This is a genomic window from Bradyrhizobium sp. SYSU BS000235 (genome assembly GCF_049747295.1).
Lineage (GTDB): Bacteria > Pseudomonadota > Alphaproteobacteria > Rhizobiales > Xanthobacteraceae > Afipia.
On the sequence record NZ_JBMHJM010000001.1, the window covers coordinates 3,006,348 to 3,236,311 of the forward strand.

General features: G+C 60.0%; 211 protein-coding genes, 3 tRNA genes and 2 pseudogenes (2 of these 216 cut by a window edge). 122 read left to right on the top strand and 94 right to left on the bottom strand.

The features are described 5' to 3' along the window. Both ACP0KA_RS14000 and ACP0KA_RS14005 read left to right on the top strand, forming a co-directional pair. Positions 1-514: the 3' portion of an ABC transporter permease gene (locus tag ACP0KA_RS14000; protein WP_424629368.1), read on the top strand. Its footprint begins 401 nt before the window's first position; 514 of the gene's 915 nt are visible here — the last part of the coding sequence; its start codon lies off the left edge, out of view; its stop codon occupies positions 512-514. After that, entirely contained in the window at positions 514-1,332 is an 819-nt protein-coding gene (locus ACP0KA_RS14005) for an ABC transporter permease (protein ID WP_424629369.1), read from the top strand. Before ACP0KA_RS14000 ends, ACP0KA_RS14005 begins: the two co-directional genes overlap by 1 nt. On the opposite strand, the gene ACP0KA_RS14010 is transcribed toward ACP0KA_RS14005, so the two are convergent. Next, the gene (locus ACP0KA_RS14010; protein ID WP_424631598.1) at positions 1,329-3,317 is read right to left on the bottom strand and encodes an AsmA family protein; all 1,989 of its coding nucleotides are present in this window, start codon (positions 3,315-3,317) and stop codon (positions 1,329-1,331) included. The two genes, ACP0KA_RS14005 and ACP0KA_RS14010, sit on opposite strands and share 4 nt — an antisense overlap. Positions 3,318-3,725: 408 nt before the next feature. Between ACP0KA_RS14010 and ACP0KA_RS14015 the strand changes: the two genes are divergently transcribed. Next, a complete protein-coding gene (locus tag ACP0KA_RS14015; RefSeq protein WP_424629370.1) occupies positions 3,726-4,427 on the top strand; it encodes a CoA transferase subunit A in 702 nt (233 codons plus the stop codon). A gap of 23 nt (positions 4,428-4,450) precedes the next feature. Next, positions 4,451-5,101, top strand: coding sequence for a 3-oxoacid CoA-transferase subunit B (locus ACP0KA_RS14020; RefSeq protein ID WP_424629371.1), 651 nt, complete (start codon positions 4,451-4,453; stop codon positions 5,099-5,101). A gap of 22 nt (positions 5,102-5,123) precedes the next feature. Here ACP0KA_RS14020 and ACP0KA_RS14025 read toward each other — a convergent pair whose 3' ends face one another. From ACP0KA_RS14025 to ACP0KA_RS14040, 4 genes are all read right to left on the bottom strand, one after another. Next, positions 5,124-5,555: a DUF1772 domain-containing protein gene (locus ACP0KA_RS14025; RefSeq protein WP_424629372.1), complete on the bottom strand. Its 432-nt coding sequence runs from the start codon at positions 5,553-5,555 to the stop codon at positions 5,124-5,126. Between the two features lie 44 nt (positions 5,556-5,599). After that, entirely contained in the window at positions 5,600-7,237 is a 1,638-nt protein-coding gene (locus tag ACP0KA_RS14030; protein WP_424631599.1) for an ABC transporter permease, read from the bottom strand. 156 nt (positions 7,238-7,393) lie between these two features. Further along, positions 7,394-8,419 carry a Fe(3+) ABC transporter substrate-binding protein gene (locus tag ACP0KA_RS14035; protein WP_424629373.1) on the bottom strand — a complete coding sequence of 342 codons (1,026 nt, stop codon included), beginning with the start codon at positions 8,417-8,419 and terminating at the stop codon, positions 7,394-7,396. Between the two features lie 306 nt (positions 8,420-8,725). Further along, positions 8,726-12,268, bottom strand: a complete 3,543-nt coding sequence (locus ACP0KA_RS14040; RefSeq protein WP_424629374.1) for a PAS domain-containing protein — start codon at positions 12,266-12,268, stop codon at positions 8,726-8,728. Positions 12,269-12,616: 348 nt separating this feature from the next. Here ACP0KA_RS14040 and ACP0KA_RS14045 point away from each other — a divergent pair, with 348 nt between their 5' ends. From ACP0KA_RS14045 to ACP0KA_RS14055, 3 genes are all read left to right on the top strand, one after another. Further along, positions 12,617-12,988, top strand: a complete 372-nt coding sequence (locus tag ACP0KA_RS14045) for a phasin family protein (RefSeq protein WP_424629375.1) — start codon at positions 12,617-12,619, stop codon at positions 12,986-12,988. Between the two features lie 206 nt (positions 12,989-13,194). Further along, a complete protein-coding gene (locus ACP0KA_RS14050) occupies positions 13,195-13,623 on the top strand; it encodes a phasin (RefSeq protein ID WP_424629376.1) in 429 nt (142 codons plus the stop codon). 171 nt (positions 13,624-13,794) lie between these two features. After that, a tRNA-His gene (locus ACP0KA_RS14055) sits at positions 13,795-13,871 on the top strand. Positions 13,872-13,916: 45 nt separating this feature from the next. On the opposite strand, the gene ACP0KA_RS14060 is transcribed toward ACP0KA_RS14055, so the two are convergent. Together ACP0KA_RS14060 and ACP0KA_RS14065 are read right to left on the bottom strand one after the other, a co-directional pair. Continuing rightward, entirely contained in the window at positions 13,917-16,328 is a 2,412-nt protein-coding gene (locus tag ACP0KA_RS14060; protein ID WP_424629377.1) for a bifunctional diguanylate cyclase/phosphodiesterase, read from the bottom strand. 265 nt (positions 16,329-16,593) lie between these two features. Continuing rightward, positions 16,594-16,869, bottom strand: coding sequence for a metal-sensitive transcriptional regulator (locus tag ACP0KA_RS14065; RefSeq protein WP_424629378.1), 276 nt, complete (start codon positions 16,867-16,869; stop codon positions 16,594-16,596). A gap of 129 nt (positions 16,870-16,998) precedes the next feature. Here ACP0KA_RS14065 and ACP0KA_RS14070 point away from each other — a divergent pair, with 129 nt between their 5' ends. Then, positions 16,999-19,347 carry a heavy metal translocating P-type ATPase gene (locus ACP0KA_RS14070; RefSeq protein WP_424631600.1) on the top strand — a complete coding sequence of 783 codons (2,349 nt, stop codon included), beginning with the start codon at positions 16,999-17,001 and terminating at the stop codon, positions 19,345-19,347. A 373-nt stretch (positions 19,348-19,720) separates the two neighbouring features. Here the strand turns inward: ACP0KA_RS14070 and ACP0KA_RS14075 are convergent, their stop codons facing one another. Both ACP0KA_RS14075 and trxB read right to left on the bottom strand, forming a co-directional pair. Continuing rightward, positions 19,721-20,644 (bottom strand): LysR family transcriptional regulator, encoded by a 924-nt coding sequence (locus ACP0KA_RS14075; protein WP_424629379.1) that lies wholly within the window; start codon positions 20,642-20,644, stop codon positions 19,721-19,723. A 4-nt stretch (positions 20,645-20,648) separates the two neighbouring features. Next, positions 20,649-21,614 (bottom strand): thioredoxin-disulfide reductase, encoded by a 966-nt coding sequence (gene trxB, locus ACP0KA_RS14080; RefSeq protein WP_424629380.1) that lies wholly within the window; start codon positions 21,612-21,614, stop codon positions 20,649-20,651. Between the two features lie 439 nt (positions 21,615-22,053). On the opposite strand from trxB, the gene ACP0KA_RS14085 reads away from it, so the two are divergent. Both ACP0KA_RS14085 and ACP0KA_RS14090 read left to right on the top strand, forming a co-directional pair. Continuing rightward, entirely contained in the window at positions 22,054-22,536 is a 483-nt protein-coding gene (locus tag ACP0KA_RS14085) for an Lrp/AsnC family transcriptional regulator (RefSeq protein ID WP_424629381.1), read from the top strand. Between the two features lie 148 nt (positions 22,537-22,684). Then, the gene (locus ACP0KA_RS14090) at positions 22,685-23,443 is read left to right on the top strand and encodes a sulfite exporter TauE/SafE family protein (protein ID WP_424629382.1); all 759 of its coding nucleotides are present in this window, start codon (positions 22,685-22,687) and stop codon (positions 23,441-23,443) included. Positions 23,444-23,468: 25 nt separating this feature from the next. On the opposite strand, the gene ACP0KA_RS14095 is transcribed toward ACP0KA_RS14090, so the two are convergent. From ACP0KA_RS14095 to ACP0KA_RS14120, 6 genes are all read right to left on the bottom strand, one after another. Next, a complete protein-coding gene (locus ACP0KA_RS14095) occupies positions 23,469-23,876 on the bottom strand; it encodes a DoxX family protein (protein WP_424629383.1) in 408 nt (135 codons plus the stop codon). Between the two features lie 152 nt (positions 23,877-24,028). Further along, a complete protein-coding gene (locus ACP0KA_RS14100) occupies positions 24,029-24,337 on the bottom strand; it encodes a hypothetical protein (RefSeq protein WP_424629384.1) in 309 nt (102 codons plus the stop codon). Positions 24,338-24,460: 123 nt separating this feature from the next. Next, entirely contained in the window at positions 24,461-24,937 is a 477-nt protein-coding gene (greA, locus tag ACP0KA_RS14105) for a transcription elongation factor GreA (protein WP_424629385.1), read from the bottom strand. A 303-nt stretch (positions 24,938-25,240) separates the two neighbouring features. After that, positions 25,241-28,570, bottom strand: a complete 3,330-nt coding sequence (carB, locus tag ACP0KA_RS14110; RefSeq protein ID WP_424629386.1) for a carbamoyl-phosphate synthase large subunit — start codon at positions 28,568-28,570, stop codon at positions 25,241-25,243. Positions 28,571-28,754: 184 nt separating this feature from the next. Beyond that, a tRNA-Cys gene (locus tag ACP0KA_RS14115) sits at positions 28,755-28,830 on the bottom strand. Positions 28,831-28,944: 114 nt separating this feature from the next. Continuing rightward, the gene (locus tag ACP0KA_RS14120; protein WP_424629387.1) at positions 28,945-29,640 is read right to left on the bottom strand and encodes a class I SAM-dependent methyltransferase; all 696 of its coding nucleotides are present in this window, start codon (positions 29,638-29,640) and stop codon (positions 28,945-28,947) included. A gap of 96 nt (positions 29,641-29,736) precedes the next feature. Between ACP0KA_RS14120 and ACP0KA_RS14125 the strand changes: the two genes are divergently transcribed. Both ACP0KA_RS14125 and ACP0KA_RS14130 read left to right on the top strand, forming a co-directional pair. After that, complete coding sequence (locus ACP0KA_RS14125) at positions 29,737-30,294, top strand: Dps family protein (protein WP_424631601.1); 558 nt, start codon at positions 29,737-29,739, stop codon at positions 30,292-30,294. A 179-nt stretch (positions 30,295-30,473) separates the two neighbouring features. After that, entirely contained in the window at positions 30,474-32,003 is a 1,530-nt protein-coding gene (locus tag ACP0KA_RS14130) for a cation:proton antiporter (RefSeq protein WP_424631602.1), read from the top strand. A gap of 54 nt (positions 32,004-32,057) precedes the next feature. Here ACP0KA_RS14130 and carA read toward each other — a convergent pair whose 3' ends face one another. Next, positions 32,058-33,248, bottom strand: a complete 1,191-nt coding sequence (gene carA / locus ACP0KA_RS14135; RefSeq protein ID WP_424629388.1) for a glutamine-hydrolyzing carbamoyl-phosphate synthase small subunit — start codon at positions 33,246-33,248, stop codon at positions 32,058-32,060. A 156-nt stretch (positions 33,249-33,404) separates the two neighbouring features. Here carA and ACP0KA_RS14140 point away from each other — a divergent pair, with 156 nt between their 5' ends. Beyond that, positions 33,405-34,997, top strand: a complete 1,593-nt coding sequence (locus ACP0KA_RS14140) for an AMP-binding protein (protein ID WP_424629389.1) — start codon at positions 33,405-33,407, stop codon at positions 34,995-34,997. 20 nt (positions 34,998-35,017) lie between these two features. Here the strand turns inward: ACP0KA_RS14140 and ACP0KA_RS14145 are convergent, their stop codons facing one another. After that, the gene (locus ACP0KA_RS14145) at positions 35,018-35,632 is read right to left on the bottom strand and encodes a LysE family translocator (RefSeq protein WP_424629390.1); all 615 of its coding nucleotides are present in this window, start codon (positions 35,630-35,632) and stop codon (positions 35,018-35,020) included. 117 nt (positions 35,633-35,749) lie between these two features. Here ACP0KA_RS14145 and ACP0KA_RS14150 point away from each other — a divergent pair, with 117 nt between their 5' ends. The 3 genes from ACP0KA_RS14150 to ACP0KA_RS14160 are packed head-to-tail and all read left to right on the top strand — an operon-like array spanning position 35,750 to position 37,039. Further along, positions 35,750-36,064, top strand: a complete 315-nt coding sequence (locus tag ACP0KA_RS14150; RefSeq protein ID WP_424631603.1) for an ArsR/SmtB family transcription factor — start codon at positions 35,750-35,752, stop codon at positions 36,062-36,064. Next, entirely contained in the window at positions 36,057-36,524 is a 468-nt protein-coding gene (locus ACP0KA_RS14155) for an SRPBCC family protein (RefSeq protein ID WP_424629391.1), read from the top strand. Before ACP0KA_RS14150 ends, ACP0KA_RS14155 begins: the two co-directional genes overlap by 8 nt. After that, a complete protein-coding gene (locus ACP0KA_RS14160) occupies positions 36,521-37,039 on the top strand; it encodes an SRPBCC family protein (RefSeq protein ID WP_424629392.1) in 519 nt (172 codons plus the stop codon). Before ACP0KA_RS14155 ends, ACP0KA_RS14160 begins: the two co-directional genes overlap by 4 nt. A gap of 69 nt (positions 37,040-37,108) precedes the next feature. On the opposite strand, the gene ACP0KA_RS14165 is transcribed toward ACP0KA_RS14160, so the two are convergent. The 4 genes from ACP0KA_RS14165 to ACP0KA_RS14180 all read right to left on the bottom strand — a co-directional run bounded on the left by ACP0KA_RS14165 (position 37,109) and on the right by ACP0KA_RS14180 (position 41,238). Continuing rightward, positions 37,109-38,719, bottom strand: coding sequence for an acyl-CoA synthetase (locus ACP0KA_RS14165; RefSeq protein WP_424629393.1), 1,611 nt, complete (start codon positions 38,717-38,719; stop codon positions 37,109-37,111). A gap of 144 nt (positions 38,720-38,863) precedes the next feature. After that, on the bottom strand, positions 38,864-39,319 hold the full coding sequence (locus ACP0KA_RS14170) for a GatB/YqeY domain-containing protein (RefSeq protein WP_424629394.1): 456 nt from the start codon (positions 39,317-39,319) through the stop codon (positions 38,864-38,866). A 128-nt stretch (positions 39,320-39,447) separates the two neighbouring features. Next, complete coding sequence (locus ACP0KA_RS14175) at positions 39,448-40,149, bottom strand: alpha/beta fold hydrolase (protein ID WP_424629395.1); 702 nt, start codon at positions 40,147-40,149, stop codon at positions 39,448-39,450. A gap of 279 nt (positions 40,150-40,428) precedes the next feature. Beyond that, positions 40,429-41,238, bottom strand: a complete 810-nt coding sequence (locus tag ACP0KA_RS14180; RefSeq protein ID WP_424629396.1) for an N-formylglutamate amidohydrolase — start codon at positions 41,236-41,238, stop codon at positions 40,429-40,431. 194 nt (positions 41,239-41,432) lie between these two features. Between ACP0KA_RS14180 and ACP0KA_RS14185 the strand changes: the two genes are divergently transcribed. Next, the gene (locus ACP0KA_RS14185) at positions 41,433-41,837 is read left to right on the top strand and encodes a gamma-glutamylcyclotransferase family protein (protein WP_424629397.1); all 405 of its coding nucleotides are present in this window, start codon (positions 41,433-41,435) and stop codon (positions 41,835-41,837) included. 28 nt (positions 41,838-41,865) lie between these two features. Here the strand turns inward: ACP0KA_RS14185 and ACP0KA_RS14190 are convergent, their stop codons facing one another. After that, entirely contained in the window at positions 41,866-43,071 is a 1,206-nt protein-coding gene (locus tag ACP0KA_RS14190; RefSeq protein WP_424629398.1) for an MFS transporter, read from the bottom strand. A 184-nt stretch (positions 43,072-43,255) separates the two neighbouring features. Beyond that, entirely contained in the window at positions 43,256-43,876 is a 621-nt protein-coding gene (locus ACP0KA_RS14195; RefSeq protein WP_424629399.1) for a cysteine hydrolase family protein, read from the bottom strand. Positions 43,877-44,013: 137 nt separating this feature from the next. Here ACP0KA_RS14195 and dnaG point away from each other — a divergent pair, with 137 nt between their 5' ends. Together dnaG and rpoD are read left to right on the top strand one after the other, a co-directional pair. Next, positions 44,014-46,014, top strand: coding sequence for a DNA primase (dnaG, locus tag ACP0KA_RS14200; protein ID WP_424629400.1), 2,001 nt, complete (start codon positions 44,014-44,016; stop codon positions 46,012-46,014). A gap of 240 nt (positions 46,015-46,254) precedes the next feature. Beyond that, a complete protein-coding gene (gene rpoD / locus ACP0KA_RS14205; protein ID WP_424629401.1) occupies positions 46,255-48,399 on the top strand; it encodes an RNA polymerase sigma factor RpoD in 2,145 nt (714 codons plus the stop codon). Between the two features lie 70 nt (positions 48,400-48,469). Here rpoD and ACP0KA_RS14210 read toward each other — a convergent pair whose 3' ends face one another. Both ACP0KA_RS14210 and ACP0KA_RS14215 read right to left on the bottom strand, forming a co-directional pair. Next, positions 48,470-49,729 carry a c-type cytochrome gene (locus ACP0KA_RS14210; protein ID WP_424631604.1) on the bottom strand — a complete coding sequence of 420 codons (1,260 nt, stop codon included), beginning with the start codon at positions 49,727-49,729 and terminating at the stop codon, positions 48,470-48,472. Positions 49,730-49,935: 206 nt separating this feature from the next. Continuing rightward, a complete protein-coding gene (locus ACP0KA_RS14215; protein WP_424629402.1) occupies positions 49,936-50,829 on the bottom strand; it encodes a substrate-binding domain-containing protein in 894 nt (297 codons plus the stop codon). A gap of 86 nt (positions 50,830-50,915) precedes the next feature. Here ACP0KA_RS14215 and ACP0KA_RS14220 point away from each other — a divergent pair, with 86 nt between their 5' ends. Genes ACP0KA_RS14220 through ACP0KA_RS14230 form a run of 3 tightly spaced genes read left to right on the top strand, consistent with a single transcriptional unit; the run spans position 50,916 to position 53,188 of the window. Next, positions 50,916-51,608, top strand: a complete 693-nt coding sequence (locus ACP0KA_RS14220; RefSeq protein ID WP_424629403.1) for an ABC transporter permease — start codon at positions 50,916-50,918, stop codon at positions 51,606-51,608. A 2-nt stretch (positions 51,609-51,610) separates the two neighbouring features. Beyond that, positions 51,611-52,333, top strand: coding sequence for an energy-coupling factor ABC transporter ATP-binding protein (locus ACP0KA_RS14225; protein WP_424631605.1), 723 nt, complete (start codon positions 51,611-51,613; stop codon positions 52,331-52,333). 18 nt (positions 52,334-52,351) lie between these two features. Then, positions 52,352-53,188 carry an extracellular solute-binding protein gene (locus tag ACP0KA_RS14230; protein ID WP_424629404.1) on the top strand — a complete coding sequence of 279 codons (837 nt, stop codon included), beginning with the start codon at positions 52,352-52,354 and terminating at the stop codon, positions 53,186-53,188. Between the two features lie 27 nt (positions 53,189-53,215). Here the strand turns inward: ACP0KA_RS14230 and ACP0KA_RS14235 are convergent, their stop codons facing one another. From ACP0KA_RS14235 to ACP0KA_RS14245, 3 genes and pseudogenes are all read right to left on the bottom strand, one after another. Further along, positions 53,216-53,521, bottom strand: a complete 306-nt coding sequence (locus ACP0KA_RS14235; RefSeq protein ID WP_424629405.1) for a hypothetical protein — start codon at positions 53,519-53,521, stop codon at positions 53,216-53,218. Positions 53,522-53,666: 145 nt separating this feature from the next. Then, a pseudogene (locus ACP0KA_RS14240) lies at positions 53,667-54,503 on the bottom strand (Mrp/NBP35 family ATP-binding protein); the annotation flags it as partial. Positions 54,504-54,711: 208 nt separating this feature from the next. Continuing rightward, positions 54,712-56,703, bottom strand: a complete 1,992-nt coding sequence (locus ACP0KA_RS14245; RefSeq protein WP_424631606.1) for a 4Fe-4S binding protein — start codon at positions 56,701-56,703, stop codon at positions 54,712-54,714. A 201-nt stretch (positions 56,704-56,904) separates the two neighbouring features. Here ACP0KA_RS14245 and ACP0KA_RS14250 point away from each other — a divergent pair, with 201 nt between their 5' ends. The 11 genes from ACP0KA_RS14250 to ACP0KA_RS14300 all read left to right on the top strand — a co-directional run bounded on the left by ACP0KA_RS14250 (position 56,905) and on the right by ACP0KA_RS14300 (position 67,171). Next, positions 56,905-57,669, top strand: coding sequence for a biotin/lipoate--protein ligase family protein (locus ACP0KA_RS14250; RefSeq protein ID WP_424629406.1), 765 nt, complete (start codon positions 56,905-56,907; stop codon positions 57,667-57,669). After that, on the top strand, positions 57,666-58,235 hold the full coding sequence (locus ACP0KA_RS14255) for a DUF6505 family protein (protein WP_424629407.1): 570 nt from the start codon (positions 57,666-57,668) through the stop codon (positions 58,233-58,235). The genes ACP0KA_RS14250 and ACP0KA_RS14255 overlap by 4 nt, the downstream gene beginning before the upstream one ends. Further along, positions 58,232-59,245 carry a DUF6352 family protein gene (locus tag ACP0KA_RS14260; RefSeq protein WP_424629408.1) on the top strand — a complete coding sequence of 338 codons (1,014 nt, stop codon included), beginning with the start codon at positions 58,232-58,234 and terminating at the stop codon, positions 59,243-59,245. Before ACP0KA_RS14255 ends, ACP0KA_RS14260 begins: the two co-directional genes overlap by 4 nt. Before the next feature lie 24 nt (positions 59,246-59,269). Then, on the top strand, positions 59,270-59,782 hold the full coding sequence (locus ACP0KA_RS14265) for a DUF3305 domain-containing protein (protein WP_424629409.1): 513 nt from the start codon (positions 59,270-59,272) through the stop codon (positions 59,780-59,782). After that, positions 59,779-60,492: a DUF3306 domain-containing protein gene (locus ACP0KA_RS14270; protein ID WP_424629410.1), complete on the top strand. Its 714-nt coding sequence runs from the start codon at positions 59,779-59,781 to the stop codon at positions 60,490-60,492. The genes ACP0KA_RS14265 and ACP0KA_RS14270 overlap by 4 nt, the downstream gene beginning before the upstream one ends. Positions 60,493-60,604: 112 nt before the next feature. Continuing rightward, positions 60,605-61,387 (top strand): Cro/CI family transcriptional regulator, encoded by a 783-nt coding sequence (locus ACP0KA_RS14275; RefSeq protein WP_424629411.1) that lies wholly within the window; start codon positions 60,605-60,607, stop codon positions 61,385-61,387. Positions 61,388-61,427: 40 nt separating this feature from the next. Further along, positions 61,428-61,664 carry a hypothetical protein gene (locus ACP0KA_RS14280; RefSeq protein WP_424629412.1) on the top strand — a complete coding sequence of 79 codons (237 nt, stop codon included), beginning with the start codon at positions 61,428-61,430 and terminating at the stop codon, positions 61,662-61,664. A gap of 13 nt (positions 61,665-61,677) precedes the next feature. Continuing rightward, complete coding sequence (locus ACP0KA_RS14285) at positions 61,678-64,644, top strand: formate dehydrogenase subunit alpha (protein ID WP_424629413.1); 2,967 nt, start codon at positions 61,678-61,680, stop codon at positions 64,642-64,644. Positions 64,645-64,658: 14 nt separating this feature from the next. Beyond that, complete coding sequence (fdh3B, locus tag ACP0KA_RS14290; protein ID WP_424629414.1) at positions 64,659-65,255, top strand: formate dehydrogenase FDH3 subunit beta; 597 nt, start codon at positions 64,659-64,661, stop codon at positions 65,253-65,255. Between the two features lie 79 nt (positions 65,256-65,334). Next, on the top strand, positions 65,335-66,351 hold the full coding sequence (locus ACP0KA_RS14295) for a formate dehydrogenase subunit gamma (protein WP_424629415.1): 1,017 nt from the start codon (positions 65,335-65,337) through the stop codon (positions 66,349-66,351). Between the two features lie 445 nt (positions 66,352-66,796). Further along, positions 66,797-67,171, top strand: coding sequence for a gamma-butyrobetaine hydroxylase-like domain-containing protein (locus ACP0KA_RS14300; RefSeq protein WP_424629416.1), 375 nt, complete (start codon positions 66,797-66,799; stop codon positions 67,169-67,171). A 92-nt stretch (positions 67,172-67,263) separates the two neighbouring features. Here ACP0KA_RS14300 and ACP0KA_RS14305 read toward each other — a convergent pair whose 3' ends face one another. Then, on the bottom strand, positions 67,264-68,115 hold the full coding sequence (locus ACP0KA_RS14305) for an SDR family NAD(P)-dependent oxidoreductase (protein ID WP_424631607.1): 852 nt from the start codon (positions 68,113-68,115) through the stop codon (positions 67,264-67,266). Positions 68,116-68,369: 254 nt separating this feature from the next. After that, entirely contained in the window at positions 68,370-68,993 is a 624-nt protein-coding gene (locus ACP0KA_RS14310; RefSeq protein ID WP_424629417.1) for a hypothetical protein, read from the bottom strand. A gap of 87 nt (positions 68,994-69,080) precedes the next feature. On the opposite strand from ACP0KA_RS14310, the gene ACP0KA_RS14315 reads away from it, so the two are divergent. The 7 genes from ACP0KA_RS14315 to ACP0KA_RS14345 all read left to right on the top strand — a co-directional run bounded on the left by ACP0KA_RS14315 (position 69,081) and on the right by ACP0KA_RS14345 (position 75,533). Next, a complete protein-coding gene (locus tag ACP0KA_RS14315; RefSeq protein ID WP_424631608.1) occupies positions 69,081-69,893 on the top strand; it encodes a lytic murein transglycosylase in 813 nt (270 codons plus the stop codon). Positions 69,894-69,947: 54 nt separating this feature from the next. Continuing rightward, a complete protein-coding gene (locus ACP0KA_RS14320) occupies positions 69,948-71,102 on the top strand; it encodes a M20 family metallopeptidase (RefSeq protein ID WP_424629418.1) in 1,155 nt (384 codons plus the stop codon). A 756-nt stretch (positions 71,103-71,858) separates the two neighbouring features. Further along, entirely contained in the window at positions 71,859-73,070 is a 1,212-nt protein-coding gene (locus ACP0KA_RS14325; protein ID WP_424629419.1) for a GGDEF domain-containing protein, read from the top strand. A 202-nt stretch (positions 73,071-73,272) separates the two neighbouring features. Beyond that, positions 73,273-74,478: a diguanylate cyclase gene (locus ACP0KA_RS14330; protein ID WP_424629420.1), complete on the top strand. Its 1,206-nt coding sequence runs from the start codon at positions 73,273-73,275 to the stop codon at positions 74,476-74,478. Between the two features lie 176 nt (positions 74,479-74,654). Beyond that, positions 74,655-74,849, top strand: a complete 195-nt coding sequence (locus ACP0KA_RS14335) for a hypothetical protein (protein WP_424629421.1) — start codon at positions 74,655-74,657, stop codon at positions 74,847-74,849. A 191-nt stretch (positions 74,850-75,040) separates the two neighbouring features. Continuing rightward, positions 75,041-75,298 carry a hypothetical protein gene (locus tag ACP0KA_RS14340; RefSeq protein ID WP_424629422.1) on the top strand — a complete coding sequence of 86 codons (258 nt, stop codon included), beginning with the start codon at positions 75,041-75,043 and terminating at the stop codon, positions 75,296-75,298. Then, the gene (locus tag ACP0KA_RS14345; protein ID WP_424629423.1) at positions 75,291-75,533 is read left to right on the top strand and encodes a PilZ domain-containing protein; all 243 of its coding nucleotides are present in this window, start codon (positions 75,291-75,293) and stop codon (positions 75,531-75,533) included. Before ACP0KA_RS14340 ends, ACP0KA_RS14345 begins: the two co-directional genes overlap by 8 nt. Before the next feature lie 87 nt (positions 75,534-75,620). On the opposite strand, the gene greA (ACP0KA_RS14350) is transcribed toward ACP0KA_RS14345, so the two are convergent. Next, positions 75,621-76,091 (bottom strand): transcription elongation factor GreA, encoded by a 471-nt coding sequence (gene greA, locus ACP0KA_RS14350; RefSeq protein ID WP_424629424.1) that lies wholly within the window; start codon positions 76,089-76,091, stop codon positions 75,621-75,623. Positions 76,092-76,214: 123 nt separating this feature from the next. Between greA (ACP0KA_RS14350) and ACP0KA_RS14355 the strand changes: the two genes are divergently transcribed. Continuing rightward, complete coding sequence (locus ACP0KA_RS14355) at positions 76,215-76,757, top strand: DUF4112 domain-containing protein (protein WP_424629425.1); 543 nt, start codon at positions 76,215-76,217, stop codon at positions 76,755-76,757. Between the two features lie 115 nt (positions 76,758-76,872). Here the strand turns inward: ACP0KA_RS14355 and ACP0KA_RS14360 are convergent, their stop codons facing one another. The 4 genes from ACP0KA_RS14360 to msrA all read right to left on the bottom strand — a co-directional run bounded on the left by ACP0KA_RS14360 (position 76,873) and on the right by msrA (position 79,137). Continuing rightward, entirely contained in the window at positions 76,873-77,172 is a 300-nt protein-coding gene (locus tag ACP0KA_RS14360) for a hypothetical protein (protein WP_424629426.1), read from the bottom strand. A gap of 248 nt (positions 77,173-77,420) precedes the next feature. Next, positions 77,421-77,846: a hypothetical protein gene (locus ACP0KA_RS14365; protein ID WP_424629427.1), complete on the bottom strand. Its 426-nt coding sequence runs from the start codon at positions 77,844-77,846 to the stop codon at positions 77,421-77,423. Between the two features lie 135 nt (positions 77,847-77,981). Then, on the bottom strand, positions 77,982-78,401 hold the full coding sequence (msrB, locus tag ACP0KA_RS14370; protein WP_424629428.1) for a peptide-methionine (R)-S-oxide reductase MsrB: 420 nt from the start codon (positions 78,399-78,401) through the stop codon (positions 77,982-77,984). Between the two features lie 19 nt (positions 78,402-78,420). After that, positions 78,421-79,137, bottom strand: a complete 717-nt coding sequence (gene msrA / locus ACP0KA_RS14375) for a peptide-methionine (S)-S-oxide reductase MsrA (RefSeq protein WP_424629429.1) — start codon at positions 79,135-79,137, stop codon at positions 78,421-78,423. Positions 79,138-79,408: 271 nt separating this feature from the next. Between msrA and ACP0KA_RS14380 the strand changes: the two genes are divergently transcribed. Next, a complete protein-coding gene (locus ACP0KA_RS14380) occupies positions 79,409-79,588 on the top strand; it encodes a hypothetical protein (protein WP_424631609.1) in 180 nt (59 codons plus the stop codon). A 19-nt stretch (positions 79,589-79,607) separates the two neighbouring features. Here the strand turns inward: ACP0KA_RS14380 and ACP0KA_RS14385 are convergent, their stop codons facing one another. From ACP0KA_RS14385 to ACP0KA_RS14405, 5 genes are all read right to left on the bottom strand, one after another. Further along, positions 79,608-80,051, bottom strand: coding sequence for a GFA family protein (locus ACP0KA_RS14385; RefSeq protein WP_424629430.1), 444 nt, complete (start codon positions 80,049-80,051; stop codon positions 79,608-79,610). Positions 80,052-80,090: 39 nt separating this feature from the next. Further along, complete coding sequence (locus ACP0KA_RS14390) at positions 80,091-81,416, bottom strand: serine hydrolase domain-containing protein (RefSeq protein ID WP_424629431.1); 1,326 nt, start codon at positions 81,414-81,416, stop codon at positions 80,091-80,093. Positions 81,417-81,558: 142 nt separating this feature from the next. After that, positions 81,559-81,927 (bottom strand): BA14K family protein, encoded by a 369-nt coding sequence (locus tag ACP0KA_RS14395; RefSeq protein WP_424629432.1) that lies wholly within the window; start codon positions 81,925-81,927, stop codon positions 81,559-81,561. Between the two features lie 147 nt (positions 81,928-82,074). Next, entirely contained in the window at positions 82,075-83,781 is a 1,707-nt protein-coding gene (locus ACP0KA_RS14400) for an ArnT family glycosyltransferase (protein ID WP_424629433.1), read from the bottom strand. A gap of 150 nt (positions 83,782-83,931) precedes the next feature. Further along, complete coding sequence (locus ACP0KA_RS14405) at positions 83,932-85,041, bottom strand: ATP-dependent DNA helicase (protein ID WP_424629434.1); 1,110 nt, start codon at positions 85,039-85,041, stop codon at positions 83,932-83,934. A 169-nt stretch (positions 85,042-85,210) separates the two neighbouring features. Here ACP0KA_RS14405 and ACP0KA_RS14410 point away from each other — a divergent pair, with 169 nt between their 5' ends. The 3 genes from ACP0KA_RS14410 (at position 85,211) to ACP0KA_RS14420 (ending at position 87,259) form a co-directional block, all read left to right on the top strand. Then, the gene (locus ACP0KA_RS14410) at positions 85,211-85,372 is read left to right on the top strand and encodes a hypothetical protein (protein WP_424629435.1); all 162 of its coding nucleotides are present in this window, start codon (positions 85,211-85,213) and stop codon (positions 85,370-85,372) included. 100 nt (positions 85,373-85,472) lie between these two features. Continuing rightward, complete coding sequence (locus ACP0KA_RS14415; RefSeq protein WP_424629436.1) at positions 85,473-86,711, top strand: PLP-dependent aminotransferase family protein; 1,239 nt, start codon at positions 85,473-85,475, stop codon at positions 86,709-86,711. A 17-nt stretch (positions 86,712-86,728) separates the two neighbouring features. After that, positions 86,729-87,259 (top strand): SRPBCC family protein, encoded by a 531-nt coding sequence (locus ACP0KA_RS14420; RefSeq protein ID WP_424629437.1) that lies wholly within the window; start codon positions 86,729-86,731, stop codon positions 87,257-87,259. A gap of 54 nt (positions 87,260-87,313) precedes the next feature. Here ACP0KA_RS14420 and ACP0KA_RS14425 read toward each other — a convergent pair whose 3' ends face one another. The 8 genes from ACP0KA_RS14425 to ACP0KA_RS14460 all read right to left on the bottom strand — a co-directional run bounded on the left by ACP0KA_RS14425 (position 87,314) and on the right by ACP0KA_RS14460 (position 95,557). Continuing rightward, positions 87,314-88,690: a sigma-54 interaction domain-containing protein gene (locus tag ACP0KA_RS14425; RefSeq protein WP_424629438.1), complete on the bottom strand. Its 1,377-nt coding sequence runs from the start codon at positions 88,688-88,690 to the stop codon at positions 87,314-87,316. A 59-nt stretch (positions 88,691-88,749) separates the two neighbouring features. Further along, positions 88,750-89,103, bottom strand: coding sequence for a flagellar motor switch protein FliN (fliN, locus tag ACP0KA_RS14430; RefSeq protein WP_424629439.1), 354 nt, complete (start codon positions 89,101-89,103; stop codon positions 88,750-88,752). After that, on the bottom strand, positions 89,100-89,738 hold the full coding sequence (locus tag ACP0KA_RS14435; RefSeq protein ID WP_424629440.1) for a FliH/SctL family protein: 639 nt from the start codon (positions 89,736-89,738) through the stop codon (positions 89,100-89,102). The genes fliN and ACP0KA_RS14435 overlap by 4 nt, the downstream gene beginning before the upstream one ends. Then, the gene (gene fliG, locus ACP0KA_RS14440) at positions 89,738-90,865 is read right to left on the bottom strand and encodes a flagellar motor switch protein FliG (RefSeq protein ID WP_424629441.1); all 1,128 of its coding nucleotides are present in this window, start codon (positions 90,863-90,865) and stop codon (positions 89,738-89,740) included. Before fliG ends, ACP0KA_RS14435 begins: the two co-directional genes overlap by 1 nt. 6 nt (positions 90,866-90,871) lie before the next feature. Further along, complete coding sequence (gene fliF / locus ACP0KA_RS14445) at positions 90,872-92,464, bottom strand: flagellar basal-body MS-ring/collar protein FliF (protein ID WP_424629442.1); 1,593 nt, start codon at positions 92,462-92,464, stop codon at positions 90,872-90,874. A gap of 269 nt (positions 92,465-92,733) precedes the next feature. Then, positions 92,734-93,009 (bottom strand): DUF1153 domain-containing protein, encoded by a 276-nt coding sequence (locus ACP0KA_RS14450; RefSeq protein ID WP_002714638.1) that lies wholly within the window; start codon positions 93,007-93,009, stop codon positions 92,734-92,736. A gap of 170 nt (positions 93,010-93,179) precedes the next feature. Next, positions 93,180-93,902 carry a flagellar hook assembly protein FlgD gene (locus ACP0KA_RS14455; RefSeq protein WP_424629443.1) on the bottom strand — a complete coding sequence of 241 codons (723 nt, stop codon included), beginning with the start codon at positions 93,900-93,902 and terminating at the stop codon, positions 93,180-93,182. 11 nt (positions 93,903-93,913) lie between these two features. Further along, the gene (locus ACP0KA_RS14460) at positions 93,914-95,557 is read right to left on the bottom strand and encodes a flagellar hook-length control protein FliK (protein WP_424629444.1); all 1,644 of its coding nucleotides are present in this window, start codon (positions 95,555-95,557) and stop codon (positions 93,914-93,916) included. 260 nt (positions 95,558-95,817) lie between these two features. Here ACP0KA_RS14460 and mnmA point away from each other — a divergent pair, with 260 nt between their 5' ends. The 6 genes from mnmA (at position 95,818) to ACP0KA_RS14490 (ending at position 100,950) form a co-directional block, all read left to right on the top strand. Beyond that, on the top strand, positions 95,818-96,996 hold the full coding sequence (mnmA, locus tag ACP0KA_RS14465; RefSeq protein ID WP_424629445.1) for a tRNA 2-thiouridine(34) synthase MnmA: 1,179 nt from the start codon (positions 95,818-95,820) through the stop codon (positions 96,994-96,996). 25 nt (positions 96,997-97,021) lie between these two features. Further along, positions 97,022-97,660, top strand: coding sequence for a class I SAM-dependent methyltransferase (locus ACP0KA_RS14470; protein WP_424629446.1), 639 nt, complete (start codon positions 97,022-97,024; stop codon positions 97,658-97,660). A gap of 116 nt (positions 97,661-97,776) precedes the next feature. Continuing rightward, positions 97,777-98,142 carry a hypothetical protein gene (locus ACP0KA_RS14475; RefSeq protein WP_424629447.1) on the top strand — a complete coding sequence of 122 codons (366 nt, stop codon included), beginning with the start codon at positions 97,777-97,779 and terminating at the stop codon, positions 98,140-98,142. A 241-nt stretch (positions 98,143-98,383) separates the two neighbouring features. Continuing rightward, positions 98,384-98,460: transfer RNA gene (locus ACP0KA_RS14480), tRNA-Met, on the top strand. A gap of 200 nt (positions 98,461-98,660) precedes the next feature. Then, on the top strand, positions 98,661-99,509 hold the full coding sequence (locus ACP0KA_RS14485; RefSeq protein ID WP_424631610.1) for an asparagine synthetase B family protein: 849 nt from the start codon (positions 98,661-98,663) through the stop codon (positions 99,507-99,509). 433 nt (positions 99,510-99,942) lie between these two features. Next, entirely contained in the window at positions 99,943-100,950 is a 1,008-nt protein-coding gene (locus ACP0KA_RS14490) for a hypothetical protein (RefSeq protein WP_424629448.1), read from the top strand. A 55-nt stretch (positions 100,951-101,005) separates the two neighbouring features. On the opposite strand, the gene ACP0KA_RS14495 is transcribed toward ACP0KA_RS14490, so the two are convergent. Then, a complete protein-coding gene (locus tag ACP0KA_RS14495) occupies positions 101,006-101,785 on the bottom strand; it encodes a formyltransferase family protein (protein WP_424629449.1) in 780 nt (259 codons plus the stop codon). Between the two features lie 96 nt (positions 101,786-101,881). Here ACP0KA_RS14495 and ACP0KA_RS14500 point away from each other — a divergent pair, with 96 nt between their 5' ends. The 7 genes from ACP0KA_RS14500 to ACP0KA_RS14530 all read left to right on the top strand — a co-directional run bounded on the left by ACP0KA_RS14500 (position 101,882) and on the right by ACP0KA_RS14530 (position 108,994). After that, entirely contained in the window at positions 101,882-102,730 is an 849-nt protein-coding gene (locus ACP0KA_RS14500) for a glycosyltransferase family 2 protein (RefSeq protein WP_424629450.1), read from the top strand. Between the two features lie 76 nt (positions 102,731-102,806). After that, complete coding sequence (locus ACP0KA_RS14505; protein WP_424629451.1) at positions 102,807-103,646, top strand: ABC transporter permease; 840 nt, start codon at positions 102,807-102,809, stop codon at positions 103,644-103,646. Positions 103,647-103,789: 143 nt separating this feature from the next. Then, positions 103,790-104,398 carry an ABC transporter ATP-binding protein gene (locus tag ACP0KA_RS14510; RefSeq protein ID WP_424629452.1) on the top strand — a complete coding sequence of 203 codons (609 nt, stop codon included), beginning with the start codon at positions 103,790-103,792 and terminating at the stop codon, positions 104,396-104,398. Positions 104,399-104,430: 32 nt separating this feature from the next. Next, positions 104,431-105,582 (top strand): DegT/DnrJ/EryC1/StrS family aminotransferase, encoded by a 1,152-nt coding sequence (locus ACP0KA_RS14515; protein ID WP_424629453.1) that lies wholly within the window; start codon positions 104,431-104,433, stop codon positions 105,580-105,582. Further along, entirely contained in the window at positions 105,542-106,828 is a 1,287-nt protein-coding gene (locus tag ACP0KA_RS14520) for a glycosyltransferase (protein WP_424629454.1), read from the top strand. Before ACP0KA_RS14515 ends, ACP0KA_RS14520 begins: the two co-directional genes overlap by 41 nt. After that, a complete protein-coding gene (locus ACP0KA_RS14525; RefSeq protein ID WP_424629455.1) occupies positions 106,825-107,886 on the top strand; it encodes a glycosyltransferase family 2 protein in 1,062 nt (353 codons plus the stop codon). The genes ACP0KA_RS14520 and ACP0KA_RS14525 overlap by 4 nt, the downstream gene beginning before the upstream one ends. Beyond that, entirely contained in the window at positions 107,864-108,994 is a 1,131-nt protein-coding gene (locus ACP0KA_RS14530) for a glycosyltransferase family 4 protein (protein ID WP_424629456.1), read from the top strand. Before ACP0KA_RS14525 ends, ACP0KA_RS14530 begins: the two co-directional genes overlap by 23 nt. 20 nt (positions 108,995-109,014) lie before the next feature. On the opposite strand, the gene ACP0KA_RS14535 is transcribed toward ACP0KA_RS14530, so the two are convergent. The 3 genes from ACP0KA_RS14535 to ACP0KA_RS14545 all read right to left on the bottom strand — a co-directional run bounded on the left by ACP0KA_RS14535 (position 109,015) and on the right by ACP0KA_RS14545 (position 111,473). Continuing rightward, a complete protein-coding gene (locus tag ACP0KA_RS14535) occupies positions 109,015-109,761 on the bottom strand; it encodes a glycosyltransferase (RefSeq protein ID WP_424629457.1) in 747 nt (248 codons plus the stop codon). 207 nt (positions 109,762-109,968) lie between these two features. Then, complete coding sequence (locus ACP0KA_RS14540; protein WP_424629458.1) at positions 109,969-110,724, bottom strand: MBL fold metallo-hydrolase; 756 nt, start codon at positions 110,722-110,724, stop codon at positions 109,969-109,971. After that, a complete protein-coding gene (locus ACP0KA_RS14545; protein WP_424629459.1) occupies positions 110,721-111,473 on the bottom strand; it encodes an N-acyl homoserine lactonase family protein in 753 nt (250 codons plus the stop codon). Before ACP0KA_RS14545 ends, ACP0KA_RS14540 begins: the two co-directional genes overlap by 4 nt. 106 nt (positions 111,474-111,579) lie before the next feature. On the opposite strand from ACP0KA_RS14545, the gene ACP0KA_RS14550 reads away from it, so the two are divergent. The 17 genes from ACP0KA_RS14550 (at position 111,580) to ACP0KA_RS14630 (ending at position 128,868) form a co-directional block, all read left to right on the top strand. Next, positions 111,580-112,524, top strand: coding sequence for an ABC transporter substrate-binding protein (locus tag ACP0KA_RS14550; RefSeq protein WP_424629460.1), 945 nt, complete (start codon positions 111,580-111,582; stop codon positions 112,522-112,524). Positions 112,525-112,538: 14 nt separating this feature from the next. Next, positions 112,539-113,306, top strand: coding sequence for an ABC transporter ATP-binding protein (locus tag ACP0KA_RS14555; protein WP_424629461.1), 768 nt, complete (start codon positions 112,539-112,541; stop codon positions 113,304-113,306). After that, positions 113,299-114,075, top strand: coding sequence for an ABC transporter permease (locus ACP0KA_RS14560; RefSeq protein WP_424629462.1), 777 nt, complete (start codon positions 113,299-113,301; stop codon positions 114,073-114,075). Before ACP0KA_RS14555 ends, ACP0KA_RS14560 begins: the two co-directional genes overlap by 8 nt. Then, complete coding sequence (locus ACP0KA_RS14565) at positions 114,072-114,872, top strand: ABC transporter permease (RefSeq protein ID WP_424629463.1); 801 nt, start codon at positions 114,072-114,074, stop codon at positions 114,870-114,872. Before ACP0KA_RS14560 ends, ACP0KA_RS14565 begins: the two co-directional genes overlap by 4 nt. After that, entirely contained in the window at positions 114,869-115,696 is an 828-nt protein-coding gene (locus ACP0KA_RS14570) for an IclR family transcriptional regulator (protein WP_424629464.1), read from the top strand. Before ACP0KA_RS14565 ends, ACP0KA_RS14570 begins: the two co-directional genes overlap by 4 nt. A gap of 12 nt (positions 115,697-115,708) precedes the next feature. After that, positions 115,709-116,494, top strand: a complete 786-nt coding sequence (locus ACP0KA_RS14575) for an enoyl-CoA hydratase/isomerase family protein (protein ID WP_424629465.1) — start codon at positions 115,709-115,711, stop codon at positions 116,492-116,494. Positions 116,495-116,509: 15 nt separating this feature from the next. Further along, positions 116,510-117,358 carry an alpha/beta fold hydrolase gene (locus ACP0KA_RS14580; RefSeq protein WP_424629466.1) on the top strand — a complete coding sequence of 283 codons (849 nt, stop codon included), beginning with the start codon at positions 116,510-116,512 and terminating at the stop codon, positions 117,356-117,358. A 53-nt stretch (positions 117,359-117,411) separates the two neighbouring features. Further along, complete coding sequence (locus ACP0KA_RS14585) at positions 117,412-118,173, top strand: SDR family NAD(P)-dependent oxidoreductase (protein ID WP_424629467.1); 762 nt, start codon at positions 117,412-117,414, stop codon at positions 118,171-118,173. A gap of 14 nt (positions 118,174-118,187) precedes the next feature. Further along, positions 118,188-119,099, top strand: coding sequence for a 3-keto-5-aminohexanoate cleavage protein (locus ACP0KA_RS14590; RefSeq protein ID WP_424629468.1), 912 nt, complete (start codon positions 118,188-118,190; stop codon positions 119,097-119,099). A 91-nt stretch (positions 119,100-119,190) separates the two neighbouring features. Then, entirely contained in the window at positions 119,191-119,481 is a 291-nt protein-coding gene (locus ACP0KA_RS14595; RefSeq protein ID WP_424629469.1) for a cupin domain-containing protein, read from the top strand. A gap of 384 nt (positions 119,482-119,865) precedes the next feature. After that, on the top strand, positions 119,866-121,809 hold the full coding sequence (locus ACP0KA_RS14600) for a PrkA family serine protein kinase (RefSeq protein WP_424629470.1): 1,944 nt from the start codon (positions 119,866-119,868) through the stop codon (positions 121,807-121,809). Positions 121,810-121,828: 19 nt separating this feature from the next. Beyond that, complete coding sequence (locus ACP0KA_RS14605) at positions 121,829-123,100, top strand: YeaH/YhbH family protein (RefSeq protein ID WP_424629471.1); 1,272 nt, start codon at positions 121,829-121,831, stop codon at positions 123,098-123,100. Beyond that, entirely contained in the window at positions 123,097-124,641 is a 1,545-nt protein-coding gene (locus tag ACP0KA_RS14610) for a SpoVR family protein (RefSeq protein ID WP_424629472.1), read from the top strand. Before ACP0KA_RS14605 ends, ACP0KA_RS14610 begins: the two co-directional genes overlap by 4 nt. A 28-nt stretch (positions 124,642-124,669) precedes the next feature. Further along, the gene (rocF, locus tag ACP0KA_RS14615; protein ID WP_424629473.1) at positions 124,670-125,635 is read left to right on the top strand and encodes an arginase; all 966 of its coding nucleotides are present in this window, start codon (positions 124,670-124,672) and stop codon (positions 125,633-125,635) included. A gap of 303 nt (positions 125,636-125,938) precedes the next feature. Beyond that, positions 125,939-126,142: a hypothetical protein gene (locus ACP0KA_RS14620; protein ID WP_424629474.1), complete on the top strand. Its 204-nt coding sequence runs from the start codon at positions 125,939-125,941 to the stop codon at positions 126,140-126,142. 58 nt (positions 126,143-126,200) lie between these two features. After that, positions 126,201-126,656, top strand: coding sequence for a (2Fe-2S)-binding protein (locus ACP0KA_RS14625; protein ID WP_424629475.1), 456 nt, complete (start codon positions 126,201-126,203; stop codon positions 126,654-126,656). Between the two features lie 4 nt (positions 126,657-126,660). Continuing rightward, on the top strand, positions 126,661-128,868 hold the full coding sequence (locus tag ACP0KA_RS14630; protein WP_424629476.1) for a molybdopterin cofactor-binding domain-containing protein: 2,208 nt from the start codon (positions 126,661-126,663) through the stop codon (positions 128,866-128,868). 71 nt (positions 128,869-128,939) lie between these two features. Here the strand turns inward: ACP0KA_RS14630 and ACP0KA_RS14635 are convergent, their stop codons facing one another. Next, entirely contained in the window at positions 128,940-129,920 is a 981-nt protein-coding gene (locus tag ACP0KA_RS14635) for an agmatinase (RefSeq protein ID WP_424629477.1), read from the bottom strand. 38 nt (positions 129,921-129,958) lie between these two features. After that, complete coding sequence (locus ACP0KA_RS14640; protein WP_424629478.1) at positions 129,959-130,600, bottom strand: glutathione S-transferase family protein; 642 nt, start codon at positions 130,598-130,600, stop codon at positions 129,959-129,961. Positions 130,601-130,765: 165 nt separating this feature from the next. Between ACP0KA_RS14640 and ACP0KA_RS14645 the strand changes: the two genes are divergently transcribed. Further along, positions 130,766-131,740, top strand: a complete 975-nt coding sequence (locus ACP0KA_RS14645; protein WP_424629479.1) for a GlxA family transcriptional regulator — start codon at positions 130,766-130,768, stop codon at positions 131,738-131,740. Positions 131,741-131,848: 108 nt separating this feature from the next. After that, positions 131,849-133,471 carry an ABC-F family ATP-binding cassette domain-containing protein gene (locus tag ACP0KA_RS14650; protein WP_424629480.1) on the top strand — a complete coding sequence of 541 codons (1,623 nt, stop codon included), beginning with the start codon at positions 131,849-131,851 and terminating at the stop codon, positions 133,469-133,471. 74 nt (positions 133,472-133,545) lie between these two features. Here ACP0KA_RS14650 and ACP0KA_RS14655 read toward each other — a convergent pair whose 3' ends face one another. Further along, positions 133,546-134,598, bottom strand: coding sequence for an alpha/beta fold hydrolase (locus ACP0KA_RS14655; protein WP_424629481.1), 1,053 nt, complete (start codon positions 134,596-134,598; stop codon positions 133,546-133,548). Between the two features lie 412 nt (positions 134,599-135,010). Here ACP0KA_RS14655 and ACP0KA_RS14660 point away from each other — a divergent pair, with 412 nt between their 5' ends. The 3 genes from ACP0KA_RS14660 to maiA all read left to right on the top strand — a co-directional run bounded on the left by ACP0KA_RS14660 (position 135,011) and on the right by maiA (position 136,357). Then, the gene (locus ACP0KA_RS14660) at positions 135,011-135,427 is read left to right on the top strand and encodes an organic hydroperoxide resistance protein (protein WP_424629482.1); all 417 of its coding nucleotides are present in this window, start codon (positions 135,011-135,013) and stop codon (positions 135,425-135,427) included. An 84-nt stretch (positions 135,428-135,511) separates the two neighbouring features. Then, positions 135,512-135,679: a hypothetical protein gene (locus ACP0KA_RS14665; RefSeq protein ID WP_424629483.1), complete on the top strand. Its 168-nt coding sequence runs from the start codon at positions 135,512-135,514 to the stop codon at positions 135,677-135,679. A gap of 42 nt (positions 135,680-135,721) precedes the next feature. Then, positions 135,722-136,357, top strand: a complete 636-nt coding sequence (maiA, locus tag ACP0KA_RS14670) for a maleylacetoacetate isomerase (protein WP_424629484.1) — start codon at positions 135,722-135,724, stop codon at positions 136,355-136,357. Between the two features lie 42 nt (positions 136,358-136,399). Here the strand turns inward: maiA and ACP0KA_RS14675 are convergent, their stop codons facing one another. Both ACP0KA_RS14675 and ACP0KA_RS14680 read right to left on the bottom strand, forming a co-directional pair. Continuing rightward, on the bottom strand, positions 136,400-137,740 hold the full coding sequence (locus ACP0KA_RS14675; RefSeq protein ID WP_424629485.1) for a sensor histidine kinase: 1,341 nt from the start codon (positions 137,738-137,740) through the stop codon (positions 136,400-136,402). Continuing rightward, positions 137,737-138,477 (bottom strand): response regulator, encoded by a 741-nt coding sequence (locus ACP0KA_RS14680; protein WP_424629486.1) that lies wholly within the window; start codon positions 138,475-138,477, stop codon positions 137,737-137,739. The genes ACP0KA_RS14675 and ACP0KA_RS14680 overlap by 4 nt, the downstream gene beginning before the upstream one ends. Before the next feature lie 336 nt (positions 138,478-138,813). Here ACP0KA_RS14680 and ACP0KA_RS14685 point away from each other — a divergent pair. The 7 genes and pseudogenes from ACP0KA_RS14685 (at position 138,814) to fdhF (ending at position 150,264) form a co-directional block, all read left to right on the top strand. Beyond that, positions 138,814-140,588 (top strand): annotated as a pseudogene (locus ACP0KA_RS14685) (cytochrome c biogenesis protein DipZ). A gap of 350 nt (positions 140,589-140,938) precedes the next feature. After that, entirely contained in the window at positions 140,939-142,063 is a 1,125-nt protein-coding gene (locus ACP0KA_RS14690) for a molybdopterin-binding protein (protein WP_424629487.1), read from the top strand. Positions 142,064-142,072: 9 nt separating this feature from the next. Then, on the top strand, positions 142,073-144,016 hold the full coding sequence (locus ACP0KA_RS14695; protein WP_424629488.1) for a molybdopterin biosynthesis protein: 1,944 nt from the start codon (positions 142,073-142,075) through the stop codon (positions 144,014-144,016). 88 nt (positions 144,017-144,104) lie between these two features. After that, positions 144,105-145,358, top strand: coding sequence for a gephyrin-like molybdotransferase Glp (glp, locus tag ACP0KA_RS14700; protein ID WP_424629489.1), 1,254 nt, complete (start codon positions 144,105-144,107; stop codon positions 145,356-145,358). A gap of 83 nt (positions 145,359-145,441) precedes the next feature. Beyond that, entirely contained in the window at positions 145,442-145,594 is a 153-nt protein-coding gene (locus ACP0KA_RS14705; RefSeq protein WP_424629490.1) for a hypothetical protein, read from the top strand. Between the two features lie 195 nt (positions 145,595-145,789). Beyond that, positions 145,790-147,502 carry an NADH-ubiquinone oxidoreductase-F iron-sulfur binding region domain-containing protein gene (locus tag ACP0KA_RS14710; RefSeq protein WP_424629491.1) on the top strand — a complete coding sequence of 571 codons (1,713 nt, stop codon included), beginning with the start codon at positions 145,790-145,792 and terminating at the stop codon, positions 147,500-147,502. After that, complete coding sequence (gene fdhF / locus ACP0KA_RS14715; protein ID WP_424629492.1) at positions 147,499-150,264, top strand: formate dehydrogenase subunit alpha; 2,766 nt, start codon at positions 147,499-147,501, stop codon at positions 150,262-150,264. The genes ACP0KA_RS14710 and fdhF overlap by 4 nt, the downstream gene beginning before the upstream one ends. Before the next feature lie 24 nt (positions 150,265-150,288). Here the strand turns inward: fdhF and ACP0KA_RS14720 are convergent, their stop codons facing one another. The 3 genes from ACP0KA_RS14720 to ACP0KA_RS14730 are packed head-to-tail and all read right to left on the bottom strand — an operon-like array spanning position 150,289 to position 154,030. Next, on the bottom strand, positions 150,289-152,508 hold the full coding sequence (locus ACP0KA_RS14720) for a xanthine dehydrogenase family protein molybdopterin-binding subunit (protein WP_424629493.1): 2,220 nt from the start codon (positions 152,506-152,508) through the stop codon (positions 150,289-150,291). A gap of 5 nt (positions 152,509-152,513) precedes the next feature. Next, the gene (locus ACP0KA_RS14725) at positions 152,514-153,530 is read right to left on the bottom strand and encodes an FAD binding domain-containing protein (RefSeq protein ID WP_424629494.1); all 1,017 of its coding nucleotides are present in this window, start codon (positions 153,528-153,530) and stop codon (positions 152,514-152,516) included. After that, complete coding sequence (locus tag ACP0KA_RS14730) at positions 153,527-154,030, bottom strand: (2Fe-2S)-binding protein (RefSeq protein ID WP_424629495.1); 504 nt, start codon at positions 154,028-154,030, stop codon at positions 153,527-153,529. The genes ACP0KA_RS14725 and ACP0KA_RS14730 overlap by 4 nt, the downstream gene beginning before the upstream one ends. A 507-nt stretch (positions 154,031-154,537) precedes the next feature. Between ACP0KA_RS14730 and ACP0KA_RS14735 the strand changes: the two genes are divergently transcribed. Together ACP0KA_RS14735 and fdhE are read left to right on the top strand one after the other, a co-directional pair. Further along, complete coding sequence (locus tag ACP0KA_RS14735) at positions 154,538-155,119, top strand: HdeD family acid-resistance protein (protein WP_424629496.1); 582 nt, start codon at positions 154,538-154,540, stop codon at positions 155,117-155,119. A 211-nt stretch (positions 155,120-155,330) separates the two neighbouring features. Continuing rightward, a complete protein-coding gene (fdhE, locus tag ACP0KA_RS14740) occupies positions 155,331-156,248 on the top strand; it encodes a formate dehydrogenase accessory protein FdhE (RefSeq protein WP_424629497.1) in 918 nt (305 codons plus the stop codon). Positions 156,249-156,301: 53 nt separating this feature from the next. Here the strand turns inward: fdhE and tehA are convergent, their stop codons facing one another. Continuing rightward, positions 156,302-157,273 carry a dicarboxylate transporter/tellurite-resistance protein TehA gene (gene tehA, locus ACP0KA_RS14745; RefSeq protein ID WP_424629498.1) on the bottom strand — a complete coding sequence of 324 codons (972 nt, stop codon included), beginning with the start codon at positions 157,271-157,273 and terminating at the stop codon, positions 156,302-156,304. Positions 157,274-157,354: 81 nt separating this feature from the next. On the opposite strand from tehA, the gene ACP0KA_RS14750 reads away from it, so the two are divergent. Next, entirely contained in the window at positions 157,355-158,521 is a 1,167-nt protein-coding gene (locus tag ACP0KA_RS14750) for an acyl-CoA dehydrogenase family protein (protein ID WP_424629499.1), read from the top strand. A 93-nt stretch (positions 158,522-158,614) separates the two neighbouring features. Here the strand turns inward: ACP0KA_RS14750 and ACP0KA_RS14755 are convergent, their stop codons facing one another. Then, the gene (locus ACP0KA_RS14755; RefSeq protein WP_424629500.1) at positions 158,615-158,830 is read right to left on the bottom strand and encodes a CsbD family protein; all 216 of its coding nucleotides are present in this window, start codon (positions 158,828-158,830) and stop codon (positions 158,615-158,617) included. A gap of 120 nt (positions 158,831-158,950) precedes the next feature. On the opposite strand from ACP0KA_RS14755, the gene ACP0KA_RS14760 reads away from it, so the two are divergent. The 10 genes from ACP0KA_RS14760 (at position 158,951) to ACP0KA_RS14805 (ending at position 172,045) form a co-directional block, all read left to right on the top strand. Next, positions 158,951-159,478 carry a cupin domain-containing protein gene (locus tag ACP0KA_RS14760; protein ID WP_424629501.1) on the top strand — a complete coding sequence of 176 codons (528 nt, stop codon included), beginning with the start codon at positions 158,951-158,953 and terminating at the stop codon, positions 159,476-159,478. A 159-nt stretch (positions 159,479-159,637) separates the two neighbouring features. Beyond that, entirely contained in the window at positions 159,638-160,747 is a 1,110-nt protein-coding gene (locus ACP0KA_RS14765) for an efflux RND transporter periplasmic adaptor subunit (protein WP_424629502.1), read from the top strand. A gap of 15 nt (positions 160,748-160,762) precedes the next feature. Further along, positions 160,763-163,903, top strand: a complete 3,141-nt coding sequence (locus tag ACP0KA_RS14770; RefSeq protein ID WP_424629503.1) for an efflux RND transporter permease subunit — start codon at positions 160,763-160,765, stop codon at positions 163,901-163,903. Positions 163,904-163,924: 21 nt separating this feature from the next. Further along, positions 163,925-164,569, top strand: coding sequence for a TetR/AcrR family transcriptional regulator (locus tag ACP0KA_RS14775; protein ID WP_424629504.1), 645 nt, complete (start codon positions 163,925-163,927; stop codon positions 164,567-164,569). Further along, positions 164,566-165,183, top strand: coding sequence for a flavin reductase family protein (locus ACP0KA_RS14780; RefSeq protein ID WP_424629505.1), 618 nt, complete (start codon positions 164,566-164,568; stop codon positions 165,181-165,183). The genes ACP0KA_RS14775 and ACP0KA_RS14780 overlap by 4 nt, the downstream gene beginning before the upstream one ends. 214 nt (positions 165,184-165,397) lie before the next feature. Continuing rightward, positions 165,398-167,659: an acyl-CoA dehydrogenase gene (locus tag ACP0KA_RS14785; protein ID WP_424629506.1), complete on the top strand. Its 2,262-nt coding sequence runs from the start codon at positions 165,398-165,400 to the stop codon at positions 167,657-167,659. After that, positions 167,659-168,942: an acetyl-CoA C-acetyltransferase gene (locus tag ACP0KA_RS14790; protein ID WP_424629507.1), complete on the top strand. Its 1,284-nt coding sequence runs from the start codon at positions 167,659-167,661 to the stop codon at positions 168,940-168,942. Before ACP0KA_RS14785 ends, ACP0KA_RS14790 begins: the two co-directional genes overlap by 1 nt. Before the next feature lie 11 nt (positions 168,943-168,953). Further along, entirely contained in the window at positions 168,954-171,041 is a 2,088-nt protein-coding gene (locus ACP0KA_RS14795; protein ID WP_424629508.1) for a 3-hydroxyacyl-CoA dehydrogenase NAD-binding domain-containing protein, read from the top strand. Positions 171,042-171,064: 23 nt separating this feature from the next. Beyond that, a complete protein-coding gene (locus tag ACP0KA_RS14800) occupies positions 171,065-171,493 on the top strand; it encodes an acyl-CoA thioesterase (RefSeq protein ID WP_424629509.1) in 429 nt (142 codons plus the stop codon). A gap of 360 nt (positions 171,494-171,853) precedes the next feature. Then, positions 171,854-172,045 (top strand): hypothetical protein, encoded by a 192-nt coding sequence (locus ACP0KA_RS14805; RefSeq protein WP_424629510.1) that lies wholly within the window; start codon positions 171,854-171,856, stop codon positions 172,043-172,045. Positions 172,046-172,165: 120 nt separating this feature from the next. Here the strand turns inward: ACP0KA_RS14805 and ACP0KA_RS14810 are convergent, their stop codons facing one another. The 4 genes from ACP0KA_RS14810 to ACP0KA_RS14825 form a co-directional block, all read right to left on the bottom strand. Then, positions 172,166-173,242, bottom strand: a complete 1,077-nt coding sequence (locus ACP0KA_RS14810) for an alkene reductase (RefSeq protein ID WP_424629511.1) — start codon at positions 173,240-173,242, stop codon at positions 172,166-172,168. 112 nt (positions 173,243-173,354) lie between these two features. Continuing rightward, complete coding sequence (locus ACP0KA_RS14815; RefSeq protein ID WP_424629512.1) at positions 173,355-173,858, bottom strand: DUF1993 domain-containing protein; 504 nt, start codon at positions 173,856-173,858, stop codon at positions 173,355-173,357. A 90-nt stretch (positions 173,859-173,948) separates the two neighbouring features. Beyond that, entirely contained in the window at positions 173,949-175,187 is a 1,239-nt protein-coding gene (locus tag ACP0KA_RS14820) for a lytic murein transglycosylase (RefSeq protein ID WP_424629513.1), read from the bottom strand. 113 nt (positions 175,188-175,300) lie between these two features. Next, entirely contained in the window at positions 175,301-176,752 is a 1,452-nt protein-coding gene (locus ACP0KA_RS14825; protein ID WP_424629514.1) for a helix-turn-helix domain-containing protein, read from the bottom strand. A 199-nt stretch (positions 176,753-176,951) separates the two neighbouring features. Between ACP0KA_RS14825 and ACP0KA_RS14830 the strand changes: the two genes are divergently transcribed. From ACP0KA_RS14830 to ACP0KA_RS14840, 3 genes are all read left to right on the top strand, one after another. Continuing rightward, positions 176,952-178,589 (top strand): isocitrate lyase, encoded by a 1,638-nt coding sequence (locus ACP0KA_RS14830; protein WP_424629515.1) that lies wholly within the window; start codon positions 176,952-176,954, stop codon positions 178,587-178,589. Between the two features lie 63 nt (positions 178,590-178,652). Beyond that, entirely contained in the window at positions 178,653-178,862 is a 210-nt protein-coding gene (locus ACP0KA_RS14835; protein ID WP_424629516.1) for a DUF4170 domain-containing protein, read from the top strand. A 197-nt stretch (positions 178,863-179,059) separates the two neighbouring features. Next, positions 179,060-179,614: a hypothetical protein gene (locus ACP0KA_RS14840; RefSeq protein WP_424629517.1), complete on the top strand. Its 555-nt coding sequence runs from the start codon at positions 179,060-179,062 to the stop codon at positions 179,612-179,614. Between the two features lie 2 nt (positions 179,615-179,616). Here ACP0KA_RS14840 and ACP0KA_RS14845 read toward each other — a convergent pair whose 3' ends face one another. After that, entirely contained in the window at positions 179,617-180,516 is a 900-nt protein-coding gene (locus ACP0KA_RS14845) for a metallophosphoesterase family protein (RefSeq protein ID WP_424629518.1), read from the bottom strand. 97 nt (positions 180,517-180,613) lie between these two features. On the opposite strand from ACP0KA_RS14845, the gene ACP0KA_RS14850 reads away from it, so the two are divergent. Then, on the top strand, positions 180,614-181,102 hold the full coding sequence (locus ACP0KA_RS14850; RefSeq protein WP_424629519.1) for an NUDIX domain-containing protein: 489 nt from the start codon (positions 180,614-180,616) through the stop codon (positions 181,100-181,102). A 73-nt stretch (positions 181,103-181,175) separates the two neighbouring features. Beyond that, the gene (locus ACP0KA_RS14855) at positions 181,176-181,694 is read left to right on the top strand and encodes a GNAT family N-acetyltransferase (RefSeq protein ID WP_424629520.1); all 519 of its coding nucleotides are present in this window, start codon (positions 181,176-181,178) and stop codon (positions 181,692-181,694) included. Between the two features lie 107 nt (positions 181,695-181,801). Here ACP0KA_RS14855 and ACP0KA_RS14860 read toward each other — a convergent pair whose 3' ends face one another. From ACP0KA_RS14860 to ACP0KA_RS14885, 6 genes are all read right to left on the bottom strand, one after another. Then, a complete protein-coding gene (locus ACP0KA_RS14860) occupies positions 181,802-184,150 on the bottom strand; it encodes a TonB-dependent receptor (RefSeq protein ID WP_424629521.1) in 2,349 nt (782 codons plus the stop codon). A gap of 138 nt (positions 184,151-184,288) precedes the next feature. Continuing rightward, positions 184,289-184,651 carry a DUF2946 family protein gene (locus ACP0KA_RS14865; RefSeq protein WP_424629522.1) on the bottom strand — a complete coding sequence of 121 codons (363 nt, stop codon included), beginning with the start codon at positions 184,649-184,651 and terminating at the stop codon, positions 184,289-184,291. A gap of 131 nt (positions 184,652-184,782) precedes the next feature. Continuing rightward, positions 184,783-186,846 (bottom strand): hypothetical protein, encoded by a 2,064-nt coding sequence (locus ACP0KA_RS14870; protein ID WP_424629523.1) that lies wholly within the window; start codon positions 186,844-186,846, stop codon positions 184,783-184,785. 3 nt (positions 186,847-186,849) lie between these two features. Beyond that, complete coding sequence (locus tag ACP0KA_RS14875) at positions 186,850-189,705, bottom strand: DUF4159 domain-containing protein (protein WP_424629524.1); 2,856 nt, start codon at positions 189,703-189,705, stop codon at positions 186,850-186,852. Then, positions 189,702-190,643: a DUF58 domain-containing protein gene (locus ACP0KA_RS14880; RefSeq protein ID WP_424629525.1), complete on the bottom strand. Its 942-nt coding sequence runs from the start codon at positions 190,641-190,643 to the stop codon at positions 189,702-189,704. Before ACP0KA_RS14880 ends, ACP0KA_RS14875 begins: the two co-directional genes overlap by 4 nt. A gap of 2 nt (positions 190,644-190,645) precedes the next feature. Then, a complete protein-coding gene (locus tag ACP0KA_RS14885) occupies positions 190,646-191,644 on the bottom strand; it encodes an AAA family ATPase (RefSeq protein ID WP_424629526.1) in 999 nt (332 codons plus the stop codon). Positions 191,645-191,903: 259 nt separating this feature from the next. Between ACP0KA_RS14885 and ACP0KA_RS14890 the strand changes: the two genes are divergently transcribed. Genes ACP0KA_RS14890 through ACP0KA_RS14905 form a run of 4 tightly spaced genes read left to right on the top strand, consistent with a single transcriptional unit; the run spans position 191,904 to position 194,708 of the window. After that, positions 191,904-192,509, top strand: coding sequence for a DUF1285 domain-containing protein (locus ACP0KA_RS14890; RefSeq protein WP_424629527.1), 606 nt, complete (start codon positions 191,904-191,906; stop codon positions 192,507-192,509). 50 nt (positions 192,510-192,559) lie between these two features. Next, complete coding sequence (locus ACP0KA_RS14895) at positions 192,560-193,195, top strand: CoA pyrophosphatase (RefSeq protein ID WP_424631611.1); 636 nt, start codon at positions 192,560-192,562, stop codon at positions 193,193-193,195. Continuing rightward, the gene (locus tag ACP0KA_RS14900; RefSeq protein WP_424629528.1) at positions 193,192-193,455 is read left to right on the top strand and encodes a DUF6111 family protein; all 264 of its coding nucleotides are present in this window, start codon (positions 193,192-193,194) and stop codon (positions 193,453-193,455) included. Before ACP0KA_RS14895 ends, ACP0KA_RS14900 begins: the two co-directional genes overlap by 4 nt. Beyond that, positions 193,452-194,708, top strand: coding sequence for a CCA tRNA nucleotidyltransferase (locus ACP0KA_RS14905; RefSeq protein ID WP_424629529.1), 1,257 nt, complete (start codon positions 193,452-193,454; stop codon positions 194,706-194,708). The genes ACP0KA_RS14900 and ACP0KA_RS14905 overlap by 4 nt, the downstream gene beginning before the upstream one ends. Positions 194,709-194,767: 59 nt before the next feature. Here the strand turns inward: ACP0KA_RS14905 and ACP0KA_RS14910 are convergent, their stop codons facing one another. The 5 genes from ACP0KA_RS14910 to ACP0KA_RS14930 all read right to left on the bottom strand — a co-directional run bounded on the left by ACP0KA_RS14910 (position 194,768) and on the right by ACP0KA_RS14930 (position 197,708). Beyond that, complete coding sequence (locus ACP0KA_RS14910) at positions 194,768-195,031, bottom strand: YodC family protein (RefSeq protein WP_424629530.1); 264 nt, start codon at positions 195,029-195,031, stop codon at positions 194,768-194,770. Positions 195,032-195,221: 190 nt separating this feature from the next. Further along, positions 195,222-196,115 carry an oxygen-dependent coproporphyrinogen oxidase gene (hemF, locus tag ACP0KA_RS14915; RefSeq protein WP_424629531.1) on the bottom strand — a complete coding sequence of 298 codons (894 nt, stop codon included), beginning with the start codon at positions 196,113-196,115 and terminating at the stop codon, positions 195,222-195,224. Positions 196,116-196,151: 36 nt separating this feature from the next. Beyond that, complete coding sequence (locus ACP0KA_RS14920) at positions 196,152-196,529, bottom strand: 6-pyruvoyl trahydropterin synthase family protein (RefSeq protein ID WP_424629532.1); 378 nt, start codon at positions 196,527-196,529, stop codon at positions 196,152-196,154. A gap of 29 nt (positions 196,530-196,558) precedes the next feature. Continuing rightward, on the bottom strand, positions 196,559-197,188 hold the full coding sequence (gene queE, locus ACP0KA_RS14925; protein ID WP_424629533.1) for a 7-carboxy-7-deazaguanine synthase: 630 nt from the start codon (positions 197,186-197,188) through the stop codon (positions 196,559-196,561). 19 nt (positions 197,189-197,207) lie between these two features. Continuing rightward, the gene (locus tag ACP0KA_RS14930; protein ID WP_424631612.1) at positions 197,208-197,708 is read right to left on the bottom strand and encodes a tRNA (cytidine(34)-2'-O)-methyltransferase; all 501 of its coding nucleotides are present in this window, start codon (positions 197,706-197,708) and stop codon (positions 197,208-197,210) included. Between the two features lie 275 nt (positions 197,709-197,983). On the opposite strand from ACP0KA_RS14930, the gene petA reads away from it, so the two are divergent. The 6 genes from petA (at position 197,984) to ACP0KA_RS14960 (ending at position 205,255) form a co-directional block, all read left to right on the top strand. Continuing rightward, positions 197,984-198,511 carry a ubiquinol-cytochrome c reductase iron-sulfur subunit gene (petA, locus tag ACP0KA_RS14935; RefSeq protein WP_424629534.1) on the top strand — a complete coding sequence of 176 codons (528 nt, stop codon included), beginning with the start codon at positions 197,984-197,986 and terminating at the stop codon, positions 198,509-198,511. Between the two features lie 48 nt (positions 198,512-198,559). Then, positions 198,560-200,629, top strand: coding sequence for a cytochrome c1 (locus tag ACP0KA_RS14940; RefSeq protein WP_424629535.1), 2,070 nt, complete (start codon positions 198,560-198,562; stop codon positions 200,627-200,629). A 336-nt stretch (positions 200,630-200,965) separates the two neighbouring features. Next, positions 200,966-201,640 carry a dienelactone hydrolase family protein gene (locus tag ACP0KA_RS14945; protein ID WP_424629536.1) on the top strand — a complete coding sequence of 225 codons (675 nt, stop codon included), beginning with the start codon at positions 200,966-200,968 and terminating at the stop codon, positions 201,638-201,640. Next, positions 201,637-202,143 (top strand): GNAT family N-acetyltransferase, encoded by a 507-nt coding sequence (locus ACP0KA_RS14950; RefSeq protein ID WP_424629537.1) that lies wholly within the window; start codon positions 201,637-201,639, stop codon positions 202,141-202,143. The genes ACP0KA_RS14945 and ACP0KA_RS14950 overlap by 4 nt, the downstream gene beginning before the upstream one ends. A gap of 386 nt (positions 202,144-202,529) precedes the next feature. Further along, positions 202,530-204,683 carry an anthranilate synthase component I gene (locus ACP0KA_RS14955; protein WP_424629538.1) on the top strand — a complete coding sequence of 718 codons (2,154 nt, stop codon included), beginning with the start codon at positions 202,530-202,532 and terminating at the stop codon, positions 204,681-204,683. A 32-nt stretch (positions 204,684-204,715) separates the two neighbouring features. After that, positions 204,716-205,255: an adenine phosphoribosyltransferase gene (locus ACP0KA_RS14960; RefSeq protein ID WP_424629539.1), complete on the top strand. Its 540-nt coding sequence runs from the start codon at positions 204,716-204,718 to the stop codon at positions 205,253-205,255. Positions 205,256-205,436: 181 nt separating this feature from the next. On the opposite strand, the gene ACP0KA_RS14965 is transcribed toward ACP0KA_RS14960, so the two are convergent. The 8 genes from ACP0KA_RS14965 to ACP0KA_RS15000 all read right to left on the bottom strand — a co-directional run bounded on the left by ACP0KA_RS14965 (position 205,437) and on the right by ACP0KA_RS15000 (position 215,542). Next, positions 205,437-206,105, bottom strand: coding sequence for a hypothetical protein (locus ACP0KA_RS14965; protein WP_424629540.1), 669 nt, complete (start codon positions 206,103-206,105; stop codon positions 205,437-205,439). A gap of 17 nt (positions 206,106-206,122) precedes the next feature. Beyond that, entirely contained in the window at positions 206,123-206,884 is a 762-nt protein-coding gene (locus tag ACP0KA_RS14970) for a hypothetical protein (protein WP_424629541.1), read from the bottom strand. Between the two features lie 290 nt (positions 206,885-207,174). Beyond that, positions 207,175-208,314: a M48 family metallopeptidase gene (locus ACP0KA_RS14975; protein ID WP_424629542.1), complete on the bottom strand. Its 1,140-nt coding sequence runs from the start codon at positions 208,312-208,314 to the stop codon at positions 207,175-207,177. A gap of 35 nt (positions 208,315-208,349) precedes the next feature. After that, positions 208,350-208,910: a LemA family protein gene (locus ACP0KA_RS14980; protein WP_424629543.1), complete on the bottom strand. Its 561-nt coding sequence runs from the start codon at positions 208,908-208,910 to the stop codon at positions 208,350-208,352. 350 nt (positions 208,911-209,260) lie between these two features. Beyond that, the gene (locus ACP0KA_RS14985) at positions 209,261-210,229 is read right to left on the bottom strand and encodes a small ribosomal subunit Rsm22 family protein (RefSeq protein WP_424629544.1); all 969 of its coding nucleotides are present in this window, start codon (positions 210,227-210,229) and stop codon (positions 209,261-209,263) included. A 33-nt stretch (positions 210,230-210,262) separates the two neighbouring features. Next, complete coding sequence (smc, locus tag ACP0KA_RS14990; RefSeq protein WP_424629545.1) at positions 210,263-213,727, bottom strand: chromosome segregation protein SMC; 3,465 nt, start codon at positions 213,725-213,727, stop codon at positions 210,263-210,265. Positions 213,728-214,123: 396 nt separating this feature from the next. Further along, on the bottom strand, positions 214,124-214,780 hold the full coding sequence (locus ACP0KA_RS14995) for a DsbA family protein (protein ID WP_424629546.1): 657 nt from the start codon (positions 214,778-214,780) through the stop codon (positions 214,124-214,126). A 282-nt stretch (positions 214,781-215,062) separates the two neighbouring features. Beyond that, positions 215,063-215,542: a DUF721 domain-containing protein gene (locus tag ACP0KA_RS15000; protein WP_424629547.1), complete on the bottom strand. Its 480-nt coding sequence runs from the start codon at positions 215,540-215,542 to the stop codon at positions 215,063-215,065. Between the two features lie 108 nt (positions 215,543-215,650). Between ACP0KA_RS15000 and mutY the strand changes: the two genes are divergently transcribed. Beyond that, a complete protein-coding gene (gene mutY, locus ACP0KA_RS15005) occupies positions 215,651-216,751 on the top strand; it encodes an A/G-specific adenine glycosylase (protein ID WP_424631613.1) in 1,101 nt (366 codons plus the stop codon). Between the two features lie 183 nt (positions 216,752-216,934). Here mutY and ACP0KA_RS15010 read toward each other — a convergent pair whose 3' ends face one another. The 3 genes from ACP0KA_RS15010 to ACP0KA_RS15020 all read right to left on the bottom strand — a co-directional run bounded on the left by ACP0KA_RS15010 (position 216,935) and on the right by ACP0KA_RS15020 (position 220,323). Next, positions 216,935-218,218, bottom strand: coding sequence for a flavin-dependent oxidoreductase (locus ACP0KA_RS15010; RefSeq protein ID WP_424629548.1), 1,284 nt, complete (start codon positions 218,216-218,218; stop codon positions 216,935-216,937). 119 nt (positions 218,219-218,337) lie between these two features. After that, positions 218,338-219,024 (bottom strand): glutathione S-transferase family protein, encoded by a 687-nt coding sequence (locus ACP0KA_RS15015; protein WP_424629549.1) that lies wholly within the window; start codon positions 219,022-219,024, stop codon positions 218,338-218,340. Positions 219,025-219,186: 162 nt separating this feature from the next. Further along, positions 219,187-220,323, bottom strand: a complete 1,137-nt coding sequence (locus ACP0KA_RS15020; RefSeq protein ID WP_424629550.1) for a site-specific DNA-methyltransferase — start codon at positions 220,321-220,323, stop codon at positions 219,187-219,189. Positions 220,324-220,533: 210 nt separating this feature from the next. On the opposite strand from ACP0KA_RS15020, the gene ypfJ reads away from it, so the two are divergent. Both ypfJ and moaB read left to right on the top strand, forming a co-directional pair. Further along, a complete protein-coding gene (ypfJ, locus tag ACP0KA_RS15025) occupies positions 220,534-221,478 on the top strand; it encodes a KPN_02809 family neutral zinc metallopeptidase (RefSeq protein ID WP_424629551.1) in 945 nt (314 codons plus the stop codon). Positions 221,479-221,490: 12 nt separating this feature from the next. After that, complete coding sequence (gene moaB, locus ACP0KA_RS15030; RefSeq protein ID WP_424629552.1) at positions 221,491-222,033, top strand: molybdenum cofactor biosynthesis protein B; 543 nt, start codon at positions 221,491-221,493, stop codon at positions 222,031-222,033. A gap of 7 nt (positions 222,034-222,040) precedes the next feature. On the opposite strand, the gene ACP0KA_RS15035 is transcribed toward moaB, so the two are convergent. The 4 genes from ACP0KA_RS15035 to ACP0KA_RS15050 form a co-directional block, all read right to left on the bottom strand. After that, positions 222,041-222,976 (bottom strand): bifunctional helix-turn-helix transcriptional regulator/GNAT family N-acetyltransferase, encoded by a 936-nt coding sequence (locus ACP0KA_RS15035; RefSeq protein ID WP_424629553.1) that lies wholly within the window; start codon positions 222,974-222,976, stop codon positions 222,041-222,043. A 56-nt stretch (positions 222,977-223,032) separates the two neighbouring features. After that, positions 223,033-223,614, bottom strand: coding sequence for a glycosyl transferase (locus tag ACP0KA_RS15040; RefSeq protein WP_424631614.1), 582 nt, complete (start codon positions 223,612-223,614; stop codon positions 223,033-223,035). Positions 223,615-223,806: 192 nt separating this feature from the next. Further along, entirely contained in the window at positions 223,807-224,148 is a 342-nt protein-coding gene (locus ACP0KA_RS15045) for a DUF3551 domain-containing protein (protein WP_424629554.1), read from the bottom strand. A gap of 149 nt (positions 224,149-224,297) precedes the next feature. Continuing rightward, a complete protein-coding gene (locus ACP0KA_RS15050) occupies positions 224,298-224,636 on the bottom strand; it encodes a DUF3551 domain-containing protein (RefSeq protein WP_424629555.1) in 339 nt (112 codons plus the stop codon). Positions 224,637-224,777: 141 nt separating this feature from the next. Here ACP0KA_RS15050 and ACP0KA_RS15055 point away from each other — a divergent pair, with 141 nt between their 5' ends. The 3 genes from ACP0KA_RS15055 (at position 224,778) to ACP0KA_RS15065 (ending at position 228,438) form a co-directional block, all read left to right on the top strand. Beyond that, on the top strand, positions 224,778-225,935 hold the full coding sequence (locus ACP0KA_RS15055; RefSeq protein ID WP_424629556.1) for a PA0069 family radical SAM protein: 1,158 nt from the start codon (positions 224,778-224,780) through the stop codon (positions 225,933-225,935). Positions 225,936-226,088: 153 nt separating this feature from the next. After that, positions 226,089-226,832 carry a ribonuclease HII gene (locus ACP0KA_RS15060; protein ID WP_424629557.1) on the top strand — a complete coding sequence of 248 codons (744 nt, stop codon included), beginning with the start codon at positions 226,089-226,091 and terminating at the stop codon, positions 226,830-226,832. An 82-nt stretch (positions 226,833-226,914) separates the two neighbouring features. Beyond that, positions 226,915-228,438 (top strand): glycosyltransferase family 39 protein, encoded by a 1,524-nt coding sequence (locus ACP0KA_RS15065; RefSeq protein WP_424629558.1) that lies wholly within the window; start codon positions 226,915-226,917, stop codon positions 228,436-228,438. A 4-nt stretch (positions 228,439-228,442) separates the two neighbouring features. Here the strand turns inward: ACP0KA_RS15065 and ACP0KA_RS15070 are convergent, their stop codons facing one another. Next, positions 228,443-229,264, bottom strand: a complete 822-nt coding sequence (locus ACP0KA_RS15070; RefSeq protein ID WP_424629559.1) for a uracil-DNA glycosylase — start codon at positions 229,262-229,264, stop codon at positions 228,443-228,445. Positions 229,265-229,379: 115 nt separating this feature from the next. On the opposite strand from ACP0KA_RS15070, the gene ACP0KA_RS15075 reads away from it, so the two are divergent. Then, positions 229,380-229,964: the 5' portion of an electron transfer flavoprotein-ubiquinone oxidoreductase gene (locus ACP0KA_RS15075; RefSeq protein ID WP_424629560.1), read on the top strand. Its footprint extends 1,077 nt past the window's final position; 585 of the gene's 1,662 nt are visible here — the first part of the coding sequence; the start codon lies at positions 229,380-229,382; its stop codon lies beyond the right edge, outside the window.

Below are 229,964 nucleotides of genomic sequence, written 5' to 3' on the forward strand. Positions count from 1 at the left end.
TCTGATCCGCATCTATGCCTGGATCAACATCCTGCAGCATGACGGGCTGCTCAACAAAATCCTGCTGTCGTTGGGGATCATCGATAAGCCGCTGGTTTGGCTGTCGACGGATGCTGCGATGTATCTGGGTATTGTCTACTCTTATTTGCCGTTCATGATCCTGCCTCTCTATGCGACCTTGTCCAAAATGGACGAGGCGTTGCTGGAAGCGGCCGCCGACCTCGGATGCTCTCGCAGCAAGGCATTCTGGCTGGTGACATTCCCTCTGTCGTTGCCGGGCATCGGTGCAGGCGTGTTGTTGTGTTTCATTCCGATCGTCGGCGAATTCGTCATTCCGGACCTGCTGGCTGGCTCCGGAAATCTGATGATCGGGCAGACGCTGTGGCTTGAGTTCTTCACCAACAAGGATTGGCCGGTCGCATCCGCCATTGCCGTGGTGTTGCTGATCGTTCTGCTGCTGCCGCTGTTGGTTTATGAGAAGCTGCAGCGTCGTCATCTGGAGGCGCAACGCTGATGGCGGGAGAAAGCAGCAAGCGGTTGTCCGGATTCAATGTGGCGTCTGTCGCGCTCGGGATGACGTTTCTTTATCTGCCGATCGTGATCCTTGTGATCTATTCCTTCAACGCGTCCCGGCTGGTGACCGTGTGGGGCGGCTGGTCGCTGAAGTGGTATCGGGAGTTATTCAACGATCAGGCGATGTTGTCGGCGACCTGGATGAGCCTGCGCGTCGGTGTGGTCGCAGCTACGCTCGCAACCGTCCTTGGAACTCTGGCCGCGATCGCGTTGTCACGTGGGGAGAGCTTTCGCGGGCGGACGCTGTTCTCCGGCATGCTGTACGCGCCGTTGGTGATGCCGGAGGTCATGACCGGCCTGTCGCTGCTTCTGCTGTTTGTCGCGACAAATGCCGAACGTGGATTTTGGACTGTCACGATTGCGCACACCACGCTGACCATGTGTTTCGTCGCTGTTGTGGTTCAGTCGCGGCTGAACGGCCTCGATCGCAGCCTGGAGGAGGCGGCGATGGACCTTGGGTGCACGCCGGTCCGCGCCTTCATCGCGGTGACCTTACCTTTGATCCTGCCCTCAATCATCGCCGGGTGGCTGTTGGCGTTCACGCTGTCGCTTGATGATCTGGTGATCGCGAGCTTTACCACGGGCCCTGGTTCGGCAACCTTGCCGATACGCATCTATTCAGAGGTACGGCTGGGCGTGAAGCCGGAGATCAACGCGATCTGCACATTGGTCGTCGGTGCAGTGGCATTGGTAATTATCGCCGCATCACTCGCGTCCAAGCTCTCAAGCAAGCAGGGTGAGAGCGCGGCGCCGCTCTAGTTCGACTTCTCGGAGTTCTGGGTCGCGGCGGATGGCGGATTACCCGAGGTCGGAGCAGCAGGTGGATTGCTGCCGGATGCGTTGCTGTCGGGAGCCTTTTTCCCGCCAGTGAAACGTTCGATCACTGATTTCACGGCATCGCGTGTCTTGCGATCTTTGATGGAGTCGAGCAGCGGGGCGGACGCCGGTGAGCGGCGGATGAGTGAATCCGAATCCGGGAAGATCAGCGGATCGTCCCATGGTCCCTGCACCACGAACGGCAGCTGGAAGGTCGGTGGCGCGTCTTTCGCTGACACGAGGCTGGCCACACCCTTCAGGTCATATTCACGTGAAGGTACGGACGCCGTTCCGCTGAGCGTGACAATTGTGGTCGGCCCTTCGAGCCGGGCATCCTCTGTCGTGGCGATACCGTCATTGAAGCGAATGGCGATGTTCAGTTTGTCGAATGGCGTGTTGCCGCTGCGGAAATTACCGGCGCCGGACAAAGGCCTGCGCTCAAGCCGTTTCAGGAGCTGTTCGATATTCATGCCGCCGATTGCGCCGTCGTGGCCGGCGAGACTTGCAGTGCCATCGAGTGATTGGGCCAATCCGAACGGGCTGGAGCCTGACGCCTCCAATGCCAGATTGAGATTTCCTCGCCCTGTCAACCGGCTGACACCGAACATCTCATTGGCGCAGGTTGCCAGATCGACGTCGTTGAATTGGAACTGAGCCTTTACGTCGGCGGTCGCATCCGAGCGGGCGATGCCGATCGAGCCTTTGAGAACCCCGCCGTAAATCTGTGCTTCTCCGATACTCAACGCCAACGTGCCGTTCCGTAAATTGGCGCCGACCGCGGTGCGGCCCAGCTTTGAAGGGCCAATCGTGACCTTGGCTGCGGACAGGCGCATGTCGAGATCGGTTGCGGACAATCCGCGGAGATCAAACAGCTGCCGGTTCCAGTCGCGCGCGCCGCTTGCCAGCCAACGCACGGTGTTGACGTACGGCGTGAAGTCGAGCGCGTCGGCGGCCAATGTCGCCTGAACGGTCTGCCTGTCGCCTTTGCTGTAGGTGATCACGCCTTCGGCGGTGTTGCCGTCGAGTTCGAGATTGACATTGGTCAGCGCGATGGATTCGCCGACGACATTGGTGCGGGCCTTGAGTGCAAAACGTTCGAGGCCGCCGGTGGCGGGCGTATCCTGGCCGGCCCAGCGCAACGCATTGCGCAGGGAGGGACTGTCGGCCGTCAGCGTGCCTTCCATCAGGAGGCTGGTCCGGTTTGCCATCGCGCCATCGAACGCAAATTTCAAAGGCGTGCTGGTGACACGAACCTTGATCGCTGACCGGTCGCCGGAAAGCGCCGCGACAAAGTCAGAGATATGCAGGCTGCCGTCGACGCGCTCGCCGCGCCAGTCGAACTGACCGGTCGCAGCAAATGCGCGCGAAATCGATGGCCATGCCAGCGACAGATCAACACCGTCGATGGTTTCAGTCCCGTTGTGAGCGTTCTGATAGTTCAGCACGCCGTCCTTGATGCGGATTTCCGAGAACGAGACGGGACTGTCCACGCCCGGCTTGAGCGTGCGCGCCAGCGTCTCGACGATCGGCGTCCAGTTACTGCGGCCGTCTGCACCGTGCTTCACGTTCATCTGCGGGTGCAGCAGCGTGACGTCCGCGATGTCATAGCGACCCAGCAGGAGAGACGGCAGGCGCAGGTTGGCGGTCAGCTCATCGACCGCAAGCGGCTCATCGGCAAAGCCGCTGCCGCGCGTGCTGGACCCTTTGAGCCCAACCTTGTGCAGCTTCACATAGCTGCCGGGAAAGATTGAGATGTCGACATCGCCATTGACCACCAGATCGAGGCCGGTGAGCGCGCGGATCTGTCTCTCGACGGACTGTTGGACGGCATTCCGGTCGACGAGCCAGGACATCGCGATCAGCCCGAGCAATACAGCTGCGAGCAATGCCGCAATCGGTATCCCCAGGCGTTTTATTCCTTGGGCCATCGTCAACGAAATCATCCGGTAAGGGGCGGCGGCTTTGAGGCACCGGCAGATTCCCTCCTGCCGCGCGGGCGCAACTTGATGCAGTTTCTTGACGCTTTCAAGGCCATTGGCCGGTTTGAGGCCGCGTCATCCCCTATACTAAAGGCCCTGGTGTCCCGTCTCCGAATAAGTGGCCAATTGCGGCGCGCTCGCACGGTTATTCGGAGGCGAAAGGACACTAGCAAAATCAAAATGCTAGTGTGGCCTTATTTCGCGCAATTGCCGGTAAGAGACGAGCCGCAAGGGTGATCGGCAATTACGGGACGCCACACGCGTCAGCCCGCGATTGACGTATCTCGAAGATTTCGCCTAATAATCGCCCACACCCCGGCGGGTTCTGCCGCTTTCCCTCGATCAGGTCACATCACAATGAACAAGGTCTTCCCCGACGCGAAATCCGCGCTCGAAGGTGTTCTCAAGGACGGCATGATGGTCATGTCGGGCGGCTTCGGGCTTTGCGGTATCGCCGAGGTCCTCTCCGACGCCTTGCGTGAATCCGGCGTCAAGAATCTGACAGTTGTTTCCAACAATGCGGGCGTTGACGGCATCGGGCTGAGCCGGCTGTTGGAAACCCGGCAAATCAAGAAGATGATCTCGTCCTATGTCGGCGAGAACAAGCTGTTCGCGCAGCAATACCTGGCCGGTGAACTGGAACTCGAATTCAACCCGCAGGGAACACTCGCCGAGCGCATCCGCGCCGGTGGCGCGGGCATTCCCGCATTCTATACCAAGACCGGCGTCGGCACGCTCATTGCGGAAGGCAAGGAAGTGCGCGAGTTCAATGGCGAGAAGTACGTCATGGAAACCGGTCTCGTGGCCGATCTCGCGATCGTGCACGCCTGGAAGGGCGACACCGCCGGCAATCTCGTCTATCGCAAGACGGCCCGCAACTTTAACCCGATGATGGCGACCGCTGCCAAGGTGACAGTTGCCGAAGTGGAGCATCTCGTGCCCGCCGGTGAAATCGACCCCGACCACATCCACACGCCGGGCATTTTCGTGCAGCGTATCGTTGCGGTCGATCCGAAGCTGAAGCGCATCGAGCAGCGCACCCTGCGCAAGCGCGCGTAACCCATTTCCGACAGGAGAGCACCATGGCCTGGACTCGTGAACAGATGGCTGCCCGCGCCGCGAAGGAATTGCGCGATGGCTATTACGTCAATCTCGGCATCGGCATTCCGACGCTGGTGTCAAACTACATTCCCGACGGCGTGGACGTCGCGCTGCAGAGCGAGAACGGCATGCTCGGCATGGGACCTTTCCCTTACGAGGGCGAAGAAGACCCGGACCTGATCAACGCCGGCAAGCAGACAGTGACGGAACTTCCGGATACCAGCTATTTCTCCAGTGCGGATTCGTTCGCGATGGTTCGCGGCGGTCACATCGACCTCTCTATTCTCGGTGCCATGCAGGTGGCGGAGAATGGCGATCTCGCCAACTGGATGATCCCGGGCAAGATGGTCAAGGGCATGGGCGGTGCGATGGATCTCGTGGCGGGCGTCAAGCGCGTCGTCGTGGTCATGGAGCATTCGGCCAAGGATGGTCCGAAGCTCCTGCATCGCTGCAATCTGCCGCTGACCGGTGAACGCGTGGTCGACATGGTTGTGACCGATCTTGCGGTCTTCACCATCGACAAGCACGGCAAGGACGGCATGGCGCTGATCGAGCTCGCCGATGGCGTCACGCTCGATGAAGTGAAGGCCAAGACGGAAGCCAGCTTCCGCGTCGCGCTGAAAAACGCATAAAGTTCTGTGGGCGTCGGTCAGTTTATCTGCCCGACGCCCATAGAAAGATCAGGGTGGCCAATCCTCCGAGTGCGGTTCGACCGGCGTGCAGTGTGGCCCATCTCTCGATCAAATTTCGGACCTCGGAGCCGGTTTCTATCGGGTCCATGCCCATCAGCTTCTGATTGACCGGCATGATCGCCAGAAGCGTGTAGGGCCAGTTGGCAACGAGGACGATGGCGCCGAGTAGCCACAGCAACTGCCCAATCTGCCACCAAGCTATCAATCCCAGCACAAAACCGATGATTGCCAGCGGTGCCTGCATGGCAAAGCCGCGTTTGTAGGATGGCTTCCATTCGGTCAGGAGCGCGCGGTCATCGAGCATCAGGCGCGCCGGCTGCTCGACGATGCTGACATACATCGCAGCCCCCGTGAAAATCGCGGAAACGATCAGCGCAAGCTGGCCTGCGAACATCTCGGCTCTCCCTGATAGTGGTCATCGACGACATCAGCAGAGTTTCAAACCGGTCCTTTCGGCATATCGGAAAACCGCGTCAGCCACGCAACGGGACCGATGCTCGCCGCGACGATAAGGAGTGCGGCAAACGCGCCTTCCTCGAAACTGCCGCGGCTGGCGTACTGGTAGATGGACGTTGAAAGTGTTTCGACATTCATCGGCCGCAACAACAGTGTTGCCGGTAATTCCTTGAGGCAATCGACAAACACAATGATGACAGCACCGAGCATAGCGGGTTGCAACAGCGGAATGTGGATTTTGCGCATGGACGTGATTTGCCCGGCGCCGACGCTGCGCGCGCTGTCGTCATAATCCAAGGGGATGCGCTCGAAGCCGGCCTTGATGAAGCCGGTCGGCACCGCCAGAAACCGGATCACGTAGGCGCTCACGACGGCGGCACCAGAGCCCATTAAGACAAGGCCGGGCAGCGAGCCCCCGATCCAGCCGGCAAGGGCATTCAATCCATTGTCGATGGCGAGCAGCGGTGTCAGCAGGCCGAGTGCCAGCACGAGTCCGGGCAGGGCGTAACCCATCTGCACAATATTCACCGATACGGATTTCCAGGCCTGCGGTTGCCAGCGATTGGCCAGGATCGTGGCCAGGCCGAGAAGTAGAGCAATCAGTGTGGCGAGTGTGGCGAATGCCACCGAACTGAAAGCGTCGCGCCACACCGTGCCCGCGTCATTCGCGAACGATCCGCGGCGCGCACTCTGATGAAGCAGAAACAACAGCGGGACAACGAAGCCAATCAATACAGGAATGAAGCATGCGATGGCGGCCAACCAGCCTCGTGCACCTGACAGGTGTGTCCGCGTTGTCAGCCTTGGGCTTTCCGAAGAAAATTCGTTATTGGCATAGCGCCGCCCATAACGTTCCAGTGCGATCAAGCCAGAAACGATTACCAGCGCGAAACAGGAGAGTTGCGCCGCGCCCGCAAGGCTGCCGCGATTGAGCCAAGTGTTGAAAATCGACACGGTGAGGGTACGGACGCCGAGATATTCGCTGGCACCGATATCGTTGAGCGTCTCAAGCGCCACGAGCGCAAGGCCGACAGCGAGGGCTGGACGCGCCATTGGCAACGACACACGCCAGAAAATACTCCAGCGGCCAGCTCCCAGGGTTTGGGCGGCCTCGGAGAATTCCGCGCTCTGCAGTTGAAACATCGCGCGCGCCGACAGATAGACGTAGGGATAAAGCACGAGGGCGATGATGAGGATTGCTCCGGGCAGCGAGCGCAGGTTGGGCAGAGCGGCAACGGCATCCTGAACAGGGAGCCACAGGGTCAGCATGCGATGCACGACACCCAGCGGCTCGAACATGTCGACGTAGACATAAGCCGCGATGTAGGTCGGGATCGCGAGCGGTAGCGGCATCAGCCAAAGCAACAAGCTGCGTCCCGGAAATTCATGCAGCGAGATCAGCCACGCGGTGCCTGCACCGATCACGAGCGTGACCACTCCGACGCCGAGGAGCAGCAGCGCCGTGTCGCGCAGCGCGAACGGCAAGACATAGGCGAGAAGGTGCCCCCATAAATCGGGCGCCGGCTGCAGCGCCAGGACCACGATGGCAATCACCGGTGTCGCGACGAGCAAGGCTGCGAACAGAGTCAGCGAATAGACAACCGGCTCTGAAACTTGCATGGACGCCGCGCGCGGGCGTTTTGGTCCTGTGCCGAGAGAAGCATCTGCGGACGACGCACTCTTCGCTTCCCGCTTTCTATCGGCTTTGCCCTGCACGCGGGGAAGCGTGAAGAATGAGAATGCATCGCCCATCGCAACACCCGGACGATCGCGCGGTCAGTTGTCGAAGCCGACCTTGTCCACCAGCGTCGAGGCGGCCTTGCGGCTCGCTGCAATCTTCGCAATGGGCAGGGTGTCGGCATTCAGCTTGCCGTAACCCGCGATGGTCGGATTGACGCTGACGCCGGCGCGGACGGGATATTCGTAATTGGCATCTGCGTAAAGCTGCTGCGCCTTTTCGCTCGCCAGCCATTCGATCAATTTGACGCCATTGGCTCTGTTGGGTGCGTTCTTGGCCAGTAAGACGCCGGACAGGTTCACATGCGTGCCGTCGCCCGCGAATGTGGGAAGGATGACGCGCGTGGCTTCCGCCCAGGACTTCTTGTCGGGATCATTGTTCATCATCAGCGCCCAATAATAGGTGTTGCCGATGCCGAGATCGCATTTTCCTGCCGCGACGTCGCGTGCGGTTTCGCGGTCGCCGCCGGAGGGCTTTTGCGCGAGATTGGCTTTCAGGCCGCGCAGCCATTCCTCTGCTTTCGCTTCGCCATGGCGCGCGACATAGGCTGCGAACAATGCATTGTTATAGATGTGCTGACCGGAGCGAATGCAGATCTTGCCTTTCCACTTCGGGTCTGCGAGGTCTTCGTATGTGATGGTGTCCTGTTTCACGCGATCCTTCGAGGCATAGATCACGCGCGCGCGCATGGAGATGCCGGCCCAATGACCGTCGGGATCGCGATATTGCGCAGGGACAATCTTGTCGATGACATCGGATTTGATCGGCTGAGTGACGCCTGCCTGAACGGCCTCATCGATGCGGCCGATATCCACCGTCAGCAGCACATCGGCGGGACTGTTTGCGCCCTCGGCCTTCATGCGCTGCTCAAGGCCGGAACTCGCCGACACGACGTTGACCTTGATGCCGCTGTCTTTCGTGAATGCGTCGAAGAGCGGCTGGATCAGTTTGGTTTCGCGATACGTATAGACATTCACCTCGCCGGAATCAGCGACGGCGGATGTGGTCAAGACTGTTGCTGATGCAATGGCCGCTGCGGCCGCGAGAACGCGAATACGGGACATGATGAAGCTCCGGCAACGTTGACGAGCAGCGCTATGCAGTCTTGCAGTTGCGCATGGTGCTAGTGTCCTGAATCCAAAGTTCGCCTCAGCGTACAGTGCGCTCTGTAGCGAACTTTGGATTCGAGAGGACACTAGTAATTTTAGAATCCTAGTGTGGTTTAGGTTCAGAAGTTCGCTAGAAGGACTCGCGGGAAAGATCGAGCGAACTTCTGAACCACCACACTAGGTGTCTAACGCAGCCGGGCTTGCACGCTCCCGCGACGCAGTGTCGCGAAAGCGTCGATTTAGAGCGATTCCAGGGAAGCGTTACGCGATCGCACTCGCGTGGGAAAACACGACTTCGATCAACGTGCCGGAATGAGGCGCGGTCTTGATGTAGAATTTCGCACGATTGGCTTCAACGAGGGCCTTTGTCAGCGAAAGGCTCATCGTGGAATTATCGGTCGTCTCGTCCATCGCGAGCGGCGTGCGGAACGGCGCCATCGCCGCGGCGATTTCGCTGTCGTTGAGCCCAGGACCGGTGTCGCGAACACGCAGAACGATGTCGCCGAAATCGGTGGTGGCGGTGGAGACGATGACCTGCCCGCCGGCATTGGCAAGATGGATCGAACTTCCGATGAGGTTGAGCGCGATCTGGCGCAGCGCGCGCGCGTCGGCTTTCACAGGAGGAAGCGCGTGCGCGAGTGATGTGCGGATGATGATCCGCTCGCGGTTGGCCTGCGGCTGCATGACCCCGACGCATTGCTCGACCAGGCTGTTCAGATCCTGATTGGTGAACGACAGCTCCATCTTGCCGGATTCGATCCGTGACAGGTCGAGCAGATCGTCGATGATCGTCATCACGCGCTGGCCGGAGGCGCGGATGTCTTTCATGTATTCGACATAACGGTCGTTGCCGAGCGCGCCGAAACGCTCCTCGATCATGACGTCGGCAAAGCCGATGATGGCGTTCAGCGGCGTGCGGACCTCGTGGCTGATCTTGCTCAGGATGTCCGATTTCGCACTGGCAGACCGCTCGACCTGCCGGCGCGCTTGCACCAGTTCGCCTTCGTTTTTCTTCACCTGCGACAGGTCGCGGAAGATGACGAAAAAGCGTGCGCCGTCCGACCGTGTCCGCCCCATCGTGATCGACAGCGGAATGATGCCGCCGTCGCGCACGCGGCCGAGCACATCGCGGCCATGGTCGAGCAGGCTCGCAACACTCGTCCCTTTGACGCTCTCAAGATAATCCAGCACCCCGCGCTGGCTTTCCGGCGCGAACAGATCAATCAGGTTGAGCGACGTCATCTGGTCGTCGTCGCGGCCGAACAAGGCTTCGGCGCTGCGGTTGCAGGAGACGACGCGGCCCAGACCATCGAACATCACGATGCCTTCGGCTGTGGTATCGAGGATTGTGCTCAACTCCTCCGCCAGCGTGGAATCGTCGTTCGGCAAAGCTGCAGCAGGTTCGGCGATTGGCGCGCTTGGCTCGACATGCGTGCTGGAGAACATCAATGCATGCGCAGGTTCGCCGTCCCAGGAAATCGCGAACAACGTCGCGTCCGCGGGCCTTCCACTGTTCTTCGCGGCGGAGATGACCACTGCCGTCCCGCTCTCCGTGGAATTGCCGGTCGCCGGTGCGCCGGGTTCGACGAACAGCGCGTCGAGGCCGCCGGCTTCGCTGAGCGCGTGCAGGCTGTCGTAACCGGTCGCATTGAGAAATGCGCGATTGCAATACATCAGCCGATCCAGCCGATAGACCAGAACGCCGACCGGAAGCCGATCGAGGAATTGGGAATCCTGCGTCGCATTTGCCCGTGGTGGCGGCGCCTGCGGCTGCAGGAATGATGCGAGGGAAGATTCCGCCGCAGCTTCAGGCGGGGCTTCAGCCTGAACCGGAATCTCGGGTGTTTGCGGGAGCGCAGGCTCGACCACATCAGCCGGTTCGCTGGCGCCTTCAAGCCGTGCGGATAAGCGTCGGGCGAGTTCGTCGAATGCGTTGCTCTCGCCCGGCGTGAGTGTCGGCATCTTCGGGTCGGTAGGGGACCGGAACGGCAAAACGTTCTTGGGTGTTTCGTCCACGGCTGAATCCGGTTCTGTCTGTGACGGTGGTTCGGTTGTATTCACGACGGAAAATGGCGTGTCCGCGGCTGGCGGGGCATCCGGCGCTAAGGCGTCCGGTTTCGGAGGCGAAACGGCCTGCGGCTCCGGGGAGTATAGCACGTCATCGCGCCGTTGCGCGGCCAGCCGTGCCAATCCTTCCAGGTCGCGGCAGACGCCAAATCCGCGATAGCCTACGAAATTGCGCTCGCGGTCGTAGAGCGGCAGGCCGGAAAGCTCGACCGGCAGGCGTGTCCCGATGCCGTCCGCCGGACAGTGCACAACGATGCCGCTCCAGGTGTCATGCGTGGCAACCGCTGCCGCCACACGTCCTTCCGGATCGAGGCCGAGAACGTCAACGATCTCGCGCCACGGTCGCCCGAAAACGGCGGCGGTGTGCGCCCCGATCAGACGCGTGAATTCGTCGGAGCCGAGTGAAAAGCGGCCCTCCTGATCCATCTGCCACATAAACCGCAAGGGATGTCTCCGAGGGTGCACAACCGGCGGGATGTCTATCTGCGACAACGTTGCCGAGACATGACTCATATCCACGGCTGGAGGCTCGAGTGCGTGATGCGACGTGTCCGGCGGCGTAGTCTGTGTCGCGACGACAGGATCTTCCACTTCGCGGCTTGATGCTTCAGCAGCAGGCGCATCCGTTTCGGAGCTTTCAACAGCGATGACATCGGCCGCTGGGTCATCCGTTGCAATCACGCTGGCCGGTTCGTGCTCAACACCCGGTCCTTCGGAAGCAGGGTGGGCGACAAATAGCGGCGTGTCGTCGGCAGCGGACAGTTCGGCTCCAGCATGAAATTCGGCTGCCGCCTGTTCGTTGGCCGTGGCCGTAGAACCTTCCGGATCGGGCGCGGGAGCTTGATCGATATGAACATGATCTGCCGGCGGCTCGCAGATCACCGCCGGGCTTTCGTCCGGACGTGAGACGATAGCAGGTTGTGTTGCCTCGTCAGCAATCGCAGACGCGGCTTCAATCGGTGCTTCGGCCTGTTCAGTGACCTTGGTTGTCGTGTCTGAGGTGCGCTGCTGTTCGCCTCCAGAAACAAGGTGAGCAGTTGGAATCATCACCGGAGGCGATGCTCGTGATTGTGTCTGCGGCACGATCACGGCATCGATCGCCGCGATCAAGGCGGTCTCGGCACCGCTTCCTACGCGATGGACAGCGACGCGGCCGAAATCCATTTGCAACAGAGATTGCCCGTCAGCGATCGCCGCTTCGCGGGCTTGATCGAGACCCTCGTCGGACAAATCGTTGAGCAGAGACGTAAAGTTTTTGGCGGCTTCGTTTGCACCGGCAAACTTACCGTCCAGCGTGAATGCCATTGCAGGCTTCGAAACGCTGTCGATCAGGTGGGCAAGGCGCGCGTTCAATGGCATCGATCGTCCGGCGGATTCGATCGCCACGACGAGGACGCCGGTGACGCCATCGGCCAGTGTCAGCCGCGCACAAGCACATGTCAGCAACTGGCCGAGCGGCGCGCCGAACCCGCGCAGCCGTTCAAGCCTAGTCGCGCCGGTCGGTGAAAGCCGGGCGGCGAGTTGGGTCACCTGCCGCCGATGCTGGTCTGCCGGCCCGATCGTCCTCGCGGCAAGCTCCGCCGAGTTCTCCGCTCGGAAGACTTGAGCGGCCACAGGATTTGCCCACAGCACGCGCGTGCCATTCGTCGCCCAGAACCATGCGGGCAGGCTGCCGGTCGCGTGAATTGCCAAACGCGGATCGCGGACCCCGTGCAGTTGAAAACTCGCATCACTCATTCTGGAACGACCCGGAGACGGGCTCTTTACTCGCTTTCATGATGCCGACCACCGGCCACGGCCGGATCGGACAGGGTTAACAAATCATTAGTATGGCCTGACTTGCCGGAGGTCCACGGTCCGCGGCGACGTTGCCATTGCTAACCGGTGATAACCTTAATTCGTTCGGAATGCTGAACCTTCATGCACATCCCCGCGTTGAGGGGTGTTGCAAATGAAATTCAAAGGCTCACGATGGCCAAGGATTGCGTTGCGTCATATCCGCGATGCGGCTCGGCAATAAGATAGAGAAATAGGGACACGGGGCCGCCTGAAGGCCACCGGTTTTGAGAGCAGGGAGGGTGGACCATGGAGACCAATCGTTTCGAGATTCCGAAGGAAATGCGCTCGATGGCGGAAGCCAGCTTCGAGCAGGCCCGCAAGGCATTCGAGACCTTCATTGGCAGTGCCCAGCAGACCGCGGAGACGTTTGGCGGTAAAAGCGACGCTGCCCGCACCAGCGCCAAGGACATCAGTGCCAAGGCCATCGCCTTTGCAGAGAAGAATGTGCAGGCCTCGCTGACTTACGCACAGCAGCTGATCCACGCCAAGGACCTGACCGAGGTCATGCGCCTTCATACCGAATATGTGCAGGCCCAGATGCGGGCCCTGGCCGAGCAGGCCAGTGAGATGGGCCAGACCGTCACCCGCGCCGCCATGGACGCGACAAAACCCAAATAATGGCAACAGGTTAACGCCCGTTAACTGTTTTGGTGAACCCGGCAACCAGCCGGGTTCCGCGGCGCAATATTTATTGCGGCGCACAAGTCCACTGATATACTCCCTCGATATGCTGGACCCGATGGGCACCCCGGCAGCCCATCGCGACGGTGATTTGTTGCCTCCTGTTGGGTCACGGTTCTGAGTTCAACGAGAGGAATATCTCCATGAGTGCGAACGACCCGTTTTCCACCGTCGTCCCGTTCCAGGTCCCGGAGCAGGTTCGCGCCTTCGCCGAGAAGGGCGTCTCCCAAGCCCGTGAGGGCTACCAGAAGCTCAAGGAAGCTGCAGAAACCAACAACGGTGCCATCGAGGCCGCTTATACCTCGGCCACCAAGGGCGCCGGCGACTTCACCGCGAAGGTGATCGAAATCGCCAAGACCAACACCGAATCCGCTTTTGATTTTGCGCAGGCGCTGCTGGGCGTGAAGTCGCTGCCGGAGGCGTTCGAGCTGGTGAACAGCCACGCACGCAAGCAGTTCGAGACCTTGACCGCGCAGTCCAAGGATCTCGCCGACATCACCCAGAAAGTTGCCACCGACACCGTTGAGCCGATCAAGGCCGGCGCTGCCAAGGCGTTCAAGACGGTTGCCTGATCAGCAATCTTTTCCACAGCAATACAGAGCCCGGATTTTTTGATCCGGGCTTTTGTTTGGGCCATCAGCGGTCTTGCCAAAGCCGGGCATTGCACCTAGTTTCCGGCCCATTCGAGCGTCCCTGTTGAAGGCACGCCGGGCCGGGCCGAAGCGTCCCGCCCGACCGAGAATGCAGTTGTAGCTCAGCTGGTTAGAGCGCCGGATTGTGGATCCGGAGGTCGGTGGTTCGATCCCACCCAACTGTACCACTCCTCCCCATCATGTCCGGAGCTGTACGCTAGGCTGACTTGCGCCTACGCCGACTTGGCCTGAAGAACGTGCTCCACGTGATCCGCTTCGATGTCGGTATCTTCGCCGTGCGTCACTGCACGGAATTTGCCGATCGCCGCAGGGCGGCCCACCAGATAGCCCTGGACCTCGTTGCAAAGCTCCGCCTGCAGAAACTCCAGCTCTGCCGGCGTCTCGACGCCTTCCGCAAGAACGGGCAAGCCGAGTCCGCGTCCGAGGCCGAGCACCGCCCGCACGATAGTGGCGGCCTGCTCGTTGTTGTTGACCGACTTGATGAATGAGCCGTCGATCTTGATCTTGTCGAACGGGAAGGCACGCAGATTCGAGAGCGACGAATATCCCGTGCCGAAATCGTCCATGGCGATGTGTACGCCGAGCGCCTTGATGCGACGCAAGGTCGTGAGCGCGCGGTTGAGATCGCGGATCAGCGCGGTTTCAGTGATTTCCAGTTCCAGCCTGCCCGGCGCGAGGCCGGTTTCGAGGAGGACTTCATGCACCAATTGCACGAAGTGTTCATTGTAGATCTGCACGGCTGAAACATTGACCGCGATCGTCAGGGGCTGTGACCAGCTCGCCGCCTGTTTGCAGGCTTCGCGCAGCACCCATTCGCCGATGCCGAGAATGGCTCCGGATTCTTCCGCGATGGGGATGAACACCACGGGCGAAATCCAACCGCGGCTGCGGTGCTTCCATCGCAGCAGCGCCTCGAAGCCGACAACACCCTTGGTTTCGATATCTTCCTGCGGTTGATAGACGAGCGAGAACTCGCCCTGGGCAACGGCCTGGCGCAGATCATGCTCGAGCATTCTGCGATCGCGCACGGCGGCTCCCATTCCCGCTTCGAAGAAGCGATAGGTGGCGCGGCCTTCGGTTTTGGCGCGGTAGAGCGCAGTGTCCGCGTGATTCAGCAGAGTTTCCCGATCGCTCGCATCGTCGGGGCAGATGGCGATGCCGATGCTGCACGAGATGACATCGTTCTCCGAGCCGTCCCCTTCGGGCTTCAGGGTGTCGAGGATGCTTTCGGCAAGCCTGCCGGCGGCTGTCGGGCTGGTCAGCCCGGGAATAAGAACCGCGAACTCGTCACCGCCGAGACGCGCCACCATGCATGTGGAGTCGAGTATCTTCGTCACGCGGGACGCAACGTGTTGCAACACCTTGTCACCGGCCGCATGGCCGAACAAGTCGTTGACCTCCTTGAACCTGTCGAGATCGAAGCAAAGCACGGCGAGCTTCTGACCGCTCTGCAGCGCGGTTGCGATATCTTGATCAAGCCGCGCATGAAAGTTTGCGCGATTGGGAATCGAGGTCAGCGCATCATGGTGCGCGAGATAGAGAATATGCTGTTCGGCTTCCTTGCGCGCCTGAAGGTTACGGACGGCGATCACGTGATGTGTGCGTCCGGCGAAATCAATGGACCGCAGGATCAATTCGACCGGGATTGTCGTGCCGTCGATGTGCCGGAGGTCCGCTTCCACAGGCTGGTCTAGATTGGCAAACAGCTTTGCGCGGACACTTTCGTCGGGCACATGGTCTTCGAGTTTCGTGCCGACCAGTTTCTCCGAGGATGATCCGACGAGCTGTGCGAAGCTGGTGTTGACGGTGACAGCGACATCATCGTCGCAAACCAGCAGCCCTTCGACCGCAGCGTTGGCTAGCCCGCGCATCCGGTCGGCTTCAAGCAGAGCACGGCGCTGTTCGCGAATATCCAACGCAACGCCGGCGAGTGACAACAGGATGATGGTGAAGCTCGCAATGGCAACGCCGACGGCAAGCCATGCGCCCGGCAAGGCAGCCTGTGAGATCTTGATGTTGGGATCCGGGATAATCGCAACCGCTCCCATGGCGGTAAAGTGATGGCTGCAGATCGCGAGAGTGAGCAACAACGCGCCGGCGATTTTCCATTTGTCACCCTGTTTGTGAAGTCCCACAGGCAGGGCGACCGCACCGATCAATGTGCCAAGGAGGATGGACACGGCGACGAGCGTTGGATCCCAGATGATGATGCCTTCAATCTCGAAAGCCGCCATTCCGAGGTAGTGCATCGTGGCGATGCCGCCACCGACAATGGCGCCACCAAGCCATGGGCCAAGCTGCCACTTCGGACTCATCGCCAGGGCGAGCCCTGCGCAGGTCAGCAATATTGCCGCGGCGAGCGACAACAAAGTGAGCGCAATATTGTAGCCGGTCGGAAGTCCGGGGGAGAAAGCCAGCATGGCGATGAAATGGGTGGCCCAGATGCCGAAGCCGGTTGAGATCGCGGATACGGTCAACCAGACGCCGCGCATGTGACCGCTCGATGCACGAGCGTGCCGGAGCAGGTTGATTGCAGCGAGCGAGGCCAGTGTGCAGATGACGGCAGCAAGACCAACGAGCCACAGGTCGTGAGCTGTGGCGATACAATTATAGACTTTCAACATCCGGCAGTCCGCAACACGAGTACAAAAATGTTATCGTGCGATAACTACGTACTATTGCGTAAGAAGGCGTAAATCCATCAGCTTCGCGAAAACCGTCATGCGTGCCAAAACAGAGCGCTCGATCACGACGCCGCGTCTGCTTCCGAAACGGAACACCTTGAAACAAGTGTGATTTCGAATGGTCGATAAATTTTTAAGGATTTATCGCGGCATTGGAATGCTAACGCGCAATAAACCATGGGACATGGAACATGCTTCGCGCTGATTAACGATCAACGCGACTAACCACATCCATCAGCTCCGCGATCTTGCGGCGCTGGTCAGCCTTGTCGCCGGATGTGATGGCGTGCTCGACGCAATGCGCGACGTGATCACGCAGGATTTCTTCCTCGACACGGCGCAACGCCGTTCGCGCTGCGGCGATCTGCGTGACGATATCGATGCAGTAGCGATCATCCTCAACCATTCCCGCGAGCCCGCGAACCTGGCCTTCGATCCGTTTCAGCCTTTTCAGGCACGATGACTTGATTTCCTGTCGCATGAAGATCTATATACCCCCATAGGGTATATGATGCAAGCAAGGAATTGACCGGTGAGATCGACCAAAGAAGACGGCGGAGAGAGCAGTTGCTACGGTGGTCACGGCGATCATCACCATGCGGCCAACGCCATGCACCATCACGCGCACCATGCAGACAAGCCGGGTCACGCCGGCTGCAATCATCACGGGACCGTGCGTGTTCTCGATCCGGTGTGCGGCATGACTGTCGATCCCGCCACGGCGAAACATCGCTTCGCGTATAAGGGGCAAGACTACTTCTTCTGTTCGGGCCGCTGCCGCGAACGCTTCGAGGCCGAGCCCGAAAAATTCCTGCAGCCGAAGTCTGCAATTCCAGTAGAGGAGGTGCCGGAAGGTACGATCTACACCTGCCCGATGCATCCCGAGGTAAAGCAAGTCGGCCCCGGCAGTTGCCCGATTTGCGGCATGGCGCTCGAGCCGGAAACTATTTCCCTCGATGACAAGCCCGATCCTGAACTGATCGACATGACGCGGCGATTTTGGATCGCATTGGCATTGACCTTGCCGGTGTTCGTCATCGACATGACGTCGCACTTCGGCGGCATTCACCTGTTGCCACCACAGATGTCCAACTGGCTGTCATTTGCGCTGGCGACGCCGGTGGTGCTGTGGGCGGGCTGGCCATTCTTCGAACGGGGTTGGCGCTCGCTGATGACGCGTAACCTCAACATGTTTACGCTGATCGCTATGGGGACGGGCGTCGCCTACGTCTACAGCGTCGTGGCTACCCTAGCGCCGCAGGTTTTCCCGCAAGCATTCCGCGATATGCACGGCACGGTCGCGGTTTATTTCGAGGCTGCGGCCGTGATTACGGTTCTTGTGTTGCTGGGACAGGTGCTTGAACTTCGTGCGAGAGCGCGAACGTCAGGAGCGATCCGTGCATTGCTCGGGCTCGCACCGAAGACCGCTCGACGGATCGGAAAGGCTGGTGATGAGGATATCGCCATCGATCTCATTGCCGTCGGAGACCTGTTGCGTGTTCGACCCGGCGAAAAGATCCCGGTCGATGGTGTGGTCACGGAGGGAACCTCACTGGTGGATGAATCGCTTGTGACTGGCGAGGCGATGCCGGTGAAGAAGAGTGTGGACGCGCACGTTATCGGTGGGACCGTCAACCAGAATGGCGGCTTGGTGATGCGCGCGGACAAGGTCGGTCGCGACACGATGCTGGCACGCATTGTTGACATGGTTGGAAAGGCGCAGCGGTCGCGCGCGCCGGTGCAACGTCTTGCCGATCAGGTCGCGGGCTGGTTTGTTCCTCTGGTGCTCGCGGTCGCGGTTCTCGCCTTCACGGCGTGGGCCACGTTCGGTCCTGAACCGCGCTTGACCTTCGCGTTGATTGCAGCGGTCACCGTACTGATTATTGCCTGCCCTTGTGCGCTGGGTTTGGCGACGCCGATGTCGATCATGGTCGGGGTCGGCCGTGGTGCGCGTTCGGGTATCCTGATCCGCGATGCGGAGTCGCTCGAACGGATGGAGCGCGTTGACACGCTGGTCATCGACAAGACCGGCACGCTCACGGAGGGCAAGCCGCGAGTTGTGGCGGTCGCTCCGACAGCGGATTTCAACGAAGACGAACTTTTGCGGCTGGCGGCAAGTGTCGAGCGCGCCAGCGAGCATCCATTGGCATTTGCCATCCTCAACGCGGCTGCAGAACGCAAGCTCGTCCTGAGCGACGTGCGCGATTTCTCCTCACCCGCGGGGAAGGGGGCAGCAGGATCAATCGATGGAAAATCGGTGGTGCTCGGCAATGATATGATCATGCAGCAATCGAATATCGATACGGCATCGTTGATGGCGTCCGCGCAACAGCATCGCGAGAGCGGCGCGACCGCGATCTTTGTCGCCATTGACGGTATTGCGGCGGGTATCATCGCGATCGCCGATCCCGTGAAGGCGAGCGCGCATCAGGCGCTGAAGGCGCTGCGATCCGATGGATTGCGGATCGTGATGTTGACCGGTGACAACGCCGTCACTGCGCGGGCGGTGGCGAATGCGCTCGACATTCGTGAGGTCGAAGCCGATGTGTTGCCCGAACGCAAGAGTGACGTTGTTGTCCGGCTGCGCGGCGAGGGACGTGTTGTTGCGATGGTGGGAGATGGCATCAACGATGCACCGGCTCTCGCTGCCGCGGACGTCGGTATCGCGATGGGTGGCGGTACGGACGTAGCGATTGAAAGCGCTGGTATCACGCTGTTGCGTGGCGACCTGATGGGACTGGTGGAAGCACGCAGCCTCTCGACAGCCACAATGCGCAACATCCGGCAAAATCTGACATTCGCATTTGTCTATAATGCCGCGGGAATACCGGTGGCGGCTGGTGTGCTTTATCCAATCTTCGGTCTCTTGCTGTCGCCGATGGTTGGTGCTGCAGCCATGGCACTGTCTTCCGTGAGTGTTATCGCGAATGCATTGCGCTTGGCGCGCGTACGTCTCTAGTGCGGTGGATCTGACGTTCGTATCGGCACTTACCGCTGGTGCGTCATACGAACGTCAGATCCAAAACCGCACGACATTCATATTGTTGCTGGACGAACGTCAGAATTGCCACGCTCGTAACACGACTGACACATGCAGAGATGCGAATAGAAAAAAAGCCGGGCACAAGGCCCGGCTTATTTAGTTTTTGGCCACGTGAGGCCGACACAATCACCTTCCAAGAGGGATAACTGAGTTCCCGCGCCGCTGGAGGAGGGGGACAAAGTGCGGGCGAGCCCTCAGCATGCAAACAGTATGAGCCCCGCATCGCCATACGGGCAACGCCGAACATGGTATGTCAGTCATGCGGAGAATGCGGGCTCAAACAGATGTTTCAGGAAGGCCAGCGCTGCGCTTTGCTCACGATGAAATCACGGAAGACCTGCACGCGTGCCACCGACTTCAATTCTTCGGGATAGACAAAATAAGTATCCAATTGAATCGAATCCGATTCGCCGAACAGCTGAACCAAACGATTGGTGTCTTCAATGAGATAATCGGGAAGAGCTGCGATGCCGAGGCCTTGCTGACATGCGCGAACAAGACCGAGCACGTTGTTCACCTTGAAGAACGGTTCACGCAGTCCCGCGCCGTTCCGGCCAGCCTCGATCAGCCAGTTTCTGTTTTGCAGATGCTGCGGCACATTGTGATCGCTGAGAATGATCAGACGATGATTGTCGAGCTCTTCGAGGGTGCGTGGCGTTCCGTGGTGCTTGATGTATTCCGGCGAGCAATAAGCATGAAAGCCCATCGAGAACAGCTTGCGCTGGATAAGATCAGGCTGCGTCGGCTTGCGGGTGCGGATCGCCACATCGGCTTCACGCATTGACAGGTCGAGCTCTTCGTCAGTGACGATCAGTGAGATGCGGATGTCGGGATAAAGCGAGGTGAATTCGCCGAGCCGCGGAATGAGCCAATTGATGCCGACCCCTGGCGTTGTTGTGACCTTGAGATCGCCGCTGGGCCGTTCACGGCTGTCGGTCAGCTTGGCGCGGGCAGCTTGCAATTGCATGAAGACGTCATGCGCGGTCCGAAACAGCAAATCGCCCTGTTCGGTCAGGATCAGCCCGCGCGCGTGTCGGTGAAACAGCGACACGGAAAGTTCCTGTTCCAACGCGCTGACCTGGCGCGAGACGGCTGATTGCGAGAGCCCGAGTTGCTCGCCGGCGTGGGTAAAACTCCCCGCTTCTGCTGCCGCGTGAAAAACCTTTAGCTTGTCCCAATCCATGTCGCTGAATCCGTCGCGTGTTCGTGACATCAAATCATTCCGCTGCTGCGCGTTCGACGGCGCTGTGCGCCAGGAAGCGTTCCGTTTCGAGAGCCGCCATGCAGCCAAGCCCTGCTGCCGTGACCGCCTGACGGTACGTTTCGTCCGCAACGTCGCCGGCGGCGAAGACGCCCGGGATCGAGGTTGCGGTGGAGTGTGGAGCGATCTCGACATAGCCGGACGGTTTGAGCTTGAGCTGGCCTTTGACAAGCTCAGTCGCCGGCGCATGGCCAATGGCGATAAACACCCCGTCGGCCGCCTGCTCGGTCACAGCGCCGCTCTTGAGATTCTTCAGTCGCACGTGTGTGACTTTCGAGGGGTTATCTGATCCGCAGATCTCTTCGATCTCGCTGTCCCAGACGACCTTGATCTTGGGATGTTTGAACAGGCGATCCTGCAGGATGCGCTCGGCACGCAAAGTGTCGCGGCGATGCACCAACGTCACCGTGGAGGCGAAATTGGTCAGGAACAATGCTTCCTCGACTGCGGTGTTGCCGCCGCCGACCACGATGACTTCCTTGTTGCGATAGAAGAAGCCGTCGCAGGTGGCGCAAGCGGAGACGCCAAAGCCCTTGAACGTTTCTTCCGACGGCAACCCGAGCCAGCGCGCCTGGGCGCCGGTAGCAAAGATCACGGCTTCGGCTAGATAAACGTCGCTGCTGTCGCAGCTGATCCGGAACGGGCGCTGGCCAAGCTCGAGTTTATTGACGTGGTCGGTGACGATCTTGGTGCCGACATGGGCCGCCTGCTTTTCCATCTGCTCCATCAGCCAGGGGCCCTGGATCACATCGGCAAAGCCGGGGAAGTTTTCCACATCAGTGGTGATCGTCAGCTGTCCTCCAGGCTGGATGCCCTGGATCAGGATCGGCTCGAGCATGGCGCGGGCCGCATAGATGGCGGCGGTGTAACCGGCAGGACCTGAACCGATGATGACGACTTTGGCATGAATAGGAGCGGCCATAATCCGACCTTGGAGGCTTCGGGGGTGGAATGGTCAGCGAAGAGGCGGGAAATGCCCGCAAAGGCATCGCTGGGGCGTCGAAAGTGTCAAAGGCAAGTCTAGGTCATTTGGCGAGCCATGCAAGATACGCAACCCATATCAGAAAATTTTCCCCAGCAGAGCGTAGGTTGCCGCAGACGCGAAATAAAATTGCGCGAACCATTTCCAGTGGCTAAAAGTATTTGCGAATCCGGGCATAGGGATAGCTAGTGCGCTGGATTTGACGTTCGTATCAACGTCGCGGCGAGTCCTGATTACGAACGTCAAATCCAAAAGCGCACTAGTTTCATCAAGTTGCTAGTGTCCCTTCTGGTTCTAACGTTCGCAAACGAGAGTGCTGCAAAGTGAGTGCGAACGTTAGAACCGGGACACTAGAAGATTGCTGGGGACCAGATTACACGTGTCAAAAGACCTCGACGAAATCGACCTGAAGATTCTCAGCGAAATCCAGGCCGACGGTCGAATTACCAATGTCGAACTGGCGAAGCGGGCCGGCATTTCCCCGCCACCCTGCCTGCGCCGCGTTCGGGCGCTGGAAGAAGCTGGCTACATCCGCGGTTATCGAGGCCTGCTGGACCCGCAACTGCTCGGATTTGACGTGACGGTGTTCGCTTCTGTGCACCTCTCCAGCCAGGCGGATGCGGATTTGCGGGCGTTCGAGGAGTTCGTCCGCCAGGAGCCGCTGGTGCGCGAATGCTGGATGCTGTCGGGCGAGGTCGATTTCATCCTGAAATGCGTCGCTCCGGATATGGCAACCTTCCAGAATTTTGTTTCGCATCTGACGGCCGCGCCGCATGTCCGCAATGTGCGCACCTCCCTCGTGCTGCATAATTCCAAGAATGCCCCCGATGTGCCGTTGGAGCTGAAGACGCCCCACGGCTGAGACACCTTCGACGCCACATAAGGTGCTTCGTTTTCGCATGGTGCATCAACGCACCGGGGCGTTTGCCTTGATGGGAACCTGTTCTACAAGCCCGGTGCCGGGCGCTTCCCCCAGGGACACGAGCGCCCACTCGCGTTAAGGGATTGCCGTGACTCTGTTTCAGATCGCGTTGCTGGCGGCTGCGGGATTCGCTGCCAGCACGATAAATGCTCTTGCCGGTGGTGGCACGTTCGTGACCTTCGCCGCTCTCGTCGCCAGCGGATTGCCGACCCTCGATGCGAACGCCACGAGCGCGGTGGCATTGACGCCCGCCAATCTCGCCAGCGTGGCAGCCTATCGCTCCGAAGTCCGTTTGCATTATCGCGAGATGATTCCATTTGCGATCCTCGGGTTGCTTGGGGGCGTCGGCGGCGCGCTGTTGCTGATCTGGATCGGCGACGGTGGCTTTCGTCCCCTGGTGCCGTGGCTCCTTCTCGTCGCGACGGTGATGTTTGCGTTGGGAGACCGTATTCGCAAGATCGTCGAGCCGTGGTCGAAGGGGCAGCACACCGTTGCGAAGCTCGTGGCCTACGGCGTGATGGCTGTGGTCTCGATTTACGGTGGTTTCTTCGGCGCGGGCGTCGGTATCATGATGCTGGCCGCGCTCTCGATCGTGACCAGCGACGACTATCATAAGTCAAACGCCACCAAGATCGTTGTCGCGTTTTTGATTCAGGTCGTCTCTTCCGCGTTACTGATAGCCGGCGGCCTCGTGCATTGGCCACAGGCCTTGGTGACGATCGCGGCCTCGATTCTCGGCGGCTACTTCGGCGTCAGTGTCGCACGCCGGATTCCTGCAAAAATAATCCGCGCCGCGGTGGTCACCATCGGCGCGGTATTGACGGTGATTTTCTTTATCAGGACGTGATCTGCAGCCCGAGCTCTAACACCAATCAGCTCTTGCGGCGCATCATCGCGTCGAGGCTGAGCGGACCGGGGCCGGCGGCGGCGAGGTAAAGACAGGCGAAGCAGAACAGGATCGCCGGCGTGCCCCCATTGTTCAGCGGAAGCCAGACCGGCGTGCCGGTCTTGAACATGTGACCGATGAAGTACGCGAACGCCATCTGGCCCGACAGAATGAATGCAGACAGGCGGGAGAACAGGCCGACCATCAGCAACGCGCCAAGCACGAGTTCGAGAGTACCCGCGGTGATAATCAGCGGCGGGAGATTGGCGAAGTATGGCAGTACCGGAAACTTGAAGATTTTGGCCACGCCGTATTGAAACAGCAGCAGGCCGGTGACGATGCGAAACAGGCTCAGAATCTGCGGTCGCCAAGCGTCCAGAAATTTATCGTTCATATCCATTCCCCCTTAATGAGATTCGCTAAATTGATATCGCGCAGCGATGACAAGTCAAAGCTTCAAGCAAACGAGATTCAACAACGATTTGCAGATTTGGGTGGGAATAATTCGAAGCGCGGAGTGTTGTGCGGTGTCTTTGGCGACGCGCGTTACTTCGGGGGATCGCTCTTCTGCGGTTCGCTCTTCGGCTCGCTCTTGGGCGTATCCGGGCTCAGACATCGGATCGCCTTCGGTTGGCATGCGATCCCGATGTTCGAGCAAACCGGCGCGGTGGCGGTATCTGTTTCCCGCGTGCATGTGACGCATTCATCCGTCCAGCGGCTGCAGTTCGGCTGATTGACGAAGACGGAAAGCTCTTTGGGTTTGCCGGGCGGCGGCACGTCCAGTTCGGCCGCAAGAACGCCGGTGATGCCGGTGCACACCGTCATGATGACGATCATCAACTTGCAGTGTCGCATTCACGCCTCCGCGTCAGCTTGCGTCCGGTACTGCAACGCAGCTGTCCGCGCGAAGCTTAAAACAAAAACGGCCGGGGCGAACCCGGCCATTCCCGATACCAATAGAATTCAATGGTCGACGCGTTACTTCCAATCGACCCTGGCGATTTCGTAAGCCTTGGCGCCACCGGGCGCCACCACTTCTACCGACGCGCCTTTCTTCTTGCCGATCAGGGCACGCGCCAGCGGTGAGGTAATGGAGATACGGCCTTTCTTGGCGTCGGCTTCTGGCTCGCCGACGATTTGCCAGACGGCTTTTTTCTCGGTGTCCTCGTCGATCAATGTCACGGTGGCACCGAACATGATCGTATCGCCCGAGAGCTTGGCCACATCGATGACATCGGCGCGCGCGAGCTTGTCTTCAAGCTCTGCGATGCGGCCCTCGTTGTGTGACTGTGCTTCCTTCGCGGCGTGATATTCTGCGTTTTCCGACAGGTCGCCATGCGAGCGCGCCTCGGCAATCTGCTCGATGATGCGCGGACGGTCGACAGACTGACGCTGCTTTAATTCAACTTCCAGCGCGGCATGACCCGCCTGTGTCATCGGTACCTTATCAACCATCTCGTCTTCATCCTTCAATTTCGTGCGGTGATCCCAGCCTTCGGCACACGAAACATTCTGGTTTTGCCCGACCGGTCTTCGATGGCCTTCGATAGCCAAGGGCAAGGAAAGAGAACATCATCCCGACGGGCCGGTTCCCGTCACAGCTCTCACTTTATCGCGCCGGATCTCAATTACAGCTTACATTTCCGGTCTCGGATCGGGAGGAAGCCAAGACCGAAAATCTGATCGTCTCTAACTAGTTAGAGCATGATGTAACCGAAAGCCGCATCGCAGTTCGGCATCATGCTCATCTTAATAATTCTAAAGATCGGAGAAGTAGCCTTGCAGGGTGCGGACCTCGAGGTCCCCTCCCAGATAAGCCCGGATACCCTGTGCGGCAGCCAAAGCCCCCGAAAGAGTGGTGTAATACGGGACTTTATGCAAGAGGGCAGCGCGCCGCAACGAACGGCTGTCCGCCAGCGCCTGTGGCCCCTCGGTGGTATTGAAAACGAGTTGCACCTCGCCATTGGTGATCGCATCGACGATATGCGGCCGGCCTTCCAGCACCTTGTTGATCTTCTCGGCAGGAACGCCGTTTTCCACGAGGAAACGTTGGGTGCCTGATGTCGCGATCACCTTGAAGCCGAGCGACGACAGCAGTTTGACGGCGTCGAGAATGCGCGCCTTGTCTGTCTCGCGTACTGAGACGAACACTGTCCCCTTGCGCGGCACGCGGGTTCCGCCGCCGAGCTGGCTTTTGGCGAAAGCGACAGCGAATGACCGGTCGATACCCATCACTTCGCCGGTCGATTTCATCTCGGGGCCGAGCACGGTATCGACGCCCGGGAAACGCGCGAAGGGGAAGACGGATTCCTTGACGCCGACGTGCTCGAGCTTGCGCGGATTCAGTTTGAAGTCGGCGAGCTTCTCACCGGCCATGATGCGCGCGGCGATCTTGGCCACCGGAATGCCGACGACCTTGGCGACGAATGGCACCGTGCGTGACGCGCGTGGATTGACTTCGAGGACGTAGATGTCGCCGTTCTTGATGGCGTACTGCACGTTCATCAAGCCGACGACATCGAGGCCAAGCGCGAGTTCGCGGGTCTGCCGTTCAAGCTCAGCGATCACGGAAGGATCGAGCGAATGCGGCGGCAGCGAGCAGGCTGAGTCGCCGGAGTGAATGCCGGCTTCCTCGATGTGCTCCATGATGCCGACAACAAACGTGTCCTTGCCGTCGCACAGGCAGTCGACGTCGACCTCCGTGGCGTCCGACAGGTAGCGGTCGAACAGCAGCGGGTTCTTGCCGAGTACGGTATTGATCTGACCGGTCTTGTCGTTCGGATAGCGTGCCTTGATATCAGCGGGCACGAGTTCCGGCAGCGTGCCGAGCAGGTAATCGCCGAGTTGCGATTCCTCGCGAATGATCTGCATCGCTCGGCCGCCGAGCACGTAAGACGGGCGCACGACGAGTGGCAGATCAAGATCCGCGGCAACGAGGCGCGCCTGCTCGACCGAATAAGCGATGCCATTCTTGGGCTGCTTCAATTTCAGCTTGTCGAGGATGCGCTTGAAGCGATCGCGGTCTTCCGCAAGGTCGATGGCATCCGGCGAAGTGCCGAGGATCGGTACGTTGGCGGCTTCCAGGCCATGCGCGAGCTTCAGCGGCGTCTGGCCGCCGAACTGCACGATCACGCCATGCAGCGTGCCGTTGGTTCGCTCGGTGTCGATGATCTCCAGCACGTCTTCGGCCGTGAGCGGCTCGAAGTACAGGCGATCCGCGGTGTCGTAGTCCGTCGACACCGTTTCCGGATTGCAGTTGATCATGATGGTTTCATAGCCGGCGTCATGCAGCGCGAAGCAGGCATGGCAGCAGCAGTAGTCGAACTCGATACCCTGGCCGATCCGGTTCGGCCCGCCGCCAAGGATGATGACCTTGTTCTTGTCGGACGGTGCGCTCTCGTCCGCAGTTGCACCCGCAAAAGGCGCTTCGTAGGTCGAGTACATGTATGCGGTGGGTGAAGCGAATTCCGCGGCACAGGTGTCGATGCGCTTGAACACGGGGCGCACATCCAGTGCACGGCGCGCTGCCTTCACCTCGGCCTCGGTCTTGCCCGCGAGCACGGCGAGGCGGGCGTCGGAGAAGCCCATCGCCTTGAGCGTTCGCATGCCATAGGCGTTGGCCGGCAGACCGTTGGCCTTGATCTTGTTCTCCATGTCGATGATGCCGCGCATCTCGGCAAGGAACCACGGATCGATCTTGCACGACGTGAAGATATCTTCGTTCGACCAGCCAAGCCGCATCGCCTGACCGACCTGCAACAGGCGATTCGGCGTTGGCGTGCCCAGAGCGGCACGAACCGCGTTCTTGTCATCGCTCTGGCCGAGCCCTTCGATCTCGATTTCATCGAGCCCGGTGAGGCCGGTTTCTAGACCGCGCAATGCCTTCTGCAGGCTTTCCTGGAAGGTTCGGCCGATCGCCATGACTTCGCCGACCGACTTCATCGACGTGGTCAGCGTGGTCGAGGCGCCGGGGAATTTCTCAAAAGCGAAGCGTGGAATTTTGGTGACGACGTAATCGATGGTCGGCTCGAAGGATGCCGGTGTCGCGCCGCCCGTGATGTCGTTGGCGATTTCGTCGAGCGTGTAGCCGACCGCGAGCTTGGCTGCGACCTTTGCGATTGGGAAGCCCGTTGCCTTGGAGGCCAGCGCCGATGACCGCGACACACGCGGATTCATCTCGATGACCACCATGCGGCCGTCGGCAGGATTGACGCCGAACTGCACGTTCGATCCGCCGGTCTCGACGCCGATCTCGCGCAGCACCGCCAGCGAGGCGTCGCGCATGATCTGGTATTCCTTGTCGGTCAGCGTCAGCGCCGGAGCAACGGTGATGGAGTCGCCGGTGTGGACGCCCATCGGATCGAGGTTCTCGATGGAGCAGACGATGATGCAGTTGTCCTTCTTGTCGCGGACAACCTCCATCTCGAACTCTTTCCAGCCGAGCACTGACTCTTCGATCAGCACTTCGTCGGTCGGCGAGGCGTCGATGCCGCGCTCGACGATCTCGATGAACTCGGCCTTGGTGTAGGCGATGCCGCCGCCGGTGCCGCCCATGGTGAACGAGGGGCGAATGATCGCGGGCAGGCCGATGTCGTCGAGGATGCGCAGCGCGTCCGGCAGCGTCTTGGTCTGCATCGATCGCGGGGTTTCGAGACCGATCTTGGTCATCGCCTCGCGGAAACGGCCGCGGTCTTCTGCCTTGTCGATGGCGTCGGCGGTGGCGCCGATCATCTCGACGTCGAATTTGTCCAGCGTCCCCTGGCGGCGCAGCGACAAGGCGCAGTTGAGCGCGGTCTGGCCGCCCATGGTCGGCAGCAGGGCAAAGCCGCCGGGAATGACGTTGCGTTCCTTCTCGATGATCTTGGCGACGATCTCGGGCGTGATCGGCTCGATGTAAGTCGCGTCGGCCAATTCCGGGTCGGTCATGATGGTGGCCGGGTTGGAATTGACGAGGACGATACGGTAGCCCTCCTCACGCAGGGTTTTCACGGCCTGGGTGCCGGAATAATCGAATTCACAGGCTTGGCCGATCACGATGGGGCCGGCGCCGATGATGAGGATCGTCGAGATGTCGGTTCTTTTAGGCATTAAGTCTCACGGGCAGGAAACTGGGCACAAAAAAAGGGCGCGCATCCGCGCGTCCCTCGAGCCATAGCGCTAGGTTGTCCTTGCGCGCGGGGTGTCTTTAAACCAGATTTTGCAGGCGGGAAAGGCTTTTAAGCCATTAATCAACCGGCTTTTCCGGCCTTGCCGGCGATATCCGAGGGGAGGTTGGAGGCCCAGCCTGGACTTGAACCAGGATATGAAGCGTTTGCGGCGCCCCCGCGTTGACATTCCGCCACCGGGCCATGGCGGAACGTTAGCCAGCCGGGGCCGGATTGCCCAGCGCGGGCCGCTAACAGTCTTAATGCGCCGTTGCCGGAATTTGTCAGATTTGACCGACAATTGAGAGGGCCGTGACCTTAGTCGGACCGGGTCGCCACGAAGGTCATTCGTGCCGGATTATAGCCAATGTTGACCGGTGCACGGGTGGCGCTGAAGCTCGCCGCCTCGAGCTTCGCGATCATGTCCGCTTCTGCGTAACGCTGCAGGCCGATGTTCTGCCGCAATTGCCAGTAGTCGGAAAGCGCGGTGCGTGCGAGGCCCCAGAGCGCGTCGGTGAGGAAGCCATTCTTGGCTGCGAGCTTGAGCAGGGCCATCACATCGGCTGGAGCGCCGACGTCCGGACGCAAAATGTCGCCCAGCACCAGTTGGCCGGCGGGCTTCAAAATTCGCCGCATCAATATGAGGGTCTTGTCCAACTCGTCCGGCGTCATGTACTGCGCCACCGAATTGATCACCGCGAGATCAATCGTTCGATCCGGCTGCTGCTGCAATTCGTCGAGCGAGCGGATCGTGATCTTCGGATTTTGCTTGAATCGGGCCGTCAGGCGGCCGCGAACCCCGGGTGCGGGTTCAGCCAAAATCAGGTGTCCGCATTTGGCCGCGACATCCGGGCTTGAGAGCGCCTCGCCGCAGGAATAGTCGAGGACCACCGCATCGGGCGCTGGAATGTGACGGATGATGTCATTGGCGATGACGCGAAAATGCACGTCCCGGTGCAGTTTGCTGACATAAATCGTATGGGTTGAATCGTAATAATCGATCCAGTCTTCCATCGGCCTGTTCCGGATGATTTGAGTTCCGGTTGAGGAACCGGCGGGTGTAGGATGCGTTAACGGGTCTGGCGATTTGTGTCCATCGCCACGATCTACATGGTCTTAGATGTCCTAACAGGAAGGTTAGCCGTGAGCAAAAACAAGAATGCAGTCTCGCCCGAACTCGATACACCCACCGATCTGTCCCAGGAGGGGGTCGACAAGATTTCCGCGGCGCTCAATCCGCTCGTGGCAGACGCGTTCGCGCTCTACATCAAGACCAAGAACTTCCACTGGCACGTCAGCGGACGTCACTTCCACGATTACCATTTGATGCTCGACGAACAGGCCGATGCCATCTTCGCTTCGATCGACGAACTCGCGGAACGTGTCCGCAAGATTGGCGGCACGACGCTGCGTTCGGTCGGCCATCTCGCCAAGCTCAAGACCATCTCGGACAATGATGAGCAGTTCGTTCCGCCGCGCGAGATGCTGCGCGAGCTGATGAATGACAACAAGCAGATGGTGGTCGCGATGCGCAAGGCGCACGAGGTTGCCGACAAATACGACGACTCGGCCACCGCCAGCATTCTTGAGAACTTCATCGACGCCACCGAGCGGCGGACATGGTTCTTGTTCGAGGCAAGCCGTCAGGAAGGCGGCAACGAAGCCTGATCTCCATTTGATCGATTTTACAAACGCCCGCTCAAAAAGCGGGCGTTTTTGTTTGGCCCGTGGGTCGGCGAACAGACAGCTTGCCGCACCACGAGGGCAACCATTTGTCTTGTTCATCTGATCGAATAAGCTTGAATGGTATTTTAGGGGAGCCGAATACTTTGCACGATTTTGAATGGATGGTTGGCTTGTTGATCGGGGCAATGCTGCTCTCCGCATTTGCGCGGCGGGTCGGCGTTCCCTATCCGACATTTCTGGCGCTCGGCGGAATTGTCATCGCATTCATTCCCAATTCGCCGGCCTGGACGCTTGAGCCTGATCTTGCGCTCGCGCTGTTCGTTGCGCCCGTGCTGCTGGATGCCGCGTTCGACACCTCGATGCGTGATCTGCGCGACAACTGGCTGCCGGTGGCGACGCTGGTGGTGGTCGCTGTGGCGGCCACCACGGCGGCCGTTGCCGTGGTCACACGCTGGCTTGTACCCGACATGCCGCTGGCCGCAGCGATCGCGCTCGGGGCCATCGTCGCGCCGCCGGATGCCGCCGCGGCGACGACCGTGCTCCGCAGCGTGAAGCTGCCCTACAGGATCATGAAAATTCTTGAGGGCGAAAGCCTGCTCAACGATGCCAGCGCGCTTTTGATTTACCGCGTGGCGGTGGGGGCGGCCATGGCGTCGTCGCTCAAAATGAGCCATGTGGCGCCGACCCTTGCCGCTGCGGTTTTTGGCAGCTTGATTGTCGGTTTCGTGCTCGGCCGCGCCGCGCTGGTGATCAATCGGTCCATCAAGGACGTTCCAACCGTTATTATCGTTCAATTCGTCGGCACATTCGTGGTGTGGATCTTGGCCGAACAAATGGGCCTGTCCGGCATCCTGACCATCGTCGTCTATGCGGTGACGCTTGCGCGGAGTGCACCAGCCGACACGCCGGCCCGCATCCGTGTCCCCTCCTACGCGGTGTGGGAGACGTCGGTTTTTCTGTTGAATGTTCTCGCTTTCATTCTGATCGGCATGCAATTGCGTCCGATCTGGGAGGGGTTTGATACCTCCCTTCGCTGGCAATACAGCATCGTTGCAGGCGCCGTTCTGGTGACTGTGATCGTGACACGCGTTGCCTGGGTGATGAGCTACAACACGGTGCTGCGGGCCGCGATCCGTCATTTCGGCTACAAACCGCGCCGGGAGACGCTGTCGCGACCGACCTTTAAAGGCGGGCTCCTTGTGTCCTGGTGCGGGATGCGCGGGATCGTGACGCTGGCGGCGGCCTTTGCGCTGCCGGAAGGTTTCCCGCATCGAAACCTGATCCTGCTGTGCGCCTTCGCGGTGGTGCTCGGCACGCTGGTCATCAATGGCGTGACGCTGCGACCGCTGATTGGCTGGCTCGCGCTCAAAGATGATGATCCCGTTTCGCATGAAGTCGGCTGGGCGCGCCGCGCGGCGTTTCATGCCGCGCTCGAAGCCATCGATGGCGACACGTCCGCGGAGGCAGAGATGCTGCGGCTTGAATACCGGCAGATGCTCGACAAGGCGGAAAGTGATCCCGATGGCATCACGTCGAGTGAGCTCCCAGCGGATCCGCTGCGCCGTCAGGCGATCAGTGCAGCGCGGCGTGTGCTGTTTGAGATGCGCAATTCCGGTGAAATCGGTGACGATGCATTTCACCGGCTGGAAGAGGAGTTCGACTGGGCTGAACTGAGCGCGACGGCGTCTTAAGAGCACCGCGCGCAGAGAAGGCAATCCTCTCCCAAAGGGGAGAGGATTTTTTCGTTAGGCGCGCTTTTTCTCGCGCATCAGCTCAGCGAAGCGCTTGAACAGGTAGTGCGAGTCGCGCGGGCCCGGTGACGCTTCCGGGTGGTACTGCACCGAGAACACCGGCTTGTCTTTCAGCGCGATGCCGCAGTTGGATTCATCGAACAGCGAAATGTGGGTCTGCTCGACATTGTCCGGCAGCGTGGTCTTGTCCACGGCGAAACCGTGGTTCATCGAGGTGATCTCGACCTTGCCGGTGGTCATGTCCTTCACCGGGTGATTGGCCCCGTGATGGCCCTGATGCATTTTCATGGTCTTGCCGCCGACGGCGAGACCGAGCATCTGGTGACCGAGGCAGATGCCGAAGGTCGGCGTACCGGATTCGATCACTTTCTGGATCACCGGCACAGCGTATTCGCCGGTCGCAGCCGGATCGCCGGGACCGTTGGACAGAAACACCCCATCCGGCTTCATCGCCAGAATGTCTTCGGCGGGCGTCTTGGCGTTGACCACCGTGACCTTGCAGCCTTCACCTGCGAGCAATCGCAGAATGTTGCGCTTGATGCCGTAGTCGACCGCGACGACGTTGAATTCCGGCTTGTCCAGCTTGCCGAAGCCCTTGTCCCATTGCCACGGCGTCTCGTTCCAGTCGAAACGCTGGGCGCTGGTGACCATCGGGACAAGGTCCATGCCCTCGAGGCCCGGCCACTCGCGGGCTTCTTCCTTGAGACCGTGCAGATCGAACTTGCCGTCCCTGGAATGGGCGATCACGGCGTTCGGCATGCCCTTGCTGCGGATCAGCGCCGTCAACGCGCGGGTGTCGATCCCAGCCAGGCCGATGATGCCGCGCGCCTTCAGCCACTGATCGAGGTGCTTGGTCGCGCGGTAGTTCGACGGATCGGTAATCGATGCGCGCAGGATCACTCCGCGTGCACCCGGCGTCGCCGCCATATTCACCGTCTCGATATCCTCGTCGTTGGTGCCGACGTTGCCGATATGAGGGAAAGTGAAGGTGATGAGCTGCCCGGCATAGGACGGATCGGTGAGGATCTCCTCATAGCCGGTCATGGCGGTGTTGAAGCAGACTTCGCCCACAGCTTGGCCTTCCGCGCCGAGGCCGAAGCCTTCCAGCACGGTGCCGTCGGCGAGCACGAGGAGCGCGGTCGGTTTGAGGTCCGGCCAGGCTGAGGAATTTTCGGATGTTGTCATAAGCCTATGACATAGCCCTTGCGCTGCGGCGCGTCAAAGGCGGAGGGGCCTGAAATTCATGCCATTTGCACATATTTGACACCCGCCGAGCGCCCCCTAATCTGGTTTCCAGCCGCGCGGGAACACAAGACGCGGTACGGGGCGGGAGACAGGTTAATGAACTCAGCGGGGAATACGCCGGATTTGAGCCAGATCCATTCCGGCGGCGCGATCGGCGGGTTGATTGTCAACGCGATTGCCCGGTTCGGGGACCGGCCCGCCATCGCGGATGGCCGCGTGCGGTGGACCTACACAGAATTCGGCGAGGTGGTCGGCCGCTTCATCACCCTGTTCCGGTCGCTTAACCTCACGAAGGGCAGCGCGCTGTCGATCCTCTCCAGCAACCGTGCTGAAGCGTGGGCGGCGATCTGTGCCGCGCTGGTGATGGGCGTGCGCTACACGCCGCTACATCCGATGGCCGCGGAAGATGATCATGCTTTCATCATCGCGGATGCGGAAATCGATGTGTTGATCGTCGAGGGGGGCAAGTTCGCCCCGCGCGGGCTGGCGATCAAGGCGCGCGTCCCCGGTCTTAAGCACCTGTTCTCGTTCGGCCCGATGGACGGCGCTCGCGATATCATCCCCGTGCTCGATGGCGTCGCGCCTGCGCCGCTTGTGGATGAGAGTGCCGCGCATGAAATTGCATTTCTCGCCTATACCGGCGGTACCACCGGCCGCTCCAAGGGTGTCATGCTGTCTCACCGCGCCCTGGTGACGATGACCTTGCTGATGTTCGGGGATTGGGATTGGCCGCAGGACATCCGCTTCCTCGCCGCCACACCGATCAGTCATTCCGCCGGCGTGACGCTGTTCCCAGTGATGATGCGCGGCGGCCTGATGCGGTTGGTGCAGGGCTTCGAGCCTGAAGTTTACGCAGGCGTCGTTGCCGCGGAGAAGATCAACGCGACATTCCTAGTGCCCACCTTGATCTATGCGCTGATCGATAACGCGGATTTGCGCGCGCGCCACGATCTGTCATCGCTCGAAACAATCATCTATGGCGCGGCACCGATGTCGCCGGATCGCTTGCTCGAGGGCATGAAGATCTTCGGCAAGGTGTTCGTGCAACTCTACGGGCAAACCGAGGCGCCGCAGGTGATCACGTCAATGCGCAAGTGCGACCATGACGAGACGAAGCCGCACAGGTTCGGCTCCTGCGGACGGGCAAGCCCGATGGTCGAGGTCAAATTGTTCGATGCAGAGATGCGCGAGGTTGGTGTCGGCGAGCCGGGCGAAATCTGCGTGCGCGGTCCGTTGGTGATGGACGGTTATTGGAAACGTCCGGACGCCAACGCCGACACGTTCAAGGGCGGCTGGTTGCACACCGGCGATGTCGCGGTCAAGGATGAGGAAGGCTATTTCTATATCGTCGATCGCACCAAGGACATGATCATCTCCGGCGGATTCAATATCTATCCGCGCGAAGTGGAGGACGCACTGATGTCCCACCAGGCGGTGGCTTCAGCCGCGGTGATCGGCATTCCTGACGAGAAATGGGGCGAGGCGGTCAAGGCGTTCGTCGTGCTGAAAACCGGCGCGGCGACCGGCGTGACGGAGTTGCAGGCGCATGTGAAGGACAAGCGCGGCGCGCCATGGTCGCCGAAGACCATCGATGTCGTCGACGTGATTCCTGTGACTGGTCTCGGCAAGATCGATCGCAAGGCGCTGCGTGCGCCGTACTGGAAGGATCGCACGCGCGGCGTGGCGTAATGGGCTTGAGCCCAGCGGCATCATCGTGCACGCGACAACGCCAGCCAGATGCCGCCGCCGATCATGAACCCGCCCGAGATGCGCGAAATCAGGCGCGCCCTTCGCGCGGAGAGAATTTTGCCGGCGCGGCCCGCCAGCAACGCGTATAAGCCATCAGATAATGCCGCGATGACCATAAAGGTGATGCCGAGCAGCATCACCTGAGGAAGATGATCGCGCTGCATGTCAACGAATTGCGGGATGAACGCGCCGAAGAACACCAGCACCTTCGGATTGCTGAGCAGCACGAGAAAGCCCTGCAGGAAAAAGCCTCCACGCGGCGGCGGAAGTTTCTCGTCGGAGCCGAGCAGAGCAGGCGTGCGGATCAGCTTGATGCCAAGCCAGACCAGATAGGCTGCACCGGCCAGTCGCACCCATTCGAACCAGTAGCCCATCGTCGCCATCAGTGACGTGAGGCCGACGGCAATGATGCCGATCACGATGGCCAGCCCGAGTTGCGCGCCCGCGATGTTGGTGAGCGCGGCGCGTGTGCCGTAGCGCAAACCGTTGGCGATCACGAGCGTGACGATCGGGCCGGGGAGAATCGCCAGCGCAATGCAGGCGGCGACATAAGCGAGATAGAGCTGAAGTGACATGATGTTTCCAATGCTGTGCCGCATCAAAGGATGAGGCTTTGCGAAAATGCAAGCTGTCTGAAGTTCCTTCTCGGCATTACTTGACAGGCAACCATTTGGTTGCCTATTATTTCGACCATGGATGAGGTCTTCAAGGCGCTGGCCGATGTTTCACGACGCTCGCTGCTGGACCGGCTTCATGCCCGCAACGGACAGACGTTGCTCGAACTCTGTGACGGCCTCGCCATGACGCGGCAGGCCGTGACCAAGCACCTCGCGATTCTGGAAGCGGCCAATCTTGTGACGTCGATCAAGCACGGCCGCGAAAAGCTGCACTACCTGAACCCGTTGCCGATCCATGAGATCGGCGAGCGGTGGATCAAGAAATTCGAGCGCGGCAAGCTCGCCGCGCTCAGCGAATTGAAACGGCAATTGGAGAAGCGTGATGAGTAAGCCGGAATTCGTCTATGTGACCTTTATCGAGACCACCGCCGAAAAATTGTGGCAAGCGCTGACATCGAGTGATTTCACCGCACTCTATTGGTTCGGCTACCGCGTCAACGCGGATTGGAGCGTCGGATCGCCTTACAAATTCTTCAAGGAGGGAAGCAAAAGCGTCGAAGGCAAAGTGCTCGAATCGGATCCGCCGTACCGTCTTGCTTACTCGTGGATGCCATGCGCCCCTGAATTCGCTCATGAACGTCCCTCGCGCGTCGCGTTCGACATCGAACCGCATGGCAAGGTCGTCAAGCTCGTCGTGACCCATGACGAATTCGAGGACGGCAGCCAATCGTTCCTGACGGTTTCCCAGGGCTGGCCGGTGGTCCTTTCCAATCTCAAGAGCCTGCTGGAAGTCGGTCATTCACTGTTGCCGCTTCCTCCCGGCGTCGATGTTCGGAGTGTCGAAGCATGATTGACATCGCTGCCTTTAAGCCGACGGTCGTCTACACGATCTACATCGCGTCCACGCCTGACAAAGTCTGGGAAGCGCTGACGCGTGCAGAATTCAGCAAGAAGTACTTTTCAAGCTTTGGCGTCGAAGTCGAATTGAAAGTCGGAGGCCAGTTCCGCGTTAAGGCGCCGGACGGATCGGATCACATTACGGGCGAAGTTGTCGAATGCGATCCGCCGCGCCGGCTGACCGTGACGTGGGATGTGAACTGGCCAGGACTTGTCGAAAAGCTCGGCTCGACGCTCGTGACCTACGATGTCGAGCAGGCGGGCGACTCCGTCCGCCTGACGATGACGCAGGCCAACGACCGGCCGATCGATGACGATATCCTGTCCGGCGGCCGCATGGGCTGGCCTGCGATCCTGTCCAATCTCAAGAGCCTGCTCGAGACGGGCATCACGATGTCCATCAAGATGGAGCCGCCGGTGCGCATGCTGGAAGCTCTGAAAAAGCTGGGAATCAAGATTCCCTCGTAAATCCACGACAGGGCCGTCTGGATCGCATCCGGTGTCGCTTCCGTGTGAAGCGACACCGACTCTGCAATGCTAGCCCAGCGCGCGCAACTCACGCCGCAGCACCTTGCCGGTTGCTGTCAGCGGCAAAGCATCGGTGAACTGGATATGGCGCGGATATTCGTGCGCGGCGAGTTGCACCTTGACGAAATCCTGAATCTCCCGGGCGAGCGCATCGCTCGCCTCATGGCCTGGACGCAGCACGATCCAGGCCTTGATGGCTTCGGTGCGTATCGGATCAGGAATGCCGACAACGGCAGCGATGGCCACTGCTGGATGCTTCAACAACGTGTGCTCGATTTCCGATGGACCGATGCGATAACCCGCACTGGTAATGACATCATCCTCGCGGCTGACGTACCAGAAATAGCCGTCGTTATCCTGCACGCCGAGATCACCGGTGAGCAGAAAGCCGCCGGCGTACTTCTTCGTCGTCGCGTCCGGGTTGCTCCAGTATTCGAGCATCATGCAGGGGTTCGGTGCCCGCACGCCGATGATGCCGCGCTCGCCGCGCGGTAATTCCTCGCCTTGCTCGTTGATGATGCAGACGTCGAAGCCCGGCGTCGCCTTGCCCATGGAGCCGGGCTTGATCGGAAACAGGCTTGAATTGTTACCGACCACGAGATTGCATTCGGTCTGGCCGTAGATCTCGTGCGCATTGACGCCGAACGTCGCACGCACCCAGTCGAGCAATTCGGCGCCAAGGGATTCTCCGCCGGTGAAAATGCTGCGCAGCCTCACACCGTCATGCTTGACGTTGGCCTGCCGCATCAATTTCAAGGCCGTGGGCGGTAGGAAGACGTTGCGGACGTTGTGATCCGCCATCAGTTGCATCGCCGCTTGCGGTTCGAATTTCTTGGCACGATGACCGAGCATCGGCACGCCGTGGTACCACGCCGGAAACAGCGCATCGAACAGCCCGCCGATCCACGCCCAGTCCGCCGGCGTCCACATCAGATCGCCAGGCTTCGGGAAGAAGTCATGGGCCATTTCCACATTCGGCAGGTGGCCGAGCAGCACGCGATGCGCATGCAGCGCGCCTTTCGGGTTTCCGGTGGTGCCCGATGTGTAGATGATAATGGCGGGATCGTCGGCGCGGGTGTCGACGGTCGCAAAATCTTCCGACGCTTCCTCGATGGCCTGCCAGAACGGCTTTGCGCCGGCATGGATCGTTCCGCTGGTGACATAGATGTCCTGCAGATGCGGCAAGCGATCGCGGATCTTTGTCAGCTTGTCCCAGCCGCTTTCATCGGTGATGACGGCTTTCGCATGGCTGTTGGATAACCTGAATTCCAGTGCGTCTTCACCGAACAGCGTGAACAGCGGCACCGAGACGAGACCTGATCGGAATGCCGCGAGGTGAGCGATCGGCAACTCGACGGATTGCGAGAGAAACACGGCGACGCGATCGCCACGCTGCAGGCCGTCAGCCTTCAGCACACTGGCGAAGCGCTTTGAGAGGGCGCTCATCTCGTCGAACGACAGCCGCTGCGTGGCGCCGCTCTCGTCAACATAGATCAGTGCGAGATTGTCAGCGCCATTTGCATGCCGATCGCAGCAGGCCGTTGCCATATTGAACCGCTCCGGAACCTCCCAGCGGAAATTCCGGTACAGATCGTCGTAGCTGCTGGTCTCAAGAAGCATGTCGGTTGGCCTTCGCGTTTCTTCCCCGAGTTTTGAATGGGAGCGTAGCGAAGACTTAGGGTCGGCAACAACCGAATAATCAGGGCGAAAGAAAACTCGCGCTGCCCATTGGGGAAACGCGAGTTGCAAGACGTAATCAGCCGACTAGCCCGTCAGTGCAGCCTTCACCAGACCGCTGGCCTTGCCGAAGTCCATCTGGCCGGCGTATTTAGCCTTCAAAGCGGCAATCACCTTGCCCATGTCCTTCATGCCGGCGGCGCCGGTTTCCGAGATCACGGCGCTGATCGCGGCCTTCACTTCGTCTTCGGACATTTGCTTCGGCAGATAGGCCGAAATCACCGCGATTTCCGCGCGCTCCTGATCGGCGAGTTCGGCTCGGCCGCCCTTGTCATAGAGTTCGACCGATTCCTGCCGCTGCTTGATCATCTTCTGCAGCACGCCGAGGACGTCGTCATCGCTGAGCGGCGGCTTGCCCTGTCCACGGGCTTCGATGTCCGCATTCTTCAACGTCGAATTGACCATGCGCAGGGTGGACAGCTTGCGCTCGTCCTTGGCCTTCATCGCCTCTTTGACGGCGTTATTGATGTCATCGCGCAGCATCGGCGTCTCCTTCGCGGTCATGCAATCTGTGTGGAATTAGCCTGTGATGTAAGATGTTTCGCCGTCCCGCACAACCGCCGAGCCTGAGGCCGCCAGCGAGGCTGCCGCCTGATGCCCGGGCATGGCGTTTACATCTTTAACCAGTCGAGCATCGCAGCCGTCGTGGCTTCGGGTTTCTCTAGCTGGACGAGATGACCGCAGTCCGGAATCACCACCAGCTTCGCGCCGGGAATGCCTGCGGCGAGTTCGGTGGAGAACACGTTCGGGACCATGTTGTCGGTATCGCTGGTCAGGATCAGCGTCGGACATTTGATCGACGGCAGGAGAGGGCGCGAATCCGAGCGGCTCATGATCGCCTCAAGCTGACCGATGAATGCATCGGGGCCGACGTCGTCCCCCATGTCGTGAACGATCGTTTGCAGGTCCGGGTCCTTCGATCGCGATGGGTGCACGAAGCTCGAAACCAGTCTGTCGAGGATGGCGCGATAGCCGCCGGCTCTGGTCTCCGCGATCCAGCCCTTGCGGCGCTCGGTGGCTTCCGGAGTTTCAGGGCTCGCGGACGTGCTGAGCAGCGCCAGCCGTTTCACGCGTGCCGGCGCCTGCCGCATGACTTCCAGACAGATGTAGCCGCCCATGGAGTGCCCGGCGATGGCAAACTCATCGGGGGCCTCATCAAGAATACGCTTGGCGATCCCTGCCATGGTGTTGTCGCGGATGTGGTTGGCAAGGATCACCGGACCGCGCTGCCACAGCGCCGGGATTTGAGGCGCATAGATCCGCGGCGAACAGGTGAGGCCGGGGACGAGAATGAGGGGAAGCGATTGGGGCATGAAATGGTCCTGTGCTGACGTCCGGCGACGTGCCGTTCTGGGCGGGACAATCGTCGGTCAGTCTAACCGGAACAAGGATTATATGGCGAGCCAGTCAGCCGCGCTGGCGTCAGGGCTGCCGGCTTTTGACGCGAACGCAGATGACCGCATTCGGGCCACGAACTCGGCGCCGGGGACTGCTCTCCGCCATCGCTAACAGGACCGAGCGATCGGTAGGGCCGACCGCTGTGCCTGTGATGGTCACTTCGTCAAGGAGACCTTGCGTGACATCTAGCGATCCTACGCGGGCATCATTTTTTTCGCATGGAGCGCCTCTTCGAGCTCGCGCAGAATGCGTGCAAGGCGTTCGGCCCATTCATGCTGTCCGGCCTGATCGGCGATCAGGTCTTGCCGGATTTCGATGCCAGTGTGCATCAGGCCGCGCTTCTCCCCATGCACGGGAATTGTGTAGTCGGTGGTGTCGCTCACCGCATAAGGCTCATTGTCGCCGACCACGAGGTCGCCTTCGGCGCGGAGCTTGTCCCGCAGCATGTGCGGCAGCCGCGCATCGTAATGATAGAGCGTGCCGATGTGCCAGGGGCGGGCGATCCCGGCATAAATCGGTGTAAAAGAGTGCAGCGACACTAAAATTGTGGGCAAGCCACACGCTTTGCGTGCATCGAGGGCTTGTGTGATGCGCGCATGGTAGGGCGCGAAGATCGACTGCTGCCGTGCCGTGATCTGGTCGCGGGTCAAGCCGCTGTTGCCGGGAATTTCGGTCGCTTCGCTGATCAGCGGCACCGAGCCCGAGCTCTTGAATGGACGGTTGCAATCGATCACGAGGCGCGAATATCGCTGCGCGATCAAATGCACACCCAATTCTTTGGCCAGCAGGTTGGCGACACCGGCAATCCCGATGTCCCAGGCGATGTGCCGCTCCAGTTGACTTTCCGGCACGCCGAGATCGCCCAGTGCACGGGGAATTAACCGTCCGTAGTGATCGCATGTGAAGAAGAAGGGCGATTGACTGCCGGCGTTTTCCTCAAGCACCGGAGACACTTCATCGGGCTCGAGGAGGGCAGATATATCGGTGATGTTTTGCTGGAGCATGGGTGGCTGACTGGCACTACGCAATTTGGGGTTGATCGATTCACACATCGGTCCAGTGTATGAGCTGGCACCACGATGCCTTCGCAGGTGATTCACCACAAGGCAGAGTATCGCTGCGCTCCCCTTTTGAGCACGGCAGATATAGATCCTCGAGTCGTCGTGATGTGAGAACGACAGTCCATACAGGGCCACGGATGTTGGAGCGCTTGTTTGTCTACGGCACGCTGAAGCGTGAATCGTCTCTCCCGCTTGCACAGGAATTGAACCGGAGCGCCACGTTTGAAGGTGAGGCCCGTTTCAATGGAAGGCTCTATCTGGTTTCGCATTATCCTGCCGCTATACCGTCCGACAGGCCCGAGGAGTGGGTTCATGGCGAGCTGTTCGTAGTTCGTGATCCCGGTTTTCTTGTGACGCTGGATCGCTATGAGGAGTGTGCTCAGGAGGATGTTCAGCCGACGGAGTTTCGGCGGTCGGCACAGACCGTCGTGAACAGCCGCGGCGAAAGCGTCCAAGCTTGGATGTACACCTACAACCGTCCGGTCACCGATCTTCGGCGTATCGCCTCCGGTGAATTCAGTTCGGGCCCTGATATCGGATAGCTCTGGCTGCTGACCCATCCGCTTCATCTCAACCAGCGCAGGGTTTGCTGCGGAATTCCGTGGCGAACAGTGCAAATGCCAGTCCCGCAAATCCAAGTCCGATGGCACTGAAGGCCGCACCGCCGCCGCGCGTGACCGCAAAGCCGCTCAGTGCCGATCCGACAGCACCGCCGAGAAAGAAGATGGCGAGATAAAGCGCATTCAGCCGGCTGCGGATGTCGGCCGGCAGGGCGTAGATGGCCTTTTGGCCGATAACGAGGTTGGCCTGGGTGCCGGCATCGAGCGTAATTCCGGCGATGATAAACAACACCAGCGATCCCGAACTGCCGAGCCATGTCAGAACGAAGGTGATGGCGAGCAGGCCGATGGAGACGCCGGTCACGGCTTGACCGTGCCCCTTGTCCGCCAGGCGTCCGGCCAGCGGCGCGACAAACGCACCGATCACGCCGCTCAGCATCACCGCGGACAATGCGACGTGACCCAGTGAAAACGGTGGGGCTTCCAGCAGCAAGGGCACCGCGGTCCAGAACATCGTGAAGGCGCCGAAGAAGAATGCCTGATACACGGCGCGCCGCTGCAGGACCGGCGTGGTCAGCAGCAAATGCCACAGCGATGCGATCAGGGCACCGTAGGATAGGTTGTGTTTCGGATTTCGCCGCGGCAGCGCGAGCGCCATGATCAGGAGCGCGGCACACATCACGACGCCGGAGAGGCCATACATCACGCGCCAGCCGAATTGTCCCCCAAACAATGTCGAGAGCGGCCGCGCCAACAGGATGCCCAACAGCAGGCCGCTCACAACGGTGCCGACAACCTGTCCGCGCCGGTGCTCGGGCGTGAGATGGGCGGCGATCGGCACAATCATCTGCGTGGCTGTCGCGGTCAGGCCGAGCAGCAGCGAGGCCGCGATGAAAACCCAAACGTTGACGGCGGTGGCCGCCGCGATCAGGCTGACGATCACACCTGCCAGCGTAATCAGAATCAACCGTTTGTTCTCGATCAGATCGCCGAGCGGCACGATGAAGAACAGTCCAGCGACGTAGCCGAGCTGCAGGATCGTGACGATCAATCCGGCGGCCGAAACGCCGACACCAAAGGAATTGCCGATCTGCCCGATCAGCGGCTGGGCGTAATAAAGATTGGCCACGGTCGCACCGCCCGCCATGGCGAGGGACAAAATAAGCCAGGGGCGAGGTCCTCCGGTGGAGGAGCCCGTTTGCGAAGAAGACGACATCTGAATCTCTGGGGAGGCGGTGCCGTAACGGCCGCCAAGGGAGCCGCCTCTATAACCGATGCGCTGCGATGGAATAATGACGATCTGGTGAGCGTCGTTGCATCGGAGCGGCAGTCGCGGCAGCCACGCGTAGGTGGTGGTTCAAGTGCGCATGGCTGCCGACAATTTTAGGCGATTTGTAAAATCAGGCGGCCTTGGCTGCAGCAGCGATCGCGGCGGTATCTTTCACCACGATGGCGAAACGATCGGACAGTTCGGTGAGCGCGACGCGATGGACGACACTCGCTGGAATTGTACCGCCGAGTGGATCAGGCAGATCGCGCGTTGCGGTGGCATTGGCGACCACAGTGGTGCGATATTTTAGATCCAGTGCAGCACGCGCCGTCGCGCTGACGCACATGTGGGTCATGAAGCCCGCGAGGATCAACTCGGTGCGCCCGGTGCTCTTCACCAGGGCATCGAGATCCGTGCCCGCGAATGCATTGGGCAAATTCTTGCGCACGACGACTTCCTCAGCCGCGGGGGTTAGCTCGCGCACGATCGCAGCGTAGGGTCCAGTCTCGTCGAACAGCGGGCGGCCAGCCGGCGCATGCTGCACAATGTGAAACACCGGCACGCCGCTGTTCCGCGCCAGTGTCAGCAGCTTCTGCGCTTCGAGGACCGCGTTGTCGACGCCGTCGAGCGGCAGGTTGCCCTTGGTGTATTCCAATTGTGCATCGATGATCACAAGCGCGGACTTGTCGAGCGCGCTCGGATGCAGCGGTGCGCCGGCGATCTGGAGCAGCGTTTTCGGAGCTGAAGTCATTTTGTTGCTTTCGTTGAATAAATTGCGAATAGCGCCGGACAATAGGGCCTGTGAGAAGCGGGGACAATCCGGTCCGCCTTGGGCCAATCGCCGCGTGGACCTATATTCATGATCGGTTACAGAGGCTGTCCGATTCCATGCGCTTTACGCCTGAATTTCTCGATGAACTGCGTGCCCGGCTTCCGGTTTCGGAAGTGGTGGGCCGGCGCGTGAAATTGAAGCGAGCAGGCAAGGAATGGAAGGGCCTCTCGCCATTCCATCAGGAGAAGACGCCCTCCTTCACGGTCAATGACCAGAAGGGATTTTATCACGACTTCTCCAGCGGCCGGCATGGCGACATCATCCGCTTCGTGATGGAGACCGAGGGCGTCACGTTCCCGGAAGCCGTCGAGCGGCTTGCGTCGATGGCCGGCATGGCATTGCCTACGGTGACGCCGGATGCTGCGCGCCACGAGCAGCGCCGCAAGACGCTGTACGACGTGATGGATCTGGCGGCGAAGTTCTTTGCGGAGACGCTGGCTTCGCGCAACGGCGCGAAGGCGCGCGGCTATCTCGGCGATCGTGCGATCCAACCAGCAACGCAATTGCAGTTTCGCATGGGCTATGCGCCGGACGAGAAGTTCGCGTTGAAGGAGCATCTCGGCGGTCTCGGCATTCCGGCGGCGGACATGGTCGAAGCAGGATTGCTGATCGGCGGCGATGACGTGCCGGTGCCGTTCGATCGCTTCCGCGATCGTGTGATGTTTCCCATCACCGACGCCCGTGGACGGATCATCGCCTTCGGCGGGCGGGCACTTAAAAAGGATATGCCGGCGAAGTACCTGAACTCGCCGGAAACGCCGCTGTTTCACAAGGGCGACAATCTCTACAATCTCTTCACCGCAAGGCAGGCCGCGCACGACGGCGCGCCGCTGATCGTGGTGGAAGGCTATGTCGACGTCATCGCCATGGTCAGCGTCGGCTTCGGCGCAACGGTGGCGCCGCTCGGCACCGCGCTCACCGAGAACCAGCTCGCACTCTTATGGAAGATGGCGGACGAGCCGATCCTGTGTTTCGACGGCGACGGGGCCGGCCAGCGCGCCGCCTATCGCGCCGCCGATCTGGCGCTGCCGCATCTGAAGCCCGGCAAGAGCTTGCGTTTCGCGCTGCTGCCTGAAGGGCAGGATCCGGACGATCTGGCGCGCTCCGGCGGACGGGGCGCGATCGAAGAGGTGATCAGTCTGGCAAAGCCGCTCGCGGACGTGGTGTGGTCGCGCGAGATCGAAGGCGGCAGCTACGCCACGCCGGAACGACGGGCAGCGCTGGAAGCCCGCATCAATGAACTCAGCAACGGCATCCGCGACGAGGTCGTGCGGCGCTATTATCGGCAGGATTTCCAGCAGCGGCTGCAGCGCGCGTTTGCCCCGGAATCCGGAGGCGGCCAGCGCGGCGGTTTTCGCGGTTCCTACCCGTCGAGAGGCGAATCAGCCCCGCGTTTTGCCTCCCGGGCGCCGTTTTCCACAGGGGGCGGCGGCCGGCCCGGCGGACTATCCACAGGCGGGCGCGCCGTGGGACGCGGCCCTTACCAGGCCGCCAGTCCCCAACTGGCGACGAGTTCCATCATGCGCGGCCAGCGCACGGCGATCTCCCGGCGCGAGGCGCTGATCCTGCAATCGCTGCTCAATCATCCCTGGCTGCTGCACGATCATCTGGAGGAAGTGGCCGCCCTGGAACTGGCTCACCCGGAGGCGCACAAGCTGCGCGCGGGAATTATCGCGGCCTTCTCAAATTATTCGCATACGGACGATCCGGCTGCGGAGCGGGACCGGTTGCAGGCCAGTCTTGAAAAATCCGGATATTCCGAGCAAATTCAAAAGGTTGAGCGAGCCATCACCACCAAGAACGTCTGGGGCGCTCAAGCCGGCGCCGCAGTGGAAGACGTTCTTCCCACGTGGCATCAACTGGTTGCCTTGCATCGGCAATGGCACTCCTTACTTAGGGAGCTCAAGGATGCCGAACTGGCTCTTGGGCAAGACAGCAGCGAAGCAAATTATGGCTGGCTGCGCGATGTGAAAGCCCGGCTCGCCGAAGTGGACGGCCTTGAAGCGTTGATCGAGGGATTTGGCGAATCTTCAGGACGGTTCCAGCGCAGCGTGTAACGAGATATGATGCGAGGCTCTCGCCAAGGCCTTAAAAAGACTCGCCAAACCGGTTTTTTAGCCGCAAAAACAGGGTTAATCAGGGCTTAACGGCCTTTGGGTTAAAAGCTGGGACACAAGTCAAATCCGGCCGGGTGGTGCCCTCACAAGCGCCGCCCTTTCCGCACGATGCGGACCAACAATTCTACGTCTACGCGGGCGTCCACGCCCACGTCGTAAGCGCGTTTCAGGAGCTAGTGAATGGCCACCAAGGCAAAGACGGCAGTGATCAAGGATACCACGAAAGATCCGAAAGCCGCCGATACGCCGGAGAAGGATTCCGCGGACGCTCCGTCGCCGTTGCTCGATCTCTCCGACGCCGCCGTCAAGAAGATGATCAAGCAGGCCAAGAAGCGCGGCTTCGTGACCTTCGATCAGCTCAATGAAGTGCTGCCATCCGATCAGACCTCGCCCGAGCAGATCGAGGACATCATGGCGATGCTCTCCGACATGGGCATCAACGTATCCGAGTCCGACGACGACGCCGACGACGAAGACAGCAAGGACGATGCCGACGACGAGACGGATAACGAGCTCGTCGAGGTCACGTCGAAGGCCGTCACTGAAACCAAGAAGTCCGAGCCTGGTGAGCGCACCGACGATCCCGTGCGCATGTATCTGCGCGAGATGGGCACTGTCGAGCTGCTGTCGCGCGAGGGCGAAATCGCCATCGCCAAGCGCATCGAGGCTGGCCGTGAGGCCATGATCTCGGGCCTGTGCGAAAGCCCGCTCACCTTCCAGGCCATCATCATCTGGCGCGATGAACTGAACGAAGGAAAGATCTTCCTCCGCGACATCATCGATCTCGAAGCGACCTACGCCGGTCCCGAGGGCAAGAACGGCGCGGGAATGATTGCCGGCCCTGCCGGTGCCGACGGCCAGCAGACCGCCGCTGTCGTCAACGGTGACGGCTCTGTCGAAGTGCTGGCGACGCAGACCGCGCCTGCGCATATCGCGCCGCCGGCAGCGCCTCCGTCGCCGACGCCGTTCCGTGCCGCGCCGCCTGCTGGCGAGCCGAAGGATCCGGGCGAAGCCGCCGCCGAAGCGGACATGGACGAGGACGACGAGTTCGAGAACCAGATGTCGCTCGCGGCGATCGAAGCCGAACTGAAGCCGAAGGTCGTCGAGACCTTCGACAAGATCGCTGACTCGTACAAGAAGCTGCGCCGCCTGCAGGAGCAGGATATTCAGAACCAGCTGCAGAGCGAGTCGCTGTCGCCCTCGCAGGAGCGCAAGTACAAGAAGCTGAAGGACGAGATCATCGTCGAGGTGAAGTCGCTGCGTCTCAACCAGGCGCGTATCGATTCACTCGTCGAGCAGCTCTACGACATCAACAAGCGACTCGTGTCCTACGAAAGCCGTCTGTTCCGCCTCGGCGACAGCCACGGCGTCGGCCGCGAAGATTTCCTGCGCAACTACCAGGGCTCGGAGCTTGATCCGCGCTGGCTCAATCGTGTTTCGAAGCTGGCCGCCAAGGGTTGGAAGAACTTCGTTGCGGTCGAGAAGGACCGCATCAAGGAGCTGCGCCACGAAATCCAGCAGCTTGCCGCGTTGACCGGCCTCGAGATTGGCGAATTCCGCAAGATCGTGCTCGGCGTGCAGAAGGGCGAGCGCGAAGCCCGTCAGGCGAAGAAGGAAATGGTCGAGGCCAACCTGCGCCTCGTGATCTCCATCGCCAAGAAGTACACCAACCGCGGCCTGCAGTTCCTCGACCTCATTCAGGAAGGCAACATCGGCCTGATGAAAGCGGTCGATAAGTTCGAATATCGCCGCGGCTACAAGTTCTCGACCTACGCGACGTGGTGGATTCGTCAGGCGATCACCCGTTCGATCGCCGACCAGGCGCGCACCATCCGTATTCCGGTGCACATGATCGAGACGATCAACAAGATCGTCCGCACCTCGCGCCAGATGCTGAACGAGATCGGCCGCGAACCGACGCCGGAAGAACTCGCCGAAAAGCTCGGCATGCCGCTGGAGAAGGTGCGCAAGGTTCTCAAGATCGCCAAGGAGCCGCTGTCGCTGGAAACCCCGGTGGGCGACGAGGAAGATTCGCACCTCGGCGATTTCATCGAGGACAAGAATGCGATCCTGCCGATCGACGCGGCGATCCAGTCGAACCTGCGCGAAACCACCACGCGCGTGCTCGCCTCGCTCACCCCGCGCGAAGAGCGCGTGCTGCGCATGCGCTTCGGCATCGGCATGAACACCGACCACACGCTGGAAGAAGTCGGCCAGCAGTTCTCGGTGACCCGCGAACGTATTCGCCAGATCGAGGCGAAGGCGCTGCGCAAGCTCAAGCATCCGTCACGCAGCCGCAAGCTGCGCAGCTTCCTGGATAACTGAGTTACAACTCATCATCGAAACAGAAACGGCGGGTCAAAAGCCCGCCGTTTTTGTTTGGGCTTACGAGCCTTCACCGCCTTGTCGCGCGTTCGAGAAACTGCACCAGCGCCTTACGGTCGTCATCCGAGCCGATGATCTGCTCGGGCATTTTTGTGCCGGGCGTATAGGCCGCGGGGCCGACCTCGAAAAGCTTCGACACTGTTTCCGGCGTCCAGACGATGTCGAGCTTCTTCAGCGGTTCGGAGAAATTGTAGCCGGGCAAGGTCGCGATCCGTCGCCCGAAAATTCCTGACAGCGTCGGGCCGGCCTTGTTGCCTTGATCTGGCGAAAGCGTGTGACAGGCGACACATGCACGAAAGACGTCCGCGCCACGGTCGCCCGCGTAAGTGGCAAGGGTGTCGTTCGGACTTTCCTGAAGGGTCCCTCCGAGAGGCTCGCCTGTGAGGGCATTCCAGCGCCGGATCATGGTGTCGGCACCGCCGGTCAGCAGCGTGCTGTTGTCCGGCATGAACGCCACTGACCACACCGGAAGTCCTGGGCCGACCAGCCTGCGGGCAAGCTTGCGCGACTTGCGATCAATGATGGCGACCGACCCGCGAATATCCGCTGCTGCGAGCAGCGCGCCGTCCTTCGATGTCGCCATGGCAATCACCGGGTTCGGTGCAGCAACCACCTCGCTATCGAGCTTCCCTGTGCGGTCAAGGACATAGACTTTTCCGTTCGCGCCGGCAGCAGCGATTTCGCCATCATCTGTCATGACAACGGAATTGAGCGGCGCGGGCAGGGTGATGATGGTCGGCGAAGCCGGAGTATCGAGAGGCCAGATGCGAAGCGTCAGGTCATAGCTGACACTGACGAGGGTCTTTCCGTCAGCGCTGAATGCCACGCCGTTGACGTTTTGTGTGTGACCTTCGAGCACGCGCGCTGCGCCACCGGCCAGCGGCCAGAGGCGCACGGTGTGATCCCATGCTGCCGAGGCGAGAGTCGATCCGTCCGGCGATAGTGCAAGGGCAACGATCGGCGCCGTGTGCCCTTCGAGCACTGTGTCGGGCTGTTGCCGGCCGGGAGTCCAAATCGCGATGCGGCCGTCGGCGCCTGCCGTCACGGCGCGGCCGTCCTTGAGCAGGGCGGTTGCGTTGACGGCGTCGGCGTGAAACCGCAGGACTTGTTCGGCAATGTCGCGGCTGAGTGACCAGCCGATCGCGCTGCCGTCGAAACTTCCCGAGAGCAGCGTCTGCCCGTCGGACGAAATCGACAGTGCCCGCACCGGCCCGCCGTGGCCGCGCAGCTGCGCGACGGCAGGTGCCGCGTTGAGCGCACCAATGAGCATGCCGATCACGAGCGGCAAACCCAGCGGGCTTCTGTTGGTGCAGTGAATGCCTCGCACTGAGGGTTCCCTCGACGATTCATCAATCCGCGTCTGACCGTATCGAAACATGAAAAACATGTTGGATAAACGGCGACGGAAGTTATCGCTCGACGCGCATTGACGCAGGAGAGCCTGCCTGTTTGCCTGATGGTAACGGCGGAATGCGGTCAGGCGAAGTAACGGATCTTGCCGGCCGGTGAGGTGTCGTAGCCCGTGAGATCTTTCGCGCGTTGCTGGAAGAGGGGCTGCGACATGAAACTTATCAGCGCTTGCAGCGCCGGCTTGAAGTATGAGCGTTGCCGCATCACGAGATCGAAGTTTTCCCAGAGCAACGGGAGAAAATCGAGATCGGCGGCCTTGGCGGCCGCCCGCGTCGCGATACCGCAATCGGCCCGTCCGGCACGAATCGCTGTGGCGAGATCAGGTCCAGTCAGGCACGGCGGCTCGAGGCGGCGCAGATCCTTCGGCTTGGCGCCTTGTTGTTTCAGCAGCTTGTTGAGCAGCATTTGGGCGCCGGCACCTGGCTGCCTGACGGCCATCGCGGCTCCTGATGTCAGAACATCAGCGATCCCCGTTAGATTCTTCGGATTTCCCCGCCGGACCAACAGTCCCTGTTCGCGCCGCACGAATCCGACCAACACGGCATCGTGCAGGCCGGCCATGGCGCGCACCGCAGCGATATTGGCGTCACCGTCAGGACTTCGCGCGTCGTCTTCGGCATGGAAATGGATCGCAGCCGCGATCGCCTCGGCGCGGAGCACGCGACCGACGCCGCTCTCGGTGCCTTCAACAAGCGTGGCAAGGCCGGAGCCGGACTCGCGCAGGCTCCACTCGAGCAGCGCATCCTGGCTTCCACCAAGGATCAACGGTGCCTCCGCATGGGTCATGCCCGCGGGGCGCATCAATCCTGACAGCACCCATCGATCGAGCTCTTCACGCGGGAAAAGCCACTTGCCCGTGACCTTGGTGCAGGGGATCGCGCCCTCGGCTACCAGCTCGTAGAGCTTGCGCTCGCCCAGCCGCAGGTACTCCGATGCTTCGCTGGTGGTCAGTAGGTTCATGCTGCATTTGTATGCATATTCTTGTTTCTTTTCAATTCATTGACATAGCCGAAAAATATGCAGGACAAAGCATGTGGAGGAAAACCATGCTGGATGGGGCAAGTGCCTGGCAACTGATCATGAGCGGCGATGCGACGTTGTTCGCCATCGTGCGATTGTCGCTGGCCATCAGCCTGTCCGCGGTCGCGCTGGCGGCGGTGATCGGCTTGCCGCTCGGTGCGTTGCTGGCACTGATGCGCTTCCCCGGGCGGAACGCGATCGTGGTGCTCGTCAACGCTTTCATGGGGCTGCCGCCCGTTGTGGTCGGGCTTGCGGTCTACCTCCTGCTGTCGCGCTCCGGGCCGCTTGGCGAATTTGGCATCCTGTTCACGCCGGGCGCGATGGTGATCGCACAGGCGGTCTTGATCGTGCCGATCATCGCAGCGCTGACGCGCCAAACAATCGAGGATCTGTGGACCGAATATCGCGACGAATTGTCGGCGATGGATGTCGGGCCGTTCGGCCGCATCACGACGCTGCTGTGGGACGCGCGCTTTAGTCTGCTGACCGCACTGCTTGCCGGGTTTGGGCGAGCGGCGGCGGAAGTTGGCGCGGTCATGATTGTCGGCGGCAATATCGACGGCTTCACCCGCACCATGACGACGGCGATTGCGCTGGAAACGTCAAAAGGAAATCTGCCGCTCGCGCTCGGCCTCGGCCTGATCCTTGTGACAATCGTGCTTGCGATCAACGCGGCGGCATGGGGCGCACGCGTCTGGTCCGAACGGCAAGCGGGATGACGATGCGGGCGCCGGAAACCGATCTTCCCATTGTCTTCGATCGTGTCTCAGTGCGCGCCGGGTCGACGACCATCCTCGACCGTCTCTCGCTGACTTTGACATCCGGTGCTCCGACGCTTGTCGTCGGCCCGAACGGCGCGGGCAAAAGCACGTTGTTGCGCCTATGCATGGGGCTGATCGCGCCGACCGAGGGCCGCATCACCTGGGGCGGCCGCACCGACGTCAAGCCCACCCGCCGCGCATTCGTCTTCCAGCGGCCGGTGATGCTGCGCCGGACGACTGCCGCCAACATCGCCTATGGGCTGACCCACGCAAATTATCCACGCGAAAAACTGGCGACGCGTACGGCTGAACTGCTCGAACTTGTGGGCCTGTCAGGTCTGGCTCTGCGTCCTGCTCGTCGGCTGTCCGGCGGCGAACAGCAACGACTGGCGCTGGCGCGCGCTTTGGCGCGCGATCCCGAATTGCTTCTGCTCGATGAGCCGACTGCCAGTCTCGATCCCGCGGCGACGCGGAGTGTCGAGGAGATTGTTCGCAGCGCCGCGCAATCCGGCATCAAGATCGTGATGGCATCGCACGACCTTGGCCAGGTGCGGCGGCTTGCCGGCGACGTCGTGTTCATGGTGCGCGGCACGGTGCGCGAACAGACGTCCGCTGACAATTTTCTGAAGAACCCGTCGACGCCGGAGGCCGCAGCCTTCGTGCGCGGCGATCTCGTTGTTTGAACTGAGAGGAAATACATCATGAAACGCCATTTCGCTGCTTTTTCCGTTGCGCTTTCGCTCTTCGCGGCTGCGTTCGCAACACCGGCTTCTGCGCAGGACAAATCGATCGTCGTCGCGTCAACCACATCGACACAGGACTCCGGCTTGTTCGGTCACATCCTGCCCTTGTTCAAGGCCAAGACCGGCATCGAGGTGAAGGTGATTGCGCAAGGCACCGGCCAGGCGCTGGACACCGCGCGCCGCGGCGATGCCGATGTCGTTTTCGTGCACGCCAAGCCGCAGGAAGAAAAGTTCGTCGCCGAAGGGCACGGCGTGAAGCGCTTCGATGTCATGTACAATGACTTCGTTCTCATCGGCCCGAAAAGCGATCCCGCGGGCGTCGCTGGATCGAAGGACATCGTCACCGCACTGAAAACCATTCAGGAAAAAGCACAGCCATTCGTCTCGCGCGGCGACAAATCCGGCACCCATGCGGCGGAACTTGCGCTGTGGAAGCAGGCGGGAATCGATATCGAGAAAGCCAAGGGCCCGTGGTACCGCGAGATCGGCCAGGGCATGGGTGCTGCACTCAACACGGCTGGTGCGATGAATGCCTATGTCCTTTCCGATCGTGGCACGTGGCTCTCCTTCAAGAACCCGGGCGATCTTGTGATCGCGGTCGAAGGCGACAGGCGGTTGTTCAATCAGTATGGCGTCATCCTCGTGAACCCGGAGAAGCATCCTTCGGTCAAGAAGGACCTTGGCCAGACTTTTATCGACTGGTTGCTGTCATCCGAGGGACAGGCCGCCATCGCAGCCTATCAAGTCAACGGCAAGCAACTGTTCTTTCCGAATGCCGAGAAAAAGGCGTCCTGAGAAATCAGGCCGCGCAAAGCGACCAACTTACTTTTTTGTTTCCGGCGGGCAGTCGGGCCGTGCTTCCATCGGCTTGCCATCACTCTGTACAGTCGGCGCGGCGGAACTGGCGTGTCCGCCGGCCGACGGCAGAATGGCGCTCTTTTCCATCGCGGTTGAAGTCCCGGTGGTCTTGTCGGCATTGCCGGTGGTGGTGGATGGCGCTGCTGTGTTGCAGCTTGTTTCGGTTTTGTCGCTGCTGGGCGAATTGGCGGCAGGCGCGTTCGTCTGTGCTAGCGACGGTGTTGCAGAGAGAGCGCCTGCACAGGCAGCCGCGAGAATTAGAAGACGCATGTCAACCTCTTGTCGGTTGAGAGGAGCGAGCAAAACATCCTCTTCAACGTCCTGCGATCGAGGCTGTTCCTGGAAACGAGGCTCCGGCGTGCCGGGAATGCGCCGGGACTGAGCGTCAAAATGACGCTGGTGGACCCTAGCGGTTTCACTCGATCACGATGCGGGGCGCGGGTCTGCTTGCGGCACCGGTGGTGACAGTCATCCAGAGCTGACGTGCGATATCGATGTAGCGCTTGGCATGAACACCTTCAGGGTCGATCGCAACGATCGGACGCCCGTCGTCCGTGGTTTGGCGAATCGCCATATCGAGCGGAATCTCCCCGAGGAAAGGAATGCCCCGCTTCTCTGCCTCAAGCCGCGCGCCGCCGTGGCCGAAAATCGGTATAACGCGGTTGCAGGCCGGGCAGCAAAAGCTCGACATGTTTTCGATCAGCCCCAGCAGCGGCACGCTGACTTTCTTGAACATCTCGATGCCGCGGCGGGCGTCGATCAATGCGATGTCCTGCGGCGTCGAGACGATGACCGCGCCCGCAAGGGGTGTCTGCTGCGCCATCGTCAGTTGCGCGTCGCCGGTCCCCGGCGGCATGTCGACGACAAGAATGTCGAGGTCTTTCCAGGCGACCTCGCGCAGCATCTGTGTGATCGCCGCAATGACCATCGGCCCGCGCCAGATCATCGCGCTGTCTTCCTCAACCAGAAATCCGATCGACATCAGCTGGACGCCGAAGCGCTCCATCGGCTCCAACATGCGCGGACCGATAAGGCGCGGCTTGCCACGCACGCCGAACATCTTCGGTTGCGAGGGGCCGTAAATGTCCGCATCGAGCAGCCCGACCTTCAATCCCATCGCGGCAAAGCCCAGCGCAAGATTGCACGATGTCGTCGACTTGCCGACACCGCCCTTGCCGGACGCCACGGCGATGACATGCCGGATGCCGGGAATTCCCGCGGGCTTTGTCGACGCGGGTGTGCCGGGATGCGGGTGGGGAATGGACAAGCAGATCTCCTGATCGCGCGTGCGCCGATGCGCTAGTGTGGCGGTTCTGAAGTCCGCATCATTCGTGCGGCGAGTCTGCAATGCGGACTTCAGAACCAAAGCCACACTAGAATAGTAACCTGCTAGAGTCCTTCGATTCCGAAGTTCGCAAACGAACGAGCAGCGCAATGATGCGAACTTCGGAATCGGGACTCTAGTGCGATCCGGACGGATCGTTCTTCTTGGCTTCGCGTGCGCGTAAGTAGTCCTCGGTCGACATCACGGGCGGGCGCTGTGGCGCTGTGTGCGGATCGAAACTCTCATTGACCACGGCTTCGACGCGGCAATCCGCACACATCTTGATGACATCCAGCCGCCGCGCGTTCGCACCCTGGAACATCCAGTGCTTGTCCTGCAGTTTCGATAGCACGCGTTCGATCGAACTTCGGGTTCCGAACGGTGCGCCGCAGGCGATGCAATGGAAGGGCTCTTCTTCCTTGAGTACGCGTAGCGGCGCGTTCCAGGCCTGGAAATCGAAGCGCGGCTCTAGGGTGATGACATCCTCCGGACATGTGGCCTCGCAAAGCCCGCACTGAACGCAAAGACTCTCCGTGAAGCGCAACATGGCGCGGTCGGGGTTGTCCGACAGCGCGTGTGTGGGACATGCGGTCACGCAGGCGTGGCAGAGCGTGCAGCCCTCGACGTTCAACTGCACAGTGCCAAACGGCGCACCGGGTGCCAGCGGGACGACGTCGACAGGCGAGGGCGCGGCAAGATGCAACTCGCGGAATGTCGTCTCCAGCACACTCCGTTTGGCGCCGCGCGGAATAAAGCTCGCAGGGGTTTCAGTGGCGATGCCTGCGGGCATGGCATCGAGGAGCGCGCGCAGTCGGTCGGGATCGTCGGTCTCGATCACGCGGACGATGCCTTCGCCGAAGCCGAGCGCTGCGACGATGGTTCCTGAAATCTGCGCGGCGCGATGAAGCCCGGCGGTTTCATGCCGGGGCCGCGACCGCATGAGCAGCGCAACGCCTGCGCCGCCATAGGCAAAGACGGCAGCGATGGCTTCCGGCCCGAGCTGCGTGACCTCGTTGACGCGGAGCGGCAGAACATTCGCCGGCAGCCCATCGCCGAACCGGGCGAGTGCATCAATCAGCGGTTCTCCGTGATCGCCGTCATGGAACAACACGACGGCACTTTCTCCGCCGGCCTTGCGGTATGTTTGCAGCAAGGTCCGCAACCGCCGCATCAACGCGTCGACGCTCGGCAGTGAATAGGACGCGGCGCCAGTCGGACAGACCGACGCGCATGATCCGCAGCCCGCGCACACGTTGGGATCGATGGCGACGGCATCGCCGTTTGGCGTGATCGCCCCCGTCGGACACAAATCGAGGCAGCGCGTGCAGCCGATGATATTGGAGCGGGAATGTGCGCAGAGCGAATCTTCAAAGTGGATGAAGCGCGGCTTGTCGAAGGTGCCGACAAGATTGCTCGCATCTGCAATCGCGCGTTCTACGGCGGCTCGGTCGCGGGGATCGGCGCGCACATAACCGGGCCGCAATTCGTGGGCCGGAAACAGCGGCAGACCGCCGCTGAGGTCAAGAATGAGATCGCACGTCGAGGTCGCGCCGTTGTGAGCGGTTCCAAACAATAACTTGCTGCGGGAAGATGGCGAGGGAAGCGCATAATCGTCGATGGTGAGTTCGAATTTTCCGAGATATCCGCGCGCATTGCGGATCGTGCCTTTGAGTACCGGAAATTCATTGACCGCACGCGGCGTCACATCTTTGGGCTTGGTGAGAATGACCGTGATGTCGAGACGATCGGCGAGGCGCTTGGCCGCATCCACAGCCACATCGTCGCAGCCGTAGATCAGCGCGACGCCGCCGCTTTCGAGCGTCACCAGCGAGATCGGAGGCATCTCTTCAGAGGCTGCTGCGATCAAGGCCGCGGCCTTTGGCCCTGCCGCTGCGGCATCTTTGGACCAGCCGCCGGTTTCGCGAATGTTGACGAAGGTGAGAGGAGTTTGAGGAAAATCTTCGGCGACTTCCTTGAACAGTGGGGCTTCCTGCGTGCACGCCACCGTGATCTGCGCGCCCTCGGCCAATGCGGCCTTGAATTTATCGAGCTCCAGACCGCAAAGCTGGTTTGCCTGCGTCATGTTTGCCGCACAGCCGCGACCGATCGCCTGCACGTCGAGCGGCATGGTCTTTTCGCAACTGCAAATCAGAAGGCAGGACTTTGAGCCACTCATGTTTGACGACCTTGAATTGTTTCCAAGCCGCGCAACAATCTCGCTGTTCATTACATGGTGCCGAATATGTGTTCCGTACAGGCACTCCGGCCACCTTGACCGAGAAAGCATAGACTGTCCAACTACAAAGGGTTGGAGAAAATTGGTCGGATGATGAATTCGCGTCCCACCCACACACAGGAGCCGCTCGACCTGCCTCCGGGCTATACGCTCGTCGCGCTGCGCGAGCACGGTGACGCATTTGCTCATGGCTGCGACATTGCCGGGGAGGCCGGTGCCGGAACGCTGGTTTGGGTCCGTCGCTACGACCTCGTCGAGTTCGCCGTCGTGCTTGAGCCGGACGAGCCACTGGCGTCGGCGCGCCGCGCATTCTTTGCCGGAATGAATGCGACCACGGATGCCATCGCGGCCCATTGCCCGCCCGAGCGTCAGGTGGAGTTTATCTGGCCGGATACAATCCTGTTCGATGGCGGCGTGCTGGGTGGCGCGCGGCTTGGCTGGCCGAAGGACTGTGGCGAGACAGAAGTGCCGGCATGGCTGGTGTTCGGCGTCATCCTGCGCGCGGCGGACATGGCGCATATTGAAGAAGCCGAGGCCGCGCGTGGAGTTGCGCTTCTGAACGAGGGTTTCGAGATGGTCGATACGGAGGCGATCATCGGCAGTTTTGCCCGCCATCTCATGACGGCATTCGATCAATGGAATGAGCGCGGTTTCGATCCACTGGCGCGCGACTATCTGGAGAGGCTGTCCAAGGAGACCACTAACGAGCGGCGGCGTATCGATGTGAATGGTGATCTCCTCAAAACGACTGCGACGAATGGACCGCCAGTGCGGAACAGTCTTGTTGAGAGGCTCGCGAAGGTCGCGTGGTACGATCCTGTCAATCGAGCTCCGAAATTAGGGTGGAGCGGATCATGAAACTTCCGCGCGCGATTAGGCTCGATCCGTCGGACACGTTTGTGTTTGAGCGCGCTGCCGAGCCGGGCGAATGGGCCGTATCGGGCGCCTTTGTGTTCTGGAATTGCGATTTCGCCGCGCTCGGACAGAAGCAGCGCGTTGCGCTACGCTCCGGCTTTCTTGGTGTCGACAGCCTTGGGTGGTCCACGCTGGCTGTCGTCACCGATGCAACGGACGCTGAAAGGTCTGCTATCGTCGAACGGCTCGCCGCGCATCTGATCGCGAGATTCGGTGCGCCGAATATGGATGTTGCGCGTGCAGCGGCCGAAGACGAAGTCACCTTCGCGTCGTCGTTGTGCGATCATTCGCCGCAGACGATCTTGGCAGTGCAACGAACTGTTGAAGGTGGCGAAATCCGGGAGCGATTCCGCACGCTCAAGCCGCGGGCGATGGAGCCGGGTGGGGATCGATTGCACAGCCACGCCCCCGCCTTTACCTTTCATGAGGTCGAGGGCGATGAGCCAATCGAGGAGGTCGACCTTCTCGGGCTTCGCGACACCGGACATATCAAGGCGGACGGCACATGAGAGAATTCTGGGTCGCCTCGGGTCACCATCTGACGCGCCGGACCAGCCACGGCGGGCTGACTGCGACGCCTGAACTGTTCATGGCGTATCTGGCGCGCCCGGAGTTGATGCCGCCTGATGAGGCGTGCGATGCCGAGCGCAACCTGCATGCGAGCCTGCTGGCTGACCCGTTTCGTCCAGTTGCAAAGGCCGATATTGCCGCGCTTGCGGATGCCGACGCGCGCGAGAACTGGACTTTCATGATGGCATTTCGTGACCGGATTCTAGCGGCTCCCTCGCTTGAAGCGGTGTATGTATCGCTCGCGCGCAACGGCGCCAGCGATGTGCCGCCAATTTTTCTCTCGCAACTGTGCCACCTTATCCTGCGTAATGCACTTGATGGGTGCGACGACCCCTATGTGCTGCGCGCCGCAGAACTGTTCTATCGCGCCCAGAGAGCTACGATTCACGAGGGCTCGCTGTTGTTGGCCGATGCCGAAGTCGTCGAGGCGCAGTACAACGCACAGCAAGATCTTCATTCTTCGCCGCTGACCGCAATGCTGCATCCGCAAGCGTTCGGCGAAATGGACGTCATGGATGACGACAATGCCTGGACCTACTGGTCGCAGTCGGACGCCCATGCAATGGTCATGAATATCGGCGGCAATCCCAAGGCGCGAGATGGGTTGAGCCGCGTGATCGAACGCTGGATTGCTCACCTTCTCGGCGTCGCCGTGAAGGTCGAATCGACGGCATCGATCGAGGATCGTGATTGGCGCTGGTTTGTCGGCCTCGACAGTGACGGCACCAGAATAGGCAATGCTTTGTGGAACGGCGACGTCGCAGGGGCAGATGCTGCCGGAGGGATCGTTGCCCTGATGCGCCTGACCTTCGAAGATGCGCACATTGTCGATGAGCGCGTCGGAGCCAAGCCGATCTATCTCATTCTGGCGATGGACACGGACAAGATGGTGCGGCTGAAGCCACAGAATCTTGTCGTCGGTTTGCCGCTCGCGGCGAATGTCGCATGATTTGTTAGAAACGGGAGGTCAACCATGACAATGACCGAGGCATCCCGAGAGGTCGGCGTGGTGCTTCGCCGCCGTGCGATCGATAATCCCTGGATCGATCATGTGTGGTCGCCGGTGACGGTTCTTGAAGAGGTTCCCTCGACTGCGCCGTGGACGATGCTGTCGCAGGATTCTGAGGCGACATTGTACTATGCTGGCTGCGCGACGATCGAGTTGTTCCGCGCGGAGACGGCGAACTATCGTGACAATCTTGCCGATGGTGCGCCTCAGATATGGGTTGCGCTTCGCCGTCAGGGCGGCGGACCGGAGCTTGAGCTCACGAAGGTGACCGCCGATCCGACCGAAGGGGAAGCGATGTTTGAAAGCGGCACCGATGTGATTGGCACGGTCCCGATGCCACCGGATATCGCGTCCTGGGTCGCAGCCTTTGTCGATAAGTTTCATGTCGAGCACGTCTTCCACAAGCGCACGCGCGATCGGGTAAATGTCGATCGCAAACCTGGCGAAGATCTGCCCGGTGGTAAGGATGGCGCATGAGTGAAGACGAGCAGGATAACGGCAAGGACTTTCTGTCGCGCTGGTCGCAACGCAAGCGCGAGGCAAAGCTTCAGGACACGGGCGATGCCGTTGCAAAGCCGCTGGAGGATACGGAAGCTCAAACTGGACTGACGACCGAAGGCGCTGCTGACGAGCCGTTCGACCTATCCAGTCTGCCGAAGTTGGAAGACATCACGGAGGTCACCGATATCACCGCGTTCCTGCGTAGGGGCGTGCCTGAGAGTTTGCGGAATGCGGCTTTGCGAAAGGCCTGGGCGTCGGATTCCGCGATCCGCAATTACGTGAACCCTGCGCTCGATTACGCCTATGATTGGAATACGCCGGGTGGTGTGCCCGGCAACAGCGAACTCGCACCCGGCACTGACATCGCGAAAATGGTGCAGCAGATCATGGGCAGCGATTCGAAGACGGAAGATGCGGATAGGTCAGACGTCTTGTCTCATCGCCGTGATGCAGTTGAACCGGCGAGCAGCGAGATCGGTATCGATGCACCGGAAGATGTGCAGCCGGACCTATCCCCTCAGCAGTTGAGACTGTCTGACTTGCCGACGGGGCCGACATCCGTATCGAGGCAAGACGAAAATATGAAGCAAGTTCAGGTTGAAAATTCCCGAGTTGAAGAATCCCCTGAGCGCAATGCACCGCAACAACAGGTGCGACGACATGGCACTGCTAAACCAAGGATTTAACTCGCAGTTTTTTGAAGCATAGGACGAACCTATGAGTTAAGTTTAGAACTATACTAGTTCTAGGAAGATGCCTCGTTTGAAAGGCACGGGCGAGGGGAACTCGGTTCGTACCATGCGAGACGCCGGTTTAGAGCAGGCAATCAAAGCAGCAGGCGGCGTTGCGTCGCTGGCAAGAGCTGTTGGCATTTCGCAGCCGTCGGTATCATTGTGGTCGCGCATCCCGGCGGAAAGAGTCCTGACCATTGAGGCGCTGACGAGCGTTCCGCGTTTCATCCTTCGCCCCGATCTCTACGGATCAGCGGGGCCTGGTGTGTCATCCAACATCGATGAAATTGATCAGCTTCGTGCGGCTGAGTACGATTTGCTTTCTCTGCTACTCGGCAAAGCGCCCGATGCGACGACATTGGCGCGCGTTGCGACACTCAAAGGCGATGCATCCGATCTCGGCATGGCGCATGTCGAGCTCGCCGCCGCAGCGACGGAGATGGATGAGCGCGCTGTCAGCAGAGAATTCTTCGATCTGTTTATTGGGTTGGGTCGGGGCGAGGTGCTGCCCTATGCGTCGTATTACCTGACAGGTTTTCTTCACGAGCGTCCTTTGGCGCGCGTCCGCGAAGACTTCGATCTGCTCGGGATCGAGCGGGCAGGTCCATCACGCGAGCCTGAAGATCACATCGCGATCCTGCTTGAAGTCATGGCCAATCTCGCGCGCGGCGGGTTCGATGCAGACTTCGCGATGCAGGCGCGGTTTTTCGAGCGGCATCTGAAGCCCTGGGCGGCGCGGATGTTCGCCGACCTCGAGATATCCAAATCCGCAAAATTCTATCGTGCGGTCGGCCGCTTAGGCCGCGTGTTTATGGAGCTGGAATCGGAGGCCTTCACGCTGTCCGAGTAACGCGGAAGGCCAAACGGAAACTGACTGGAAGGAGATCGCAATGAGCAAGCCCTCCAAGATCCAAACGCTCAAGGGCGAGAGCAAGAGCCCGAAGGTTAAGGGCCTCGATCGCCGTCGTTTCTTCATGATGGGCGGATCGGCTGTCGCAGCCGCTGCGATCGTCCCGATGACCGGCACCGAGGCAGAGGCGGACAGCGAGTCGCAAGCCGACCGCGTCAAGGCCCGCTACAGGCTGACCGATCACGTCAAAAACTTCTATCGCGTCAACCGCTATTGATGGAAACACGCACATGTTGATGAAGCGAAGAGAAGGATCAGCAGGCCGCCCGCGATTGCAAGGCATGGCCGCTGGATTGGCTTCAGGCGTTCTCGACCGCCGCACATTCCTGCGCCGCTCCGGTCTGGTTGCCGGTGCCGGAGCCGCGATCGGACTGGCGCCGCTCGGATCGGTGCGCAAGGCGCAAGCCGGCCCGATGGTCGTCGGTGCACCGACTGAAGTCAGAAAGAACATCTGCACGCATTGCTCCGTGGGCTGCACGGTGATTGCCGAGATTCAGAACGGTGTCTGGGTCGGCCAGGAGCCGGCTTGGGATAGCCCGCTCAATCGCGGTTCACATTGCGCCAAGGGCGCCTCGGTGCGCGAACTGGTGCACGGCGACCGCCGGCTAAAATATCCGATGAAACTGGTCAACGGCGAGTGGCAGAAGATCGCATGGGATCAGGCGATCAATGAGATCGGCGACAAGATGCTCGAGATCCGCGGCAAGTCCGGCGCGGACTCCGTGTACCTCCTCGGTTCGGCGAAGTTCTCCAACGAAGGTGGATATCTCTTCCGCAAGTTTGCCGCTTTCTGGGGAACGAATTCGATCGACCACCAAGCGCGTATCTGTCACTCGACGACGGTCGCGGGCGTAGCCAATACATGGGGCTACGGCGCCATGACCAATTCCTACAACGACATTCGGAATTCGAAGACGATCGTCTTTATGGGATCGAACGCAGCCGAGGCGCACCCGGTATCGCTGCAGCACATTCTGACGGGCAAGGAAATCAACCGGGCCAACGTCTTCGTTCTGGATCCGCGCTTCACGCGAACCGCTGCCCACGCGACCGAATATGTTCGTTTCCGTGGCGGCACCGATATCGCGGTGATCTGGGGCCTGTTGCACCACATCTTCAACAATGGCTGGGAAGATAAGGAGTTCATTGCCCAGCGTGTTTACGGCATGGATCAGATTCGTGCCGAGGTCGCGAAGTGGACGCCCGAGGAGGTAGAGCGGGTCACCGGCATCCCGGGCGAACAGATGAAGAAAATTGCCGAGACCTTCGCGAAGGTGAAGCCCGCCTGCTTTATCTGGTGCATGGGTGGAACGCAGCACACCGTCGGCACCGCGAACGTGCGCGCTTATTGCACATTGCTGCTCGCAACCGGCAATGTCGGCTCCTTCGGGACGGGCGCCAACATCTTCCGCGGCCACTGCAACGTGCAAGGGGCGACCGACATCGGTCTCGATATCACATCGCTGCCGCTCTACTACGGTCTGGTCGAGGGGGCGTGGAAGCACTGGGCCCGCGTCTGGGAAGTTGACTACGATTACTTCCAGTCGCGGTTCGATGAAGTTCCGGCAAAAGCCGGCCGTCCGGCTCGCACGCGCAAGCAAAACATGGAATTACCGGGCATTCCGTGGACTCGCTGGTTCGATGCGACGCTTGCGAATCCTGACGAAGTCGATCAGCGGGACGTCGTGAAGGGCGTGGTCATTATGGGCCACGGCGGCAATACCATTCCGCGCATGACGGAGATGGTGAAAGGCATCGAGAAGCTCGAGCTCCTGGTGGTGGCCGATCCGCATCCGACGACGTTTGCTGCGATCTCGAACCGCAAGAACGGCACTTACCTTTTGCCGGCCTGTACTCAGTTCGAGACATCGGGCTCACGAACCGCCTCGAACCGCTCGCTGCAATGGGGCGAGATGATCGTGAAGCCGATCTTCGAATCGAAGGACGACTACGAGATCATCTACCTGCTTTCAAAGAAGCTCGGATTTGCCGAGCCGATGTTCAAGAACATCCAGGTGGACAACAATCGCCCATCGCCCGAAGACCTGCTGCGGGAAATCAACCGAGGTGGCTTCTCGACCGGCTATTCCGGTCAATCTCCGGAGCGGCTGAAGGCGCACATGAACAATCAGGGCAAGTTCGATCTGGTGACGCTGCGTGCAAAGGCCGACGAGCCGGAGGTCGGCGGCGATTATTACGGCCTGCCGTGGCCGTGCTGGGGCACACCGCAGATCAAACATCCAGGGACGCATACGCTCTACAACACCAATCTTCATGTGAAGGACGGTGGCGGAACGTTCCGCGCGCGCTTTGGTGTCGTGCGTGAAGAGAAGCAGCCCGACGGCTCGGTCAAGAACGTCAACATGCTGGCCGAGGGATCCTACAGCAAAGGCTCCGAACTGACCGACGGTTACCCCGAGTTCACCTATGGCGTGCTGAAAAAGCTCGGTTGGGACAAGGATCTCACCGAAGATGAACTCGCCACCATCAACAAGATCGGCGGTAACAATCCGGACAGCGTAGGGTGGGCGATCGATCTGTCCGGTGGCATCATCCGCGTGACGCTCGATCACGGCGTGATGGCTTACGGCAACGGCAAGGCCCGCGCGGTAGCGTGGAATCTTCCGGACCCGGTCCCGGTTCATCGCGAGCCGATCTACTCACCGCGTCCTGAGTTGGTTGCCAAATATCCGACACGGCCGGACGGACGTCAGTTCCGCATGGCCAATCTCGGATTCTCGATTCAGAAGGCCGCAGTGGACAAGGGGATCGCGAAGCAATTCCCGATCATCCTCACCACGGGTCGTCTCGTGGAATACGAGGGCGGCGGCGAAGAGACGCGTTCGAACCGTTGGTTGGCTGAATTGCAGCAGGACATGTTCGTCGAGGTGAATACGTCCGACGCCGCCGACCGCGGCATCAGGGATGGCGGTTGGGTGTGGGTCACCGGTGCGGAGAACGGCTCAAAGGCCCGCATGAAAGCCCTCGTCACCGATCGTGTGGGCAAGGGCGTCGCGTATATGCCCTTCCACTTCAGCGGCTGGTTCCAGGGTGTCGATCAGCGCGGCAACTATCCGAAGGGATGCGATCCGATCGTGCTCGGCGAAAGCGCGAACACGATCACGACCTACGGCTACGATCCGGTCACAGGTATGCACGAGGGCAAGGTGTCCCTCTGCCAGATCCAATCGGCGTGAGAGGAGAATAGAAGATGGCTCGCGTCAAATTTCTTTGTGATGCCGACCGTTGCATCGAGTGCAATGCCTGTGTGACGGCCTGCAAGAATGAGCATGAGGTGCCTTGGGGCATCAATCGACGGCGCGTCGTCACGATCAACGACGGCAAACCCGGCGAACGCTCGGTCTCAATGGCTTGCATGCACTGCACAGATGCGCCTTGTGCGGCAGTCTGCCCGGTGTCGTGTTTCTACACCACGGCAGACGGCGTCGTCCTGCACTCGAAGGATCTGTGCATCGGTTGCGGATATTGCTTCTATGCGTGCCCGTTCGGTGCACCACAGTATCCAAAGATCGGAAACTTCGGCTCCCGCGGCAAGATGGACAAGTGCACCTATTGCGCCGGCGGTCCGGAGCCGGATTTCTCGCCAGCGGAATATGCGAAATACGGCGCCAATCGTCTTGCGGAAGGCAAGCTGCCGCTTTGCGCTGAAATGTGCTCGACCAAATCGCTCCTTGCCGGTGACGGCGCCATTATCGCGGAAATCTACAAGGAGCGTGTGATGAAGCGTGGCTACGGTTCGGGCATGTGGGGCTGGAAGACAGCCTATAGCGACTCACCGACGGGCTAGAGAAAGCGCCAAACCGTTCAGCGCCATCGACAGCATCGTGCTTGGGTTTATTTTGAATGGAAACGGGAAGGTTGTGCCGATGTCGATCTCGCTCTCAACCCTCAAGACCGTATGCGCCGCCATTGCGCTGCTGTTCGTGCTTGCGCAGCCGGCTACCGCGCAGCAGTCCTTCAAGCCGACCGCCGACGCTGTTCACGAAGACCAGCTTCTCCAGGCGATCAGGGACGGCGACAAAACTAAAATCACTGGCCGGATCACGATCCCCGACCCGATGGCGTCCAGCCTGATCCAGCCGCTTGGTCGCGATTGGCGTGACTTTCAGCGCTCCAAACTTCCGATTCTCGGCGGCGTCGCCATCCTCGGCATGCTGGCGATTTTGGCGATCTTCCTGGCGATACGCGGGCGTATTCGCATCGAGCACGGCTTTTCCGGTATCAAGATTCTGCGCTTTGCGAGCTTCGAGCGCTTCGTCCATTGGATGACGGCGACGTGTTTTGTCATTCTGGCGCTGTCGGGCCTGAACATCAGCTTTGGGCGCGTGTTGATCTTGCCGCTGTTTGGCGCTGACGCGTTCGCCACGCTGACCGCATGGGGCAAGATCGCACACAACTATCTCGCGTTCCCATTCATGCTCGGCCTCGTGCTGATGTTCTTCATCTGGATCAAGGACAACATCCCGGGCAGGGTCGATTTCATATGGCTTAAGAAGGGCGGCGGCCTACTGAAGAACGGCGAACACCCGCCTGCCAAGCGCTTTAATGCCGGCCAGAAGGGCGTCTTCTGGATGGTTATCGTCGGCGGTGCGTTGATGTCTGTTTCCGGGTGGTTTTTGCTGTTCCCGTATATCCCCGCAAACGTCACCGTGTTGCAGTTCTGGACAATCATTCACGCCGTGATCGCCATGCTTTTCATGGCGGGGATTTTGGCCCACATCTACATCGGCACGGTTGGGATGGAGGGCGCGTTCGATGCGATGGGGACGGGCGAAGTCGATCTCAACTGGGCCGAGCAGCATCACTCGCTCTGGGTCGAGGAGGAAGAGGAGAAAGGCCACGTGCCCGGTACGGGAAGCCCGCGGGCGATGCCTGCGGAGTAGCTAGGTTCGCACCAACGTAAAGGGACTATCAAGCATGGCTGAGTGGTCCCTTTGAGCGTCGGAGTTCAACACGCGGATAAATAGGACCGTGCGGGCCCGCACAAGGCGATCAGTTCTCAGGACTTTCCAACGCGGTTTTCTCCTGACCAGTTAGATCCAACCAGATTGTGGCCAGGATCCCCAACACGAGCTCCGCTTGTTGAGAAAGCAACGTAGCCGGGCTCTTGAAACTTGTTGAGTAACACCGACACCGCGGCAGCTGACAGAGCCGCGAAAACCAATGCGACAATAAAAGTCTTCATGGCATTCCTCTATCAAAGCACCTTACAGTTCCATTTTATGGGCCTGAGAATTGGGCAAAGCAAGCCGTCTGTTGTCGCGCTTGTGCCGCACATGAGCACGAAAACGTGCGCTGCAAGAGATATCATGTGAGTAGGACAGTCGCTTGAGCAGTCCCGTCTGGCCGGTCGAAATTCGCGTCACGAAAGACAGGCGTTCGCTGAACATCACGTTCGACGATGCCTCCAGCTTCACCTTGCCGGCGGAGCTGCTTCGCGTGAACAGCCCCTCGGCGGAGGTTCAGGGGCATTCGGACGCGGAACGAAAGACCGTCGGCGGCAAGCGCAATGTCGCCATCCTCTCGGTCGATCCGGTCGGGAATTACGCGGTGCGGATTGGCTTCGACGACATGCACAACACCGGGATCTATTCCTGGGCCTTTTTGCATGACCTTGGAATGAATGCCGCAGTGCACTTTCAAGAGTATCTCGACAATCTGGCCGCCAAGAACCTGGACCGTGACAAACCCGGCGTTCGTTGAGCCGACAATGTGCGATGCGCCTCGTTGTCCAGGAGGCGCATCCGCCATTGCCCGGCCTCAGGCCTTCCAACGCATTCGCTGGCGGGTCTGCATCATTCGCTCTCCACAAACGCCTTGAACGCCTCGGCGTAGTCCGGATGCCAGCGTGACAACGGCGGGCGGTTCTCGACGATGTCGCCCATGGCCCAGGTCATGCGCTTCTCATCGAGTTTGCGCGGTACGTCGTTGTCCGGGCAGAGGATGTAGAAGTCGTTGGCGGCGAGCCGTTCAATCATGAAATCGACGGTCTGCTCGGCTGTCCAGGCGCCAGTGGGTTTCTCGGTGCGGCCGCGCGCGGTAAGGCCAGTGAAGACGAAGCCCGGAATCAGCAGATGCGCGCTCACCTGGCTCGCGGGCGTGTTGCGCAGTTCGTGCTGCAGCGCCTCGGTGAACGCCTTCACGCCGGCCTTGGCGACATTGTAGGCGGGATCGCCCGGCGGGGTGGTGATGCCCTGCTTGGAGCCGGTGTTGATGATCAGCCCGGGACGCTTGCGCGCGATCATGCTGGGCGCAAACACCTGCGAGCCATTGATGATGCCCCACAGATTGACGCCGAGGATGCGTTCCCAGTTGTCCCGCGGGCCGAACATCTGACTGCCGGGCTGGATGCCCGCATTGTTCATCAGCACGTCGGTGCCGCCGAAACGCTCGTGTACGGCGGCCTCCAGTCGTTGGATCTGTCCGCGGTCGCTGACGTCGGCCTCCATGGTCATGACATCGGAGGCACCATCCGATGCCGCAGCGGCGACAACCGTCGCGGCCTCCGCGAGCCGCGCTTTGCCGAGATCGGCGATGCAGATCTTCAGGCCAAGCTGCGCAAATCGCGCCGCCGCGGCGAGACCAATGCCGGACGCCCCGCCGGTGATGACGGCGACTGAATCGGGGGCAAGAGCGGGATGCGACATGATGAATTCTCCAAGCAACGTTCCAAGTGACGTGATGTCGAAAATAAAGCCGGTGCCCGGAGGCGCATGATCCTTGCTGATACCGCTCAAATGCATCAGGTTTTTGATGCTTGAACTGCGATCCAGCATAACTTGCAATCCAAAACCGGATAGATCGATCAGGAATGGCATCGTGTCCCTGTAGCGCACTGTGGTGAGCTGAAGGGATCAAACAAAGTTGAGCGGCTTTTGGCGGGAGACCATTCAGGATCGGCCTATCTCAGCAATTCTTCCGGCGGTCGCGTTGGATCGTAATCGCGAGGCCCATTCTTTCCGATCAGCCAGACAAGCGGCCAGCACAATCCGGCGCCGGCCATCGCGGCAAAGAGAACCTGGAAGTATCCGGTCACGAACAGCATCACGAGAGACCCCACGACGCAGAGCAGGCAGAGCAGGAGGATGCACACCAGGACCACGTGATAACGCGCGCCCATGTATCCGGCCGTAAAGCGGATTGAGGTGGCGCCCGCTGCAACGAGGCGGGCATGGAAGTCGTGCACGAACGCGCGATAGATGGGCGCTTGTGTCTCGTCGGCGAGGCCACGCGCATTGCTGTCCGAGATGAATAACTGGTAGCCGTCGGCAAATTTGATCAGGCACTTGTTCAGCCCGCCGCCGGATTCCAGATGGACCGAAGCAACGTTCTTGAAGGGGGCGCTGTCGCTTTGCCCATCCAACATCCAGGCAATCCGCTCATCGGTCAGCGTCACACCGCGATTGTCATTGCGGAAATAAAACCGGGATTTTCCGGCTAACACATATACATCGTAGCGGGTTTCGGGATTGGCGGCGGGTGCATTCATGACCGAAGCGTAACTGTGCGCATTGATATTCGCCATATCAGGGCAACGCCCTCCAGTGGACGTCATTGTTCGGACGCAAGTGCCATGTCATCATTGTCGGGTCATAGTCAAACGGGGTTCATCATGGTCACGCGCATCTTCGCGACCGCTCTTGTTTCTGCTTTTGTCTTTGCCGTCACCCCCACCTTTGCCGCCCAATGTGGCGGAGATTTTCAGACCTTCGTCGGAAGCATGTCGCGCGAGGCGCAGGCGGCCGGCATTTCCCAGCCCGTCATTTCGGAGGCTCTCGAGGGCGTCACGCAAGATGGCGCAGTGTTGGCATTCGATAGGCGCCAGCGCGGCACCTTCAACAAGACGTTCGAGCAGTATGTCTCGACCCGCGTCGGCCCCGGGCGGATCAATACGGGCAAGTCGATGCTGCTGCGTCACGGCTCGTTGCTGTCGCGTATCGAGCAGCAGTACGGCGTGCCGGCGGAGATCCTGGTGGCAATCTGGGGACTGGAATCTGATTTCGGCAAGGGGGACATGGGCAAGCTGCCGGTCTTCCGCGTGTTGGCCACCATGGCGCATGACTGCCGCCGCACGGATTTGTTTCAAGGCGAGCTGCTAGCCGCATTGAAAATTGTGCAGCGAGGCGACCTGACGGTGCGCGACATGATCGGCGCCTATGCCGGCGAGATCGGTCAGACCCAGTTTCTGCCGTCGTCCTATATTAAATACGGCGTTGATTTCGACAACAACGGCCACGTCGATCTGCGCCACAGCGTACCGGACGTGCTCGCATCCACCGCCAATCTTCTCAAGACCAACGGCTGGAAGGCGGGCGGCGACTATCATGAAGGCTCGGCCAATTTCGACGCGATGCGAGAATGGAATCGGGCCGAAATCTATCGCAAGACCATTGCCTATTTTGCCGACCGGCTGGCAGGGAAGTAGGCAGACGCTGTCTGCAGGGCGGCAACAAGAACGTGAAAAGGAATCCGTAAGCCCATGTCAGAAGAAGTGTGTTTCTGGCTGGCATCGCAGCAAGACGCGATGCTGGCGATGATGGAAAAGGTCGTCAATATCGACAGCGGATCCTACGACAAGGCCGGCGTTGATGCCGTCGGAGAGGTCTTTGCGGATTTCTTCAGAAGTCATGACATCGATGTCGAGCGCCTGCCGAGCGGCAACACGGCCGGCGACATCTTCCGGGCGAGCATCCCTGGATCAGGAAACGCCCCGATCGTTTTGATGGGCCATCGCGACACGGTGTTCGCCAAGGGAGAAGCGGCGCGACGCCCTTTCACGGTGAAGGACGGACGTGCCTATGGTCCCGGCGTCATGGACATGAAGGGCGGCCTCGTCCTCAATGCTTACGTTCTCGTCGCCTTCAAGAAGTTTGGCGGCAATCCGGCGCCGCTGGTGGCGCTGTTGACGTCAGACGAGGAGATCGCCTCGCCTCACTCACGCCGCACGATCGAGGACACGGCGCGGGGAGCGCGCGCCGTCTACAACGCGGAGCCGGGGCGTGCGAGCGGAAATGTTGTGTCCGGCCGCAAGGGCGGCATCTTCATGGTCATGGACGTTGAGGGTAAGGCGGCCCATTCCGGCGTCAATTTCCAGGATGGGCACAGCGCCATTCACGCGCTCGCGCATAAGACGGTCGAAATCGCGGCGCTGACGGATCTGTCGATTGGGCTCACCCTGAACATCGGCCTGATCTCCGGCGGACAGTCGGTCAACACCGTGGCGCCCTCTGCCACGGGTGAAATCGATATGCGATACGTCCGGCATGCCGACCGTGATCGCGTTATCGGTGAGATCGAACGCATCGTCGGGAAGGAGCATGTCGCGGGGACCTTGGCGACGTTGCGGATCAAGGGCGAGTTTCTGCCATTCGAGCAGACCACGGGAAATGCCAGCCTTCTGTCGATCTATCAGAAGGCTGCGCGGCTCAGCGGTTTGACGCTGGAGGGAGAGTTCACGGGCGGTTGCGCGGACTCAGGCTTTACGTCAGCCATCGGGACGCCAACCCTCTGCGGGACGGGACCGGTCGGAGGAAAGGCTCACAGCCCGGAGGAATACCTGGAAGTCGACAGTATTGTGCCGCGTGCGCAATCCCTCGCTCGGGCTGTTGCCGCGACGGCTCCTCTCAAAACCTGATCCGGGTGTCCAATAGGAGAGGGGATCGCCCGTGGTGCCCCGCTCTTCGTTGCGCGGTGCGTTGATCAGCCGTGTCTCCGTGCCAAAAGCAGGGCACGGCGCGTTAGAAAAATATCCGAATTAAAACGAAAGCTCGAGCGGATGGCTCCGCCCGAGCCATTGACGTGAAATCTGCTGCGTTACTTCTTGGCCTTGGCCTTCTTCGCCTTTTTGGCTTTTTTCGCCGGTGCTTTCTTCGCTGCCTTCTTCGCCTTCTTGGCTTTCTTAGCCATAGCAACCTCTCGGGTTTGAGTTGACGATAACGTCAGATGAGGCTTGCTCGGCAGAGGGCCATGGTGCAGCAGCCTCATAACAATCCGAACTGATTCGCGTGGCGTTGTCTCGCGCTTTCCAAAGTTGTGCAGAATTTATGACGTTTCCAGACATCGTCCCGCGATCACAGCCCCTGCGTTACGGTTAACGATCGGCGAAGAGCTGGGCGACGAATGTCGGAAACGGACACAAGAGAGCCATCCGCCGGCACATTCCATTCATTTTCGAAACTGCGAGACGTCTCCTTCATGGATTCAAAACCACGCTGTGGATTATGCGATCGCAGTGAGATTCCATTAAGCGTACTGGCGCAGGATGCCTGGAATTTCCGGGCAAATGACGCTTCGGCAAGCCGAAAACGTGAAATCGGCTGAGGCATGAAGTGAGCTACGGAAGCCCCGCGGGGGCGGAGTGGGCGCGGTATTGCGCCATCAGGATACAAGTATGTTGAGCGTGCCGACATTATTCGTCGTCTTTGTCGTCAATTTTCTGGCGATCGGCGTCGTTTGGAGTTACGTCGCTCGCAGCTATCCGAATTTTGAGGCCGCACGCTACTGGTGCGCTATGGCTCTGATCGCCGCGGTCGGGGCCGCAATCTCCATGATGCGTGGGCTGATCGATCCGGTAACGCCCATCCTGCTCGGCAACGGCCTGATCATCTTTGCCTGTTGTGTGGGCATGATGGGCATCAAGCGCTTTTACGGCAAACCTGTTTCATGGCTGCCGGCCATCGCTATCACGGGCATCAGCGTCGCCTGTCTCGCCTATTTCAAGATCTGGGACGATGACATCGTTGCACGCATCGTATTCTATTCGATCGGACAGACCTTGCCGCTTGCGCTGTCGCTGCGGGACTTGCTGGCGCGCGAGAACCGCCCGGTGAGCCCGGGTGCCCGGATGGCAGTGTCCATCACAATTTTCATTGCCGTTGTCCACGGTGTGCGTTCGGTGGCTGCCGTACTTAACATCGGCGGACCGGTGGCGTTGACCGGATTCAATCAATTTCAAGCGGCCATGATCGTGCTGCTGGTGTTCGCCGCCATGTCGTGGAATTTCGGTTTTTTGCTGATGGCGATCGATCGTCTGCGGACCGAAGTGGCCAATCTGGCCATGTTCGACGACCTTACCGGGGCCGCCAACCGCCGCCAACTGCTGGCGCGGCTCGATGAAGAATGCGCGCGCTCTGACCGCGCGATGCAGCCGTTTGCGGTGCTGGTCATAGACCTCGACGGGTTCAAGGAAGTCAACGACAACCATGGCCACGCTGCGGGTGACGAATGCCTACGGCTGTTCACCCGGGCGGTACAGGGCCGGCTGCGGACCGGAGATCTTCTTGCGCGGATCGGCGGTGACGAATTCTGCGTGGTGCTGCCATCCACCACGCTGCGTGAAGCGGCCGTCGTCGCCCGCCAGATCGTCGAAACCTGTCGCGATGAGTGCGCGCAATGGAATGGCGCATCCATCTCGCTCTCTGCTTCGGTCGGTATCGCCCAGTGGCGTCCAGAGATCGGTTGTCGCACCGACCGGCTGATCGCCGAAGCCGACCAGGCGCTCTATATTGCCAAGAATGACGGCAAGAACGGCTATGCGATCCATCAGGACGCCCAGCCGATCGAGCCGGCGGAAGCTGCGAAGCCGTTTTTGAAGACCGCCTGACGGCTTCTTACCGGCGTTCGGTCGAAGACCTTGCCCGTGCGACTGCTGTTTATTTATCGATTGAAAACCACGTGAATGATTGCTTGGCCGGAGTGAAGATTCCTTAAGTGGCTCGGGCTCATCCTCACCTCGCATCAGGGGTGAAACGGGACATGACAAGCGTCAGCACGAAATGGGCGGTATCCGCCCGGGAGCGGCGACAATGCTGAGCGTGCCGACGCTGTGGACTGTCTTCGTCACCAATTTTTTGGCGCTGGCGCTGGTTTGGACCTACGTCATGCGCAGCTATCCGAATTTCGATGCCGCACGGTATTGGACGGCGGCGGCCTTTGTCGCGGCGCTTGGTGCTGCGCTGGCGATGCTGCGCCACATGATGCCTCCGCTGGTGCCATTGATGGCCGGCGGCACGCTGCTGATCGCAGCATGCAGCCTGGCTGCCATGGGGATCGAGCGGTTTTACGGGCGGCCCGTCTCTTGGCGCATTCATGCGTTGGTCCTCGTGTTCAGCTTCATCGGCCTGAGCTATTTCGCCGCTTGGGAGCCCAGCACGGCAATGCGCATCGTCACCTATTCAATAGGGCAGTCGATCGTCATCGGACTGACGTTGCCGTTGACGTTGTCTCAGCCGCCTGAGCGCAAACACCCCGGCGCGCGCCTGGCAGGCTGCGTCGCCGTTTTGATCATTGCGGTGAACGTTCTTCGATCCGCGATGGCCGCGCTCCATATCGGCGGCGAAGTATCGATGATGCACTTCAACGTGTTTCAGTCGGTTCTGGTCCTCGTTCTCGTCTTCCTGTCGATGATGTGGAATTTCGGCTTCCTGCTTATGGCGGTTGACAGGCTGCGCAGCGAGGTTGCCGAACTTGCGATGTCCGACGATCTGACCGGGGCTGCGAACCGGCGCCAGTTGCTGGCGCGGCTCGATGAGGAATGCGCTCGTTCCGACCGGGCGATGCAGCCGTTCGCGCTTCTGGTGCTGGATCTCGACGGCTTCAAGGATATCAACGACGGGTATGGCCATGCCGCGGGCGATGAATGCTTGCGGCGGTTGACGCGCGGGCTGCAAGCACGGCTGCGTACCGGTGACCTCCTGGCACGCATCGGCGGTGATGAATTCTGCATCGTGCTGCCGTCGACGACGTTGCATGAGGCTGCGCTCGTCGCGCGTCAACTCCTTGACGCTTGCCGCGCTGAGCGTCTTCTGTGGTCTGGCGTATCGATCCCGCTCACGGCCTCGATCGGTGTCGCACAATGGCGACAGGATATCGGGCGTCATTTTGATCGGTTGATCGCGGAAGCTGACCGCGCGCTCTATATCGCCAAGAATAGCGGAAAGAACGGCTATGCGGTGCACGAGGATGCCCCGCTATTGGCGCCGGCAACGGAACTTCTCAGCCGGATTGCCTGAACCGTAAAGTTATCAAATAGGGGCTGTCCGAACCCTTCATCACCGCCGTGTCTGATTGGCGAGAATAGCGAGGTAAATCATCGCCGGGCCATACGCCCGGAGATTGTCTTTGATCACCGGCGGGAACCTCTCAAGCGAATAAAAGTTGATGTGTGTGCCCAAAGGGAGTGCACACCATGGAAGAAGATCCTCGCAGGCCGCAGACAATGGCCCTTGCACCTGTGTTGATATTCGCGCTGATCCTCGTTGCGGTATTCGGTGCAGCGTTGGTGACGACATTGGATCACAAGCCCGCGGTGGTGGCGGGAGACAGCGCACCTCCGGGAACGACAGGTCTCGCAAGGCCCCATCCAAAATCGGAAGCACGGTAACGGAGTGTATGCCCCGTCGCGGTCATCGCATCAGAACGCCGCGTTGGCTTTGCGCGGCGTGTAATCCCGTCTGCAGTTCCCGATTTAACTTTCCCCGCACCTATTAAGGTTGCCACACGGGTTTCGTTGCGGCGTTGCACAGACCGGCTAGGGTCACTGAGCCGGGCATTGCCGGTCGCCCGGGCAACTGCGTGGCGAAGACGTCGGGCGGCATACTACGCCCGGCGGCTTCGTTTAAACCCGAGGGCGCGGTCATGATTTCGGTTGGCTTTACTCGTTTCCTGAATTCGCAGAAAGTTCCCGCTCAGAGCGAGCTCTGGCATCCGTGGAATGTCATGATTCCACGACGCACGATTACCGGACGGTTGGTGTGGGGCACGGTGTGGCGCCGCCGCGATGGCCGCCACTGGATCTACAAGCAATACTTATCACGACATCATCATGCGTGAACGGCGCGCGCGTCCCCGCACAGTTATCTCACGGCAGGCCTTGGTGCATTTCAGAGGACAGCGCTCGGTGTTCCCTTGCCACGTGCGTGATATTGCGATCACAGGTGCCGGCGTTCGCTTGCAGGAGGTCCACCTCTTCCCGCTCGAATTCGATCTATCGTTCGACGGCTTCCGCACGACGCAACACTGCAAGGTGATATGGCGCGACAACTATTTTTGCGGGGTCGCGTTCTAGCGTCCCGAATCCAAAGTTCGCCTCCTCGTGCAGCACGCTCCGTAGCGAACCCCACACGAGAGCGTAGCGCTCAACAATCGAGCTGCGTTAGCGGATATCGAGAACCTCCAGCTCATGTGCGCCGGCACGCACCACATCTCCAACACTTTTGCCGAACAAGGCCCGCGCCAGCGGCGCGACGTGAGAGATCTTGCCCTGGGCAGGATCGGATTCATCTTCACCCACAATACGGAATGTTTGCTCGCGGCCATCGTCGCGCGCGAGCTTCACGGTGTGGCCGAAGCGGATGTATTCGGTGGAGTCCGCATTGGGCACGATATGCGCAGTCGCGCGCCGGGCTTCCCAATACCGCACATCTCGCGCAGCGCGCGCCTGCGCGTCGCTCTCAGCGTTACTTTCTGCCTGGGCTCTATCGAGGGCTTCATGGGCGCGCGCAAGCTCTGCCTCGATCTGCGCGAGGCCTTCCACGGTCACGTCGTTCGGATGTTCGGAGATCGACAGCTCGGGCAAATCGATCGGTCCGCTTCCGTCCGGCTCCTTGACGAATGCTCTGCTCATAAGAATCCCTATATTAAAGGGGTTTCTGGTCTTTTGGGCCGCGATGGTTTGACGCAACTTGCGTAAAGCCAGCGAGTTCTTATCTAGGTGAACCTGTGAACAAGGGATGCCCCCTGCAACGCTATGACGGACGACAGCATTTTTGACCGGACCACCACGCGCCGCAGCGCCCGTCGTCCACCGATTATCGATCAGGGCGGCAACGAGGTACACCCCGGCGGGGGTGCCTTCGGGGGTGCATCCGGCTTTAACTTTAACGGCGCCGGCGACGCATTCGGCAGCATTCAGTTCGGAGCCGGTCCTTACTTCGGGCCCCTGACCCGCGAGCAGCGCTTCGCGAGGATCGATGCCCTAGCGAAGCTCCTTGACGTTGCGTTTGTCTTGCCCGGCACGAAGGTCCGCTATGGGATCGACGGCTTGATCGGGCTTGTTCCGATTGTCGGCGATCTGATCACCACGGCAATCTCGTTGTGGATCGTCCGCGAGGCGAGGGCGCTTGGCGCGCCGAAGTATCTGGTGGCGCGAATGCTCGCCAACGTCGCGCTTGACGGTGCCGTCGGTATCGTGCCGTTCGTCGGTGACGCATTCGACGTCATGTTCCGTGCCAACATGCGCAACATCCGCATTCTTAAACGCTGGATGGACAAGCAGCCAAGGCAGTCCTGAACGAGAAAGACTTGAGCGCGACAAGCTTGCCGAAGAACAAACTTGCCCAAGACAAGCTTGTCCAAGTCAGTCGTCGAAATGCGGATTTTGCAGAAGGACAGGCCGACGGAAACGATCAGCCGGCAGCGCGCTGCTTTTCTTCGTCAGCCTCGTCAGCTTCGGCCGGCTCCGGCCGGTTTCGCTGAAGCGGAAATGCCTCGCTTTCATACAACGTGCGGATGCCGCTCTGGTCGAAACGCGCTTCGTCCACCTGCAAATAAGCGCCGTTCAGGGAATCGGCAGGAAGTTGTTCGATCGCGAATTGGACGGCTTCGGCTGCGGTTGAAAACCGGCGGTAGGCAAAACCGGCGCGCTTCTTCTTGCGGATCGCCGCAGGAAAGAGTTCGGCTTCGGTGTTGAAATTGAACGCAGCCATGAGCTCGGCCTTTTGATTGTTGATATGTGGGAACCAACGACATGCGGGGCGCGAAAACCGATGCCGCGCGGCGCTGTCACATGCTAGAACAGCCTCTAATATAGGCCTTTTTTTGCCAATTGCGACCCAGGAATGGGGCGTATGATAAACGTGCTGAACAGGCACCTGCAGGCTAAATTATCACTTGAAAATCAAGGTCATAGCGAGCGCTTGAGCTCGCTTTTTGCGATCCGCTCGCAGGATCCTTCTCAGTTGACTGCTGTCGGTTGCTGGAGGGAGGAACTGCCTGCTGTTCCATCGATCCGTCCCGCAGAGATCGGAACCACCTTCAACTTGGTGGAAAAGGCTTCGACATGGGTGTCGTCACTCGATGCCAGTTTGATATGGCGCACGGGTGCCTGCTCCATTTCTCCACTCGCACCACGCCGGGTCGAATACTGCCAGGCGTCCAGCGCGCCTTTCTCATGGAGGGCCTTTTCGACGGACCCTGCGTCCTTGCCCGTCAATTGTTTGAGTTCTTTCGCCGTCAGGCCGATGACAATTTCCTGTTTCGGCGTGGTGACCTTGAAGAGCGTCACTCTGTTAACAGCGAAAGCCGGATGCGAGATCACAGCATCAATCAGCAAACCGGCAAGGCCAAGGCCCAGCACCACGTGGCGCGACGTTGTCGACATAAAAGCAGTCCTTGAAGTTTTCAGCGACGTTTCTTGTTGTTCGCAGTGCAACATAATTAAGCGCCCCTGCGGCTGATTTAAGCCGCAGGCGACGCATGTCTCCTCTGCAACGATTTGGTGACGTTCGATTAAACGTTACTTCGGCAGGTGCTTCAGTGACGCCGAGTTGATGCAGTAACGCAGCCCTGTCGGTCCGGGACCATCAGGAAACACGTGGCCAAGGTGGCCCTGGCATTTCGAGCACAACACCTCGGTCCGCACCATGCCATGCGAGACATCGCGTTCTTCGTCGATGCTGCCCTCGCTGGCAGGCTGCGAAAACGCCGGCCAGCCGCAACCTGAATCGAATTTCGCATCGGATTCGAACAGAGGCTGCCCACAGCCGGCACAAACATAAGTACCCGGATCAAACGAATGATCGTACTCGCCCGTAAATGGCCGCTCGGTCGCTTTCTCGCGCAGCACCGCGTACTGCATCGGCGTCAGCTCGCTGCGCCATTCGGCATCGGATTTTTCGATCGTGCCGGAGCCGGGCTTGGTTTTAGTCTCAGTCATGCTGGCTCCTTTTTGGTTGTTAGTTCGAAGCGCGCGTGTCCTTCACGAGCACAGGCTTCTCACGATAGCTGTCAGCGAAGATCTTTTTCAGATTCTCGATCTTCGGCAAATCATTGAACGCTATATAGGGTTGGTTCGGGTGCAGCGTCAGGTAGTCCTGATGATAATCTTCCGCCGGATAGAACGCCTGTAGCGGCTCGAGCGTTGTGGCGATCTTCTTCTTGTAAACGTTTGCGCCGTTCAGCTGCGCGATATACGCCTCGACAACCTTGCGCTCCTGCGGGTCTGACGTGAACACCGTCGACCGATACTGAGTGCCGGTGTCCGGACCCTGGCGATTCAGCTGGGTCGGGTCGTGCACCACCGAGAAATAGATCTGCAGCAACTTGCCCAGAGTAACCTTCTTTGGATCGTAGGTGATCTGCACGGATTCGGCGTGGCCCGTGGACCCGCTGCTGACGGTATCGTAATTGGCAGTCCGCGCCTGGCCTCCGGCGTAACCCGAGACCGCTTTCACCACACCATTGGTGTGCTGATAAACGCCCTGGACGCCCCAGAAGCAGCCGCCCGCGAGCACAAGTGTCTTCAATCCGTTAGCCGGAGCAACATCCGATACTGGCGCCGGAATGATGAAGGCGTCCTCCGCGGCCCGTGAGGGGACAGCGAACCATGCAAGAGCCACCACACTCGCGGTGGCAAGAGCGATGGAGGTCCGGCGGAGTGAAAAGAAGCGCATGGGGGTTTCCTCGAGTATCATCGGGTCGCGATGCCAGAGATACGCGACGAACCTGATGCCGTTACATTCCCACGCCCACACATGTTTGTGAACCGGGAGGCGATCAGTCCATCAGGCTCACCCATCGCCTGGACGACGCCGTGCAATCGAACAATTGACAGCGGTGAAAAATCTTGGAACAAATAGGGAACATCGACTCGCAGGCAAAGGCGGTCGGCTTCTGTCAGACTGCAAGTGAGGAGCCATGTTCGAACCGGCAACGCAAATTGAAATTGATCGCTATGACCGTGCTGTCGACAGCGCCATCGCCACCTGCGGTGGGGACCTGCGCGGTGCGATCAAGGCCCTTATCATTGCCAACGAATACCTCGAAAGGGAGCTGGGGTCCGCTCTGGATCCGGCCGCGCGTTCGTTTTTGCAAGCGAGTGCCACGAAGCGCAATGTTGCATAGTTGAGGCCGCAACCAGGGTTTACGTGCTGGCAGGCTGTCCCAAGGCCGCGTGCTCCTCATATTGCGGCAGGTCATCGGTAATCTTGAACCATGACGCTTTGGAGCCAACGAAGATATGCACGGCCGGCCGGATCGATGGGTCATCGACAAGTGTGCCCATCGGAACGTGGACGAAGGAGCCGTCGCGGACGACGGAATACAGAAGAGAGCCGCATACTTCGCAATGCGCATTGTGACCGTCTTCGTCGCCGAACCGCTTGAGACGGTGCTCCCCTTTGGTGACGCGTAATTTTTCGCGCGCGATGCCGGCGAACGGTTTGAACGCTGAACCGGTCGTCCGCCGGCAGTTCGAACAATGGCAGTTTGCAGCATAGGCAAACTGGTCGAGCACCTCATAGTGGACATCGCCGCACAGGCACTTTCCGGCAAGCGCTCGCGCGCTTGCGTTCGTCTCATTCGTCATCGGCTTCTCCGCTGCGATGGATAGTTTGAAATCAACAAACTATTTCATCAGTTCGTTCGCAACCGCCGCGTACATGGGCAGGCTGATGGGATCGTTCGCAGCATTCCCGGCGATCGGATGCGAGGCATAGCGGACAATCACCATCTCGGCCTTGGGATCGATGTAAATGCTCTGTCCGTAGATGCCGCGGGCTATGTATGCGTCGTGATCATTGTGGGTGATCCACCACATGTTGCGATAGGACCAGCCCTTGAGCAGGACGTAACCTGCTTTTGCGAATTGATCCTTGTCTCCGCCCTTTTCAATGTCAGCGACTGCGGCTTCGGGGATGATCTGTTGGCCGTTGAACTTGCCATGCAGACGCATCATCTCGCCGAAGCGTGCCAGATCGCGCAGCGTGGTGTTCAATCCGCCGCCGCCGGATGCTGTCCCGATACTGTCCACGGTGAAGTAGGCGTCATGCTCTGTGCCAAGCTTCGACCAGATCGTATCGGACAAGAGGGCGGCCATCGATTGGCCGCTGGCCCGCTTGACGATCCATGCCAGCACTTCGGCATTCGACGTTTGGTATTTGAATTCTTGGCCGTGCTCGCCTTCCTTTTTCAGCGTGACCAGGAAATCATAAAAGCTGCGCGGACCTTGATAGTTTGGTGGGATCGGGGCCAGTCCACCGGCGCGCGCATAGGCGAACACTTCGGCGTTCGGATCGGAATAGTTTTCCGAGAATCGCACGCCGATGGTCATGTCCATCACCTGGCGGACGGTCGCGTCACCATAGGCGGAGTCTTTCAGCTCCGGCACATATTTCGTTACCAGCGCTGCCGGGTCGAGCTTCCCATCGGCTGCGAGCAAGGCGGCCAGAGTGCCGACGACGGATTTCGTCACCGAGAATGCGATATGCGGCCGGTGCGGGTCGCCAGCGCCAAAATATTTCTCGAACACGACCTTGCCCTTGTGCAGCACAAGGATGCCATCGGTGTAGGTCAGGGCGAGTGCGTCATTGAACGTAAGAGGTTTTCCGTCGAGCGTCGTGAAAGCGATCTTCGATAGATCACGCTCGGCCCGCGGCAACGCCACGATGGGTCCTTGACCGCGCGATACATTGGCGGTCGGCACCAGTTCGCGAATGTGACTAAAGGCCCAGCGCGTATTCGGAAAACGCGAGCTGGAGCCGTCGGCGAAACGGATGATTTTGTCCGGCGGAGGTGGAAAGCCCTGCATCATGCCGAGCGTCACCGGATCGGTTTCCGCAGCAGTGGGAAAGGACTTCATTTTAGGCTCTTGTGCGAGCGCAGGCATGGCGATGCCGGCGAGAGTGATGAATCCGAACACACCTAACCTGGGCACGATGATACGGCTTGCCATCCGAATGTCTCCAGTTTGAACGTAGGCGATCCGACAAGACCGTAGCAAGCCAGCGCAATCGAAGGAATGACCTCAACGAAAAACCGCGAGATGGGAATCTCGCGGCTCTTGGACAATCCAGTAAGCTATTGTGTCAGATTTCTTACGGGCAGGGATACCGATTGCCGTCGGTGCTGAGATAAGTGCCCGAACGAGGATCATAGGAGCGATAGCGCTGTGCGCAATAGGCTGCGTTCTGATTGGCCTGCGCAGCGGAGGCTGCGATTGCGCCTCCAATGATAGCGCCTGCGGCAAGGCCAATGCCGAGTCCTGCAGCGCCGCCGCCGCCACCACCGTGATAATGGCCGCGCCCATGCCACCGGCGATATTGCACGTTCGTCACATCGCTGGACGAGGTGACTTTGGAGAGACCGGCATTGGTCATCAATGGCGCTGAAATCGCAGGCAGCGAGGAGACGAGCGTCATCGAGCCAATGAGCATCGTCACCGCAAGACGTCTTGCTGTTCGCATATGTGCTCCTTTTCTTAAGATTGGTACGTGAATGGACTTTGAACCTTCGCACAGCGAAGCGATGCAATTATGCCACAGGTTTGATGAAACGCGGATTAAAAATTGGTATCAAATGTGGTGCTTTAAAATGTTGATTGTTAGCCGTTTTTATTCCGTGGGCTTGTAGCCATGCGCACGAATCGCGCGGCGGTCCTTCACGACGCCAATGACCACGCCCATGCGTTCGATTGTCGCAATTGTTTTGCCATCGAGGTTGCGGTCGCAGTTCATATGTGTCGGTGCGATGTAAAAGTCCGCATAACGCCAATCCCACATCTTGATCCAGTGCAGGTTGGGTCGCGCGTATTCTTCATAGGAGACTCGCTCACCGCATACGGCGACGCGATAGTTATGTGTTTTTGCGGTCGCAGGCTCGGTGCGGTCCAGGAAATCGTTTAGTTCCTCGACAGCCTCCGGCATGATGTTCACCCAATAATCCGTGACAAAACGCCGTGAAGCGCCCTGCAACCCGCCGACGAGCTGATTGTAGTAGAGATATTCGTGCGGATGGAGTTCGACGAGTTTGGTTGCCGTCCACGCATAACAGACAGCAATAAACGCAAGGCCGCCCATCATCGCGTTGCGGTGCCAGCGTTTCAGCAGACCGATGCCGCCGCTGAGGCCGATACCTGCCAGAACTGCAATGGGTGGAAATACGAATAGAAAGTGCCTGCAGCCGTCCAGTGCAGGACCCTGTGCGATCACCTGACACACCACAGGGAAGAACGCCGTGAATGCGATCAGGCCAATTTCGCGGCGGCGTTTGCGGTTCTCGGCTTGATCAGATGCAAGAGCCGGTACAGCGAGTAGCGCGGTTATCAAGACCGTTGCGCCCAGCGTCAGCAATGGGAGCCTGATCGCGATATAGGTCGGGATGTAGTATCGGGGAACATCGGCCATCTCGTACATCCGGCCGAAAATGATCGTGCGGATGTGATAGTGGAAATCGCCGAATGAAATGAGGCCCCGTATCGGATTGAGCGGAGAGAGCGCTGCGTAAGGCCACGTGACGATCATGATGACGTAAGCGATGACGAGACCGGGCAAAAACCACAGCATCGATGTCAGGATAAATTGCGCCCGCTCTTTCCAGTATCCGGCAAATGGCCTCGGCGTGTTGATGAGAATGGTGAGGCCGGCATATCCGAACAGCAGGAGGCTGAGCGATCTGATGCCGAGTGCTGCGCCGGTCATCACGCCGAGGCCAATCACGTGACGCATGCGAGGGATTGGCAAGTCGCGCGCGGCGCGGATCAGGAAGTAGGTTGCGCCGGCCATGAACGTGGCGAGCGGAATTCCCTTGGTGTGGTTGAACATGCCACCATACCATGAGCCGCACAGTGCCAGCGCAACAATGGCAAAAAATCCTGCGCGGGGGCCCGCGATCAGCCGGGCCGTTGCGCCGGTGGCGACGATACCGCCGATGCCGATCAGCGCGCACAGCAGATGACGAAGTTCATAGATATCGACGGGGAGGACCTTGCCGAGCAATACGGCGACGGTGTCGAACAGCCCGCCATAAAGATAGAGGTTATCAAACTTGAAGAGCGACTGATCTGTGAAACCGCTTTTGTAATATGCGATGATCAGTTCGCCGTAGTGGCTTTGCAGACCTTCATCATTGGAAACGGCGTAATCCTGGAAGGTCCAGAAGACGATTGTCAGCAGAGCCACCAGTGCGCATGCGGAGGCGAGGTCAAAAGCATCGCGCGCGGCGATCCAGTTCAGTAACCGTTTTAACAGCGTCGAGAAAACGGCACGCAAAGACCGCCGCGGCCCGGATTGCCCGAGCTGTCCGGTAATGGAATCGCTCATACCCGCAGATGCCCCTTATTCCCCTCGTCGCATGGCGACGTGTCCCTGCCGGCGTCTTTGGCCAGCTTGGTGGGAACCATAGGTGCGGAACGGAGCACCGCTCAAGTGAATTACATTTTGCAGTGCGGGAGGCGGCCTAAGAAAAAGGTATTAGACGACAACGGTCAATCGCTTGGCCGCCCGGGTGATGCCGGTGTAGAGCCAGCGGGCGCGGCTGTCCTGAAACGCGAAACTTTCGTCGAACAGGACGACGTCGTTCCACTGCGAACCTTGAGACTTGTGCACCGTGAGCACGTAGCCGTAGTCGAATTCGTCGTAAGGACGGCGCTGCTCCCACGGAATGTCCTCAATGCCGCCCGCAAAGCAATCCGCACGGACTGAGACCTTCGTGACTTTCGCGCCGAATTCTTCCTCGGGCGACAGCCGCATGGTGATGATCTGTGATTTTGATTGCGCCCGGGCTTTGACGCGCCACAGCCCGCCGTTGAAGAGGGCCTTCTTGCGGTTGTTTCTCAAGCACACCAGCTTGTCGCCGGCCACCGGCAACGGATCTTCGATGTTCTGCTTTTGCCGTACGCGCATGTTGTAGGAGCGGCGGGTGTTGTTGCGCCCGACAAGAATCTGGTCGGCGGCCATCACGCGGTCGGGATCGAGGCTGTCGCGCCTGACCACCTCGCTCTCGCCGAACGTTCCAACATCCAGCGCGCGGCCTTCGCGGACTGCCATCGACATCCGTACGATCGGGTCGTCCTGGGCCTGGCGATGCACCTCGGTCAACATGGCATCGGGCTCGGAATCGGTGAAAAAGCCGCCGCCCTGGATCGGCGGCAACTGCGCTGGGTCACCGAGGACGAGCAGCGGACAGTCGAACGACATCAGGTCGCGGCCGAGCTCCGCATCCACCATCGAGCATTCGTCGATGACGATCAGCTTGGCCTTCGAGGCCGGCGCGTCGTCCCACAATTCAAAATTCGGTTGCTCCTCGCCGGACTCGCGGGTGCGGTAAATCAGTGAGTGAATCGTCGAGGCGTTGTCGCAGCCCTTGTTCCGCATCACCAGCGCGGCCTTGCCGGTAAAGGCTGCGAATTTCACGTTGCCACTGACACCGTCGGCAATATGCCGTGCGAGGGTGGTCTTCCCTGTGCCGGCGTAGCCGAACAGCCGGAAAACCGGCGGCGTGTTGCCCCTGCCAGGTTTGGCCTTGAGCCAGTCTGAAACGGCCTGGAGAGCCTGATCTTGATGAGGAGTGAAAGTCGCCATGTTGTCTGAATAGTCTGTAAGGAAGGAAACGTGCCGGTCGGATGCATAGCCGACTCGATGCCGCTGTGGACTACAATATAGTGCTCTCGGCGCCTCAAATCAGCAGCGATTCCCAATCGATTCTAGCTCATAAGATATGTCGCGGCGAAGGAATGAAACGGAGCGGGTAGTGCAGTTTTTCAAGCGTCTCGTCGTCGCAGTCGTCATACTTTTCGTCATAACAGTGTTTGGCCTGTTCGCCCTCAATTTTTATCGCCGCTATACCGCCGGCCACCCCGATGCACAGCCTCCGGTGATCTACGAACGATCAGACCGGCCATCGCGGGCCTGATGGCTGGCCATAGCCCGCTGGTACTTCTATAAAACAGAACGACCGAAAACGGCGAGTGAGGGAAGCCTCATGCAAGCAACAAGAATGGAGAGACGCCCTCATGACTTCCGCATCGTTCGACTTTGCACCGTTGCTGGCTGATGGTTTGCCCCCTGCTGCGGCGAAATGGAATGGTTTTCCGAAATACAATTTTGTCGGCGGCAACAACGATCCCGATCAAGTTCCAGTCGATCGGTTGCTGGCGGCGTCGACCGCAGTGCTGACACGCGAAGGGACGACACTTTCGACCTACGGCCTGAACAGCGGTCCGCTAGGCTATCGGCCGTTGCGCGAATTTCTTGTCGGCAAACTCAAGCGTGATGCCGGCATTTCCTGCTCGGCAGATGAAATCCTCATCACGTCGGGCTCTCTGCAAGGGCTTGATCTGGTCAACGCTATCCTGACATCGCCTGGTGACACGGTGCTGATCGAACAGGAGTGTTATCAAGGGTCGATCACCCGGCTGGTCCGGCGCGGCGTTAACATCGTGGGTATTCCGCTCGATAAGGATGGCATGCGGATCGATGCGGTCGCGGAGGCTCTTGAGAATCTCAAGCGCAAGGGGATTCGGCCGAAGTACATTTACACGATTCCGACAGTGCAGAATCCCACTGGCACAATCTTGGGCGAACAGCGTCGGCGCGAACTGCTGAAGTTGTCTGCTGACTATGGCGTGCCGATCTTCGAAGACGATTGTTATGCGGATCTGATCTGGAATGGCCAGCGCCCGCCGGCCCTTTACGCCATGAGCGAAAATGGCGGTGTCATACACATCGGTTCGTTCTCCAAGTCGGTGGCCCCAGCTTTGCGCGTCGGCTACATCGTCGCGCCGTGGGCGGTGCTGTCGCGCATTCTTCCCATTAAAACCGATGCCGGCTCCGGCGCGCTTGAACAGATGGTGTTGGCGGAATTTTGCACGGCTCATTTTGCGGATCATGTGCCCAAGCTGACGCGCGGCCTTCGCGCCAAGCTGGATGCGTTGATGGAGGCGCTAGCCGAACAGTTCGGGACCTCGGCTGAATTCGAGGAGCCGAAAGGCGGCATCTTCCTGTGGGTCAAGTTACCGGACAATGTCGATACAATGAAGCTGTATCAGCAGGCACTCGCATCGGGGATTGCGATCAATCCTGGCACGGAATGGTCGACCAACAAACCGCACAGCACGAGCAGGCTGAGGCTTTGCTTCGCCAGCCCATCGGTGCAGGAGATACGCGACGGCGTTGCGGCGCTCGCCGAGGTTTGTCGCCGTGAATTCGGCGTGCCCAGCCGGAGCGCGAACGTCGAGCGTGCCGCGAAGTAGAAATTTGGAGAAGAGAGTTGCTGAGGAAGATCCTGTTCGGCCTCGCGACGCTGCTGGTCGTTCTGGTTGTGATTATCATCACCCAGCCGTCGGAATATCGTGTGTCGCGAACACTGACGATGTCCGCGCCCGCGCCGGATATCTTCGCTCAGCTCAACGATTTCCACCGCTGGGAAGCCTGGTCGCCATGGGCCAAGCTCGATCCGGCAGCGAAAGTGTCGTTTGAGGGCGCATCGACCGGCAAGGGCGCCGTCTTTGCGTGGTCCGGCAATAGCAAAGTGGGCGAGGGGCGGATGACGCTGGTCGAGAGCGAGCCAGATCATCTCGTCAGGACTCGTACGGACTTTGTGAAGCCGTTCGTCGGCAGCAGCTACAGCGAATTTACGTTGCGCCCTGAAGGCAGCGGCACGGTCGTATCTTGGACGATGTTCGGTCAGAACGATTTCATCGGCAAGGCGATGTGCCTGGTCATCAGCATGGACAAGATGCTGGGCGGTGAAATGGAGAAAGGGCTGGCCAGCGTTAAAGGGTTGGTTGAAGCAAAATAAGGAACGCCGGCGAGGATGGCTCCTGCGCCGGCGCTTGGTTTGAGTGGTTCGGGATCAGGCCGCAGCCGCGCTCCGCAATTCGCCGGAGCCGGGCGGTGGGATTGGCTGACCGTCGTCGGCGTATTCGTTCAGCTTGTTGCGCAGCGTCCGGATCGAGATGCCGAGAATATTCGCCGCATGGGTGCGATTGCCGAGGCAGTGCTTGAGCGTCTCCAGAATGAGATCGCGCTCGACGTCCGCCACCGTGCGGCCGACCAGTGCGCGCGTCACTTGCTCTGCGGCGAGCGTCGCGTGAGCCACGACTGGCGCGGTCTTGGTGAGATCGAGACGATCGCCATCGGGTGACAGAATGGCATCGGCCCCGATTTCGTCACCGCTCGCCATCAGCACCGCGCGGTGCATGGTGTTCTCGAGCTCGCGGACGTTGCCTTGCCAGCGGTTGGTGGTCAGGATGCGACGCGCATCGGTGGAAATGGGCCGCAGGGGAACGCCGTTGGCGTCGGAATACTTCTTGGCGAAGTGTTGAGCGAGTTCGAGAATGTCGGCCGGCCGATCGCGGAGCGCCGGAATTTTCAAATTCACGACATTGAGCCGGAACAGCAGGTCTTCGCGGAAGGTGCCTTCCCGCACGGCATCCGAAAGGTTTCGGTTGGAGGTTGCGATAATCCGGATGTCGACCGGGACGGGGCGCGTGCCGCCGACGCGATCGATCACGCGCTCCTGGATTGCGCGCAGCAGCTTCGATTGCAGACGCACGTCCATTTCCGAGATTTCGTCCAGCAGCAGTGTACCCCCGGTGGCCTCCTCGAACTTGCCGATGCGTCGCGCGATGGCACCGGTGAACGCGCCTTTTTCGTGGCCGAAGAGTTCGGATTCCAGAAGATGCTCAGGGATCGCCGCACAGTTGACCGAGATGAACGGCCGTTTGGCGCGATTTGAGCGGGTATGAACGTAACGGGCGAGGACTTCCTTGCCCGTGCCGGACTCGCCGGTGATCATGACGGAGGCATCCGAGCCGGCGATCTGCTGGGCCAGCTTGATGACCTTCGCCATCACTTCATCGCGGTAGATGAGATCGCGGGAATCGTTCGCGACCGCGGCAAGAACCGCCGCGATCAGTTCCGGATCGGGAGGCAGGGGGATGTATTCTTTGGCGCCCGCGTGGATCGCCGCGACAGCCGCGCGCGCATCGGTGGTGATGCCGCAGGCGACGATGGGCACATGGATGTGCTCCGCTTCAAGCCGCATGACGAGATCGCGGATATCCAGCGCAACATCGACCAGTAGAAGATCCGCGCCTTTGCCGCCGCGGACAACGCGCATCGCCTGCTCGCTGTCCTCAGCGTGGGTCACCGTTGCACCGCTTTCCATGGCGATCTTGGTCGCCGTGGTGAGCTGTCCTTTCAAAGTGCCGACAATGAGAAGCCGCATGGTATACTCCTGTTGATATCCCGCACCATTCGCGGCGGCAGGTCGTTAAGTCACAACAATTAAGCGCGTTCAGCCTTGATGATTTCGGTCATGGTCACGCCAAGCTTGTCCTCGACGAGGACGACTTCCCCGCGTGCAACGAGCCGGTTGTTGACATAGATGTCGATGGCTTCGCCGACGCGGCGATCAAGTTCGAGAACCGTGCCGGGTCCCAGCTTCAGCAGGTTGGCCACATCCATTTTGGATCGGCCAAGCACTGCGGAAACTTGCACCGGAACGTCGAAGACGGCTTCGAGATCGGAGGCAATTCGGCCGGCATAATCATCGTCGTCGAACATCTCTTGATCATCGAGCGGCGGTGCGTCAGCGGCATTGAGATCTGGAAGCGGAATATTGCCGTCGGTATCACTCATGATTGACCCCCATTGCGCGACGCCAGATAGCGCCCGACAAGTTCATTGATTTTGATGTCGATCGCCGCGCGATCGAGCGTGACACCACCGTCGGCCCATTCGATTTTGCAGTCGCCGGTTGGAATGTCGGGTTCTGCGAGGATGACGAGACGCCCTTCGAAGCCGCTGCGCCTGGCGAGCTGTTCGACCCGTTCGCGGGCCGAGTCATACAGAGCATCGTTGATCCGGACGACGATATGCGGCGTCGATGTCAGGTGCCGGAAGCAATCGCTGACCAGCGAAGTGATCTCTGTCAGGGGCTCCGCAGCCATCAGCTCGGTGCAAAGCTTGCGCGCAACGGCGAGGGCGACTTCAACAGCCTCCGTTTCCATCCGGTTTTCGACGGTCGCAAAGTTCTTGGCGATGGTCCCGACAGAGGCTTCGATGCCGGCGAGAGCTTGCGCCATCTGCCGGTCGCTCATCACCTTGGCTTCGCGTTGGGCTGCATCGAAACCTGCGCGATAGCTGCGCGCTTCGGCATCGGCGACACGTTTGGCGATCTCTTCGGGGGTAGGGACGTGTTCCTTGGCGGCATTCGGATCCTGCGCCGGTGCGGCGAAATCGATGTCGAAAAGGAATTTTGCTGGTGAGCCCATTAATACACCAGCTCGTCGTCAGCACGATTTTTCTGCAGCATGATTTCACCCTTGGCGGCGAGATCCTTGGCAAGGTTGACCAGAAGTGCCTGCGCTTCGTCGACATCGCGCAGTCGAACGGGACCAGCTGCGGCCATGTCGTCGGTGAGCATCTTGGCGGCGCGGCTCGACATATTGCCGAGGAAGAAGGCACGAACCGTCTCGTTCGCACCCTTCAAGGCAATGCCCAGCTTGTCCTTGTCGACATGCCGCATGAGCGTTTGAGCCGATCCGGCATCGAGTTTCACCAGATCGTCGAAGGTGAACATCAGCGCCTTGATGCGTTCGGCGGATTCGCGGTTGTCTTCTTCCAGAGAGGTGAGGAAGCGAGTTTCGGTCTGGCGGTCGAAATTGTTGAAGATTTCGGCCATGACTTCATGGGCGTCGCGCCGGCGGGTCTGCGAGAGGTTCGACATGAACTCAACACGCAGGGTCTGCTCGATGCGTTCGACGACCTCCTTCTGGACTGCTTCCATCTTCAGCATGCGGCCGACGACGTCGAGCGCCATGTCTTCCGGCAGGATGGCCAGCACGCGCGCTGCGTGTTCAGGCTTCAGCTTCGACAGCACGACGGCGATGGTCTGCGGATATTCGTTCTTGAGGTAGTTGGCGAGAACCTCTTCCTGCACGTTGGAAAGTTTTTCCCACATGTTGCGGCCGACGGGGCCGCGGATTTCGTCCATGATTCCGGTCACGCGATCGGATGGCAGATATTGATGGAGCAGACGTTCGGTCGCGTCGAAGTTGCCCATCAATGCGCCGGAAGCGGACATGCGTGACACGAACTCCAGCAGCAGGTCCTCAACCACTTCCGCTTCGATGGTGCCCAGGTTGGCCATCACGCCGGATAGTTCGCGCACTTCATCGTCGTGCAGCAGAGACCAGACTTTGGATCCATATTTTTCGCCGAGCGCCAGCATCATGATGGCGGCACGCTTGGGGCCCGGGAGAGGGGCACTTTGGGCACGGCCGCTCTGACGACTTGCCAGGGTTGCAACAACGCCCGTGATGTCATTCGTGTTGGCTGCGGTCGCGTCAGCGGAAGGTTGCGCCGTCGGATTGTTGGTTAGAGCTGGAGGTGTTGCCATGTCGGGTTACGCCGGTTCTGCGAGCCATTGACGAATGATGGAGACGGTTTCGTTCGGATTACGTTCGGCGAGTTCGCCGACGCGGTGCACGGATTGAGCGTGGACCTGGCCTTGAACCTGCGCGACATCGATCATTGTATTCGCGACGAGCTGAGCGGGCTCCGGTTCGGCGGGGGACGCCAACAGCGGCGCAGGCTCCGGTACAGGATCGGAAGCCAGTACGCGTTTGAGAAGCGGGCGTACCACCATGAACACCACGACCAGCCCGAGGATCATCATCACGCCTAGCTCGACGAAGTACATGATGTCGTCTTTGGTGAACTGGAACATCCCAAGGAGACCCTTCGGCTCCTGGGAAGGGATGATGGATGGACCTTCAGCAAACCGCAGGTTGACAACCTCGACCTGATCGCCGCGCTTCTGGTCGAAACCGATCGCCGAGCGGACCAAGGTGCCGATGCGATCGAGTTCTTCCTGCGGGCGTGCGGCGTAGACGACTTCGCCCTTGTCGTTCTTGGTATAGCTGCCGTCGACGAGCACAGCGACGGAGATACGGTTGACGCGGCCGGCTTCGATGACTTCGGTCTTGGTGGTGCGGGAAATCTCGTAATTATTGATTTCCTCGCTCTTTTTGCTTTGATCTTTCGCCGTGGCTGCCGAAGTCTGTCCCTGATTGCCCGGGAGCTCGTTGTTGACGGTGACTTGTCCATCGCGGCCGTCTGAAGTTTGAGACGCTTCTTCGCGCGATTGGCTCGACCGCAGCACGCGGCCCTCGGGATCGAACTTGTCGGAGGTCTGCGTGATCTTGTTGTAGTCGAAGTCGGCGGAGAGCTGAACTCGCGCACGCCCGGCACCGACCACGGACGAGACAATCGCCTCGACTTGATCGCGCAAGCGCTTCTCGTAGGCAGAACGACGTTCATCTCCGCCGGCACCATCGCCGGCTCCGTCTTCGGCGGCGCCGTTGGCCAGCAATTGTCCGGTTTCATCGACGATCGAGACGCGTTGCGCTTTCATGCCGTTGACCGCGGAGGCGACGATGTGGCGGATCGCACGAACCTGCTGGGGCTCAAGCGCGCCGCGGACACGCAGCACGATGGAAGCTGAAGGCTCCGGCGTTTCGCGCGAGAACAGCGGCCGCTCGGGCAACACGAGGTGGACGCGTGCGGCCTGGATGCGGTCGATGCCCTTGATGGTACGGGCCAGTTCGCCTTCGAGGGCGCGCAGATGATTGATGTTCTGGACGAAGCTGGTAGAGCCGAGGGCGTCGGACTTGTCAAAAATCTCGTAACCGATGCCACCGCCTTTAGGCAGGCCGCCTTCGGCCAGCTTCATGCGCAGCCGCGTGACCTTGTCCTTCGGCACCATAATGACGGCGCCGTCGTTCTTCATTTCGTAAGGGATGTTCTGGCGCTCGAGATCCTTGATGATCGCCGAGGAGTCTTCGTAGCTCAGGTCTGTGAAGAGGGTCATCATGGGCGGTGTCGTAACGCGCATGATGACGAAGCCAAAGAAGCCGATGAGAGCCAGCGTCACGGCGCCCATCGCTGCCATGCGTGCTGCGCCCAGACTTTTCAAAAATTCCAGAAGACCTTGCAAGACTCAGCCCGCCCCAAGATTCGGCACCACGTGCCACTGGGCAGAATTTGCCTAGATATGGTTTCCATATGGTTAACGGCGGTTAACAGCTCCTACGAGTTTCTTAAAGTTGGTCACCGGCGCCATCATGAGAACCAAGGCTTTTTACTGAACCGCTTTTTATTGATTCAGGGTGTGAGGGGGCTGATTTTCACGGCGCAATAGCGTCGAAGCCGGCTTCAGGTCTGAAGCCGGCTTCGAAACACTAACGAAAGGTAAATATCGAGGTTTTACTGGCGATACTGCTGGATGCGGGTGGTGCGCAATCCGGCCAGACCATGCTGGTCGATGGAGAATTGCCAGGACAGGAATTCGTCAACAGTTAGCGTATAGCGACTGCAGGCTTCTTCGAGGGACAACAGGCCACCGCGAACGGCAGCCACGACCTCGGCTTTGCGACGGATGACCCATCGCTTGGTTCCGGGCGCGGGAAGGTCCGCAATCGTTAACGGACTTCCATCGGGCCCGATGACGTACTTCACCCTCGGGCGGTGGGGTTCTGTCATGGTGTACTCACAAACTCGAAAACTACTGAACTCGTGAGCTGACGTTACCCTGCGCCACTTAAAATTTGCCTAAACCCAAGCCTAGAATACGATTCTCCTTCGATTTGTCTCAAAAGTGTCAACCCGGTCTCGAGGAGACCGGGTCTAAGGGAGCCTATCTGAAACGCCAATCAGCTGCTCGTCCCACCGCTGCTGTTCGGAGCCACCACCCGCTTGATCTGGTCCGTCGTGTAATTCTGGCCGCCGATGGAGAGCAAAGCGGGGCTCGCCGTGAGATCGACGGAGTCCACCAGACCCTGCACCTCGGTGGGCACGGCCACGTTGTTGCCGTTGCTGTCCTTGGCCGTGATCGTCATCTTGTAGTTGCCGGTGGGCCATTGCGTGCCGTCATTGCCCTTGCCGTCCCATACGAAGCTGAAGTCGCCGCCTTTGATATCCATGTTGCCGGAATAGGCCGTACGGCCTGTCGAATCCTGGATGGTGATCGTTGCATCCACGTCTTTCGGTGCCGTCAGATTCCAGGTCGCATGTCCGTCGAACATTGCGGTGCTGCCATCGACGGCAACGGTCTGGCCGACATAGACGAGCGCCTGTGTCGATTGCGCCGACTTCTCGATGTTGACCAGCGAGGTGAGGGAGTCGTTGGTTTTGAGCTGCTGTTCGACTTGTGCGAACTGCACGAGCTGCTGGGTGAACTGGTTGGTATCCAGCGGATCGAGCGGGTTTTGGTTCTGCAGCTGAGTGGTCAGCAGTGTGAGGAACTGCTGAAAGTTATCTGCGATACCGCCCGCGCCGCCGGCGCCCGAGCTCGTGTCGGTGGTGGTCGGCGTTTTGGTTGACGGAGCTGATGTAGGGACTGGTGCCTGATTTGGAGCTGTAGATCCGACGGCCATGTTTGATCTCCTTAAACCCTGATATCGACGCCGCCGCTCGATCCGAGCATGCGGCCGTAATTATGTCCTGCGGCTTGCGCAGGCACTTTGTTTTCTTCGGCAATGACCAGACGCTGCGACTGGCGGCCCGACCCACTGTCGTTCTGCTGGCCCGATGAAGATTGATCACGCAGGCTGAATTGCAGGCCGCCGTTTCCGGTCTTCAGACCGGCATCTTCCAGAGCCTGCTGCAATTGCGGTGCATCCCGGCGCAGCATGTCGAGCGTTGCAGGGCGCTCGACGGTGAGGTGCGAGGTCACCTGACCATGCTTGTCGACGTCAAGACGAACATCGATGCGTCCCAGCTCAGCGGGATCGAGGCGGATTTCAAAGCGGCTGTTGCCGCCGATCGCACGCAGCGCGATATCGGCTGCCAGCCCATCGAGCGAAACGGGCGCGTCACCAGCGAGCACCGTTGCCGTCAGTTGCGGGGCAGGCACCGCGGCGACGTTAGCAACGTTGAGCTGAAGCGGCTGCGGCTGATTGTTCGCCAGAAGGACGCTCGGATCAGGCTGCAATGGCTGGATCGCCGGGGCAGGGGTTGACGGGTGACTTTCGGCCGCCGGTGTGTGGGAGGGCTTGGAGGTTTTGGAGGAATCCGTGCCGTCTGCTGAAGTCGCCGCCGTGTCCTGCTTGGTCTCAGTCTTGTCGGTCACCGGCTTTTCAGCACCAGTGTCCGCATCGGCCTTCGGCTTTTTCACCTGGGCTGATTCTGCTGTCTGCTCTGAGGGGGCAGATGCCGTCGATGAGTCGATGATTTGCTTGTCGCTGTCCGAGCCGGCCGCAGCGGTCTTCGCCGAGTCTCCGGTGGACTTGCCTTTGGCGGCCCCTGGCGCATGCTGTGTGGGGACTGCGGTTGTCGTTGCGACTGTGGCCGTGGCGGCCTCCGCGACCTCTGGGGTCGACAGTTTCGTGGTTTCCGCGGCGGCTGCGGCGGCCAATTTCGGATCCGTCGGAGAGGTCGTATTTTCGCCGGCAGCGGAAGCGTCGACGGTTGCGGATGGATCAGTTTTTCCTGCCGTTTGCGTCGCCGAGTTTGCTGGAGATCCTGCGACGGCTTCGATTGCCGCCGTGGCTGCCTGGGCATCGCCCGCGGGGGATGACGTCGAAGCAGTCACAACGGGGACAACGACAGCAACGGCGTTCGGATCGACTGCGACAGCGGGCGATGCCGTTGTCGATGGATCGGTTTCGCCGTCTTTGCTCTGATCACCGTCTTTCTTGCCGTCGGATGAGGCCTTGCTGGTCCCGTCGCCTTCAGCAGCACCTTGGCTGGTCGTAGCCGTCTTGCCGGTCTGATCAGACCCCTTGCTAGCAGAGGCGGGCTCGTCCTTCGGAGCGGAGGTCGCTTGCGTCGTGTCGCTTTTGGCTGTGTTCGGGGCGTCCGGCCGGCCGCTATCGCGCGGAGCGTTATCCGTCCGCTGTGGCTGGACGGGCTGCGAAGCCCCTCGATCGTCCGGGGGGGTCGGCGTTGCGTTGTCGATCAGCGCCGCGAAGCCATCCGACGGCGCGGGTGCGGAGTGGGGTTGCTTCGATCGCGCGGCGTAAGTTGGCGCAGACGCGGCAATTTCATGAGTAGCACTGAACACGGGCGACCTTTCGCGGTAGACGTTCATTCTTGTTCAGCAAGGACCGGGCCAGTCGCCAAATTTTCAAAAATTAATTGCTTTTCAATTGGTTACCTTGGTTCCCAGACGTTAAGGGCGGTCCAAGAACCAGCGGTTTTCTGCCCGCTCGGCAAGTTTTGCCTCTTAGAGCGGATCGAGGGGGCCGCGATTGCTTCGCGGAGGAGCGACCTATAAATAAAGGCCAACCCCTAGCATTGATGCCGCCGGTTCCCTGCAATCGTTGTGGCACAGCAAGATCGGCCGGAACCATGCTCAACAGCCTCGACCTTGAAGGTCGCCCGGAGGATACCCGGGTCGTGGTCGCTATGTCAGGCGGCGTCGATTCGTCAGCAACGGCGGCATTGCTGAAGGCCGAAGGTTACGACGTCGTCGGTATTACGCTGCAATTGTACGATCACGGTGCGGCATCCCATCGCAAGGGAGCATGTTGCGCGGGCCGGGACATCCATGATGCGCGCGATGTCGCGGAACGGATCGGCATCCCGCACTACGTGCTCGACTACGAAAGCCGGTTTCGCGAGTCCGTGATCGAGAGCTTTGCTGAGAGTTACGTGCATGGCGAAACGCCGGTGCCGTGCATTGAGTGCAATCGCTCGATCAAGTTTCGCGATCTTCTCACAACCGCACGGGACCTTGGCGCCAAGGCGCTGGCAACCGGTCACTATGTTGCATCCCGGCGTCTTGCGGATGGATCGCGCGCCCTGGTTTGCGCGGCGGATGCCGACCGGGACCAGAGCTACTTCCTGTTTGCAACGACGCAGGAGCAACTGGCCAACGTACGCTTTCCTCTGGGCGACATGACCAAGGCGGAGACGCGCGAACTGGCGCGCCGGTTCGGCCTGTCGGTTGCCGACAAGCAGGACAGCCAGGACATCTGTTTCGTGCCCACCGGCCGCTACACCGACGTGATCGAACGGCTGAAGCCGAATGCCATGGAGCCCGGAGACATTGTCGATCTTGACGGTCGCGTCATTGGCCAGCATCAAGGCATCGTCAATTTCACAATCGGCCAGCGTCGCGGTCTGGGCATTGCTGCCAGCGCACCGCTCTATGTCGTTCATCTCGATGCTGACACGCGCCGGGTGGTGGTGGGGCCGCGCGAGGCCTTGAACGTCAGGCAGATCGTCTTGCGTGATGTGAACTGGATTGGGGATGGCGCGCTCGACCAAGCTGTCGCCGGTGGTCTCGAAATGTTCGTCAAGGTGCGCTCGACCCGTGCGCCGCAACCGGCTTGGCTGCGTCGGATCGATGGCAACTACGAGATTGAGCTGGTTGACGGCGAAGAAGGCGTCTCGCCTGGTCAGGCCTGCGTGTTTTATGATGCGCCATCGGGGCAGGCGCGTGTGCTTGGCGGCGGCTTCATCAAGAGCGCCACGCCGCGGCATTCACGCGAGAAGCCTGTGTTGCGTGCAGCGCTAGCAGGATAGCGCGCGACAAGAGCGGGGCTGGGTCATGAGTAACGATATCGACCGCGCTGGTGTGGCGAGGGCCTACGCGGCCTGGGCCCCGGTTTACGATTTCGTGTTCGGTGCCGTGTTCGATCAGGGCCGCAAATCCACTATCGAGATCGCCGATGCGATTGGTGGACGCGTGCTCGATGTCGGTGTCGGTACGGGCCTGTCGTTGTCGGCCTATTCGCGCTCAACAAGATTGTGCGGCGTCGACATTTCCGAACCGATGCTGCGTAAGGCGCAGGAACGCGTTCGTGCCCTCAATCTCACCAATGTCGAGACGTTGTCGGTGATGGACGCCAGGAATCTTGCGTTCCCGGACGGCGCATTCGATGCAGTGGTGGCGCAATATGTCATCACGGCTGTGCCGGATCCCGAAGGAACGCTCGATGATTTTGTCCGGGTGTTGAAACCGGGAGGCGAACTCATTCTGGTCAATCACATCGGCGCGGAAAGCGGCCCTCGCAAGATTTTTGAGCTTGCCTTCGCGCCGCTTGCCCGGCGGCTTGGCTGGCGCCCGGAATTTCCCTGGGATCGGCTGGCGAACTGGGCCGCGAAACATGGGGGCGTCACGTTGATTGAACGGCGTCCTATGCCGCCAATGGGCCATTTTTCGCTCATTCGCTACCGAAAAAGCTAACCTCGCCTAGTGCCTGACTCCGAAGTCCGCATTCCAGATTCGTCGCACGAATGATGTGGACTTCTGAACCGCCACACTCGCACGGAACATCCGCGCGGCGACGTCGTTGGCCTTGCATGAAAGCAAAGCTCTCACTTGCATTGGTTTGCACGCTGCCGCTGTTCTCGGTGACCGCTGGAGCCCAGGCGCCTCCCGCGCCCGCCACGCCGCCGGCCCAGACGGCGCCGCCGAACCCCGCGCGCGACACGCGTTGCGCGCCGACCGAAGCCGTGCCTCACGACAACACAATCGCCCCAAAGGGAACCACAACAGGGAGCGGATCGGGCTCTCTCGGCGACAAACTGGCCAAATCCGACGGCGTGTTGTGTCCACCGCCGGGGGTCGACCCTGAAATGCACGCGCCGACGCCTCAGGGCGGTGCGATGCCGGTGATCCCGCCGCCCGGCGGTCCTGGCGGGGATCCGAATGTCAGGCCGAAATGAGATTCGAGGCTCCTGACGGAGCGGCGTGGGTGAGACGGAAACAGGAAATCGGGGTCTGCTGAAGGGCCCCGAAGGGTACCGCAAACCCAAAATGAATGGACCTGTTGAAGGTTAACCCAGTTGGCCGGGCAACTTGTTCCCAATTGGAGCTGGTGAGCAAATGTCATCGCTTGACAGGCATTTGGCTGACTTCCTATAAGCCGCTGGTTCATCCACGTGGCGTCTGCCGGGTTGAACATGTGGCGAGGTAGCTCAGCTGGTTAGAGCACGGGAATCATAATCCTGGGGTCGGGGGTTCGAGTCCCTCTCTCGCTACCATCTGATCCCCCCGGAACGGGCAGGGAACGACGGAATCTCTCATAATTCAGCAAGCGGATCTCGATCGTGGGGTCGGTGCTGTTGGGCTGGCACCATACTCAATCTACAAAGGATTCAATAAACTACGGCCTGCGCACTTCCTTGTACTTGCCGATGGCGCGCAGGAGCCGCGCATCGAATCTGACTGGAGCCCGCGCGAGATAGCCGAGGCGCAGCAGGCCAGTCCGCTGATGGCTTTTCTGCCGAAACATCATCGTTATAACCGGGTCGGCGATAAGATTCACAAAGCTGCTGAGCTGTTATCTTTTGAAACGATGGACGAGGTCTATCGTCGTCTCGTTTCGCACTGGACGAGTCCCGAACATATCGTTCCTGGAAGTCGCGAACCTGCGACCATGTTAACGGGATTGGAGCCGCTACCAAAACTATCCGGTAGCGTCGAACGAATGATGTACATCGATTTACTTAGCTATCTTCCGGACGACATTTTGGTGAAGGTAGATCGCGCTGCGATGGCGGTGGGCCTCGAGACGCGCGTGCCGTTGCTTGATCATCGGATTGTTGAGTTTGCAATGTCTCTACCGCTGTCGCTCCTCCGCGCTGAAGGCAAAACTGAGTGGCCTCTGCGGCAACTGCTGTACAAGCATGTGCCACGAAAACTCGTGGAGCGGCCCAAGATGGGTTTTGGAATTCCTGTCGGGGAATGGTTGCGTGGTGATTTGCGAGAGTGGGCGGAAGACCTGCTGAGCGAAGCTCGATTGAAGAGCGATGGCTTCTTCGATCCCCTGCTTGTTCGCAATGCGTGGCAGGATCACGTATCTGGACGCCGAAATTACCAGTACCCCTTGTGGGACGTGCTGATGTTCCGGGCCTGGCACACGTCCCAACAGCGGGAGCTATCAGCCTCGCGCATTGATAAGCAGCTTGTTCGGTTGTCGCGGGCGACCGGCTTTAAAAGGCGCGCCTCTTGTGTGCGTAAGAGGTCTGGCTTTTCCGCTGAAACGACCGCATCCAGGCTGGACGTGGCGCGATCTGTGCTTCGCCCGTAGCGGACTGCGACGCCGGTTTACGATTCCATTTGGCGCAGATAGGCTCGTGAAATGAGGCCGATCCGGTACGGAGATCGCGATTGTGTTTGCGGCGTTGCGTCAATTGATCACGTCGAGCGCCTCCGCTGGCGGCGCCAAGGATATGGTTTTTGAACCAAGTTCGCTGTTCGATCCCCTCGGTCGCGTCTTCTATAGCAACGGCGAAGTCCATAGGGGTATCGTTCAAAGCCACGCAAAGTGCGCCCGCGAGACCCTTCGAGCAGCCGAACGTCATGACTGGTTTGACTTCGGATTGGTGAGAACGTCCGTCTCCCCGATATCGGCGCCTGGCTTCCCGTTGGTCCTTCGACATCAAAAGATCGAATTCTCCACCACCAGGGCGGAATGGACCGGCGAGGGACTGCGCGCGGCAACCTTATGCACCTTGCGACTGTTGCGAAAGCTGGTCGAAAGCGGGTGGGCACTGAAGGACGGGCATCCATGGAATATTATGTTCGATGGAACGCGAGCAACCTTTGTTGATTTCGGCTCGATCATCCCAATCGCACAGTTCGACCAGATCAAGTTCTATGACGAACTGCGGAGTTACTTCCTTGCGCCATTGCATCTGTTCGCGAACGGAGAACCGAAATTGGCGCGCGAAGCCTTGCGCGAACATCATACCGGTGTTGGTCTTCAATTGACTAAAGCCGGAGATGCGAGGTTTATCTCGCGTGATCTCGATGCGCATGGATTCAATCTGGATCTTCCGCTGAAAGACATTCCCAACTACATGATCCACCATATCGTTGAGATGGGGCTGCCAACGGTCGAAGGGAAATGGTCGGTCTATCCTCAGCAGGACATTGAGGTCGACCCGGGCGAACTTCTTCCAAAGCATCAGATCGTTCAAAACCTGTTAGCTCAGGACAAGGGAACAACCCTGTTTGATATCGGGGCGAGCCGCGGACTGCACAGCATGATGGCGGAAAGGCTGGGCAAGAATGTCTTGCTGGGTGATGTCGAGGAGAGCGTGCTCAACGATCTCTTCCTAAGATGCACCTCGAAGGACAGTCGTCGTCTTCAGCCGATCTACTACAACTTCCTTCATCCCATGCCGGCCAGCGGGATTCTCGGCGCCGTATCCGGTGCAACTGACAGGTTGCGCAGCGATACCGTTTTGATGCTTGCGCTCACGCACCACCTCGTATTCGGCTATGGCCTCAATTTCGAAACCATCGCTCGTGGAATTTGGCAACTTGTAAAAAGCAGAGCCATCATCGAGTTCGTCTCGCCGAAAGACAGTCATGTCCAGGAATGGAATCCGGATCGATTGCCGTGGTACGGTTTGGAGCTGTTGCTCGAGAAAATGTCTGGTTATTTCGGGCGCGTAGAGGTGGTGCCGTTGGATCAAGACGCAATTCGCGTTTTGATTTTATGTCAGGATCCGCGGCGCGGCTGACCCCACACTTCAGGCGCGACCAGCAGCACAGATACCGCCTTGGCCCTGGATGGCATCAGTTTGTGAGCATCCTCGAGAAAAGCGCTTCATAGTCTTCCAGCCGGGCGACATCATGCGCCTTGCCATCCTTCATCATGCGGGCAGGCGGAAACGGCGGAAAATACATCGCACGAATGAAACGTTCGATCTTATCGATTGGCCAACTCGCATCGATCATGCCCCCAAAGGGAAGCGCTCGCGGAAAGTAGCTGCCTCCTGGAGGCTGCACCGAACCCGGATCGTCGGCGACGACGCGTTCAATGACAGCTTCCAGCCGTGCCATCGCTCGTACAATTTGGCGATGAAACAGCGAGAACGCCGTATCGTTGGGAGAGATCGCCAGTTTCTCCTGTAGCAGAATCGGCCCGGTGTCGAATTCCTCATCCATGCGATGAAACGTAAATCCCGTTTCTGTCTCTCCGTTGATCAGCACCCATGCCACCGAGTTCGTCCCCCGGTAGTTCGGCAGGAGCGAGGGATGCAGATTGACACCGCCGAGTGGCGCCAAATCCAGCATCGCTTTCGGGATCAGGCAGCGATAGTGCATGCTGAGCAAGACATCGGGACGGAAGGCCTTCACCCACGCGATTGACGCCGGCGCTTTCGCTGGTTCCTCGTAGAGGGAGACGCGCCGCAAGGCGGCGAGGGCGTGCAGTCCATGATTTCGCGCGTCTGGGGGATGGGTGAGGATGGCAATGCGTCCGGGCAGGACGCCCAGGCCAAACAGCGTGTTGACGGTAAATTCCGCCGGCATACCGTAGCCTGCGACCAGAAACTTCAATTCAGCGGCAGCCACAGCTCCTCCTGAATCAACAAAGGCTTGAGCCATCGCTCGCGCTCGTCATAACCTTGACAGCATAATCTTCCGCAAAAGACAGGCCAAGTGTGCGGGATGCCCAAGGTTTCGGTTATTACGGTTTGTCGCAATGCCGAGGCCGACATTGCTGCGACCATCGCAAGTGTCCAGGCGCAAGACTATCCTGATATCGAACACGTCTTTGTCGACGGCGCGTCGACGGATCGAACGCTGGAGATCATCCGCGCTTCCCGGCCAGCCAGGGTGGTATCCGAGCCTGACGCCGGCATCTATCATGCGATGCAGAAAGGGATCGGCCTGTCGACCGGTGAGGTGCTGTATTTTCTCAACAGCGGCGACGTTTTGGCGGACGATCGCGTGGTAAGTGATGCGGTGCAATTCTTCGATCTCACGGGTGCCGATGCCGTCTTCGGAAACCTGCTCCCGGTTGCCAACGCACATTTTAGCCACCCCATGTATCGACCGGGGCGTGTGATCGATCAGGGCTACTTTGCCAATCGCCAGATGTTTTTCGACCAATGTATTCATCACCAGACGGTCTTTTACCGTCGCGCGATCTTTACGCGCTGTGGCTACATCTGTGACGAGGCGGCGGCCAATGGAGAGTACTTCCTGCACATGTGCGCATTCGTTCGCGAGGGATTTTCAGCCAGGCATTTGCCGCGGCTGATTGCGCGGTTTGCCCTTGGTGGATACAGCACGTCGGACTTCGAGATTGAATGGAGACGCTTTGAAGCCGCCCGGGATATTCTCAGGCGCCGATTTTTTCAGACGAAGCCTCTCATGATGTCGAAATCGGAGTATCTGCACGCGCCGCCGAGCTTCATGAACCGACTGAAGATGCTGTCGCGCGATCCGCGAATGCGCTGGCTGTTTCTGGCGGTGCAACAATTAAGATATGGCGCGAGGCGGTATTCTCTCTAGGGTTGCATTTATCCACAGTGAACTGTAAAGTACGTCGAGGTCCTAGCCCGCTCCCCAGGAATAGGAATCGCGTCAGTTGAGTTTGCTTCACCCCTCGCCAGCGTTCAGGCTCCGAAGCGCTCCGCATTACGCGACGACACTTGCGATCACTGACCTTCTTGACGGCCTCAAGCTTTGGCGCATCTGGGTGATGCTGGCGCTAAACGATGTCAATTTGCGCTATCGGCGGTCACGGATCGGGCAGTTCTGGCTGACAATCTCGATGGCTGTGACGATTCTCGCGCTGGGCTTTGTTTATTCCACGATCTTTCAGATCGAGCTTAAAGCCTATTTGCCGCTCCTAGCCTATAGCTTGATCATATGGAGCCTGATCGCCGGCATCTGCAATGAAGGGGCGGGCGCATTTATCGAGGCTGAGGGATACATCCGTAGCGCTCCGTGGCCGAAGTCGATTTACGTTTATCGTGTGCTGTTCCGCAATTTTCTATTCCTTCTGCACAATATGATCCTTGTGCCGGTGGTCATGTTGGTGTTTGGGCTGACGCCTACGCCTGAGTTGCTCTACTTCATTCCGGCATTGGCTCTGACGTTGTTGACGGGCGTGTGGATATCGCTGCTGCTCGGGATCTTCTCGGCTCGGTTTCGCGACCTGCCGCCGATGATTGCCGCTTTCATGCAGATCGCATTCTTTCTGTCGCCGATCATGTGGACGTCGAGCCAATTGCGCGGTCAATTTTCGATGTTGATTGCTTGCAATCCTTTCGCTGCGTTTCTGACGATCTTGCGGGATCCGCTGCTGGGCAACCCGCCTGAACCTGGCGCCTGGATCTCTGCCACTGTGTTAGCCGTTGTCGGTTTCTTGGTGACCCTGCCGTTTTATGCGCGTTTTCGATCCCGTATCTCTTTTTATGTCTAAGTGTGATGGCATACATCAATCTGCAGTCTGTCTCGTTCAGCTATCCAATGTATGAGGGCAGCTCGCGTTCATTGAAACGTGCTGTAGTTCACAGCGTTGGTGGCCGGCTGAGAGAGGATTCCGGCCGGATCGAAGTCCAAGCCTTGCGTGATATAAATCTGACGCTTCGTTCAGGTGATCGACTGGCCCTGCTGGGGCATAACGGCGCCGGCAAATCGACGTTGCTCAAGGTGCTCTCCGGCATTCATGAACCGCCGACAGGCAGGATAACCCGCGAAGGGACCGTCTCGTCGATGCTCGATCCAGGTCTCGGCCTTGATCAGGAGGCGAGCGGCAGCGACAACATCATCTCGCGTTGCATCTTCCTCGGCATGACCTACGCGGAGGCGCGCCGCCGTCTCGCTTCCATCGGGGAATTCACCGAAGTCGGCCCCTATCTGGACATGCCTCTTCGGACCTATTCGACAGGCATGTTGGTGCGGCTCATGTTTGCTGCCTCAACCGAAGTTCGACCCGATATCCTGATCATGGATGAGTTGATGGCGGCCGGCGATATCGCTTTTGCCGATCGCGCGAAGAAGCGCATCATCAATTACGTCCAAACCGCAAGCATTTTGGTTCTCGCGTCCCACGATCTGACGACGCTGTCCAATTATTGCAATCGTGGCGCGTTGCTCAGCGCCGGCAGCATTACGATGTTAGGTGATATCGACCAAGTTATCGAGGCCTACAAGGCAAGCCGCCCGCAATAGCATTTCGCTTTTTAACGCCTGCGGAGATCAACGTGCATTTTCGTTATCCCGTATATAAGCCTCGTCTTACGAATAGGGAACGTGAGAACGTTCTCGATTGCTTCGATACGACCTGGATTTCATCGAAGGGAAAATATATCGCCGAATTTGAGGACAGGTTCGCGCATTATCTCGGCATCGATCACGCGCTGTCGGTCACGAATGGAACGATTGCCATTCACTTGGCTTTGCAAGCTTTGGGCGTGGGGCCGGGCGACGAAGTGCTGGTGCCGACGCTCTCCTACATCGCCTGTGCCAACGCCGTAACCTACACCGGCGCCAAGGTCGTATTCGTCGATAGCGAGCCGGATTTCTGGCAGATCGACGTCGCAGACGCTCGCAGGAAGATCACCTCGCGCACCAAGGCGATCATGCCGGTCCATCTGTACGGACACGCCTGCGACATGAAAGCTGTGATGACTCTGGCCCGCGGACACAATCTTCTGGTCGTGGAAGATTGCGCGGAGGCCATTGGCACTAAACATGGCGATCAGTTGGTCGGCACCTTCGGTCATGTCGGTTGCTTCAGCTTCTTTGGAAACAAGACTATCACGACCGGCGAGGGCGGCATGGTGGTCACCCATGACCCGGTGCTGGCGGATCGGCTGGCACGCCTGAAGGGGCAGGGCCTGGCCAAGGGACGCGAATATTGGCACGATCTCGTCGGCTACAATTATCGGATGACCAACATCTGTGCCGCCATTGGCGCCGCCCAGATGGAGGGCATTCATCAGGTGCTCGCGCGCAAGCGAACGCTGGCGGCGTTATACGCCGAAGCCCTTCGCTGTCTGCCGCTCCATCTGCATCGCGAGCAACAAGGGACGAGCCATAGCTACTGGATGGCATCGATCCTGCTCGATGAGGGTGAACATCGTGATCCGTTGCGCGCTCATCTTCGCGCGGCGGGCGTCGAGACTCGACCGCTATTTTATCCAATTCACCAGATGGCGATGTATCTACGGCCAGGTGAGCGCTATCCGGTAGCGGATAGTCTCGCGAGCCGTGGCATCAACCTGCCGAGCTATCCTGACTTAACGGACGATGATGTTGGGGAGATCATCGCCGCTATCCGAAATTATTTCAGCGAACAGGGGGCGTACGCTGATGTTTCACCGGAGATTGCGTATAGCGCTGCTGGCCCATGAATTCTTAATCAACATTGGGGCCAATGACTTCCTTAAAAACCTGATCCGCGGGCTGTCCTACAATCCCGACATCGAGTTGATATTTCTCTGCCCGCGGTCGAACGAGCGGATCGAGGCGGCCGTTGGTGCCGACGTGAAGGCGCGCTTGGCACGCGTGCCGTATATCAAACGGCTTCTGAGAACGAGTGCACGAACTCTCGCGCCGATGACCGACTTGCTGATCAGAAATCAGCCATCCGAGTATGACTTCTACGCCGAGGCTTCACCCGAGCCGATGGAGTTCATCTCGTGCGAGACGCATGCTGACGCGTTGCTCAAGTTACAGGCCGAAAAGAACATCGACCTGTTCATGCCGTCGATTCATGTCCTACCGAAAGCACTGCCCTATCTAACCTATTGGCCGGATGCGCAGCCGAAATATTATCCCGAGTTCTTCGACGATGACGCGCAGCGGGTACGGGACGAACGCATTGCCGGGCTTTTGGCGTCGGGAAGGCCGATGATCATCAATTCGCGTGCGGCCAAGGCTGACATGCAGAAATTCTATAAGGCAGACCCGAAACAAGTCTTTGATCTGCCGTTTGCACCGATTATCGAATTCGACAAGATGGTTCCTCGGCCCGAATTGGTGCGGAAATATCATCAGCATCGCGACTACTTCATCGTCTGCAATCAATTCTGGATCCACAAGTCATTGGAGACGGTGATCCGGGCGGCCAGGATTGCAAAAGATCAGGGATTGGGCGTCGACTTCCTATTCACCGGCCGAATGGAAGAGCCGCGTAAGCCCGGCTATATCGAGAGCTTGCGGGCTCTGGTGCGCGAACTCGGCGTGGAAGATTGCGTCAAGCTGCTCGGATACATCCCGAAGGGCGACCAGATTGAGTTGATGAAGGCTTCGATTGCCGTCATCCAACCAACCTTGTTCGAAGGCGGTCCGGGTGGCGGATCGGTTTACGACGCCATCTGCGTCGGCAAACGGGCGATCGTCTCCGACATCCCGATCAATCACGAATTGCCGCTGAATGATAGTAGCGTCACATTGTTTCGGCAGAAGGACCCCGTCGATCTCATTGCCAAGATCAAGCAGGTTATGGCCACGCCTTACGATCCGCCGCGGATCGAAGATCTCTATCAGTCGAGCAACGCCTTTCGACGGCGGCTTTCGAAGCGTCTCGATGAGGCCATTGAGTTCGCGCTTGCGGTGACGGAAACGGCCAAAGCCGAATTGGCGACGGCGCCATGAACGAGCAGTCGCCGGCCAAACGTCCCATACGCAAGGTATCGATCGTCACGGTGACACACAACGCGCGGGATTCGCTGCGTCTGACAATGGAATCGGTGATGCGCCAAAGCTTTCCAGACGTCGATCACGTCGTCATCGATGGCTGTTCGACTGACGGAACGCAAGCCATTGTTCAGGAATACGAAGTCGGAACATTCGTCAGTGAGCCGGACGATGGCATCTACGATGCGATGGATAAAGGTGCGAGACTTGCAAAAGGCGACATAATTATCTTCCTCAATGCCGGTGATACATTCTTTGACGACGATGTCTGCGGCGACGTCGTCGAGTTTCTTGAGCAGACTGATGCAGACATCGTATTTGGCAATGTCATGCCGGTGTATCTCCAGCATGGCGACAAACACGACCACGGCGCGTTCAGGGCCGGCGAGTTGCTGAACCTCGGCTATCTTTGCAACAGAAGTCAGATACACGACGAGTCAATTCACCATCAGGCAACGTTTTATCGGAGCGGCGTCTTCGCCGAGACGACATACAAATGTGCCGATCCTGCCGGAACCGGTGAATACAACGTCCTGATGAGCGCATTGTTCAGGCACGATGCACATGTGCGATACATCCCGCGAAATATCTCCCGTTTTGTCCTGGGCGGAATCAGTACTCGTGACTTTGACGCCGAATGGCGACGCTTTGTGGCTTGCCGCGACACGTTACGGCGACTGTATAGCGTGAAGACGAAGCCGATTTTGTCGCGGGACAAGTATGAATTTCATGGCGGCATCCCTCCCGATACAGTTCCTGCAGGTGTTGCTTCGCCAAGCCGTCAGCGGCGACCAAGTCGTGAGGCGATCAAGCGGTGGACCAGGAAAAGGTCGCTGTTTCGTCTCTATGGCCGTTTGGCGATAATGCTGACTGAGCGTGTCGCCGGCCATCTTCTGCCGCAGTCGGCTCTTCCGAGCTGTGACCCTGATACGGGGAAAGCCACAACGGCGGGGCAGGTTCTCAACCCCAAAAGCCAACCGAAATGCATGGCTGATGAAGATCCTTCATTTCTATAGGACCTACCAACCGGACTCATGCGGGGGGATTCAGTCCTTCATCTATCAGATGGCGTATGGGGCCACACAACGGGGCCACAATGCGGAGGTTCTGTTTTTAAGTCGAGATTTGCCATCATCTCCACTGGAGACCGCAAACCACACGGCGCATCCGGTGAAGCTCGACTTCGAGTTTGCGTCGACCGGCTTTTCGTTTTCGGCGTTCAGGAAGTTTTCCGAACTCGCGGAAAAGGCCGATGTCATTCACTATCACTTTCCATGGCCTTTCATGGACCTCGTTCACTTTGCGACACGTGTTTCACGGCCGTCCGTCGTGACTTACCATTCGGATATCGTCCGCCAGAAGTTAGGCCTTAAGCTATATCGTCCGTTGATGAATGCCTTTCTTGGAAGCATCGATCATATCGTTGCGACCTCGCCTAACTATTTCGCCACCAGTGAAGTTCTGCAGCGATACAAGTTGAAGGCGAGCGTGATCCCGATTGGCATCGATCATGCGATGTACCCAGTGCCGCCGGAGTCGACCCTCGATCGGTGGCGCGCGAGATTTGGGCGAGAGTTTTTCCTCTTCGTTGGCGTGCTGCGATATTATAAAGGTCTTCATATTCTCTTGGACGCGGTCAGCGACACCGACATTCCCGTCGTCATTGTGGGCGCTGGCCCAATCGAGCAAGAGCTTCGCGCGCGTGCGCGACGTCTCAATCTCTCCAACGTTCATTTCCTGGGGGAGATCTCGGAGGAGGACAAGCTTGCACTGACGACATTATGCTTCGGAGTCGTCTTTCCATCACATCTGCGATCGGAAGCATTTGGGATCAGCTTGCTCGAAGGAGCGATGTGCGGCAAGCCGATGATTTCGAGTGAGATCGGCACTGGCACAACGTTCGTCAATGTTGATGGCGAAACGGGGCTCGTCGTCCCGCCATCGAATCCCGATGCGTTACGGCGTGCAATGATTTATCTCAGGGATCATCCTGATCAGGCGCAACGGATGGGGCAAAAGGCGCGAGATCGATACAAGACGTTATTCACGGCCGATATCATGCTCTCAAAATATCTCGCGCTCTACGAGGATATGCTGACAGCCGCGAAGTCGGGGAAGCGGTAATCCCTGAATCGGAACGAGTTCTAGTCGGTCTTCCTTAAATCATCCAAGCGCGCCCGTACGGCTTTCCAAAACACCGCATATGGCTGCGCCAGCCACCACTTCAGCGGGATACGATCGTTATAGCGGCGAACGACCGCGATTGCTTCGGCATAGTGGGCGGCACGATTGTTTCGCGTCTTGGTGCTGTCATGGACGCGATTGATGGCCGTGACATGCGGCACATGCAGCAGAGGGCCAAAGCGTCGATAAAGCTTCCACCACAAATCATAATCCATGGCGAGAAAAAGACTTGGATCGACGCCCCGGACATCCTCCCATGCCGTTCGTCGAATGAGCGCTGCCGGCTGGGAGATGATGCAGCGTAGCCTGAGCCTATCCTCGCTGAAAGATTGAACCCAAACATTGCTGCGCGTACCATCGTCATTGAGATTCATCGCCGCCCCATAGGCTGCCGGCGCCGCAGGATTTTCTTCGAGAGCGTTGACGAGCCGGCGCAGTCCCTCTGGTTCGAGCATGTCGTCACTGTTGAGCCAGCCGACATACGGCGCAGTCCCGCGTTCTATTCCAGCATTGATCGCGGCTGCCTGACCGCCGTCCGGCCTGCTTTGCCAGTAGGCCAAGCGCTCGGTCCAGCGTTCCAGCACCGCTGTGGAATTGTCGGTCGAGCCGCCGTCCATCACAATAATCTCGGTTGCGACATCCTGCGTTGAAATCGAGCGCAGCGCATCTTCGAGATAGCGCCCTTGATTGAGCGATGGCACGACCATCGTAACCTCAGGCGAGGGAGCTCTTGCCGGTGAGAACGAACTGTCGATCGATCCGCGTCTCATGTTTTCCAGGCGTAAGGATCACTGCACGAATTCACTGGTCTTTAACACGGGCCCGGCGGAAGTTCACCAGGAATGGGGCCGTAGGAATTCTAGGAAACGTGTCCGTGGTCGCTGTTCGGTTGCTCCGGCTGGCGTCGGCCCGTCTCAATCATTCGGCCAGCTCGCAAAGGATTTCGCGGCAAATGATCCGATGCGGATCTCCTCGTCCGGGCCGGTCGGATCGGTAAAGAAGCGGATGCGAATGGCATAGTCGTCGAGATAAGTGATCGGCTGGCCGAGGCGAAATGGCCGATCATGTCCTGGATAGATCACTGATGCAGATGCGAGTGCCTTCTGCAGACTTATCTGGGCAGCGGGATTGTTTGCCGGCAGATAACGGATCTCTTGGGCAGCGGCATCGCCGGCGCAGCTGACGGCATCGCCGGCGAGAAGTTCATCGCCAACCAAGAGGCCGATTGAGCCCGGGGTGTGGCCCGGAAGATCGATCATGCGAACACCAGGGCACAGTTCTGGCTCGCCGCTGATGGGTTGCAGCTTCAGTCGCCGCAAAGCGTGACCGATATAAGCGGGCGTGTCGCCGTCATGGCTCTCTGCTCCGTCCGCATAGGCGAGCTCTTTCTCATGCAGCACGATGGTAGCGTTGGGAAACAGGTCGGCATTCGCCGCGCTGTCCCAGTGCACGTGAGACAGGACGACGGTGTCGACTTTGCCGGGATCGATGCCGAGCTTGCGCAGACGGCCCTGCAGGATGGGGCGATAGGCGTAGGGACCGGTGTCAAAAATCATCAGACGACCGCTGGTTTGGACCAGCGCAACGGTCGAGATCCCCGGAAGGAAATTATCCGACGAAACAGGCAGGCCGGAAAACAGGACAGTGATAGGGGATGAGGTCGTCGTCATCGTGGGTCCTCGGCGCGCATGGCGCGCTCAGTTGAAATGCCAACGCCGAAGCTCTGTCCAAGCGGCTGGAAGGGAAAGCTCAGCTCATATCGGTATTGTGTGAGATACTGCACCGCGCCGTTTGTCAGACGGAACGGACGGTCATGTCCTGGATAGAAGACATCGCCTGCCGCGAGCGCTCGATCGAGGCTGACCTGAGCCTTCGCTGGATCGAAGAATGCAACGTCCGGGACGGCGCGTGTGGCGTCTCTCGCCGACCACAATGCATCGCTTGCCAGCACCGCGCGCTCGCTGCCGGTATCGATGACCAGTCCCTGAAGACCGATGGAGTGTCCTGGCAGCAGCAGGGTTTTCACGCCGGGGAAAATTTCCTGCTCTTGTTCCGGCAGCAGCGTCACGCGTATGTCGCGCAAAATCTCGCGCACGTAGGGTGGTGTGCCCCAATCGTTTGGCCGCGGCGTAGCGGCGTACTCGAATTCCGAACGAGGGGTCAGAACTTCCGCCTGCGGGAAAAGGTCGAGGTTCTCGACATGATCCCAATGCAAATGAGTCAGGAAGATCGTGTCGATGTCTGCCGGCGCGAGCCCGAGCTCACTGAGCGCCTTGAGCAAAATCGGACGAATCCGGAAGGGGCCCGTATCGAACAGGATCGTGCGGCCGGCGGTTCGGATCAGCAGCAGCGAACAAATACCGAAGAGAAAGTGATCGGTCTTTGCCGGTAGCCCGGGGATGAGAAGGTCGATTTTCACGCTCGATTCCATGGCTCGCGGGTTGGAAGAATGTAGCAGAGCTTGCCTCTGGCCCCTTTCTGCACTATTACGCATAGTAAAATCAATTATGGATAGTGGAGGAAGCATGAATTTTCGATCCTGGATATCCGTTGTTACCGGTTTGGGGATTGCCCTGGCGACGGCCGGCGCACCTGTTCAAGCGCAGACAGCGAAGCCGGTTGCTGTTCGCGCTGCTTACATTCCTGTGGTCACGTGGCTTCCTGCCTGGGTGGCAAAAGAGAAAGGCTTCTTCGCCAAGCACGGTTTGGACGTCACACTCAGCGTGGCGCAAAATCTGTCGGTGTTGCCCGGTACAGTGGGGCGGCAGTTTGAGTTCGTGCCGAGCACTGCGCCCGATCTCCTGAAGGCCGTTGCAAGCGGCCTCGATGTCGTCGCGACCTCCGGCGAGGTCTTCGAGACAGAAGACAATGCCTCGACCTACGTGATGGTTGGCAAGGACTCGGGGATCAAATCGGCTCAGGATCTCAAAGGAAAGCTGATCGCGACGCCGACGATTGGCGGCGTGATCCATGTGGCGACGCTCTATTGGCTCAAGAAGAACGGTGTCGATCCGGCGAGCGTTCGTGCGGTGGAAGTCCCGTTTCCGAACATGGCGGATCAGCTCAAGGCCAAGCGGGTCGATGCCGTCGAAGCGCTCGAGCCATTCGTTGGCGCGCTGAAGGCTCAAGGCAATGTGGCGCTGACTGCGCCGCTGTTGAGTGCGGGCAAGGAAGTGATCTTCCCGTTCTGGATCTCGTCCGGCGAGTGGGCACGTGCAAACAAGAGCACTGTGACTGCCTGGAAGGCGTCGCTCGATGATGCGATCGCGTTCATCAAGCAGAATCCCGACGAAGCCCGCAGCATTCTGGCTCACTACACCAAGCTTCCTGAAGCGGTCGTGAAGGCGACGCCATTCCCGACGTACCGCACAGCGATCACTGCCAAGGATATCGAGGTGTGGGGGAGCGTGTTGCGCGAGGTCGGCCAACTCGCAACCACGGTCGACTCGCAAAAGCTCGTGGTGCAGTAAGGCTCGCACAACCAATGTCAGATCCCGTCTTCGAGTGCCGTTCGGCGAATGTGACTCTGCCGCTCAGCGGTGGCGCTCGTCCGATCATCTCCGACATCAACCTGGATCTCCGCGAAGCGGAGTTCCTGTCGATTGTCGGGCCTTCGGGGACGGGTAAGACGACGTTGTTGCGGATGTTGGGCGGCCTGATGCGCCCGACTTCCGGTGAAGTGCGGGTGAAGGGCGAGGTCCTCAGCGGTCCGCCGGAAGGCGTTGTTATTGTCTTTCAGGATTATGCCAATGCGCTTTTGCAGTGGCGTACGGTCGCCGCCAATGTCGCGTTCGGCATCGAGCGAAAGCTTTCGGCAAAAGAATGCGCCGACCGGGTCCGCGCGGCTCTGGATCTGGTCGGCCTGTCCAAACGGGCGGAGGATTATCCCTGGCAGTTGTCGGGCGGTATGCAGCAGCGCGTTCAGATTGCGCGGGCACTGGCGCTGCGGCCCGCGGTCATGTTGATGGATGAGCCGTTCGCGGCACTCGATGCCATGACCAAAGCCGGGCTTCAGGACGAATTGCTGAGGTTGCGGGACCAGACCCGGACGAGCTTTGTCTTCATCACGCACGATATTGAAGAGGCCGTCTATCTCGGTGACCGTGTCGCCGTTCTGAAAGGAACGCCGGGCCGGATCGAGAATATCGTCAAGATCGAACTGCCGTCGCCGCGCGATCAGATTTCCACGCGCCAGCTGCCGGAATTTCTCGCTTATCGCTACGATCTTCACAAGGCGATCGGCCATGGCTAGCCGGACCTGGTTCGCCCGCATCAACTGGGCCGGGTTTTCAGTCTTCGCGCTGCTGTTGCTTGTTTGGGAAGCGGCAGTCCGGTTGCAGTTGATCACATTTGAATTTTTCCCGGCGCCTTCGTCCATTGTGGCCGGAGCAATCAAGCTGACGCGGGAAGGGATTCTCCTTGAGGACCTGTCACACACGTTGATCTCGATTGCGCTTGGCTGGGCGATTGCCATGGTGATCGGTGTCGGTCTCGGCCTCCTTCTGGGTTTCTCGCCTGTTGCACGGAAGTTCGGGCTCGCCAGTGTCGAAGTACTGCGGCCCATGCCGGGCATAGCCTTTGCACCGCTCGGGCTGTTGCTGTTCGGCTTTTCGCTTCAGACGGAGCTCGTGGTGACCGTGCTGCCGACAATCTGGCCGGTAATGATCAACACGATGGGTGGTATTGCTAACGTTCATCCGCGATTGACGGACGTGGGGCGGACGCTGCGGATGAGCCCTGGTGAAATCGTTCGCCATCTGCTGTTGCCCGCGGCGCTGCCGTCGATTGTCGTGGGGGCGCGGATCAGTCTCGGGCTGGCGCTGGTGATGGCCATCGTTGCGGAGATCGTCGGCAACCCGGCCGGGCTGGGTTACGGCATCATTCGCGAACAGCAGGCCATGAACCCCGAACTGATGTTTGCCTACATCGCTGTGGTGGGCATCCTCGGCATTGTTCTCAATGCAGGGGTCCTCGCGTTGACGACTGCATTGTGGCCGGCCAGTTCGCGGGTACCCGCATGAGGACGCGCCCTCCGAAGTCTGCGTTCCTCGCCCAGTTGTTGTCGCAACTGCCGTCGCCGCTCGGCCTGTTACCGCTCATTGTCGGTCTGGCGGCATGGCAACTGCTTCAGACAGGTAATTCTCCTTACTTTCCACCGCCATCGATGTGGTGGTCTGGTCTCGTTCAAAGTGCTGCGACCGGACAGTTGCTGCCGGCCTGTCTCGCCTCGCTTCAGACCATCGTGGTGGGGCTGTTGCTGGCCATTGTGGCGGGCGTGTTCATTGGTGTTCTGATCGGCATATCGCCGCGCGCCGCAAGGGCTCTGGGGCCTGTGCTGGAATTCTGCCGCGCGATGCCGCCGCCGGCCATTGTGCCGCTGGCCATCCTGTTCCTGGGATACGACGAGCGCATGAAGCTGACGATTGTCGTGGTGTCAGCCATGTGGCCGATCCTTCTCAATACCGCGGCGGCTATTCAACGCATTCATCCCATTCTTCAGGATGTGGCGACGTCGTTTCATCTGTCGGTTTTGGAACGGATCAGGCTCATCGTAATTCCATCCGTCATGCCCTCCATTCTGCTTGGCGTGCGTATCGCGCTGCCGCTTTGCATCGTTCTGGCGTTGCTGGTTGAAATGCTGACCTCGATTGAGGGCGTCGGTGCGCTGATGATCGCCGCGCAGCGGAATTTCCAGTCCGGGCAGGTTTACGGCTTGCTGGTGCTGGTGGGCCTGTTCGGCTTTCTGATCAACACGGCATTCTCGATGATTCAAGCCGTCATCCTTCGCCGCTGGCCGCCGAGGAATATCCAGGCATGAATTCGCGCAATACCCCGAAAGCCGACCCCGCATGGGACAACGACGATGACGATACCGTCACTCCGCGCGTTGAACAGATCGGCGTGCAATCCGTCGAGATTGCTGGTCACATTTTGAAAACGCTGGCGTCTTTCGATGGACCGCAGACGCTCTCGGCATTGTCCGCAGCTGCGGGTCTGTCGTCCGCAAAAGTTCACCGCTATCTGGTCAGTCTTATCCGCGGCGGATTTGTCGAACAGAGTGCTGTTGACGGCCGCTATGATTTTGGCGGTGCGACTCGTTTCATTGGCCGGGTTGCCATGAATCGTCTTGATATTGTGCGCATCGGCACGCCGCTGCTCAGCAAACTGAGAGACGAGCTCCAGGAAACGGTCTTTATGGGAGTCTGGACTCCTCAGGGACCGATGGTGATCGAATGGTTCGACATTGTTCGACCTGTTTCGGTCATTCTCCGGCCGGGATCCATCCTGCCATTACACACCTCTGCACTGGGATTGATTTGCGCAGCCTATCTGCCGCCCGAGATCATCGATCGCGCATTGGAAGCGGAAGCGCCTCAACCGTTGCTGCGTTCACGCAGGCTCGCCAAGTCCAAGCAGACGGAGCTTGTCGCGCAAATCCGGCAGTCCGGCTTCAGCGTCGTTCAGGGCGACCTGATCAATGGCCTGGATGCTGTCGCCGTTCCTGTCCTCAATCATCGTCAGGAGCTGGTGGCGTGCCTCGCCGCCGTGGGCACCAGCGGGCCTTTCGATATCTCCGCCTCCGGCCGCGTGGTGCGGGCACTGAAAGGTGCCGCGAGCCGGTTTGCGCAATCGCTTGGTTGAACGGGACACGTCATGGCCTCCGAGAACATGCATTTTAACGTGGAGGGACGAGTTGCCTCCATCACGCTGACGCGCCCGGAGACATTGAACCTTCTGACGGAGGATATTCTCCAGCGGTTGCGGGAGATCGCGGCCGAGTTGGCCGGGAATCCCGATGTCGACGTGCTGACGATCACCTCCACGGGAACAACGTGCTTTTCGACCGGCATCCTCACTCCGGCGCTGCGTGGAAGCCTGAGCAAGCCGGATGTCCTGAAGCTGATTAGATTGGCCAACGAGGCTTTCGATACGATCGAAGCGTTGCCGCAGATCGTCATTGTGGGGCTGAACGGCATGGTGCGTGCGGGAGCCGGGGAGCTTGCGCTGGCCTGCGACATCAGGATCGCAGGCGATCACGTGACGTGGTCATCGCCCGAAGCGAAGTGGGGCGGCTTTCCCGGTGTTGGCGCGCCGATCAGGTTGCCCCGGATCGTTGGGATGGGACGCGCGCTCGATCTTCTCTGCACGGGACGGGCAATCGAATCCACGGAAATGGAGCGGATTGGGCTCGTCGATATCGTTGTGGGACGCGACGCTGTTCACGACAAACTCGCGGATATCGCACGAAGCATTGCCGAAAATGGTCCGTTGGCAACCAAGGGCGCCAAGCGAGTTGCACGCGAGCGGGAGACATCTGGCTTTGCGGCTGCGCGCCGGTTGTCTGACGAGCTTCGTACGGCTCTGGAATGGACAAGCGACGTTGATGAAGGAATTGCGGCCGTGCGTGAAGGCCGTAAGCCGCGGTTCACGGGTCGGTAAAGAGGAAAGTCGGTCATGCCGTTTGCAGACATTAATTCGGTCCGCTTGAACTACCAGGTGCTCGGAGACAGAGGACCTTGGGTCGCGCTGGTCTCCGGTGCGCGCCGCAACATGGATGAGGTGCGAGGGCTTGCCACGCTTGTTGCTGCTGCAGGCTTCCAGGTTCTGCTGCATGACCGGCGCAATACGGGTGAATCGAGCCTGTCACTCGACGGCGAGGGATCGGAGTTCGAAATCTGGGCGGACGACCTTCGCGCGCTCGCAAAGCATCTCGGTTTGCCGCGATTGATCGTCGGAGGATCGTCTTCCGGTTGCCGCCTCGCCACCGTCATGGCGCTCCGCCACCGCGATGCCATTCGTGGGCTCCTCATGATGAGGGTGACCGGAGGCGCTTTCGCGGTGAAGCGGCTCTCCCACATTTACTACACGCAGTATATCGAAGCAGTCGAGCGCGGCGGCATGGAAGACGTCTGCCGAACGGATCACTTCAAGGATCTGATCGCGCTTAATCCTGCCCGTCGTCAGGAGATCATGGGTTGGAACCCACAGCGTTTCGTCGAGGTCATGACGCGATGGCGGAGCAATCTCGAGGCAGGTGTCGATGATCCGATGCTGGGCGCGAGCGAGCAGGCTCTGCGCAATATCGATTTTCCTGTTTGCGTCATTCCCGGTAACGACAAGACCCATTCGATCGCGGCGGGCTTTCACGTCCATTCATTGATCCCGGGCGCGGAGCTGCACGAGCTTCGCAAGGATCAACTGGATGCGGATTTGATCTCGATGGATGAGTGGGTGCCGAACGATCGTCTTGCTCCCGTCGTCGTAGACTTTCTGACGCGCGTCAGCACGGAGCAACTTGCTTAAGCGCGCATAAGCATCCGCATTCCCCGGTATCTCAGAGAAAAAGAGTCATAACAATGTCCTACCCAATATCTCTCGCAGGCAAGGTTGCATTGATCACCGGAGGAAGCGGCGGCATTGGTGCCGCGGCGGCGCGATGCTTCGCCACGTCCGGAGCGCACGTCGTCATCACCCATCGTGACGGAGGCGACAAGGCGCGGCAGGCCAATGAGCTGCTGTCGACGCTGGAAGGCAAAGGGCACGCCGCGGTTGCTGCGGACGTTGCGGATACGAAGACGTTGATTGCCCTGAAGGATAAGATCAGCGCGCAGTATGGGCGGCTCGATATTCTGGTCAACAGCGCGGGTTTCACCAAGCCCGTGCCTCATGCCGATCTTGATGCACTGGATGACGACCTGATCGACCGGATGTTTGCGGTCAATTGGCGCGGGCAGTTTGCAGCAATCCGCACCTTCGCTCCGCTGCTCAAGGCATCCGGCGACGGCCTGATCGTGTCGGTATCTTCCATCGCCGGATCGACCGGGACCGGATCTTCGATCGCTTACTGCGCTGCCAAGGCTGGTATCGACGTCATGACGAAATCGCTGGCGCGGGTGCTCGCGCCGGAAGTCAGGGTGCTGGGCGTGTCGCCCGGCGTGGTCGACACAGGCTTCGTTCCGGGGCGCGGCGCAGACTTCAACGCCAAGACGAGTGCGACCACGCCGTTGAAACGCGTCGCCACTGCTGACGACGTCGCCCAAGCCATCCTCGCTTGTGCGACACACCTCGGATTTTCGACCGGAACAAATATTGTCGTCGACGGCGGCAGAGCTCTCTAAGGAAGGATCGCAACATGCGTAATCCCCGCGACAAGATCTTCATCACCTGTGCCGTGACCGGCAATCTGACCACACCCGAGCAGACGCCGCATCTGCCCATCACACCGGAGGAGATTGCTGACGCGTGTCTTGGCGCGGCGGAAGCCGGAGCTGCGATCGTCCATATTCATGTGCGGGATCCGGCAACCGGCAAGCCCTCCATGGAACTTGGCTATTATCGCGATGTGGTCGAACGCATCCGCGCGAAGAACACGCAGTTGATCCTCAACATCACCACGGGACCGGGCGGGCGCTTCGTGCCGTCGCCGGACGAGCCGCGCGTCGCGGCACCGGGGACCACATTGATGGTGCCGGAGAAGCGCGTGGAGCACATCGCAGTCCTTAAGCCTGAGATTTGTACCATTGACCTGAACACTATGAATTCCGGCAAGGAAGTCGTGATCAACACCCCCACCAACGTCCGCCGCATGGCCAAGGTGATGCGCGAGGCTGGCGTGAAACCGGAGGTCGAGCTGTTCGATTCCGGCGACATCGCGCTGATGAATGACATGCTGGCAGACGGGTCCTTGACTGGACCCATCCTGTGTTCGTTCGTGATGGGGGTCCGCTACGGCTTCCAGCCGAGTCCTGAGACCGTGATCTACGCCCGAAACATGCTGCCCGCGGATGCGGAGTTCACGGCGATCGGTATCGGCAAGTCCTCATTTACCGGCGTTGCACAATCCTATCTGGCGGGTGGACACGTGCGCGTTGGCCTTGAGGATGCCGTTTATCTGTCGCGTGGAACTTTGGCGCCGTCCAATGCGGCGATGGTCGAGAAAGCGCGTCGCATCGTAGAAGACCTCGGCGCGCAAATCATGACACCGCGAGAGGCGCGCGAACTGCTCGGCCTGCCGACTCGCTTGTCAGATTCCCGCGTCGCCTAGCGTCATCAACACTGGAACGAGCGGGTCGCTGAATATGCACGTAACGCGCCTTAAAGAAGCACCGACTTATCATCCTCCTGAGCATTACGACATGCGCTGTCTGCGTCTGCAGGGGCGTGAGGCGGGTCCTTCCGACACCTTGTGGCTAGGTATGTCGCAGCTTTTGCCGGGTGGACATACGTCGCTGGATGCATCGCCTATCGAAAAAATCTACTTCGTCCTCGAAGGCGAATTGACGGTTGAGACGCCCGACGGCGAAACGACGCTCTATTCAAGCGACTCCTGCCGGATCGCGCCGGGTGAAAAGCGCGCATTGAAAAACAAGACGAACAAGACCGTGACGGTTCTGCTGGCGATGCCCTTGGCGCCGGTCAAGACGTGATGAGACAAAAGTAGCAGCGGATGAGTCTGCTGCTACTATCCAGGCGTGAAAGACGGATTGCTTTTGTAATGGTGCGCAGCGGCACGCGCTGGCCCCGCATCATGAATGCCTTCTATTCCAGATGATCCGGAAAGTTGCTCAGCGGCAACATTCACGATCATTTTTGAAGGAGAGTCCGCGTTACGGTTCCATACGCTCGGATTATCCGCAAATGCGCGCGAATGAATCCACTGATGCCGAAGTCGTGCGTGCAATCATCTGCTTACAAAGCGGTCAATCGATATATGCTGAATGCAGATGCTGATTCGCGGCGGACGTGGGGCGTTCCAGTGATAAGTCGAAAGCGTCGCCTCTCAGCACAATGATCGGGCAAGGAGAGGGATCATGTACAACGATTCTCTGTTCAATGCGTTTGCGCGCTCGTTTGAAGCTCGAAGCGAAACAGATATGTCCATGGCGGAATATCTGGAGTCGTGTCGAGACGACCCCATGAGGTACGCCAACGCGGCGGAAAGAATGTTGGCAGCCATCGGCGAGCCCCAGATGATCGACACGGCCAAGGATCCTCGCCTTGGCCGTATTTTTTTGAACAGGACCGTGCGGACATATCCCGCGTTCACCGGGTTCCATGGGATGGAAGAGACGATCGAGCGCATCGTCGCTTTCTTCAGACATGCCGCTCAAGGGTTGGAAGAGCGCAAACAGATTCTCTATCTGCTAGGCCCGGTGGGCGGCGGCAAATCGTCCCTTGCCGAGCGCCTGAAGATGCTGATGGAGGTTCACCCGATCTATGTGCTGAAGGCGGGCGATGAACTCAGCCCGGTCTTTGAAAGTCCACTCAGCCTGTTCGATCCGGAAACCTTAGGCTCCATGATCGAAGAGCGCTATGGAATCCCTCGTCGGCGCCTTACCGGCCTGATGAGTCCGTGGTGCTACAAGCGGCTTGAAGCTTTCGGCGGCGACATCTCGCGTTTCCGCGTTGCCCGCATCCAGCCATCGCGGCTGCGGCAAATCGCCATCGCCAAGACCGAACCCGGCGACGAGAACAACCAGGATATCTCCTCGCTGGTCGGTAAGGTGGATATCCGCAAGCTCGAGACATTCGCTCAGAACGATCCGGACGCTTACAGCTATTCCGGCGGGCTCAATCGTGCCAATCAGGGCGTGCTTGAATTCGTCGAGATGTTCAAGGCGCCGATCAAAATGCTCCATCCGCTGCTGACTGCCACGCAGGAAGGCAACTACATCGGCACTGAAAATATCGGCGCGATCCCGTTCACTGGAGTCATTCTTGCGCACTCCAACGAGTCCGAGTGGCAGAGCTTCAAGACCAACAAGAACAACGAGGCCTTTATTGACCGTATCTGCGTGATCAAAGTTCCGTACTGTCTGCGGGTGACGGAGGAGCAGAAGATCTACGAAAAGCTCATCCAGGGCTCCGAATTGGCTCGCGCGCCGTGCGCGCCGGCGACGCTTGAAACCTTGGCGCGCTTCACCGTGACCTCGCGGCTGCGCAAGCACGAGAACTCCACGTTGTTTGCGAAGATGCGGGTTTACGACGGCGAGAGCCTCAAGGAATCCGATCCCAAGGCGCGCAGCGTGCAGGAATATAAAGACGCCGCCGGTGTGGATGAGGGCATGGATGGCGTCTCGACACGCTTTGCCTTCAAGGTGCTTGCGGCGACCTTCAATCACGACACCGCCGAGGTCGGCGCCGATCCGGTACATTTGATGTACACGCTCGAACAGGCCATCCGCCGCGAGCAATTGCCCGAGGAAGCCGAAAAGCGTTATCTCGAATTCATCAAGGCCGAACTCGTCACGCGTTATGCCGAGTTCATCGGGCACGAGATCCAGAAGGCTTATCTGGAGTCGTACTCCGATTACGGTCAGAACCTGTTCGACCGCTATGTCGACTACGCGGATGCCTGGATCGAAGATCAGGATTTCAAGGACCCTGACACCGGACAGCTGCTCGATCGGGAACTTCTCAATCAGGAGCTGACCAAGATCGAAAAGCCGGCTGGCATTGCCAACCCCAAGGACTTCCGCAACGAGATCGTCAAGTTCTCGCTGCGGTCCCGGGCGCAAAACAGCGGCAAGAACCCAAGCTGGACCAGCTACGAGAAAATCCGTGAGGTGATCGAGAAGCGAATCTTCTCGCAGGTGGAAGATCTGCTGCCGGTGATTTCCTTCGGCTCGAAGCGGGATGGCGAAACCGAGAAGAAGCACGGCGAATTCGTCAAGCGTATGGTGGAGCGCGGTTACACCGAGCGCCAGGTTCGCCGGCTGGTCGAATGGTACATGCGGGTGAAGCAAGCCGGCTGAACCGCATCCGAGGACGGCCATGAACATCATCGATCGTCGTTTGAATCCGGGTAGCAAGAGTCTCGAAAATCGCCAGCGTTTTCTACGGCGCGCAAAAACGCTGGTTCGTGATGCCGTTAAAAAATCCTCTGAGGCACGCGACATCAAGGATGTTCTTGAAGGAGGCGAGGTCAGCATTCCGCTCGACGGTATGCATGAGCCGCGCCTTCGACGGGAAGGCGGCATCCGCGACATGGTCCTTCCCGGCAACAAGAAGTTCGTGGAAGGAGATGTCCTGCCGCGTTCAGGACAGAGCGGCGGCAAGTCCCGCGAGGCGGGGGAAGGCGACAGCGAGGACGCCTTCCGTTTCGTTCTGAGCCGGGATGAGTTCGTCGATATCTTTCTCGACGATCTCGAGCTTCCGGATCTTGCCAAGCGAAAGCTGGCCGAAGCCGAGCAGGAGACTCTCCGGCGCGCCGGCTATTCGGTGTCGGGTTCGCCCACCAACATTTCAATCAGCCGCACCATGAGGTTGGCCATGGCGCGCCGGGTAGCGCTCCGCAGGCCACGGCCGGAAGCCATCGCGGAACTTGAAGCGGAAATGCGTGATTGTAGCGAGGAGCGCCGGACCGAGATCGTGGCCGAGCTTGCGTCGCTGAAATCGCGGATGCAGCGGATTTCCTATATCGATCCGATCGACATCCGCTACCGGCGGTTCGAGAGCACGCCAAAGCCTGTGGCGCAGGCGGTGATGTTTTGCCTGATGGATGTGTCCGGCTCGATGTCGGAACACATGAAGGATCTGGCAAAGCGCTTCTACATGCTGCTCTACGTGTTCCTCACGCGACGCTATCGCCATGTCGAGCTTGTCTTCATCCGTCACACGGATCGTGCTGAAGAGGTGGATGAAGACACCTTCTTCCATGGTCCGGCATCCGGGGGAACGCTGGTCTCCAGCGCTCTGGAAGCCATGAAGGAGATCGTCAAGTCACGCTACCGTCCTGAAGACTGGAATATCTATGCGGCTCAGGCGTCAGACGGCGACAATCTGTACTCTGACGGCGACGTGACGGCCGCGTTGCTGAAGGATTTCATTCTGCCGGTGACGCAGTTCTTTGCCTATCTCGAAGTGGGCGAAGCCACCGGTAACCCGTTCGATACGTCGGATTCCTCGCTATGGGCGCTCTATCAGCGATTGGGTTCTGAGGGCGCGCCGCTGTCGATCCGCAAGGTGAGCAGCCGTGGCGAAATTTTCCCTGTGTTCCACGAACTCTTCCAGCGCCGCAGCAAGCAGGAGAAGGTCGCGCCATGAACGACACTGCCGGACGCCTGTATCAAGGCGCGGACTGGGATTTTCAGACTCTTCAAAGAATTCATGACGCTTGCGAGGACGTTGCCAAGTCCGATCTCGGCCTCGACACCTATCCCAACCAGATCGAAGTCATTACCGCCGAACAGATGCTGGATGCGTATTCCTCAGTCGGAATGCCGTTGTTCTACAAGCACTGGTCGTTTGGCAAACAATTCGCCCATCAGGAGACGTTCTATCGCAAAGGCCTGATGGGGCTGGCCTATGAAATCGTCATCAACAGCTCGCCGTGCATTTCCTACCTGATGGAGGAGAACACCGCGACCATGCAGACCCTCGTGATCGCGCACGCGGCGTTCGGGCATAATCACTTCTTCAAGAACAACTACCTGTTCAAGCAGTGGACCGACGCCGACGGGATTCTCGATTATCTCGACTTCGCCAAGAGATACATCACGCAGTGCGAGGAGCGTCACGGCCATATCGCAGTCGAGCGGACGCTTGATGCCGCGCATGCGCTGATGTCTCACGGGGTCTATCGCTATCCCGGCAAGAAAAAGCTCAATCTGCGCGATGAAGAGAAACGCGCCAAAGAGCGACGATCCCACGAGGAAAGCGTTTTCAACGATCTGTGGCGCACCGTGCCCACGGGACCGCACAAGAGCGTATCTGAACTGAGCGCTGAGCGGCGGATCGCCATGCTCGGTCTGCCGCAGGAGAACATTCTTTATTTTCTGGAGAAGTCCGCGCCACGGTTGCAGCCATGGCAGCGCGAGTTGCTGCGCATTGTGCGTCACATCGCGCAATACTTTTATCCGCAGGGGCAGACCAAGGTCATGAACGAGGGGACAGCGACCTATGTCCACTATCGCATCATGACGCGCCTCCTGGAAAAAGGGTGCATCACCGACGGCAATTTCCTCGAGTTCCTGCAATCGCATACCAACGTCGTGTTTCAGCCCGACTTCGACGATCCGCGCTTCTCCGGCTTCAACCCGTATGCGCTTGGCTTCGCGATGATGCAGGACATCGAGAGAATCGTGACAGATCCCGATGACGAAGATCGCGCGTGGTTTCCGGATATTGCTGGGCGCGGCGACGTCATGGGTGTGCTGCGGGACATCTGGGCGAACTACCGCGACGAAAGCTTTGTCAGTCAGTTCCTCAGCCCGCGGCTGATGCGGCACATGCGCATGTTCCATCTGCACGATGATCCGGCTGAGACGGAAGGCATCCGCGTCGGTGCCATCCATAACGAGCAGGGGTATCGCCGCATCCGCCGGCAGTTGGCCCGGCAGTACGATGTCGGCGTCGTCGATGCGAATATCGAGGTCGTCGATGTCGATCTCGCCGGCGACCGCCGCCTCTTGCTTCGTCATACGGTTGTGAACGGAGCGCTGTTAAATGAGATCGACGTCAAGCGTGTCGTCCAGCACCTCGCCAACTTGTGGAGCTACGATGTGTCCCTGAGCGAGGTCGATTCATCCGGCCACGTGCTGAAGGAGCACGCGGCCAGCCCTCATGTGGCGGCTATTGCGGCCTGAGCCTGTATGATGCCGCAGGGAATTCATGATGGGTGATCGTGAGAACACGCGGATCGCGCTCCTTGGTGCGCCTGTCGATGTCGGCGCATCGCGGCGCGGGACCTTGATGGGGCCGGCGGCGTTGCGCACGGCGGGTCTCGCCGGCGTGCTCGAGGGGCTGGGATATCGCGTCGAGGACCATGGCGATATCCTGCCGAGGGACTTGAAACCGACGAACGATGTGCCGCCGGACAATGCCAGGCACTACACCGAAATTCAGGCATGGACCCGGGCGTTGAGCGCTCGCGCCTTTGAACTTGCGCGTTCCGGCGTGATCCCGCTGTTTCTTGGCGGCGATCACAGCCTGTCAATGGGGTCGATCAACGGCGTCGCGCGCCATTGGCATGAACAAGGGCGTGAGTTGTTTGTGCTGTGGCTGGATGCGCATGCCGACTACAACACACCGTTCACAACGATCACGGCAAACATGCACGGCATGTCCGCTGCCTTCCTGTGCGGCGAACCCGGGCTGGATCGGTTGCTGGGTGACGAGCCACGCGCCTCGATCACGCCCGCTCAGCTCGATCTGTTTGGGGTGCGTTCAGTCGATAAGCTAGAAGGCGAATTGATCCGGGAGCGCGGCATCTCCATCGTCGATATGCGCCACATCGACGAATTCGGCGTCGCTGTGTTGATCCGGCGCCTCATCAATCGGGTCAAGGAACGCAACGGCGTGCTGCACGTGAGTTTCGACGTGGACTTCCTTGACCCAAGTATTGCGCCCGGCGTGGGAACGACCGTACCTGGCGGCGCAAGCTATCGTGAAGCGCATCTTGCCATGGAGCTCATGCACGATTCCGGTTTGGTGCGATCCGTGGATGTCGTCGAGCTCAATCCATTTCTCGATGAGCGTGGACGCACAGCGCGTGTCGCCGTCGAGCTTGTCGCCAGCCTGTTTGGCCAGCGGATTACCGACCGCGCGACGCCGACCAACGCGATCATTTCTCCCAGATAACAGACTGAGTTCCGAGGCAGCTTTCGTTGCGCCATGCAACGGCGACGGAAAGCTCGAACGATATTGCTCGCCGTCCATTGAGCCATGACCCAAGCAATACGCCGTTGCAGCTGTAAATGCGGCGCGGCTCAACCTTCGCGTTTGGAATCGTCCGGCGCGGAATGCGTTGAATGCCGTTCAGCGGCACATGAAAAAGATTCATGGAGGCGGGTGCCACGCTTATCGCAAAATGAGATCTCGCAATGTGTGCGTCACATATTTGTGACAAAGGAGACAAATTCGATCAAGTATTGAGTGAAAAGGATGATGGATATGACCGCCCCTAAAAATCACAAACATACACATAGTCACGCGCAAACACAGACGGGCAAGACGCTTGACCCAGCGGGCAAGTTGACCGCGGAAGCTCCGGCAGAATCTTCGACCGATGTCGATGCTGCATTGGACGAAGCCCTTGAGGAGTCGTTTCCCGCCAGTGATCCGATTTCGTCGCTGCGCACAGAGTGAGGTCAGCATCAATAGTTGATCGATTGGCATTCAATTTGTGACAAGTCTCGAGGTAATTATGGCTTACACAATCAATATCAACGGGATACCGCATAGCGTCGACGTCGATGCAGACACGCCGTTGCTCTGGGTCTTGCGGGATGTCCTTGGGATGACCGGCACGAAGTTCGGATGTGGCGCTGCCCTCTGCGGAGCCTGCACCGTTCACCTCGATGGGCAGGCGATTCGATCGTGCATCACCACGGTTGATAGCATCGGAGACAGCAAAGTGATGACGATCGAGGAGATCGGAAAAACACCACAAGGCGAAGCGCTGCAACGCGCGTGGCTCGATCTCGAAGTCGTGCAATGTGGCTATTGCCAATCAGGTCAGATCATGTCGGCTGCGGCCTTGCTGAAGGAAACCCCAAAGCCAAACGACGCGGATATCGATTCAGCGATGTCAGGCAATGTGTGCCGCTGCGGCACCTATCAGCGCATTCGCTCCGCGATCAAGCAAGCCGCGGGAGTCTGAGATCATGAGCGAGCTTCTTCTGAAAGATCAGTCTGCTAATCAAACGGAATTATCGCGGCGGACCTTTCTCCAGGGCACGGGACTGTTGCTTGGCTTCGCGCTGACCGGCGCGGGAACCGAGTCGGTTTTCGCAGCGCCTGCTTCGCGAGTGGTCGAAAACGAGGTCACAGGCACGTTTGCGCCGAATGGATTTATCCGGATCAATCCCACCGGTGCCGTGACTCTGGTCATGCCGATGGCCGAGATGGGGCAGGGTATCTACACCGCGATTGCCATGCTGCTGGCCGAGGAGCTTGAAGTCGGACTTGATCAAATTCAGGTTCAGCACGCGCCGCCAAATGACGCGCTCTACGCCAATTCCATCCTGCATATTCAAACCACGGGCCTTTCTTCCTCTGTTCGTGCCTTCTGGAAGCCGTTGCGTCAGGCCGGGGCCGTGGGTCGCGATCTGCTGATCGCAGCAGCTGCCAAGCAATGGAACGTCGATCCATCGACCTGTCACGCCAAGAATGGCGCCGTGTTCGACGCGTCCGGCTCGAAGCACCTCAGCTACGGCGAACTCGCCGAGGCCGCGGCAAAACTTCCGGTCCCGGCTGCAGCAAGCGTCAAGTTGAAGGATCCGAAGGATTTCACGTTGATCGGCACGCGTGCCAAGCGCGTGGATTCGTCGATCAAGGTCGATGGGCGTGCACTCTACGGCATCGACATGCGATTGCCGGGGATGAAGGTTGCCGCGGTTGCAATCTCGCCCGTGCTAGGCGGCAAGGCAAAGACCGTCGACGAGAAAGCCGCGCTGGCGGTGAAGGGCGTCCGTCAGGTGGTCAACATCGAGGAAGCCGTCGCCGTGGTGGCCGATCATATGGGCGCCGCCAAGAAGGGTCTCGAGGCAGCCGCCATCACATGGGACGACGGGCCGAATGGCAAGGTCAGCAACGCCGACATCGTCAAGCAGTTGGAGGAAGAGTCCAAAAAGCCGGGCGTCGTTGCCCGTCACGATGGTGACCCGGCGAAGGCTCTGGCGGGAGCGGCGCAACAACTCGAGGCCATTTATCAAGTGCCTTTCCTGGCCCATGCCACGATGGAGCCGATGAACTGCACTGTTCATATGCAGAAGGATCGTTGCGACATCTGGGTCGGGACGCAGGCTCCGACATTGACACAGGCCGTGGTTGCTGAATTCACCGGTCTGCCGAAGGATGCGGTTAAAATTCACAATCATCTGCTGGGCGGTGGTTTCGGCCGGAGGCTGGAGCCCGACGGCACCTTGTTGTCCGTCAAGCTTGCCAAGCACGTCGATGGTCCGGTGAAAATGATCTGGAGCCGGGAGGAAGACATCCAGCACGACATGTATCGGCCGTACTATTTCGATCGTCTGTCGGCCGGGCTTGATGCGGGCGGCAAGCCGGTTGCATGGACGCATCGGATTGCTGGTTCCTCTATCGTCGCCCGCTATATTCCGCCTCTGTTCAAGGACGGTTACGATTTCGATGCTGTGGAAGCTGCAGCTGAGCCGCCCTATGCACTGCCCAACATCCATGTCGACTATGTTCGGGTCGAGCCTCCCGGTGTGCGGACAGCGTTCTGGCGCGGCGTCGGGGCGACCCACAATGTCTTTGTGGTCGAAAGCTTCATGGATGAGCTCGCGCATGCAGCGAAGCAGGATCCGGTTGCGTATCGCAAGGGGTTGCTCGGCCACAATCCGCGAGCGCTGGGTGTTTTGTCGCTTGCTGCTGAGAATGCGGGGTGGGGATCACCGCTCCCTGCGCGCCATGGCCGCGGGATCTCGGTGCAGTTCGCATTCGGAAGCTACATGTCGCAGGTCGCCGAGGTCGAAGTGGCGGCTGACGGTTCTGTGAAGGTCAAGCGGATAGTCTGTGCGGTCGATTGCGGCATGTACGTCAATCCTGATACGATCGAGGCGCAGGTCCAGGGCGGCACGCTCTTCGGGCTGACCGCCGCGCTGTATGGTTCGATCACCTTCAAGGATGGACGCGTCGAGCAGAGCAACTTCGACAGCTATTTACCGATGCGCATCGACGAGGTGCCGACGATTGAAACGCATCTGATCAAGAGTACAGAGGTTCAGGGCGGCATCGGCGAAGCGCCGACATCCATTGTCAGTGCCGCAGTGACCAATGCGATCTTTGCCGCTACCGGATATCGGGTTCGGACGTTGCCGATTGATCCGACGTCGTTGAAGGCGACGGGCTGAGTTCCTGCAGGATCACGCATGCCAAGCCGCCGCCGTGCCGAACGGGTAGTTTCCAGCACGGCGGCGCTCAGTCACGGGCGTCGCTTGGCCCGCTCGTGAAAGATTGATCCGATAAAGTCGAGGCTGGTGCGCGCCGCGAGCAGCGCAGTGATTCCTGAGGGATCATAAGGCGGCGATACTTCGACGAAATCGACACCGACGACGTCGAACCGCTTCGCGACTTCGCGCAAGATCTCCTTGCCTTCATAGTAGGTGAAGCCGCCGTGGCTGATCGTGGCCGTTCCCGGCGCGATCGAGGGATCGAAGCTGTCGATGTCGATCGAGACATAAACGCGTTCGCCATCGGGAATGTGCGCGAGGGAAGCAGCCGCACCCTGTGCCCGCAGCTTGCGCAGCGGCACCACATGCGTGCCGTAGGCTTTCGCCGCTTCCCAGTCCCTGCGGCTGACGGAGGCCATATTGTGCGGCCCAAGCGTTGTGATGCCTTTTACATGGGACATCTCGGAGGCGCGGCGCATCGGGCTGCCATGGCCCCACGTAATGCCGTTGCGCTCGTTGATGAAGTCGAAATGGGCATCGAGATGCACGATGTGGATCGGCTTTTCATTTGAATACGCGGCAATGGTCGCCATGGTGATCGCGTGATCGCCGCCGAGAATGTAAGGCATCGTCCCGGCATCGAGCAGCGCGCGCACAGCGTGCTCGGCGTTGGCGAGGCTTCGCTTGGTGTCGGCGTAGATGACGTCACTGTCGCCGGCATCGACGATCTTGACTTCATCGGCGGTCAGATAGGTCACCTCGTCTTCGAAATCGAAGACGCCTTCCGGCCCGAAGCCATGGAACATCGAGACTTCGCGAATGGAGCGTGGCCCAAAGCGCGTGCCCACCCGATAGCTCGAGGCGGTATCGATGGGGACGCCCAGCACGGCAACGTCGGCGCCGTCGAGCCTGTCCCAATCCTGGCAGGCCGGCTGACCGGCGAACGTCGCCAGACCAACGAAGGGCAGGTTCATCCGGTCCGGCGTGTTGCGGCTGATATGATCGGTTGTCACTGTCGTACCCTTTCCAAAAGGAAATCAAACGGCGTTGCTCAGGAGATCTCGTCGGTGATGCCTTCGCCCTCATAGGCGCGGCGCACCGAAGGGAGAGCAGTAATCCTGTCGAGCAACTTTGCGATGGTGGGACGCGAACGCGGCGGATTCGTCATGGGGCGTGCCCAGCGGCACAGCATCACGAAGTAGAAATCAACTGCACTCAACGTGGTGCCGAGAAACAGCGGCCCATTCGTGCCGAGATGCTGTTCGATCACGTCGAGATAAGTGCTCGCACGTGCCTCCGCTCCGCGCCTCACAACCTCGGTCGCTTTCGTATCGTTGCCGGTGAGCCGGTCCGGATACTGGTAGATCATCAGTTCTTCCTGAAGCGAGTTGGTCAGGAAAATCAGCCACTGATTGAATGTCGAGCGCTCGGGCGTACCGAGCTTGGGTGCAAGGCCGGTCTGCGGATTTTGATCGAGCAGATGGAGCACGATGGCCGCGGCTTCGAACAGCACGAGATTGCCGTCCACCAGCGTCGGAATGCGGCCGTTCGGATTGATCTTCAGATAGTCCTTGGACTTCTGCGCATCGATCGTCCGATCGACCAGCATGAGCTCGTAATCAGCTCCCATTTCTTCCAGCACCATGTGGGCTGCGGCGCTGGCGTTCGCGGGGTAATAGTGGAGTTGGTACATCGGGTCGGCTCCGGCTCGACAATTTCGATGGCTCGAACCTAGGCCTGTGCTAGGTTGGCCACAATTGTCGTTATCCGACGATTCCGGCCAAAGGCGCGGCGGATTGGGCCGCAGCGTTTTTCCAGACCATGAAGGCGAGCGAAGGCATTCTGAAAGGACGGAGGCATGGTTATGAGGCCGGCGCGTAAGGCAATCGCCATCGTGGTGCCACCCGGCGCGCAGTCGCTCGACGTTTCAGGCCCGCTCGATGCGTTTCTCGAAGCCAATCGTCAATCTACGAACGGTGCGAAATACGATGTCCGTCTGATATCGACGGGCGTGCAGCGGGTGGTGCGCGCTGGTGGTCTCTCGATCGTTGCGGACACGTCCATTGCTGACGACACCAAGCCGATCGATACGTTGCTCGTCGCCGGAACGCCGGATTATGCGCAGGCTTATTCCAGTGATCAGCTCGGTGCCTGGCTGCGCCGCCGAACGTCGAAAACCCGGCGATACGGTTCGGTCTGTACGGGCGCGTTCTTCCTTGGTGCAGCAGGCTTGCTCGATGGACTGCACGCGACCACGCATTGGCAGCATGCAGCGGAGTTGGCCGAACGCTTTCCGGCAGCCAACGTCATTCCGGACCAGATTTATATTCAGGACGGCGCGCTCTATACGTCCGCCGGGGTCACGGCAGGGATTGATCTCGCCTTGAAGCTGATCGAAGACGACTTTGGACGAGACCTCGCGCTGATGGTGGCGCGACGACTGGTGGTGTTTCTCAAGCGTCCCGGTGGTCAATCGCAGTTCAGCGCGCACCTTGCGGCACAGGTCGCAGAAGAGGGACGCATCCAGGCGGTGCAGCACTGGATTCTGGATCATCTCTCTCTCGATCTCACTCTTGCATCCCTTGCCAAGCGCGCCGCCATGAGCGTGCGCAACTTCACCCGCGTTTTTCAAAGCGAGACCGGGATTACGCCGGCGGACTTCGTCGAGATGGCACGTGTGGATGCCGCGCGGCGCCTGTTGGAAGACAGTGAAGCGCCGCTGCAGCGCGTGGCATCGCGGTGCGGGTTCTCGAGCCCGGACACCATGCGGCGGGCGTTCCTGAGGCGCATCGGCATAGGGCCGAGCGACTATCGGGAGCGGTTTCGGGGGTAGGAACCCGATCGCGCTTTTGGCAGATAGGCTTTTCGCCGATTGCCCTTCCGCTGAGGCCTCACATGGCGTAAGTCCGGCCACAAATTCTTCCCGGAACTCCGTGCGCACATGATTCGACTGGACAACATCAGCAAGCAAAATGGTCACCAAATTCTCTTCATTGAAGCTTCCGCGGCGCTTCAAAGGGGAGAGAAAATTGGGCTGGTCGGGCCTAACGGAGCCGGAAAGACCACGCTTTTTCGGATGATCACGGGGCGGGAGCTTCCTGACGAAGGTCAGGTGTCGGCCGACCGCGGCGTGACGATTGGCTATTTCAGCCAGGATGTCGGGGAGATGTCAGGCCGCAGTGCTGTGTCCGAAGTGATGGACGGGGTTGGGCCGGTCAGTGCCGTGGCTATCGAGTTGAAGGAACTCGAAACCGCGATGGCGGACCCGGATCGCGCCGATGAAATGGACGACATCATCACGCGTTATGGAGAAGTGCAGGCCCGCTTCGAGGAACTGGATGGTTACGCCCTGGATGCGCGTGCGCGCGAGGTGTTGGCGGGACTAGGCTTTAGCCAGGAGATGATGGAGGGTGATGTCGGCGCGTTGTCCGGCGGCTGGAAGATGCGTGTGGCGTTGGCCCGCATTCTTCTGATGCGCCCGGAAGTGATGCTGCTGGACGAGCCAAGCAACCATCTGGATCTGGAAAGCCTGATCTGGCTGGAATCGTTCCTGAAGGGTTATGAGGGCGCGTTGCTCATGACCTCGCACGATCGCGAATTCATGAACCGCATCGTCAACAAGATCGTGGAAATCGATGGCGGTTCGCTGACGTCGTACTCGGGCGATTTTGAGTTCTACGAACAGCAGCGTGCGATGAACGAAAAGCAACAGCAGGCGCAGTTCGAGCGTCAGCAGGCGATGCTGGCCAAGGAAATCAAATTTATCGAGCGTTTCAAGGCACGCGCCTCGCATGCGGCCCAGGTGCAAAGCCGGGTTAAGAAGCTGGAAAAGATCGAACGCGTCGAGCCGCCAAGGCGTCGTCAGACCGTCACATTCGAGTTCATGCCGGCACCGCGCTCCGGTGAAGACGTGGTCACGCTGAAAAACGTGAACAAAAGCTACGGCAGCCGCACTATCTATGAGGGGCTTGATTTCTCCGTGCGCCGCAAGGAGCGCTGGTGCGTGATGGGGATCAACGGTGCGGGCAAGTCCACGCTGCTGAAACTGGTGACGGGGACGGCGGAGCCGGATGACGGAAGTGTCGTTCTGGGCGGTAGCGTGAAGATGGGCTATTTCGCGCAGCATGCGATGGATCTGCTGGACGGTGAACGAACCGTGTTCGAGCAGCTTGAGTATTCGTTTCCGCAGGCCGGACAGGGTTCGTTACGCGCTTTGGCCGGTTGCTTTGGCTTCTCCGGCGACGACGTGGAAAAGAGATGCCGGGTGCTGTCGGGCGGCGAAAAAGCACGGCTGGTGATGGCGATGATGCTCTTCGATCCGCCGAACTTCCTGGTGCTGGACGAGCCGACCAACCACTTGGACATGGCGACGAAGGAAATGCTGATTACCGCGTTGTCGGAATATGAGGGGACCATGCTGTTCGTCTCCCACGATCGGCATTTTCTCGCAGCTCTGTCCAATCGCGTGCTGGAGCTGACACCGGAGGGCGTCCACAAATACGGCGGCGGTTACACGGAGTATGTGGAGCGCACCGGCCAGGAAGCCCCCGGTCTGCGGAGCTGATCCTTAGACTTGCTCTCTTGAAAGTCGTGTGGCGCCTTTCGGCGCCACACTTTGTTTGAGGAGCAACAAGCTTCTCAGAAGTTGTCGGCGTCGATCACAGCCTGGGCGAACTCCTTGGGAGCTTCCTGCGCGAGATTATGGCCGATGCCGCCCATGATCAGCCGATGCTCATACTTGCCGGAGAACTTCTTGGCATAAGCACCGGGCTCCGGATGCGGCGCGCCATTGGCATCGCCTTCCATGGTGATGGTGGGCACGGTGATGACAGGGCCTCCCGCCAGCTTTTTCTCAAGGTCGTCATACTTGGATTCGCCTTCGGCCAGCCCGAGCCGCCAGCGATAATTATGGATCACGATGTCGACATGGTCGGGATTGTCGAAGGCGGCTGCGCTGCGATCGAAGGTGGCGTCGTCGAAATTCCACTTTGGCGACGCGAGTTGCCAGATGAGTTTCGCGAAGTCGTGCCGGTTTTTGTCGTAGCCGATCCGACCGCGCTCGGTGGCAAAGTAAAATTGGTACCACCATGCAAGCTCGGCCTTCGGCGGCAACGGCTTCTTGTTGATCTCCGGACTCCCGATCAGGTAGCCGCTCACCGAGACCATGGCCTTAAAGCGCTCCGGCCACAGGGCCGCGAGAATATTGGCCGTACGCGCGCCCCAGTCATAGCCGGCGACGACGGCCTTCTCGATCTTGAGGGCGTCCATAAGAGCAATGATATCGACTGCGAGCACCGCTTGCTGGCCGTTCCGGATCGTGTCGGTTGAAAGGAAACGCGTGGTGCCGTAGCCGCGCAGGTAGGGGATGATGACCCTGTAGCCTTTGGATGCCAGCAGCGGGGCAACGTCAACAAAGCTGTAAATGTCGTAAGGCCAGCCGTGCAGGAGCATCACCACAGGGCCGTCGGCCGGCCCTGCTTCGGCGTAACCCACATTGAGCGTGCCTGCGTTGATCTGCTTGAGCGGACCGAACGAGGTGTGGGTCCCCGGCTTGATCGACGGCAGGGTTGCTGATTTCGATGTGCCGGACTGGGCGACGGCGGAGCCGATCAAACCGAACTGAGCAGCAGTCATGGCGACAGCGGCAGTGCCGAAAAAACGGCGGCGATGATGGTTGATTTCTTCGGACATGATCTTTCTCCAGTGAATGTGTCCCGACGCTGAGAACACCGAATCCATGTATCTGCGGTGTGTCCTGATCGGTCTAAATTGAATGTGTATGTAGCTTCCGAGCCGTTGGATACATGCCGTTACAAATCGGTCGGGCTGGCCAATTGAGGGACTTCGCCCTGGTCGCTCTCCGGCCATGGCCCATTCAAACACGCGCCGATGCCGCCTTCCACGGAGAAGAAGTGGGCATCAGCGCATGATCGCGCGCATAGCTTGTACAGAAATGTACCCGCTCGGGTCGTTGCCACACTTTGTTACACTTCTGATCAATCCGGACACATACCTGATACCTCTGAACCGCTTTATGCGGCCACTGGCTGGCCCTTGGTCTTTTCGCCTTGGCGCCACCCGATCGCTGCAAAGGAAGTCAGACATGACCAAGCTCGAAAAAGTGCTCTACACCGGTAAAACCCAAACCTCAGGTGGACGTGACGGCGCATCGCGCAGCTCCGATGGCCGCCTCGATATCAAGCTCTCGTCTCCCGGATCATCGGGCAGCGGGACCAATCCGGAGCAATTGTTTGCTGCCGGCTGGTCGGCTTGCTTTATCGGAGCCATGGGACTCGCGGCCAGTCAGCTGAAGGTTGCTCTCCCGTCCGATCTGGCGGTCGATGCGGAAGTCGATCTGGGCATGGCGGGCAGCGGCTATTTCCTGCAGGCGCGCCTCAATGTCAGCCTGCCAGGTGTGGATCGCGAGATTGCGCAGGCCCTCGTCGATGCCGCGCATCAGACGTGTCCGTATTCGAAAGCCACGCGCGGCAACATCGACGTCGTCATCAATCTTGTCTGAGTTCGTCCCTATGACGACGATGGCCAGCCCGGAGTGGCGGCTGGTCATCCCTCATTCAACGATCGTGAGTTATGGAGAGCGCTTATGATGCGGCTTGCTGTTATCTCTCTCATTGGAATTTCGGTAATGGCGTTTCCCTGCGCTTATGACACCGATCCCCGTGAGCCTGCGGCGATGACTGCGATTGTCGCGAAACTGCTTCCATCGAGCGGTGGAACGACAACTGCGGTTGTGTCGGAAACCACTCCGTAACGCCTGCCCTTTTTTAAATCAGAACAACCAGGACATTCGACCATGAAGCTCTATGCGAACGAAGTCTCCTCCGCGACCTCACGGGTGCGGATTGCTCTGGCCCTGAAGGGCCTTAACGTGGAGACGCAATCTGTGAACATTTTCGGCGCGGACGCGGAAAGCCGCCAGCCCGAGTATCGCAAGGTCAATCCGCAAGGACTGGTGCCGGCGTTGTTGACTGACGAGGGTACGTTGATCACCCAATCGCTCGCGATCATTGAATATCTCAACGACTTTCATCCGGAGCCGCCGCTGTTGCCTGCAAAGCTGGAGGCAAGGGCGCTGTCACGGTCCGTGGCGCTCGCGATTGCATCCGAAATTCATGCGCTGTTGCCGCCCCGCGTGGCTTTGCGGCTGAGCGCCATTCCAGGCGTTGAGGCGAACGGCATTGCGGACTGGAATCGTCACTGGATCAGGGAAGGGCTGACGGCCGTTGAAGCGACGATAGCTGGCCGCAGAACCGGTCCGTTTGTCGCCGGCGACCAGCCATCGGTCGCCGACATCTTTCTCTTCCCGCAGGCAATCAACACCGAACGCGCAGGCATCGATCTGAGCCAGTGGCCAAACATTGCCGAGATCGTTTCAAACCTCCGCGCGATTCCTGCTTTTGCCGACAACGCGCCCGCTGTGAGAAAGTAACAGCAGTTATTCTGATCAAAACGATCCGGGCGGCCGGGGAAGTTAATTCACCCGGTCGCCTTTGCTGCTCAGTAAAACAGTTGCCACCAACCCTCCATCCGGGTGGTTGCTCAAAGTCAATGATCCGCCGATCGCGATTGCAAGTTGATGCGCAATCGCAAGGCCAAGACCCGTACCGCCGGTATCGCGACTTCGCGACCGTTCGAGGCGATAGAACGGCTGAAGAACCGCCTGAAGCTGATCCTCCGGGATGCCCGGGCCATTGTCCTTCACCATGATCAAAATGTCGTCGTCGGCTGTCTTCTCAACCGATACGGCGGCGGATCCTCCGAACTTCAGCGCATTGTCGATGAGATTGCCGAGAATGCGCCGCAGGGCATGAGATTTCGACGTGATCTGCGCATGCGCGTTGCCCGCCAGGCTCACCGCACTCCCGACATCCTGATAATCGTAGACCAGGCTTTGCAGGAACGAATCGATATCCATCTTCGAGAATTTTTCGGCGGTGCCGTGGGCGCTGCGCGCATAGGCAATGCCTTCGCGGACCAACTGCTCGATCTGGGCGAGATCCTGTTGGAGTTTTTCTTTGCTCTCACTTTCCTCGGCGAGCTCGGCCCGTAGCTTCATTCGGGTGATGGGCGTCTGGAGATCGTGCGAAATCGCCGCCAGAATCTGGACCCGCTCTTCGAGATAGTCCGCGATGCGATCGCGCATTTTGTTGAATGCGGTGGCGGCGTGGGCCACCTCACGCGGGCCGCTTTCGCTCAGCCGCGGCGCTTTCTTGTTCGGATCCAATGCATCGGCGGCATTGGCGAAATCCACAAGCGGACGGATCGCCAGCCGGACGGCGTACCAGCAGCACAGAATGAGAAGCGCGAGCTGGGCGGCGAGCACGTAAGGCAGCCATTGCGCTATCGGCATCATTGCGGGATTCACGTCAATGGTCAGCGGACTGCCGTCGCTCAAAGTGATGTGCGCCTGAAGGCGCTTGCCATCGCCCGGAATGGATTCGACGGCGACGGGATAGCGGTGGCCGACCGCCTCGCGTATTTTTGCGGCGATCTCCGCGCCGCGCTCGCTCATATCCGGAATGCCGGCGAGACCGGGGCCGAGCACGAACCGGTACGTCCCGCGATCGAGCTGTGCAACCCAATCGGCTCGCTCATTCGCCGGCAAGCGATCAAGAATAGCGATGGATGTCGCGACGTCCTTTTCCAGCGTGCCCAGCATCACTGTCTTGGCTGCCATATAGCGCTCCAGAAACAGAGCGCTGAAAGACAGCGCGTGCGCAATGATCAGGCCGGTGAGCAGAATCAGGAACAGCCTCGCGCCCAGCGTGCGTGGCCAAAGCTGGATCCGCTGCAATGCAGCCGTCGCGCTCATTGCCGGCTCTCGCGGATTTCGACCGGCACGGCGAAGACATAGCCTTCGCTGCGGACCGTTTTGATGTAGGCCGGCTCCCGCGCGTCGTCATTCAGGCGCTGACGCAGCCGGCTGACAAGAAGATCGATGGAGCGGTCAAACAACTCCGACTCGCGGCCTTGCGTCAGGTTCAGGAGCTGGTCGCGGTTGAGCACGCGTTGCGGATGATCGACGAAGACCCGCAGCAGGCGGTATTCCGCACCGCTGAGGGCAATCGCTGTGCCGTTCTTGTCGAGCAGATGGCGCGCGGTGGTGTCGAGCTGCCAATCGCCGAATGCCAGCAGTTGACCGACCTCGGTCACTTGAAGGTTGGGGGGCAGCATGCGGGTGCGGCGCAGGACGGCCTTGATGCGGGCAAGCAGTTCGCGTGCCGCAAAAGGCTTCGCGAGATAATCATCCGCGCCCATTTCCAGTCCGACAATGCGGTCGGTTTCGTCCGACCGCGCGGTCAGCATCAGGATCGGCGTTGTCTTGTGCTTGCCGGCGCGCAGCTCACGGCAAAGAACCAGGCCGTCGTCGCCTGGCATCATGATATCGAGCACGATCAGGTCGACGGAGTCGGCTTCCAGGAACGACCGCATCTGCCGGCCGTCGGCGGCCAGGCTGACGCGCAGGCCATTTTTTTTGAGATAGCTCGACACCAGCTCCCGGATCTCGCGGTCGTCATCAACAATCAGGATGTGATCAACGTGATCCATCGGTCTCCACCTTCAGTTCGGCCTGTCCAATGATTTAGCATCAATTCCCGTTGGGTGGAAAAAGCCGGTCCAGAGAATTGTAAGGCAATGTATCCGCCGAATAGCAGGACACACTGGCGGACGAAATTGTTGCCGCAACCGGGGGGGGGCGCCGTGAAAACGAAGCCTTCTGCCGGTCTTTGTATCGGAATGTACAGGCCGGCGCCCACAGCACACTTCGTTACATTTTCGCCGGTTTGGGACACATCCGGGATACCTCCGCACCGCTTGATGCGGTGAGTGGCTGATCGGCCATTGCGCCTTGGTGCGCCACTCTTCACTTCACGGAGCACGACAATGATCCTTCTGGCTGTTGCCTATCTTGGAGGTGTACTGACCATCCTCAGTCCCTGCATCCTGCCGGTGCTTCCTTTCGTCTTTGCGCGAGCGGACCAATCGTTCCTCAAGAGCACCTTGCCGATGCTGGTTGGCATGGCGCTGACGTTTGCCGTTGTCGCGACGCTCGCCGCGGTCGGTGGCAGCTGGGCAGTACATGCCAATGAATTTGGCCGGACCATCGCCATTGCAATGCTGGCCGCCTTTGGCGTGACGCTGCTGTCGCCGCAGCTTGCCAGTGTTTTGACGCAACCCATCGTTGCCCTCGGAAATCGGCTGTCGAATGCGACGGATGGATCGGGATCGGCCGCGACGGTCGGGAGTTCGCTGCTGCTTGGTATCGCGACCGGTCTGCTCTGGGCGCCCTGTGCCGGGCCGATTCTTGGCTTGGTGCTGACGGGCGCGGCTCTTCAGGGCGCGAACGTGCAGACCACCTTGTTGCTCCTGGCCTATGCGGCAGGTGCTGCAACCTCGCTCGCCATTGCCCTCCTGATTGGCGGGCGCGTGTTTACGGCGATGAAGCAGTCATTGGGCGCCGGTGAATGGGTGCGGCGTGGTCTCGGCATCGCCGTGTTGAGCGGGGTTATCGCGATCGGATTCGGTGCCGATACCGGCTTTCTGGCGCGTCTGTCCAGCGTCAGCACGGGCAAGTTCGAGCAGGCCTTGCTCGATGCATTCAACATGAACAAGACGAAGCCGGAGGCTAGTGTGACTGAGGGAACCAGCATGGTGATGGCGTCGAATGAGCCGCGTCCGCAGCTTCGTAGCACTCTGCCCGTGGAGGGTCAGCTGCCGTCCCTCGACGGCGCGGCGAATGGCTCAATTCGCAGCCGCTGACGGCGGAACAGCTGCGCGGCAAGGTCGTGCTGGTCGATTTCTGGACCTATTCCTGCATCAACTGCATTCGCGCCGTTCCTTACACGCGTGCCTGGGCTGAAAAGTACAAGGATCAAGGCGTCGTCGTGATCGGCGTGCATGCACCGGAGTTCGCGTTCGAGAAGAACATCGGCAACGTCAGGAAAGCTGTTGCCGATTTCGGGCTCGGTTATCCGATCGCCGTGGACAACAACTTCAAGATCTGGCGTGCCTTCCGCAATAATTATTGGCCGGCGCTTTATATCGCCGATGCCAAGGGACAGATCCGGTATCACCACTTCGGTGAGGGCAACTACGACAAGACCGAAGAGGTCATCCAGCAACTGCTGGCAGAGGCGGGAAATCGCAAGGTCGAGACCGGCATGGTCAAGCCGGACGCCAAGGGCGCGCAAGCCGCGCCCGACCTCGGTCATGTCCGCTCATCTGAGACTTACATCGGCTATGAACGCGCGTCCGATTTCGTGTCGCCGGAAGGCATCGGAAGCGACATGGCCCAGGACTACACCACGGCTGTGCCCGGTCTCAACGAGTGGGGCCTGACCGGAAACTGGACCGTCGGACCAGAGCTCGCGACGCTCAATCGGGAGGGCGGCGGGATCACTTACAGGTTCAGCGCGCGTGATCTGCATCTGGTTCTAGGCCTTCGGCCTGATAGCAAGCCGGTGCGCTTTCAGGTCCGGATCGACGGCAAGCCACCGGGCGAAAGCCACGGAGCGGACGTTGATGCCGACGGCAACGGGACCGTTACGCAAACGCGTCTCTATCAACTGGTGCGACCGGCGGGCGAGGTGCGGACGAGGACGTTCGACGTTCGCTTCCTTGATCCCGGTGCCGAAGCCTTCGCGTTTACTTTTGGGTGAGGAGCGTAACATGTGCGCCATTTCTCAACCGATCCTCATGATACTTGCCACAGAGTTGCGTAATGGTGTCTCAACCGAGTTGCTTGGTCTGCTCGGCGGGTTGCTTCGCATTGTCTTGCCGAGCGTGGATCTCGCGCAGCAGATCAAGCTCCATCTCACGATGTGGAGCTGGTCCGCGGCGGTGATGGCGCGCCGGATTTCAAGGGCCGGTCACCGCTTTCGGTCTTGGCGGAAGCTGAGGTGCCCGCCCCCGGGAAGATCGCCTTGCAGAATTTGAGTACTGATGGCCTGCGATCGCGGGTAGAGTGGGGTAACAGACCGTCCATTCCTCGATTATGTAATTGTCACCGATGAACCCTCGACCCGCGACCGGCTCGTTGATCTCTCTTGAAGAGGCGTTGAGCCGGCTTTTGGAACGCTGTGAGCCTGCTGAGCCGAAAGAGGTGCCGATATCGCAGGCGCTTGGACACGTTTTGGCGCAGACGTTGACAGCGAACGGACCTTATCCGGCGCAGAATACTGCGACCCGCGACGGTTGGGCGCTTCGTTCACAGGACCTCGTCGGGGCGACGGCCTATTCGCCGGTCTTGTTGAATGAGTTGCCGCCTTGGGTCGAGAGCGGTGATGCTCTTCCTGCGGGATGTGATTGTGTGCTTGAGCCGGAGGTGCTCGAGCAGATCGGTCCTATGGTGCAAGTCATAGCTGAGACGATCCCCGGTGCAGGTGTCCGGCGGATCGGCGAAGACCTGAAAGCGGAAAGTGCGCCCGTTCCGGCGGGCAAGATGTTAAGTGCGGTTGATCTTGTTATCGCACGGGCCATCGGTCTGGAGAAACTGGCGACCCGGCGTCCGCTGGTGCGGATCGTTAATGTGCCGCCGGCAAATGGCGCTTCATCGACGGCGCTGTTGATCGCGGAGGCGGTGCGTCGCGCCGGTGCCGATGTCATGTCGATCGAGGCAGCTGGTCGTGACGCCAAGTTGGCCGCGGCTGAGCTCAATGAGACCGGCTGTGACATGATCCTCATCATTGGCGGAACCGGTGAGGGACGTGCGGATGCGACGGTTGCCGCACTTGCGGAGAAGAGTGCGCTTTTGGCACATGGCATCGCACTGCAGCCGGGCCGGACAACGGCTATCGGTCGAGCCGGAAAGTGTCCCGTTGTCGCCTTGCCGGGAGCCCTGGATCAGGCGCTTGCAGCATGGTGGACAATTGCGCTGCCGGTTCTGGATCGGCTGTCGGGCCGACATATATCTGAGGAAACGCTGCCGCTGGCACTCAAGATTTCATCAGGACCCGGAATGGCTGACGTCGTCTTACTGAAGCGAGAAGAAGCGAAGTGGCTTCCGCTTTCCATCGGAGATCTTTCCCTCGGCAGCCTGTCGCGTGCGGATGCCTGGGTTGTGATTCCCGGCCGAAGCGAGGGATATGCATCCGGGACACTTTGCACTGCTTATCTGCTTCGCGACACGATGTGAGCCGCCTGGATGACCAATTCCTCAGTTTCGCTGAATTCCACCATCGATCAGGACCAGTTCCTCACAATTCTCTCGCGTGAGGAAGCCATCGGGCGCTTCGAGGAGGCGCTCTTTCCGCGTGCTCTGGCGACGGAGAAGCGTTCGCTGTCCGACGCGCTCGGATATGCAATGGCAGAGGATGTGGTCGCGCCGCTCGATGTGCCGCCGTTCGATCGCTCGAATGTTGACGGATTCGCCGTGCGCTCGTCGGATCTCGCGCAGGCTGCAGAGACGGCGCCGATTCGTCTCACGCTCAATGGAGAAACGATCGCGTGCGGCGTTGATCCGCAATTGATGGTGGGATCGGGGACGGCAACGCCGATCGCGACGGGCGGTCCCATTCCGCGTGGTGCCGATGCGGTTATCATGATCGAACACACGCAACCCGGTCACGGCGCCATCAGTGTGCGGCGTTCGGTCTCGCCGGGGCAGTTTGTCTCCTATGCCGGCTCTGATATCGCCCGCGGCGAGGTGTTGTTGCGCGTGGGGACGATCATCGGCTCGCGCGAAATCGGCATGCTGGCGGCCTGCGGCATCGCGCAGGTCTCTGTTGTGCAGCGGCCGAGGGTCGCGATTCTTTCCACGGGTGATGAACTCGTTCCGCCGGGCCAGCCGCTCTCTCCCGCGCAGATCTATGACACCAACGGATCGATCGTCACGGCAGCGGTGAACGAGAATGGCGGCTCAGCGCGCTTCATGGGCTCGATCCCGGATGACGAAGCAAGGTTAGAGGCGGCCATGCGGGAAGCGCTGGCTGATTGCGACATGCTGGTCTTGTCTGGCGGCACATCGAAAGGTGCCGGCGACGTTTCACACCGGATCATCGGGCGTCTTGGCAAACCCGGCATTATCGCCCATGGCGTCGCGTTGAAGCCGGGAAAGCCGTTGTGCCTTGCGGTCTGCGACGGAAAGCCCGTTGTTATTCTGCCCGGATTTCCAACCTCGGCGATGTTCACGTTCCACGACATGATCGTGCCGGTGTTGCGGCGTCTGGCCGGATTGCCGCCACGCACCGACGCGCATGTGCAGGCCAAGGTGCCTGTGCGGATTGCATCTGAATTGGGGCGTACGGAATTCGTCATGGTGTCGCTTGTGGAAGGCGACAATGGTTTGATCGCTTACCCGTCCGGTAAGGGCTCGGGGGCCATCACCGCCTTCGCGCAGGCTGATGGATTTCTGCGGATCGATGCGCTCGCTGATCAGATGCCGGCCGGCGCCGAGGAGGAGGTGAGGCTGTTCACACCGCATGTGCGCGTGCCGGATCTGGTGATCGTCGGCAGTCATTGTACCGGACTTGATATCGTGACCGCGCCTTTGGCGCGGGCAGGCCTTCTGGTGCGTTCGATCTCGGTTGGAAGTCTTGGCGGATTGGCGGCTGCGCGGCGCGGCGAATGTGATCTTGCGCCGATTCACCTCTTCGACGACAAGACCGACACCTACAATGTTTCGTTTCTTGTCCCAGGCCTTGAATTGATGCCGGGCTATCGACGCATGCAAGGCATCGTCTTTCGCAAGGGCGATCGCCGCTTCGAAGGGCTTGATGCGAAAGACGCTGTCCGCGCTGCACTCGCCGATGCGTCCTGCATCATGGTGAACCGTAATCAAGGTGCCGGCACGCGCATTCTGATTGACCGGCTCCTGAAAGGGGCAAAGCCGGACGGCTACTGGAATCAACCGAAATCTCATAACGCTGTCGCAGCCGCCGTGGCTCAAAGGCGGGCAGATTGGGGGATGACGATTGCGCCGGTGGCTCATGCAGCAGGACTTGGTTTTATTCCGTTTGCGGAAGAGCATTATGATTTCGCACTGGTCACGTCTCGACGCGAGCGGCTGGCTGTTCGAGCTTTTGTCGAATCCCTGGCATCGGATGAGACGCTCGTTGCCCTCGAACGGGCCGGATTTAGACCTGCTTAAGCCGGTAAATAGCTCTATATGAGCAAGATAGCTTTGATGCATATTGCGGGATGTCGCCGGTTGTCCCGGCAAGCATGATCGGACTTTGATGGCGCAGCTTTCCGACGATTGTTTTGCTTTCGGTGGTCCGATGATGTCGGTCGACGACGCTGTTGCAATGATCGCATCGCGAGTCCACGCCGTGCAGGAGGTCGAGGCTGTTTCGCTGGCCGGCTTGGATGGCCGCGTCCTTGCCGAAGCTGTCGTGGCGTCAATGCCGCTGCCGCCGTTCACCAATTCCGCTGTCGATGGCTACGCGGTGCGCAGCGAAGATCTTTCGCTTGCAGGCAAGCAGGCTTTCCCGATTGTCGGGCGGATAGCGGCGGGCGCTGTCGCCAAAGAGCCCATCAAGCCCGCACAAGCCGTTCGTATCTTTACCGGTGCGCCGATGCCGGCAGGCGCAGATACGGTTTTTATGCAGGAAGACGTTAAAGTCGAAGATGGGCGAGTCTTTCTGCCGGCAGGGCTCAAAGCCGGCGCCAACGTTCGGCTGACCGGAGAAGATATCTCCGCAGGTGCATCGGCTTTGCCGTCAGGGACGCGGTTGCGCCCCCAGGATGTTGCACTCATCGCCGCGCTTGGGCTGACGAAGGTTAGCGTGCGGCGGCGAATCCGCGTTGCAGTGTTTTCGACCGGCAACGAGCTGGTTGCGCCCGGCGCTGAACGCGTGCCATCGCAATTGTTCGATTCCAATCGTTACATGCTGATCGCGATGCTTGGCCGCCTTGGATGTGAGGTGAGTGACCTCGGCATTCTGCCGGATGACCGCGCGTCGCTGGCGCAGGCACTGCGAAAGGCGTCGGCCGATCATGACCTCATTTTGACCTCCGGCGGTGTCTCGACCGGGGAAGAGGATCATGTCAAAGCCGCGGTCGAGTCCGTTGGCTCGCTGGTGTTATGGCGAATCGCCATCAAGCCTGGGCGCCCTGTTGCCATGGGTGTGATTGAAGGCACGCCGTTTATCGGACTGCCGGGAAATCCGGTCGCGAGTTTCGTGACGTTTACTTATGTCGTGCGTCCGACCGTGCTTGCGCTGTTGGGGGCGCCGCAGGAACATCCGATCCCGAATCCGCTGCGGGCGGCTTTCGCTTACAAAAAGAAGATATCCCGCCGCGAGTATGTCCGGGTAAGTGTTCGCCGTGCCAGTGATGGCATGCTGGAAGCCGTCAAGTTTCCGCGCGAAGGCGCGGGGCTTCTGTCGTCGCTGGTGGAAACCGACGGCTTTGTCGAACTGTCTGAAGACATCACGCAGGTCAAACCAGGCGATCTCGTCAATTTCTTGAGCTACGCGAGCCTGGCATAGCGGGGGGCTTCTTCCTCGGGGTGCGCGGCGGAACCACCCGACTTGGCCCGCAGTTGATCCGGTGAAAATCCCGGAGACAAGGCATGCCGAAAGAGAACAATTTGCCCGGTCCGCAGGATCAGGGTGGCAAACAGGGCGGCTCGAAGGATGGCCCCAAACCATCGCCGCAGCCTGACCAGCAGGATCTGGATCCGCATGGAAAAGGACCGGAACGCACGGATAACAAGGCCAAATAGGGCTCGGCAGAGGCGATTTCCCGCGCCAAAAAGTCTAAGTGGAACTTGGCGCCAATAGGCGGAAATTATTAAATTCCTCCTTTAGTTCAATATGATAACGCTGGTTCAGCGGACATGATGACGTGGACGTCGCTTAAAAAGCGTCTTGCACAATGTATACCAGACACTATCGTTGCTCGAAATGGAGCAATTCTAATGAGCGATGGCGGCCCGCAGCAGGTTCATCCCTTTGAACATCCCGGCGAAGGTAAACGCCGGGCCAAGGCGACCCCGAAGGGGCGTCAGATCGATCCCAAAGCGAGTGAAGAGATCGCTCAGCTGCTGGATGGCAGGTCCCGTCGCCGCGACATGCTCATCGAGTACCTCCATCTCATTCAGGACAAATACCGTCAGATTTCGGCGGCTCACCTGGCGGCATTGGCCGACGAGATGAAACTGGCCTTCTCGGAAGTGTTCGAGGTCGCCACTTTCTACGCGCACTTCGATGTGGTGAAGGAAGGGGCACCGAACGTTGCGCCGTTGACGATCCGGGTTTGCGATTCGCTGACCTGCGCGATGCTGGGCGCGGAACAACTGCTGCACGAATTGCAGAACAAGGCGGGCCCCGGCGTGCGCGTGGTCCGCGCGCCGTGCGTCGGACGCTGCGATACGGCGCCCGCCGCCGAAGTCGGCCATAACTTCATCGATCACGCCACGGTTGAGAATGTTCTCGCCGCGGCGAAGGGTGGCGACACACATACGCACCTGCCGAAGTATGTCGGATACGACGAGTATGTCGCCAAGGGCGGCTATGCGCTGCTGAACAAGCTGCGTTCCGGCGCAACATCTCGGGACGATCTGCTCAAGGCGCTTGATGATGCCTCGCTCCGTGGTCTTGGCGGTGCAGGGTTCCCGACCGGCCGCAAATGGCGCGCCGTGCTCGGCGAACCCGGTCCGCGGCTCATGGCGATCAATGGTGACGAAGGTGAACCGGGGACATTCAAGGATCGCTTCTACCTCGAGACTGATCCTCATCGCTTTATAGAAGGCATGCTGATCGGCGCACACATCGTCGAGGCGCCCGAGGTCTACATCTACCTGCGTGACGAATATCCCGCATCACGCGAAATTCTCGAGCGTGAAATCGCCAAGCTGCCCGCGGGTGGCCCAAAACTCCATATGCGGCGCGGTGCAGGGGCCTATATTTGCGGCGAGGAATCCGCGCTGTTGGAGAGCATTGAGGGCAAACGCGGACTGCCGCGCCACAAGCCGCCTTATCCGTTCCAAGTCGGTCTGTTCGGCCTGCCGACCCTGATCAACAACATCGAGACGTTGTTCTGGGTGCGCGACATCGTGGAGAAGGGCGCGGATTGGTGGAAGTCTCAGGGCCGGCATGAACGGCAGGGGCTGCGCAGCTTCTCAGTCTCGGGTCGCGTGAAAAATCCCGGTGTAAAGCTCGCGCCTGCCGGCATTACAGTGCGTGAACTGATCGATGAATATTGCGGCGGCATGGCGGACGGTCACACCTTCCACGCCTATCTGCCCGGCGGGGCATCCGGCGGCATCCTGCCGGCGTCGATGGACGACATTCCGCTCGATTTCGGCACGCTGGAGAAATACGGCTGCTTCATCGGTTCCGCTGCCGTCGTCATTCTGTCCGACAAGGATCAGGTGAAGGACGCAGCGTTAAATCTGATGCGCTTCTTCGAAGACGAGAGTTGCGGCCAGTGCACGCCGTGCCGTGTCGGCACGCAGAAGGCGGCAACCTTGATGGAACGATCCGTCTGGGATCGCGATCTGCTCGACGAACTGAGCCAGGCGATGCGCGATGCATCGATTTGCGGTTTGGGTCAGGCAGCCTCGAATCCGCTGACGACCGTGATTAAATATTTCCCAGAGGAATTCTCACCCAAGGAAGCTGCCGAATGACCAAAATTCAGTTCGAGCTTGACGGGAAGATGGTCGAGGCCGCGCCGGGTGAATCCATCTGGCAGGTGGCCAAGCGCGAAGGAACCGAGATCCCGCATCTTTGTTACTCGCCGGAACCGGATTATCGCGCCGACGGCAACTGCCGCGCCTGCATGGTCGAGATCGAGGGTGAGCGCGTTCTTGCGGCATCGTGCAAGCGCACGCCGACGGTCGGCATGAAAGTGAAGTCCGGGAGCACGCGTGCAGTCTCCGCTCGCAAGATGGTGATGGAGCTTCTGGTCGCCGACCAGCCGGCACGCGAGACATCTCATGATCCGGATTCAAAGTTCTGGAACTGGGCCGACAAGGTTGAAGTGACGGAGAGCCGCTTCCCGACCGAGGAACGTTGGGCGAGCGATACCAGTCATCCGGCGATGAGCGTCAACCTTGATGCCTGCATCCAGTGCGGTCTCTGCGTGCGCGCATGCCGCGAGGTTCAGGTCAACGACGTCATCGGCATGGCTTATCGCAACCACGACGCCAAGATTGTATTCGACTTCGACGATCCGATGGGCGAGTCGACGTGCGTGGCCTGCGGCGAATGTGTTCAGGCCTGCCCGACCGGCGCGCTGATGCCATCCGCGCTGCTCGATGCGAACCAGACGCGGACAGTTTATCCGGACAAGAAGGTGGATTCGCTTTGTCCGTTCTGTGGCGTGGGCTGTCAGGTCACGTATCAGGTCAAGGACGAGGAGATCGTCTATGCCGAGGGCCGCGATGGTCCTGCCAACCATAACCGTCTCTGCGTGAAGGGCCGCTTCGGTTTCGACTACATCCATCATCCGCATCGCATCACCAAGCCGCTGGTCCGGTTGCCGAATGCGAAGAAGAGTTCGATGGATCAGGTCGATCCGGCCAATCCATTCACGCATTTCCGCGAAGCGTCATGGGAAGAGGCGCTCGACATCGCGGCGAAAGGTCTCGTGAAGATCCGGGATGAGAAGGGCGTCAAGGCGCTTGCCGGATTCGGTTCAGCGAAGGGCTCTAACGAAGAGGCTTATCTGTTCCAGAAGCTGGTGCGTACCGGCTTCGGCTCCAACAACGTCGATCACTGCACCCGGCTTTGCCATGCGTCCTCCGTGGCGGCGCTGATGGAAGGCCTGAATTCAGGTGCGGTGTCCGCGCCGTTCGCGGCAGCGGCTGATGCCGAAGTGATTATCGTCATCGGCGCCAACCCGACGGTTAATCACCCGGTTGCGGCGACCTTCATCAAGAACGCGACCAAGCGCGGTGCCAAGCTGATCGTGATGGATCCGCGGCGGCAAACGTTGTCGCGCCACGCGTACAAGCATCTGCAGTTCAAGCCGGGCTCGGACGTCGCGATGCTGAATGCGATGCTCCACACCATCATCACCGAAGGGCTGACCGACGACCAGTACATCGCCGGCTATACCGAGGGCTTTGATGATCTGAAGGAGAAGATCAAGGACTTCCCGCCGGAAAAGATGGAAGCGATCTGCGGCATTCCCGCAGACACGCTGCGCGAAGTCGCGCGCATGTACGCAACGGCGAAGTCATCGATCATCTTCTGGGGTATGGGCATCAGTCAGCACGTCCATGGCACGGACAATGCACGGTGCCTGATCGCGCTCGCGCTGATCACCGGACAGGTCGGCCGGCCGGGTACGGGTCTGCATCCGCTGCGCGGACAGAACAACGTGCAGGGCGCGTCGGATGCCGGTCTGATTCCGATGTTCCTGCCGGATTATCAGCCGGTCGGACGCACCGATCTGCGCGAGCCGTTCGAGCATCTCTGGCATCAGGAGATTGATCCTGTGCGCGGTCTCACGGTGGTGGAGATCATGAACGCGATCCACGCCGGTCAGATCACGGGCATGTATATCGAGGGTGAGAACCCGGCGATGTCCGATCCTGACCTCCAGCACGCCCGCGAAGCGCTGGCCATGCTGGATCACCTTGTGGTGCAGGATCTGTTCGTCACCGAGACGGCGTTCCACGCGGACGTCATTTTGCCGGCGTCGGCCTTCGCCGAGAAGGTTGGCTCATTCACCAACACCGATCGCCGCGTGCAGCTGGCGCGTCAGGTCATCAGGCCGCCGGGCGATGCGCGGCAGGATCTGTGGATCATTCAGGAAATCGCCAAGCGGATGGGCCTGGACTGGAATTATAGCGGTCCGGCGGATGTGTTCACCGAAATGACCAAGGTCATGCCGTCGCTGAAGAACATCACCTGGGAGCGGTTGGAGCGTGAAGGCGCAGTGACCTATCCGGTGGATGATCCGCAGAAGCCCGGTAATGAAATCATCTTCACCACGGGCTTCCCGACCGAGAGTGGCCGCGGCAAGATTGTGCCGGCTCGCGTCACATCGCCGGACGAAATTCCGGATGCGGAGTACCCGATGGTGCTGTCCACCGGCCGCGTGCTCGAGCATTGGCATACCGGCTCCATGACGCGCCGCTCGGAAGTTCTCGACAACATCGAGCCGGAAGCGGTGGCATTCATGTCGCCGAAAGACATGCGCCGCATGAACGTCTGGCCCGGCGATTTCATTCGGATGGAAACCCGCCGCGGCGCGGTGGAGGTGAAGGTTCGTTCCGATCGCGACGTGCCGGAGAACATGATCTTCATGCCGTTCTGCTACGCAGAAGCCGCGGCCAATCTGCTGACCAATCCCGCGCTGGATCCATTCGGGAAAATTCCCGAATTCAAGTTCTGCGCGGTGCGGGCGGAAAAAATCGAATTGCGAACCGCGGCCGAGTGAGGCCGCGGTTTTTAACCCAATCGTTCAATCGACAATCTTGTCCAGCGTGATCGGCAGGTTGCGAACGCGTCTGCCTGTCGCATGGTAGATTGCGTTGGCGATCGCAGATGCAACGCCGACAATTCCGATTTCGCCCAAGCCCTTGATGCCGAGCGGGTTGATGATGTCATCGCGCTCGTCCACGAAGATCACTTCGATGTCGTGAACATCGGCGTTCACCGGAACATGATACTCGGCGATATTCGCGTTCATGACGCGGCCGAATTTGTGATCGACCAAGGTTTCCTCGTGCAGGGCCATGCCGATTCCCCACACGATACCGCCGAGCATCTGATTGCGGGCGGTTTTCGGATTTAGAATACGGCCGGCGGCCACCGCGCTGACGATGCGGGTGACGCGAACGACGCCGAGCAGTTCGTCGATTTTGACTTCTGCGAAAATCGCGGAATGGACGTTCTTTGCGTACTTCCCGTTTTCCTTGAAATCGGTCGATTTTTCTTTCTCGATGCGATCGGTCCCGCTATGTCGCATGACGTCCGTGATGGAGATGCTGCGACTGGCGTCCGCTTTCGGAGTGATCATGCCGTCTGCGAACGTAACATCCTCGAGCTTGACGCGATTGAATGCTGAATCGGGCATCTTTTTCGCCAGTTTCAGCAACTCCTTACGAATCTCCCCGGCAGTGTTCGCGATGGCATGCGACACCGAGGCTGCCATCCAAGAGCCGCCTTCGACCGGAGACTGCGGCAGGGTCGAGTCGCCCAGTTTGATGGTCACGTTCTCAATCGGTAGCCCGAGCGTTTCGGCGGCCACCTGCGCCATGATCGTATAGGTGCCGGTGCCGATGTCCGACGTTGCACAGGAAACCTCGGCGTGTCCGTTTGCCGTTAGGACGATGCGGGCCGCCGTTTTCATCTGCAACGCTTCCCACACGCCCGACGCCATCCCCCAGCCGACGAGTTCACCGCCATCGCGCATCGAGCGTGGCTCCAGCTTTCGCTGGCTCCAGCCGAAAGCCTCAGCGCCCTGCCGGTAACATTCGCGAAGCTCCTTGCTGCTGAAGGGGAGATCCTCATTCTGATCGCGATCGGTGTAGTTGCGCAAGCGCAGCTCGAGCGGATCCATCTTGAGCGCGACGGCAAGCTCATCCATGGCACATTCGAGGGCGTAAACACCCGTTGCAGCGCCCGGTGCGCGCATATCCGACGGCGTCGGAAGATCCAGCCTCGCCAGCCTGTGAGTGTATTTCGTGTTTGGACACTTGTAGAGCGCGCTCGACCAAATCGTGTCTTTTCGCGCGAACTCTTCATATTGCGATGTGATCGCGATGGCATCGTGCGCGATGGCCTGAAGCGAACCGTCGGCTTTCGCGCCCAGCGAGACCCGCTGGATCGTGCCCGGCCGATAGCACAGCGCGTACATCTGTTGACGCGTTAATACGAGGCGCACTGAACGCTGCAGCGCGCGAGCTCCTAACACCGCCAGAACCACCTGATATTGCGGACGCAGTCCGGAGCCGAACGCGCCGCCCACAAACGGTGACATCACACGCAGGTCGGCTGGCTTCATGCCGAAGACGCCGCACACATACCGTTGGACATTCTGCACGCCCTGGGTCTTGTCGTAGACCGTGAGCTTGCCGTCGCCTTCCCAGATCGCCGTGGACGCGTAGAGCTCCATGGGATTGTGATGTTCGATGCCGACGTAATATTCGCCCTGGTGTTGAACATCAGATGCTGCAAGCCCCGCCTGGACGTCGCCGCGCGGCTTTGAAGGGCTCAATGCGAAGGTATCCTCGCCCAGCGGGAATGTATGATCGAGTTCATGAAAAAGATCGGTGACATGTGCTTCCTCTTCATACTCGATATCGACCAGTGAGGCAGCGAAGCGGGCGATTTCCCATTCTTCCGCCAGGACCAGCGCGATGGGCTGTCCACTGAACATTATCTTGTCGTTGTAAAGCGGGCGGAACGGCGAGCCGGACGGCGCCACGTCGTCGGCGTATGCCTTATCGTTGTCCGCGAGGGGAGGCCGGTTTTTGTGCGTCAATATCGCCAGGACGCCCTCGACTTCGGTGGCCTTGCTGAGATCAATCTTTGCAATTCGGCCTTTGGCGATCGTAGATGTGATGACACTGCCATAGGCCATGCCGGCGGCCTTGAATTCGCCTGCGTATTTCGCTGCTCCAGTGACCTTGGCATGGCCGTCAACGCGCGATGTCGCGACACCGATATAGGGAGACATGGCGTTCACCGTATTGTTTTGTTGGATTGAGATTGAGGCGTGCCAAGTGCAGCCTGCGCGAACGCTCGAACGATGGTGCGTCGTGCTAGATTGATCTTGAACGCGTTGTGGCTGAAACCTCTGGCGTTACGGAGCAAGAGATCGGCCGCATGCATGAAAACTTCCTGAGTGGCGGTTTGGCCTCGCAGGGATGCTTCGACCGAAGTATCTCGCCATGGCTTATGTGCCACGCTGCCGAGTGCGAGACGCGCATCCTTGATCCGGTTGCCATCAAACTCGATCGCAGCTGCAACCGAAACAAGCGCGAAAGCATAGGACAGGCGATCACGGATCTTGAGATAGGTGTAATTCGACGAAAACCCTTTAGCCGGCAATTCGATGGCCGTGATGATTTCGTCCGGCTTCAAATTGGTATCGATCTGCGGTTGGTCGCCGGGTAAGCGATGGAAGTCCGCAAATGGGATAACGCGTTCACCCGCAGGGCCGGAGACATGAACTCTGGCCTCAAGCGCGGCAAGTGCCACACACATGTCGGACGGGTGAGCCGCAATACATGCGTCGCTTGTCCCAAGAATAGCGTGCATCCGGTTGAACCCGTCAATGGCGGAACAGCCGCTGCCAGGCTCGCGTTTGTTGCAAGGCGTCGCGGTGTCGTAGAAGTAAGCGCAGCGCGTTCGCTGCAGCAGATTTCCACCCGTGGACGCCATGTTCCGCAGTTGCTGCGAGGCGCCCGCAAGAATGGCGCTTGATAGGATCGGGTAACGCTGTTCGATGAGGGGGTGCCACGCCAGATCTGAGTTCGGCACCAGCGCACCGATGCGGACGCCGCCGTCTTTCGTTTCTTCGACCGTTCTGAGCGGAAGTCGTGAAATATCGATCAGCCGTGTCGGCCGCTCGACATCCTCCTTCATCAGATCGATCAGGTTGGTCCCGCCGGCAATGAACTTCGCCGTTGAATCAGCCGCAATCTGGCGGACAGCGTCAGCGACGTCGGTGGCGCGTGCGTAGGTAAAATTGATCATGATGCCCCCATCGCCTGTTGGATTGCCGCGACGATGTTGGGGTAGGCGGCACAGCGGCAGATGTTACCGCTCATGAATTCGCGGATTTCGTCGGCGGTCTTTGCCTTTCCTTCTGCGATCAGCCCGGCGGCGGAACAGATCTGACCGGGCGTGCAATAGCCGCACTGGAATGCATCGTGATCGATGAAGGCCTGTTGCAGGGGATGCAGCGCACCATTTGAGGCAAGCCCCTCGATTGTCGTCACCTTCGCGCCATCCTGCATCACGGCGAGCGCCATGCAGGAGTTGATCCGACGGTCGTTGACAAGCACTGTACAGGCGCCGCACTGGCCGTGGTCGCACCCTTTCTTGGTGCCGGTCAGATCAAGGTGTTCGCGCAGAGCGTCAAGAAGGGTTGTCCACGGCGCGACCTTCAGTTCGGTCTTGATGTTGTTGATGGTCAGTTCGACCGAGATCTTTTCAGGAGCAGAAATCTGCCCCGCTGAACTCACTTGCACCATTTGCCAATACCCCATCGTCTGAAAAGAAGGGCGCCAAGGTCAAATCAGGGCGCCGAGGGTCTTTTGGGGAACTACGACACTCGGCCTTTTGTTCCGGACGTATAAGAATGGGACAGAAGAGGAGGACTTAATTCTTTCGGGTGACGTGCGAGCTGCATGGCGCGGCGGCGTAGGCAAAAGTTTGTTGTCGCGGGCTGCTCGAATTCGGAATACCATCAGACGTTGCTCGGCCTCACCAGCGATGGACACAGCGGGCGATGTTTGTTCTGCACCACAGGTTCGTGTGGAAAGTGAACAACTGGATCGGGCGTGTAAGATCACGCGATCCACGCGGGGCGGCTTTGACGTCCGTTTTGATACCCCGCGTCAAATTTCTCAGTTCAAATCTGAAGAGCTGCCCCGGCAGGAAAGCACGCCTTGCGGCGCTGAAGCCATGCATTCGCGCGGCCCAAATCGTCATGCCTTGACTATCAAGCGGCGCGCGAAACAACTTAATGGAGGTCAATCATGATCAGTACAGCTTTACCGGTATCCGGACCGCCTCTGTTGCACACGCTGGCAGAGAATTGGTGGCTGGTGTTATTGCGCGGCATCGCAGCCTTGGTCCTCGGTGTTTTGGCCTTTGTCTGGCCGGGCATCACTCTGGTGTCTCTCATCCTGTTGTGGGGCATCTACGCGCTGGCTGATGGTCTGTTCGCCATGGGGGCTGCAATCGCTGGTCGCGGCGGTGGATTGGTGCCGCGTTGGTGGCTCGCAATTGTCGGTATCGCCGGCGTTCTCGCGGGTATCCTCACCTTTGTCTGGCCGGGCCTGACGGCGCAAATTCTGCTCCTGATGATCGCCTGCTGGGCGATCGTGATCGGCGTGATGCAGATCTGGGGCGCCATCCAGTTGCGCAAGGAGATTGAAGGCGAGTGGTTGTTGATTCTGAGCGGTCTGCTCGGGATCGCCTTCGGTGTGGTGTTACTGTCTCGGCCAGGCATTGGCGCACTGGCAGTTGTCTGGATGATCGGCTGTTACGCGATCATCACCGGCGTCGATTACATTGCTCTCGCGTTCAAGCTGAGGAAATACAAGCATCTGACTTGAGGTTTCTTCTCGGGTGACCGAGAAGCCCGGCTGCGATCCGTGTGGGCGGGATGATTGAAAACGCACCTCGCGGTGTGGCGTAAATGACTTTGTGTCCGCATCTCCACGTCACATCGGCGACGTGAACGCCAGACGTCGTTGATCACCGCGATCGTCTGAGTGCGGAAGTTTCCAAAACTGCACGAAGCCTGGGTGGCCTTGAGGTCGTTCGATGAATAACGCAGGAGGACACCGGCTTGATCCAGTTGTCATTGGCGAGATCGAAGAGCCGCCATTCGCGCGCGTTCCGGATGCATGCAGATTGTTTCGGAGCAGGGCAGAGCGCTTCCAGGAATTGTCGGCCCAGCATGAGCTAGCTCCCTTTCTCCAGTTCTTATCGGAGGTGTCATTCTGCCAGCACGCTCTGCAGGAGGGGCTTGAGCACGTCGACCTCCCGAACGAGCACGAGCTTTCCCGCGCCCGCGCATTCGGCATGCCGCCCCTGGATCGCAACCACTTCGCGATGAATTCCACGTTCGATGCAACGCTCGGACGTTTTCTCGCGCTGGCATCGAATGTTGATATGCCGGAGACGGCGCGGGCGGCACTGTCGCGTGTCACACAAGCCGATGGCGAGATGCGTTTCGTGATGGTTCGCGCCGTTTTGGCCGATGCGGTTCCGCTCGCGCATTGCGCGGAGCACGTCTTCGTGGCCGCCGCGCTTCAGGTTCACTATGCGCGACTGGCATCCAGGCTTGATCCAAAGAAACTCGTCCCTGTCGGCGACGGCGCATGTCCCGCCTGCGGTGGTGCACCGGTGTCGTCGATGATTGTGGCATGGCCGGGTGCTCAGAACACCCGATTCTGTGTGTGCTCGCTGTGCGCGACGCAATGGAATTACGTGCGCATCAAGTGCACCATGTGCGGGTCGACAAAGGGCATCTCGTATCAGCAGATCGACGGCGGTAATGGCACGGTCTGGGCGGAGACGTGCGAATCTTGCCGCGCCTATGTGAAGATTTTGCATCAGCACAAGAATCCCGGACTTGATCCGGTTGCGGATGACGTGGGCAGCCTTTCGCTCGATGTCCTTGTTCGCGAGAGTGAATATCGGCGGGGCGGCGTCAATCCATTCCTGCTCGGCTATTGAGGCCGCCCGTTCTTCGACGCATGTGGACGAAGAACGATGATCGAAGACAACGATCAGGAGGCCGTGTTGCCGGCCGGCGCCGCAGCGGGAAGCAGATAACGCTTCGCCACCATTAAACTGCGGATCACGAACCAGCCGATGATGCAATTGGAGACGACAAAGATCGGCAGCGCGAGTTTCGCCACGATTCCTGTATGGCCGCGTTCAATGAAGCGAAGGGCCGCGAGAGGCAGCGCCGAGACGCCGAAGCTGTAGGCCCATGCGGACAGCGAAAACGGCTGTTCTCTGAGCCACGGGATCAACCGGATCATCACCATGGCGAGAAACAGCGCATAGCCGAACAACATGAACGCCAGCCGGTCAGGTGGACCGTCCGTGACCGTCAGATAAGCCACACAAGCAACCGCCGGTGGCGCGAGGTGAATGCCCAGCGTTGCACGGAGCGCGACCGGTATGCCGTGGGAAAACAGCCGATGGAGGACGATCGACTCCATGATGATGATGGAGAAGAAGCCGACGCCAAAGAACAGCAGCCCCGGTTCGGGATATCCAAACAGGCCGCAGGCAATCGCGCTGACGAAGCTGCCGCCGACCGTCGGCATATAAAGCACGGGCGTTGTCGTCTCCGCCGCGCGGCCGCCCATCCAGAGACCGCCGACGCCCCAGACTGTAAATGCGAGTTGCCCGGCCATGCCGGCAATGAACAATGCGAAGGCGACTTGGGGCAGATAGGGCGCGATCGACCAACTCGTGATCATCGTCGTCATCGGCACGAGGACGATGAAGAACGACTGGATCGGATGTTTGATTTCCGCGAGCGCAGCATCGGGCGCGTGAATCCACTTCAGCACATAAAGCACAAACCACACGCTCCAGATCGAAGCGGCCGTCAGAGCCAGGATCTCTCCGATGAGAGCAGGTGCATTCCAGATGTGGGCTGCGACGCGCCAGCCGCTGCCGAGACCGCCAATGCCAAGCACCATGCCGAACATGGTGGCGGAAAACTTCGAAATATCGATACGCACGGATTGTATGCTTTTTTGGAGGATTGTCTGGATGGCCTATTGCGCTTTAGAACCTCGTAGCAACACCGGGGATGTACCACAATGGACTTCGCGCATACCGCCCAGCAGGAATCCATTCGCGATGCGATTCTGAAAATCTGCAGCCAGTTCGACGATGCCTATTGGCACGGCAAGGATCGCGACGGAGGCTTTCCGTACGAGTTCTATGACGCGATGGCCAAAGCCGGATGGCTTGGAATCTGTATTCCGGAAGCCTATGGCGGCTCCGGTCTCGGCATTGTTGAAGCGGCGATCATGATGCGTGCGATCTCGGAGTCTGGCGCAGGCATGTCGGGCGCCTCTGCCATTCACATGAATGTGTTCGGGCTCAATCCCGTTGTGGTGTTCGGCACGGATGAGCAGCGCGCGCGCATGCTGCCCGGCATTGTCGAGGGGCGTGAGAAGGCATGCTTCGCCGTTACCGAACCAAATACCGGCCTCAACACCACGCAATTGAAAACACGTGCCGTGCGCCAGGGCGACAAGTATGTCGTGAACGGACAAAAGGTTTGGATTTCAACCGCGCAGGTCGCTCACAAGATTCTGTTGCTGGCCCGTACCACTCCGCTGGAGGAAGTGAAGAGCCCGACGCACGGTCTCAGCCTGTTTTATGCAGACTTCGATCGCTCGCGCATCGCTGTGCATGAAATCGAGAAGATGGGGCGAAAGGCGATCGACTCCAACGAGCTGTTCATCGAGAATTTCGAGATTCCCGTGGAAGATCGCATCGGCGAGGAAGGTCGCGGCTTCGAGTACATCCTTCACGGGATGAATCCGGAGCGTGTGCTGATCGCTGCGGAAGCTGTGGGTCTCGGCAAGCTCGCGCTGGCGCGCGCGTCCGCTTATGCGAAGCAGCGCATCGTCTTCAATCGGCCGATCGGGCAGAACCAGGCGATCCAGCATCCGCTGGCGAAGAACTGGATGGAGCTCGAGGCCGCATGGCTGATGACGTTGTCAGCGGCATGGCAATATGATCAGGGATTGCCGTGCGGGCCGGCCGCGAACGCGGCAAAATATCTGGCGGGTGAGGCGGGCTTCCACGCCTGCGAACAGGCGATCATGACCCATGGCGGCTTTGGCTACGCCAAGGAATATCATGTCGAGCGCTATCTGCGCGAAGTGATGATCCCGCGCATCGCCCCGGTCAGCCCGCAGCTCATTCTCAGCTTCATCGGCGAAAAGGTTTTGGGCCTGCCGAAGTCGTACTGAGGCGCAACAATCCAGAGCATAGTGAAGATGAAAAGACCGGCACGGAGGCCGGTCTTTTTTGTGCGTCGCGAGTCAGATTGTGGACGTCAGAAATTACAGATTCTTGTTCGCGGCTTCCGCGGCGCGGTTAATTGCCGACTTCGCGGCGTCCTTCGCGCTACCGATGGCCTGCTGACCATGCCCTTTGGCTTCCTGCATTGCGCCGTCGCCCTTCAGCTTTTCAGAACCGGTGGCTTCGCCCAGGCTCTGCTTGGCCTTGCCGATGGCTTCGTTGGCCTTGCCTTTGATCTTGTCCGTTGCGCTACCCATCGCGATCTCCTTTGCATATATTCGAGGAGACAACGGCGGCGTTGACGCAAAGTTCCATATCTGTTGACGTGCGCGGCATCACGCGAAATGACAATCAACACGACATTCGAAGGAAAGACCATGTCCGGATCGCACGATCATCATCACTCACACGATCATGCGCATGATCACGCGCACGACGATGACCGATGGAAGCATGATGGCGTCCGTGTCATTCCGGGCAATCAACTCGATTCCAATGTGCCGTCGACGACCGGCATGGATCGCAAGGCCGCGATCAATTTTGCCCGCGTCGGTGCGCAGAAATTGTGGGCCGGCACAGTGACGATCAGGCCGGATGCAAAGACCGGTGCGCATCATCACGGCCATTTGGAAAGCGTCATCTATGTCGTGCGCGGCAAGGCCCGCATGCGCTGGGGCGAGCATCTGCAGTTCACGGCGGAAGCCGGTCCCGGCGATTTCATTTTCGTGCCGCCGTATGTGCCGCATCAGGAAATCAACGCCAGCCCGGACGAGCCGCTCGAATGCGTGCTGGTGCGGAGCGACGGTGAGGCGGTTGCAATCAATCTCGATATCGAGCCGGTGGAGAAGCCGGAGACCGTGTTGTGGGTCGATCCGATCCACCGCGATCCTGCGGAGACAAAATAGGCAGTGCTCCCCTGAGGGGAAATTTTAGGCAGTCGACAGCCGGTTGTCGAATAGCCGTTTCCCCTCAGTAGGTTGCAGTGCGACATTGTGACTAGTGACGAATATTGACAATCGTCAATCGTTAGGTGAAGGTTTTCGCGAAGATGCGAGGGCTTTCCCATGCGTGTTAATTTTGAATTTCGACGATTTTCCAATGGCTTAATTTTCGCAGGGGCGCTTCTGTTGCCACTGGCGCTTGGCGCCTGCACCGAGCAGCAAGCCAAGGAAAGTGACAAGGGGCGGCCCGTCCTGGTCACGGCGGTGCATTACGAGTCCCGCTCGCCGGAGCGCAGTTTCGTCGGGACCATTCGGCCTCGCATCGAAGCCGACATGGGTTTTCGCGTCCCGGGGAAGGTGGCGAAGCGCCTGGTGGAAGTCGGGCAGATCGTGGAAGTCGGCCAACCGCTCGCCACCCTCGATGAAGTCGATCTGAAGTTACAGGCCGAACAGGCGGCCGCTGAATTGACCGCGGCGACCGGTGTCCTGGCACAGGCGAGCGCCGCCGAAGGCCGTGCGAAGGATCTGCGTGCGCGAGGCTGGTCCACGGACGCTCAGTTGGATCAGGCCAAAGCCGCTGCGGATGAAGCGCGTGCACGCTTGAACCGTGCCCAGCGCTCGGTCGAATTGACCAATAACAGCCTGTCGTATGCGACGCTCGAGGCGGATTCCCGTGGCGTCGTCACCGCGACCTTGATCGAGCCGGGGCAGGTCGTTGCAGCCGGCCAGACCGCGATCCGCGTGGCGCGGTCGGCGGAAAAGGAAGCCGTGGTGGCTATCCCCGAAACCATGGTGAATTTTGCCAAGCAAAGCGCGGCCAACGTCACCCTCTGGTCTGACCCCAACAAGAAGTATGTCGCAAAGCTGCGCGAGCTTGCACCTGCTGCTGATCCTGCAACGCGCACGTATCTCGCGAAGTTTTCGCTGCCGGCCGCTGACGACGCAGTCTCGCTCGGGATGACGGCGACGCTGACGCTCTCCGATCCGGAGACCGAGCGTGTCGCGCGCGTGCCGTTGTCGGCCCTGTTCAGTCAGGGAGAGGCGCCGTCGCTTTATGTCGCCGATGCCAAGACAGGCGATGTGTCGCTCAAGCCGGTGACGGTGAAGGCCTACGAAAGCAAGGACGTCCTGATCACCAGTGGTGTCGAGGAAGGCGCCAGTGTGGTTGTGCTCGGTGTGCAGAAGCTCGATCCGGCCCAGAAAGTCAGGGTCGTCTCGTCGCTCGCGTTCTAATTGTGTGAGGCACCCATGAAGCGATTCAATCTCTCCAGTTGGGCCGTTGCGCATCCGACCCTGATCCTGTTCTTCATTGTGATGCTGGGCATAGGCGGATTCTTCTCGTACGAACGCCTCGGGCGCGCGGAAGATCCGTCGTTCACGATCAAGGTGGTGGTGATCAACGCCATCTGGCCGGGCGCGACAGCCATCGAAATGCAGGAGCAGGTCGCGGACCGGATCGAGAAGAAGCTTCAGGAACTGCCGTATTTCGACAAGGTCACGACTTATACCAAGCCATCGTTCACCGCGATGCAGGTTGCCTTCAAGGACAACACGCCCGCGAAGGACGTGCCGCAGCTGTTCTATCAGCTGCGCAAGAAGCTCAATGACATCAGAGGCGATCTGCCCGCCAATCTGATCGGGCCGAACGTCAACGACGAATACGGCGATGTCGATTCCATCCTTTATATGCTCACAGGGAACGGGGCCGACTACGCGCAGCTCAAGAAAGTGGCCGAAGGCCTGCGCCAGCACCTGCTGAAAACGCCGAACGTCACCAAGGTCAATCTCTACGGCACGCAGGATGAGCGCGTGTTTGTCGAATTCTCCCACGCCAAACTGGCAACGCTCGGAATCACGCCGCAGACGCTGTTCGATTCGCTCGCAAAGCAAAATGCCGTCGTGGCGGCGGGCACGGTGGAAACCTCCGCGCAGCGCGTGCCTTTGCGTGTGACCGGTGCCTATGACAGCGTAAAGGCCGTGGCCGAGACGCCGGTCGAAAGCAATGGCCGTGTTTTCCGTCTCGGTGACATCGCAACCGTGACTCACGGTTTCGTCGATCCGCCGGACTTTCAGATTCGTCAGGAAGGCAGGCCCGCCATTGGCGTCGGCGTCGTTATGGCCAAGGGTGCCAACATCCTGGAGCTCGGCGAGGCGATTAAAAAATCCACGGCGCAATTCATGGCGGCTGTCCCGCAGGGCTTCGAGATCGAGCAGATCGCCGATCAGCCGAAGGTCGTCGAGCACGCAGTCGGCGAGTTCATCCACTCCTTCATCGAGGCGCTGGCCATCGTACTGTTCGTCAGCTTCTTAGCGCTGGGCTGGCGGACCGGCATCGTGGTGGCGCTGTCCGTGCCGCTGGTGCTGGCGATTGTCTTTATTGTCATGAACGCGATGGGTATGGATCTGCACCGCATTACGCTCGGTGCGTTGATCATCGCGCTCGGCCTCTTGGTGGATGACGCCATCATCGCGGTCGAGATGATGGTGGTGAAAATGGAGCAGGGCTGGGATCGCGTGAAGGCGGCATCGTTCGCCTGGGAATCCACGGCGTTCCCGATGCTCACCGGTACGCTGGTCACGGCTGTCGGCTTCCTGCCGATCGGCTTTGCGAATTCTTCCGTGGGTGAATATGCCGGCGGCATCTTCTGGGTGGTGGCGATTGCGCTGGTCGCGTCGTGGTTCGTGGCGGTGATCTTCACGCCCTATATCGGCGTCAAGCTGCTCCCGAATTTCACCAAGCATTCGCACAGCCATGATCCGCATGCGATTTACGAGACCCGGATCTATCGAGCCTTGCGTCGGGTCATCGAATGGTGCGTGCGGCGTCGCGTCACCGTGGTGCTTGCGACTGTCGGTATCTTCGCCGCTTCCATTGTCGGCTTCACCCATGTGCAGCAGCAGTTCTTCCCGCTGTCGGAGCGGCCGGAGTTGTTCCTGCAACTGCGATTGCCGGAAGGCACGGCTTTCGGCGTGACCAAGGAAAGCGCCAAGAAGGCTGAAGAGCTGTTGAAGGGTGACAAGGATATCGAGACTTACACGACCTATATCGGTCAGGGATCACCGCGCTTCTGGCTGGGCCTCAATCCGCAATTGCCGAACGAGTCGTTCTCCGAAACGGTGATCGTCGCGAAGGATGTGCCCGCGCGCGAACGCATCAAGGCGCGGCTCGAGAAGGCGGTAGCGGATGGTGCGCTCTCAGAGGCGCGGGTCCGCGTCGACCGCTTCAACTTCGGTCCGCCGGTGGGCTTCCCGGTTCAGTTTCGCGTGATCGGTCCCGATACCAAGACCGTTCGTGACATCGCCTACAAGGTGCGCGAAGTGATGCGCACAGAAAAGCGCGCCGTCGATCCGCATCTCGACTGGAACGAGCAAACGCCTTACCTGAAACTCGCGGTGGATCAGGATCGTGCCCGTGCGCTTGGGCTGACGCCACAGGACATTTCCCAGTCCCTCGCCATGCTGATTTCCGGCGTGCAGGTGACGACCTTGCGCGACGGCATCGAAAAGGTCGGCGTGGTAGCGCGTGCAGTGCCTTCCGAGCGGCTTGATCTGGGCCATGTGGGTGACCTCACGATCTATTCACGCAATGGTGTCGCGGTGCCGCTGTCGCAGGTCGCGAAGATCGAATATGCCCATGAGGAGCCGATCCTCTGGAGGCGCAACCGCGACATGGCGATCACGGTGCGGGCCGATATCGTGGATGGCGTGCAGGCGCCCGACGTGACCAATGCCATCTGGCCCAAGCTTCAGAATATCCGCAGCAGCCTGCAGCCGGCCTATCGCATCGAGATCGGCGGCGCGATCGAGGAGTCGGAGAAGGGCAACGACTCGATCAACAAGCTGTTTCCGCTGATGGTGATCGGCATGCTGACGCTGCTGATGATCCAGCTGCAGAGTTTCTCGCGGCTCGTGCTGGTGTTCCTGACGGCTCCGCTGGGCATCGTCGGCGCGTCACTCGGTCTGAACGTCGCCAATAGTCCGTTTGGCTTTGTCGCCTTGCTTGGCCTGATCGCGCTTGCGGGCATGATCATGCGTAACGCCGTGATCCTGGTCGATCAGATCGAAACCGATGTGACCCACGGCCTGACGCGGCGCGAGGCGATCGTCGAGGCAACGGTCCGGCGCGCCCGTCCGGTGATCCTGACGGCGTTGGCGGCCATTCTGGCGATGATTCCACTGTCGCGGTCGGCCTTCTGGGGGCCGATGGCCATCACCATCATGGGCGGATTGTTTGTGGCCACCTTCTTGACGCTGCTGTTCCTACCCGGCCTCTATGCGCTATGGTTCAGAAAGAGCCTCGACGAACGTGGTCAGGGTGAGGCTGAAGCCCATGTGCCGATGCAGGCGGATCATGTCCGCCATGCACCGCCCCTGGTCGCAGCTGAATAGCCGATTGATAACTATACGGACATGACACTGCTTCACGACGATACCGACGCTGAAAAGAGAGCCTGCATTCTCGCAACCGCCGAGCGGCTGTTTCGCGATGTCGGGTATCTCAAGACCACGGTTGCCGATATCGCCAAGACGCTCAAGATGAGCCCGGCCAACGTCTACCGGTTCTTCGATTCCAAGAAGTCCATTCACGAAGGCGTGGCGCGGCGGCTCATGGGCGAGGTGGAGACGGCGGCGGAAGAGATCGCCGCGAAATCCACGCCGCCGGCCGAGCGCATGCATGAACTTCTGGCAACCGTCAGCTGCATGAATGCCGAGCGTTTTGTCGGCGATTCCAAGATTCATGAGATGGTCGCCATCGCCATGGAGGAAAGCTGGGGTGTCTGCGAGGCGCATATCAACCGCATCGTGATGGCCATTGGCGTGGTGATCGCCGACGGCGCCAAGGTCGGCGTGTTCAACGTGAATGACGTCGAACTGGCCGCCAAATGCGTCTGCGCCGGCATGCTGCGGTTTTTCCATCCGCAAATGATCGAGCAGAGCGTTCACAAGCCGGGGCCGAGTCTCGATCAAATGATAGACTTTATTGTCGCGGGCCTTACGCTGGGGACGCCTGACATGTCGTCGGGCAAAACCGCAGCGGATAATAAGTCTACATGAGCGACTTTCACTATTACGAGCCATCCAGCGGCCACGGCCTCAAGCACGATCCTTTCAACGCTATCGTAGGACCCCGGCCGATCGGCTGGATTTCGTCGCAGGATGCCAAGGGACACGTCAATCTGGCGCCCTACAGCTTTTTCAATGCGTTCTGCTATGTGCCGCCGATCATCGGTTTTTCCAGCACCGGCTGGAAGGATACCGTGGCCAATATCCAGGAGACCAAGGAGTTCTGCTGGAATCTCGTCACGGAAGACATCGCCAAGCAGATGAACATGACATCTGCCAGCGTGCCGCACGAGACGGACGAGTTCACCATTTCCGGGCTGTCGAAGGTGCCGAGCACTAAGGTCAAGGTGCCGCGGGTTGCGGAAAGCCGGGTGACCTTCGAGTGCAAACTGACGCAGATGATCCAGCTGCAGGGCGCCGATGGCGCAAAGGCGGATGCCTGGGTGACGTTCGGCGAGGTTGTCGCGGTTTACATCGACAAGAGCCTCATCAAAGATGGCGTCTACCAGACGGCGGAAGCCTATCCGGTTCTGCGTGCCGGGCGCATGGGGGACTACGTGCAGGTCCGGCCCGATGCCATGTTCGAGATGATCCGCCCGCGGTGAGGTACTCAAGAGACCGTGAGGCCTCCGCGGAGGGAAGCCTTACGGGAACGATTTGAGGGACTTAGCGGTTACCGGTCGGGACGTGTGCGTGGTGTGATTTTCAACCCATTTTCATACTTTGCGGATTAACAATGGTGTTTGACGTCCATGTTCGCTGATTTCCTCGCAACCTGAGGGTTGCTCGCATCGAGGCTCGTCCCAAAGGAATCCCGCCATGAGCTTTTCCCTTCGACGTGACCTGCTGACCCGGCCGATTTTCGCATGGGCGCACAAGGCGCTGCCGCCGATGTCCGACACCGAGCGCGAGGCACTGGAGGCCGGTGACGTCTGGTGGGATGCGGACCTTTTTACGGGCAATCCCGACTGGTCGAAATTGCTCGCCATTGCGCCTGCGACCCTGACCGAGGAAGAGACCGCCTTTCTGAATGGTCCCGTCGAGCAACTGTGCTCCATGGTCGACGAATGGAAAGTCAGCTGGGAGTGGCGCGATCTGCCGCCGGAGGTCTGGGACTTCATCAAGCGCCATAAATTCTTCGGCATGATCATTCCGAAGGACTACGGCGGCCTCGGGTTCTCGCCCTACGCGCATTCGGAAGTGGTTCGGAAGATCTCGTCGCGCTCGGTGACGGCGGCCGTCACCGTCATGGTGCCGAATTCGCTCGGTCCCGGCGAATTACTGATGCATTTCGGCACCAAGGAGCAGCGGGACAAATGGCTGCCGGGCCTCGCCGAAGGACGCGAGATTCCGTGCTTTGGTTTAACCAGCCCGGAAGCAGGATCTGATGCGGCCTCCATGATCGACACCGGCATCATCTGCAAGGGCGTATTCGAAGGCAAGGAAACCATCGGCCTGCGCCTGAACTGGCACAAGCGCTATATCACGCTTGGCCCTGTCGCGACGCTGCTCGGTCTTGCCTTCAAGGCTTACGATCCGGATCACCTGATCGGCAACGAGGAAGAACTCGGCATCACCGTGGCGCTGATACCAACGGACTTGCCGGGTGTCACCATCGGGCATCGCCATCTGCCGGCGATGCAGGTGTTTCAGAACGGCCCGAACTGGGGCAAGGATGTTTTCATTCCGCTCGATTTCATCATCGGCGGACGGGAGCGAATCGGCCAGGGCTGGAAGATGCTGATGACGGCGCTGGCCGCAGGGCGCGGCATCTCGCTGCCTTCGCAGTCGGCGGCAGGCGCTGCGTATTGCGCGCGCGCGACGGGCGCCTATGCGCGTATCCGCGAGCAATTCCATGTGCCGATTGCAAAGTTCGAGGGCATCGAAGAGCCGCTCGCGCGCATTGCCGGCACTGCCTACCAGCTCGATGCTGCGCGCCGGTTGACCTGCGCCGCACTCAATCAGGGCATTCATCCGGCGGTGATCTCCGGCATCATGAAGCTGCACGCCACCGAGCGGCTGCGCATTGCCGTTGATGACGCCATGGATGTGCACGGCGGCAAGGCCATCATCGATGGGCCACAGAATTACATGGGCAGCCTTTACCGCTCGGTGCCGGTGGCGATCACGGTGGAAGGCGCGAATATCCTGACGCGCAATCTGATCGTGTTCGGGCAGGGCTCCGTCCGCGCGCATCCCTATCTGCTGGAGGAAATGAACGCCATCGGCGATCCCGACGTGAAGAAGGGGCTGGACGCGTTCGACAAGGCGTTCTCGAAACATGTCGGCCACGCCATCACCAATGTTTTCCGCGCGTGGGGACGCAGCTGGACCGGCGGCGTGTTCGCGCCTGCACCGGACGCAGGCGCTGCGACCGGTTACTATCGGCAGCTGTCTCGTTATTCGACCGCGTTCGCGCTGTGCGCGGACATGGCGCTGCTGACGCTTGGCGGCGCGCTGAAGCGCCGGGAAATGCTCTCGGCTCGCTTCGGCGACATTCTGTCCGAGCTCTACTTGCTTTCAGCAGCCTTGAAGCGCTGGGAAGATGAAGGCCGTCAGCAGGCGGATTTCGCGGCGCTCGAATGGGTGATGGCGAATGGCATTCGCACCATCGAAAATCGCCTGGGCGAAATTCTGGCCAATATGCCGAACCGATTTGTTGCGGTGATCCTGAAATTCCTGATCCAGCCGCTGGGCTCCAACCCGCTCGGCCCATCGGACGATGTCGTGCATCGCTGCGCGCAACTGATCCTGGAGCCGTCGGCGGTCCGTGATCGCCTGACGGCGGGATTGTACCACGCGGATGACGATGGCCCGCTCGCGCGGCTGGAAAAGGCATTTTTGCTGGTGACGGCGAACGAAGCCATCGAAAAGAAAATGCGCGTGGCGCATTTGCGCGATTGGAGCGAAGCCGTGAAGAAGGGCGTTATCACCGCCGATGAAGGCGACCGGCTCAGCGCTGCTCACGAGGCGGTCGCGCGGGTGATCGATGTCGATGACTTCGCACCGGAAGTTCTCTCGCCGATCTATAAAAAGCGGCCGGAGCACAAACAGACCTCTCCTGACCGGGCGGCAAGCTGATGGCGCGGCCGGTTTACATTGTCGACGGCGCGCGGACGCCGTTCCTGAAAGCGCAAGGTGGCCCCGGGCCGTTCACGCCGGTTGATCTTGCTGTGCAATGCGGCCGGCCGCTTCTGGCGCGTCAGCCATTTGAACCAAGTGCATTCGATCAGGTCATTCTCGGCTGCGTGAACGTCATCGCGGACGAGATGAACCCGGCGCGCGTTGCAGCGTTGCGGCTTGGCATGGGTGAACGCATGGTGGCGTTCACGGTGCAGATCAACTGCGGCTCCGGCATGCAGTCGCTCGATACGGCCTACCGTACCATCGAAGCCGGCAAGGCGGATCTGATTCTCGCGGGCGGCGCGGAGGCGCTGAGTTACGCCCCGCTGGTGTTTCCGCAGTCCGGCGTGCGCTGGTTCGCGAAATTCGCCACCGCCAAGGCGCCGCTGGCGAAGCTTGCGGCGTTTCTGAAAATTCGTCCGTCCTACTTCAATCCGATCATCGGGCTCGAACGCGGACTGACTGACCCGGTGACCGACCTCAACATGGGGCAGACCGCGGAAGTGATCGCACACCTGATGGGCGTGACACGCGAACAGGCTGATACTTACGCGGTGGAAAGCCATCGCCGGCTGGCGCTCGCGCAGGAGCAAGGTTTTCTGAAGGGCGAAGTCGAAACCGCTTTCGCGCGCGACGGCAAGTTCTATGACCATGACAACGGTGTGCGGCCTGACTCCTCCATGGAGAAGCTCGCCAAGCTCAAGCCGGCGTTCGAACGGCCGTGGGGACAGGTCACGCCCGGCAACTCGTCGCAGATTACCGATGGCGCGTGCTGGACAATTCTGGCTTCGGAAGATGCCGTCAACAAACATGGCCTCAAACCAAAGGCCGTGATCGTCGACAGCGCATGGGCGGGGCTCGATCCGGCCATCATGGGCTTCGGCCCGGTGCTCTCGTCAACCGAACTGTTGAAGCGCCACAATCTGAAACTTCAGGATATCGAGACCTGGGAGATCAACGAGGCGTTTGCGTCTCAATTGCTCGCATGTCTTGCGGCCTGGAAAGACGACAAGTTTTGCCGCGAGGTGCTTGGCCTTGATGGGGCTGCCGGTCAGCTCGACCAGGCGAAGCTCAACGTCGATGGCGGCGCTATCAGTCTCGGCCATCCGGTCGGCACCAGCGGCAATCGCATTGTGCTGCATCTCGTCAACGCGATGAAGCGGCTTGGGACCAAGCGCGGCATTGCCACCGAGTGCATCGGCGGCGGCCTCGGCGGTGCCATGCTGATTGAGACGGTATAGAGGGAACGATCATGGACAGCCGTATCATGGACGTTCTGAAGGACCATGTGCTCGATCTCGGGCCGACGCCGGCACCGGGGCCTTACAAGAACTTCAAGCTCACCCGGGATGCCGATGGCATTGCGTGGCTGTTGTTCGATCGCGAAGGGGCGAGCGCCAACACGCTGTCCGGGGATGTGCTTGAAGAACTGAGCCAGATCGTTGCATCGCTCGAAAGCGAGCGTCCCGTCGGACTGGTTGTCCGTTCGGCGAAGCCGTCGGGCTTCATCGCAGGCGCCGACGTCAATGAATTCCGCGGTGCAGCCGATCCGCGCCAAGTGGAGACGGAAATCGGCAGGGCCCATGCGGTGATCGATCGCTTCGAAGCGCTGAAGATCCCGAGTGTCGCCGTCATCCATGGCTTTTGTCTCGGTGGCGGGTTGGAAGTGGCGCTCGCCTGCAATACACGCATCGCCATTGAAAACGCACGGTTCGGCTTTCCCGAGGTGATGCTGGGCCTGCATCCCGGCCTCGGCGGCACGGTGCGCTTCACGCATCTGATCAGTCCGCTCGAGGCGATGACCTTGATGCTGACTGGCAGGACCATCGATGCCCGGCGCGCCAAGTCGCTGGGGCTGGTCGAAGCCGTGACGCAGGAAAGGCACGTTCGCGGCGCGGTGAAAGACGCGATCTTTGGCCGGCTGCGGCCGCGCAGGCAGGGCCTGCCTGGAAAGATCATGAATTTCGGTCCTGTGCGCGGCGTGCTTGCCAACCGGATGCGGAGCGAAGCGGCCAAGACTGCGCCGAAGGAACACTATCCGGCACCTTATGCGCTGATCGATCTATGGGAACAGCACGGCGGCGACCGCAAGGCGATGCTCGCGGCGGAGAAGACCTCGTTCGCCAATCTCATGGTCACACCAACTGCCCAAAATCTCATTCGCGTGTTCTTCGTACGCGAGCTGATGAAGGAGTTGGCGGACGGTACGAACACCGTGAAGCACGTGCATGTGATCGGCGCGGGAGCCATGGGTGGCGATATCGCGGCGTGGTGTGCGAATCGCGGACTGCGCGTGACCCTTGCCGACATGAAGCCGGAGCCGATCGCAGGTGCAATGAAGCGCGCGGTGGATTTGTTCGGCAAGATCATCCGCAAGAAAACCGACGTGCGCGATGCGCTCGACCGTTTGATTCCGGACATGACCGGCGAGGGCGCACGTAACGCCGATCTCATCATCGAAGCTGTGCCGGAGAAGCTCGACCTCAAGCAGAAGGTCTATGCCGGGCTTGAGCCGATCATGAAACCCGGCGCCATCCTTGCCACCAACACGTCGAGCATTCCGCTGCAGGATTTGCGTACCACTCTCAAGACGCCGGAGAGATTGTTGGGCTTGCATTTCTTCAATCCGGTATCGCGGCTTCAACTTATCGAGGTGGTCAGCCATGACACGGTCGATCCGCAGGCGTTGACAACCGCGCTGCGGTTTGTCGGCGCCATCGATCGTCTGCCGCTGTCGGTGAAGAGCTCGCCGGGCTTCCTCGTCAATCGTGCGCTGACGCCGTACATGCTGGAAGCGATGGTGATGCTCGATGAAAAGGTCGACAAGGCGGTCATCGATGCAGCCGCCGAAAAATTCGGCATGCCGATGGGGCCGATCGAGCTTGCCGATCAGGTCGGTCTCGATATCTGCCTCGCGGTTGGCGACATGCTTCGCTCCAAGTTTGGCGAGGCTGCGCTGCCGCCGGCGCCGGATTGGTTGCGTGACAAGGTGAAGAACGGAGAGCTCGGCCGCAAGACCGGGAAGGGCTTCTACGATTGGAAGGACGGCAAGGCCGTCAAGGTGCCGTCGCAGCTCTCGCCTACTGATGAGATGATTGATCGTCTCGTGCTGCCAATGTCGAACGTATGTGTTGCATGCCTGCGCGAAGGCATTGTGGATAACGCTGACGTTGTGGACGGCGCGATGATCTTCGGTACAGGTTACGCGCCTTTCCGTGGTGGACCGTTGAACTATGCGCGCACGCGCGGGGCGGCAAACGTTGTGACAGCGTTGAAGACGCTGGAGATGAAGTTCGGCAGCCGCTTCAAACCCGATGCGGGATGGGATAGCTTCACCTGAGTCTGAATTTGGGGAATCCGTTCATGGCAGAGACGTCCGTCCACGCTGCTCCGGCGCCGGCCGAAGCGCAGGGTGAACTTTCCATTCGCACGCTTGCGATGCCGGCGGACACCAACCAGAACGGGGACATTTTCGGCGGTTGGCTGCTCAGTCAGATGGATCTCGCCGGCAGCATCTACGCTTATAAGACCACGCAGAGCCGGACAGTCACCGTTGCAATCGAAGCGATGACATTTCGCAAACCGGTTTATGTCGGCGATGTAGTGTCCGTCTATGCCACGACAGTGCGCGTTGGCCGCACGTCGATCACGGTGCATCTGGAAGCATGGGTGCAACGCCGCAAGGAAGCCCGGCTCATCCTCGTGACCGACGGCAACTACACTTACGTGTCCGTTGATGACCACGGCAACCCGCAGGCGATTGCGCAAGAGTCACTGCGAACTACAATCTGAACACCTGATTCGATCAGGACTGATTCGTTTACGCATCTTAACGATGATGACGTTTGTGCGAATTTTGGGGCGATGACTCGGTTGCGGCATCATGCCTCGCTCATGCCCTTTTAAAGCCGTTGCCAGGTTATAAAACTGTCGCGCGAAGCGCCTACACGTGCGGCGCGTTGCATAGCGTCATGGCGTGGTTCGGCTATGTTCGAGTCATTTCAGGCGATATTGGCTGGAAATACGATGGCCCATGTCATGCACGTGGTGATGTGTAAGCGTCCGGAGAAAAGAACGACTTTAACTGAAACCTTTTCGGCTCTTCAGCGTTAATGCGCGGAACCAAGAAGGTGGGCACGGAAGTCAAATAGCATGTCTGATACGTACATCATTGAAGTCAGTTCGGAAGCCGCAGGCATCGTCGTTCGTGATAAATCCGGTTTCCGCTTCTTTGCAGCCACCCATCGGTTCAATCCCCTCGACGGCAAGCTCTTCAAGAATGCGCGCGAAGCCGAGCGTGCTGCAACGCAATGTCTTGCCGGCCGGGTCGAGCAGCCAGCCTGAAACGTGTAGGCGGACTTCAAGCACAGTTGAATTGCGCGCTGATGTCGTGAAAAAGGCCGGGATTGCTCCCGGCCTCTGTTGTTTTTCAGTGACGTCGCTTTTTGCAGAGCACTCGCCGGATCACGCCATTGCGGGATAATCGGTATAACCCTTCGCATCGCCGCCGTAGAACGTTGTCTTGTCGAAGTCGTTGAGCGGTGCGCCAAGCTTAAGACGTTCGACGAGATCGGGATTCGAAATGTAAAGCTTCCCGAACGCGATCAGGTCGGCTCTGTTGGTATCCAGCACTTGATTGGCAAGCTTGAAGTCATAGCCGTTGTTGGCAATGTACGCGCCGCTATAGCGCTTGCGCAGTTCTTCATAGTCGAACGGGGCAATGTCGCGCGGGCCGCCAGTCGCGCCTTCAACAACGTGAATGTAGACGAGCTTGAGGTCACTCAGGCCATCGACAATATAGTTGAACAGGGCTTGTGGATTGCTGTCGATGAGATCGTTGGCCGGTGTCACCGGCGAGATGCGAATGCCGGTGCGATCAGCGCCCGCGACTTCTGACACAGCCTTGGAAACTTCCAGCATCAACTTGGCACGATTTTCGATCGGTCCACCATAAGCGTCGGTGCGCTTGTTCGCGCCATCGCGCGCGAATTGATCGAGCAGATAGCCGTTGGCGCCGTGGATCTCGACACCGTCAAAGCCGGCTTCCAATGCATTGGCCGTCGCGCGCTTGTAGTCATCGATGACGCCGGGGATTTCGTTCAGCTCTAGAGCGCGCGGCTCCGATACATCTGCGAATGTGCCGCCGACGAATGTCTTGCCGTTGGCGCGAATGGCGGAAGGCGCCACAGGTGCTCCGTTATTCGGCTGCAGCGATGTATGCGAGATGCGTCCGACATGCCAAAGCTGGAGGACGATGTGTCCGCCGCGTTCGTGGACACGGTCCGTCACCTTGCGCCAGCCGGCGACTTGCTCTTTCGAATAGATGCCGGGCGTGTCCTGGTAGCCCTGGCCTTGTTGCGAGATCTGACTTGCTTCGGTGATCAGCAATCCAGCAGAGGCGCGCTGGCCGTAATAGTCTACGGCGAGCGGGTTAGGCACAAATCCTGCGACGGCGCGATTGCGCGTCAATGGAGCCATGACAGCGCGATTTTTCAGGGTCATCGGGCCGAGCTTGTAGGCGTCGAAAAGTTTGGAAGTCATTGGGTAATCCCCATGTCAGGACTTAATGCAACTGCATCTATTTGACGGCTCGGGGTGATTCAAGCCCGCGCCCGCACAAAATCTGTGCGAGCGCAGTTGCTGCATGCGAAGTTTATGAAATTCCTAGGAAATCACGCTTTCCGACCTCGACGCCGTTATGGCGCAGAATGTCGTAGGCCGTGACGCAATGGAAAAAGAAGTTCGGAAGAGCAGCATGATTGAGGAATTGCTGCCCCGTCACCGTCACCGTCTTGTCTTGTCCGACAGGATAGGTGATCTCGCGCGCCTCACCGCCCTGATACTTCTCGGCAGGCAACGCTTTGATATTGCCGATGACCTTGGCAATGCGCGCCTGCAATTCCTCGAATGTCGTCTCGTTGTCAGCCATCACCGGCAATTCGGTCTGCGAGAAACGTGCGCATGCCTTGCCGGAAAAATCGCAGGCCAGCTGAATTTGCTTTGTGAGCGGATACATCGTCGGGCTAAGCCGCGCGTTGAGCAACACGGCAGGATCGATGTTCTTGTCCTTGGCATAGGCTTCTGCCTTGGTCAGAATCTTGGAGAGAGCAGTGAGTGTGTGGATGAACAGCGGCGCGGAGCCATCGTAGAACGACATAGAGAGACCTTTCCGGGATAAGATCGTGGGGCGGTTGCTCTCGATCCAAATCCTGATCGTGTCAAGGCACGCTTGTGTGACGTGTGACGATCAGCGCGGTCCACCGCGCATCCGGGCCAGCAATTCGGCCGTCGGCCAGGAGTCGGCCGGCAAGCCGTATTTCGCCTGCATGGTTTTGACCGCAATGCGGCTCTGCTGGCCAAGCACGCCGTCGACCTTGCCGACATTGAAGCCGGCGCGAACCAGCAATTGCTGCAGTTCGCGAATCTCATTGAACGGCAATTGGGCGACGGGTGTTGCCGGCTTGCGCATCGGCGCTGCGCCCGCGATGCGGGTGGCAAGATAGGCGGCCGTGGTCGAGTAGATCAGCGAGTTATTCCATTCGGTGTAAGCGGCGAAGTTTGCGTAGGCGAGGAATGCCGGTCCGGTGCGGCCCATCGGCAGCAGAACCGATGCCGGAAGATTGTCGTTCGGTAACGGCCGGCCGTCCGCAAAGGTCACGCCCCATGCGGCCCATTTCGAGCGCGGATGCTTGAGGGTGAGATCGGCCTGGTCCCACGGCAGGTTTGCCGGCACGCGAATCTCTTGCAGCCACGGTTCGCCGCGGCGCCATTTCAGCGCGGTGGCGATGTAGTTGGCCGTCGATCCGATCACATCCGGCGCGCTGTGCAGCATGTTGCGATGACCATCGCCGTCGTAGTCGACGGCGTAGTTGTAGTAGTGCGACGGCAGAAATTGCGTCTGGCCCAGTTCACCCGCCCATGACCCGATCATCTCGCCCGGTGTCAGGTCGCCGCGATCGATGATCTTCAAAGCGGAAATTGTCTCGTCGTGAAACATCTGCGCGCGTCGGCAGTCGTAAGCCAGCGACACCAGCGAACGCAGCGTCGGCAGCTTGCCCATGTTGGCGCCGAAATCGCTTTCCAGTCCCCAGAAGGCAGCAATCACCGCGGGCGGCACGCCATATTCCTTTTCGGCTCGCGCAAAGGCTTGCGCATAGGTTTTAATCTTCGCGCGGCCCTGCTGCATCCGGTAATCCGCCGCCATGCGTCCGGCGAATTCGGTGAAGACCTGGCCAAATACGCGCTGGCCGCGATCGCGATTGACGATGCCCTGGTCGTAGACGAGGCCCGGCGATGCGGCCGCGATCGCACGCTGCGAAACACCGGCGGCTGCAGCGTCCTGTTTCAGTTGTGCGAGAAACTGGGCGAAGCTCTGCCCGCCGTGACAAGTCGCGCCGCTTTGGGCAGAGGCGGGGGAGGAAATTGATAGTGCGGAAATGAGAATTGCAGCGGCGGTCGAGAGACTCATCCGAAAATATGACAACATGAATTCAATTTCCCTGAGCAGTACGAGCGGCCTTCAGTCAGCGACGTCTCAAATCAAACAATGTCACTGTTGTTTGGATGGTGCGATGGGTCAAGTGCGGAACGGGACGGATCTCACAGCTCCCGCGCATTGCTGAACGAGAATGACGACACCCTCCGAGTGTTCTCATCGAGGATCAGCGTGCGGGTGAGCGGCGGTTCGGCGCGCTGGCTGCAGTTCTCCCGTTCGCACAGCCGGCAGTTCACCCCGATCGGCGTACCCTGGATTTTTTCGAGATCCAGCCCGCCGGCATAGACCAGTTTCGATGCATGGCGGATCTCGCAACCAAGGCCGATGGCGAAGCGCGGCTGCGGCTGCGGATAGGGCGCCGCCGGACGCCGGACCATCTGGGCGATGGAGAAATAGCGGCTGCCGTCCGGCAGTTCGATCACCTGCTGCAGCATGCGGTCCGGCGTGTCGAAGGTGGAGTGCACATTCCACAACGGACACGTCCCGCCGAACTTCGAGAACGGGAAGGTGCCCGATGAAAATCGCTTCGAAACGTTGCCGGCATTGTCCACGCGCAGCATGAAGAACGGCACGCCGCGCGCATTGGGGCGCTGCAGCGTGGTCAGTCGGTGGCAGATCTGCTCGAAGCCGACGTTGAAGCGCTGGCCGAGAACCTGGATGTCGTAACCGAGCGTTTCCGCAGCCGTATGGAATTCCTGGTACGGCATCATCACTGCGGCGGCGAAGTAGTTCGCCAGCGTGATCCGGTAAAGCCGACGCGAGGTGTCTTCAAGCGGCCCAGCGCGATTGACGATCGACTCCATCAAGGGGCCGCATTCGGCCAGCGCCAGCTGAAACGCGAGCTGGAACACCCGGCCGGAGCCGTCGACCATTTCCGAAATCAGTACCTGACGGCGATGGCGATCCCAGCGCCGCAGGGTTTCGCGCATCACGTCCACCGGCATGATGCGCACCGTGGTGGAGTGACGTTCCCGCAAACGGTCGCTCAGCGCCGTGAACAGATCCTGCGGCGAGACGTTCAACTCGTCGCGCAGGGTTTCAGCCGCGGTTTCCAGCTCAGGGAAGTAATTGCGGTTGGCCTCGATCAGGTCGCGCACGCGCTCGATCGGGTTAGCTTCGAACCTCACCCCTGGGCCTTCATCGCGATCGGCGAACTGCGCGGCGGCCAGGGTCTCGCCGCGCCGCGCTTCGGTGTAGGCCGCATAAAGCCGCTGCAGCGAATGGGTGACCCCGGGGCAAAGTTCAGCGAGGTCGCGCAGCTCCTGCTTGGGCAGGTCGATCTGCCGGAACAGCGGATCGGAAAAAATCTCGTTCAGTTCGGCGAAGAAGCGGTCTTCGTCGGCCGTGGCGAGGTCGCGCAGGTCGAGGTCGTAGGTTTCCGCCAGCCGCAGAAGGATCTGCGCCGTGACCGGACGCTGGTTGCGCTCGATCAGGTTGATGTAGCTCGGAGAGATGCCGAGGCCTTCCGCGATCTGGGTCTGCGATAGGCCAAGTTGCTGCCGGATCCGCCGGAAACGTGGACCCACAAAAAGCTTTTTGCCCGCCTCGGTCGCCATCAGCCTTCCTTACACGTCAATTGTGACAAATTTTACAAAGTAACATCTATTACAAGTTTAGATGTTACATATAATCATCATTCAAAATCAAGGTATCTATACGAATTTACCCTTCCCGCGTTAGATCTAGGTGCGCATTTTGCAATGCACTGTAAAAAATGTCGATAGTACAAGCATCGTCATCAAAGGGATCACGCATATGAACTACCAGCCACGTGGAATCAGTGACCGGGCACTTCAGGAGCCGGCGTCTTATCTGAGCGAGGTCGGCGCTGCTGAAGCGCTGCTCAAGACCCAGCCGACCTGGAATGGCGTCAGCGCTGAAGCCGTGGCGCGGATGCGCCTGCAGAACCGTTTCAAGACCGGCCTCGATATCGCTCGCTACAATGCAGCGCTGATGCGCGCCGATATGGCGGCCTATGACGCCGACCCCACCAAGTACACCCAGTCGCTTGGTTGCTGGCATGGTTTCATCGCGCAGCAGAAGCTGATTTCGGTCAAGAAGCATTTCGGCACAACCGATCGCCGCTATCTGTATCTCTCGGGTTGGATGATCGCAGCGCTTCGCTCCGAGTTCGGGCCGCTTCCCGATCAGTCGATGCACGAGAAAACCTCGGTGCCGGCGCTGATCGAAGAACTTTATACCTTCCTCCGTCAGGCGGATTCCCGTGAACTCAACGACATCTTCCGCGCCCTCGACGCTGCCCGCAAGGCAGGCGACCAGGCGCGGGAAAAGGCTTTGATCGAAAAGATCGACACCTTCCAAACCCATGTCGTGCCTGTTATCGCCGACATCGACGCGGGCTTTGGCAATGCCGAGGCGACCTATCTTCTCGCGAAGAAGATGATTGAAGCGGGGGCCTGCGCGCTGCAGATCGAAAATCAGGTGTCTGATGAAAAGCAGTGCGGCCACCAGGACGGCAAGGTGACGGTGCCGCATGAGGTGTTCGTGGCCAAGATACGCGCCTGCCGCCACGCCTTTCTCGAACTCGGTGTCGAAGATGGCATCATCGTGACGCGCACCGACTCGCTCGGTGCCGGTCTCACGCAGCAGATCGCGGTGAGCCACAAGCCCGGCGATCTCGGCGATCAGTACAACAGCTTCCTGGATTGCGAGGAAGTGACCGCGGCCAACGCCAGGAATGGTGATGTCATCATCAACCGCGACGGCAAGATGATGCGTCCGAAGCGGCTTGCCAGCAACCTCTATCAGTTCCGCGCCGGCACAGGCGAGGATCGTTGCGTGCTCGACTGCATCACCTCGCTGCAGAACGGCGCCGATCTGCTGTGGATCGAGACCGAGAAGCCGCATATCGAGCAGATCGCCAAGATGGTTGACCGCATTCGCGAAGTGGTTCCCAACGCCAAGCTGGCCTACAACAACTCGCCATCGTTCAACTGGACGCTCAATTTCCGTTGGCAGGTGTACGACGCGATGAAGGAAGCCGGCAAGGATGTCAGCAAGTACAATCGCGCCGACCTGATGAAGCCGGAATACGACGATACGCCGCTGGCCATTGAAGCCGACGAGCGCATCCGCACCTTCCAGGCGGATTCAGCCAAGCGTGCCGGCATCTTCCATCACCTGATCACGTTGCCGACCTATCACACGGCAGCACTGTCGACCGACAATCTCGCGAAGGAGTATTTCGGCGAGCAGGGAATGCTTGGCTACGTGAAGAACGTCCAACGTCAGGAAATCCGTCAGGGGATCGCCTGCGTCAAGCATCAGAACATGGCCGGATCCGACATCGGTGATGAGCACAAGGAATACTTCGCCGGTGAGGCCGCTCTGAAGGCGGGTGGCGCGCACAATACGATGAACCAGTTCGGCTAACGGTGGAATTGATCAGTCTGGAGATTCCAGACTGATCACGATACGCGGCAACAGGAGACTGAAATGACCAACGGCAGCAATTTCTGGGTGATTGGCGGCGAGTTCGGTTCGATGAACTTCCACAAGCTCGTGGAAGGTTCGGCGCAGGTCCAGGGACCTTTCAAGACCCGCAAGGAGGCCGAAGACGCCTGGCGTGCGGTGTCCGAAGAGAATCGCCATCGCGGCAGCGTGCGCTTCTCCATCGTGGAAGAGCCCCAGCGCGCCGTCGCTTGAGGTTTCTCGGGGAAACGCACAGGACGTCTCAAAACGAGACACGGCGTGGCCACGAACTACGCCGACAAGCAGCGGCCTCGCCCGGTTTCCGGGCGGGGCCGCTGCCTTTTTTGGGCTGTACAACCCTTATTTCCGGGCCTTTGCCGCCGGTACAGTTACTGATAGGTTAAGGACATCGAAACAAAGGCAACAAAGCGATGTCCGAGCAAAAGGCAGAAGGTCATTCGACGGAGCTGAAACCGGTCCGGCTGCGCGATGCCTTGCGCAAAGCCCGGATCGAGGCGGCGGACCGCACCGGCGTCGTTGTCGACCTGCGTGACGCCGAAGTTGCCCGGCTCGAAATTCTCAACGACGCGCTCGATTCGCTGTTCGCAGAAATTCCGTCCGGTGTGGACCTGTTCGATCGCGGTATCAGCCAGGGCGATACACCGCGATTGTGGATCGACGCAGTAGCCCATGTTGCGATGGGGCGCGACAAGCGGATGTATCGCTTCGTGCAGGACACCCGCTTTGGGCGGATCGTGCTCGCTCAGTCCCACGATGTCGCAACCATTGTCGACTCGGTCACCGACTACATCGCGCGCCGCATGATCGAGCGTGAGCACGCGATGATCGTGACACCGATGCCGGCGGAGATGCCAGCCGCTGCGCCGGTCAAGCGCCAAAGCAGCAGACTCTTGACCTTCACGTTGGGATTCTTTGCCGGGCTCTGTGCGCTGTTTGGTTTCGCGCTGCTGATGGCGCTGCGTTAGATCTAGATCAGTTTCTCTTGCTTGATATCGCCGAGCATCATGTCCTTGGTGAAGCCGCGCACGCGCTGCTCACAGCGCCACGTTCCATTTTCCTTTGCGACGGAAAACAGGTTGTAGGCTGCGGGATGGGTGTGCCCCATCGCAAAAGCTGAAGCCGACGGCACGCCGATCGCGGGAATACGGCCGCGAGGACCGTCGAGCCAGACTGTGGCATGGCGGTGATCGTGTCCGTGCAGCACAAGCTCCACACCGTACCGCGACAGCAATTCCAAAAGTTCGTCGGAATCCCGCAAGCGCGCAGCCCAACGTCCGGGAGAGGTGACGGGTGGATGATGGATCAGCAGGACGCGGAACAGGTTTTCCGAGGCGAGTTTCGGGAGAAGCCGCCCGAGGCTTGCACGCTGGACGTGACCGAGCCGCCCGGTCGCCATGAACGGTGCGGTCGGAACGGCAGTGGACACGCCGATCAGCGCCAGCGGTCCTCTCCGCCGCAAATAGGGAAAAATGGTTTCACCGGTCTGAGCGGCACCATCACCGTGCAGGTAGTCGGCCCACGCGGTTGGAAAATGATCGCGGATGCCGCCGACATAAGCGTCATGGTTGCCGGGCACCAATGAAACATCGTGCGGCGTGCCGACGCTTTCCAGCCATTGGCGCGCAGCGGTGAATTCCAGAGGCAGCGCGATATTCACGAGGTCGCCTGTGATGGCGATGTGATCGGGGCGCTGTGCCTGCAGGTCCGCCACAAGCTCGCCGAGGACATCGCGGCGATGAACCGCGTGACGTTTGCGCCGCCAGTTGAAATAGCCGATGGCCCGTTTACTGGCGAGCTCGCGCAGCCGCGGTTGCGGCATGGGGCCGAGATGTGGATCGGACAGATGGGCCAAGAGAAATGAGGTCATAGAAACGTGACCACCCCGCATTGAACTGCTATCACGCTCCGGTGTCCTCGCAATCACTAGAGTGCATATCACGATATCGCGGCGGGAATCTCGCGCAATGAGCATCCAGGATATTCGTGTGAGGTTTGAGCCGTTGATCCGGCACGTCTTTCATTTTTATGCGCGTTTCGCCCGGGGCATGACGCTGGGTGTCCGGGCGGTGGTACTCGATGCCGACAATCGGGTCTTCCTGGTGAAGCACAGTTACGTCTCCGGCTGGCACCTGCCGGGCGGGGGTGTGGAGACCGGCGAGACCTTCATGGAGTCCCTCAAGCGCGAATTGATCGAGGAAGGCCGGATCGAAATGACCGGCGAGCCGCATCTGCACGGTTTGTTCTTCAACAGGCGGGTATCGCGGCGTGATCACGTTGCGGTTTATGTCGTCCGGTCCTTTCAGCAGGACCGGATGCCGGAACGTAACCACGAAATCATCGCCTGCGGCTTTTTCGATGTGGCTGAACTGCCGCCGGACACGACGCGCGGGACCCGGCTCCGGATCGCTGAAGTTCTCGAGAACAAGCCGATCACGGAGGATTGGAGCAGGTGAACCGAAGCTCTTCCTGGTGGGGGCTCATGAGTAGGTGGACCCAGACTGCGCGAGATGCTATTCGCCACCTGTCATGTCCGACCTTTCCCTGACCATCCTGGCTGAAACCGCCAACGACGAACAAGCCATCGAGCGCCTTCACGAGCGCACGTTCGGGCCGGGACGTTATGCGCTCAGCGCCTATCGTCTTCGTGAGCATGTTGATCATCTGCTCGACCTGTCGTTCACGGCGCGGATCGGCACCCTGATGGTCGGTTCAGTCCGTCAATTGCCGATTTGCGTCGGCGATACACCGGCCCTGTTGCTGGGCCCGCTGACCGTCGAGCCGCCATTTCGTGACCGGGGCATCGGCCGTGCGTTGATGGACCGCGCGTTGGCTGACGCAAAGGCGGCAGGGCATCGGCTGATCGTGCTGGTCGGCGACGAAGCCTATTACAGCCGTGTCGGTTTCAAGCGCATCCCAAAAGGAATCACTGCGATGCCAGGGCCGGTCGATCCGGCACGGCTGCTGGTGTGCGAACTTGCAGACAATGCCTTTGAAGGCGTCAGCGGACCGATCCGTCCGGACTGGAATTTCGTCCGCACGTTCTGAGCAGAACGCACGCTCTTTTCATTCTACGCGATCACGCATCGTCAAAGATCCGCTCTTTCACCAAACCTGCTATCGCGGGATCAGATGAAAGAGCGGCGTTTCCGTATTTAGAACTTCACATTGGCGAACATCCGAACGCCAAGTCCTGGCATCAGCACCTCGTCCTTGTTGTAGGAAACGGAGTTGCGAATGTCTTCGTTGAGAAGATTGTCTCCGACGATGCCGACGATGAACTCGCGTGGTCCAAGCCAACTGTCCTTTGCGAGTTTCGTTGTGTAGCTCACTTCCGCTCTCAGGCGGTTGTATCCCGGGGTGGTGGTTTCGACCCCGCTGACGTCGTTTTGCGCGAAAGCGTGCAGCAGGTTGACACGGGCAAGCCAGTGATCATCCCGGTAGTAGAATCCGCCGCCGACGCGCTGCGGCGGAATGCGCGGAACATTGGTCCCGTCGGTGAAGGTGGCGCGTACGATGTCGTACTGGCCTTCGACACCGAATATTCCACCCCATACGCGTACCGCATCGTACTGGAACTGAAATTCGCCGCCACGGAAGGTCGCATTGCGTTGCGAGTAGATTGCCTGCTTCAGTTCCCCCGCCGGGTTGCCGCACGAGCCGAAATCTTCATCGCACATCACGCCGGTCAGGTTGCGGAAGATGAAGCCGTTGAAGCGTGTGTAGTATCCCGTCAGCTCAAAGCGGAAGGGGCCAGTGGCGCGCCGCAATCCGGCTTCGACGGTCTGGGCCGTTTCAATGCCGAGATTGGGATTGCCGATATCGAAGGTGCCGGTGGCATCATGTGCGCCGCGTGAGAACAACTCCGCGGGTTTAGGGGCACGCTCCACATACTGCGCTGTCAGGCTTGCGGCGAGATCAAGCGGTAGGTTTTGGATGAGGCCAATGCTTCCGCTCTTCGGCGTGAATTTCGGATTGCGCGCCATATTGGGCCCCACGGGATCGACGCCGAGGAAGCTTGCCGGAAACTCAGGTGTCACGCCGTCCAGATCAACATGTTCGATACGGCCGGCCACCTGCGCCTTGGTGGTCTCGCTGAACTTGAACTCGTTGAAGATGTAACCCGCGACCTTGGTATTGTGGTTCGGGTCCCACAAGCCATTGAACTGCGAGCCTGGATCATCGGGGCTCGGCGCGGTCAGTTCCTGATGCGACGCCTGTACGCCGACAGCTGTGGTGAGTGTCGCAAAGGGCAGGTTGTACGGTGCAAGCTGCACCTCGACGCGGCCTTCCTGCTCCTTGTTGGTAAAGGTCTGCCGAACCCCGTCGCTGGAGAAGTCCGCGGGATCGGCCAGACCGATCTCGTTGTGTTTGTAGTCGGTGGCGCCGAGCCAGAAGCGGATCGTATCAATGGCGGCTGTGTCCGGCCGATACTCGCCATGAACTGCGACCTTCGTTTGTTTGCCATCGATACGGGTCTGATGCTCTGCGCCATCGAGGCCCGGGATGTGATAGAGCGCATTGTTCTGCGTGACCGACGCACCAACAAAGCCGCCGGCGAAGAAGTAGGAACCTCCCACCGAGAAGCCATTGGCGCTTGCGGCCGAGTTGGGTTGTTTGCCGGTGTGGTTATTGGGCTGGCTGAGATAGGGCGCGCCGGGAATGCTGTAGTCTTCGGTCTTCCGGTCGAACGCGTCGACGTGGACGGCGACATTGTTGCCGCCGGCATCGAGCAGCACGCCGCCTTCGCGGCCTTGGTCGACACTGGAGATTGAGGTGCGCGTCTCAAAGCTTGCGCAGGGATTGGACGCGGAAAGTTGCGGCGCTTTGACGTTGTAGCCATAGGTCTGCATCGTCGGCAGCGCACTGCAAGGCGACGATTCCGGGATGCGGTTGTTGGTTGCACTGACCACGCCGCCGATCGATTGCGAGCCGTAGCGCAGTGTCGCCGGGCCACGGATGACCTCAACCTGATTGGTCGATAGCGGGTCGATCGGCACGAAGTGATCCTCGCCGAGATCCGATGCGCCGCTGCTGCCGAGGCCGTTCTCGACGATGCCGACGCGGTTGACGTCGAGGCCGCGGATGATCGGCCGGCTGGATGCGCCCGGCGCGAACGATGATCCGGTGATGCCGGGTTTGTTGTTGAGCAGATCGCCGAGCGTTGCCGCGCCGCTGCGGCGGATCTCTTCATTCGGCACCACTGTGACGGTGGCGAACTGATCGGTGACGATGGGTAGCGTGCCGGGAAGGGCGGCCGTGTCTTGTGCGGGTTCCGGCGCGGGATTGGTGGCGGGTGTAGTGCCCCCGGCTGCGGCGCGGTGCGGGCGGCGCCGCACGATTGGGCTGGGTGCGCGGACGACGACCTCCGGCAGTGCGGTGGTGCCGGCCTCAGCCGATGACGGCTGATCGGCTTTTTGCGCGCGTGCGGGGACGCTCACGCAGAGCGCCAATACGATGACCGAGCAACCGGCCAGCGAGGCGCGAATGAAATGATTCGACATGACGTTTTGATCCTGATGCCGCCTCTGTCTTCGCTGTGTTGGACAGGCGGCGTGCCGCCGGAGGGGCGGGCTTGAACCTCGAGTGCCCCGACGGTCACCGCGGTGCGGCTGGCGTCAGGTTTTGGAATGGTGTTCGAGTCAGGATCGGGGAGGTGCGCGGGAGTGGAATGCGACGCGGCGAGTTGCCGTGACATGGTGCGCGAAGTCAGCGGAAATTTCCGCAGCGTTTGCGTCGAGCGGGACGGGCAGAACCGGTGGGGTCGCATCCACCAACGCGTTTGCCATCGCGACGGTGACGCAGATGGCGCAGATGTCCGCGGGGTCGTCTTGATGGTGTCCGTTGCCGTCCGCGCTGGACGCGGAGGCCTGATCGGAGACCGCCGTTGGCGCGGCAAGGGCATGATCAACGTGGATGTGGCCGAACGACAATCCGAACTGGAGAGCCAGCGCGAACAACGCCAGCATCGACAGCCGTTTTGCGTTTGACCGAAGCCACTTCATACCAACAGACGCCCCACACATCCGGCCGAACGCTGACGGTCGATCTCAGATGTTATAATATAACATCTATGGTTGGGGTTCCGGTGTCAACCGGGGAGGCGGCTTTTTTGACAGCGGCGGGGCAGGCGCGTTTACCGGCCCTCGCGCAGCCAGGTCGCGGCGAATGCGCCGAGCAACAGCAGCAATCCGACCAGTCCGGCGAAGACCGGCAGCACTCCGATGCCGCGCACCACGCTGGCGTCGCGCATCTTCACGCCGAGCCAGCCGTCGCCACGGAACACCGATGAGGCTCGCACGGGCAGAACGCGTGGAAGATCGACGCTGCCGTTGTCGGCGATACGGCGGGAATCTCCGCCTGTCGCCTGGGCCAGAGGGCGCAGCGCTTCGGTGGTGGATGTGACTTCCGAAAACTCCTTTGGATTGACCGGGCCGACATTGATCAGCGCCTTCAGCGTGCCGTCGGTCGCCTGCCACAGGCCAAGTTCGTCGGCATTCGTGGTCGCACGCCATTCGCCGGGCTCGCCTGCGCTAAGCGTGATCTGACGGGTGGCGCCGGACGGTGAGGTGACCGTGATCGGTTGGACACTGTCCGCCATGGTCTGCCGCACCACCACCAGATCGCGGCCCTCGACCTTGAGGCGAAGCGCTTCTTCGTCAAGCTCGGGTTGCTTCATCAGCCAGTGCGACAGGCGGCGAAGAAGGTCGAGATGTGGCCCGCCGCCTTCATAGCCACGAGCCCACAGCCAGATGTGATCCGACAACAGCAGTGCAACGCGGCCTTCACCCTGCCGCGACAACAGCAGCAGCGGCTTGCCGTCAGCGCCTTCCATCACCGGCGGGTTGATCGGATTGCGAGTATCGACGAGGCGGAAGAAGCGGCTCCAGTGCGGCGGATCGCTGTTCGAGCCCTCGAGCCCGCGCGTCACCGGATGACGCTTTCCGGTCTCGCTGAGGCGAGCGGTGAATGCTTTCTCGCTGACACCTGTTGGCTCGGCCGGGAGCACCGAGTCCAACGGTGTGCGCCAGATGCTCGTCGGGCCCGCGTAATCGGGACCTGCCGAAACAAGCACGGCACCGCCGTTGCGGACATAGCGCGCGATGTTGTCGAAATACGAAATCGGCAGCACGCCTTGACGTGCATAGCGGTCGAAGATGATCAACTGGAATTCGTTGATCTTCTGCTGGAACAGCTCGCGTGTCGGAAATGCGATCAGCGACAATTCGTTGATCGGCGTGCCGTCCTGCTTCTCCGGTGGACGCAGGATGGTGAAGTGAACGAGATCGACGCTGGCATCGGATTTCAAGAGGTTGCGCCAGGTGCGTTCACCGGAATGGGGTTCTCCCGACACCAGCAGCACACGCAATTTGTCGCGCACTCCGTCGATCGACACCACGGCCCGGTTGTTGACGGGCGTCAGTTCATTCGCAAGCGGCGAGGCTTCGATCTCCACGATGTTCTGGCCGGCGTGGGGAATCTCGATCGTCACGCTGACTTGCTCGCCGCTGCGCACCGAACGCTCGCTCAGCACGTCACCGTCGCGCCGCACGGTCACCCGTGCGCGCTCACCGGTGACGCCCTGATCATCGAGGCGATACGTGATGGTCTGTGTCTGGCCGACGATGCCGAACCGCGGTGCGGCCACAATGGCAATGCGGCGATCGCGCTCGTCGCTGCGGCCGGTTACCAATGCGTGGACCGGCGCATTGAAGCCGACGCCGGCGGCACTCGCCGGTATATCGTGCACGCGCCCGTCGGTGATCAGAAACGCACCTGCAACGCGGTCTGTCGGCACATCCGACAGGGCCGATGTCACTGCCGAGAATAGTTTGGTGCCGTCGGTTTCGCCGTCCGCCTGTCCGGCCTCGACGACACGAACTTCGAGTCCCTTGATCTGCTTGAGTCGGTCGACGAGCGCATCGCGCGCTTCATTGGTTTCGCGTGTCCGGTCGCCAAAGCTCTGGCTCGGACTGCGGTCGACGACGACGGCCGCAACGGAGCTGAGCGGTTCGCGCTCTTCCCGCGTGAACGATGGATTGGCCAGCGCCAGAAGGATCAAAGCGAGCGCCCCAACGCGGATCGCTGTGCCACGCGCACGCGCGAGCATGAGCACCGCGGCGATCACGACGATGGCGGCGAGGCCGATCCACAGCACGACGGCAGGAACGAGAGGGGCGAACGCGATACCGTATTGCATGGACTATTGCCCCAGCCGTTCGATGAGTGCGGGAGCGTGTACCTGATCGGCCTTGTAGTTGCCGGTCAGGGTGTACATCACGATGTTGACGCCGGCCCGGAAGGCGAATTCGCGTTGCCGCGGCTCACCCGGTGTCATCGGCAGCATCGGCTGGCCGTCCGGCTGCATCGCCCATGCACCGGCCAAATCGTTGGAGGTGATGATGATCGGTGAAACGCCGTCGCCGCCACGCGCCGGTCGCTCGGCTGAATCTTCATCTTCGTTGCGCGGCAAAGCCTCGACCCAGGTTTGACCGGAGGTAAAGCGGCCTGGAAAGTCGCGCAGCAGGTAGAACGTCTTGGTCAGCACATGCTCGCGTGGCACCGGCTCGAGCTCGGGGATGTCGAGCGAGGAGAGGATGTTACGGAGCGTCAACATGCCCGGCGTTTGAGAATCGCCACCGGGGCCAGGAGGCGCTTCGATGGCGTCGCGGGTATCGAACAGCACCGTGCCGCCCTGTTTCATATAGGCGTCGAGCTTGTTGATGGCTTCCTGCGACGGCTTCGGCGCGCCGGAAATCACCGGCCAGTACAGCAGCGGAAAGAACGACAGTTCGTCGCGCGCGGGATCGACGCCGATAGGGTCGCCGGCCTCCAGCGCCGTACGCTGCGCGAGAAACAGCGTCAGTCCGGACAGGCCTGCCTTGACGATGGAATCCACATCGTTGTTTCCGGTCACGACATAGGCCAGTCGTGTTTGCGCGGTGGCCTTGATGGCGAAGTCGTCACTGGCTGCGTTGTTCGTTGTCGCCGTCTTCGCGCTGTCGGCCTTCGGCGCCTGCGCGTAGGCCGAGAATGGTGAGCCGATCATCGAAGCGGCCACCAACGCCAGGACCAGCGCGGCGGTCGCCGCTCGCCGCCGCAACAAGGCGGCGATACCTCCGCCGAGGATCGCGACAATGATCGCGTCGATCAGGAAAAGGGCAAGTGCGGTGGAGAGCAGAATGCCGCGCAGATCGCGCGGCTCCGCATTGGTGTAGGTCGCGCGGCGCGCCTTGAGAGGCGAGGTGTCCAGTAGCGCCATGCGGTCTGCAGCCGCCAGCGTGTTCACCGCGAGTGGGCCGTCTACCGGTCCATACAGACCAGGCGGATGATCGAGCGTGGCGCGATCGCGGTAATCCGCACGCAGCGGTTTGGCCGTGGCCGGCGGCGGGCCGAAAGCGCCGAAGCCATCCAGCGTTCGCAGCGGTGCGACAGTCTCGATGCTCGCGTCGGCAGCGACGCCTGCACCGGGATTCGCTGTGTAGCCGGACATGTCGACAATCCGGCGCAGCATCTCAACGAAGACCCCTGACATCGGCAGATCCGACCAACGCATGTCCGCGCTGACATGGAACAGCGCGACAACGCCTTTATCTCTGCGCTCGCCTGTAACCAGCGGCGTGCCGTCCTGCAACGAGGCCCAGGTGCGCGAGGCGAGTGCAGCGCTCGGGTCAGCCAAAACCTGACGGGTGACGGTCACATCCTTCGGCACCGGCAGGCCCGCGAATGGGCCATCTGCGGCGAACGATGCGAGCGGTTGCGGTTTCTCCCAGGTGAGGCTGCCGCCAAGGCTGCGATTGCCGCGGCGCAATTTGACCGGGACCAGATCGTCGTCGCCGGCAGCAAGCCGGGGGCCCGCGAAACGCACCAGCACACCGCCTTGCGCAATCCATTTATTGAGACGGTCGTAAATCTCAGGCGACAGTGTGCCCACATCCGCCAGCACGATCATCGGCAGCTTCTGATCGAGGAACTGTCCGATGGCGACGGCGGGGGCGGTGCGCTCGCCAAGTCGAACATCGGCGAACGGAGCCAGCGCGCGCGTGAGGTAGAAGGTCGAGGCCAGCAGGGGTTGCGCGGTGTCGTTGGTCGCGCCACTGACGATGCCGACGGCGCGCCGCCGCCAGCGCTTGTCGAGCAGTTGCACGGCACCAGCAGACCGTTCGCCGGCCACTTCAAGCCGCGTAATGTCGTTGCGCAGTTCCACGGGCAGATCGAAGCTCGCTTCGGTTTCCTGATCCCGCGCCCCGAAAGCGAAACGCGCTTCGCCGATCGGTGATCCCTTCTGGTCGAGGGCGCGAACGAGGCCGACGTCGCCATTGCCGCTGGTTGCGCGCAGGACCTTCACGGTCATCTTTGCGGCGGCGTTTTCAGCGGCTGCCAAAGCGTGTGCCGGTGGTGTGCCGCCTTCAAAGATGGTCAGAGCCCGATTCTGGATCGTCTTGGTGAGATTTTCCACGAATTCGCTGCCGCGTCCCGTATCGACACCGTCGCTGAGCCAGACGACCTCTGCATCGCCGGTTTTTTCCAGAAGGCGCCCGAGTGCAGGCAACGTCTCGACACGTTCAACGGAGTACGGCTTGGGGGACAGCTGACGCAGCGCCACGCGAGCAGTGCCCGCAGGCATCAGCGAGAAGTCACGCGTGCTTTCCGAGAGCGGCACGATGGCAACCGCACGTCGATCGGCTTCCGCATTGGCGATCAGTTCATCCGCCGTCTTGACGCGGGCATCCCAGCTCGCGGCTGCACTCCAGCCATCGTCGAGCAACATGACAAGCGGCGCATTCGACCGTGCAACGCCTTCACTCGGATTCCACACCGGGCCGGCGGCTGCCAAAATCACCAGCGCGGCGGCCAGCAACCGCAGGGCGGTCAGCCACCACGGCGTGCGTGAAGGCGTTTCTTCCCTTGGCACGATGTCGAACAGTAATCGCGTCGGTGGAAAATCGATCCGGCGCGGACGCGGTGGCATCACACGCAATAGCCACCACAGCGCCGGCAGGCTCAGCAAGCCGACCAGCAGCCACGGTTCAGCAAAGGAAAGCGGAAGACCCATCATGCGCTGCGCCCCGCAAGACCTGAGGCCCGTGCGCCGCTCTTGGCAGCGGTCATGCCGTTATGAAGGAAAAGAAGCAATTCCGCCGCCGAGCGATCCGTTGTGTGGGTCGAGAACAGCCAGCCGAGCTTGTTGGTTTCGTGACGAATGGCGTCGCGATGCGCGGCAACGCGCGCTGTATAGTCCTGCGCCCAGGTTTCAGCGCGGCCTGCCGTGATCACGCCGGCGCCCTCGGGCTCCACGAATTCGATGCGGCCGGAATAAGGAAAAGTTTCTTCCGCGGGATCGACGACTTGCAGCAATGTTCCATGCGCTCCCGAGGCCGACAGGCCGCCGAGCATGGTGCGGATGTCGCTGATCGGTGACCAGAAATCCGACAGCACCACGACTTCTGCCAGGGCTGCGGGCACGAACTGCGGCGGCAGGCTGCCGCGCGTTGCGCTATCGTGCAGGATTGCCTGCGCCATTTTGTCGACGATGTTGCGACTCGAGGTCGGATTCATCAGGCCGGGAATGCCGACGCGCTCGCCGCCCGACACCAGTAGTTCAGCCAGTGCAAACGTCACCACCAGCGCCCGTTCGAGCTTGCTGTCGCGCGCGGCCTTCGAGGCGAACGCCATGGACGGGGAGCGGTCAGGCCACAGCCAGATGGTGTGCGCCGCTTCCCATTCCTGTTCGCGCACATACAAATGGTCGTCGCGCGCCGAGCGGCGCCAATCGACGTTTTGCGAAGCTTCGCCGGAAACGAAGCGGCGGTATTGCCAAAAATTCTCACCAGTACCGGCACGGCGCCGTCCATGCAGGCCGTGAATGACGTTGGCCGAGATGCGGCGTGCTTCCAGCACGAGACGCGGCAGCGACGCTGCTAGCGAACGGCTTTCACCGTCCGCGCGTCGGACTGCTTCGATCTCCTGAAGAGCTGGCTGCACCCGCGTTGCCATCGTCAGCCGATCCGCGTTTTCAGTTGCGTGATGACGTCGGCAACGGTCTGGCCTTCGGCGCGGGCCGAGAAAGTGAGTGCCATGCGGTGTTTCAGGACCGGTTCGGCAAGATCGAGCACGTCATCGATGGATGGTGCGAGGCGACCGTCAAGCAGTGCGCGCGCGCGGACCGCAAGCATCAGCGCCTGGCTCGCGCGGGGACCGGGACCCCAGGCGATGGACTTGGCGCTCTCGCCGCCCTCTTGGCCGGGGCGCGCCGAGCGCACCAAAGACAGGATCGCCTCGACAACGGAATCGCCGACCGGCAGCCGGCGCACCAGCCGCTGTGCGGTGATCAGCGTTTCCGCCGTCATCGCGGCTTTGGCCGCGGTTTCTTCGGCGCCGGTGGTCTCGAACAGGATGCGCCGCTCGGCGTCACGGTCCGGATATTCGACGTCGATCTCCATCAGGAAGCGGTCGAGCTGGGCTTCCGGCAGCGGATAGGTGCCTTCCTGCTCCAGTGGGTTCTGGGTCGCGAGCACATGGAATGGCTTCGGCAGATCGTGACGGGCGCCAGCGACGGTGATGTGTTGCTCCTGCATCGCCTGCAACAGCGCCGACTGAGTGCGCGGGCTGGCACGATTAATTTCGTCCGCCATCAGCAGCTGCGCGAAGACAGGTCCTGCAATGAAGCGGAACGAACGCTTGCCGGTCGCGCTTTCGTCCAACACTTCGGCACCCAGAATGTCCGATGGCATCAGGTCAGGCGTAAATTGCACGCGCTTGGCATCAAGGCCGAGGGTAACGCCCAGGGTTTCGACGAGCTTGGTCTTGGCAAGGCCTGGCACGCCGACAAGTAGGGCATGTCCGCCCGACAAGATCGTGACCAGCGCGTTTTCGACGACGCGCTCCTGACCGAAGATGACAGTCGAAATCGCTTCCCGAGCGGCTCGGATATTGCCCGCGATCTGCTCTGCGGAGCGCACGATCACGTCTTCGAGTTTTTCAACACTGTCTGCCATACCATTCTCCTCGCGTGGACCGTCGTTGCGGACCGCCCGCATTCAGATCGTACCTATGCTAAACGGGTGCAAAGGCTAAGTATTCTCTTATTGTATTCGTCACGTCATGCTGTCCCCACCTTAACGGGTGGGGGGCTTGAACTTCATCACGATGTGGCGAGTATTCGGGCGAGCTTTCTTGCGAAGTCTCGGGAAATTCTCATCGTTCTGAACTAACACCATCCGTGCCAAATAAGGGCGTCAAACGTCGGGACAAACAATGGCGAACCAAGGGCAGAGGGAACCAAATGCCGCGCAGCGCCTTGACGGGCTGACCGACGCTGCGCGCCGTGCTGCGACAAAGGGTCTGCCACCGGTCCACATGTGGAATCCTCCCTTTTGCGGCGATCTCGACATGCGGATCGCCGGTGACGGCACGTGGTTTTATCTGGGCACGCCAATCGGGCGGCCGGCGCTGGTGAAATTATTTTCCACGATCCTTAAGCGCGCGGATGATAAATATTTTCTTGTCACTCCCGTCGAAAAAGTCGGCATCCGTGTCGACGACGCACCTTTCCTCGCTGTTGAGATGGCGGAGGGGGGCGAGGGAAGCGGACGGCAGCTGAGTTTTCGCACCAACGTGGACGAATGGGTGCCATGCGATGGCAATCATCGGTTGCGGTTTGAGGCGTCAGCCGATGGCGGGCTGACGCCCTATCTGCATGTGCGTTCGGAGCTATGGGCAAAAGTCACCCGTGCGCTCTATTATGACCTGGTGAAAATGGGTGAGGAACGAGTCGTCGATGGCCGCGAATTGTTTGGGGTCGTATCTGACGGTGTGTTCTTTTCGATGGCCGACGCGGCGCAGGCGAGGGATGTGGTTTGACTGACAGTATTGTGACGGATGCGTCCGCTCGCGCCGCGGCACCCGCCGATATGAGTTCGGATGAATTTTTCCGCCGGGCGCGGGAGCGCCTGTCCTTCGACGTTCCCGCAGGGCTGACGGACGCGAGTATTCTCGCGCCGACCGGTGATTTCGGCACCGACGCCATGCTGCAGATCATCGCGAAAGAGAGACCGGTTCGACCGGCGGCGGTGCTCGTTCCGATCGTTGAGCGCGAGCTTCCGACCGTGTTGCTGACCAAGCGCGCCGAGCACCTGAACGAGCACGCCGGACAAATCTCCTTTCCCGGTGGCAAGATCGACGCGACGGATGCATCGCCCCTGAATGCTGCACTGCGCGAAGCCGACGAGGAGATCGGCCTCAAGCCGTCCTTCATCGATCCGGTCGGTTATCTCGACGTTTATGCAACAAGTTTTGGATTCCGGATTTTGCCGACGCTTGCACGGGTTCGTCCGGGGTTCGAGCTCACGATCAGTCGCGACGAAGTCGACGATGTCTTCGAGGTGCCGCTGGCGTTTCTTATGGACCCGGGCAATCATAAGCTTGGGCACAAGGAATTTCGCGGTATGCAGCGGTCATTTTACGAAATGCCATTCGAGGAGCGCTACATCTGGGGCGCGACCGCTGGTATGCTGCGCGCGTTGTACGAGCGGATATATCTTGCATGATCCGTCCCGTTCTCACCGAGATCGGAATTTTTCTTATTCCCTTTGCCGTCTATGCGGTCATTCTGATTGCCAGACGCCACGGTATTTTCATCAAGACGTCGTGGCCGTCTCGCGTCGTCGTCAAATTGACTTTCCTGGCGCTGTTGCTTGTGATCGTAAGCCTCGTGTTGCTGGCGAATTTTTCGGGGGCGCCGCCCGGAACGACTTACACTCCCGCTCATATGGAGAATGGCAAACTGATTCGGGGATCCGAAAAATGAGCGCGATGCGCTCGCTGCGCGATGCAACCTGGCTGACATCGGGCCCGGCCGCTCGCGTGCTGGGAGTTCTCAATAGTGATGGCGAAGAGGCGCGTGTGGTCGGCGGGGCCGTCCGCAATGCGTTGCTCGGCCTTCCGGTCGGCGAGATCGACATCGCGACCACTGCGTTGCCCGAAGAGGTAATCAACCGCGCCAAGCGCGCGCGGATCAAGAGTGTGCCCACCGGGGTCGAGCACGGGACGGTCACCTTGGTGATCGAGAACAGGGCGTTTGAAGTGACGACCTTGCGCGAGGATGTCGAAACGTTTGGCCGCAAGGCCAAGGTTGCATTCGGGCGCGACTGGGTGCGGGACGCGCAGCGCCGCGATTTCACCATTAATGGACTGTCCTTGACCCCCGACGGTGTCGTGCATGACGACGTTGGCGGGCTAGCTGATATCGAGGTAAGGCGCGTGCGCTTTATCGGGGAGCCCGCGCGGCGGATCGCCGAAGATTATCTGCGTATTCTGCGGTTTTTCCGGATTCATGCCGCCTACGGTGAAGGCGAGCCGGATCCTGCAGGGTATGACGCCTGCATCGCTGGGCGGGACGGTCTGTGCATGCTTTCCGCTGAACGCATTCGCATGGAGATGCTGAAGCTGGTCGTGGCTCCTGGCGCCGGGCCGGCCCTAGTCGCGATGGACAATGCGGGCTTGCTCCGTTTCGCCGCCGGCGTGATCTATCATGGTGTCTTCGCCAGGATGGTCGAAGCGGAAGCCTTGCTGGGACTCGATCCCGATCCGATTCGTCGCCTCGGCGCCTTGGCAGTCGCAGTCACCGAAGATGCCAAGCGGCTGGCCCAGCGACTGCGCCTCTCCAACGTCGAAGCCAAGCGGCTGGATTCGATGGGGCATCGCTGGTGGCGGCTCAAGGATATGGATGAGGATATCGCGCAGCGCAGATTTTATCGGATCGGCGATGCTGGCCGTTATCGCGAACGCATCATGCTGGCCTGGGCACGAGCAGGGCGTGACGCCACGTCGTCATATTGGCAGAATTTCGTATCGCTGCCGGACCGCTGGACGCCGCCGGTGTTTCCGCTCAAGGGCGGTGATTTCATTGCACGCGGCATCGCGGAAGGCCCTGCGCTCGGTCATGTCCTGACGCTGGCGGAGGATGCGTGGCTTGCAGCGCAATTTCCGATGGATGAAGCCGCCCTGAAAGCGATCGCGGATGAAACCACGGTACGCTACACCCGCGATCACCTGCTCTGAGCCTCGAAACACACACCGCCAGTCATCCCGGCGGTGTGCCATCGCGAGATGAGATGGTCTCAGGCGACCTTCGCCTTTTCATGCTCGTCTTCGTCTTCATCCTCGTCATCTTCACTGTCATCTTCGTCTTCGTCGTGCTCGTCTTCATCGTCGAGCGGTTCGAAGTGAGCGACGTCGAGAACGACGGATGGAAGCTTTTCGCGAAACAAGTCGCCTTCTTCACCGATCCAGACGCATTCCACCATGTCGCCGTCGACCTCTGCAACGGTCAGGGGCTGGCCGCCTGATTTGAGAATAACGACATCACCTGCTTTCAGTCCCATGATCCGCTCCGTGTGTGATGCATGAATGCCCCGAAGAACGGTTCCGCCATTCGGGATCATGCGTTGGCAAAGTGGAATGGCGCTAACCTAACCGCGGGTCATGACACTCTGACAAAACGAAAAGCTCCGGACGAATTGTCCAGAGCTTTTCATTTCGCTTGCGACAGTTCTCTTTTTTCTTTCGGAGGAACTACGGCCACTTCACTTCTGGCGGCATCGACGACAGGATGGAATCGACGTTGCCGCCGGTCTTCAGGCCGAAGATCGTGCCGCGGTCATAGAGCAGGTTGAATTCGACATAGCGTCCCCGTCGCACAAGTTGTTCTTCGCGGTCTTGCGACGTCCATGCTGTTGCGAAATTCCGCCGCACCAGTTCCGGATAGACCTTGGCAAAGGTCTGACCGACTTCCTGAGTAAAGGCGAGGTCAGCATCCCAATCGCCGGAATCATGCCAGTCATAAAAGATGCCGCCGATGCCGCGTGCCTCCTTGCGATGCGGCAGGTAGAAATACTCATCACACCAGGTCTTGTATTTGTCGTAAGGCGCGATGGCCGCATGGGCATCGCAGGCGCGCTTCAAGGCCGCGTGAAATGTTTTCGTGTCTGGGTCGTCTTGGGTACGCCGCCGGTCGAGCACCGGGGTGAGGTCCGCGCCGCCGCCGAACCATGCCTTTGTCGTGACGACAAAGCGCGTGTTCATGTGGACCGCGGGGACATTCGGATTGCGCGGATGTGCGATCAGCGAAATTCCAGAGGCCCAGAATCGCGGGTCGTCAGCTGCGCCCGGGATTTGGGCGCGAAATTCCGGCGCGAATTCGCCATGCACGGTGGAGCAATGCACGCCGACCTTTTCAAAAAGACGGCCCCGCATCACCGACATCACGCCGCCGCCGCCGGGTTTGCCGGTATGATCGGTGCGTTCCCAAGCCGTTCGTACGAAACGGCCTGCTTCTCCCGGATAAAGCGAGGGAGAGGCTTCGGCCTCGAGTTCCTCGAGATCGAGACAAATATCGTCGCGCAGGCTCTCGAACCAGGCGCGGGCACGCTGCTTGCGGTGTTCGATCGTCGTGACTGGTTTTTCCAATCCGCGTCTCCCTTCTTGTTATGCGGGAAGTCAGTTCTATGAGTGAGGTCGGATCTGGGGACCGAAATAGGTGCAGCTTTCGTTGCAGCTGTCGCGGTGGACGCTGACGCGGGTCACGTGGCCGGCGTGCTGGACCCGCTCCCAGATGAAACGCGTCAGGTTCTCCAGTGTCGGTCGCCCGAGCGCCTCGATCTTGTTGAGGTATTTATGGTCGAGCATTTTTTGCACGTCGTCCATGCTGCGCTCGAGCAGGCCGAGATCCATCACCATCCCGGTGTTGGGGTCGGGCGTCCCGCGCACACTGACCTCGGCGCGAAACGAGTGGCCATGAATTTCCTCGCTGGTCTCACCCAGCGTCGTCCCCGCCAAGGAGTGGGCGGCTTCGAAACGGAAGGTTTTCGTCAATTCCCACATCGCGACTGTCCGGTCCTGCGTGATCTCGATTATCTGATGCCAAGGGCTTTGTGTGTCTGAACGCTCAGCCGCCACTGCGGATGACGCAGGCAATAGGCGACAGCGCTTTCCGTGCTTTGCGCTATGTCAGGTCCGTCCATCGGTTGCAGCGAGAACCGCTCGAAGGCGAGGCCGGCGAAGTTCTCCGGTGGCGCGCCGGCCTGTGGATAGACCAGCTTCAGTTCGTGCCCCTTGCGGATCACGAGCTCCGCGCCGGCCTTGGGGCTGACGCAAATCCAATCGAGCCCCGGCGGTGGTTCGACGGTGCCGTTGGTTTCCACCGCAATCAGGAATTCCCGGGCATGCAGCGCATCGATCAGTGCGGTGTCGATCTGCAAAAGCGGCTCGCCGCCGGTCAGCACGGCATAACGGTCGGAGGAGCCGGCCCACTGAGCGGCAATAGTGTCGGCGAGGGCGTCAGCGGACGGGTAGCGCCCACCCAGCGTTCCATCCATGCCGACGAAATCGGTGTCGCAGAACTGACACGTAGCGCCGGCGCGGTCCTCCTCGCGGCCCGTCCACAGGTTGCAGCCGCTGAACCGGCAAAACACCGCCGTGCGCCCGGCATGGGCGCCTTCGCCTTGCAATGTCAGGAAAATTTCCTTGACCGCGTAACTCAACTCAAAGTCCTCGCACTCTCTAAATGGTTGTACTTAGCGGACCTGCCTCAGGCCCGGCATCGCCCGGAGATATATGGCCTGTCTGCCGTAATGCCTCACCGAGCGCCATCGCCACGGTGACGGCGACGTTCAGGGACCGCATCCCTGGCGCGATCGGGATCACCAGCCGTTCGTCGGAAGCATCGACCACACCGTCCGGAACACCGGCGGACTCCCGGCCGAACAGCAGAATGTCATCGGTTTGATAGGTATGATCCAGGTAGGGCCGTGCCGCCTTGGTGGAGAACAATATCAGGCGGTAACCCTTTTCGGAGCGCCATTCCTTGAATTTTGTCCATGAATCGTGGCGGATGATCGTGACCTGGTCGAGGTAATCCATGCCTGCCCGGCGGAAATGCCGGTCGCTGACCGGAAACCCGGCCGGCTCGATGATGTGGGCCTCCACGCCCAGACAGGCGCAGAGCCGCAGAATCGTTCCGGTGTTTTGCGGAATGTCGGGCTGGTAGAGGGCTATGCGCATCGGAATCCGGCCTTCAGTCCGGTGGGAAAAGTGTGAAAAATTCTCTGCTGTGGGCGGTTTTAGTGCGTCGCACTCAACTGTGCCGATAGCGGGCTTGCGCTCTCCGGGCAAGGGTGCCAATAGATCGATTCTAGATCGTACGTTTTGCTCGCCTGAGCAGGACAATGTGGTCATTCTGCTACCGCGGGGCCCCGCGGGCTCCGGCTTCTGCTCCCAGGTGCGCCCGCACCAGAGGGGTGGTCCCGCCGGCTGCAGTTCGGAAAGGGTTTGCAAACGTGACGTCCTCCACCTCGGCTGAACCGACACGCCGTGATTTTCTTTATGTAGCGACAGGAGCGGCGGCCGCGGTCGGCGCCGCGGCGGTTGCCTGGCCGCTGATTTCGCAGATGAACCCGGACGCCTCGACCATCGCGGCCGGCGCCCCAATCGATGTCGACCTGGCGCCGATCGCCGAAGGTCAGGATATCAAGGTCTTCTGGCGCGGTAAGCCGATCTACATCATGAACCGCACCAAGAAACAGATCGAAGAGGCTCGCTCGGTCAATATGTCCAGCCTGCCCGATCCGCAGACTGACCAGTCCCGCGTCAAGGAAGGCCACGATCAGTGGCTCGTGGTCATCGGCATCTGCACCCATCTCGGCTGCATCCCGATCGCTCACGAAGGCAACTATGATGGCTTCTTCTGCCCGTGCCACGGTTCGCAGTACGACTCCTCCGGTCGTATTCGCCAGGGGCCCGCGCCGCTGAACCTGGCCGTGCCTCCGTACGCCTTCGTCTCCGATACCAAAATCAAGATTGGCTGAAGCCTCACTTAGCCGATTGCGTCGCTACTTCTTTTTCAGGATCGCATCATGAGCGGACCATCCAGCTACAACCCGCAAAATCCAGCCTTGAAGTGGATAGAGCGGCGTCTTCCCATCGGGGGACTGATCCACTCCTCCTTCATCGCTTATCCGACCCCCCGCAACCTGAACTACTGGTGGACGTTCGGTGCGATCCTCTCGATGATGCTCGCTGTGCAGATCATCACAGGCATCATCCTGGCGATGCACTACACGCCGCATGTCGATCTGGCGTTCAAGTCGGTCGAAGGCATCGTCCGTGACGTCAATTACGGCTGGTTGCTGCGTTACCTGCACTCCAACGGCGCTTCGATGTTCTTCATCGCCGTATACGTCCACATGCTCCGCGGTCTTTACTACGGCTCGTACAAGGAGCCGCGCGAGGTGCTCTGGATCCTCGGCGTAATCATCTACCTGCTGATGATGGCGACCGGTTTCATGGGCTACGTGCTGCCATGGGGCCAGATGAGCTTCTGGGGCGCCACCGTCATCACCAACCTGTTCTCCGCAATTCCTTATGTGGGCGACAGCATCGTGACGCTGCTGTGGGGTGGTTATTCGGTCGGTAACCCGACGCTGAACCGCTTCTTCTCGCTGCATTACCTGCTGCCGTTCGTGATCGCCGGCGTTGTCGTGCTCCACATCTGGGCGCTGCATGTTGCAGGTCAGAACAATCCGGCCGGCGTCGAGCCGAAGACCGAGAAGGACACCGTGCCGTTCACGCCCTACGCGACCGTCAAGGACGCATTCGGCATGGCCTGTTTCCTGCTGTTCTTCGCCTGGTTCGTGTTCTACATCCCGAACTATCTCGGCGATCCGGACAACTACATCCAGGCCAACCCCGGCGTGACCCCGGCGCACATCGTGCCCGAATGGTACTACCTGCCATTCTACGCGATCCTGCGTTCGATCCCGAGCAAGCTCGGCGGCGTTATCGCCATGTTCGGCGCGATCATCGTGCTGGCGTTCCTGCCCTGGCTCGACAGCGCCAAGACGCGCTCGTCCAAGTATCGTCCGCTGGCCAAGCAGTTCTTCTGGATCTTCGTGGCCGTTTGTCTTGGTCTGGGCTACCTCGGTGCGCAGCCGCCGGAAGGCATCTATGTGGTTGCCGGCCGTGTCCTGACCGTCTGCTACTTCGCGTACTTCCTCATCGTGCTGCCGCTCCTCAGCCGCATTGAAACGCCTCGTCCGCTGCCGAATTCGATCGCTGACGACGTGCTGTCAAAGGGACGTAAGGGAGCGGTTTCGGCTCTTGTGGCCCTCGCGGTCGGCGGTTCGCTGCTGGTTGGTGGCATGAACGACGCCAAGGCGGAAAACGCTCACGGTGGTACGACGCCTCCGTCCTTGAGCTGGTCGTTTGCCGGTCCTCTCGGCAAGTTCGATCAAGGCCAGCTGCAGCGCGGCTTGAAAGTCTACAAGGAAGTCTGCTCGGCATGTCATGCCCTGTCGATGGTCGCTTTCCGCAACCTGGCTGATCCTGGTGGTCCCGGCTACTCGGCGGCCCAAGCGGCGGCTTTTGCCTCGGACTACAAGATCAAGGACGGACCGAACGATGCCGGCGATATGTTCGAGCGTCCGGGCCGCCCGGCGGACTACTTCCCGTCGCCGTTCCCGAACGATCAGGCCGCTCGTGCGTCCAACGGCGGTGCGCTGCCGCCGGACCTGTCGCTGATTGCCAAGGCCCGTGGTTACGAGCGCGGTTTCCCGCAGTTCATCTTCGATGCATTCACGCAGTTCCAGGAAAAGGGACCGAACTACATCGATGCGCTGTTGCAGGGCTTTGAAGAGAAGCCGCCGGCCGGTTTCTCGCTGCCGGAAGGCTCGTACTACAACAAGATCTTCCCGGGTCACGCCATCAAGATGCCGAAGCCGCTCAGCGACGGTCAGGTGACGTTTGACGATGGCTCACCGGCCACCGTCCAGCAGTACGCCAAGGACGTGTCGGCGTTCCTGATGTGGACTGCGGAGCCGCATCTCGAGGCCCGCAAGCGCCTCGGCCTCCAGGTGATGATCTTCTTGGTCATCTTCAGCCTCTTGCTCTACTTCACCAAGCGCAAGGTGTGGGCCAACGCTCACTAAGCGGCGCGAGAAATATCTACCGATCTGCGAAAGGCCCCGTTTCGGGGCCTTTTTGCTGTCCAGATATACGGCCTAGTGGTCCGATTCTAACATTCGCATCCCGTTTCAGCAGACACTTCCTGCGAATGTTAGAATCAAAGGACCACTAGCAAATATGACTTTCTAGTGGAGTTTTGGATTTGACATTCGCTTGACGAACTCGCGGCCATGTGGGGAGCGAATGTCAAATCTACTCCACTAGCATCGTCGTTTCGTGATGCGAATGCGTTACTCGACGATTGCGGAACTCCCTTCGCAGCGGCATTGTGCCCCGCAGATTGAATTTCGGAGGTCACCATGGGTACTCACATCACATTCAAGCGTCCCGACGGCAAGGAAGCCAAGGGCTATCTCGCCAATGCCGCGCGGGGTAACGCGCCGGGGGTCGTGGTTATCCAGGAATGGTGGGGCCTGTCCGAAAACATCAAGGCGTTGACCGATCGCTTTGCGCTGGCCGGTTTCGATGCGCTGGCGCCCGACCTCTACAAGGGTGTCGTGGTGCCGTATCACGATGCGGATGCGGCGGGCAAAGAGATGAATTCGCTCAACTTCATCGAAGCGACCGAGCAGGATGTGCGGGGCGCTGCACAGTATCTCAAGCGTAACGGCGCTAAGGTGGGATTGACCGGCTTCTGTATGGGCGGCGCGGTGACCATTATCGGCGCAGCGAAAATTCCGGAACTGACCGCAGCCGTGTCGTTTTACGGCGTGCCCCCCGAGCAGGCGGCGAAACCTGCCGATGTCCAGGTGCCCTTGCAGGGACATTTTGCCAACAAGGACGATTATTTCTCGCCGCAGATGGTCGATGCGTTCGAGCAGGGCCTGAAAGCGGCCGGAAAGAATTATGAGTTCTTCCGCTACGATGCCGACCATGCCTTCGTGAACGAAGAGCGGGCTTCGGTCCACGACCGTGAGGCGGCGGAGCAGGCCTGGGGCCGCGCCACCGAGTTCTTCAAGAAGCATCTTGGGTGACGTTCACGGTCTCCGACCTGCGACAGCAGCCGGCGTTTTTTGACGCGGTTGCTGATCGCATCTGGCGGGCTTGGTGGAAGGAGCGAGGCCTTCCGATCGACTACATCACCGGTCGCCTGCGCGAGAACATGAACGTGGAGCCGATCCCGTTCGCTCTGGTCGCCCACGACGGTGAAACGTTCCTTGGGACCGCGTCGGTGATCGCGTCCGATCTGGAAGACCGTCAGCATTATACGCCGTGGGTGGCGGCCGTGTGGGTCGAACCCGAGCACCGGCAACAGCAGATCGGCCGGACATTGGTTGGGCGGGCAGCGGGCAACGCGTTCGACCTAGGAATAGGCCACGTTTATCTTTGCGCCCCGAAGATCCGCCGTAACTTCTACCTTCGGCAGGGCTGGACCCCGGTCGAGGAGGAGGTTGGGGAGCGACGCGTCACCGTCTTTGTCCAACATAAGTCTCAGCGGCCGGCCGAACCCGGGAGCCCAGAGCGGGGGCATCGATGACATGATCGGGAGGCGCTAGTGCCGCGAATTTGAAGTTCTTCCGAGTGACACCGCAAGCTCGATGAAGAACTTCAAATTCAAAAGCGGCACTAGAATCATAAACTTACTAGTGTCCCTTTGATTCCGAAGTTCGCATCCGAGCAAGCAGCAAGCCTGTGCGAACTTCGGAATCGGGACACTAGCCTCCCCCTTGACATCCCGCGTTCCGGGTGATGTTTTGCCAGCCATGAACACCGTGTCCCAGCCAGCCCGTCTTTGGTGGCCCACCTTCTAAGGTGGCCGGTGCGATCTGTTTTATTCAATCGTCGAGGCCGTCATCGCAGAGCGACGGCCTTTTTCGTTTGTCCTGTGTGGCGTTCCTCCAGCAAGTTTCGTAAGAGGACAGCATGAACAGGACACTTTTCTCGCTCCCCGCGCACAGTGATTATCAGACGGTTCGAGGCCTCGAGGTCTCGCGATCCGTCGAACATTTCACCGGCGGCGCGGCGCTCGACCGCTTGATCGAACGGCTGGATAGCCGGCGTGGCGTGGTGCTGTCATCCGGTACGACGGTCCCCGGCCGCTATGAAAGCTTCGATCTCGGATTTGCCGACCCGCCGCTGCGGCTGGAATCGGTTGGAACGGATTTCCTCATCGAGCCGCTTAACGAACGCGGCAAGGTGTTGTTGGCATTTCTCGCGGAAACCCTGAACGAGCCCAGCGCCGTCATCACTGAAAAGAGCGCGGCACGCCTCAAGGGGCATATCGTGCGCGGTGATGCGCCGGTGAATGAGGACCAGCGCACCCGCCGTGCTTCCATGATGTCGCTGGTGCGTGCGATCATCGCGAGCTTCAGCTCGAACAATGATCCGCTGCTTGGCCTGTTCGGCGCCTTTGCTTACGACCTCGTCTTCCAGTTCGAGGATCTGGTGCAGAAGCGCGCCCGCGACTCTGACCAGCGCGACATCGTGCTCTACGTGCCGGACCGGCTGCTGGCCTATGACCGCGCGACCGGCCGCGGCGTCATTCTCTCTTACGAATTCGGCTGGAAGGGACAGTCCACCAAGGACCTCCCGCGCGAGACACCGGACAGCGTTTACGCGAAAACCGGCCGCAAGGGCTTCGCCGATCACGCGCCGGGCGACTATCAGGCGACAGTCGAAGTCGCCCGTCAGGCCTTCGCACGTGGCGATCTGTTCGAGGCGGTGCCCGGCCAATTGTTCGCCGAGCCGTGTGAGCGTACGCCTGCGGAAGTGTTCCAGCGGTTGTGCAGGATCAACCCGTCGCCTTACGGCGCGCTGATCAACCTCGGTGACGGCGAATTCCTGGTGGCGGCGTCGCCGGAAATGTTCGTGCGCTCCGACGGCAAGCGGATCGAGACTTGTCCGATTTCAGGCACCATCGCGCGCGGCGCGGATGCCATCGGCGATGCGGAGCAGATTCGCGAACTCTTGAATTCGCAGAAGGACGAATTCGAGCTCAACATGTGCACGGACGTCGATCGCAACGACAAGGCGCGTGTTTGCGTGCCGGGGTCGATCAAGGTGCTGGCGCGCCGGCAGATCGAGACCTACTCGAAGCTGTTCCATACCGTCGATCATGTCGAGGGCATGCTGCGTCCCGGTTTCGATGCACTCGATGGTTTCCTCACCCATGCCTGGGCCGTCACCGTGACCGGTGCGCCGAAGCTGTGGGCGATGCAGTTCGTCGAAGATCACGAGCGGTCCTCGCGGCGCTGGTACGCCGGCGCCCTCGGCTTCCTCGGGTTCGATGGCAGCATCAATACCGGCCTGACCATCCGCACTATCCGCATGAAGGATGGGCTTGCTGAAGTGCGCGTCGGCGCGACGTTGCTGTTCGACTCCGATCCGGTGGCCGAAGAAAAGGAATGCCAGACCAAGGCTGCAGCGCTGTTCCATGCGCTGCGCGGCGATCCGCCGAAGCCGCTGTCGGCTTTCGCGCCCGATGCCACGGGTTCGGGTAAAAAAGTGTTGCTGATCGATCACGAAGATTCCTTCGTGCACATGCTTGCCGATTACTTCCGCCAGGTCGGTGCGGACGTCAGCGTCACGCGGCACACCCATGCGCTCGAGATGATGAAGAAGGAAAACTACGATCTCCTGGTGCTGTCGCCGGGGCCCGGCCGGCCGGAGGATTTCGGCATTTCCAACTTCATCGATGCGGCCATTCAGAAGAAGATGCCGGTGTTTGGCGTCTGTCTCGGTGTGCAGGCGATCGGCGAGTATTTTGGCGGCAAGCTCGGGCAGTTGGCTCAGCCTGCCCATGGCCGGCCTTCACGCGTTCAGGTGCGCGGCGGCACGCTGATGGGCAATCTGCCGAACGAGGTGGTGATCGGCCGCTATCACTCGCTCTATGTCGAGCGCGAGGGCATGCCGGATGTGCTGCAGGTCACCGCAAGCACCGATGACGGCATCGCCATGGCGATCGAGCATAAGACGCTGCCGGTCGGTGGTGTGCAATTCCATCCGGAATCGCTGATGTCGCTGGAAGGTAATATCGGGCTTCGGATTGTCGAGAACGCGTTCCGACTGGGTCAGTGAACTGACGCGTGAATGGATTGAAAGAAAAGATGATGACTCTCGAGACTGACTTGAAAGCCACCGTTCGCGCCATTCCGGACTACCCGAAGCCCGGCATCATCTTTCGCGATATCACCACGCTGCTCGGCAATGCGTGGGCGTTTCGCCGTGCGGTCGATGAATTGGTGCAGCCTTGGGCCGGATCGAAGATCGACAAGGTTGCCGGCATGGAAGCGCGCGGCTTTATCCTCGGCGGCGCGGTGGCGCATCAGGTGTCGGCCGGCTTCGTGCCGATCCGCAAGAAGGGCAAGCTGCCGCATACGACGGTGCGGATTGCCTACTCGCTCGAATATGGCATCGACGAAATGGAAATGCATGCCGATGCTGTCAAACCCGGCGAGCGCGTCATCCTGATCGATGATCTGATCGCGACCGGCGGCACGGCGGAGGGGGCAGTGAAGCTGCTGCGCCAGATTGGCGCGGAGGTCGTTGCTGCATGCTTCATCGTTGACCTGCCGGAGCTCGGCGGCGCGGCCAAGCTGCGGGCGATGAATGTGCCGGTGCGCACGCTGATGACGTTCGACGGGCACTAGTGGTCCAATTCTAACATTCGCATACCGTTTCAGCAGGCACCTCTTGCGAATGTTAGAATTAAAGGACCACTAGCAAATATAAGTTTCTAGTGGAGCTTTGGATTTGACATTCGCTTGACGAACTCGCTGCCGAGTAGCGAGCGAATGTCAAATCCACTCCACTACAGCGCCCGCGACATCGTCACAGTTTGTGCAGGATCAGATTCAGCTCGATCTCGCGGAAACGCGTGTAGTTGGTCTTGATCCACTGCGAGAGTTCGGAGGATGAACTCTGGTTGTCACGCAGGAAGCGCGTGAAGGAAAAGTTCATCCTGTTGATGATCGATTTGAGAAATGCGGGTAGCGCCGCGATCCGCAACATCCGCTGCCCTGCGTAAGTCTTTGGCACGTCGCCGTAGAGCACCTGCTCATTGTCCACGCCCATCAAGGCGCCCCTCGGCAGCTCTGACCGCAGCATGGCCCAGGCATTCTCCGAGGTGCGGTCGCGGTCGGCAACGAAGAGGACAATCGGCTCGACGCCGCGGCGATCGGCTTCCTTCATGAATCCGATTTGGCCGATCAGCCGGTAGAAGTCGTCGAAGGCGTGGAACCCGAGATCGACGACCTTGGCGATGCCGTCATTGGCAATCAACCGATCCATCAGCGCCATCTGGCCGAACGTGTCGTCGATCCGGGCGGTCTCCGTCACGTTCGGCAGGTAGTCGAGCAGCGACGGCTCACGCAGATTGATATCGAACGCCGCAACCGAACCGCGCTGCAGCAGCAGGAACTCCGTGAGCAGCCGCGCGATCATGGTCTTGCCTACAGCCGGTCGCGGGGAACAGACAATGTAGACAGGCGTGCGGCGCATCGGTGCGACGTCCGGTATCAGATCTCGCCGGTCGGCTTCATCGCGGGCTTGTCTTTGGAGCCGACGATCTCGGTCAGCTTGATGCGATCGAACTCGCCCCAGACGTTGCCAAGCCAGTGGCGAACATAGCCGCGCAACACGAACGAATAGTTCGCGGGCTCGTCACGCGTGCCCTTGTTGGCGACGAACTTGAGGAACGGCACCGACGCGACTTCGACCTGTTCGTAGGCCATCTCGTTCAGCTTCGGGATGGTCAGTTCGGTCGCGTTCTTGATCTTGTGGAAATAGGAGTTGTAGGTCGCCTGATCCCACTCGAAGAAGCTCGTGTTGTTGATGAAGTTCTTCACCAGGAAATAACGCGCACTGTCCATGAAGTTCGCGGTCTCGGCGATTTCATCGAGCGAGGCGATCGACGGTCCGAGTATATGAAACACGGCGAAGGTGATCTGGCCAGACTTGGCGGCGTCGAGAAAACCGATATCGCGCAGCGAGGCGAGGGTCGGCGACAGCAGACCTGCGCGGACGTCGATCACCGTGACGCTGTTCCCGGATGAGTTCAGCGTGTCGAAGATTTTCATCTGATCGGATGTGGTGGTCACATCGACGATCTCGGTGATGTCCGGGTGGAAACGCTTCAGCGTACCCCGCGGGGATTCCGTGTCGAACGCGCGCGTCGTCACGTTGTTTGCGTTGAAATAGTCCAAAACGGTGCGCGAGACGGTGGTCTTGCCAACCCCGCCCTTGTCTGCACCCACTACGATGACCGCCGGCTTCGCCATGATGTCCCTTTATGCGCTTAGTCGCCGCCGGTGGAGCCGGCGGAGTCAGATCACAATGAATTTGGAAGGAAGAACTCCAGACTCACGCGATGGTCGACTTCGAAACGTTTTTGAGTGTGTGACCGCCCAGATTCGGGTCGCCCCGTTCGGTCCATTCTCTTGCCCTGCTTTCAGCCGGAACATGGCAGAAACAAGGGATAATTCAATTCTTGACACCGGTAGTTCGTACAAATCCCACCGCTTTCCCCTGAGGGGCCCGGCAGCGGGGGAACACGGCGGGTTTTATTGCGTCAATGCGGTCCCCACGGGCCTGCAGGCGGGATTGAGGCGCTCGTCGTCGGGCCGGAACCCCAAGGTCCGGCAGGCGGGGACGTAGCCTGGTCCGGTTGGGAAGCAGTAGGCTCGGTGTCGGCTTCAATATCGGGAGCCGAAAGGGACAGTGGGCCCGGATCGTGGCCGCCGGCGTATTGCACCAGCGCCTTCACCCGCGCCTCGATGGAAGGATGGGTGGCAAACAGGTCAGCAAAGCCCTCACGCGGGTTGTCGACGCACATCTCCATCACGGCAGATGTCCCGCCCGGCAGCTCGCCGCGGCCTTCGATCTTGCGCAGCGCCGAAATCATGGCGTCCGGATCCTTGGTGAGTTCGACCGAACCCGCGTCCGCCAGAAATTCGCGCGAGCGGGAGAGGGCAAACCGAACCACAAGCGACAATCCCCAGGCAAGACCGATCAGGACGACCGCAAGCAGGATCACGGCGAAGGCGCCGCCGCCCTTGCGGTCGTTGTCGGACGAGGACGACGAGCGCCCGCCGCCGAAGCGCCAGCCGGAGTTGAAGAACATGCGGAAGAACAATTCCGCGAAAAAGCCGATGACACCGGCGATGATGACGGCGACGACCATGAGCTGCACGTCGCCGTTGCGGATGTGCGTGAGTTCGTGGCCCAGCACCGCCTCGATCTCATGATCGTTCAGAGCGCTCAATAGGCCGGTCGTCACCGTGATGGAATACTGCCGCCGGTTCAGGCCGCTCGCGAAAGCATTGAGCGCCGGAGTGTCGATCACCTTGAGCTTCGGCATTGGGATGCCGCGCGAGATGCACAGATTCTCAAGGGTGTTGTAGAGGCGGGGTTGATCCTGCCGCGTGACATCGCGGCCGCCGGTGACGGCGTCGATGATCTGCTGGTTGAAGAAATAGGCGATGACGATCCAGAGCCCGGCGCCGGCAGTTGCAAAGGGAAGGGCCTTGAGGAGGTCGCGGCCGGCCAGGATGATGTAGTCGTCAAACGGCCGGTTGCTGTTGACCACGACTTCCGCGATCAGGCCGCCGGCAAACACCATCACATAGACCAGCAGGAACAACCCGCCGAGCAACAGCATCGAACGAAACTTGTTCGATGCAATGTGCGTGTAGAGACCATACGCGGCCATGGTGAGCTGCCCGTGCGCGATCAGTTAACCGGCGGTCAGAACTTGACCGAGGGCGCCTGTTCGAGTTGCCCGCGCTGCTCGCCGAGGTCGAAGAAATCCTTGCGCGTGAAGCCGAGCGCGCCTGCAAACAAGGCGGCAGGGAGCTGCCGGATTCCGGTGTTGTATTCCTGGACGGCGTTGTTGAAGAAGCGGCGGCTGGCGGCGATCTTGTTTTCGATGTCGGAAAGTTCGGTCTGCAACTGCTGAAAATTGGTGTTGGCCTTGAGGTCGGGATAGGCCTCCGATAACGCGATCAGACGGCCGAGCGCGCCGCTGAGCTGGTTTTCCGCGGCGGACACCTGAGCGGGTCCTTGGGCTGACATGGCCGAATTGCGCGCCTTGATGACGTCATCCAGCGTGCCGCGTTCGTGCGAGGCATAACCCTTCACCGTTTCAACCAGGTTCGGGATCAGGTCATGGCGCTGCTTGAGTTGTACGTCGATATCAGCAAAGGCCTGCGAGACCCGCTGCGACAGGGCGACAAGGCGGTTGTAGGCGGCAAACACAAACAGTGCGAGGGCGACGACGATACCAAGTAAAATCCAGCCGGACGACATTGGGGAAAGCTCCTTGAAGGACAACTGACGGTCGCACCGTAGACGATTATTGCGACGGGCGGCAGGCTGTCTGTTCCCGATATGTCGGCTTCGAGGGCAAAAAGGTTCACGAACGGATAGCGTTTCGGGAACAGACAAAAACGCGTCAAAACAAGAATCTAAAGAAAATCCCGCCCCTTTTCCGGAGGGGGATTTGGAAGGCGAGTGCCGATCCAGAAATCAAGGCTTTCCGATTAAGGCTTGGCGATGTGCCATGCGCCGTTGAGGAAGCGGTCGCCGACGGTGTCACCCGGCTTGGTGTCCTGACGAAGGTGTAGAGCGGCTTGCCTTTGTGGGCCCACGTCTTGCTGTTAACGCGAGACGGCGTCGCCCCAGCGCCATCGCTTGGCTCGTTTGTAGGATTCTTTGTTCCGGTGCGGAATATTTGCGATGTCCACCCCTTCAGCCGTGCAGAGCTTTGCGGTCACCGCGATCTTCGTCACCTGCGGCTCCGCCAAGACGCGTGATGGACGTTGATGCAGAGGCGATCGTGACAGGACGACGTAGCTGAAGCGTTCGTCCTCGTAGGGAAGGTCTGCACCCTTGAGATGCTTGTGTGTGCGTGAGCGTGAGAGACGTTGGGAAAAGTGACACCAGTCCGGCGCAACCAGCGGACATGCAGCGTCATGCGGACACGGTGCGATGACATGCGCGCCTTGTGCGATCAATCGCGCGCGGACATCGATGATGCGCGCATATCCCGCCGGCGTGCCGGGCTCGACGATCAGAAGGGTGTCGCGTGCTTTGGACCACATGACGTCCGCAAGCGCTGCGCGTTCAGTGTCGCTGAGCTCGTTGATCACGTAGCTTGCAACGACAAAATCGGCCGGTTGCTGTTCATCGACCAGCTTGCGAGCGTCTCCCTTGTCGTAATGCATCGCGGACAGACGTGGATTTGATCGTGTCAGCTCGATTGCGAGGTCGCGCAGTGCCGCGTTGGCGTCCACCAAGGTGAATTGGCGAAGTGATGTGAAGGCTTCTGCAGCAGCCCACGTCGCCGTGCCCGGGCCCGCACCGATGTCGAGCAGGCTTTCGGGGGCGAATTCAGGCCGCACGTCTGCAAGTGCTGTCAGAGACGCGGCAACCGCTGCGTAAGTCGCAGGCATCCGCGCCAGCGCGTAGGCCAGTGCATCGGTCTCGCTTTTGATTGTGCTTGAGCCGCCGCCGCCGCGATAGGTCTGCGAGATGGCCGCCGATCGCTGCGCCGCGTCGTTGCGCGACAGGCCCTCGGCCTTTTGGTCGAGAGCGACTTTCAGCGTTGGCGGGAGATCAGGTGACATGAGAACCCTCAGGCCGGTCCTGGCCTGAATGGATTATGCCACGTTTTGATCGAGAACCTTCATCGCGCCGTCGAGGTCGACGGAGACCAGCTGCGACACGCCACGCTCGGCCATGGTGACGCCGAACAGCCGGTTCATGCGGGCCATGGTGATCGGGTTGTGGGTGATGATGATGAAGCGGGTATCGGTCGAGCCGGTCATCTCATGCAGCAGGTTGCAGAACCGCTCGACGTTGTGGTCGTCGAGCGGCGCGTCGACTTCGTCCAGCACGCAGATCGGTGAAGGATTGGTGAGGAACACCGCGAAGATCAACGCCAGCGCCGTCAGGGCCTGTTCACCGCCGGACAGCAGCGACAGCGACTGCGGCTTCTTGCCGGGCGGCTTGGCAATGATTTCAAGACCAGCCTCCAGCGGATCGTCGCTCTCGATCAGATGCAGTTCGGCCTGTCCGCCACCGAACAGTTCGGTGAACAGGCGCTTGAAATGGCCATTGACCACTTCGAACGACGTCAGCAGGCGTTCACGCGCTTCTTTGTTGAGGCTCTGGATGCCCTGGCGAAGCCGCTTGATGGCTTCGACGAGATCGTCGCGCTCGGTGGTCAGCGTCACATGCTGAGCCTCGACCTCGCGCAATTCTTCTTCGGCACGCAGGTTGACGGCGCCAAGACGCTCGCGGTCGCGGCGGAGCTTTTCCAGATCGGCTTCGATGTCTGCGACCGGCGGCAGCTCTGCGCCGGGCTCGATCTCGGCCATGGCGGCGACGCCATGCGGCTCAACTTCCAGCATGTCGCGAATTTCGCGCTCAATGTCTTCCAGCCGGCGTTGCGTGCCTTCCATGCGTTCTTCCGAACGCGCACAGGCCGCACGCGCCGAGGAGAGTGCCTCGAGCGATGCGCGGGCTTCGCGGTCGGTCTCCGCCATCATCGCTTCAGCGCTGGCGAGAGCTTCCGCGGCCACGCGCCGTTCGTCCTGAGCGGCTTCAATCTCGTTGATGATCGAGCGGCGCTTCTCGGCAAAGAATGCAGGCGCTTCCGCCAATTCTTCGCGCTCGTTCTTCAGTTCGACGATGCGGGCTTCAATGGTCGACGCCTGCGAGGCCGCATTCTCTTTGCGCTTTTGCCATTCGTTGCGCTCGGCGAGGATGGCCTGTACGCGACGGTCCGCGAGCTCAGCCTCACGCGCAAGGGCCTGGGCTTCAGCGCGAACCTGAGCGGCCATGCGGCGATGGCCTTCCATATCGGCGCGCGCGGCGCCGAGGCGTTCTTCGGTTTCGGCGCTCGCAGGCAGTTCATCCAGGGCGCTGACTGCGGTTTCGTGCGCGCCGTCCACTTCGGCGCGATCCGCTGCAAGGCGCGCGTGGGCTTCGTCGAGCGCGGAGCGGCGGGTGGCGTGACGGCTGATCTCACGCTCGGCCGCCGCGTGACGTTCCTTCGCGGCGTTGGCTTCGCGCTGCGCGGCCCGTGCGGCTTCACGCGATGCGCTTTCCGCGGCCGCTGCCGCCTTGAGTTCGGTTTCCGCGGTTTCCAGCGCCTGACGCTTGGCAACGACGTCTGCCCGGGCCTGGCCGAGTTCGGCTTCGATATCGACGAGACGTGCACGCTCCGCGAGACGCCGCGCGGCACCGGTCGGGGCGTGGGCTGCGGCGACGAAACCGTCCCAGCGCCACAGATCGCCCTCGGGCGACACCAGCCGCTGGCCGGTCTTCAACTTCGAGGCCAGCTGCGGACCACGTTCGCGGCTGACGACGCCGATTTGGGCGAGACGCCGTGCCAGTTCAGGCGGCGCGGTCACGTGGGAGGCAAGCGCTTCGACTCCATCCGGCAGCGAAGGATCGCCATGGACGACGCCGAGGTTCGACCAGCGCATGGGTGCGCTTTCGTCGACCGGCGCGTCGAGATCGTCGCCGAGGGCTGCGCCGAGGGCCTTTTCAAAGCCCTTCGAGACGCTGACACCATCAATGATCGGCGGCCACAGATTCTTGGTTTCGCCCATGACGAGCTTGGAGATCGTCTTGGCTTCAGTCTCGAGGCGCTGCACGCGCTTGTCCGCTTCAGCGAGCGGCGCACGCGAGGCCTCCAAGCGGGCTCGCGCATCCACGTGAGCGGTTTCGCTCGCCTGCGTGGTGGCCTCAGATTCCGCGAGATTTTGTTCGGCGGCTTCAACAGCAGCCACCAGCGCATCGATATCGCCAAGCCCGCCGGTTTCCGCAGCGAGCTTTTCGATCTCGCCTTCGACGTTGGCGATTTCCTGACCGAGCCGCGCCAGACGATCGCGGTGGGTGCGGACGTTGGCTTCGAGCTGGTTGCGCTTGGCGGTGGCGTCAGCCAGCGCAGTGGTCAATTCCGAGAAGGTGCGCTCGGCTGCGGCCAGAACGGCTTCCGCCTCGGAAACGCGCTCATCGGCGCCACTTCGCTTCTCGACGCGCGACTTGATCTCTTCCTTGAGCTCAACGTCTTCTGTTTCGAGACGGGCGAGCGCAACATCGGCGTCGGATAGTTGGCGCTGTTCGCGTTCGATATCGCCGGCGAACTGTGTCAAGCGGCGGTCCAGCTCGCTGCCGCGTTCCTTGGCGCGCGCTTCTTCGCGATCGAGCATTTCGCGGGCATTGGTCAGCCGCTGCAGACCCGCAGCCGCGCCCGCTTCCGCCTCGCGAAGGCTCGGCAGTTCAGATGCACGGATCGCCTGAATGCGTGCCGACTCGGCTTGTTCGCGTACGCGCTCCGCCTGTTCGCGGACATTCAGTTCATGTGTGCGGCCGGCTTCAGCCACGTCAGCGTGTGCCTGCATCCAACGCAGGTGAAACAACATCGCCTCGGCCTTGCGGACCTTGGCTGCGACCTCGCGATAGCGGATCGCCTGCCGCGCCTGCTTCTTCAGGCCTTCGACCTGACCGGCGAGCTGGCCGATCACGTCTTCGACGCGCAAGAGATTGGTTTCCGCGGCCTTGAGGCGCAGTTCGGCTTCATGCCGCCGTGCGTGAAGTCCGGCGACACCTGCTGCGTCTTCCAGCACGCGGCGGCGCTGTTCCGGCTTGGCCTGGATGATTTCGCCGATCTTGCCTTGGTGGACGAGCGCAGGAGAACGCGCACCGGTGGCGGCGTCCGCGAACATGATCTGCACGTCGCGAGCACGAACGTCCTTGCCGTTGATGCGATAGACCGAACCTGCTTCGCGCTCGATACGGCGCGAAATATCCAGCATGTCGAATTCGTTCATGGCCGCAGGTAGCGTATGGTCGGCATTGTCGACCGTCATCGTCACTTCGGCATGGTTGCGTGCAGCGCGGTTGCCCGATCCCGAAAAGATCACGGAATCCATATCGGTTGCGCGCAGTGATTTGTGCGAGGTTTCGCCCATGACCCAGCGCAGCGCCTCGACGAGGTTCGATTTGCCGCAGCCGTTCGGACCGACGACACCGGTGAGGCCGGGTTCGATCAGAAAGTCGGTTGGTTCAACGAAAGATTTGAAGCCATGGAGGCGAAGACGCGTCAGTTTCATGCTGTCGATGCTCGTTGGGCAGGGCGAAATTCACCCGCCGGGACAAGGCTGTAGCACGCCCATCCATCATATCTGAGTCGCGGTATGCGTCTCGAACTGTCCGCACAATGGCGAGGCTGGCCACGGAGGGCAACCTGGGCCAGGGGCTTTTCCCAAGGGATTTCGGCGAAAATAGTTTGCTTTAAAAGGATTTTCCCGCCCACGGTGCGGTTCCGTGGCCTAGTGTGGCGGCTCAGAAGTCCGCATCATTCGTGCAGCGAGCGCGAAACGCGGACTTCTGAGCCAAAGCCACACTAGCATTTTGATTTTGCTAGTGTCCTTTCGTCTCCGAATAACCGTGCGAAGACGCCGCAAATCGACCGGTTATTCGGAGACGGGACACTAGCTAGTTCCGGATCAGCTCTTGAGTAAAGGCTTGATCAGCTTTTCGAAACCTTCCAGCGAGGTCTCGCCCTTGACCAGGGTTCCATTGACGAAGAAGCTCGGTGTCGAATTGACCTTGAGCTTGCTGTAGGCGTGCTCGCGCACATCCAGGATGCCCTTCTGGATCTTTGGGTCGCCCTGAACACAATCCTTGATCATCTGTTCGCTGAACCCGGCCTGCTTGCCGACGCGGTTGATGGTGCCGAGTGCGTCAGATGCGAGATCGTTCTGTTGCTTGAACAGGATCTCGACCACCGTGAAATACTTCTGGGCATCATCCTTGGCGACGCAGCGCGCGAGGGCCGAGGCTGCCAGCGCAACCTGGTCCAGCGGGAATTCGCGGAAAATGAAGCGTACTTTGCCGGTATCGATGTATTCCGATTTCAGCTTGGGGAATACCTCATTGGTGAAAGCGGCGCAGTGCGGGCAGGTCATCGACGCGTATTCGATGATCGTGACGGGAGCGTCTTTCGAGCCCAGGGCCATGTCGCCCAGCGGGCTCGGCTGGTTGAGGTCCTCGGCGGATTGCGCGTTCGCCATGCTGACGAGCTGCCATGGCGACAGGCCGATCGCGGCGGCAAGGCCGGTGAAGGCAAGGGCGGCGTTAAAGGTGCGGCGCGTGATGTTCAACGGTCTGCTCCAGAAAAATATGGTGCACGGCGCTAGTGCGGTGGATCTGACGTTCGTATCGGTGTAACCGCGGATCCATTACACGAACGTCAGATCCAAAACCGCACTAGATTCCTATTTTTGCTAGTGTCCCTTAGGTTCTGACATTCGTAAACGAGCTAACCGCGAATCAATACGAATGTCAGAACCGGGACACTAGCTCACGCCTGATGCGGATGTTCGCTAGCTTGAAACGGCAAATGTGGCAATGGCGGGCCGCAATTTCAGGTGTTGGCTCACGCGTCAATTTCGCTTGATCGAGGCGCCGAGACGGGCCAGCGCCGCCCTCAGGTTGTCATCTTCGACCTCAGAAAGCGTAGATGCCACCTTGGCGACCGTAGCCCCGTCCGGTCCCTTTGCGGTCTTGCGCGGGCTCCTTCGGGTCAATGGCGCCTGCCGGAGCGCGATCCGGCCAATCGCGTTCCAGCCGAAAAACCGGTTTACGCGTTCAATAATCACGTCCGATGTGTGCTGGATTTCGAGTGCCATTGGCCCGTTGACCCGCAGCACCAATGTGGCGGGCTCCGGCGGCTGGTCCCCGACAGGACGGATCCATTGAATTTTCATCGGTTCGGAATTCGCACCGACGTGGGCGCCGACGATGTCCGACCAGCGCGTCACCAGTTCGCGCGACGCGAAGCCTTGCTTGGCGAACGCGTCTTTCAGGGCCGGGCCGAGAAGCACCGACAACGGTTTGGCGAAAAGGGGGCCGGGCTTGTTCATTGGCTATGGTCGTGCCTACAAGGATGCATGAGTGTAGCAGGCATGGCCGGACGGCGAAACAAACGAGTGTCCCGGTTCTGACATTCGTATGATGGACCAGCAGTGAATATTGATACGAACGTCAGAGCCACCGCACTAACGCTGGAAAAATCGCCGAACGGAAGCGGACGCGGGGCGTTGCTGCTTGCGTGGTACGATCGCCACCGCCGCCAGCTTCCCTGGCGCGCGCTGCCCGGCCAAACGCAAGATCCCTATCGGGTCTGGCTTTCGGAAATCATGCTGCAGCAAACCACGGTGAAAGCCGTGGGTCCGTACTTTCAAAAATTCACAGCACGCTGGCCGACCGTCGCCGCGCTTGGTGCCGCGTCGTTGGATGACGTGCTGCGGATGTGGGCTGGGCTTGGTTATTACTCACGGGCTCGCAATCTGCACGCCTGTGCCGCAACCGTGTTGCGGGATCATGGCGGTGTTTTCCCCGACACCGAAGAGGGCTTGCGGGCTCTCCCGGGCATCGGCCCTTACACCGCAGCCGCCATCGCGGCCATTGCGTTTGACCGGCACACCATGCCGGTGGACGGCAATATCGAGCGCGTGGTGTCGCGGCTGTTTGCGGTGGAAGAGCCGCTGCCGAAATCGAAACCGCAAATCCAGACGCTGGCCACGACATTGCTCTGGGAGTCACGCGCAGGTGACAGCGCGCAGGCTTTAATGGATTTGGGCGCGACGATCTGCACACCGAAGAAGCCGGCGTGTGCGCTATGCCCGCTCAATGACGATTGCGCCGCGCGCGAACGTGGCGATCAGGAGACGTTCCCGCGCAAGGCGCCGAAGAAAAGCGGCAACCTGCGGCGCGGAGCTGCATTCGTTGTCACGCGGGGCGACGAGATTCTTGTCCGCACGCGTCCTGAGAAAGGTTTGCTCGGCGGCATGACGGAAGTTCCGAACTCGGAATGGCTCGCCGGTCACGAGGATGAGGCCGCACTTGAACAGGCCCCCTTATTGAAAGGAGCCTCGCGCTGGCATCGCAAGGTAGGTGTGGTGACTCACGTGTTCACCCACTTTCCGCTGGAACTCGTCGTTTACACCGCCAGTGTACCGGCGCGAGCCCGCACACCCGAAGGCATGCGCTGGGTGCCGATCGCGACTCTGAAAGACGAGGCGTTGCCGAACGTCATGCGCAAAGTGATTGCGCATGGGCTCGGTGAATAGAGTTTGGTGGCTGACTATCCCGCGCTCGATAGCACTAGTGTGGCGGCTCTGACGTTCCTTTCAGTTTTGCCGCGCACTCTTCGAAGGAACGTCAGAGCCAAAAGCCACACTAGAGTTTTGGATTTGCTAGTGTTCCTTTGGTTCTGACATTCGTAAAGTGCCTGCTGCGAGGTGATACGAATGTCAGAACCGGAACACTAGCGCTTCCGGCGTCGGCACAATCGGTGGCTTTGCATTGAGTGCATCGACCTGAAAACCCGCCACGCGTTTGTAGGTGTTGGCGATGTCTTCCAGCTCCTGCTGCGACAGCACATCTGTCACCACATTGAAGCCGTCCGGCGCCCGCTCCTCGACCAGTTGCATCACCTGTTCCGGACCGTTGCGGCGGTTCAGCTTCACGAGTTCGGTGGTGGCTGGCCGGCGCTCGGCTTCATAAGCGTCAAGTGCCGCGGGCGTCTCGCCGTGATTGAGGATTTCGCGGGTGAGCACGCGGGCGTCGAGGATAGCTTGCGAGGCGCCATTGGAGCCGATCGGATACATCGGATGGGCAGCATCGCCCAGCAGGGTGACATTGCCAAACGTCCAGCGGTCGAGCGGGTCGCGATCGACCAGCGGATACTCATAGGCGTGCGCGCAGTTGCGGATCAGCGCCGGCACATCGAGCCAGTCGAACGTCCAGCCCTCGAACCACGGCAGAAACTCGTCGAGCTTGGCCGTGCGGTTGTAATCCTCGCGCCGCCATTGATAGGTCGGCGGCAGCAGACGCTCCGCAATCCAGTTGATCTTGAATTTTCCGTTCGGCAGCGGGGCGTTCGAAATCGGATAGCAGACGAATTTCAGGACCTCGTGCCCCGCCATGATCATCGTGCGGCCGGAGAGGAATGCGTCGCTCTCGGTGATGCCGCGCCACAGGATGCGGCCGTTCCAGATCGGCGCCCCTTCCGCCGGATAGAGCTTCTGCCGAACTGCGGAGTGGATGCCGTCCGCTGCTATCAGCAGCGAGCCCTGATACGTTCCGGCACTTTGTCCCGTCGCCTTGTCCAGAAATTCCGCACGTACGCCGTCCGGCGTGTCGGTGAATTCCGAAAGGTGATGACTGGTGAGAACGTTTTCCGCACCGAGACGCTCGATGACGGTGTCCAGCAAGATCTGCTGCAATACGCCGCGGTGAATCGAAATCTGCGGCCATTTGTATCCGGCGTCCAGCCCGCGCGACTCGGTCCAGATCGGCTTGCCGTGTTTCGAGAAGAACGACAGTTCCTTTGTCCGGACACCGGCGGCCTCCAGCTTGTCGAGCAGGCCAAGCTCGGTCAGTTCGCGAACGGCATGGGGCAGCACATTGATCCCGACGCCGAGGGGTTTCAATTCGCTCACGCTCTCAAAAATGCGGCACGGAATACCGATCTGGTGAAGACTGAGTGCGAGCGTCAGTCCGCCAATGCCGCCGCCTGCGATGAGAATTGTCATGTCCGGCCTCTATTTTCGAGGCGTGATGACACGGGAGCACGCCGACCGGCAATCGAAAACTTGCCGCAGCCCGGCGAGACATTCGCGCCGGGCCGCAATTTCATGAGTAGACGTGGATATCAGGCCGCGCGTGTTCCGAGATGCTTGAACATGTTGCCCCGCGCTTCGTCGTCCATTTCGGTCTTCCACTTGAAGCCGTCCTTCAGCGCGATGGCTTTCGCCGCCGCCGGACGCGCGGAAATTTCGTCGTGGAGGCGCTTGACGTGCGGGAATTTGGCGAAGCCTTCATCGCCAAGGATGAAATTCGTCATCCGCACCCAGCCCCAGACATCCATGTCGACGATGGTGTAGGTATCGCCAACCATATATTTGCGGTTCGAAAGCCGATCGTTCAGGACCGAGAGATGACGCTCGGCTTCGTACTGATAGCGATTGTGGGCGTAGTCGATCTTCTCCGGCGCAAAATGCTTGAAGTGAACCGCCTGGCCGAAGAACGGCCCGATGCCGGTCGCCACGAACATCAGCCAAGAGAGAAGTTCGGCGCGGTTAGCCGGCGTGTTCTCGGGGAGAAATTTTCCGGTCTTCTCGGCGAGATAGAGCAGGATGGCATTGCTGTCGAACACCTTCACGCCGCCGTCATCGATCGCAGGCACCTTGCCGTTTGGATTGAGTGCGAGATAGTCGGGCGCGAACTGCGCGCCGGTGCGGGTGTCCACGGCGACCGGTTCGTAGGCAATGCCGGCTTCCTCAAGGAAAAGGGCAACCTTGGTCGGATTGGGCGACCCGTTGAAATAGAATTTGAGCATCTAAAACTCTCCTTGAGTGTTTTTTAAGTCGGCGTGACGGGGCTGTTCATGCGTCGAATCTCAAGGTCATGCAACTGACGACTTTGTGCGGCCGGAAACGACAATGCCCGGCGCAGGTCCGGGCATGACGATCAATTTCAGTGAGGCGAGGGGCCGGCGAGGCTATCCAGCAGCCGCCATTTCGTTGCGGATCTCGGCGCGCAGTTCATCGATCAGCTTGAGGCCCTTTTTGGTCTCAACGTGCCAGAACGTCCAGCCATTGCAGGCTTCCGCTCCCTGCGCCAGCGCGCCCATGCGGTGGATCGAGCCCACCTTGTCACCCAGCATGATCGCGCCGTCTGCGCGCACCAGCGCGCCGTGTTTCTTCTTGGAATCGACCAGCTTGGTGCCGGGCATGATCATGCCGCGCTCAACCAGCTCGGAGAAAGCCACCCGCGGTGCACCGCGTGCGGTCATGAAGGGAGCAAGCGTGGCATCCGGCAGCGGCTCGATGGCTGCGATGCGGGCCTCGGCGGCTTTTGCGTAGTCACGGTCACGTTCGAAGCCGATATAGCTGCGGCCGAGCCGCTTGGCGACGGCACCGGTGGTCCCCGTGCCATTGAACGGATCGATCACCAGATCGCCGGGCTTCGATGAGGACAGCAGCACGCGCGCCAGCAGGCCCTCGGGCTTCTGGGTCGGATGAACTTTCTTGCCGTCCTTGCCCTTCAGGCGCTCGTCGCCTGTGCAGAGCGGAATCAGCCAGTCGGAGCGGGCCTGAACGTCTTCGTTGGCGGCCTTCAGCGCTTCGTAGTTGAAAGTGTAGCCCTTGGCGTTCTCGTCCCGCGCGGCCCAGATCATCGTTTCATGGGCATTGGTGAAACGGCGGCCGCGGAAATTCGGCATCGGATTGGTCTTGCGCCAGACGATATCGTTGAGAACCCAGAAGCCGAGGTCCTGCATGATGGCGCCGACGCGGAAAATGTTGTGATAGGAGCCGATCACCCACAGCGTTGCCGACGGCTTCATGATGCGGCGGCAGGCAAGCAGCCATGCGCGCGTGAAATCGTCATAGGCGGCGAAGGATGAAAACTTGTCCCAGTCGTTGTTGACCGCATCCACGTGGGATTCGTCGGGGCGTTTGAGCTCGCCCTTGAGCTGCAGATTGTAAGGCGGATCGGCAAAGACGAGATCGACCGAAGCTGCGGACAGCTTCGACATCTCGGCGACGCAATCGCCGACAATAATGCGTGACGATGGGGACGATTCAAATTGAGTGCGGGGCGCCCTTACAGACGCCCCGCGACGCGACACAACCATGACTCAAACTCTGACTCAGGCGACGCAGCCGGCGACGCGGGACTAACAAATCCGACTGTCATCACCATGATCGCACTAGGTAAAAATCGCCTTAATGGTAGGCACGTTCATGCTAGGCAATATTTGCCGGGCGCGGTATGAATCATAAGGTGGATCCGGTGTTGCATTCGCGCGTTATGATGAGCGCCCGCCGATCGAGGAGAGACTCCGATGCGTTACGATGACTTCCGCCGCAGCGACAACATCGATGATCGCCGCGATGATAGTGGCGGCGGATTCGGAGGAGGTGGTGGCGGCGGCTTCGGACTTCCGATGGGCGGCGGCGGTCTTGGCATCGGCACTGTCATTGTGCTTGGGCTGATCGGCTGGGCAGTGGGTATCGATCCACGCGTGCTGATCGGTGGTGCAGAAATTCTCACGGGCGGTCAGCAGGCGCCGACGTATCAGACCGATCGCAGATCAGCGCCGGCAAAGACCGGTGCGCCGACGGACGAAATGGGCAGCATGATTGCCGGTGTGCTCGGTGAGCTCGACGATCGCTGGAGCGAGATCTTCCAGGCGAGTGGTCAGACCTATCGCGGCCCACGCATCGTTCTCTTCCGCAATGCGACCAACGGCGGCCGCTGCGGCATGGCGCAATCGGCGATGGGCCCGTTCTATTGTCCGCCCGACAAACAAATCTTCCTCGACACCGGATTCTTCCGCGAAGTCGAAACACGCTTCCGCGGCTGCTCGGGCAGCGCGTGTAAGTTTACTGCCGCGTATATCATCGCGCATGAGGCGGGCCACCACATTCAGAACCTGCTCGGCATTCTGGACAAGGCGCGTCAGATGCAGGAGCGGGCGGGCAGCAAGGCGGAAGCCAATGCGATTCAGGTGCGCGTCGAGTTGCAGGCTGACTGCTTGTCCGGCGTATGGGTGAACCGTGAATCGAAGAAGCGGCCCGGATTCCTGGAAGAAGGCGATATCGACGCTGCGCTGACGACGGCAGCCGCGATCGGTGACGACACCTTGCAGCGCAAAGCCACTGGCCGCGTGGTGCCGGACTCGTTTACCCATGGTTCGGCGGCACAGCGTAAGCGCTGGTTCATGACCGGCTATCAGCAGGGCAGTGTCGCCGCGTGCAACACATTCGCGTCCGGCGTGCAGCTTTAGCCTCAGATGTCAGTGAACAGCGAACCGAAGCCATTTGTGCCGGTCAACATCGCGGTGTTGACCATCTCAGACACCCGCTCATTGAATGACGACAAGTCGGGCGCCACGCTGGCAGACCGCATCGTGGCGGCCGGTCATCATCTCGCGGCCCGTGACATCGTTACCGATGACGTGGACGGGATCCGTGCAAAGTTGAAAGCCTGGATCGCGGACGATGGTGTCGATGTCATCATCACCACGGGAGGCACCGGCTTTACCGGGCGAGATGTGACGCCCGAGGCGGCCGAAGCGCTGTTCGAGAAGCGCATGGACGGCTTCTCGATCGCCTTTCATATGATGAGTCATGCCAAGATTGGAATGTCGACGATCCAGAGCCGAGCGACAGCCGGGGTTGCGGGCGCGACGTTTATCTTCTGCCTGCCGGGATCGCCGGGAGCCTGCAAGGACGGCTGGGACGGTATTCTCGCCCATCAGCTCGATTACCGCACGCGGCCGTGTAATTTTGTCGAGATCATGCCGCGACTGGATGAGCACCTGAAGCGCGGCAAGGGCTGACTACCGCCTAGAGTGAAAGCTCCCAAGTCTCGCCCATCAGATCCTGTCCGAAGCTGTGATGTGGCTCGCTCGCCACGTGCACGAAGCCTGCATTTGCGTAGATGCCGCGGGCAGCCAGCAGTATGCTCTGGGTCCACAGCATGATCTTGCGGTATCCGCAGGCGCGCGCGAACGCCACAGATTCCTCCACGAGGCGTTTTCCCAGTCCGCGGCCTCGGCCAAGCGGATCGACCAACAGCAAACGCAGTTTTGCGACCTCGGCAGATTCCTTGACCAGAAAGAGCGAACCCACGCGGTGTCCATCGATTTCCGCGATCCAGCAACGTTCCTGTGCAGGATCGAACGTCTTGAGAAATTGCGCGGTAATGTCGGCAGCCAGCGCTTCGAACGACATGTCCCAGCCGTACTCCTGCGCGTACAGCAGCCCATGTTGCTGGATCACCCATCCCATATCTCCGGCTTGATGGGGCCGCAGAACGATCTTGGAGCCACCAGCTTCGCCATCGAGCAATTGCTCGATCGTTGTCATCGCATCGATCAAACTTTGTTTGCCGGTGATCGAGAGTGTTTGAAGCATTGCTCCGACATCGTCATGGGAACTTCGATTGAGCCGCCCAAATGCCTGCCGCCCCTTGGCTGTCAGTTTCAGCCGGAATTGACGTCGATCTTCAGGAATGGGCTTTCGCGTCACCAGCCCTTTGTCCATGAAAGACTGAATGATGCGGCTGAGATAGCCACGGTCGAGGCCAAGGTCGGCGCCGATCTCCCCGGCGGTCGGCTGATCGCGGTGAGCGAGTTCGAACAACACCCGCGCTTCAGTCAATGAGTAGGGACTTTCCAGAAGCTGCTGGTCCAGAACACCGATCTTGCGGGTGTAAAAGCGATTGAACCGCCGCACGGCATCGATGCCGCTGATTTGGTCTGCTTCATAAGTCCTGGTCATCGAGAGCCCCGCGCGATGATCCGATCTTTGCGAGGATTGTTGACGGAGTCAACAAATCAATGTGGCCGCCCCGCCACGAAAATCCTGGTCCGCAGTGTGGCTCTGCCCGCGCGGCCAAGCTTTGCGAGCAACTTGGCCTCGGCGCGGCGTGCGGCAGGGGCGTAGCCGCCGAGTCGTTCGTAGTGATCGCGGGAAATCAACAGTCCCTGGTCGGAGGACGGGCCCGAGATAAAACGTGCAAGCGACTTGACGCCGTTGCGGATGCCGGCGTGATCGTACGGTGAACGCGCGTAGCGAAACACGCCTGCGCGTTGATGGCCACTCAATGAAACGGCTTGCATGAATTGCGCAGCCTCATCGATCCAGCCGGTGTCCAGCACTGAGCCGGCGTGAAGAAACATCAACCAGGGTGAACGGGTCTGCTTCGCGCCGGCAGCGAGCGCTGCTGCTCTCGATCCATCGAATTTCAGAAACTGGCAGCCTGCAACATCAGCAACGCGCTCGATGGCGCTGGAGCCGGGGCGATCCACCAGCACGACGTCACGGATCACGCCCGCAGCCGCCCCCGGAACGAGGGCTGCAAGGGTCGCAACGACAGGTGGTTCGGCGCCTTCGGTGGGAATGATAACGCTGATCATGACCAGATGTTTGCAAATGCCTGTCACTCAGAAGCTCTGAACGGCATCGTTATCATCTTGTCACACTGGGAGCAGCCCCTTGCTATGCAGCTTTTTGCGGCATTCATTAACGCTGCGGGGCCTACCGCCGTCACGACAAACTCCGGCGCGCAGGCGCCGGAGTTTGGTGGTCTCTATCAAAGTCGACACAGATTAATCGATGCTGCCGCCGATATAGACGTCGACTCCCGGCCGCGTGTAGTAGCGCGGTCCCGGCGCATAATAGGTCTGCCCATAAGCTGGCCCGGGTGCGTAGGCATATGAATCCTCAACGGGGCCATAGCCCGCGAAATTCGGGTTTGCCTCACACATTCCGCCTGCGCCGCGGGTCGAGCGGACGCAACTGGCGTAAGTCATATAACCGCAACTCCGGGCGCTTTGGCCGTCAGGGTAGGTCGCGCAGAATGCGCCCGCGCTGGCCGGTGTTGAACTGATGGCTATGGCTGCCGGCGCTGTCACCAGGACAGCTGCGATTGCTAGCAATGATTTGCGCATGAGAAACTCTCCTTTCCATTCCGTCTTGGAAAGGCAACGCAGCACTCGCGCGAAAGCTCCCACGAATCTGCAGGCGGAACGGGGACAACAGGTCGCACTCGCTCCGGCGCGGGTGCGCCGGAGCGCTTTCTTGCCCCATCCTTCACGTATCAATCGATGTCGTCATCCACGTAGGCGCCGAATCCCGGCTGTGCATAATTGCGCCGCGATGGCCGATAATACGTTCGTCCATACGCCGGGCCGGGAGGATAAGCATACGGACTGTCGTAGCCGCCGTAACCGCGGTAAAACCGGTTCACGACGCACAGCCCTCCGACACCACTCGCCGTGCGGAGGCAACTGGCATAACTGTACGTGCAGGCCCGGTAGCCTCCACCGTCGCTTTGGATATTACAGAATGGCTCGGCGTTAGCCGGTATCGAACTAATCGCCGCGACCATCGGTCCCGCAACGATGACGGAGGCGACCGATAAAAATAATTTGTTCATGAGAAATCTCCTTCCACCGGTCAGCGGAGGCAACGCCGATTGGGCGGGAAAGCTCCAAAAACTTTTGCATGATGATCATTTGATATCTCATGAGTTCTTATTGGTTCTTGTTTTGTTCTCATTTGGTGCTATGTTGAGGGCATGAATCGAGCATCCGCCCTCAAGCATGTGCCGGCCTCAACGCCCTCCGAAGCGGCTGGCGTGCCTTCGCCGTTTCCGGACATCGAAGTCGCCATCGACAAACAGAGGCGGCGGGGACGCGGTGCGCAGTCCAACACGAGTGGACGTTACGAGGCAGAGGCGCGCGTCACATTTGACGATGGTTGGCAGAGCTTAGAGGAGCTTCCGCCGTTCAAGACAACGGTGGCGACCGACACCGCGCGGAAGGTGATCACCCGAAATGATTCGCCGGATATCGGCTTCGATCGTTCCATCAATCCCTACCGGGGATGTGAGCACGGCTGCGTTTACTGTTTCGCGCGGCCGACCCATGCTTACATGGGCCTGTCGCCCGGCCTTGATTTTGAAAGCAAGCTGTTCGTCAAACCTGACGCACCTGATCTGCTGGAGAAGGAGCTGTCGGCGACAGGCTATGAGCCACGCATGATTGCGATCGGCACCAACACCGACCCGTATCAGCCAATCGAGCGCGAGCGCAAAATCATGCGCGGGATTCTCGAGGTGCTGGAGCGGACGGCGCATCCGGTCGGCATCGTCACCAAATCCGCTCTGGTGGTCCGGGACATCGATATCCTTGCCAGGATGGCGCAACGAAATCTGGTCAAGGTCGCGCTGTCGGTGACGACGCTCGACCCAAAACTCGCACGCACGATGGAGCCGCGCGCGTCCACGCCGCCGAAGCGTCTGGAAGCCCTTCGCATGCTGGCTGATGCCGGCATTCCGACAACGGTGATGGTCGCGCCGGTGATACCTGCGCTGAATGATTCCGAGATCGAGCGCATTCTCGATGCAGCCGCTCATGCCGGAGTGAAGGAAGCGAGTTACGTGTTGCTGCGTTTGCCGCTCGAAGTGCGTGACCTGTTCCGCGAATGGCTGATGGCGAATTATCCCGATCGCTACCGGCACGTTTTCACGTTGATCCGGGATATGCGTGATGGTCGCGATTACGACTCGCAGTGGGGAACGCGTATGAAGGGCACCGGGCCGATGGCCTGGATGATCGGGCGGCGTTTCGAGATCGCGTGCGAAAAGCTGGGTCTGAACAAGCGGCGCTCGAAATTGACCACCGCTCATTTTGTGCGACCGAAGCGCGGCAGCGAACAGCTGGACCTGTTTTGATCTAAATGATCGGCTGGCTGGCTCGGGACGATTGGCCGCGCCGGGTGTATTGCATAATGGCGGAACAGTGGACGTCCGAAGCTCTGCTGAATAACGGGCATGGATGGAAGTTCCAGCTTGCGGCGCAGGCCCGATGTCCGCAAGCATCCGCGGATGATTCGAGCAAAGCCATCAGTTCCACGTTCCAAGGCGAAAGAGCGCGCGATCATCGTCGCTCCGACCTTCAGGCGCGAACGCGCCTTGATGAAGCGCGACGTGTGGCCTGTGGCGGGATGCGACGAGGCTGGCCGGGGCCCGCTCGCCGGGCCGGTGGTGGCGGCGGCGGTGATTCTCGACCCGAAGCGCGTCCCTAAAGGACTCGACGATTCGAAGCGTCTCACCCGCGAACGCCGCGAGGAGTTGTTCGAGGAGATCTGTGCCAAGGCGCTGGTGTCGGTGGCGGTCGCCCCGCCGTCCCGGATCGACCGCGACAATATCTTGCGCGCTTCACTGTGGGCGCTGGCACAGGCTGTGCGCGCGCTCCCGGAGTTGCCGAAGCATGTCTTTGTCGACGGCCGAGACAAGATAGACGTCCCGTGCGATTGCGAAGCGGTGATTGGCGGCGACGGGCTTGTCGCCTCAATCGCGGCGGCGTCCATTATCGCTAAAGTTTCGCGCGACCGCTTGATGTGCCGGCTGGCACAAGAGCACCCGGACTACGGCTTCGATTCTCATATGGGTTACGGCGTCCCCGCGCACCTGGCGGCGCTCGACCGCCTGGGACCGACCGTCCATCATCGCCGGTTTTTCGCGCCGGTGGTTGCTGCCCGCGAAAAGCATGAAGGCAAGTCAATCTCGGTCGATGCGTCGGTCAGGATTGCCATCAGCGAAACAACTGAAGAAGTCGCTGGCGGTTGACCAGCTTGGTTGCCTGATCGCGCGCTGGGCTTTATCAGTGACGTATCCTATCGCCCTATCGTAAGGCCGGTTCAGGCGTTTCATGCGTTTCACATCCCTGATCGTTGAACTGGTCCGTGCGCGCCCGCGGTTGATTTTCTGGATCGCGGTGCTGGCGCAGGCGGCGCTGTGGTTCATCGTACCGACCATTCTGTATGGAAGCCCGCCCGGTGACACGGCAACGGTTCTGGCCTTTGGCCGTGAATACCAGGTCGGCACCCAGCTCGGCCCGCCGGCGGCGTTCTGGCTGGCCGACATCGCTTTTCGTCTCTCCGGTAATCATATCTTCGGCGTCTACCTGCTGTCGCAGGTTTGCTTCGTCGTCACCTTCTGGGCGCTGTTTCAGCTGGGCCGGGCCATCGTCGGCGGACAGCAGGCAGTCCTGGCGGTGCTGCTCACTGCAACGATCACGGCGTTTTCGTTTCCCGGCATCGAGTTTGGCCCGCTGACCCTGGCAAGGCCGCTGTGGGCGCTCGTGCTGCTTCATTCATGGCAGGTCATTGGACAGGGTAAGCGCAGCGCGTGGTTCGCGCTGTCCATTGAGGCCGGCCTGCTGTTGCTGACCACGATGGCGGCGATTCCATTGCTGGTCATGCTGGCGATCTTTGCCTTGGCGACGAAAAAAGGCCGCCATGCACTGGCGTCGACGGATCCCGTGTTCGCCTTGATGGTCGTTATGGTGACCGTGTTGCCCTATGCGGTGTGGCTGGAGCGCGGGGCTGCCCTCATCATTCCGCCGTTGCCGCAGCTCTCGGATCTTGAGGAGCGCCTCATCCACTGGGGGCAAATGCTGGCCGGATTGGTGTTCGCGTTGTTCGGCGTCGCGCTGCTGCTGATCTTCAATTCGCGTAAGTTGAACGGCAAACCGGAAGACGCACCCGTCATTTATCGTCCCGGCGTCGCGCCATCGGGGCGACTGTTCGTCTATGTCTTCACCATCGCACCTGTCCTCGTGCTCAGCTTCGCCGCTGCATCCCTGGGAACGGACAAGGTCATCGGTGGTGACGGCCTTGCGCTCCTGCTGGTGGGACTGGCTGTCATCGTGACGGCGAGCGATCTGATTTATCTGCGGCGTCAGCATGTGCTGCGTTCGGTCTGGCTCGCGATCATGGCTGCCCCGGTGGTCGTTGTTCTTGCGGTGGCGTTCATTCAGCCTTGGACCGGCACCGGCGAAATCAAGACGGCTTTGCCGGCGACCGATATCGGTAAGTTCTTCGGTGAGAATTTCGAGCGGCGGACCGGACGTCCGCTGGCCGCTGTTGCCGGTGATCCGCAACTTGCGATGCTGATCGGCTTCGCCGCGCCAGGCCGGCCGCATGTGTTGCTCGATGCAACGCCGCAGCAGACGCCGTGGATCACATTTGCATCGTTTAATCAGACCGGCGGCGTTGTGGTCTGGCGCGCCGCGGATACGGTCGGAACACCGCCGGGTGACCTGGTGAAGCGCTTTCCCGGATTGGTGCCTGAAGTGCCGCGGACGTTTGAACGCTTGGTGACCGGACGTCAGCCGCAGTTGCGGATCGGCTGGGCTATCGTTCGCCCACAGGCGGCGCAAGTAACGCGCTGATGGTTCAGTCGGGTTTTGCTGCCCCGAGTGCTCTTTTTATCGCGCGTAAATCCTGCCAGGTGAGCCGTTTGTAGATCGGCTGACGCAGCAGGTAGGCCGGATGGAACGTCGCCATCGCGCGGATCTTCCGTGTCCCGGTGGTGTACTCAATCCACTTGCCGCGCGTTTTCATGATGCCGTCCTTCACGTCAAGGACTGCCTGCGATGACGGCTTGCCGAGGCACACCAGAATGTCGGGATCGACGAGTTCAATCTGCCGTCGAATGAAGGGCAGGCAGATCTGGGTTTCCTGCGGCGATGGATCGCGGTTTCCCGGCGGTCGCCACGGAATGATATTGGCGATGTAGGCGCTGGTCCGATCCAGGCCGATGGAGGCCATCATCAGATCGAGCAGCTTGCCGGAGCGCCCGACGAACGGCAGCCCTTCGAGATCTTCATCACGTCCGGGCGCTTCGCCGACGAACATGATTCGTGCTTGCGGATTTCCATCGGCGAACACCAGCCGTGTTGCGGTCGCTTTCAGCGCGCAGCCGTCGAAGCCCTCAAGGAGAGTGCGAAGGTCCTGAAGCGAGGCGGCTGTCGGCGCGATTTCGCGTGCGGACGCGATGGCTGCATCAGGGGGAGGCGCGGGCTCCGCAAGAATCCTCTGTGGTGGTGGTGCCACGTTCGCAGTGCGAAATTGAACCGGCTTTGCCGCCGGTTGTTCCGCGGCTGCAAGGTCTTCAGCGAGCCAATTCACGGGCTCATCGGACAGCGCGCAATCGACCCCTGCTTCGAGATAGAAGGCAAGGAGTTCGCGGGCTATGGGAGCGCGTTCGGGTGTCATGACCATTTCAATGTAGGATGGATTGCGCTGCAGCGAAACAGGGTTGTTCTTGCGCCGAAAATCGGGAAGAACGATGCTTAGAAGTATTCTGAAACGACAATTTTGAGATCACAGCATGAGCACCGAGCCGCTTCCTCCACGCGATTCCATGGAGTTCGACGTTGTCATCGTCGGCGCCGGGCCTTCCGGCCTGAGCGCGGCGATCCGGTTGAAGCAAATCAATCCTGATCTTTCGGTCGTTGTGGTCGAGAAAGGATCGGAAGTCGGCGCGCATATTTTGTCGGGTGCCGTGATCGATCCGATCTCGCTCGATAAGTTGATCCCGGATTGGCGCGAGGACGCCGATTGTCCGCTGAAGACCCAGGTCAAGGACGATCACTTCTATTGGATGACGGGCAGCGGCGCGATCCGGTTGCCGAATTTCATGATGCCGCCGCTGATGAACAATCATCATTGCTATATCGGCTCACTGGGCGACGTCTGTCGCTGGCTTGGCCCACGCGCCGAAGCGCTCGGCGTCGAAATCTATCCGGGCTTTGCGGCGGTCGAGGTTCTCTATGGCGAGAACGGCGAGGTGCGCGGCATTGCCACCGGCAACATGGGCGTGGCGCGCGATGGCTCGCATAAAGCGTCTTACACGCGCGGCATGGAGTTGCTCGGCAAGTACACCTTGTTCGCTGAAGGCGCGCGCGGCAGCCTG

Coding starts and splice junctions, on each gene's coding strand:
- ACP0KA_RS14565 (WP_424629463.1), top strand. CDS start 114,072: ATGAGGACGCGCCCTCCGAAGTCTGCGTTCCTCGCCCAGTTGTTGTCG.
- ACP0KA_RS15010 (WP_424629548.1), bottom strand. CDS start 218,218: ATGACAATTCTCATCGCAGGCGGCGGCATTGGCGGACTGACGCTCGCA.
- ACP0KA_RS14250 (WP_424629406.1), top strand. CDS start 56,905: ATGAATTCGCGTCCCACCCACACACAGGAGCCGCTCGACCTGCCTCCG.
- ACP0KA_RS14535 (WP_424629457.1), bottom strand. CDS start 109,761: ATGGTCGTGCCATCGCTCAATCAAGGGCGCTATCTCGAAGATGCGCTG.
- ACP0KA_RS14260 (WP_424629408.1), top strand. CDS start 58,232: ATGAGAGAATTCTGGGTCGCCTCGGGTCACCATCTGACGCGCCGGACC.
- ACP0KA_RS15070 (WP_424629559.1), bottom strand. CDS start 229,264: ATGACACCCGAACGCGCTCCCATAGCCCGCGAACTCCTTGCCTTCTAT.
- ACP0KA_RS14210 (WP_424631604.1), bottom strand. CDS start 49,729: ATGCTCATTGGTGCGCTCAACGCGGCACCTGCCGTCGCGCAGCTGCGC.
- ACP0KA_RS14975 (WP_424629542.1), bottom strand. CDS start 208,314: ATGGCCGCGTATGGTCTCTACACGCACATTGCATCGAACAAGTTTCGT.
- ACP0KA_RS14040 (WP_424629374.1), bottom strand. CDS start 12,268: ATGAGTGATGCGAGTTTTCAACTGCACGGGGTCCGCGATCCGCGTTTG.
- ACP0KA_RS14165 (WP_424629393.1), bottom strand. CDS start 38,719: ATGCTTCTTGAGACCAGCAGCTACGACGATCTGTACCGGAATTTCCGC.
- ACP0KA_RS14335 (WP_424629421.1), top strand. CDS start 74,655: ATGGAAGAAGATCCTCGCAGGCCGCAGACAATGGCCCTTGCACCTGTG.
- ACP0KA_RS14765 (WP_424629502.1), top strand. CDS start 159,638: ATGCGTGTTAATTTTGAATTTCGACGATTTTCCAATGGCTTAATTTTC.
- fliN (WP_424629439.1), bottom strand. CDS start 89,103: ATGAGTGATACCGACGGCAATATTCCGCTTCCAGATCTCAATGCCGCT.
- rocF (WP_424629473.1), top strand. CDS start 124,670: ATGGGTGATCGTGAGAACACGCGGATCGCGCTCCTTGGTGCGCCTGTC.
- ACP0KA_RS14955 (WP_424629538.1), top strand. CDS start 202,530: ATGAACAGGACACTTTTCTCGCTCCCCGCGCACAGTGATTATCAGACG.
- ACP0KA_RS14810 (WP_424629511.1), bottom strand. CDS start 173,242: ATGACTTCCAAACTTTTCGACGCCTACAAGCTCGGCCCGATGACCCTG.
- ACP0KA_RS14190 (WP_424629398.1), bottom strand. CDS start 43,071: ATGTCGTCTTCTTCGCAAACGGGCTCCTCCACCGGAGGACCTCGCCCC.
- ACP0KA_RS15060 (WP_424629557.1), top strand. CDS start 226,089: ATGATTCGAGCAAAGCCATCAGTTCCACGTTCCAAGGCGAAAGAGCGC.
- ACP0KA_RS14500 (WP_424629450.1), top strand. CDS start 101,882: ATGCCCAAGGTTTCGGTTATTACGGTTTGTCGCAATGCCGAGGCCGAC.
- ACP0KA_RS14900 (WP_424629528.1), top strand. CDS start 193,192: ATGATCCGTCCCGTTCTCACCGAGATCGGAATTTTTCTTATTCCCTTT.
- ACP0KA_RS14610 (WP_424629472.1), top strand. CDS start 123,097: ATGAACGACACTGCCGGACGCCTGTATCAAGGCGCGGACTGGGATTTT.
- ACP0KA_RS14705 (WP_424629490.1), top strand. CDS start 145,442: ATGCCGAAAGAGAACAATTTGCCCGGTCCGCAGGATCAGGGTGGCAAA.
- rpoD (WP_424629401.1), top strand. CDS start 46,255: ATGGCCACCAAGGCAAAGACGGCAGTGATCAAGGATACCACGAAAGAT.
- maiA (WP_424629484.1), top strand. CDS start 135,722: ATGAAGCTCTATGCGAACGAAGTCTCCTCCGCGACCTCACGGGTGCGG.
- ACP0KA_RS14665 (WP_424629483.1), top strand. CDS start 135,512: ATGATGCGGCTTGCTGTTATCTCTCTCATTGGAATTTCGGTAATGGCG.
- ACP0KA_RS14730 (WP_424629495.1), bottom strand. CDS start 154,030: ATGGTGCAAGTGAGTTCAGCGGGGCAGATTTCTGCTCCTGAAAAGATC.
- ACP0KA_RS14385 (WP_424629430.1), bottom strand. CDS start 80,051: ATGACGAATGAGACGAACGCAAGCGCGCGAGCGCTTGCCGGAAAGTGC.
- ACP0KA_RS14680 (WP_424629486.1), bottom strand. CDS start 138,477: ATGGATCACGTTGATCACATCCTGATTGTTGATGACGACCGCGAGATC.
- ACP0KA_RS14035 (WP_424629373.1), bottom strand. CDS start 8,419: ATGTCCCGTATTCGCGTTCTCGCGGCCGCAGCGGCCATTGCATCAGCA.
- ACP0KA_RS14555 (WP_424629461.1), top strand. CDS start 112,539: ATGTCAGATCCCGTCTTCGAGTGCCGTTCGGCGAATGTGACTCTGCCG.
- ACP0KA_RS14790 (WP_424629507.1), top strand. CDS start 167,659: ATGGCGCGGCCGGTTTACATTGTCGACGGCGCGCGGACGCCGTTCCTG.
- ACP0KA_RS14675 (WP_424629485.1), bottom strand. CDS start 137,740: ATGAGCGCGACGGCTGCATTGCAGCGGATCCAGCTTTGGCCACGCACG.
- glp (WP_424629489.1), top strand. CDS start 144,105: ATGGCGCAGCTTTCCGACGATTGTTTTGCTTTCGGTGGTCCGATGATG.
- ACP0KA_RS14895 (WP_424631611.1), top strand. CDS start 192,560: ATGAGTTCGGATGAATTTTTCCGCCGGGCGCGGGAGCGCCTGTCCTTC.
- ACP0KA_RS14590 (WP_424629468.1), top strand. CDS start 118,188: ATGCGTAATCCCCGCGACAAGATCTTCATCACCTGTGCCGTGACCGGC.
- ACP0KA_RS15020 (WP_424629550.1), bottom strand. CDS start 220,323: ATGGTTGTGTCGCGTCGCGGGGCGTCTGTAAGGGCGCCCCGCACTCAA.
- ACP0KA_RS14220 (WP_424629403.1), top strand. CDS start 50,916: ATGCTGGATGGGGCAAGTGCCTGGCAACTGATCATGAGCGGCGATGCG.
- ACP0KA_RS14985 (WP_424629544.1), bottom strand. CDS start 210,229: ATGTCACCTGATCTCCCGCCAACGCTGAAAGTCGCTCTCGACCAAAAG.
- ACP0KA_RS14060 (WP_424629377.1), bottom strand. CDS start 16,328: ATGTTGAAAGTCTATAATTGTATCGCCACAGCTCACGACCTGTGGCTC.
- ACP0KA_RS14525 (WP_424629455.1), top strand. CDS start 106,825: ATGAACGAGCAGTCGCCGGCCAAACGTCCCATACGCAAGGTATCGATC.
- ACP0KA_RS14750 (WP_424629499.1), top strand. CDS start 157,355: ATGGACTTCGCGCATACCGCCCAGCAGGAATCCATTCGCGATGCGATT.
- ACP0KA_RS14130 (WP_424631602.1), top strand. CDS start 30,474: ATGGTTGGCTTGTTGATCGGGGCAATGCTGCTCTCCGCATTTGCGCGG.
- ACP0KA_RS14425 (WP_424629438.1), bottom strand. CDS start 88,690: ATGCGGCTTCTCATTGTCGGCACTTTGAAAGGACAGCTCACCACGGCG.
- ACP0KA_RS14595 (WP_424629469.1), top strand. CDS start 119,191: ATGCGCTGTCTGCGTCTGCAGGGGCGTGAGGCGGGTCCTTCCGACACC.
- ACP0KA_RS14355 (WP_424629425.1), top strand. CDS start 76,215: ATGACGGACGACAGCATTTTTGACCGGACCACCACGCGCCGCAGCGCC.
- ACP0KA_RS14015 (WP_424629370.1), top strand. CDS start 3,726: ATGAACAAGGTCTTCCCCGACGCGAAATCCGCGCTCGAAGGTGTTCTC.
- ACP0KA_RS14215 (WP_424629402.1), bottom strand. CDS start 50,829: ATGAACCTACTGACCACCAGCGAAGCATCGGAGTACCTGCGGCTGGGC.
- ACP0KA_RS14770 (WP_424629503.1), top strand. CDS start 160,763: ATGAAGCGATTCAATCTCTCCAGTTGGGCCGTTGCGCATCCGACCCTG.
- ACP0KA_RS14835 (WP_424629516.1), top strand. CDS start 178,653: ATGACCAACGGCAGCAATTTCTGGGTGATTGGCGGCGAGTTCGGTTCG.
- ACP0KA_RS14235 (WP_424629405.1), bottom strand. CDS start 53,521: ATGCGTCTTCTAATTCTCGCGGCTGCCTGTGCAGGCGCTCTCTCTGCA.
- ACP0KA_RS14295 (WP_424629415.1), top strand. CDS start 65,335: ATGTCGATCTCGCTCTCAACCCTCAAGACCGTATGCGCCGCCATTGCG.
- ACP0KA_RS14125 (WP_424631601.1), top strand. CDS start 29,737: ATGGTCTTAGATGTCCTAACAGGAAGGTTAGCCGTGAGCAAAAACAAG.
- ACP0KA_RS14065 (WP_424629378.1), bottom strand. CDS start 16,869: ATGCGACAGGAAATCAAGTCATCGTGCCTGAAAAGGCTGAAACGGATC.
- ACP0KA_RS14875 (WP_424629524.1), bottom strand. CDS start 189,705: ATGATGGGTCTTCCGCTTTCCTTTGCTGAACCGTGGCTGCTGGTCGGC.
- ACP0KA_RS14460 (WP_424629444.1), bottom strand. CDS start 95,557: ATGAACGTCTACCGCGAAAGGTCGCCCGTGTTCAGTGCTACTCATGAA.
- ACP0KA_RS14960 (WP_424629539.1), top strand. CDS start 204,716: ATGACTCTCGAGACTGACTTGAAAGCCACCGTTCGCGCCATTCCGGAC.
- ACP0KA_RS14320 (WP_424629418.1), top strand. CDS start 69,948: ATGTCAGAAGAAGTGTGTTTCTGGCTGGCATCGCAGCAAGACGCGATG.
- ACP0KA_RS14520 (WP_424629454.1), top strand. CDS start 105,542: ATGTTTCACCGGAGATTGCGTATAGCGCTGCTGGCCCATGAATTCTTA.
- ACP0KA_RS14360 (WP_424629426.1), bottom strand. CDS start 77,172: ATGGCTGCGTTCAATTTCAACACCGAAGCCGAACTCTTTCCTGCGGCG.
- ACP0KA_RS14755 (WP_424629500.1), bottom strand. CDS start 158,830: ATGGGTAGCGCAACGGACAAGATCAAAGGCAAGGCCAACGAAGCCATC.
- ACP0KA_RS14155 (WP_424629391.1), top strand. CDS start 36,057: ATGAGTAAGCCGGAATTCGTCTATGTGACCTTTATCGAGACCACCGCC.
- fdhE (WP_424629497.1), top strand. CDS start 155,331: ATGAATAACGCAGGAGGACACCGGCTTGATCCAGTTGTCATTGGCGAG.
- ACP0KA_RS14575 (WP_424629465.1), top strand. CDS start 115,709: ATGGCCTCCGAGAACATGCATTTTAACGTGGAGGGACGAGTTGCCTCC.
- ACP0KA_RS14815 (WP_424629512.1), bottom strand. CDS start 173,858: ATGTCGTTCTACGATGGCTCCGCGCCGCTGTTCATCCACACACTCACT.
- ACP0KA_RS14395 (WP_424629432.1), bottom strand. CDS start 81,927: ATGCGAACAGCAAGACGTCTTGCGGTGACGATGCTCATTGGCTCGATG.
- ACP0KA_RS14690 (WP_424629487.1), top strand. CDS start 140,939: ATGAACCCTCGACCCGCGACCGGCTCGTTGATCTCTCTTGAAGAGGCG.
- ACP0KA_RS14450 (WP_002714638.1), bottom strand. CDS start 93,009: ATGACAGAACCCCACCGCCCGAGGGTGAAGTACGTCATCGGGCCCGAT.
- ACP0KA_RS14870 (WP_424629523.1), bottom strand. CDS start 186,846: ATGCAATACGGTATCGCGTTCGCCCCTCTCGTTCCTGCCGTCGTGCTG.
- ACP0KA_RS15015 (WP_424629549.1), bottom strand. CDS start 219,024: ATGCTCAAATTCTATTTCAACGGGTCGCCCAATCCGACCAAGGTTGCC.
- greA (WP_424629385.1), bottom strand. CDS start 24,937: ATGGTTGATAAGGTACCGATGACACAGGCGGGTCATGCCGCGCTGGAA.
- ACP0KA_RS14095 (WP_424629383.1), bottom strand. CDS start 23,876: ATGAACGATAAATTTCTGGACGCTTGGCGACCGCAGATTCTGAGCCTG.
- ACP0KA_RS14550 (WP_424629460.1), top strand. CDS start 111,580: ATGAATTTTCGATCCTGGATATCCGTTGTTACCGGTTTGGGGATTGCC.
- ACP0KA_RS14540 (WP_424629458.1), bottom strand. CDS start 110,724: ATGACGACGACCTCATCCCCTATCACTGTCCTGTTTTCCGGCCTGCCT.
- ACP0KA_RS14580 (WP_424629466.1), top strand. CDS start 116,510: ATGCCGTTTGCAGACATTAATTCGGTCCGCTTGAACTACCAGGTGCTC.
- mnmA (WP_424629445.1), top strand. CDS start 95,818: ATGCTCAACAGCCTCGACCTTGAAGGTCGCCCGGAGGATACCCGGGTC.
- ACP0KA_RS14855 (WP_424629520.1), top strand. CDS start 181,176: ATGTCCGACCTTTCCCTGACCATCCTGGCTGAAACCGCCAACGACGAA.
- ACP0KA_RS14225 (WP_424631605.1), top strand. CDS start 51,611: ATGCGGGCGCCGGAAACCGATCTTCCCATTGTCTTCGATCGTGTCTCA.
- ACP0KA_RS14945 (WP_424629536.1), top strand. CDS start 200,966: ATGGGTACTCACATCACATTCAAGCGTCCCGACGGCAAGGAAGCCAAG.
- ACP0KA_RS14860 (WP_424629521.1), bottom strand. CDS start 184,150: ATGTCGAATCATTTCATTCGCGCCTCGCTGGCCGGTTGCTCGGTCATC.
- ACP0KA_RS14400 (WP_424629433.1), bottom strand. CDS start 83,781: ATGAGCGATTCCATTACCGGACAGCTCGGGCAATCCGGGCCGCGGCGG.
- ACP0KA_RS14345 (WP_424629423.1), top strand. CDS start 75,291: ATGCGTGAACGGCGCGCGCGTCCCCGCACAGTTATCTCACGGCAGGCC.
- ACP0KA_RS14600 (WP_424629470.1), top strand. CDS start 119,866: ATGTACAACGATTCTCTGTTCAATGCGTTTGCGCGCTCGTTTGAAGCT.
- ACP0KA_RS14195 (WP_424629399.1), bottom strand. CDS start 43,876: ATGACTTCAGCTCCGAAAACGCTGCTCCAGATCGCCGGCGCACCGCTG.
- ACP0KA_RS14640 (WP_424629478.1), bottom strand. CDS start 130,600: ATGTACCAACTCCACTATTACCCCGCGAACGCCAGCGCCGCAGCCCAC.
- ACP0KA_RS14695 (WP_424629488.1), top strand. CDS start 142,073: ATGACCAATTCCTCAGTTTCGCTGAATTCCACCATCGATCAGGACCAG.
- ACP0KA_RS14620 (WP_424629474.1), top strand. CDS start 125,939: ATGATGGATATGACCGCCCCTAAAAATCACAAACATACACATAGTCAC.
- ACP0KA_RS14140 (WP_424629389.1), top strand. CDS start 33,405: ATGAACTCAGCGGGGAATACGCCGGATTTGAGCCAGATCCATTCCGGC.
- ACP0KA_RS14530 (WP_424629456.1), top strand. CDS start 107,864: ATGAAGATCCTTCATTTCTATAGGACCTACCAACCGGACTCATGCGGG.
- ACP0KA_RS14800 (WP_424629509.1), top strand. CDS start 171,065: ATGGCAGAGACGTCCGTCCACGCTGCTCCGGCGCCGGCCGAAGCGCAG.
- ACP0KA_RS14625 (WP_424629475.1), top strand. CDS start 126,201: ATGGCTTACACAATCAATATCAACGGGATACCGCATAGCGTCGACGTC.
- ACP0KA_RS14170 (WP_424629394.1), bottom strand. CDS start 39,319: ATGCTGCGCGATGACATCAATAACGCCGTCAAAGAGGCGATGAAGGCC.
- dnaG (WP_424629400.1), top strand. CDS start 44,014: ATGCGCTTTACGCCTGAATTTCTCGATGAACTGCGTGCCCGGCTTCCG.
- ACP0KA_RS14795 (WP_424629508.1), top strand. CDS start 168,954: ATGGACAGCCGTATCATGGACGTTCTGAAGGACCATGTGCTCGATCTC.
- ACP0KA_RS14970 (WP_424629541.1), bottom strand. CDS start 206,884: ATGGCGAAGCCGGCGGTCATCGTAGTGGGTGCAGACAAGGGCGGGGTT.
- ACP0KA_RS14185 (WP_424629397.1), top strand. CDS start 41,433: ATGTTGGAGCGCTTGTTTGTCTACGGCACGCTGAAGCGTGAATCGTCT.
- ACP0KA_RS14780 (WP_424629505.1), top strand. CDS start 164,566: ATGAGCGACTTTCACTATTACGAGCCATCCAGCGGCCACGGCCTCAAG.
- ACP0KA_RS14405 (WP_424629434.1), bottom strand. CDS start 85,041: ATGGCGACTTTCACTCCTCATCAAGATCAGGCTCTCCAGGCCGTTTCA.
- ACP0KA_RS14825 (WP_424629514.1), bottom strand. CDS start 176,752: ATGGCGACCGAGGCGGGCAAAAAGCTTTTTGTGGGTCCACGTTTCCGG.
- ACP0KA_RS14255 (WP_424629407.1), top strand. CDS start 57,666: ATGAAACTTCCGCGCGCGATTAGGCTCGATCCGTCGGACACGTTTGTG.
- ACP0KA_RS14025 (WP_424629372.1), bottom strand. CDS start 5,555: ATGTTCGCAGGCCAGCTTGCGCTGATCGTTTCCGCGATTTTCACGGGG.
- ACP0KA_RS14845 (WP_424629518.1), bottom strand. CDS start 180,516: ATGACCTCATTTCTCTTGGCCCATCTGTCCGATCCACATCTCGGCCCC.
- ACP0KA_RS14475 (WP_424629447.1), top strand. CDS start 97,777: ATGAAAGCAAAGCTCTCACTTGCATTGGTTTGCACGCTGCCGCTGTTC.
- ACP0KA_RS14650 (WP_424629480.1), top strand. CDS start 131,849: ATGATTCGACTGGACAACATCAGCAAGCAAAATGGTCACCAAATTCTC.
- msrB (WP_424629428.1), bottom strand. CDS start 78,401: ATGACTGAGACTAAAACCAAGCCCGGCTCCGGCACGATCGAAAAATCC.
- carA (WP_424629388.1), bottom strand. CDS start 33,248: ATGACAACATCCGAAAATTCCTCAGCCTGGCCGGACCTCAAACCGACC.
- ACP0KA_RS14175 (WP_424629395.1), bottom strand. CDS start 40,149: ATGCCCCAATCGCTTCCCCTCATTCTCGTCCCCGGCCTCACCTGTTCG.
- ACP0KA_RS14585 (WP_424629467.1), top strand. CDS start 117,412: ATGTCCTACCCAATATCTCTCGCAGGCAAGGTTGCATTGATCACCGGA.
- ACP0KA_RS14470 (WP_424629446.1), top strand. CDS start 97,022: ATGAGTAACGATATCGACCGCGCTGGTGTGGCGAGGGCCTACGCGGCC.
- greA (WP_424629424.1), bottom strand. CDS start 76,091: ATGAGCAGAGCATTCGTCAAGGAGCCGGACGGAAGCGGACCGATCGAT.
- ACP0KA_RS14100 (WP_424629384.1), bottom strand. CDS start 24,337: ATGCGACACTGCAAGTTGATGATCGTCATCATGACGGTGTGCACCGGC.
- ACP0KA_RS14570 (WP_424629464.1), top strand. CDS start 114,869: ATGAATTCGCGCAATACCCCGAAAGCCGACCCCGCATGGGACAACGAC.
- ACP0KA_RS14275 (WP_424629411.1), top strand. CDS start 60,605: ATGCGAGACGCCGGTTTAGAGCAGGCAATCAAAGCAGCAGGCGGCGTT.
- fdhF (WP_424629492.1), top strand. CDS start 147,499: ATGACCAAAATTCAGTTCGAGCTTGACGGGAAGATGGTCGAGGCCGCG.
- ACP0KA_RS14120 (WP_424629387.1), bottom strand. CDS start 29,640: ATGGAAGACTGGATCGATTATTACGATTCAACCCATACGATTTATGTC.
- ACP0KA_RS14775 (WP_424629504.1), top strand. CDS start 163,925: ATGACACTGCTTCACGACGATACCGACGCTGAAAAGAGAGCCTGCATT.
- ACP0KA_RS14280 (WP_424629412.1), top strand. CDS start 61,428: ATGAGCAAGCCCTCCAAGATCCAAACGCTCAAGGGCGAGAGCAAGAGC.
- carB (WP_424629386.1), bottom strand. CDS start 28,570: ATGCCTAAAAGAACCGACATCTCGACGATCCTCATCATCGGCGCCGGC.
- ACP0KA_RS14830 (WP_424629515.1), top strand. CDS start 176,952: ATGAACTACCAGCCACGTGGAATCAGTGACCGGGCACTTCAGGAGCCG.
- ACP0KA_RS15035 (WP_424629553.1), bottom strand. CDS start 222,976: ATGACCAGGACTTATGAAGCAGACCAAATCAGCGGCATCGATGCCGTG.
- ACP0KA_RS15065 (WP_424629558.1), top strand. CDS start 226,915: ATGCGTTTCACATCCCTGATCGTTGAACTGGTCCGTGCGCGCCCGCGG.
- ACP0KA_RS14030 (WP_424631599.1), bottom strand. CDS start 7,237: ATGCAAGTTTCAGAGCCGGTTGTCTATTCGCTGACTCTGTTCGCAGCC.
- ACP0KA_RS14655 (WP_424629481.1), bottom strand. CDS start 134,598: ATGTCCGAAGAAATCAACCATCATCGCCGCCGTTTTTTCGGCACTGCC.
- ACP0KA_RS14805 (WP_424629510.1), top strand. CDS start 171,854: ATGTCTGATACGTACATCATTGAAGTCAGTTCGGAAGCCGCAGGCATC.
- ACP0KA_RS14735 (WP_424629496.1), top strand. CDS start 154,538: ATGATCAGTACAGCTTTACCGGTATCCGGACCGCCTCTGTTGCACACG.
- trxB (WP_424629380.1), bottom strand. CDS start 21,614: ATGGCCGCTCCTATTCATGCCAAAGTCGTCATCATCGGTTCAGGTCCT.
- ACP0KA_RS14940 (WP_424629535.1), top strand. CDS start 198,560: ATGAGCGGACCATCCAGCTACAACCCGCAAAATCCAGCCTTGAAGTGG.
- ACP0KA_RS14880 (WP_424629525.1), bottom strand. CDS start 190,643: ATGGCAACGCGGGTGCAGCCAGCTCTTCAGGAGATCGAAGCAGTCCGA.
- ACP0KA_RS14265 (WP_424629409.1), top strand. CDS start 59,270: ATGACAATGACCGAGGCATCCCGAGAGGTCGGCGTGGTGCTTCGCCGC.
- ACP0KA_RS14865 (WP_424629522.1), bottom strand. CDS start 184,651: ATGAAGTGGCTTCGGTCAAACGCAAAACGGCTGTCGATGCTGGCGTTG.
- ACP0KA_RS14075 (WP_424629379.1), bottom strand. CDS start 20,644: ATGTCACGAACACGCGACGGATTCAGCGACATGGATTGGGACAAGCTA.
- ACP0KA_RS14315 (WP_424631608.1), top strand. CDS start 69,081: ATGGTCACGCGCATCTTCGCGACCGCTCTTGTTTCTGCTTTTGTCTTT.
- ACP0KA_RS14270 (WP_424629410.1), top strand. CDS start 59,779: ATGAGTGAAGACGAGCAGGATAACGGCAAGGACTTTCTGTCGCGCTGG.
- msrA (WP_424629429.1), bottom strand. CDS start 79,137: ATGCGCTTCTTTTCACTCCGCCGGACCTCCATCGCTCTTGCCACCGCG.
- ACP0KA_RS14050 (WP_424629376.1), top strand. CDS start 13,195: ATGAGTGCGAACGACCCGTTTTCCACCGTCGTCCCGTTCCAGGTCCCG.
- ACP0KA_RS14760 (WP_424629501.1), top strand. CDS start 158,951: ATGTCCGGATCGCACGATCATCATCACTCACACGATCATGCGCATGAT.
- ACP0KA_RS15045 (WP_424629554.1), bottom strand. CDS start 224,148: ATGCGCAAATCATTGCTAGCAATCGCAGCTGTCCTGGTGACAGCGCCG.
- ACP0KA_RS14905 (WP_424629529.1), top strand. CDS start 193,452: ATGAGCGCGATGCGCTCGCTGCGCGATGCAACCTGGCTGACATCGGGC.
- ACP0KA_RS14045 (WP_424629375.1), top strand. CDS start 12,617: ATGGAGACCAATCGTTTCGAGATTCCGAAGGAAATGCGCTCGATGGCG.
- ACP0KA_RS14330 (WP_424629420.1), top strand. CDS start 73,273: ATGCTGAGCGTGCCGACGCTGTGGACTGTCTTCGTCACCAATTTTTTG.
- ACP0KA_RS15050 (WP_424629555.1), bottom strand. CDS start 224,636: ATGAACAAATTATTTTTATCGGTCGCCTCCGTCATCGTTGCGGGACCG.
- ACP0KA_RS14005 (WP_424629369.1), top strand. CDS start 514: ATGGCGGGAGAAAGCAGCAAGCGGTTGTCCGGATTCAATGTGGCGTCT.
- ACP0KA_RS14415 (WP_424629436.1), top strand. CDS start 85,473: ATGACTTCCGCATCGTTCGACTTTGCACCGTTGCTGGCTGATGGTTTG.
- ACP0KA_RS14435 (WP_424629440.1), bottom strand. CDS start 89,738: ATGGGCTCACCAGCAAAATTCCTTTTCGACATCGATTTCGCCGCACCG.
- ACP0KA_RS14840 (WP_424629517.1), top strand. CDS start 179,060: ATGTCCGAGCAAAAGGCAGAAGGTCATTCGACGGAGCTGAAACCGGTC.
- ACP0KA_RS14820 (WP_424629513.1), bottom strand. CDS start 175,187: ATGTTGTCATATTTTCGGATGAGTCTCTCGACCGCCGCTGCAATTCTC.
- ACP0KA_RS14245 (WP_424631606.1), bottom strand. CDS start 56,703: ATGCCGCTCGACGTGCAGGCGATCGGTCGCGGCTGTGCGGCAAACATG.
- ACP0KA_RS14010 (WP_424631598.1), bottom strand. CDS start 3,317: ATGGCCCAAGGAATAAAACGCCTGGGGATACCGATTGCGGCATTGCTC.
- ACP0KA_RS14150 (WP_424631603.1), top strand. CDS start 35,750: ATGGATGAGGTCTTCAAGGCGCTGGCCGATGTTTCACGACGCTCGCTG.
- ACP0KA_RS14365 (WP_424629427.1), bottom strand. CDS start 77,846: ATGTCGACAACGTCGCGCCACGTGGTGCTGGGCCTTGGCCTTGCCGGT.
- ypfJ (WP_424629551.1), top strand. CDS start 220,534: ATGCGTTACGATGACTTCCGCCGCAGCGACAACATCGATGATCGCCGC.
- ACP0KA_RS14920 (WP_424629532.1), bottom strand. CDS start 196,529: ATGTGGGAATTGACGAAAACCTTCCGTTTCGAAGCCGCCCACTCCTTG.
- ACP0KA_RS14645 (WP_424629479.1), top strand. CDS start 130,766: ATGGTTATGAGGCCGGCGCGTAAGGCAATCGCCATCGTGGTGCCACCC.
- ACP0KA_RS14710 (WP_424629491.1), top strand. CDS start 145,790: ATGAGCGATGGCGGCCCGCAGCAGGTTCATCCCTTTGAACATCCCGGC.
- ACP0KA_RS14910 (WP_424629530.1), bottom strand. CDS start 195,031: ATGGGACTGAAAGCAGGTGATGTCGTTATTCTCAAATCAGGCGGCCAG.
- fdh3B (WP_424629414.1), top strand. CDS start 64,659: ATGGCTCGCGTCAAATTTCTTTGTGATGCCGACCGTTGCATCGAGTGC.
- ACP0KA_RS15000 (WP_424629547.1), bottom strand. CDS start 215,542: ATGAACAAGCCCGGCCCCCTTTTCGCCAAACCGTTGTCGGTGCTTCTC.
- ACP0KA_RS14930 (WP_424631612.1), bottom strand. CDS start 197,708: ATGCGCATAGCCCTCTACCAGCCCGACATTCCGCAAAACACCGGAACG.
- ACP0KA_RS14305 (WP_424631607.1), bottom strand. CDS start 68,115: ATGTCGCATCCCGCTCTTGCCCCCGATTCAGTCGCCGTCATCACCGGC.
- ACP0KA_RS14725 (WP_424629494.1), bottom strand. CDS start 153,530: ATGATCAATTTTACCTACGCACGCGCCACCGACGTCGCTGACGCTGTC.
- ACP0KA_RS14325 (WP_424629419.1), top strand. CDS start 71,859: ATGTTGAGCGTGCCGACATTATTCGTCGTCTTTGTCGTCAATTTTCTG.
- ACP0KA_RS14850 (WP_424629519.1), top strand. CDS start 180,614: ATGAGCATCCAGGATATTCGTGTGAGGTTTGAGCCGTTGATCCGGCAC.
- smc (WP_424629545.1), bottom strand. CDS start 213,727: ATGAAACTGACGCGTCTTCGCCTCCATGGCTTCAAATCTTTCGTTGAA.
- ACP0KA_RS14145 (WP_424629390.1), bottom strand. CDS start 35,632: ATGTCACTTCAGCTCTATCTCGCTTATGTCGCCGCCTGCATTGCGCTG.
- ACP0KA_RS14980 (WP_424629543.1), bottom strand. CDS start 208,910: ATGTCGTCCGGCTGGATTTTACTTGGTATCGTCGTCGCCCTCGCACTG.
- ACP0KA_RS14020 (WP_424629371.1), top strand. CDS start 4,451: ATGGCCTGGACTCGTGAACAGATGGCTGCCCGCGCCGCGAAGGAATTG.
- ACP0KA_RS14390 (WP_424629431.1), bottom strand. CDS start 81,416: ATGGCAAGCCGTATCATCGTGCCCAGGTTAGGTGTGTTCGGATTCATC.
- ACP0KA_RS14785 (WP_424629506.1), top strand. CDS start 165,398: ATGAGCTTTTCCCTTCGACGTGACCTGCTGACCCGGCCGATTTTCGCA.
- ACP0KA_RS14180 (WP_424629396.1), bottom strand. CDS start 41,238: ATGCTCCAGCAAAACATCACCGATATATCTGCCCTCCTCGAGCCCGAT.
- ACP0KA_RS14890 (WP_424629527.1), top strand. CDS start 191,904: ATGGCGAACCAAGGGCAGAGGGAACCAAATGCCGCGCAGCGCCTTGAC.
- ACP0KA_RS14720 (WP_424629493.1), bottom strand. CDS start 152,508: ATGTCTCCCTATATCGGTGTCGCGACATCGCGCGTTGACGGCCATGCC.
- ACP0KA_RS14660 (WP_424629482.1), top strand. CDS start 135,011: ATGACCAAGCTCGAAAAAGTGCTCTACACCGGTAAAACCCAAACCTCA.
- ACP0KA_RS15040 (WP_424631614.1), bottom strand. CDS start 223,614: ATGATCAGCGTTATCATTCCCACCGAAGGCGCCGAACCACCTGTCGTT.
- ACP0KA_RS14965 (WP_424629540.1), bottom strand. CDS start 206,105: ATGCGCCGCACGCCTGTCTACATTGTCTGTTCCCCGCGACCGGCTGTA.
- fliG (WP_424629441.1), bottom strand. CDS start 90,865: ATGGCAACACCTCCAGCTCTAACCAACAATCCGACGGCGCAACCTTCC.
- ACP0KA_RS14230 (WP_424629404.1), top strand. CDS start 52,352: ATGAAACGCCATTTCGCTGCTTTTTCCGTTGCGCTTTCGCTCTTCGCG.
- ACP0KA_RS14560 (WP_424629462.1), top strand. CDS start 113,299: ATGGCTAGCCGGACCTGGTTCGCCCGCATCAACTGGGCCGGGTTTTCA.
- ACP0KA_RS14070 (WP_424631600.1), top strand. CDS start 16,999: ATGCACCATCACGCGCACCATGCAGACAAGCCGGGTCACGCCGGCTGC.
- ACP0KA_RS14885 (WP_424629526.1), bottom strand. CDS start 191,644: ATGGCAGACAGTGTTGAAAAACTCGAAGACGTGATCGTGCGCTCCGCA.
- ACP0KA_RS15055 (WP_424629556.1), top strand. CDS start 224,778: ATGAATCGAGCATCCGCCCTCAAGCATGTGCCGGCCTCAACGCCCTCC.
- ACP0KA_RS14285 (WP_424629413.1), top strand. CDS start 61,678: ATGTTGATGAAGCGAAGAGAAGGATCAGCAGGCCGCCCGCGATTGCAA.
- ACP0KA_RS14605 (WP_424629471.1), top strand. CDS start 121,829: ATGAACATCATCGATCGTCGTTTGAATCCGGGTAGCAAGAGTCTCGAA.
- ACP0KA_RS14310 (WP_424629417.1), bottom strand. CDS start 68,993: ATGGCGAATATCAATGCGCACAGTTACGCTTCGGTCATGAATGCACCC.
- ACP0KA_RS14630 (WP_424629476.1), top strand. CDS start 126,661: ATGAGCGAGCTTCTTCTGAAAGATCAGTCTGCTAATCAAACGGAATTA.
- ACP0KA_RS14455 (WP_424629443.1), bottom strand. CDS start 93,902: ATGGCCGTCGGATCTACAGCTCCAAATCAGGCACCAGTCCCTACATCA.
- ACP0KA_RS14160 (WP_424629392.1), top strand. CDS start 36,521: ATGATTGACATCGCTGCCTTTAAGCCGACGGTCGTCTACACGATCTAC.